This window comes from Pseudoalteromonas piscicida, from assembly GCF_002208135.1.
Lineage (GTDB): Bacteria > Pseudomonadota > Gammaproteobacteria > Enterobacterales > Alteromonadaceae > Pseudoalteromonas > Pseudoalteromonas piscicida_A.
This window is the reverse complement of record NZ_CP021646.1, coordinates 3,750,001-3,980,686: the sequence shown is the minus strand read 5'-3', so window position 1 is coordinate 3,980,686 and position 230,686 is coordinate 3,750,001. Positions and strand designations below refer to the sequence as shown.

The window sequence follows — 230,686 nt, the reverse complement described above, 5'->3', positions numbered from 1 at the left end:
GGCTTAACGTGGATATAAAAAAAGAGAAAAAGAAGTCATTCAATATCAATAAAAAATTGGTTTTTGCTTCGATTTTATTGATAGCAGTGGTGTGCTTTTTATACTCCACCGTGAGTTCCGAGAAGGCTATAGAGAATCCAATTTTAAGTCAGGTTAAGCGTGGTGAGTTAATACAGGAGGTGAAAGGTTATGGAGTGTTACAATCTCGAACCTTTCAACAAGTTAGCGCTCCTGTAGACTCAACCATTGAGCGAGTCATACTCAAGCCGGGCGCAAAAGTTGACGCTGATAGTATCATTATGGAGTTATCGAGTCCGGAACTCTCGCGGCAAGTGGAGAAAGCCAAGTTAGACGTTTTTAAGCTAGTCTCTGAAAAGCAGAAGATGGCTAATAACCATAGAAGAGAAATGCTTGATGAAAAAGAGCGCAACCTTGAACTTGAAATGCAGTATCAACAAATAAAGCTCAAAAAGGTAGCAGAGTCCAACCTCTATAAAGACGGAATTATTTCCTCTGTGGATTATAAGCAAACAGAACTCAAAGCTGAGCAACTCAAACAGCGACTGGTGTTTTCTGCAGAGAAAATAGAGCAGTTGGCCTTGGTTCAAAAGGAAGAATTGAGCTTCATGGAAAAGAATATCTCCTTCATGGAAGCTGAATTGAAAGCACTAGAACAGAAGCAGAGACAATTGTTAGTTCGAGCAGGTCAAGATGGTGTGCTACAAGCTTTAAATGCTGAAGTTGGGCAGCGTCTTTCCATTGGAGAGAATATTGCGTTAGTGGGGAGTACTTCGGATCTGGTTGCGATGATCAAGGTGCCGCAAGGGCAAGCTGATAAAGTTGCTATTGGTCAAGGCGTCAATGTAGGAATACGAAGTAACACTGTAATAGGGAAAGTGATCAGAATTGACCCAGTTGTTACTGATAATACAGTTTTGATCGAGGTCGCGCTGGAGCTTGATGAAAAGAGTGGTGCAAGGCCACAGCTCAGCGTTGATGCTGCGATTATTATCAATAAGAAAGAGCAGGCTTATTTTATCGATAAGCCAAACTATTTAAAACATGCAAAAGCTTCACGTATGCTATACAAGCTAGATGAAGGCGGAAAGAGGGTAAGCAAAGAGCGTGTCAATTTTGGCATTGAGAGCGATAATTATATTGAGCTTCTACCTCCAGTCAGTTTGGACGATCGATTCTTAATATCTGAAATTAGCTCTTTTGACTTTGAATCATTCGGGGTTAAATAACCTAAGGTTTATCTATGGCTTGTATTTTTTTAAATGGTGTTTCTAGCTCGGGTAAAAGCTCAATTGCAAGAGAGTTTCAAGCTCTTGCAAGTGAGCCTTACTTTCATTTTAGCATGGATGACTTCTTATTTAATTTTCCAGCAAAATACAGACAGGATGCTCTTTTGCTTGCGAAGATAGATGAAAATAGCTCAAATGATATATTACAGGGCTTTCATCGCAGTATTTTTGCTCTGACCGAAAGTAATATTGATATTATCGTTGATGCAGTGTTTAGTGAGGAAATTTTTTATCATGCTGCATGCCAAGACAACTTATCTAAATTCGATGCTTATATTGTTGGTGTGCATTGTGACCCCGCTGTATTAGCTAGCAGAGAGCAGCAAAGAGCAGACAGGCCGATAGGATTATCAATTCAGCAAATTCCAACTACACATAACTTTTTGGATTATGATTTAGAAGTTGATACGACTCGTAATAGCGCCTCGTTGTGTGCTCAGGAAATATTTGAATATGTACAACAGCACAAACCTAAGAGAAGGTGTAATACGATAGAGATCTAATGAGTAGCGATTAAAAGTTAATATCAGCAAGCCCTGGCAGGCTCATTTATTATAATTTTTGTAGCCTGCCAGGCTTGTTGTGGTGATATGCTTTAATGCTTTGGCTGATTTTATGTACCATTATAAGGATTAATCAAGGTCTGATACAAAATCTTGGGTATCAAACTTTTCCTGCAAATCTACACCTAGTAAGTCTTGGATTGCGCTGGAACTAATAAAAATACCATCTAAGCCATTTGTATGTCCCGAAGCATAACCGTGGCTATATGCCCACTGTATTAGCTTGTACTCTCTTTTTGAAAGTGTGTGGTTAAATGTTTCTTCTATTTTTATCGCTGTATTGTGTTTCATGAGTAACCTACTTTGCTGTTGAGCTTTAACATGAAGTACGGCTCAATGTTGAAGTTATGTATCTATACATTGTCTTTAAGGTTACAGAGGAAAAGTTCTATTTGGTACTTATGAATCCTTATCTACCCTCGCAAAGATTCAAGTGTAACGTGTTGAATTACATTGCTTTATTTTTGTTTTTTTGATTTGTGGTAGGAGCGGTGATTAGTGTCGGGGGGGGAGTGGCAATTTGTAATGTAGTAATTATTTTACTAAAAGGTACTAAACCTTTTTAAGTTGCAATATAATGACGCACTTTACTCTTATCCTTAGATAGCATCAGAGCTATTAAATTTATAGGGTGCGTGCCTCACTTGCGTGCGACCTGTTTGTTGTACCTAAATATTAATACGGAGTCATCAGGAATCATGGCTGAAAACCTTGAACAGCTTCTACTTGCGACAGTGAATAACAAAGAGTTTCTGCACAGTGAACCATTTGAGTATAAATCACTTTTTCTCAGTTCAGTTACTCCGGATGTTTCCAACGCTAGATTTATGCCATGCATTTTTATCGAAGACGAGCATGCGAAACAGTTCATATCTAGGGCAATATCCAAGCGTAAATTATGTGACCTATATAACGGGGAAAATTATGTTCTGGTTGGCAAGTCTTGCATCGTAAATTGTCTTAAGTATGGTTCAAGTGAGTGGAAAAAGGCGAATACTACAATTGAGTCAATTGTTGAGCTTGGGGAGAATATAGCTGTCTCAGAAATGATCCAGGTACCTACTGTATACCCTATTGATGATGGAAAGTATCAGATATTAACGGGGCACAGGCGTTTCTTTGCATTGGTTTTCGCTTATGGGTTTGGGCATGTTGCTCAGTTTAAAGTATATGCGCGCAAGCCTATACTCTCAAAAGTAAAACAGTTTCAAGAAAATGCCAGCAGAGAGGATCTTCCTCAATACGGTAAGCTTCAGGCATTTTTAGCTGCGATGATGGAAGTAGACTATTTGGAGCAAGCTCGCCTTAAAATTGGCGAGAAGCGAATTACAGTTAGGGAGAAAGCAAAATATCTTGGTATTTCTCTTGGTGCTTTTGACAACTACAATGTTTTAACAAGATACCCTGAGGTCATTCGAGCATACGAAAATGGATTGAGCTTTTCCTTTGTGAAAGTCAAAAAGATCGTTTTAAAAATTGAAAATGACTATAAGCTCAAAAATGATAAGAAAGTATTGAATATTGGTGATAGAAAAGCAATTGGTGCAAGAATTTTAGATGCTCTAGAGGGGAAAGCGTCTGCTGATATTAAGAAGCAGAGCTATAGCATCAAGAATATTTCTTCAATTTCACTGCTTAAAAAGCTTTTATTTAACGATATTTCTGAATTAGACCTAGGTATTGATTGGGAAAATATAAACTGGGAAGATCGGGCTCAAGTGACTACCTTAATCGCTGAAGTAATTGAGCTTTTAGATAATAATTAATGTTATGGGTAAAGCATATTTGGCGTAACTCTACCCCGCGCTTTGTTGTTGCGTTATAAAGTGGCATCTGATGTTTGAATAGGTTCACGTAATTTTCCCTAGTTTTCTGTTGTCCGAGCAGTTTAGCGATTATCGCCTATATGTTAGATACTGCCTCACAGGAGTGATTGACTAGCTACGCAAATCTTAGTATTGAGCCTTATACTGAGTGGAGCACAATCAACGGAAATAAAAATGATGAAAAAAGTAGGGCTTGCCATATTAATGGTATTCAGCACGCTATCTTGGGCTAATGAAAAATTAAGTGAAGCACTCTCGGTGTTTACACCTTATCTTGGTACTTGGCAATCGGACTTTGACGTGCCTTCAGATAAACCAAAGATGCAGGATGTAAGTCACTGGGAACGGGCTTTAAATGGCACAGCAATTCGTACCTTACATTCAATCAACGATGGCACGTACGGTGGAGAGTCATTAATTTTCTGGGATAAAAGTAAAAACAGTCTAGTGTTTTACTATTTTACGACGGCAGGATTTTACACCCAAGGAACGATGGAAGTCCTGAGCCAGACCGAGTTTGTGGCATACGAAGATGTTATCAATAACAAAGATGGTATTACAAAGGTGAAATCAACCAGTAAGTTTGAGAGTGGCCAATTTTCGGTATCGACACAATACTTTAAAAACGGCGAGTGGACTGAACCTGAGTCGCGCATTTATACAAAAAGCGACAAAAAAGTTAAATTTAAGTAAGTCTTAAAGTGCCTCCTTGGAGGCACTGAACTGTGTTATTTACTCTCGATTAGTAAATATCAGGACAAGTATGGCGGCCACACGTATTTGCAACACAATGCGTTAGCCTGTCTTGGCTAAAACGAAGCGCACCGCCTGCAACCTGTGGAGTCATTACTGCAGGTACTGTCTGCTTATCAGCTGATAGGGCTTTGATTTTCTTTTTGTTTAACGATAATTTCATTTTAGTATTCCTTCTAAATTATGGGCTCTGGTCGAGCTCAATGTATTGTAGTTATGCCAGCTAATTTATTCTTAATTGAACAAAAAAGTAACACAACTACCAAGCTAAAACATATTGCTTACTTTTTCAACATTTTGCTATTAATCACATTTTAACAACGTCTCTTTTATGCTTGATAACGGTGGTAGAGATAAGTAGGGCTTAGCATCAAATGTCGATCTTATTCGTTATTCTTTCTCTAAACTCAAAGCTCGTCCTTTGCGACCGGAGCTTGGGAGCACCGCTCTAAGCGCCTGTACTCGATTAAGTGAGGCATTGAAGGGCACCCAGTTTCCGTTTTCAAGCTGTGCTTCGATAACAAAACCCGCAATGGCGGTAAAAGCGTCGAGCTTTGCTCCGGATAGTTGTTTGGCGGCGACGACAGGAATGCGAAATTCAATTCCGGCTTGTGCTAATTTAGGCAGCTCTTGATAGCCTAAAATAGCCACGAATCGTTGCCAATCAGCTTCTCGCTGCGCTTGTAACTTAGCAGTAAAATATCCGCTAGATTGGCTGTATATACGACCGGCTTGGTACGGTAGCTCCCACTCAGCACGGTGCCACGCACGCTCTGCAAGTGCCAATAGCCGTGGATAAAGCATGTATTCGGCTTGTGCATCACTTCGCAGCATTTCACTCCACAAATGTCCTTGAACTCCGGCAAATTTAACCCCTTTGTTTAGTGATGAGTCGCTATCGTTGGCTATGTAGGCGTGGTTATTGGTATTTTTCCAGAACTCTGCGTGTGCAGGGAGGTTGTCTGGCATAAATTCAAACATCTTCTTGCTCTCGATAGTGCGACTTGCCCAGTGATTACCACGCTCTTCTGGGTGAGATTGATATGGAAAGTCAAAGTAGGTCACATCAGGACTAGACAAGACAACCTGCCAGCCCTGATTGGCGAAGCGATGCGCGACCACGTGCCCGTTTTCGCTTAATGTCGCCCAAGCATTGCTCTGTACGTTTGCTGGCATATTCGCAGCACGTACATCACCTAAACCGTCGCTCCACCCCGCAACCTGTATTCCTTTTTTATCTAATAGCTTTGCGATCCGTTCAATGAAGTAACCGTTAAAGTTAGTAAAACCTTTTACGCTTGCCTGCAATTTTTTACAAGCTGGTGACTCTAACCAAGCACCAGCGGTTTCATCTGCACCTATATGGTATGTATTGAGTGGCACACTTGCGCGGTCATGCAAAGCTTTAACTTCGCTCAATACTTTGTCGATAAAGGTATAGGTATTGGGAATACAGACATTAAGCGTGTTGTCGTTGTAATGTTGAATGGAGCTGTAACGCGTCTTGTCAGCAGGCTCTACCAACCTGTACTGCTGTGCATGTTCTGGTTTGCCTTGTGCCATCAGCTTTTTGTATCGTGCTTCCATGGCGATGATTGCAGCGCGTGAGTGACCAGGCATATCTAATGAGGGTAACACCTCGATATGATGCGCCTTGGCATAGCGCAGGATCTCAATATAATCCTCTGCAGAGTAAAAGCCATTCACTTGCGCGTTTTTATCATTCCCAGCGCCTAATTGCGGCAATAGGCAGCGAGTTTCGGTCAAATCAAAACAGCGATAAGCGCCGACAGAGGTAAGTTCATCAAGACCGTCGATGGCTAAGCGCCAACCTTCATCATCCGCTAAATGAAGGTGCAGTTTATTTAGCTTGTACGCCGCCATCTGTTCAATGGTTTGTAAAATAAAGGCTTTGGAGCGGAAGTTGCGGGCAACATCGACGTGTAAACCACGAAAGTCATACCTTGGTATATCAATAATATCCACCATGGGAATACTCACATCATTAATATCCAACAGTCCTGCAAGGCTTTGTAGCGCATAAAATGCAGCGGCGCTGTTATTGGCTTGGATTGAGATATTATTTTCGGCGACCGTCAGTTGATAATGTGGGCTTGATTGCTTATTTGGCTTTACAACGACATTAACTACAAGTCCGTCCTTGGTGCTTTTTACCCCGAGGGTGTTGAGTCGCTGTTGTGCCATGGCGATAGCATCAGCTGAAATACCTGAAAGTTGCAGCTTAATACCGGCTGCTAGATTGAGTCGTTTATCGGACAGCACAGTCAGTTGTTTAGGTTTTGGTATCAGCCCAATTGCAGCATCAAGTGTAGGCTTCACTTGATGTTGATATAAGTATTCGCTACCCATCCACGGCGTGTCATCTTTACTGCTGGTTTGCAGCTGGTTGAGCGTATCAAATGACGTCAGATAAGGTTGTAGCTCAAGTCCTGTGTCGTTATCGTGCTGGGTTTGCGTGCTTTTGATCACTTGTGGGGTGAGCTTAAGCTGCGCGTCCGTTACAATATAATTTGGCATAAATTCCGAGCGCGTAACCTGAGAATCCTTGGTATAAAAGCGCACTGTAGTGGGGGCACTTGAAAACCCACTAAACCCTGCTGCAGGCGTGATTTTGTGAATATCACCATTGATATGGGTGATGGCAAAGTTATCGCCCTCAACATGGTAAATCGGCATCAGTTGGCTAAAAAAGATAGCAAAGTCACTATTTGCCTTGGTATTTTCTGTGGCTACGCTAAAGCTTAGCTCTGAGTAATAACACTTTTGTTGTGCCTTGGGGCAGGTGCTTGGCTTGCTATCAAGCAAGGTGTACTTCACGTCAAGATTTTGGCCTAACCAGTTTACAGTTGTTTGGTCGAGCGCATAAAGGGGTGACGACACCCCAAAAAGTAGGGCCATAAGCCGATTAAACTTCATTGGCTAGTTCCTTGTTATCATGGTTAATTTTATTGTGTTGAAACAATCCATATGCCCCTAAAAGTGGCGCATGCTTTAAGGTGCTTGGCATGACACGAACGGATTGATATAAAGCATTACCAAGCAATTGCTGCATCTTGGCGTCAAGCGCAGCGTGAAAATAGTGATATGAATGTGTCACTGAGCCGCCAAGTACAATGACATCTGGGTTCAGCACCAAGACTACTTGCGCGAGTGCATGACCAACGTGACTGCCAAAAGTCTCAAATTGTTGTAGTGCAAATGGATCGCCACTGCGTGCTTGTTCGGCCAACCACCTCCCTTCAATTCCTTGTCGCCCAAAGAACTGTCCTGAAGCATAATCTTCAATAATTCCATCAAGGTAACTTAAGTTGCCCAGCTCTCCTGCAGCACTATGGTTACCTGTATATAAATTACCATTAAACACAAAACCGGCACCAATGCCTGTGCCAAGGCATACACCAATTAGGTTGTTGGCATGGTGGCCACCATATAAGTATTCACCAAATGCAAAGCAGTTTGCGTCATTATGGACAACCACGGGCAAAGAAAAGTGCTGTTCTAACAACTGTTTTAGAGGCACATTTTGCCAATGAGGAATATTTTGTGTTGTCAGCACGGTGCCGCTGCACACATCCAATGTGCTTGGTACGCCAATCGCAATACCGGTTGTTTCGGCCGTTAGGTTTTCTTCGATTAAACGGATAACAAAGGCATTAACTTGGTCCAAGTTGGCCTGATTAGGCACCGCATATTGGCGTACCTGCTCGACCTGAATGTGTGCAACCGAAGCCACAAGGGCTTTGGTGCCACCCAAGTCAATACATAACAAAGAGTGATTCATCGTAATTTAACTATTTTCATTTAGAGGTTGAGACAGCGCCTTTTGGCTGTTGCCAAAAGTCTTATTTTTAATCAAAGGATTAGCCCACACACCAACACTCAGAATATAGCTAAGTGGTAGTAAGAGTAGCAGGGCTGCGAGTTGTAAGTTGTTACTCAATTCAGCCGCAAAACCTATGATGGGAGACATAAAGGCACCACCAATGATCCCGGTACATAAAATCCCCGTGATTGCGCCATGGCCGGTTTTGAATGAATTTAATGCCAGAGCAAAGATGACCGACCACATAATGGAGAGGAAGAATCCCACAACTGGAAAAGCAATAAGCGCCACCGTAGTGCTACCGAATAACGCACTTAGCAGTGCGATAGCGGCGCCAGAGCTGAATAAAATCAACAACTTTTGTGCATCAATGAGTTTAAGTAGTGCCAGTCCAAGTAAACAGCCTAAGGTTAGGCATAACCAGAATTCGCTCACCACTTTTGCGCCTTCGGTGGTTGGATCTAGGCCATGATATTGCTGCAAAAAGACGGAAATAAGGTTAGCGACACCTTGTTCTAGCGCAACATAAGCGGCGATGGCGGCAAAAAATTTCAATACGGTTTTATCTTTAAAAAAGCCGATACTTTGTGACCAGCTCAACTGCTGCTTTTTCTGCTCGGGTACCGCGCTAAATGGCGTAAATTGCGAGAGTAATAGCATCACGACGCTTAGGATAGCGAATACCGCATAGATACTTAGCCAGGTTTTGTCTACTGGGATAACACCAGACAGCGCCCCACCAAATCCCTCTGCGGTGGTGACTTGAGACTGTAGTTTGCTATACACCAGAGGCGCGAGTGTTGCAGCAGCACCAAACATCAACTGCGCAAACACCGAAAGCATGGCAAAGTGTTCTGAACCACCGCTGGTTCGTAATAGTGGATTGATAGCCACTTGCAGTAATGCCATGGCACAGCCGAGCATAAACAACGCAACCATGGCAATGGCAAACGTTGGCATTAGCACAAAGGTCGTTGCGCCAATTGCAGCAAGGGTAAATGCGAGCTGCATAACGGTTTTTTCTCCAAAACGTTGAACTAGCAGTCCCGCTGGAATAGACATCACACCATAAGCGATAAAAAAGGCGAACGGGAAAAACCCCGCGAGCGTTAGGCCTATGCTGTAACTTTCTATTAGTGCTGGAAAAATCGCGCCTAAAATATTGGTGATAAAGGACACCGTAAAAAAGGTTGCCAATACTAAGGCAATCACTAGGTAGCTTTTTTTCATGTTGTATTTCCACCTTCATTAGATAGCGGGTGATGGCGTGGCGATCTCGCTTGTGGGCAGACAAACAAAAAGATCAAGGGGAATCTCACCACCACCCGCAATGGGGTTATGCACGGAATGCTTGTACTCGCTGTAATTGTTCCAGTGCAGTTGTATGGGCAGTAAAATGCTCATCACTAAGCTTCGTAAGATAGGCCTTGGCCGCCTGTTCAATATGCTGTGGCGCTTGATCAAAGGGCATTTGGCAGGTGCTATCGCGATGATCCATGCCGCCAAGTAAGCAATACCAACTTGGACGAATATAGGGGGAGTGCTTTCTGTGTTGGTTGAGCCAAGCATCAAAATCACCACCGCTACGCCAGTGTGTGAGCAGCTCATCGAGCTCGCTTAAGCTCAGCGCAGCGATTTGCGCATCTTGCCAATACTGCGTATCTGCGCGCTTGCTGGTGGCGTAATGTGCCAGTACATACTCTTTAATACCGAGCACCAGATCTGACAGTTGTTGATTGATGGCTTGTGCCTCAAGTTGTTGCGAAAGCAGTCTATTCAATAACTCAATGCTATAACCTGTGACCATCAGCGCGGTGGCTTCGAGTGGTTCAATAAAGCTCTGCGCGAGACCAATAGCAAACACATTGCCTTCAACGCTGCGTGCCATCATGCCCACTTTCATGGTGAGGTGTTTGGCTTGCCCTTTATCAAGTTGCGCGGCTTGACGCAGTTGAGCCTCAGCCTCTTTGGGGGTAGCATGTGCGCTGCTGTATACGTAACCATGTCCAGCTCTGCCTTGTAGCGGGATCTGCCAGCGCCAGCCGCACGGCATCGCGATAGCAGAAGTGCTCGAAGGTAGTGGGTTTATTCTATCGCCCGCAATCGCGACAGCTGAATCATTGAGTAACTGATCTGCAAACGAAATAAAGGGCACTTCGAGCGTTTTCTCTATCAACAGGGCGTTAAACCCTGAAGCGTCGACGTAAAAGTCGCTTTTCACCTGCTCACCCGACTCAAGTGTCAGTGCAATAATTTCTTTGGCATGATGCTGTACGCTACTCACCGTACTTTGAATATGTTTTACGCCTCGCGCTAGGCTAAATGCCCTTAACCAATCCGCAAGTTTTTGCGCATCAAAGTGATAGCCGTACTCAAGCGTCCTTGGTAATGGACGCTGTGGCAGTGGTGCTTGTTGCTTGTCGGCAAGTACTGCGGCTAAGAAGTAATGTTCGGGCTTATCTATATATTTGCTACCACGACGTCTGGCGTTGGCGTTGACAAAGTAGACTTCCGCCGTTTTTGCATCCATTTCAGAGAAGAAGGGATGAAAATAGCTGCCATTGTCGCCATTCCAGTTATCAAAATAGATCCCGGTTTTATAGCTTGCTTGGCACGTGGGCATCCAATCGTGCTCTTTTGCACCAAGGCTTTGCATAAAAGGCTGCAAATGTGGCGTTGAGCCTTCGCCAACGCCAATTCTGCCAATACTTGATGACTCAATCACCGTAATTGATAAATTGGGTTGATGCTTAGCAAGGTAGGCTGCGCACATCCAACCTGCGGTACCGCCACCAAGGATGGTGAGTGACTGTATTGTTTTTATAGGCAAATGAGTTTTCATAGGCAAATGACCCCAGCCACAAGCAACTGGGGCTCCGAGGTTAGAACTTATAGCTGACGCCAAGGTAATAACGCGTACCAAATTCAATGGTGTTCTGCGTTAAGTTGTAGTTGGTGTCGTAAGATTGAATAACCTCGTTGGTCAGGTTTACACCCTCTAAGCTGACATCCAGATTTTCCATCGCATGCCACACCAAAGATGCATCCCATTGTTGGTAGCTATCGTTGCGCACCGCTTGCGCTGCACCGACGCCAATCCATTCACTACGCCAGTTGTAGGCAATACGTGCACTAAATTGTTCATTTTCGAAAAACAGTGAACCATTGAATGAGTTTTCAGAAACACCTGGCACCATTTCTTTGGTGTTTTCAGGAGTGGTGGTTTCACTATCTACATAGGTGTAGTTAGTAATAAAGCCAAAGCCATTATCAAAACTATGCTGAAGCTGTAACTCAATGCCCATTACATCGCCATCGCCGTTACTACGCGGCCGTGTGACTCGGCATTGATCATATTTAGAGGGGTCGGTTCCGCATCCGTCTACATATTCAATGGCTTCAGTAGAAAAGACAACGTTGTCAATTTTCTTCACAAAAGCGGCTGCTGAGAACAAAGATGCTTCGGTAAAGTAATATTCGATGCCAATATCTGCTTGATCTGCTTCGTATGGTTTAAGGTTCGGGTTACCGCCGGTAGCAGAACCAAAGTTGGCATCAATCGCCAGACCTGGCTTTAAGTCGTTATAATTGACTCGAGACATAACGCTAGAGGCGGCCGCACGGATAATAATATCGTCGCTATAGTCATAAGCGAAGTTGATACTTGGTAACCAGTTGTCGTAGTCAACCGTTTCATCGAACACCGTGTTATCAACATAGCCGCTGGACTGTTGTTCTGTATCCACATAGCGTAAGCCGATATTACCGCGGAAGTTTTCACCGCTGAAGTCACTTTGTACATAGATAGCGAGCATATCTTCTTCGACATTGTAGGTTTTACCAAGGTCTTGCTGCTCGATTAATTCACCCGCCTCATACTTGCCAGTGATAAAATCCCACCACTTATCTTCATCGAGCTTGGCGTATGAGTTGAGAATATGTCCGCCCGTTTGCGAATGAAGATTGGTAAAAATACCATCACTCCAGTTAGCTAAGCTATTACCATCAGGGACAAAACCGACAACATCCGCTGGGTTTCTTTGTATTGCGATACGTGCAAATTCGTTTTTATTAACTTTCACACCCGCTTTGATGTTCTTGAAGTAATCATGCTCTAGCATCCACTTGATATCGACTTGTGCATAACTCACTTCATGCTCTTGAACCGTGGTTTGGAAGTTTGATTCCTGAGCAAATTTGAGCTGTGAGGCATCGGTTGGGTCTAACGAATCAAACCAAATTTGATAAGGGCCTGTGGCATCGTAAGTAAAGCCGCCGTCAGTACTATTTTGACCGTTAGGGAAGGCAGGATCGCCAATTTTGTCACCCTCATCGGTTGCCGGGATCCACCAACTTGAGGAACCAAACTGTGTACCACCATCAGATGTTGAGCGACCAATAACACCGCTAATCTCGAAAGTTTCACCGACGTATTTACCACTGAAGTTTAAGGCATCGACTTCCATGTTTACGGCGTTACGAACAGTGGGGTTGTATATAATGTTCGCGTAAGCTGGCAAAATACGCGCACGCTGTGTACCTCCCGCTGCGTTGTTTTGTACATCAACAGCACCTGCACCACGGGCACTTACGGTAAGGAAGTTATGGTTTACATGTGGATTGTCAAACTCAAAACGAAAGTAGTCTACCGCAAATTCGGTGTTATCGCTTGGTGCAAATTGTGCTGTAAGTTGCGCGCTGGTGCGCTCGCGCTCAGCTCTGAATGCTTGCGAGCCGATAGCCCAAGCGCCCACTGTAGATGCTTGTCCCGTATCTTGATTCGCTGCAAAATATTCATAGTAGCCACCAATGGACTCAATAACGTGACGGCCTGAAGTCAAGTTTTCAATAGAGTATGCTGCGAGTACCCCAAACTTTTCATCATCACTTTTCCAGCTACCTAAAAATGAGCCGCTTAAATCATTTTCATCATACAAGGTAGAGCGGCCCATTTCTGCCGACACCATGTAAGTGTGTGCCTCTAAGTCCAGTGGTTTACGTGTGACAAGATTCACCGTACCACCCAGTGCACCTTCTTCAATGTTTGCTTCAGGTGTTTTGTAGACGTTCACTGCCGAAACTTGCTCTGCAGATAACAGCTCCATGTTAAAAGTACGTGTCGATGGACCCAAATCATACCATTCGGTACTGGCAACGGATTGGCCATTTAATAAAATACGCGATTGCTCGGGCGCTGTACCACGGATAGTAACACCGCTTACTTCACCATATTTGCGGTCGACTGTGACCCCTGAAATACGCTGTAGCGCATCCCCAATGTTTTTGTCGGGAAACTTACCAATATCTTCCGAGGTGATAGCATCAACAATACCATCTGCAAAGCGCTTGGTGTTCATTGAAGCTTCAAGCGAGCGGCGAATGCCTCTTACTTCAATTACTTCGACTTTTTCTGTTGCGCTTTGTTCTTCGGCTAATGCTGATGGTGCAGCGGTGAGTAAAAGGGGTGATAAGGTACTTGCTGTCACGATGGCGGCAAGTTTATTCAATTTAAATTGCTTCAACTTAGTTGTTTTCATTGTTCTGCCCATTGTTCCTATTTGTTGTTGGCAGAAGCTAGGGTATCGCCTTGAGTGTTTTTTAAGCGGTATATTTCTATCTACTAATGATACTTTTCACGCTTAAATGAGAGTAATTTGACAAAAATACTTCACTGCACTCTAAGCAATCGCTATATTTCGATAGATTAGTATTGTTGAGTGATTGAATTTGCATGATGTGCAAAAGGGTGTAACGAGTGGTTGTTTTAAAGTTTATAACATACCGATTTTAAATAAGTTTATTAATGTAAAAGGAAATTGCTATGCGAGCGATGTACGAGAAAGTACTGCCATCTCCTGGGTGTTCATGGCGTTATTGCCTGTATCAGTTACCCGAAATTCCCTTTAATTGGCACTATCATCCGGAATATGAAATCTGTTTGACGCTCAACAGTGTCGGTGTATGTCATGTGGGTGATCATATCGCCCCTTACGAAGACTTAGATTTGGTTATCCTAGGCCCTGACTTACCACATACTTGGCAGTCAAAACCGAACCCGGATCACTCCGCTCACGTTGTCCACGTTGCACAAATACCCGCGCACTGGTTGGAGTCTTTAGTGGCTCAGCATCCTGAATTGCATGGCTTATCTGAATTGTTAAATGCAGCGCGCCGTGGCGTCAAATTTCCTGTGGAAGTCGCAAGGCAAGCGAAAAAGTGGTTTGAGCAAATCGCGGATGCTGAACCGTTAATGCGCTTTGTGCTTTTGCTAGAAATGTTAACGCGGATGACGACATCAAACTATCAACATCTTGCCAGTAGCGGCTTTCGCTTTGACGCCCGCCATGACCCCGCGAAAGATAAGTTCGACCGGGTTATTGCCTATATCTATGATAATTACACCGACAAATTAAGCGCCGATGAGCTTGCACAACAAGTGCATATGAGCACCAATCACTTTCACCGTTTCTTTAAAAAGCGCACGGAGCGTACTGTGACGGAATTTATCAATCAGCTGCGTATTGCCAAGGCCTGTAAATTATTAATTAGCTCTGCCTCTCCCATTAGTGTGATATCGGATCAATGTGGTTTTAATAATATTTCTAACTTTAATCGTCGTTTTCATGCGTTGAAGGCGTGTACGCCCAGTGAGTTTCGCGCACGGCTGCACCAAAAGGCATTGTATTGATCTGAACGTGGGCTTGTTTATTATACGTTTTAATCAAAACTTCAATTCAAACCGTGAATATTTCGTAATGCTATGATATTCATGCATATTCCTAAATATTCAACTTGGTATTTATCAAGGAATTGCCAAGAATGTGCCGGGTCGCAACAACAATAAACGAGGATGACCGTGATGACATTAGGACACTTTATTAAACAGATCCGCACACAGAAAGGCTTAAGTCAACCCCAGCTAGCTGAGCAAATGTGTGTTGAGCAAAGCTATTTATCTAAACTAGAAAACGACAAATCCGTGCCTTCTAACGAGGTATTTAGAAAGTTACTGACAGCGCTGAGTTTATCCTTAGATGAATGTATGCAAACCCTTGCAACACAAGGAAAGCGTGAGGAGTTAAGCCAAATACCAGACATCGAATATTGGTATAAGCAACATCAACAATCAAAGCAAAAGCAATATAAACACTTGGCAATACTAGCTATTTTGCTAGTGTCTCTCGGTGTCGGGTTATTTTGGAGTGGCTACAAACAGATATTTTTTAGTGAAAAACTGTTCGAATATGAATCTCAGGGTGTATTGCAAGCCGGTGAGCCCGTCGAGCTATATAGAAAGTGGCGTTTTCTCCTTGTCCCTCATAGTAGGAATAGCGATATTGAATTTGTGGAGCAAGTTAAGCTTGCCATGGCGAAACGTTTAGACAAAAAAACGGTATTTTTTTCAGACTATAAAGGGAGCGCTTATACCGAATCGGTAACCGAGGGTAGAAGGCATTATCGTTTTCAAGGCCCTAAATTTAGTGAGCGAGCGGAAAATGCATGGCTGCAATTTGTTGGCTTATTGTGTCTCTCTGCTGGGGTTATGCTAACTTTAGTAGGTAAGCGGCTAGTTAAACCTTAGATTATCAATATAGGTGTAAGATGCAAAAACGATTATTTTTTGGTATTGGCATGGATGACGACGCTCGAGCACATATCGGTCAGTGGCTGGTGGACAGTGTGAGTGCCAGTAAAGCCAATACACAACCAAGTAATTGGCATCTCACACTGGCGTTTCTTGCTATGGTGGAAGAGTCACAAGTAGCCGAGCTTTGTGATTTTGCGAGTGCTCTATCGGTGCCTAAATTTACACTCACCTTTGGTGACTATGGCTACTGGCAGCACAATGGTATTTTTTACTTAAAGCCCGAACAAAAACCACAAGCTTTGCTTGATTTAGCCAATCCACTGCGTGCTTTTGGAGAAAAATGCGACCTCTATCACAACCCGCATCCGTTCTCACCACATATCACGCTATTTAGAAATTGTAAGCCAGAGCCGAGCGTTGTAAAGCCCATTACGCCTTTCTCACTCACGGTAAAGAAATTTCATCTCTATCACTCTCACCGCAATGAGCGTGGCTTAATCTACGACCCTATCGAGTCTTTCTTCCTGAGCTGAAATGTCTAATTTGAATGCTTTTTCCAAATAGAATAGAGTGTACTGCTAAGTAAACAGCTAAATAGCAAGACAAAGATATAATTTGGCACGCCGTTATAAAGATATAACGAGAGGTTAGTTGCTAATAATAGTAATAATGCAATGTACTTCATTCAGTTTAGCTCCTATATTCTTCAAAGCTTTATTGAGAACTAATGTTTGATACATCCCCTGTTATGCCCGTTTGTAGCAGGCCTTAGCTTTTCTTAGAGTAAAAAGGTTCGAGTAAATAACAGGCTAATCCATAGGCACAGCCGAATCCGATCGCAACAATTGGTAGCATTTGTATTTCACTAGCACCAAGCCATCTGCCAAAAATAAACACCAGTGATACAACAGAAACTAGGCATATTGTTATCTTTGCGAGCACAATTAAAATATGCTGCTTCAGAGGTAAGTCGCACTTTTCCTTCCATCTCTCTTGCAGTACTAAGTAAATAAAAACGAAAAACACAGGTAACAGAAACTCAATAAACTCAAACATGATTTCGTGTCCTACTAAGTAGGTCAGCTCCAGAACACGGAGCTGACCGATAGGTTAAGCGTATTTAATGTAAAGCTTCTTCGCTAATCCACCCAAAGCTGCGCCAACTAGAAAGGCAGCAACAAATCCCGCCATTAACTTGGGCTGTTACCAGACTATAACTGTATCTGTAGCGACTAGAGTATCATGACACAGAGGTCTTGCTGGAAATACAAGAGGTGTAGTTATGACTGCCATCCGTATTCGCCAGAGATCCACTCAATAAATCAACATGTCCTTGATGCGACTTAGTCAAGTTACCATAATAACTTACAAGTTCAAAAACCAAGAAAATAAAATTTATTCAATAATATTAGTGCTTTATGTTTATTTGTTATAGGGCGATAACAACTCAGTTTGCCAATCGTTATAATTGTTTGTTAGGTATCTAGCCAACGCTTTAGCTTTTTAACCAAAGTTTCTAACCAAGTCAGTTGATAGCGCTTGTATTTACAGCATTTAAGGAATAGCATTTTGGTGGCTTCGTTTCGTGCTGGGCTAATATGTAGGCGACTGCACTCTGTACTTGCGCGGTACCAATCTTGTGCGCTGATGGCTTTAATCAAATTAGGAAAGGCCAAAAATAACTTACTGGTGCCAAGGTTGTAAGCCATATCCAATAGCGCAATCTTAGCGGGTGTTGGTAATAGCTGATAAGGGATGCTGCCAGTTTCTTGTTTTGCAAGAAAATGAATGAGGTACTGTTCAAACTCTTTGATTTGCTCTACAAGGTATTTTTTAGACGCCTTTGGTGGCAAGGTAAGCTCGGTATATTGCGCATACCAAGAAGCCTTGTAGCCGCTGGGTTTGCCCTTAATATTACGGTATTCATCGCGCTTTTGTTGCAAGGTGGCAGACCGTTTAGAGCGCCTATCCCGCATTGGTAACTGGCAAAATTGCTCAACACTTTGCATATGAAAACCAACACCAATCGTCGGATTGGCATTCACATCTAGGTACAAATGCAGTACCTCGCCCTCAAATTGCAATAGATGCTGTATTACTCGTTGATAGAATTTGTCGGTGTCGTTGAACAACTAGGTACCTCAGTGATCACTGCTTTTTCGTTCGTGGTATAGCACTGTTTTAGTATAGAACAGTAGCAGGCCTCTGCCTTAAAAACCGATTTATGGGCGTCGATTTTATCCCATAATCCACGATTAAAATTGCTTTTTGGCATGGTGAAAATGTTGAAGGTGTCGCCATCTGCCAGCAAAATCTTTTGTGGCGCACTGGAAACATACCAGCCAAACTTTTTTAGATAATTGATATTCGATTCTTCATTTTGAGCATCACTAAGCGCTGCTTGATAGGCGTTAAGGTTGCAACAAGCGTCCATCAGTTCGGTAACATCAAAATACGCTTCGCCATCCAATTCATATTTGATGTAATGGATGATTGCAGGGCCGGTCCCTGAATTGCGAATATCGACTCTAATCGTTGCTTGAGTCGACTCTAAATCAAAATTACTGTAGCTGAATTGTAGCCATGGCCAAGTTTCAGTTTTTAGCTGCTTTTCGGCTGCGGAAACTTGCTCCTGAGCAGCCTTTGCTTGCAGGTAAGTGGCGTAAAACGATGCCGCTGAAATAAACATCGCACATAGGGCTAAAATGGTGTTCATTTTAGAGCGAGAGAGTTTAAAGGAGCCCCTTGAGTGTCTCGAGCTGTGTGGCTGTGGCCGAGCAGGCTTTGCTGCCTGCGTTTCGGCTACATTTTCAGAGGGTAAGTTATTATTGTTATGTTCTGACATATTTATCCAACTGACACTACGCCCTAAGGCGACAGAAATACCAGTAACGTATCGCCAATTTTCAGTCTATCTGTCGATAGCTGGTTCCATTGCTTTAGCTTAGCGACACTGACATTAAATTGCTTAGCTATGCGCCATAAACTATCGCCGTGTTTTATCTTATAGTCCAGTTGTTTGTCAGCCAAAATGGGTAAAATTAGCTTTTTTCCTGCACGAATACGGTCACTCTTTAATTGATTAAAGGCTTTTAACTCGGCGACGGTTAGCGAATAGCGTTTTGCAATGGTGCTGAGAGAGTCTCCACGTCGGATAGTATAATGTTGCCATGTATCTGCGGGCATTTTTGGTAAGTGTGTGAGCATGGTTTGCCACTCTGACACGCGCGCTGTAGGGACTACAATATGCTCAGGACCGCCAAGTAATGCTGGAAAACGTGCATAGCCTGGATTTAATACCTCGACTTCTTTCCAGCCTTTGAGATCAGATAAGATGGCTTGTTGTTTAAGTTTAATAACGCTGATTAGCGAACGATTAGGGATTTTAGGAAACTTCATCAAGTCATGCTTTAGCAGCTGTGATGCTGCAAGTAGCTTTGGTACGTAGTGACTGGTTTGGCGCGGTAGCTTCAAATGGAAAAAGTCAGTTGGTTTACCTGCTTTTTTATTTCGTTCAATGGCTGCAAGCACTCTACCTTCACCCGTGTTATAGGCGGCAATGGCATGATACCAATCACCATCAAAACGTTTGTGGAGATATTGCAAAAAGTCCAATGCGACACGGGTCGAGTCTACGATATCTTGGCGGCCGTCATACCAAGCGTTGATCTTGGCACCATAATGTTTTGCAATCAGCGGTGTGAGTTGCCACAAACCCGAAGCATGCTTGTGAGAGTAGGCTTGGGTATTAAAGTCGCTTTCAATTAGCGGCATCAATGCCAGTTCTATTGGCATATCGCGCTTTTCGACTTCTTCTACTAAGTAATAAAGTAGCGGCGCTGCACGTTCACTGATGGTATCCATATAGTTTGGATGCCTGAGATACCAATCAATCCGTTGTTTTACACGCTTATCGTCGGAATCGGCAAAGCTGAGCTGATCTTTAATGCGGAGCCATAAATCATCAGTTGCGAGCGGGTCATATGGCGTTTTAACCACCGTTTTAGCTTCGTCTTTGACTGTATTTTTTGGCTTTTTAACGGCAGATTGCACAGCGTTATCTGGCGTTGGTTCATCCTGTTGAGGTTGCTGTATTTGGCTACAGCCATTTAGAAGCAGGATTGCTGCGAATAATGGAGTGATGAGGTTTTTCATAGAGCCTTTTTTATTATCCTTTTATTATGCAGTCCAATGAGGCATCTGAACCGCATAAGATTGTATATAAATTCGGTGCAAATGCAAAAATAGGCACCTTACCTGTTGCGGCTGTGTAGTGTAGAGCGATGAAATGGATACAAAATGAACTTTAGCGTTACAGCATTTAGCATTGATTAATGGAATTAACGCAATAACACACGGTTACTAATGGTTGCGAATTGCTCACTTACTCAAGGCGTAGTTGGTGCTTAAATTGTGTTTTATAGGTTCGCGAGAGCGTTAATACTTTCCCACTTTGCAATACGACTTCACTGTCACCACTAGCGAGCGGGGTAATACACACGACCTTAGACAGATTAATAGCAAAAGAGCGATGAATGCGTACAAAGCCGGCTGGATCTAAGCGCTGACATAGCGCAGCAAGCGTTGAGCGTAGCGGGTAAATGCGACCATTTAAGTGCAGATTGACGTAATTTCCAGACGACTGTAACCATTCAACCTCTTCAACTTTAACGATAAATTCTTTGCCTAGCTTGCGTACTAATAAATGATGAATGGGTTTGGTGGGCGGTTCACCTTCATCGCTTTCTTGTTTTATCGGTGATGCTTCTCCAAGCATATGTGAGATACTAAATCGATAACCTTTTATGAGTGCAATAAAGAACACCAAGCTCCAAGCATCTTTTTGATATTCATAGATAAGTTCAAACCAGGAAAGATGGAAGTTGTAATCCAGTTGCAAACTAAAATAAATCGTTTCACGTAATAACACCATGATGCCAACATGGCCAAAACAAAATAACAGTGAGGCAATAAAAAAGCTAAAAGCAACGTTAACAGGTTTATGCCACTGCCAAGGAAATGCGTTTAAATACCAAGATATGGCAGGAATTAAGGCTAGACTGGCAGCTGCACTGGTATATTCCCACACGAAAGGTTCCCACAGCGCAAAATCGAGCTGTGCATCTCGCTTGGCATCCATGATCAAGGTAATGACATTTAAGGTGTTATTAATCGCCAGAAAGAGGGCGAGTAATGCCATTGCTATCAAAGGGTGGTATTGCTGAATAAAGGTACGTGAAAACATCATGGTTTGTGTTTTTCTTTTACTCTAGCAACTGGATGCAAAGCGGTCACTTATTTTATCCCACTATTCCACGATTTATCCCTAGCTATTGTTATATAAGCAAATTGTAGCTTGTTTGTGCGCTGTATTGGTGCACGCTAAGGATAAGTTTACTGTCAAAAAGAAAATAAGATGGAGCATTTAAATCGGCGAATAGAGCTAGACTGGCTGCGTGTGATTGCATTTACGATACTCATTTTTTATCACACTGCCATGTTATATGTACCTAACTGGGGTTTTCACTACAAGAGTGCCTATACCTCGGTTTGGCTAGAATATCTGATGTTACTGATCTCACCATGGCGAATGTTGCTTATCTGGTTTATCTCGGGTGTTGCACTTAGATATATTTTTGATAAACAAGGTGCATACACAACAATGCTCTTTCGTACGCCTTTGCTCTTGCTCCCGTTATTAATTGGCATATGGATTGTTGTGCCCGTGCAACTGTACGCTGAGATGCAGCAAAATGCTGGATTAACGCTTGGGTATGTTGACTTTTACAAGCAGTTTATTGATTTTAACAGCCCTTTGTTTAGTCGGTATCAAAGCGGTATTTGGCCCCATGTTGATGTCAATCACTTGTGGTATTTGCGAGAATTATGGCGTTTTACTTTGCTCCTTGCTGTGTTGCATATCGTCTTTAATTCTAAGCTTCAAGTAATGATCCGGCATTTTATCAGTTTACGTTGGTCAACTTACGCGCTAAGCGTGCTGGCTGTTGCAAGCTTACTCTGGGCTCAGTTAGCGTTAGACGGCGATAGTAAAAGAGAATTTCAGGGGGTTGTTTTTCTGCTCGCAGGCTATCTGCTGGCTAAGCATAATCGGTTTTGGGCTTGGCTTACTCGGCAAGGTAAAGTGCTGCTGTGGGTTTGTGCAGTCAACGCCATGATTATTATGCTTTTATATCATTTTTACTGGTTGCAGCAAGACACACGCACAACCTTCATTACGTGGGGTGGGGGTCTTGTGTTGGTGTTGCAGCGCGTGTGCATGGTGTTGTTAATATTAGCATTAGCGGCGCGTTATCTTAACCGTCCTCATCCGCTGCTTACGAGACTCAATAAAGCGGTGTTTCCCATTTATCTCTGGCATCAAAGCGTGATTATTGCCTTAGCGCTTTGGCTTAGTCGTTATCAACTCGGTGGTGTGTTTGAGGGGTTTTTGGTGATCACAGGAACACTGCTATTTTCTGGGTTGCTGTTCTGGCTGGTGCCAAAGTTGGGTTCTCTTGGGTTGGTGATGGGGTATCGCAAGGCTTTGCTGACAAATAATAAAATTCTTTGGGGGATGGGATGTTTGTTATTGCTGCCACTGATCTACCGGATTATTTAACCTGTGTACTGCACCATTGTGCAATAAATGCTCTACTCTTATTGCTAGGGTCAGTATGCCTCCAATGGAGGATACTTCACGGATAGCATCGCCACGGGTAAGGTGGTGAGCACAAATAAGAAGAGGGAATCATCCAAATGAAACCAATTTCTTCACCTCTGGCGGCAATTCAGCCGCATTACGATGTACTGGTTATTGGTAGTGGTTATGGCGGTTCTATCGCTGCGTCACGTATGGCGAGAGCCGGAAAATCAGTCTGCCTACTTGAGCGAGGGCGCGAGTTTTTAACGGGAGAATTTCCTGATACCGAATTGGAGGCCGCTGGTGAGTTGCAGTTTAATAGCCAAACAGGACACAAGGGCTCTCATTTGGGATTATTTGATATTCATATGCACCGTGAACAGAATGTCGTCGTCGGTTGTGGTTTAGGTGGCACCTCTCTTATCAATGCCAATGTTGCTTTGCCCCCAGTGGATGCAGTATTGAAAGATTCAGCATGGCCACACGCGATTAGAGATGATGAGGATGGTTTGTTGGTCGAAGGATTTATGCGGGCTCGGGAGATGCTTAAACCTTCGTTATACCCTGAAGATTACCCAACCTTGAATAAACTGAAGGCTCACCAGCAGTCGGCAAATGCATTGGAAGCGCCCTTAAATAAAGTGCCAATTAATGTTTGTTTTGCGACGCCTGACGGTGGGATTAACCATGTGGGCGTTGAGCAGCAAGCATGTACTAACTGCGGGGACTGTGTGTCTGGTTGTAATTTCAATGCCAAAAATACCACTCGAATGAACTACTTACCGGATGCTTGGAATCATGGTGCAGAAATCTATTGTCAGGCCAGTGTGCGTTACCTTGAGAAAACAGACTCCGGTTGGCGGGTGTTTTACCAAGACATGGGAACCGGCGCAGAATGCTTTTCTGCAGCCCCGTTATTTGTTGAGGCGGATATTGTGATCGTGGCAGCAGGCACGCTGGGCAGTAATGAAATTTTATTGCGTAGTCAAAGTCGCGGTTTGGCTATCTCTTCGCAACTTGGACAGCATTTTACTGGTAATGGCGATATGTTGGGTTTTGGCTATAACTGCGACAGCGAAATCGATGGTGTTGGGGTTGGTAATCTAGAGCCAGAAGGCAAAGCGCCTACAGGACCTTGTATCACCAGTGCAATCGATCTTCGTGAAGCGAGCGAACGTGCGCAGCAAATGATTATTGAAGAGGGAAGTTTACCCGGTGCAATGGCGGGAGTGTTACCAACTGCGCTTGCAAGTGCTGCGGGTGTAGTTGGGCTCGACACGGATCACGGTTTTCATGATGCTTTGGAGGAGCAGGCGAGAGTATGGCAAAGCCAATGGCGAGGCGCTTATCATGGTGCGGTAAAACACACTCAGACCTACTTAGTAATGAGCCATGATGATGGTCAAGGTGTTATAACTTTAGAGCAAGACAAGTTGAAAATCCGTTGGCCAGAGTTAGGATCTCAGCCTAATTTTCAAAACGCGAGTGAAAAGCTGCTTCAAGCAACAGAAGCGCTCGGTGGCACCTATGTCAAAAACCCGATTTGGTCACCGTGGTTGAATAATCGCTTGGTTACAGTTCATCCTTTAGGTGGCTGCCGGCTTGCTGAGACGGGTTCCGAAGGAGTGGTGAACCATAAAGGGCAAGTGTTTATGGCAGAGGGGATGCCTGCTACGACTCGCTCTATGTGTCAGATGGTGCCATCATTCCAACGTCGCTTGCCGTCAATCCGCTACTGACGATAAGTGCATTGGCGGAGCGCTGCTGTGCGCTTATCGCCAAGGACCGTAATTGGCTAATTGACTATCAGTTGCCGTCAAGCCGTTCCCGTACCGCAGAGCCGACTACAACGGGGTTGGCGTTTACAGAGCGAATGCAGGGCTATTTTAGCCGCGTGATAGAGCCAAGCTCTGCCTCTTTACAAACCTACTTGGCTGCCTATAAGCAGGGTCAAGAAACAAACCAAACGCTGTCGTTTGTGTTGACGGTCACCTCGACAGATCTAGAGGTGATGTTGACCGACCCACAACATAAAGCGCAGATTTCGGGTCGCGTTGAGTGTAATGTGCTTTCTGATAAACCACTGACCGTTCGCAATGGTGAGTTTCGTTTGTTTGAGCGTCAGGCTTTTCCACCAAATACCCGTAAGATGATCTATAAAATGAATTTAATAGCGGAGAATGGCAAGCAGTACTTCTTTAATGCCTTTAAGTTAATCAAAGACGACCCTCACTCACTTGATCTTTGGGATGATACTACAACCTTATTTGTTGATATTTATGAAGGAGAAGATACTCAAGGGGCGGTATGTGGCCACGGTATTATGAAGATAGCGCCGATTGATTTTGTAACGCAGCTTGCCACTATTCGTGTGAGTCATGCCGAGAGTAAAGCGGCTCGCTTAAAAGCCATCGCGCGCTTTGGGCAGTTTTTTGCGGGCACATTATATCAAAGTTACGGCAGTATTTTTTACCAAGAAAGAACGCACAGTGGTGAATTGGTGCGCAAAAAACGGCCGCTAAGGGCCCCCACACCTGAAGTATATTTGTTTGATACAGCAGATCATGTGCAGCTATCGCTGACTCGGTATCGGGGAGGTGACAAGGGCCCGGTTATGTTAGTGCATGGGTTGGGTGTTGCGTCGAGTATTTTTTCCACCGACATGATAGATACCAACTTAGTTGAGTACCTCGTCGCCAACCAATATGACGTGTGGCTATTGGATTATCGAGTCAGCATTTTGTTGCCTGCTGCCGCAAAGCAATCAAATGGCGATCAGGTAGCGAAATACGATTATCCTGCTGCGGTGAATAAAATCCGTACGATTACTGGAGCGGATAGTATTCAGGCGGTAGTACATTGCTATGGCGCTACAACCTTCTTTATGTCTATGCTTAGTGGCCTTACAGGCGTTCGCAGTGTTGTTGCATCACAAATTGCGGCGGACGTCGTGGTGCCGATGGCGACGAAAATGAAGACAGGTTTACACCTCCCTTCATTTTTAGAAAGGCTGGGCGTAGACTCGCTAACGGCGCGAGTACCACAGCAGAGCAATGGCCTTGCCTCTTTGTATGATAAGGCGCTAGGCTTGTACGCGCTCGCCGAAGCTCAGGGGCGATGCAACAATGATAGCTGCCATCGCGTGACCTTTATGTACGCCTCCTTATACCGTCATGATCAGTTAACCGATTTGCTGCATGAGCATATTGATGAACTATTTGCCGAAGCCAATATTCAAACCCTTGAGCACCTTGCTGCAATTTGTCGCGCAGGAAAACTGGTTGATGCAGATGGTAAGGACGTTTACCTACCACACATCAACCGATTAAACGTGCCAACGCTGTTTATTAGCGGAGCAGATAACGAATGTTATTTACCTGAGAGCACGAAAAAAACTTATGAACGTCTTTGTCTTGCCTTTGGTGATGAGCAATTTACGCGTAAGGTGATCCCCAATTACGCGCACATAGATTGTATCTTTGGGCGTCAGGCTGATGTAGATGTTTTTCCACATATTCTCAATCATTTAGAACGATATTAGGGCCTGTTGACCTTTGCTGTTTGACTTTTGTTCTCCTGAGTGTGTTTTAGTCGCGACGCTCGACTTGCCAGCTAGTAATCTAGGCAAAAGTTGAGCAACAATGAACAAAGCGCACTCAGGTGAACCCAAAGGGCAGCGCTTGATTGGCATTTCTACTGTGTTATCGCCTGACTCACATAGAATAACTATGCTACGCCGGCTCTGCCTTGTATAAATACCAATCAAACTGCTGCAAAAACAAACTTGAAAGATAAACAGACCCTAGTCAGGACACTAAAGTCGGTAGGCACGATTAGTATCGGCCTACCAATTTCCGCTTAGCGTGAGCGCAAACTCTGGTGGTACACGCTCACGAATCGTTTCCACGGCACTTACGCTGCCCGCCCGTGAGGCGTTGTAATACAAGCGTCGATATTCGTATCTAGACGTGAGTGGCGAAGCTTCTAAGTTGAGCTTAACGCGTTGGCTTACTTGAAGCTGTGCTTGCAAAGTCAATTGCAATGAGCCTGATTCAATAAATTGCTCATCGGGATAATATTCGCGATAACTATCCCCACTGGAAATCTCTGCGCTCCAAGAAAAACGATTAAAGCTTTGTCGAAATTGCACACTAGCCCAATGTGGAACAGTTCCGTTGATTGCACGTTTTCCTGTGAGCACGTCACGGTATGATGCGTCCCGATAACTATAATCAAGATTGAGCTGACTGTTGTTGATCCAGCTTGATAAGTCTAGATTAACTGCACCATCTAGCCCCCAAAGCGCGGCACCGTCTGCGTTTGCAACTATGCTTTCACCTCGATTATCTTGCTGATATTCATGCACATCTTTTTGCCACTGATAAAAAGGCTTAACGTTAAAACGCCATCTTTCACCTTCTTCAATATCAATTTGCAGTGCAAGTTCAGTGTACTGCATTGGCTTTATTTCCAGGTTGCCAAACTGTAAGCGGCCAAATCCTGCGTTGAGCTCTGGTAAAAAAAGTGAAAAATCGAGCTGTTCCACTTCATGCTTTAAGGTGGTTGTAAGCTGAATGTGTTTTGTTGCGTCATAATTTAATCGCATCAACGGCTTGGCGATGAGATGCTGAATATCTTCACTCTGACTACTGTTGGTCGAAAGTGTAGCCTGCTCAGCTGCCAGTTTGCTGTATAACTGCCATTTTGGTGAAAGTGACCAAGTAAAAGCAGCAAAGGGCTCAATACTTAGCTCTTTTATCGTGCTGTGTAACTGCTCCTCGGGCAATATTGTGTTGGCATTTACTCGATTGATACTGGCCTCAAGACCGTACTCCGAGACTGCGTCGTTTACCATCAGGCGAATTACTCGCTCGTCAGTACGCTTATACTGTGTAAAGCTCGGTGTTGAAAGTTGCGCAGAGAGACCATCAAGCATGTGCAACTCATTCTTTTGTTTTGAGTAGTAGCCTGTAAGTTGTGTGCTCCAGCGCTGACCTTGCCACTGCCTATCGATAGACATTTCGCTAGTGTCTGTTTTGCCGCGCTCTTGCGAAAACGCAGATTCAACATCGCTGGATGAAGTTGGCGTGCGGTACAGCCATTCGTATTTCGACTGCAAGTTGTCTTTTACAGCCTGAACATTGAGCGTTAAGGCACCATCCTGAATGGTTTTGTGGCTGGTAAGTGAGAGCGTTATTCGCTCACTTTGCTCTTTAAATGTTTCTTCGCTCTTTTCTTCGAGTGTGTTACTAGACGCAAACAGTTGACCTTTATTGGTACTTTTAAATGGCTCATCCTGAGCTTGAATATGGCCACTATGCGTCCACTGCCCTTTAGGTAAGATAAACCCTGCCATTGCCGTGATGCCAATCGAGGAGCTGGCGTTGAGTGCACTACCTAGTTGCCAATTATAGGCATTGGTTTTTTCATCACGAATGATGTTAACAACTTGATTGTATTGCTTAAGTGAAGGGAATGGGTGGTGGTTTAGGTACACTTCTAGCGCAGCGATTTGGTCAACGGGAAGCTGTTTTAAATACTCCGAGACCGATCCAGACTTTACGCGGATCTCCATGCCATTTAATAAAATATTGGCTGAACTGCCACCTAGGCCGCGCTCACCACTTTGTTCTATGAGTGTGAATGACGGTAAGCGCTCGATGGTTGCAAGTGCATCTTGTGCTGCAAACTGTTGCAGTGAACTTCCAGCATAAATACTCGGTTTTGCGTTATCCATATTGGCGTAAACGCCGCTGCTTATGACGCTCATTAAGGTGCAATAGGTCGCCGTGGAGGGATGAAATCGTGTCATTGTTCCTCTTTGAATAAAAAGCTCTCCATTGCGCTATTAAAAATAAAAAAGCAGATAAAACAAATTATTAGGTACGTAAGGTGGTTCTATGGGACGGATCGACGGGAAACCGTGAGCGGGTTCACATCGCTCGCTGGTGTTATGCAGCTTGAGAAAGCATATCAAAGCGTGACTTTAGTGCTTTCTTGTAACCTTTACTCAGGCTAATTTGCGCGCCCGTTGATAACTTGATGATGGCATTACCAGAAGCTTTGGTGATGATACGTTCAACATAGGCCAGGTTAACCAAATAAGAGCGGTGGGTGCGCACAAACATATCGGTTGGCAGCATGGCCTCAAACTGAGATAGGGTTGCTCGCTTGAGGTATTGGTGTGACTCGGTGTGAATTTCAACATAGTTTCTGGCGGCCACGATGTGCACGATGTCTTTGATCTGTATAAATGATTTATCGCCGCCTAAATCCACAAGTAAGCGTTGGTTTATCATGGCGCTATTGTTTTCTTCGCTGGTTTCAATACGGATAAACTTGTACCAAATCATAAAACATACGTAGATCACCAGCGGATGTAATGGCGCAAAATAATACAAGGTATAGGGAATATCATCTCGATAAACGAGGTAGTCGAATCCGGCTTGTATAGACATACTCAGCACGAATAAAGCCGAGCAGCAAACAAGGTAATCGCGCCAACATACCTTATTCTGTTGACTGAGTTCATTTAGCCATAAGAAGAGTATTGGTGTGTAAATATACCAAAGTCCCCACTCCTGCAAGGCCCACCAGATAGGGTTATTCAGCCGTTCACTTTCTACTTCAACCCAATCGTGCAGCAGGTCGATAGCGGTTAAAAATATGATGACGGCAGTCCAGCCAACTCCGGTAATAGTAAGAATAGCTTTGTATACGGTGTGCACGAACTTTTCCTAAATTAGATACTTCTAGTTTACCGATTTTTTATAAGTTCACAAATCCTCAAGGCTAGACCTAGCCTCTAGTCTTATTTGCCTTGAACTAAAGATAAGCCCCTAAGCAAAGCTCAAGTTAGTTAACCAAACACGCATCTGAAGCATGCGCCTTGTTCGCGCCTAAGATAAATTAAGTCACCGCCATGATTAATCATAATTTGCCTGGAGAGACTTAAGCCGATCCCTGATCCTTGTTTTTTAGTGGTAAAAAACGGCACGAAAATCATGTCTACGACATGTTCGGCGATGCCAGGACCATTGTCGCTTATTTCTATATAGTGCTGGCCCGCGTTATTCGCGCCGGTCTTTAACACCACTTGGCGTGTGTTTCGCAGGTCTTCGTCATTGCGCTGTTGCACCGCTTCAATGGCATTTTTGGTTAAGTTAATAAGCACTTGCTCAATCTGAGCTGTGTCTAACATCACCAGTTGCGAGTGGCTAATATCAAGCTGTAGGTCTATTTTCGCTTGATGACAGCTTTGTTGATGCAACTGATAAATGCCCTCTACCAGCGGCGCAAGCTGGGCAGGTTGCAGCGCTGGGCTTGGTAAATTGCTCACCGTTCTAAAACGAGCGATAAAAGCGCCTAAATACTCAGTGCGTTTTGCCAGTGTTTGTAGTGCTAAGGCTAGGTCCTGTTTGTCTTCTTCATCGTCAAAACTCAATGTATCAGGCAATAGCCCTTCACAGGTTTGCGCAATGGATGACAGTGGCGTGATAGAGTTAGCCACCTCGTGCGTAAGCACTTTGGTGAGGCGTTTATAGGCTTGCTGCTCTTTGTTTTGTAATGCATCACGAATGGATTGTAAGGTGACAATTTTACGAATTTGCCCTTGGATCTGTGCCGACGTTATTTGTATAGACAAGTTATCTTGTTGCTCGCCATTTTGCCAGTTTGCTATCGTTTTCAAACTGTTATCGCATTCATTAATCAGTGGCGCTAGATGGTCTAAGTCTCCACTGTGATTAATGGGTTTACCGAGTAGACGGGTTACCGCGGGGTTTGATTCAATAACGTTGCCTTGGCTGTCGAACACCAGAACCGCTAAGTCGATATGCACTAACAAGGTTTGTAAAAAGTGAGCCTGCTGCTCTGCTGTTAATCTAGCGCTTTGGATCCGCGTTTTAATTTCTTCTAAGTGCTGCCGCATAGGATGATGTTGGCTCAGCCCTAAGGAACTGTCGCCATTGGCTAAAGATTTAAGCACAAACTCCATATGCTTGTTTTGCTTGTTAAATTGAAAGTATAAGGTTGAAATAAACGCGATGGTAATAAGGGTGATCAACAGCCAAGTTGCCGAAAAGCCACCTTGTATATACAAATATAGCGAGAGCCCATTGGAAATTACTAGGCTAATAATAGTAAAGAAAAAAACAAGGGTGGGGTGGTGAGCAAGGCGTGTCATTTCTTCACTTCCTACAAATCGTACTTTTCTAAGCGACGATACATCGCCCCTCGGGTTAGTCCGAGCGCTTTGGCAGCGTTTGATACATTGCCTTGATAATACTTGAGCGCTGCACGCACCGTACGTTGTTCAATCTCTTCAAGGTTGAAAGTGCCTTCAAAAGTGAGTGTATTGGTGTCCGAGGTATCCTCCTTACCGGCTTGCGCCGCTGTGGGATTAGTGCCAATCACAGTGCTGATATCTAAAAACTCGCTTTCGCTTAAGATCACCGCGCGCTCGATAGCATGTGCGAGCTCCCTGACATTGCCGGGCCACGGGTAGGTTTGCAGGCTTTGCATATCCACAGGGTTTACCTCAAGCTGCCTTTTATACTTGTGGCAAAAGTGCTCGAGGTAGTAGTTTACGAGCAATGGAATATCCTCGGCACGCTCGCGAAGCGGTGGCAGACGGATCTCTATGGTATTGATTCGATATAATAAATCTTGCCTAAAACGGCCTTCATCAACCGCCTTTTGCAGATTGTCGTTGGTGGCACAGATAAGCCGTATGTCCACTGAAATGGGCTTGTTGCCACCCACTGGAGTGACTTGCCGATTTTGTAGCGCTGCAAGTAGCGTTGTTTGTTGGCTCATTGGCAGGTTGCCCAATTCGTCCAAAAACAAGCTCCCCTCGTGTGCGAGTTCAAAGCGGCCTACCTTATCGCTTTTCGCATCGGTAAACGCCCCTTTTTTATGACCAAACAATTCGCTTTCAAACAAACTTTCGGAGATAGAACCCATGTCTAGGCTGATAAAGGTATTGTCGCGGCGCATACTCGCCTGATGAATGGCGTGGGCGGCGAGCTCTTTGCCCGTGCCACTTTCGCCGGTGATCAAAATATTGGCATCGGTGAGCGCCGCGCGTTCTATGGTACTAAATACCTTTTGCATGGCCGGGCTTTGACCTAAAAAAGCAAATTGATGGCTACCACTAGATTGATTGAGTGCCTGATTTAACCCTTGCGTCTGACGAGTGAGCTTACCAACCTGCTGTTTGTCTTTGGCATGAGCAAATGCGGCAGCAACCGCACCGAGTAGTTGGTCATTTTGCCAAGGCTTAGCGATAAAGTCGGCTGCTCCTGCTTTTATTGCGTCAACGGCAAGCTGAATGTCACTATAGGCGGTCATTAACAATACTACGATGCTTGGATCTTGTTCGACAATTTTCTTTAACCAATAAAAGCCTTCTTTGCCACTAATGGCATCTTGGCTAAAGTTCATATCAAGCAAGATCACATCTATTTGCTGGGATGCAATCTGCGCTTCTATATCAAAGGGGTTATCTGTGGTGATGATGGTTTGGTAATGCTTTTTTAGCAAAAGCTTTGCTGCAATTAATATATCGCTGTTGTCGTCGACAATTAATATGGTGCCTTCCTGCTTCATATCCTGATCGCTTTATTTTTCTTTTAGCGTACCGCAATCGTTTAGATCTCGTCTACGAAAAGTGTTCATTTATGGACACTTTGTTATTTTTGATGTGTTCTATTTCCGGACACTTATTATTCTTTGAATATAAGGGTTTGATACTAATGCATTGTATTTATTGAAAAAATAAACCTTGGCACGGTGCTTGATATTAGTCATACATATTCGATAAAACGATTTAACCGACTAACAACAAGTGGCGTGATTATGGATAAGAAAATAGAACGTTCAGGATTGCAAAAACATCTTAAAAAATCAGTGGCAGGTGGTGTACTTCTGAGTATTGCAGCAGCGGCACTGGCATTCAATAACACTGCCTCTTCAGGTCGGAGTCAAAATCTCGCGCTGAGTAGCCTAACGGTGAGTACCGTAAGCAAAGGGGCGTTTGTGGACGCATTAAGCTTACGTGGTCAAGTCGTACCAAAAACCACGATTTACTTAGATACCATCGCGGGTGGTCAAGTGGAAGAGCGCTTAGTAGAGCAAGGTGAATTTGTTGAGGCGGGTCAGCCATTAGTGAGATTGAGCAATACCAGTTTACAGCTAGACGTGATGAGCCGTGAAGCACAAGTGACAGAGCAGCTTAACTTCCTACGAAACACCCAAATGACGATGGAGACCAGTCGTCTTAATTTACGCCGTGATTTACTAGAAATTGACTTACAAATTAGCCATTTGGAACGCCGTTATAAGCAATCCAAGCCACTCGTTGAAAAAGGCGTGCTGGCAACCGACAGATTGTCTGAAATCGAGGACGATTTACAGTATTACAAGGCCCGAAAGGAGCTGACGTTAGAGCGCCAAGCGCAGGAAAATTCAATTCGTAAAGTGCAAGTAGAACAGCTAGAAGACAGTGCTGAGATGTTACAGAAGAACTTGCAATTTGCGCGTAAAAACCTCGAAAACCTGCTGATCAAAGCCCCTGTATCGGGTTACTTGAGTGAGCTGGATGTTGAAATCGGTGAGTCAAAGAGTAAAGGGGCACGGTTGGGCCAAATTGACATTCCGAATGAATACAAGTTGGTTGTCCGCCTTGATGAGTTTTATTTAAATCAAGTACAACCAGATATGGCAGTGAATGTGATGTTAGACAGTGGCTTAGTCAGTGCCAAGGTGAGCAAAATTGATAGCCGTGTAACGCAATCACAATTTCAGGTAGAAGTGGCATTACCAAGCGGCCAAAGCGACATTAAACGCGGCCAAAGCATAGAGGTAGAACTGATGCTTGGCGGTAACAAAGAAAATGCCTTATTGCTAAAACGCGGTGCCTTTTTTACAAGTTCTGGCGGTAATTGGGTATACGTGTTGGCAAGTGATGGCAAAACCGCCGAGCGTCGTGACATTCGCTTAGGTAAAAAGAATCAAGATTATTACGAAGTGTTAGATGGCTTATCACAAGGTGAGCAAGTGATCACCTCAAGCTATAGCAACTTCGACAAAGCGCAACAACTCAATTTCTAAGGATATAACAATGATAAAACTAACTAACCTAAACCGTGTATTCCGTACTCAAGACGTTGAAACTACTGCGCTAAACGATATTAACCTCACTGTAAATGAGGGAGAGTTTATTGCCATCATGGGACCGTCAGGGTGTGGTAAATCTACCTTACTTTCAATTCTTGGAATGCTGGACTCACCGTCTTCTGGCCAGTTTGAGTTTGCGGGCACTGACATTGCGGGCTATAGCGAAAAGCAGCTCTCACAGCTACGTAAAGCGTCTATTGGTTTTGTATTTCAAAGCTTTAACCTGATTGATGAGCTGACCGTGTTTGAAAATGTCGAGCTACCGCTGCAATACCAAAACATCTCTAAAAGTGAACGCAAACAGCGCGTAGAGGCGATTTTGAAACGCGTCGCCATCGACCACCGCGCAGATCACTTGCCTCAGCAGCTTTCTGGAGGTCAGCAGCAGCGTGTGGCGGTTGCACGAGCGCTGGTTATTAACCCTAAACTTATCTTAGCGGATGAGCCAACGGGTAACTTGGACTCAAAAAATGGCGAAGAAGTCATGGCGATGTTACGCGAGCTAAACCGCGAAGGCACAACCGTGATCATGGTAACGCACTCAGAAAAAGAGGGGTCATACGCGGATAGACTTGTACGCCTTCTCGATGGCCAAGTGATGTTAGATAAAGCCAACACGGTGGTGCAACCACAAAAAGCAGAGGTGGCATAAACGATGGTAGTGAATTATCTAATAACGGCATTGCGTGCTTTTAAGCAGCAAAAACAGCATTTTATTTTAAATGTACTTGGGCTTAGTGTGGGCTTAGCCGCGGCAATTTTGGTTGCACTGTTTGCAAAAAACGAACTGTCTTACGATAACCAACAGCCTCATGCTGAGCGTGTGTATCGAATTGCACAAGACTATTCGCAATTAGGACTTGGGGTCGTTCCTGTTTTTAATTACGTCAATGGCACTCGAGCACTTGAATATAGCCAAGTTGAAGAGGTTTTTGCGCTGACGATGGTGGAGTTTACTCGCGAAGCTGAAGTAGATGTGACAGTAAAAAATCAAGGTTTTAAACTCAATGATCTTTATGGCGCAACTGCAAATATCGAGAACTTCATCGATTTGAAAACAGTGGCAGGTAGCCTAAGTCGCGCCATGAGCGTACCGAATAGCATTGCATTAAGTAGTTCAGAAGCTAAGCGTATTTTTGGCCGCACGAACGTGGTTGGCGAGACTCTGCAGCATAAAAACGGCCAATATACGATAGGTGCGGTATTTACAGATTTACCTGAAAACACACATTTTGGCTTTAAAAACCTAGTGTCTGTAGAGCATGATCCAGTCAATACGGATATAACTTCTAGCTATGTCTATTTACGATTGGCATCGCAAACAGATGTTACTGCTTTGGAAAAAACACTGACGGAGAAATATTATTTCGGTGATTTTAAGGGTCGCTTATCGCTGCAATTACACCCCTTAACGGAGCTTCACTTTACTGCAAAGTCGCCGTTTGAAATGAAAGTGGGTGGTGCAAAGCAAGTGGTGATGATCTGTGTTGGTTTAAGCGTGCTGCTGATCCTTATCGCTGGCTTTAACTTTATTAATATGACGGTTGCACAGTCGACCAAACGTGCAAAAGAAGTGGGTGTACGCAAGGCTCTTGGTGCCAGCAAGTCGCAATTAGTTGCACAGTTTTTATCTGAGTCTGTACTCGTGTCATTGCTTGCAATGACCATAGCCTGTGTTTTGGTCGAGCTACTATTGCCAAGTTTCAACAATTTAATTGGCCGCGAACTGAGTATTGATTATGCATCTATGTTTAGTGTCGTGGTGGTTGTGGTTGCCGTCATCGTGGGTTTGTTGGCGGGTCTCTATCCTGCATTTTTTATCTCATCTTTTAGTGCTAAACGCGTACTAAGCGGAGATTTACAGCGTGGGAGTACCGCGATTTGGGTGCGCAAAAGTCTTTTAACTGTACAAGCAGCACTTGCGGTTGGGTTAATTATTGCTTCGATAACGCTACAGTACCAGTTGGCACATTTGCAAAATTTACCGCTTGGTTACGAAACCACACAGCGTTTGGTGGTCTCAGAAGTGCCCGTTAAAGCGGCTTTTACAAAAGCGCCAACATCATTAGTTAAGCAGTTTGCGGCGATTGAGGGCGTTGAACATATCAGTGTAATAGATACGCAGCTGACTCGATCGATTAATAACACCCTAGTACCAACGTGGCCAAATGGTGAGCAGTCGCAATCCTTAACGCCGGTTATTGGCACAAGCTACGAGGTAGTCAAAGGATTAGGGTTGACGCTACTTGCAGGTCGAGACTTTAGCCGAGAGTTTGCTGGTGATTGGTCAAATCGAGTTAACGGCGTAACCACAATTGGCACCATTATTACCGAGTCGGTCGCTAAGCAAGCTGGCTACAGCAATGTTGCTAACATTATTGGCAAAACTATCAAAGATACTGACCGCAACGTAGAGATGCGAGTGGTTGGCGTCGTCGCAGACGTCAAAGTGGGGAATGCACAAGAAGCGAGTTCTAATATTATGTTTTTATTAGGGTTTACTTATTTCAATCCAACATCTGAAGTGATCTTAACGATTAACCCACAGTATCTAACACAGATTAGACAAGACCTGATTAGTGTGTTGGCAAAAACCGCAAACGTGTATGAACCAGAGATCAACCTACTTTCAGACAGTTATAGGGCGGTACTTAGTGGTGATGAGCGTATCTCTAAGGTGGTACTTATCTTCACCGCGCTAGCTGTATTCTTAACCTGTTTAGGCACTTTTGGATTGGCATCCTTTGCGACCGTTCGTCGTCAAAAGGAAGTCGCTGTGCGCAAAGTACTAGGTGCGTCACGGTTAAGCATTGTGAATATTTTAGCTAAAGAGTTCCTTACATTAGTGGCTGTCAGTATCGCGATTGCTTACCCAATCACCTATTGGTTAGTTGGTGATTGGCTTGCAAACTTTAATGACCGTATCGAACAGGCTGTGTGGGTTTATGGTGCAGCAGCCTTGGTGGTTGCCGGTATCACCTGGTTGACTGTGGCTACCCTCGCCTTTAAAGCCGCGAGTACGCGTCCGTCCCTGATCTTGCGATATGAGTAAATTAAATTGGTAATCACTCAAGAAATTGCGGCCTAATTTAGGCCGCTTTCATCATTTATTTCTTGGTCTGTTCATCGCTAATGTCGGCACGACCATTTCTGCTTTTAAATGGTATGAATATGCCGCTATCAAGCAGTGATTTTTATAAGTGAGTCACAATCGCGAGTGGAAAAATCAAGTGACTTTGTACTGGGTACCTTTATAAAAAATAACTAAAAAGGATCTTCTATGCTCACTTCATATTTGAGTACAGCAATTCGGGTAAGTAAAAAGCAAAAGCTACCCACACTGCTCAATATCATCGGTTTCAGCATTGGAATTGCTGCTGCAATTATCGTGGCTTTATTTGCCCAAAGTCAGTTGATTGTTGATAAACATCAGCCTGATGCAAATCATGTTTATCGAGTACATTTAGATTTGCGTTCTGTCGGTGTGGGCGTGCGCGGTGCGATTGACCCCAGAATGCCGCAGCTGATGCAAAAGCACAGTCAAATACAAGATCTGTTGATTGTTAGCCGAGTTGAATCGTTACAATATAGTGGCCAACCAATGGCGGATATCGTGCAGATTAAAGAGCAGCGCTTTAAGTTCAAAAAAGCATATGTCGCGACGCCAAACTTGGCTGAGTTTGTAAATATCTCAGTATTACATGGAGACTTAACTCGGGCACTTACTCAGCCCAATCTTATTGCCCTTAGCCAGACAGAATCAGAGCGCTTGTTTGGCGACACAGATGTTATCGGTAGGCAGCTTGCTTACGAAGGGGGAAGCTATGAAGTGGCTGCTGTTTTTGCGGATTTAGAAGCAAATACACACTTTGACTTTGATGTGCTGATGTACTTACCCAAATTGCAGCGCGGTCCTTTTAGTAGTCATGTGTATTTGAAGTTGCAGCCAGAAGCTGATCCTAACGCGTTAGCGCTAGAGATGACGCGCGAGATGCAAAAAAGAGCTAAAAACCCTAACTTCAAAGACATCCAGTTTCAGTTTATTCCATTGACCCAGTTGCATTTCCACACCAATGGTACCGTAGAGATGAAGCAAGGAGGGTCTTATTTGGCACTACAAGTGAGCGTTGTGCTGAGTATTTTACTTGTGATCATAGCCAGCGCTAATTTTATTAACTTTAATATTGCCAGTGCAGCAAAGCGCGCTAAAGAAGTCGGCATACGTAAAGCGTTAGGTGCTAGTAAGTCACAACTCGTCACACAATTCCTGTCAGAATCTTTACTGATTGTGCTGTCTTCAGGGTTTTTAGGGGTTGTAATCGTTGAGTTGGCATTGCCGCACTTTAATCCGCTCATTGCGCAGCCCCTTACGTTGGTATACGACTCTCTATTTATGCTCGGTCTTGTGGTTACATTGACAGTGGTTGGACTACTTTCTGGGCTATATCCTGCTTTATTTATCTCGTCATTTGGCGCGAAAAAAGTGTTAAGTGGCGATTTTAGTCGAGGGCGTTCATCAGCAAGGATCCGCAAAATAACCTTATGCTTACAAGGTGCGATTGGCGTAGGGCTGATAGCAGCTATCAGCATGATCTATCAACAAATGATGCTGGTAAAACAGCTGGATGTAGGTTACGAAAAAGCACAGCGAATTATCATTCGAGAATTGCCCTCAGCGCTGATTTATCAGCAACAAGGTAACGCATTGCTTGATGAGTTAGGCCAGATCTCAGGTGTGGCTGGTTGGACATTGAGCGATACCAATTATGCAACCGCCATTAACGGTGGGATGCATTACACTTGGCCAAATGGCGAAACCTATGACGGCATGTTAGCAGTAATCAATACGGGTTATGACGTGATTGATGTACTCGGGTTAAAGTTGATTACTGGGCGAGGCTTTAGTCGCGATTACACTGGAGATTGGTATCGTGAACAGCAAAATGGAGAGGCGCATGTCGCTATCCTGATAACCAAAAAAATGGCTCATTTAGCGGGATATGAGAAGCTTGATGAGGTAATCGGCGTCACTGTTACCGTACCAAGGCGAAAATTGACAGCCAAGGTCGTGGGCGTAGTTGAGGATATCAGAATTGGTTCCGTGAATAATGCAGTACAACCTACTTCATTGATGCTTGGTCATGCCGATGGCGAAACTGCAAATGTGGTATTAAAGATCGCTGAAGGCATTGTTCCTGATAACGTGATCACTGAAATTGAACAAGTCCTTGCAGCACATCTCAATCGCCGTGATATAGAAGTTCAGTCTCTCAGCGATGAGTTCTTGGCGGCCCACAAGAATGAACTCTACACACTTACCATGCTATCTATCTTTAGTCCTTTAGCCATATTTCTGACCTTACTCGGAACATTTGGGTTAGCGTCATTTACTACCTTGCGCAAAGAAAAGGAATTAGCTATCCGCAAAGTGTTAGGCGCTACACGTATTGGGTTAATTAGCTTGGTTGCTAAAGAGTATTTGTGGTTATCTGCACTAAGTATGGTACTTGCCATCCCGCTTACGTATTGGCTAGTTGGTGAGTGGCTTAATCGCTTTAATGAGCGAATAAGTCAATCTATATGGATCTATGGAGTTGCAGGTCTACTTGTGATCTTGCTTACTTGGCTTACTGTTTTGCTCGTCACCTACAAGATTGCAAGTCAGCGCCCCTCACGAGCGCTACGCTACGAGTAGCTACTTGTCAATTTAGTGTCAAAAACCATAGTTACACTGGGGTTAATTCAGGCTTGAATAACAAGGTGTAGCTATGGCTAAGGTTAAGGCAACCTCTCGTCTTCGTAAAAGATCAGCTCATTCATTTTGGATTGGTGTTTATAACAGTATCCTGCTGTTGTGTTTACCTTTGATTGCGCTGATCTTATTAAAAAAATGGCTATGTAAACCGGGTTATAAAAAGCACTTTTTGCAGCGCTTAGGTATCTACGACTGTAAGCGTTTACCCGCCTGTATTCACTTACACGGCGTCTCTGTCGGCGAATGCGCCGCTATTGCTAAACTTATTCCTGAGTTGCATAAACAGCATCCTCATTTACCCATTGTTTTTACTTGTACCACGGTCGCGGGTTCCAACTATATTGAGCGAAACTGGGGGGAGCAAGTCATTCACACCTATTTGCCACTGGACTTTCAATTGACGGTTGGTACGTTCTTAGCGCATTTTAATCCGGTTTTGACCATGTCGGTTGAGATGGAGTGGTGGCCGAATCTTATCCGTCAGTCGCGTAACCGAGGCAGTCGAGTGATGCTAGTGAATGCACGCATGACCGAGAGATCAAAAAACCGTTATGCCAAAATGTTAGGTCTTTTTACCTTTATGGTGTCAAAGGTGCATAAAATCCTGCCGCAAAGTGAGCTAAGTTATCAAGCTTTTCGCGAGTTGGGTGTACCACCAGAAAAACTGATGATGTGCGGTAATATTAAGTACGATTGGCCAGCGCTTAAGCACGCCGACCCAACGCAAAAACCCTCTCAGCTGACATGGATTGCGGGGAGCACGCATGACACCGAAGAAATAGCGGTAGTTGCAGCGCATAAGCAGTTGTTAGAGCAAAATCCAGCGGCTCAGCTAATTATCGCACCGCGTCACCCTGAAAGGTTTGATGAGGTTTGGCAGCTGCTGCAAGCAAGCGGGCTGAGCTGTCAGCGTTACTCGCAGGCGCCAACATTAACGGCAAATACGCAAGTGTACCTGCTCGATACGATGGGCAAGCTATTTGCATTTTATCGTGATGCCCATGTTGCTTTTATTGGTGGCTCGTTAGTTAAGCTTGGTGGCCATAATCCTGCCGAAGCCATTATCCAAGGGGCCGCCGTCGTAATGGGAAGTAGTCGACGAAATTGTGAAGATATATGTGCGCCGCTGAGTCAAGCTGGTGCACTTGTTGAGGGTAACGAATCGCAGCAAATAGCCAAAGAAGTCATCGGCTATTGGCAAAATAATGCGACAACAGCACAACAAATACAAGCAGGGCAAGCCGCTATCGCAAAGCATAATGGCGCACTACACAAAACCACATTGCAAGTTTTATATCAGTTAAAGCAGGCGCAACGGCCAGTGCATAGTACCCGATTACATCCAATGGTGATCAGATAGCCATGCAATACAACAATATCCTTATTGTCCGACTCAGTGCCATTGGTGACATCGTGATGGCGTCAGGTCTTATTTCTGCACTAAAGGCACGTTATCCAGAGGCAAAACTGAGTTGGTTAGCAGAGCCTGCCGGCGCGACCTTGCTACAACAAAATCCATTGCTAGATGAGGTGATCCTTTGGCCTCGTAATGAGTGGCAAAAAGTGCGAAAAGCACAGGGGATCATCGCGCTACTTAAGCAAGTTAATACCTTTAAACAGCAGTTGGCTAGCCGACAATTCGACTTAGTACTCGACGCCCAAGGACTCCTTAAAAGTGGCGTGCTGGCTTGGCTTAGTGGTGCTCAATATAAGGTTGGGATCAATAGTCGCGAAGGCAGTCAGTGGCTTATGAATAAGGTAGTGACCTCGCCTTGGTCTGCTGATATCAGCTCGGAATACAGAGCTGCTGCGAAGTTTTTTGGTGCGCCAGAAGCGGCGTTCCAATATTCGCTCATCGCCTCGAACGAGACACAACGACATGCAGAGGCGCTGTTATTTGAGCATACCCAAGGTCAGCCTTATGTGGTGTTTTGCCCGTTTACAACGAGAGCACAGAAACACTGGGTGGATGGGCATTGGAGTGAGTTGTATAAACAAGTAAAGCAGTCTATTTGTACGCATATTATTATGTTGGGCGGACCAAGCGATATCGCACATAGCGAGCGCTTAGAAAAACAGATGCCGGGGATCATTAATCTAACCGGGAAAACGACATTGCTTGAGTGCAGTGAGATCATTCGGGGGGCAAAAGGCGTGATTGGCGTTGATACTGGGCTGACTCACATGGCGATGGCGCATCATATCCCGGTTATTGCATTGTTTGGTTCAACCTTGCCGTATGAAAACACTTTCAATCCAAATGGTCGCGTGTTGAGCGATAAACTTGCTTGCTCACCATGCAAACGTCGGCCAACCTGTGAGGCTCGTTTTGATTGTATGGTGGGGCTCACGCCACAAAGAGTCTCGAGCGCACTAGGAGAAGTGCTATGAAAGTTCTGCATATTGAAGCGGGCCGTCACTTATATGGCGGCGCACAACAAGTGGTGTATTTAACTCAAGCGTTACAGCAAAAGGGCATTGAGAACGTGCTGGTTTGCCCGCCTAATAGTGAAATGATTGCAGCAGTTGATAAGCAAGTTGCTGTGGTTCCTGTGAAAATGGCAGGCGATCTCGATGTCATGCAATGTTTGCGTTTGCGAAGGGTTATTGCCCATCACCAACCTGATTGTGTTCATATTCACAGCCGCAGAGGGGTTGATACTTGGGGTTACTTGCCGCGAAGTCGCTTAATGTTCCTGTTATTTTATCGAGGCGAGTCGACAACACCGAGCCACGCTGGTGGTCAAAATTAAAATACCCAGCCTACGATAAAGTTATCGCTATCTCAGAGGGGATCCGCCAAGTATTACTCTCGCAAGGTGTCGCCCCTGAGCAAGTAAAGTTGGTTCACAGTGCAGTCGATACGCAGCGTTTTACGCCAAATAAAGCGGAGCGGCAATGGCTACTTGATGAGTTTGAACTGCCCCAAAATGCCTTGGTTGTGGCTAATTTTGCGCAACTGATAGAGCGCAAAGGGCAAGATGTGATCATGCGTGCAGCCAAACAACTCATTGCTGAGCATCCTAATTTGCGCGTATTACTGTTTGGTCGAGGGCCAAAGCAGCAACAGTATCAGGCACGTATAGATGAACTGGGGCTGCAAAGAATTGTCCAGCTAGTGGGATTTCGACAAGACGTAGCGCGTATTTTACCGGCGGTTGATATTGTTGCACATCCAGCATCGATGGAAGGGCTAGGCGTAGCGTTATTACAAAGTAGCGCATCTGGCGTGCCTGTCGTGGGCTTTGCTGCTGGCGGCATTCCTGAAGCGGTTGCGCACAATGAAACCGGATTACTTGCTCCGGTTGGTAATCAAGTTCAGTTTACCCAAGATCTTAATCGCTTATTGCAGGACCCGATTTTACGAGAGCAAATGGGCCGTAAAGGCCGCGCTAAAATGTGCAGTGAATTTGCCATTGAGGTGATGGCGGAAGGTAACTTGTCGGTATATCGAAGCGTGTTAACTGAGTTGGGAAGAGCGCCTTTAACTAGGGCCTGTTGACCTTTCAAGTTTGTTTTTTCAGCAGTTTGATTGGTATTTATACAAGGCAGAGCCTGCGTAGCATAGTTATTCTATGTAAGTTAGGCGATAAAGACTTTGTGCTCCTGCAAAGTCACCTTACCCCACATCCTTGTGGGGCAACACAGTAGAAATGCCAATCAAGCGCTGCCCTTTGGGTTCCCCTGAGTGCGCTTTGTTCATTGTTGCTCAACTTTTGCCTAGATTACTAGGCGACAAGTCGAGCGTCGCGATCAAAACACACTCAGGAGAACAAAAATCAAACAGCAAAGGTCAACAGGCCCTAGCCAATCATAAAAAGTGTGAGTTCCAATAAGGATAATCACCAATGCGGCTTACTAGCTTGGTTCTTAGTGGGTTTGCAGCAATATAGCGGGCAATGGTATGCCTATCTTCTGTGGATCTGAGCTGATGATCGTAATACGCGCTTTGCCAAATTTTGTATTTTGAATCCAATTGTTTATTTAGCAGGTAAGCTGTTCTGCCTTTTAATTCTCCAACAACCTTACCAAGTTGTGCATTTCCAAGTGTTAGTAAGCCATGAAAGTGATCTGGCATTAGCACCCATGTTTGCCAACAGCACTCAAACTTTTGTTCATTATGTGAGATAGATTGGCAAAACAATCGTGCCAGCCGATAATCCGTAAAATAGGGCGTGCGTTTATGGCAGTTAAACGTAATGAAGTATTCCGCGTACGGGATTGATATCCTGCCTTTTCTCAGGTCATTCCAGCTCATGTGCATTCCTTGCAATTGAGAGATGAATTTTAAAGATAATCCCTTCGATTAAATCTGTCGAGGTGAACCTCGACCTACGGTTGGCTGGTAGGTCGTGATCAATCACGACAGGTTTGCGAATGGATTAACTATTATCCCATCGAGGTAAACCTCGACCTACGGATGGGTGGTAGGTCGTGATTTATCACGACATTAGGTTTCGAATGGGTTAACGATTATCCCGTCGAGGTAAACCTCGACCTACGGATGGATGGTAGGTCGTGATTTATCACGACATTAGGTTTCGAATGGGTTAACGATTATCCCGTCGAGGTAAGCCTCGACCTACGGGGGATGGTAGGTCGTGATTTATCACGACAACAGGTTTCGAATGGGTTAACGATTATCCCGTCGAGGTAAACCTCGACCTACGGGGGATGGTAGGTCGTGATTTATCACGACAACAGGTTTCGAATGGGTTAACGATTATCCCGTCGAGGTAAACCTCGACCTACGGATGGGTGGTAGGTCGTGATTTATCACGACATTAGGTTCTGAATGGATAAATCATTATCGCATCGAGGTAAACCTCGATCTACGGATGGATGGTAGGTCGTGATTTATCACGACAACAGGTTCCGAATAGATAAATGATTATCGCATCAAGGTAAACCTCGACCTACGGGGGATGGTAGGTCGTGATTTATCACGACATTAGGTTTCGAATGGGTTAACGATTATCCCGTCGAGGTAAACCTCGACCTACGGATGGGTGGTAGGTCGTGATTTATCACGACAATAGTTTTGCGAATGGATTATCGATTATCCCGTCGAGGTAAACCTCGACCTACGGGGGATGGTAGGTCGTGATTTATCACGACATTAGGTTTCGAGTGGATAAATCATTATCGCATCGAGGTAAACCTCGACCTACGGATGGGTGGTAGGTCGTGATTTATCACGACATTAGGTTTCGAATGGGTTAACGATTATCCCGTCGAGGTAAACCTCGACCTACGGATGGGTGGTAGGTCGTGATTTATCACGACATTAGGTTTCGAATGGATAAATCATTATCGCATCGAGGTAAGCCTCGACCTACGGTTGGCTGGTAGGTCGTGATTTATCACGACATTAGGTTTGCGACAACACATTCATGACTATCAAGGTGAACCAAACACGCACATGTGCCGTTTAATTATTAATCGGTTAAATGAGGAAAGCATTATGCTTGCTGCCACACTCAAAGAAAAAATCGCTAATAAAGAACTCCATGCCATCGTGCTTAGCTACGCGGATTCAAATCACTATCTTGCGGGTGGTCAAGATAGTGATGGGAACTTGCATATCTTAATGCATGCTGAGGGCAAACTAACGCCGTTTAACTCGCTGCGAGAGGCCGAGACAAAGCTGGCGGAACTCGGTGCAACTCAAGCCTATCTCAGAGTTGAGTCTGCCTATGATGAAATTGGTCCTGAGGACGCTTCGGGAACGCATATCAGCAATATGGAGATCCGTCACTTAGCTCCATCCGACATAACCGTTTAAATAAAAAGGCTTAAGCGCCCGCAGGTGAGCGCTTAAGCCTTAAAAGTTATCGAGTAGAGAGACCTTATTCTACTGAAAGTGTCATTGTTTTAGTTGCAACGGAAGCGGACTTTTCATCAACAACACTTAAACTTACTTGATAGTCGCCTGGTGCTACAGGAGTGAACTGTAGGCTCGAGTCATTTACAGCGGTACTGTCAACCACTTCGCCTGACGGAGCAACCACCTTCCAAAAATAGGTCAAATTGCTTGCGTTGCTGTCGCTATCCATAACCGTTGAAGTGATCTGCAGTGCAGCATCTGTTTTCAGTACTCCTTGATAGTTCAGTGCTGTAATTACTGGTGCGCTATTTTGAGCTGCACTTACTTTGATGAATGCCGCGACTACTAGTTCAACCTTACCATCTGACACTGTGCATTTCAGCACATAGTTACCAGCGTCATCAAAGGTAATAGACGCGCGATTATCAGCATTATTGACCACTGCAGTGCTATTCTCAGGCTTCGTTTCAAGCGACCAGCGATAAGTGAGCGGATCGCCGTCTTTATCTTCTGCGGATACCACAAAGACTTTGGTTTCCCCTTCCGTAGCTGTAGATATTTGTGGACTCATAGACGCTGTGGGCCCATAGTTTTCAGGGTGAACCTTTATCACGCCACTGGCGGTTTGGCTTAGCTCACCGTTACTTACCTCCACAAAATAACGGTAACTCCCCTCTCCGTGAGGCGTAAAAATCACCGTGTCGGTGTCTTCATTCGTAACGGAATACGTCAAACCGGTTTCTAACGGCTCAAACGTCCAATTAAAGGAGAGTGTTCTGCCGCTTGTATCTCTACTTCGCTTGGCACTAAGCTCGATGGCTTCATTAATTTTGGTTGACTCTGGCGCGTCGACGAATACAAGCGGTTTGTTTGCTTCGCCTAATTTGGCCGTTAAGGTATGGGTTGCTTCACTTAAACGGCCCTGTTTGTCTTTAAGGCTAAAGCGGATTTTATATTGCCCTGCCTTATCTAATTGAAGCGAGGTGAGAAATCCATTTGGTGTTGCCATTGCGGCTTGGCTGCCGCTCGGTTTGCTGTCAAAACTCCAAAGCGGTGTGACAGCGCCTTGATACTGACTACCATCGCTTTTCAGCTCAACAAAAGTCATTGAGCTTAATGTAACCTCTGAAGGCGCTGAAATAACCGCTTTAAGAGCTGGCTGGTTATCTATAACGATGACTTTTTCTGATTTGCTATGTGACGATTTACCATCATAAACGGTTAAAGTAATGGTGTATTCACCCGCAAATTTAGAGGCAAAAGAGGCAAGGTTATTGTTAGGGCTTACCAATGTGTATTCATCAACATTAGCAGGAGCAGTGACTTTCCATTTATAACTGAGACTATCGCCGTCTGAGTCTGAGCTGCTGCTCGCATCTAACTGTAGATGCTCGTTGATGGCAATTTCCTGTTTTGTGAGTGTGAAATCAGCGACAGGAGGCGTGTTCACACTTGGTGTGGTTTTTTCTTTTACACGGATCTCAAACTGTGTTGTCGATTCGTTACTACCTGACTTGATTGTTAGCCCTACTATGTAGCTGCCTGCAACATCAGCGGTAAAGTGCGCTTGCTTAGCGTTGGGGTTAGAAAACTGAGCGTTACTGCCTTGGGGTTTGGCTTGCCACTGCCATGTTATTTCGGCATTTTCAGGGATCGTACTTCCCGCAGTGCTAAGCTGAATAACGTTGCCTGTCTCCCCAAAGGCACTTGCCTGAATTTTTGCGACTGGCTTAGTCGTGGTATCCGTTCCTGAATCTGTATTATTGTTATTTGAATCCGTGTTGCCGTTATTTGAATCTGTGTTGCCATTATTTCCATTTTTGCCGCTATCCTGATTGACTGGTGTGGTGTCACCGCCTGAACCGCCGCATCCTGCTAGTAATAGTGAACAACAAAGTATTGATGTTATTAAGTTTTTGTTCATTTAATTATCCTTTTAAGTACCTCAACTGGGAAATGTATCCTGATGACCAAAATATTTCCAGTTAAAATTTGTTCAGTGCAAAATTTAACTTGTTTAGGTTTTGAAGTTTCGACTATAATCGCCTTAAATTTCGAAACGAAACTTATTTAATGACTAAACGAAACACTCAACAGCGCAGACATACCATTCTTTCATGGGTAAATGAATACGGTGAAGTAAGCGTAGAATCACTCGCCGCTGAGTTTGAAACGTCAGAAGTTACGATTCGTAAGGATTTAACAGCACTAGAAAAAAGTGGCCTGTTACTACGCCGCTATGGCGGTGCGATAGCCCTTCCGAAAGAGATCACTGCATCAGGTAAAGACGAGCAAGACTCGGTACGCAAAACGGCCATTGCCAAAGCGGCCGCTGAACTGATTAAAGATCACAATCGCATCATTATTGATAGCGGCAGAACCACCGAAACCCTAATTCCAGAGCTTGCGCAAAAGCGCGGCTTAGTCGTGATGACCAATGCAATGAATATCGCTAATCGATTGTTATCACTGGAGAATGAACCAACCTTATTGATGACCGGCGGGACGTGGGATCCGCACTCAGAATCCTTTCAAGGGCAAGTAGCAGAGCAAGTACTGCAATCCTATGACTTTGATCAGCTTTTTATTGGTGCCGATGGCATTGATGTAGAGCGCGGCACAACCACATTCAACGAATTAATTGGACTGAGCCGTGTGATGGCAAAGTCAGCCCGTGAAGTGATTGTGATGGTCGAATCCGACAAGATTGGCCGTAAAATTCCAAATTTAGAAATACCTTGGGCACAGATCACCACTTTGATCACTGACAACAACTTGGCCGATGACCTCCGCCAAGCGATCGAAGCGCGTGGCATACAACTTATCTGTGCTGAACTACACACAACGTGCAAATAATGGAGAGATTATGTGTGGAATTGTAGGCGCTGTTGCTGAGCGTCCAGTAAACAAAATTCTTATAGAAGGCCTAAAACGCCTTGAATACCGTGGTTATGACTCTGCGGGTGTCGCACTTTGCGAAGGCGGCGCACTCAACAGCGTGAAAGCCGTGGGTAAAGTGGTAAACCTAGAATCTGCGCTTGAAAATGCTGAAGTAAAAGGTACTACCGGTATCGCGCACACGCGCTGGGCAACACACGGTGGCGTAACAGAAGCTAACGCGCACCCGCATATTTCTAACAGCGAAATCGCATTGGTGCATAACGGTATTATTGAAAACCACGAAGGTTTGCGCGCGGCATTAAAAGAAGACGGCTACGAGTTTTTATCTGACACCGACACCGAAGTGATGGTGCACCTGATCCATCAACTCAGACAGCAACACACCACGTTACTCGCTGCCGTGCAAGCAGCGGTAAAACAGCTTGAAGGTGCATACGGCACGGTATTGTTTGACAAAGCAAACCAAGATGAAATCATCGTGGCACGCTCAGGCAGTCCACTGGTTATCGGTCTTGGCCTTGGTGAAAACTTTATTGCCTCTGATCAGCTTGCGCTATTACCAGTAACACGCAGCTTTATCTTCCTAGAAGAAGGCGATGTAGCACGCATTACTCGTGAAACGGTAGAAATCTTCGACATTAACGGCAATTCTGTAGAGCGCGAAGTGGTTGAGTCTAATATTACTCAGGATGCGTCGGGCAAAGGCGAATACCGCCACTACATGCTAAAAGAAATCTACGAGCAGCCAATGGCCGTACGTAATACACTTGAAGGCCGTTTAGACAACGATCGCGTTAGTATCGACGCATTTGGCGACAAAGCCAATGAAATCTTTAAAGATGTAAAACACGTACAGATCATCGCATGTGGTACGTCTTACCACTCAGGCATGGTGGCACGCTACTGGTTGGAGCAATTTGCAGGCGTAAGCTGTAACGTTGAAATCGCCTCAGAATTTCGCTACCGCGACTCATTTGTGCATGAAAATAGTCTATTGGTAACCATTTCACAATCAGGTGAAACCGCAGACACGCTCGCGGCACTGCGTCTTGCCAAAGAGCAAGGCTATATGGCCTCAATGACCATCTGTAACGTACCAGGCTCATCACTTGTACGTGAGTCAGATCTTGCCTTTATGACCAAAGCCGGCGCTGAAATTGGGGTGGCATCAACCAAAGCATTCACGACTCAATTAGTTGGCTTATTGATGCTAACTGCGTCAATCGCGCAGGAAAAAGGCCGTGACCAAAGTGCAATCGTCAACGCCATCAAAACCCTGCCAACCAAGCTTGAAGAAACCCTAAGCATGGCTGACGGCATTGAGTTACTGGCAGAAGAATTCGCCGACAAGCACCACTCACTATTCCTAGGCCGTGGTTCACAATACCCAATCGCAATGGAAGGTGCGCTTAAGCTAAAAGAGATCTCTTACATCCACGCCGAAGCTTATGCGGCAGGCGAGCTAAAACACGGGCCGCTCGCGCTTATCGACGCAGATATGCCTATCATCGTCGTTGCACCAAACAACGAGCTGCTTGAAAAGCTCAAATCAAACGTTGAAGAAGTACGCGCACGCGGCGGCATCATCTATGTATTTGCAGACAAAGACTCAAACTTTGCCTCAGACGACACCATGCGAGTAATGAACGTCAACCACGTAGAAAACATCATCGCCCCAGTGGTTTACACAATCCCACTACAGCTACTTTCATACTATGTAGCCGTGATCAAAGGCACCGATGTTGACCAGCCGAGAAACCTCGCAAAGAGTGTAACGGTAGAATAAGAAAAGGCGCGCAAGCGCTTTTGTGAACGTTAAATAATGTTCGAAACAGTGTTTAAAATGCGCAACTAATATTAAAGTCAGAAACTTATAAGTTCGCTACATTTTTTGAGTGCGAAACAAAACGGTCACATTTAGTGACCGTTTTTTACTTATATAGATTGGCTTTAACTTAATCTGTCAGACTTCATTATTAGGCATCCATCTGATCTAAAATCTGTCACAAGCTCCTATTAATCAGAATGAATAACGGGTAATAATTAGTTGCTATCAGTAATGGTTACAGTCAAATATCCACATCTAGTATTAGTTTACATTGCCAACTTTTGAAAGTGTGGCATATAACGATAGTACTTTATGTAATTAGCGATCGCTTTTAAACCTTTGCGATCATCCTTGTCTAATTTAAACGGAAGTTTTCCGTATAATTCTTGATATGAATCAGCTGGAAGTAACTGATTAATGACAGCTCGTTCTTTAAATGTTAGATCTGGAACATTAATTTCGTGAATATCTCGCCAGTCGGAAGATAGATTTTCCCAAGTATTTAAATGTGATTTTTCAATCAAATCCGCTCTAGAGTCTTCTTTCCTAGGTAAGACTACTCCTGTAATCGTTAGCATTTGATGACGATTATCTATATACCTAAAAATGGTTAAAGGCTCAAACACAAGATCACTAGCTGCATCTATGGCATCGTCAGCAAGAGAATTAAAGGTATCGACTATGGTTTGCGCTAACCTATCCATAGGAATAACATCATTTACGATCAAATTATCACTTAAATAGGTACTTGCCGCTTTTTCTTTAAATTTTGCAAGGCGCTCCTCTTTATTATTACCAGTAAGCATGTCAGGGTTTGCATTAAATGTAACTTTAAATATATCAAACTCTTTGAGCTTAGATAATAAGTCGTAACACTCGTTAAACTGCTGCCTCCATTTGGTATCAACATAATCTAACCAAACAATTACTGGCTCCTGTTCATCGAAATTAAGAACATAATCCGCAATACTTGTTTTTGTACAGTCAATACAACCAAATGGCTTATTAAAATTTTGACGGCTAAAAGCAGCTTCATCTCTTTCTATTGACTCTAACTTTGTTAATCCTAATTGATAATGAAGTGACTGATGATCAGTAAGCATTGGGCCACCGAGGCTTATATACTTGTATAGATGAAGCTTACTTGGCAAATGAAGATTATTGAGTAAATCAAAGAATATCTGTCTATCGATAGCCTTATTTGTTCTTAAATGATACGGTAAGCTGCTTCCACTCATTTTAAAGCTTCCTTGTATACAAAATCAAAGCAAGCTTCGCCTACATCTGTAGGTGTATAACCTTCATCTAAACTTAAGTAATCAGCAACTAGCTCTATATCTTCGCTTTTTCGACTAAATGACAGCTTTTTTGCTTTCTCTAAAACAGATTCCGGCACGGGTAATTCTGGCCGAAACTTAATTTCATCTTTTCTATTTTGAACTTTAGTCCATTTATCTTCATTGCTTTGAAACTTTTCGATAATCTCAAGTGGGGAAGCTTCTTTACTGCTTTGTAATCGTTCGTTGCTTTTCTTTATAAGCTCATTGCCTTTCCACTTATTGGTATAATCAATAAATATCTTTGTACCTTCAATAATATGTTTTCTTATTTTAAGGAATAAGCGTGAACCTGTATCTATGCCACGTTTAGTCGTAGTGATTGGTAATTTTTCTGGATAGTTAGACTTAAAATAGACAATGCCGCTAATACCAATAAATTGCGTGTGGTATCTTGCAAAATCGGTTCCCCAACCAGTAAGTTCCGTTTTATCTCTGTATACTACAATGCGATCATTACATACTATTGTCCAACCCGCATTTTCGGTCTTTCTTGTAGGGGATTTTTTCTCTTGCTCTACAACTTCATCTGTAACTAGTGGGGCATTAAAACCGACTATTAATTTAACTTCTACGTCGTCTATTGTGGCTTTATATATATATGGTTGTATTGATCTTCCTGCTGTCTCAATATCTTCATACCTTAAATTAATTGGGTTAGGGTTTATTTTTGCTCCATTAATTTTTACGCTAAATCCTTTGTTGATTATATAGCTATATGCATAGACTACTTTATTAGTTAATTTGGTTGAAAAAGCTTTACTTGAAAACTCATCGCTTACAGATTTATGTAGCTTTTTAATTGTTATTTTTGTGCCAAAAACATCATCCATAGACAATGTTTTCTGCATGGGTATCTCCCAATCTTTATCGCTTGCAAGCCAGCTCTCTTCAATTACAACTTTAAAAGCATCTTCGACTGAGTGTTGAGTTTCAATTTCACAATACTGACCCATTTTAAAAATAGATCGCTTCATACCAATACCATAGACACCTACTGTTGCCAGCTTTTCATCAGGTGCGTCTGATGGCCTTCCCATTCGAAACGCATACTCAGCACTATCAGATGGTATTCCGCCACAGTTATCTTCGATAATAAAGTGCTTCTTATCAAAAGATATATTTACTTCGTAACCTTGATAATTAATTTCATCGGGGTTCTTTTTTTGGCTACGGGCCACGCCATCAAGGCAATTATCTAACAAATCTAAAATAGCATCTTCTAAATCGATATCTCTCGTGAGCATATCGACAAAAAATCTTTTAGTGGGGGTGAAATTCGCTATGTTCCCTTGCTTATTAGAAGCCATACAAGTATCCATTCATAATTGATACACTAGATACTATTTGTCGCGAAAGATAATTACAAGAGAATGTGATTAATAGGAATTAAAAACTTTACGCCTCATAGCTTGGTCGGTCGACAAAGTTCTCAAATAGTGTAATATACAGAAAAACATACGGTAAGAATAATCGATGCCTACTAAGAAAAGTTACAAAGTTGTTGATTTATATAGTGGTTGTGGTGGGTTCGGCTTAGGTGCTGAACTTGCTGGTTTTGAGACTTTCGCCGCAATAGATGTCGATACTACCTTACAATCATCTTACAAAATTAATTTCCCCAACACTAGAGTGTTAAATGCAGATTTATCGAAAACAAATTCTGACACTTGGAAAATGATTATAGGTGATGAAAGGATTGATGTCGTTATTGGTGGTCCGCCATGTCAAGGCTACAGTCGTATGGGGCATTCTGATAAAAATGATCCAAGGAGAAGCTTGTTAGGACACTTTTTTAGAAATGTAAATTTAATTAATCCCAAGCTTTTCGTAATGGAAAATGTAGAGGGCCTATTAGACTCAAAAAATGTCAATGAGCTTAAGGTTTCTTTAGATATATTAGATAATAAATACAAAGTGTTAACCCCTTTTGTTGTTGACGCCTCTGACTATGGGGCGCCAACTAAGAGAAGGCGTGTTATTGTTGTTGGCTACAACCCTGAGCTTGTAAATGAATGTGATATTTCTGAACTAATCCCTAAGAATATTAAAAGAAATACGGTTAAAGATGCCATTTCTGATTTAGCTCATCCAATCAAGCAAAGTAAAGATAAACAAGATTTAGGTTGGGCACAATTGGACACCAAAGAGCCAATATCTAGTTATGCAAAAGCAATGAGAAAAAAGCCTAGAAATGGGTTGGGTGATAATACAGCACTAAATCGTTTAATGAATAACGAAACTAGCGGTTTTTTTGAGACAATTCACTCTAAGCAAGTGTTAGAGAGATACGCAGCGTTAAAACAAGGAGAGGTAGATAAAACAAGCCGCGGTAAGAGGTTAGACTGGCAAGGGCTATGTCCTACACTAAGAGCTGGAACTGGTTCAGACAAAGGAAGTCATCAAGCTGTAAGACCGATTCACCCTGAGCAGAATAGAGTAATAACAGTTAGGGAAGCCGCTAGACTTCAGGGGTTCCCTGACTGGTTTATATTTCACCCAACTAAATGGCATAGCTTTAGGATGATAGGTAACAGTGTATCGCCACTTATGGCAAAGCACATACTAGAAGTGCTAAAGAAAAAAATAAAGTTACAGGAAGCACAAAATACTAAGCATCTAATTGGTTAACAGGTTTAATAATATAAAATTCACTTGTGAGTGACCCTTCCAATAGAGGAGCAGCACTGACATCCACAGTTATCTGCTCACCATGGTTATGACAGTTTCGACTTAGCATTGCACAAAATTGTTCATTATTCGTATAAAAAGCGCTTCTAAAATAAGGTAGCTGTTGGTGTTTGATCATTTCTAGACACTAAAACTAGTGTATCGCGCACGGCAACGGGGAATACTGCGCCCTAGGCTATTAATGCGGTAATGGTGTCTGCGTGTGCTTGTTCAAATTGAATCTTAAACTAACTACGCGGCGTGTTAAAAAATATTTAAACTTGTTTTGTTTTATTTAAATTTGTTATGTGTTAGGTTTGCAATGCCTTAGATTTTAAGGGCTTTTCTAATAAATGTATAAAGGAATAATATACAATGAAAGTATTAAACAAAGTTTTGGGTGCAACCGTTTTAGCGTTAGGTGTATCTGCAGGGTCGGCTTCTGCTGCTGAAGTAAAAATCACAGAAGTAGATTATGGTAGCGTGGTCATCCAAACTGCTGAAGTTGTGTTAAACCACAGCCAAGCAGGCACTTTCTCTATGAATGTGAGCGAAAACCATTTAACTGTAAATGCTCAAGACTCTAATGGACGTAAGTTCCGCTGCGTAATGAATGGTACTGTAAGCTACAGCGATCCTACTATTCTTGAAAGAGTAACGAACATCGCAGCGACAATCTCTGAAGGTGACAGAGTACAATTTGAGGTGCAAAAAAATGTATTACCTCAAGTTTGTCATGTTAAAAAAATGCTAAGCTTCTAAGCTTTGCTATTTCGCAATGGAAAGTGTGCGCACCTTCCATTGCTTTAAGTACTACTATTTAGCTAGCTTGACTACGCAGTGATAAAAGCTTGGGCAAGATCATGGTGACCATCTCTTTCTAAGCAATCGATAACTTGTTGTTCTACTTGAGTAACTAAGTTACTGCGCTTTAGTTCGATAAAGGCATCGGTAAAACTGTCTTTATATTCTTCCCAACCGCCACAATATGCATTGGCTTCACCGAAAATGGACTGGTGATAAGAAAATACTCCCCCGATTCTTGCCATTCTGTTGTGGATTCGTTTACTTGACGACCATTCGCTTTCTTCACAAATAAGCGAAACAGTTCCGGTTTGAGAAAGTAGCCGTAGTGGCAGGTATCTAAACACGCAGTATAGTCGTTTTCGGTTAGCTGACTTAAGTCGAGTTCTGGGTCTTTAAGTAACTTTTCTAAACAATTCGCGCCATATTTACAGTTATCAAGGCGACAAACAATTTCGCACATCAGTGCAAAGTAGTCTGTGACAGACATTTTGCCTGCTTTGCGCAGCTCCACAAAAGAAGGGGCTACGGTGCGCTCAAAAAACTCAATGTCGAACTCTGAGCGATTCGCCGTCATTTCCACCAAAAAATAGTCGGCGAATGGAAAACCAATGCCAAGTTCTAGGCAATGACGACAGACCGTTTCGATATCTTCTGGGTGGTGATGATCAACTAATTCCCCCATACAAATATCGAGCTCTATCGCACTCAACTCATCACCCATCAAGTCGGCATACTGGATGACTTGTGCTTTCGTGAGTGCTGCGGTGACATCCAAATAACTTTCAAACAGGGCTTCCGATAAGGTTTTTATCTTTGTCTTATCTTGTTGAGATAAAGCTTGTTTTAAGGTGTCGAGGCGAGTTCGTTGTGCCAATCTCCAAAATAGAATTGCGTCATATTTTTTTCCTTAATTACTCATCAGTATTGTCGTGTCAGTGTGGTCGGTTGCTGTGGCTTATAGAGGGGGTCTATAGCGCTCTTCGACTTATGAAGACATGAATAATCGAAGATATAAAGCTGAAAACTGATCTGGTTAAGTATTCAATCAGCGAGAGCACAGTTCGTAAAAACGTCATGTTTTAAATATCAGAAAAGGTCCTTAGATAGTAAATAAAGATCAATTAAATTACGATTGATTTCATTATTTTACACTTGTTTTTTTTTTGTACTATTTTTATCTTTCATCACTATGAAGGATAAAACATGAAAACGCTTATAACCATATCAACAATCTCGCTAATTCTATTCAGCAATATATCACAGGCCGAGGATCCGGTGAGGAAAACAGATGTAATAACAGACAAAGGAAAGCAAAAGGTATCAGTGGTTGATGAGAGCAATACTCCTGTAGAGTTAGATCAATCAGATAGAAATGCTATTACTACCTACGAGTGGATATTAAATATAGCCTCTGTTTCAAATATACCTGATGAGTTGGTTACTCAGAGCGCTGAATTTGTGAATTACTTATTGCTGAAAAAGACAATAGATACGGATCTACTTTATAATTATGTTTTGACTTTAGATGCCAACCTAAGTCAATTACCAGATAAGAAATTTGTTAGTAGAATGAGAGAGCTGACGTCTGATCTGCGTGCAAGTAGCTATGCCGACGAAATTCATTATAACACTAATCTCAGTTATCAATTAAGAACGAGGATGCCAATAATAGTAAAGGCTAGCTTATTGCTGAATGATACAAACGCATCAGATGAACAGTTAAATTACAGAAAAGAGGATTTTGAAAAGGAACTACGTTTGTTTACTGATAAATACATTAGTACAAGCCGGTTTAAAGCAGGCCTAGGCTTTTCATATGCGTATACTCCTAAAATTAACTACCGCGCTAATAATGTGCTTGATTTATCACCTTTCACCCCAGATGCTGTTGGTGGAGTAAATAAAGCTAGCTTTACTCAGAGTTTTGCAAACTCTAGCTTTCCAAGCTTTGAAGTTGCGGCGAAAATGCCATGGGTTGAGTTAGGCATTAGTGTTCCTGTATCTAGCGAAGACTCATCAATAACTACTCCGGTTCAGTTTGTAAAACTAGATGACACCAGTGACAGAGAGGCTGCTTTTAGAACCACCTTAGAATCAACAATAAAAATGGAATATGACTTCTCTTTTAGGCTACCGTTGCTAGGGGGATATAAAAAACTAAGGTTTTCAAATCCAAGAAATAGCCAAATGGATTGGGGACTGTTGTTGGGCTTAACTGGATTTAAAATAGAGGATGAGTTCACTACCGATTTGCGTTTCCGCACAGATAACACACCTTTTAATGAACTCAGCGCAGGAACTTCGTTCTCAACATCAAGAAGCCTTAACTTTCAAACAATATATTATGGTGCTTACTATGAATTTGAATTTGTAGATGAGCTATATATGACTATAGATGTAAAATGGCATAAAAATCAAAGTGAAGGTGATAATCAAATTGACGTTGACGGGTTTACCACCTCTTTGCGCATCATATACGCACCAACTATTGATTTTATTAATTAATCTGAAGGCAGGGTCAAACATGAACTAAAAGGGTTGCATTTAGGGTGAGTCCTAAATGCAACTTTAGTAGTTCCGGAGGTAGTAACTGGAAAAGCATTATTTATTCGCTGTTTAGGTTTGAACAAGGCTTTCAGTTTACTCTATGTTGATCCTCACTTTAATCACCTTACAGGCGATAAAGAGGTAATATCCACCGCTTTTGCCAACCATCCTTGATACAGTGTAAATACCTGTTTGGTGTAAGCTTGCTGGTGATGAAAATCGAACGCGGCTTGATCGACGAAGCGCTCAACTAAGGTAAGTTGGGTGCGGTTTTCACTTTCATAAAGTTCAAAGCGTAAACATCCTGCTTCTGCTCGAGTGGCTGGCAAGATCTCTTGGATTGCGGAAATACAATCTTGATAGCGCTCGGTTTTAGGTGTGATATGGGCGATAACGTTGACGTTATTGTGGCTGTTGGCCATGGTATTTCTCCATAATGCGTTTAGTAACGGCGGTAACTGGGGCTGATAAAACATAGGCGGCGATGAACGAGGCCGGCCAAGCATTAGCAAAGGCATGCGCCCATCGCGTGGTGAAGTCTGCCACTAATCCCAAATTGATGTACGTGACCCATCCAGACACCATAAACGACAGGCACAATGACAGCAGTAATGTAAAAATGAGTTTTTGCATGTTTCCTCCTTTGGCTGTTGGTATGATTGTAGGGAGTTGCCAGCCGATCAGAATGGCAAAAATGGAAAGCTAAGATTGCGGAGATAACCATGCTAGATGACTTACGACTCTTTGTTGAGGTAAGCCGCCGAGGAAGTTTTGCGAAAGCGGCAGAAGACCTTGGCATAGGCGCGCCGACCTTATCTAAGCGGATGTTAGCGCTGGAAGAGAAACTAGGTTATCCACTCTTACTGCGTAGCGCCAGAGGACTTGCATTAACGAATCATGGTCAGGCGGTGGTGGATAAAATGGCGGAGTCTTTGCTCGCCTTGCAAGCGCAAAGTGAGGCGCTATCAACACTAGAAGCGTCCACTTTTCACCTGTTATGCCCGCAAAACTTAATGATTGGTCCTTTGTATACTGCGCTGCAATCGTTTCAGGCCCAGCATCCTGAGATCCAATTGCATGTGGAGCCTGCCAATAGCGTGGCCTTACTCAGCCAAAAGCGGTTTGATTTAACCGTGCGAGTTGGGGAGCTGGATGATTCAAGCGTCTATCAAAAACGGCTGGGGCAAATCGCGGTAAGAGCGGTGGTAGCCAAGGAGATTGCGACTACACAAACCTTGTTTTTGCCCTTTAAAGCATCGCAACTACCCGCAACCGATGAGTGGCGAGCACTATTGGCGCAGTTTAGTCACGTCTCTTATGTGGGTGATATTACCTTAGTGCGTAAACTGGTAGGCTCGGCTAACGGTGCTGGCGTATTACCGATGACAGAAATTGCAGCGTTGGCAGCACAATCTCAAACCGCATTTAGCTATATCGGTGACTGGCAATTTACTCGCAGCATCTACGCGCTTTGGCCAAATCAACGGACTCCACCGACTTACACCAGAGATTTTATTAAGTTACTGCAAATGCGGTGTCAGGAGCTCGATTATCTGCAAGGGGCAGTGATTGCTCTGTAATGAACACCGCACAATTGCATTTTTATCCTAAGCTCAGATTTCGCTCAAAATGCACAATATCGACATCAGGCTTTAGCTTATAGAGCTGTGCTAACCGTCCCCCTGACTTGACCTTTTCATCCAGTGCTTCAAACATATTTGAGGCTTCGATGCGTCTTACCAAGCTTTTGCGCTGAATGGGTTTGGCGATAATGGCTTCGATGGCGGTTTTGAGTTGTCCAATGGTAAATTGATCAGGCAAACAATAAACCGGGATCATGGAATATAACGCCTTTTGCTGCAGTCTTGCCTTGGCCTTTTCAATAATATGCTTATGATCAAAAGCCACGGCGAGATCTGGGATCTCGCTAAGATCCACCCATCTCACATCATCTACCGAGTCTATTTGCGTTGCCACTTGCTGAGGTGAAATCAAGGCGTAATAAACCAAGGTAACACTAAAGCCTCGCGGATCACGGTTGATCCCAGAAAAGGCCTGAAGTTGTTCAAGGTATTGTGGGGCAACACTGGTTTTCTCTTTGATCTTACGTAGCGCGCTCATATCCGTGTTGTCATCCAGCTCAACATCAACAAACCCTCCAGGTAATCCCCAGCGGCCTTTAAAGGGAGCGTTAGCGCGTTTCACCAGCAGCACTTTTAAGCTGTCCTGCAAAATTGTAAATAACACGCTGTCTACCGTGAACAGTGGGTTTTGGTATTGGGTTAAATCGTAATCAGGGCTCATGATATTTTTAGTTTGTGTCTTTTAGACACAATAAACAATTGTGGCCAGTATGGCAAATATACTGAATGCCCCTATGTTAAAAATAAACATTAAATGTCCCTTGGACATAAAGTTGTTGATTGATCAAAAAATGTTTGATACCTTATTTGTGTCTTAGAGACATTATTAAGGAAAGGTTATGAAAGTCACGAGTTATGAATTCTCTGGAAACAAAAAAGATGTTAAATATGAAGCATTTACCTTCTCAGGTGGGGAAGAGCATATTCGTTTCAAGGCCTTTGATTTCCGTGATTGCGAAAAAGTTCAAATCACAGCCAGAGTGACCAATTCTTCTCATATCATGCGTTTACTGATGGCGGTGGATGCATTGAAGCGACTTTGTTTGGCGCGGACGCCAATAGAATTAGTGTTACCCTATTTCCCCTACGCGCGCCAAGACAGGGTATGCGTATCGGGTGAGGCGCTAGGTGCAAAAGTGATGGCGTCACTTATCAATCAACTGGCGCTAGACAAAGTCACCGTGTGGGATGCACATAGCGACGTTGTACCTGCACTCCTTGAGCGAGTGGAGAATGTTGAGCAAACGACATTGATATCGCAATGTCCGGCTTTACAGCAACAGTTGCAGTGCGGTGCACTCACTTTAGTCTCACCAGATGCGGGAGCGAGTAAAAAAACACTAAAAATTGCGCAGCATTTTGGTGGTGAGGTTGAGGTTATCCAAGCACAAAAAGTACGTAACCTTAAAACGGGGGAGATTGTACAAACGCAGGTGCTTGGTGAGGTAAAGGGTAAAGATTTACTGATCGTTGATGATATTTGCGATGGTGGCAGAACCTTCACTGAACTTGCTAAGGTACTAAAATCACAAGGCGCTAACTCAATTGCGCTTTACGTAACACACGGTATTTTCTCTCAAGGATTAGGCGTTTTTAGTGGACTGATCGATACCGTTTACACGACTAATTCGTGCCGTGATAAAGGCGACTTAGCCGAGCACCACGATGTGCAACTCAACATGATTGAATTATAAGGAACATTGCCATGACAATTACCGCAGCAAGTATGCAAAAAGACGTATATAAAGAATTTCACAGCCGCGCTTATCACCCGGAAGTAACAGAGGTTTATGCAAACTTTACCTCGCGTAGCGGCAAGTTAAGCAATGTTGCAAATAACGATAAAGTGGCTTTTGTGGGGCTGCAGTATTTTATCAAAAGTTACTTACAAGAAGAGTGGCAAGACTTTTTCGCAGCAGACAAGCACACCGCTGTGGCAAATCATAGACGGATCATGACAGCAATGTTGGGCTATCCTGTAGACGTGGGTTATCTCGAGGCGCTACACGACTTAGGCTATTTACCGCTGAGGATTAAAGCGCTGCCAGAAGGGACTTTAGTGCCGTATCAGGTACCGCCCATCACTGTGGTCAATACTAAGTCTGGATTTGAATGGCTAACCAATATGATTGAGACGGTATTAAGCTGCGAAAACTGGCCAATCCAAACGAGCGCTACCACCTCAGTTGCATATTTAAAAGTGTTCCGAGAATTTGCTCAAAAAACCGGTTTACCTCAGGAGATCGTGCCGTTTCAGGGTCATGATTTTAGTTTTCGCGGCATGTTTGGTAAGCACGCTGCGGCTATGAGTGGTTTCGGTCACCTTGCGTCTGGTCTTGTAGGGACGGATACCATCCCAGCAGTACTATTTGCTGAAAAGTACTATGGCGCGGATGTCGACAAAGAGCTGGTTGGCTGCTCAGTAGATGCAACCGAGCACTCTGTAACCTGTTCTTGGATCCAAGAGGGTGAAATCGAGTTTTTCCAATATTTGATGCGTGAGCAGTCACCGACTGGGATCCTCAGTGTGGTCTCTGATACTTGGGATTTTTGGAAGCTAGTCACTGAGTATTTGCCAGAATTAAAAGCAGAGATCATGGCTCGTGATGGCACTGTGGTGATCCGTCCAGACTCCGGAGATCCGGTGAAAATCTTGACTGGGTATTGTGTCTCACCAGTATCAGAATATAGCGAGTTGGTTGACTCTCAGCAGCAAGCGCAAGAAATGGCAATGACAGATGGCTTTGAAGCGTATCGTTGGCAGGGAAATTACTATTCAGTCGAACCACACCCAACGCAGCTGCAGGAGTGTGAAGTAAAAGGACTGATTGAATGTCTCTGGGATACCTTTGGTGGCACTGTGACTGATAAAGGCTTTAAATTGCTAGATGAGCATATTGGCGCAATATATGGCGATGCAATTACCCTTGAGCGTCAGCGTCAAATTCTACAGCGACTGATGGACAAAGGATTTGCGTCCAAAGTGGTGCTTGGCATTGGCTCATACAGCTACCAATATGTCACCCGCGATACCCATGGCTCTGCGGTAAAAGCAACCAGTGTGGTTAAAAACAACCAGCGTGTGGCAATTTTTAAAGAGCCAAAAACCGACAGCAAAAAGCGCTCAGCAAAGGGACTGCTCAAAGTAGAACGCGTAAATGGTGAGTTGATCTGCAAGGACAATGTGACCGAGGAAGAAGAAAAGCAAGGCTTGTTAGAAGTGGTGTTTGAAGATGGACAGCTACTAAAAGAAACCACCTTGAGTGAGATCAGAGCCTTGATCAGCACGCAAATTAGTTAGATTCCATTGTTGTTCTCATCGTCTTTTGGTCGCGATAGGTTCCAGCCATCGCGACTTTTGTGCTTCACAATTCCACATCCAATAATTACAATCAGGACAAAAAGCGCCTCCCTATGTCTGACCAATATACAGTTTTATATGTAGAAGATGACCCAAGCAGTGCTGAGATATTACGTTTATATCTGGCACAAGCGGATATGCAGGTTGTCTATTTCGATAACGCCCCAGATGCCCATAGGGCACTGCAAAATCTAACATTTAAACTCGCTATTTTAGATGTCATGCTACCCGGCGGTGATGGCCGTGAGCTACTTAAAGACGCCGTTGCGCGCAACATTCCTACCATTATGGTGACCGCCAAAGTATCTGAAACCGATCGCCTTGAGGGGTTTGAGCTTGGTGCGGATGATTATGTATGTAAGCCTTATAGCCCTAGAGAGGTCATCTCACGAGCCAAAGCACTATGTAAGCGTAGCTATCGCGGTCAGCAGAGTGCTTCCTTGTTGTTTGACGGCTTAAGTATCAATCTTGAGAGCAAATCGGTGACGATAATACAGCAAACGCCTGCGTTAACGGCTGTGGAGTTCGAGTTATTACTGACCATGGCCAAGCAACCGCAACAATTATTTAGCCGGGCGCAATTAATTGAACAAGTATGGGGAAGTGATGCGCCTATTACGGATCGGGCAGTCGATACTCACTTGGCTAACTTGCGTAAAAAACTAGGCGACAGTAAAACTGAGCCCAAGTTTATCGCCACTCGTTACGGGCAAGGCTATCAATTTATTGCGCGTAAGGTGTCTTCATGAAGCTAAAAACCAAATTTACCTTACTTGTGGCGCTTTGCACCTTTGCGCTACTCGGGAGCTTTTATCAACTCTCTAAAAACTCAGCCGAGCGCACCTTTTTAGCGTTTAATAAGCAAAGCGCGGTGACGTTTGGGCACGCTCTGCTTGACGAAGATTTAGTGGAGGAAGCACTGATTGGCAACACCTTCACGAGCCCAGAAGCGACGCTAACGTTTTTAGCATCAACCTTTCCTGAGCAGCTATTTATTTGGCGAGATGCTAACTCAACAGCGGATGTAAAGATCCTCAACCCCGATCTCACCGTAGACTATGAGCAGGTCAAATCCGGTCATCAATTTTCTATCCATCATCCCGGTGTTGCGGCGTTTGTGGTGCAATTTAATGAGGCGCAATATGCGTTATCACCACATGGTGAGTTGTTTTGGTTACCTGAGGTATTGCTAGATAGGTCCTTTGAAAAGGAAGCGTTGCAGCAAGCTATGCTGGATGATTTTATGCTTACTTTGGTGATTTTATCGATTATTGCAGCCCTGCTTGCTTGGTTGGGGGCGTGGTACTTTTTGTCGCCACTTAAACAGCTTAAACGTAGCTTTAAGGCGATAGAGTCGGGAGAGTTAGACACCCGCTTAGCGCTAAAACGCCATGATGAAGTTGGTGAAATCATCAGTAGTTTCAATAATCTTGCGGCTTGGCTACAAGGTTTGCATCAGCAATATAAACAAATGAATTCCGACTTATCTCATGAGCTTAGAACACCACTTAACGGCATTCGTTCGCGCTTGGAGGCGATGGAAGACGGTGTAGTCCCTATGGATAAGTCTCAGTTAGCGGTGATCACCCAAAAACTTCACAACGTCAATCGCATTATCGACGACTTATGTTTGTTGTCATTAACCGAGTCAAAGCAGCTGACGTTGTCTCCAACACGAGTAAATCTCTCTGAGCTGTTAACATCGACCTTAGTGCGTTACCAAGCACAGGCCGAAGCGCGAGGAGTGGTATTGGACGCAGATATTCAATCGGGCGTGACCGTGATGCTTGATGCCGGAAGAGTCAGGCAGATAGTGGTGAACTTACTCGATAATGCGTTTAAATATGGTGCAGATGGTGGCGTTGTGACTTTGCACCTAAGTTACCAAGACAATGAACTGATTATTACGGTTGCCGATCGCGGCCAAGGTATGTCACCTGTTCAACTCGATCAGGTGTTTGAACGTTTTTACCGAGTACAAGCATCACGCCACGATACATCTAGTTTGGGGCTCGGCTTGCCAATTTGCCGTCAACTTGCCGAGTTGATGGGCGCGACATTAACCGCTAGCAGTGTTGAAAATCAAGGCGCACGCTTTTCACTTCGGTTTTCTCGACTAACTTGATAATTGCTTGACAATTGCTCGGCATAGTTAGCTCAACAACGACATCAACAGTTTGAGAGCAAGATTATGAGAGCAATTATTTTATCAGCATTAGCATGTACCACCGTTGGCTGTGGGATCACCGCGTCAACCGCGCCACAATCGCTAACCTTACCGATGAAGTACACCGAGAAAGGTCATGCTTATGTGATGGCAACGCTTAACCATACGGTTACCCATCCTATGATCTTAGACAGTGCTGCGAATGTTGGTATTTTACCGGTAAATCTAAAAGCAGTACTTGCCTTGCCTGAAGATAAGCTAAGTAAAATGGACGTGCAAGGTGCAAGTGGCAGCTCAGAGCTAGTATTGGCAACGCTAGATCATACCAGCGTCGGTCATTTTGATGCAGAGTCGCTTCCTTATGTATTCAAAGATATGACCCGCTTAGAGGTGGAAGGTGTTTTGCCTGGAATTTTGGGGCATGGATACATGTCGCAATATTGTAATGTATTTGATTTTAAAAATAATGAGTTGAGTTTGTATCAAGGGGCTTGCCCAAATAGTGTGACACAAGGCTTGAAGAGTGAAAGTTTTAAAATAGATAACAATTTCATCAAGCTGACAGCAAGCTTTAATGGCGAGCGCGTTGACGCCGTGCTTGATACCGGCGCCCCAACCAACTACATCAACTCACACTTGGCAAATAAGTTGGCATTAACACTGGGTGAAGAAGATATCAGCCGAGGGTTGAACGACCAAGTGACTAAGAAAATGGCTATAGAATCACTATGCTTTAGTTTGGGTGGCAAGGAAATCATTAATACCGAAAGTCACTTATCGGATATGCCAGTGTTTGAGGTACTTGGATATAAAGACGAGTCATTTATTCTGCTGGGTTTAAGTAATTTCAACGACGATAAGCTAATTATCGACTACTTTGAGAACAAAGTTTACTTTTGATCTCAACGCTGCTGGCTTGACCCCGACCAGTCATTAGCGAATTAAATTTCATATTAATTTAGACAGTTATTACGTTTACTATAGCGAATAGTTATTTGAATGATCATTCAAGTAAGGTTAGTCTAGCACCCAATGAGTAGTAAACCTGAGGTTTGGATAAGGAATGAGCTAACTCTTTATTCTTAAGCTCACATTAAATTATTTCCTTATCTAGCCAGAAAGTTTTTGGGGATAACAAGGCGAATTTACGCCTCAATAGCTGGCTATTGGAAGTGAATTCAACGCAGTTAGCGCTAAAACTGGCTGCTAGAAAGGCATTAATTATCCGCAGCTCAGGTTAGTTAACCTGAGGTTAGTTTGAGCTCAGGTTATACCAGTACAAAATGCATCAAGAGGAGCAACTGATGACTGACTTTACAATCCATACCGTAGAATCTGCACCGCAAAAAGGTAAACCATTACTTGAGAAGTCCCAGCAGGCGTTTGGACGTATTCCGAACCTTCATGGTGTAATGGCGGAATCACCGGAGCACCTTCATGGCTATCAAGTGTTACATGAGGCTTTTTTAAATAGCTCGTTCAATAACGATGAAAAAACTGTGGTGTGGCAAGCGATTAATGTAGAACATGAATGTCACTACTGTGTGCCTGCTCACTCTGCCATCGCAAAATCAATGAAAGTAAGTGATGAATTGGTCAAAGCGCTGCGCGAGCAAGCACCGCTGGGCGATGAGAAGCTAGAAGTGCTGCGTGCCACTACACTTGAAATGCTGCGCGAACGTGGCAAGTTGAGCGATGCACAAACGAAAGCGTTTTTTGCCGCAGGTTATACTAAACAAAATCTGCTGGAAATTATCTTAGCGCTAAGTCAAAAGGTTATGAGTAACTATGTGAATCATATCGCGCATACTCCGCTGGATGATGCTTTTAAAGCGTTTAGCTGATCAGTAGAGAGGCATTTAGCCTCTCTACTAACGTGCTTTACTCGCTTTCCAAACCTTCAAGCTGTAAGCCTATCTGAGTACTCAATACCCCTGCTTGTGCACGTAAATATGCATTCAAGGTTGTGAGATCAGTTTGTGCGTCAGCGTGGCGGTAGATGGCGCGGTTACCGCGAACGTAGCTTAAAATTAGATTATTGTCGCTAGCGAAAGTATTAGCATTAATAATCGTAAGGTGTTCAACGATAATCTCACCAGTGACGGTATAAACTTCCCCAGTTGCTGGTGATTGTAGTTTCAACCCTTTAACCAGTGTGGTGTTATTTTCTTCAAGTGAAACAAATGATTGGTTGTTGATGTTTATTTCAGCACCTTGTGGTACTTCAGTTAACTCAATTAATCCATCGTTTGTCGCAAGTACTTGGCCACTAAGTAGTAAGGCAGTTAAAACGAATGCTTTCATAGTGGTTCTCCTTAGTTATGACCAATAAAACGAATTTGCCAAGATGTTAGTACACCGTCTTGTGCGTTATTTCTATGCACCGCTTGAATATCTGGAGCTCCGTTACGCGGATCAAAGGTAAATGCTTCATCTTCACCTTGGGTGTCAATTAAGCGAATGGTCCATTGACCTTGTGCAGGTTCGCCATAAAAGTGGTGTGATAGCATTTGCATATCGTTAAAGCCGTTACGCCCTGAAATTGTGCCTGTTCTGGGTGTCATTAAGACACTGCGCGTACCTGATGGAGAAATGAGTTCAATCGCAACGTCACGGGTACTAGTATGCTCACCGGTAACACGGATCTGCACCGCTTCAACGGTGACATCGTTGTCAATCTGTACCGAACTTTCGGCACCAGCGAGGCTTCCGTCAGGAATGGTGACATTAGCATTAACTCGCTGCCAAGGTGTGATAGTGAAGTTTCCTCTGTCCTCATTATAGAACCGAGCCATAGTTACTGCCGCATCAACATCAATAGCGCCAAAGCCATAGAAGGTATGGAAGTTATAACCCGCGGCATTAGTTTGCCATGCAGGAATGGCATCATACTGCTGTGCCTCACCAGCTGGATTGTTAAAGGTCAATGTAACGCCCGGCTGGTCTGGGTCAATTTTACGTGCTGTTGAAGCTAAAATATGTCTAACATCGCGCCACGTTAACGCGGGGTTCGCAGACATAATCAGCGCAATTGCACCAGTCGTGTTGGGTGCCGCAGAAGAGGTACCATTCATTGTCGCGTTATAATCACAGTTTGGATCGAGCGGGTGCCCGCCATGTAAACTATTGCGAGGGTTCGCAGGGTTTTTACCCCAATCACAGCCACTAATATCGGTTGAGATAATAGCAGGTGTTGTTGAGCCATATTCGCCACCCGGCGCACTGACGAACACACTAGAGCCTACTGTTGAGTATGAGGAACGCTTACCATCGGCATTATATGCGGAGACTACTAAGTTCCAGTAGCTGGTATCGATACGCTCCAAGTTAACGTTTTGCATTGGTAGACCGTGGTTACGGTTGGAGAACCAAAGATAGCCAGGACCTAGTCCGCTAGCGTTAAAACTTTGCACTTGATAACCATTACCTGCGGATTTTACGAAAATTGCACCGCGGCCGCTGTGGCTTGTGGTGGTGATCTCTTCTTGAGCATCTTCATAGGTCTGTAACCAAGGAGAAAAGTCATAATTGAATGTCTGAGGCGATGAAAGGGTACGGCCATAGCTTTGGTTAAAAACGCGAGGAAAATCAAAGGAAGCTTTGTTGAAGCCGTCAGAGTACATACCGTGAGACTGTAACCAGTTTTCCATGTTACCGTTTTTAAGATAGTTAAAACCGACTAGGCCGGCTCTTGGCGCTACACCGCGACCACCAATACCGTTAAACGCGCTTGCAGCGATGATACCTGCAACACCAGTCCCGTGGCTATCTCCACTGTCGGCTGGTTTTAAATCAGGAGAGTTAGTGAGAAAATCCCATGAACCGGGTTTTACGTTGCCAACGAGATCAGGGTGAGTAAGCTCGACACCACCATCAATGACTGCGGTGGTCACGCCAGTTCCCATAATTCCAAGGGCGTGAGTGAGGCTAAGATTAAGATCTTCTCCTGCAATACCACCACGCTCAGAAAACGCATCTTGCCCTGTATTTTTCAAGTGCCATTGCTGGTTTACGAGTGGATCGCCGGGAAATAGAGGGTATTCCTGTTGGGCATTTGCTGTGCCGTGTAGTAACCCTAGCAGTGTGGCTAGGTAAGTTATTTTTATTTTCATGGTATCTCAACTTGTTATTGTTTCTTTTACAAGAACAAACTGTATACCCTAAAAAGGTACTCAATGTAAATAGTGGGTTATATATGTATTTTTGTTGTTTTTATTTTGTTTGTTATAAGTGTGGGTGTTTTGTGTCTACAGGAATGGACGATGGTCGCGTAAGAATATAGCTGAGCACCCCCGCTTCGGTTATCGCGACAGACCATACCACCCAAACAGGCGCGCTGCTAAAGCCCAAAGCCAGTAAACCAACACTCATGCCAATCACAGCGCCAATCTTACCTTTTACGGGGATCACCTGATATTGCCGCCATGCAACCAGACTCGGGCCAAATTTTGGGTGGGTGAGCAGCCAGTTTTCTAACTTGGGAGAAGAGCGGGTAAAGCAAGCAAGGGCGAGAATAAAAAAGATGGTGGTAGGCATAACAGGCAGTGCCATACCGACGAAGCCAAGACCAACAAAGACAATGCCAGCAGCATGCAGCCAAAAACAGCGATTGAATAAGGGGATTTTCTTACGCATAGGCATCCTCATATTTCGGGAGTGCTAAACTGACAGTACATCGCGATGACCTGAACCAACATTGTTAACCTGAAGCCATTACTAAAAGGATATCACAGCGGCTGAAATTCGCGAATTTTCAACTAAGCTAAAGCAAAGAGATCATCAGTCGGACGTCAGTGTTTAAAATAGCTAATCTGATCTCAGATTTAATACAGGGAAGTGGTGCGACTGAAACGTTGAGGGGCAAAGTATGCAAGTAAATTTAGAACGTCTTAAGTCTACCTTATTTGCGCTCGCGGAGTTCGGCTATAACCATGAAGATAAGGGAATTTATCGCCAAGGTTTTAGCAATGAGGATTTTGCAGCGCGTAAATGGCTGATGGAATGTGCTCAAAGCGAGGGGTTCGTGAGTCGTATGGATGGCGCTGGCAATGTGATTATTGAAATGACCAGTCCTGATATAGCAGCGAAACCTGCGGTGATCATCGGCTCCCATCTTGACAGTGTCCCCGCTGGTGGCATGTTTGACGGAACCTTGGGTGTGATTGCGGGATTTGAATGTATTCGTATCTTGAAAGAGCACAATGTGCAATTAGATAGGCCTATTTGGGTCATTGGCACCAGTGAAGAAGAAGGACGCTTTGGTGGCATGATAGGCGCTCAAGCGCTCACTGGAAAGTTAACGCCTCACCAATTGCTCACAAGTCATGATGCGGATGGGTGTATGCTGAGTGATGCGATGCGCGCACAAGGCTTAGACCCTATGGATGCACTGAATGCGAGACTGGAACCTGAGCAAATCAATAGTTTTTTTGAACTACATATAGAACAGGGACCAGTGCTTGATCAAAAAGGTATTCAGATTGGTGTAGTGGAAGGGATTTCTGGGGTATTTAAATGGATGGTTAAACTAATTGGGAAGGCTGATCATGCAGGTACCGCACCCATGGAGATGCGCAGCGACGCTTTTATGGGGCTAGCTGATTTTGCCTACCAGTTAGATCGAATTATTGCAGAGGACGGTACGGATACCACGAGGATCACCGTCGGTAAAGCAGAGTTAAAGCCAGGCTTCGCACATACGATTGCCGGCGAAGTGGATTTTACTATCGTCGCGCGTGATATGGACGAAACGGTGATGGAAAACCTCGAGATTGCTTGTCGTAAAGCGCTTTCAGCCATCGCTCGAAAACACCATTTAATGTTTGAATATGAGCAGGTGAGTTGGTTGTCTCCAATGAAGTGTACACCGGAGATGGTGCGATTTATTAGTCAACAGGCAGAGGCTTTGTCGCTGAATTATCAAATCATGCCAAGTGGTGCCGGTCACGATAGCCAGTTTTTTTCAGAAGTGTGTCCCACGGGGCTAATATTTATTCCATCCCTAAATGGCGTGAGCCATGCACCAGACGAATGGAGTCACTGGCATGATGTTGAAGCAGGGAGTAATTTGCTGCTGCAATGTGTTCAAAAAAGAGCAATAGAAACAAAAGAATAAATGTAAAACTGGGGTGAAATTGGGTGACGGTTTACTAGACAAATTTGATCCTTGGGCTAGTCTTTGTTACTACTAGAATAATGTGGATAGCAAAACTTGCGGCGAATTCAGGCTTGGATAACCGCAGTTAGGGATTATGAGGATGTGGATCGCCCGAGTAGTAACCTTGGTCTTACTTGCTGCGAGCTTTAATGGGCTTGCCGCCTCGTTGAGGGTGAGCGATGAGGTTGTGACTGCTGGGTTTATTACGCTGCACATTGAGCGCACAGGTCCGCCTCGACAGCAGTCAACACAGCTATCCATTCAACATCTTTCAAAACCTTACTCCCTCTCTATTGCGCTTCAGCCGTCTCAACAAGCGGTAACCATCAGCGGTTTGGCTGATGGTGATTATCTTGCAACTTTAGGCGATTCTTCGTCAAATTTGACACAAACGTCGGCTTCATTTTCAGTCAAACATCACCAGTTAACGCTGGCGCTTGCACTGTTTGCTTTGGGTTTGTGCTTATTTGTGCTGCTTGTAGGGATGATTGTGGTGGGTAATAAGCAAACACACGATAAGGAAGGCGTATGATAAATGCTTCATTGGCGCTCGGTCTTGCACTGGCGTTTGCTTTGCTATGGGTATTTTTTGGCTGGTGGATTGGTAGGCGAGTACAGTCACATAATGAATTTGCGTTGGCTGGTAGAAGTGTCGGATTGGCCTTTGCCTGCGCTACCGCGATGGCAACTTGGGTGACCAGTAACACCACCTTAGTTGCGCCGCAGCTCACCTATCAGTTTGGTATTTGGGGCATGATAGGCTACGCCTGTGCCGCCTTCGGATTACTGCTATTTGCGCCGCTAAGCCAACGCATCAAAACTTTACTACCCCACGGTTATACCAGTGGCGACTTTATGCGTTTGCGGTTTGGGCGTTTCTCTTGGTGGATCTTTTTGCTGATCTCTTTCGTTTATGCCATGAGCTGGCTCGTCAGCTTGGGCATGGCGGGTGGCATTTTGCTACACACCCTAAGTGGCCTAGATTATCACCTTGGAATGTCGATTATTCTGTTGATGTGTGTGGTCTACACGCTCTTTGGCGGCCTAAAAGCGGTGATCGCTACGGACTTTCTACAGGCCATTATTATCTTGGCTGGCGTCGTCGGAATTGCCATTGTCGTGGCGATGAATGTTGGGCTTGAACCAATTCACCAAAAGCTCAGTAGTGACCACCCCAAACTACTCGACCTGCTGTTTCCCGCCGCTGTGATGTTTTTGTTCAACAATATCTTTTTTGGTTTAGGAGAAATCTTTCATAGCAATGTGTGGTGGTCAAGGGCGTTTGCATTTAAAGGTGGAGTGGGCAAAAAGGCGTATTTTATCGCAGGTCTACTGTGGCTACCGATCCCTATCGTAACAGGATTTATTGCACTGGCAGCACCAAGCTTAGGCTTGTATCCCGCTAGCGCCGATATGGTGGGACCCTTGGTTGCGAGTCAAGTGCTCGGCTACACCGGCTCGATCATTCTGTTCATTGTGGTGTTTTCAGCGCTGGCATCGAGCTTGGACTCCTTGCTTGCCGCAACGTCAGATCTCATCAATCAAGACATTTACCTGCAATACATCAAACCAAAAGCGAGCGATAGCGAGCGTTTAAAAAGTGCTAAGTGGATTATTGTCATGCTCGGCGTGGTGACTTGGCTCTTGTGTTTACCAAAAATCGCCACGTTGGGTGCCTTGTTGAACTTTGCTGGCGCCTTTGTCGCCAGCACCATTTGGCCTATCGTATTTGGTTTGTACTTTTCGCGTATGACGGGCAATAGCGCTGGCTGGGCTATGTTGCTTGGCACGCTATCAGGCTTGATTGGGTATTTTTACATTGGTTTTTATGTCGCCGCATTAATTTCTTGTGCGGTGTCGTTATTAATTTGTGTGATTGCTTGGCGTTTTAGCCAGCAATCATTCCATTGGCAAGCGTTGGGCGCACAAACAAAAGTGGAGGATGTATGATCTCATTGAGCGCATTTTCTAGTTTAATTTGGCTGGCCATAGTGGCCAGTTGTTTATGTCCTGTTGTCCTTGTCGTTATGTTCCTTATTGATTTTAAAAAGAGGCAGTTATGGTAAGTGCGCAGCAAGTAGAGTTTGATCGAGCACAGCCGGATGTTTACGGGGATGCACATCCCAAAGCTTTACTCAGAGCGATACAAGAAGACGGTGATAGACTTCATTGTTTGGAGAATAAGCACATTATCAGTGTCGACCATCTTGACCGAGACGTGCTGATCCAGTTATTTCGCCTTGCAGCGAAGTATGAAAGCAATCCTGCAAGGTTCAGCTCGCCGCTTAGTGGCAAAATTTTGATCAGTGCGTTTTATGAACCGAGCACTCGCACCCGCCTGTCGTTTGAAAGTGCATGGCACCGCTTAGGGGGCGATATTATGTCGATTACCGATCGCTCCTCAACGGGCATTGCGAAAGGGGAGTCGCTGCAAGATGTCGCCGAGATGTTCAATAATTATGGCGATTGTGTCGTCTTACGTGACACCTCTGTGGAGTCTATTGAAGAGATGATCCACAGCCTCCGCATTCCAATTATCAACGCTGGTAATGGCATTGATGAGCACCCAACACAAGCGATGTCTGATCTCTACACTATCTTCAAATGGCGGCCGTCGTTATTACTCCCTGACAGCGAAGCCTTTAGCCCTATAAAAATTGGCGTGATTGGCGTGCCGAGCCAAATGCGTACGGTGCGTAGCCTGCTGAAAATGTTTACACATTTTCCGCGCATTGTGGACGAAATATTCCTGCTCTACGACGAGAGTGTCGAAGAAGCAGTGTCGAGCGAGCAATTAGCCCAGCTAGAGAAGGCTGGAGTCAAGGTATCCATTGGCCATGACCTGAACGCCGTTTTACCTGAGCTGGATGTAGTGTATATCAACTCAATTGCCTGGGTTGGTGAAAGTTTCGAAACCTATGGTAAGTCGTTTAAATTGAGCGCGAATTCCCCTCTTAAACCCGATGCGATAGTGCTTCATCCGCTGGCGCGAGGTGAAGAGCTGTGTACTAGCTTAGATGCCACACCACACAATTGGTATTTTAGTCAGGCACGTGGTGCCGTCTTTTTACGGCAAGCCTTGTTGACCTGTATGGTGCAACGCGCCAGTACTGTGATGGATGTGATTTAGGGAGGTATTATGTGCGGAATTGCAGGTATTTTTTCAACGCAAGCGCAAACACAGATAGATAATCAATTATTGGTAAACATGGCAGCCATTCAACATCATCGTGGTCCCGATGGCTTTGGCTATAAACAAATGGCTGGCGTAGGATTTAGTCACGCCAGACTGTCGATAATCGACCTCGACGAGCAAAGAGGACGACAACCCTTTATTAGTTCTGACAAGCGGCTAATGTTGGCGCACAATGGCGAGTTTTACGATTACGCGCGGATCCGAGCTCAGTTGGTAGCAAAGGGGGCAAGATTCCAGAGTAAGAGTGACTCAGAAATTGCTATGCACTTGTATCAGCAACTTGGTCTTGATGAGATGCTGACGCATCTGCGCGGAGAGTTTGCGTTTTCGTTGTATGACCAACAAACCGATACATTGCACTTGGTGCGAGACCGCTTTGGTATTAAACCTTTGTACTACACCCAAACAGAAGATGAAATTGTGTTTGGTTCCGAGCTCAAAGTGTTGTTTGCAAACCCTAAAGTTAAGCGTCGATTTTCCAGTGAAGGTTTATTTCATCAACTGATCCAAGTCATGGTGCCCGGCAGCACGGCGTTTGCGAATGTACATCAAATCAAACCTGGACATGTCGTTAGCATCACCAGAAGTGAACAAGGTTTTAGCATTGAAGATAGACCCTATTGGGATGTTAACTTTCCAACGGCACAAGCGTATTTAAATAGCAAAGATGAAGCATATTACATTGATGGTGTGCGCGAACAGCTGCTAGAAGCGGTGCAGTTGAGACTCACCGCAGACGTCCCGGTCGGTTGTTACTTAAGTGGTGGCATAGATTCATGCGCTATTTTGGGCCTGTCTTCGGCCGCAGCACAAGCGCCAATTAAGGCCTTTACTATTGGCTTTGATAACGCAGAGTATGACGAAACACCGATTGCAAAACAGATGGCACAAGCCACCAAAGCCGATCATCATATTATGTCGTTAAGCGGTGACGAGCTATATGGGCATTTTGAGCGAACGTTATGGCATACCGAACGAACCATTTATAATACGCTTGGTGTTGCTAAGTATTTGATGAGTCAGCAAGTTAACGAGTCTAATTATAAAGTTGTGATGACCGGAGAAGGTTCCGATGAGCTTTTTGCGGGTTATCCTGCGTTTAGAAAAGACCTGTTTTTATATGGCTTAGATGAACTTGATGACACCGAAAAAGCCCAGTGGCAAACCATGCTGGAAGACAGCAATAAATTATTTAAGGGCGCCATGCTTTCCCGTGAGCAATACGACAGTGCAGCGTTAGACGAAGTCGTAGGCTTTACGCCGAGCTGTTTACAGCCTTGGCTGTCGTGCAGTCACTTTGCCCATCAACTCGTTGCCGCCGAACACAGAGAGCTACTCACGGGTTATGATGCAGGCAAAGCAATCGCTGAGACTTTAGATGATGCCATGTTAGAGTCCCGTCATCCACTAGATAAAGCCCAGTATGTCTGGATTAAAACCATGCTTGAGGGACAAATATTAACTTGGGGCGGTGATAGGGTCGATATGGCCAATTCGATGGAGGCAAGACCTGCCTTTTTAGATCATCACCTTGCTGAGTTTGCCTTTACCATTCCGCCGCAATATCGCATTAAAGACCGTAAAGAAAAGTATGTGTTACGTGAAGCGATGAAAGGGCTGCTGCCAGAAGTGCTGTACGAGCGAGAGAAGTTTGCTTTTATGGCGCCACCGGCGCACTCGGATGAGAAAAAGTGGGCGGCAATGCGCGTGCTGGCTGATAAATACTTGTCTAGACAAGCTGTAGAGGCCGCAGGCTTACTAGACTTTGAAGCGGTGAATACACTGTTTGAGTTACATGATTCGCCAGACGCAGATGATTCACTCAAGGTGCAACTAGATGCCGTGATCAATCACTTACTTGGTGTGCAAATACTCCACAAGCAGTTTATCGCCACAGATTTACCGCAATTTGCCGCCGCTGAAGCGGAGCGCCTAGGCTGGATCGCCACAATAGAATAACGAGACAACAAAAAGGCGATGCACCAACTAGTGCATCGCCTTTTTCATTTAATAAAGATTAATCCATTAGATTAAAAGTAATAACCGAAGTTAATATTGAAGCGACGTTCGCTGTCGTCACTATCTCCAGCGATTGAACCACCAATAAACGGCTGGTTTTTCGCGTGCACTAAATCAACATAGGTGAAAAACGCACCAGCAGCGAGCGAAACACCAGTCACATTCATCCAAGTGTCTTCGGTGTTGTCGGATTTGTCGTAAATAATACCGAAGTCGTTATAAAACTGCAGATCAGTAATTGGACCGAACTCAACTGGCAGGTTATAGGCTACGTTAAAGTTCGACATGGTTGCTTCCGCTGCGATAGAGTCATAAAACGCGTAAGCACCTACTGCCATACGGTTTACGTCATCGATATCGTACTGGTATTCACCATGTTGTAGCTGTAAGTTCCAAGGGCCAATATTGCTATTTAGATGCAATGCCCATGCGTTGTAATCACCCGCTCGGTCGTTACCATCATGAAGGCCACCGGCAAGGCCAGAGACACCAATTTCAGTTGTGCCACCGCTATGCTCAATATGATATGCGTAACGACCAACAAAGGTGTTGTATTCACCAATTGGTTGCGTCGGGTCGTCATAAACGCCATCGCCCGCTTTACGGAAACCCACCACGTCATAAGAGTAGCGATCACTGCGGTCATCCACGTAACCATCGACACCACCTAGCTCATCATTTTTGAAAAAGCCAAGGTCAAGCTGCCAGTTGTCCGCCACTTTGCGTTTAAATACCACCCCCATGTCGTGGTCGTCTTCAAGGCCAATATAATAGGTAGTGTTAAAAAACCAGTTGTGCGAATTGTAAGGTGAGTTACCAAAAGGCACTTTAGTCATACCAACCTGGGCTTGCCAATGGTCGGCAAAGTCATAGTCGAGGTAAGCGTATTTTACCGCAGTCATATAGTCGAAAAAGCGGATTTCAGCATTTAAGCCAAAGCCACCGACATTGCCAGAAAAGTTCAATCTGAAAATATCGAAGTCAAAATCGCCGCCACGGTTCTTGTTGTCATCGTCATAAGACGTATGGCTGTAGTTTGTTCTGATCGCGCCGCCGACTTTGATGGCCGGTTTTGCTTCAGCCGCTGCAACTTGAGTGTTAGTTTCAGCTTTCGCTTCGGCTTTTTCAGCCTTGGCGATTTTTTCCTGTTGTGCTCGCGCCTGCTCTTTTTGTTCTAGCTGCGTGAGTTTCTTCTGAAGTTCAGCCAGTTGGCGCTTTAACGCGTCAATTTCTGAGTTTTCGGCAAGCACTGAATTAGAGCAAAGTGCTAGACCTAATCCGAGTGAGATGGTTGAAAGTTTTAACATAGTTATCCCGTTGTTGAATGGTTGAGCGCAAAAACCTCTTACAAATTGTAGACCACCAAATCTATCATTGCAGAAAGCAGACAAATTTTATGATCCTTGATTGAATTATCCATAGTAACACTGCGGCCTTTACGACCTCAAAATTACACAGCATGTAACCATACCTAAGATGAATATAAGACGAACAAGTGATCACATTTGTATGTCGTTCTTGCCCAATAGCCTATCCCTCACTATATTTTTACTATCTGTGAAATGGTGTTTATTCATGAATATATCGCAAAAATTAAAGTTGTCGTTCGCAACGGCAATCGCGCTTCCTTTGTTAATCATTGCGGGGCTTATCATCAGTCAAACTCGGCAGCAGGGGATAGAGACCTTTTCGGAACTAAGCGATCGAGAAGCGCTACAGGTCGAGAACGGTATCCAGATGTTTTTTGATGAAATTGCAAAAAACGTAGACTATCTAGCAACCCATGCTCAGGTCTTGAATGCGCAGCAAGACGTGAAAACTTATATGGATACAACTAGCACCACTCGACTTAATTCGAAAGCAGGAAGCACAACAGAGCAAGCGGTGTATTCGCTCTTTGAACACTTCGGAAACACGCACCCCGGTATTGCCTATATCTATATGGGAAATCAGCAAGGTGGTTATATTCAGTGGCCTTTAGGTGAGGTGAGTGCAAACTACGACCCTAGGCAGCGTCCTTGGTATCAAACGGGGCAATCGGGAAATGGCGAGACTATTCGTACCAGCGCCTATTATTGGGCGCCGGATGATATGGTGATTGTGTCGACGGTAAAAGCAGTAACTGCCAATGGCCAAACCGTGGGGGTTCAAGGCATGGATGTGTCACTGCAAGGGCTGACCCAAATCATCCGCAATATCAAATTGGGCGAGACCGGCTATTTGATGCTAGTAGAAGACACCGGAAATGTATTGGTCGATGCCAAGTTCTCCGAACATAGATTTAAAAAGTTGGCAGACATTGCGAACGGCCGCTATCGCGAATTGGCTCAAAATAAAGATGGATTGTTTGAGCTCGAAATTAACGGAAAAGACTATTTTGCCAACATCTATACTGCACCCAAACTAGGCTGGAAGTTTATTGGTTTAGTTGAAAAAGGGGAGGTAATGGCAGCGGCCAATGCGATGACGATGACGATATTGATTCTAAGCGCCGTCCTGATCACCGTATTCCTGTTACTAGCAAGTTATATTTCTAAGTTGATTTCAGCGCCAATTATAGAAGTGAGTGACGGCTTAACTGAAATTTCGCAAGGCGGTGGTGATTTAACTCAGCGTTTAGACATTAAAGCTCAGGATGAAACAGGCAAACTGGCGACGAGCTTTAATCTGTTTTTAAACCTCATTGCCGAGCTGGTGACGCAAATCAATGAGTGTGCGCAGCAAGTTAATGAAACCTCAAGGCAAACCGCTTCGCAGTCTGATCAGCTCACGGGTGCTACCAGTCAACAACAGCAAGCGCTTGAAATGGCTGCAACCGCAATTAATGAGATGGCGGCAACGGCAAACGAAGTGGCGGCAAGCTGTGCCAATGCGGCTGAGCTGGCCGGACAAACTCAGCAAGCATCTGAGGTGGGTCAAAGGGTGATCACAGAATCCGTCGAAAGCGTCACAACATTATCTGAAGTGATCAATAAGGCAACCGTAGATATCATGCAGCTCGACACCGAAAGCGAAAATATTATGTCGATACTCAGCGTGATCCGAGGCATTGCAGAGCAAACCAATCTTTTAGCATTAAATGCGGCAATTGAGGCGGCACGTGCAGGTGAACATGGCCGTGGTTTTGCTGTCGTGGCCGATGAAGTGCGAGCGTTGTCGCAGCGTACCTCTGAATCGACGGAAGAAATTGCCTCTCAGCTCGATAAGCTTAGAAAAATGACGGAAATGGTGTCGGGAGAAATGAAGCGCAGCCTAACGCGCACTGAACAAACGGTTGAACTGACAAACTCAGCGCAACAACAATTTAGTGAAATTACCCAAGCGATTGTCAATATTAGCGACCTTAACACGCAAATCGCCACCGCAGCTGAAGAGCAGCAACATGTTGCTGAAGACATTAATCGCAACGTGGTGGAAATTAAAAATGCCGCGGATAGCGTGAGTGATATCGCGGTGAATACCAATCAAAATGGCGTGAGATTACATTCATTGTCGAGCACACTCACAGAGCTGGTGGGCAAATTTAAAGTGTAACTTTCTCCCAATCCTCAAGTTCCATAAACCGTGAGAGCAAGACTCTCACGGTGCTTCCGTATTGATATAATTGAATAACTTTCAAATTGGATGGATAACAGTTTACTCGTAGTATTTAAGTGGTAAGGTAGGCATATCATTGAGTTGACGTAGGAATTACCATGGAATTATCACCTTCAGTTTCAATCGAGCGCACCGAGTCTGGACTTGAATATATTTGGGTCGACAGTGTATTTTGCCAAGCGAAGATCTTTTTACAGGGCGCGCAACTGACCGAGTTTACGCCAGCAGGAAAAAGCAATTTAATTTGGGTTTCTGAGGCAGAAGATTACCTTGAAGGCAAACCGGTACGCGGTGGTATTCCAATCTGTTGGCCTTGGTTTGGTGTACATAGCAAAGCGGATTGGCCAATTCATGGGGTTGCTCGCAAGCTACTGTGGCGTGCGCACAGCGTTGAAGAAAAAAGCGATAAAATTACCGTTAAACTCACACTACCGATGACCTTAGTTGAAGAGCAATACTGGCCACACTCGTCACAATTAGAGGTTGAGTTTGTGTTATCGGACAAGCTTGAAGTGCGACTCACGAACATCAATACTGGTGATGCGCCATTTACGTTAACGCAAGCCTTACATACGTATTTCCCAACGCCAGAAGTAAGTAATACCACGGTAGACGGGTTACAAGGCGCGAAATATACCGAATTTGGAGAAGGTCCATTTGAGCAAACTGAAGTAGTTGGCTTTGCCCGCGAAACCGATATGGTGTACACCCAAGCAAGCCCAGTGCAAACTATCAATACACCTGCGGGTATTATTGAAGTAAAACGTGAAAACTCAACTTCTTGTGTGCTTTGGAACCCATGGATTGAAAAGTCACAGCGTTTAAGCAACTTTAATGATGATGAATACCATAAGATGCTGTGTTTAGAAGCCTGTAACGTAATGGATGATGCCGTGCAACTTGCACCGGGCGAAAGCCATACCCTAAGTACTATTATCCGTTGGTTATAATTTTATATTTGCGGAGCACAATATGCTCCGCTGAAATCTTTTAACAATAAAAATCTCCCTATGGAAAAGCCCACAATACTGGTTATCGACGACAATGCCGAAGTACGCCTCAGCGCCGTATTCTTTTTAGAAGATCAAGGTTTCAATGTAATTGAGGCGGCAGCCCTTGAACTTGCCAAGCCGCTGCTCATCTCTAAGCAAGTGTCTTTAGCTTTGCTAGATATGAACTTTTCCCGAGATACTACCTCAGGTAATGAAGGGCTGGACTTTTTACGCTGGCTACGCGATTCCAATCTTAATGTTCCTGTGATCTGTATTACCGGTTGGGGCAATGTCGCGTTAGCGGTGTCTGCAATGCAGCTTGGTGCAAGCGACTTTATCGAAAAACCATGGGACAATCAGCAGCTACTAGAAGCCGTGCAGCAACAACTCAAAATATCATTAAAGCAGTCGAGTATCGCAGTAAAACGTAGCGAGCGCGGCGCGTTTCAATGGCACTCTCAAGCGATGCAATCTTTATATAAGCAGCTTGCTAAAGTAGCAAAAACCGACGCTCGGGTGCTGCTTACCGGCCCAAGTGGGGCGGGGAAAAGTCATTTGGCTCACTGGTTACATCAACAATCTAATCGTTCAGCGGGACCTTGGGTTGAGGTGAATATGGGCGCGGTGCCAGAATCACTATTCGAAAGTGAGATGTTTGGTCACAGCAAAGGGGCGTTTACAGATGCAAAGCAGCATCGTGTTGGTCGTTTTGCGATGGCAAAGCAGGGCACATTATTTTTGGATGAAGTTGCGACTATTCCACTTCCTCTTCAAGCAAAACTACTGCGGGTACTGGAAAATGGTAGCTATGAAGTTGTGGGTAGCAGTCAGACGCAACAAGCGGATTGTCGACTTATTTGCGCAACTAACACCAATCTTGACGCCTTGGTGAAGGCGGGCGAGTTCCGACAAGACTTGTTATATCGCATCAACACGATTGTGATTGAAGTGCCGAGGCTGGCCGAGCGCTTTGGTGATATCGTGCCGTTGGCTGAGTATTTTGTCGCTAAATTTTGTGCGCAATATGGTGAGCCGATTCGTGAACTTAGCCCAGCGGTTAAAGCTGCGCTGATTGGACACGCTTGGCCCGGCAATGTACGTGAGTTAAGCCACGTGATGGAGCGTGCCGTGTTAATGTCGGAGGGCTCACAGATTGAGCTCAGTGATTGCCAACTACGCTTTACCGCTGCACCTAAAGCGGCAAGTGATATGCCAAGCAAGACCTTGCAACAAGTGGAACAAGAAATGGTGGAACAAGCGATGCAACGCGCCCAAGGCAATGTCGCAGAAGCCGCTAAAGCACTCGGACTCACTGCTTCCTCTCTTTATCGGCGCTTGGAAAAGTATGGCCTTAAAACATCTGGCTAGCGCCGAGTGGCGGTTTGGTGCCTACTGTACGCTGTTGACTACAAGCTGCACGGTTTTACTGACTTTGCTGCTACTGCAATTACAGCTTGAGGTGGTGTGGGTCGTGGTCGTATCGGTTGGCGTGCTGGGGTTATTGGGTGGGCTACAAAAAATACTGTTGTCTCACCTTAAACGTATTGCCATGCGTGCTAATTGGCAGCTAGAAGCAATTGCACAAAGTGATTTCACTCAAACCATTAAGCCATATTATACAGCGGGTGTCGTGGCCGAGTTTGAACAGCGCTTGCTGGCCTTAAGTGCACAACTGCACAGTCAAAAGCGCCGCTACCATAGTCAGCAATTTATCATTTATCAGCTAATAGACAGCCTTAATACGCCCATTATGATGTTCGACGATAAGCTTAAACTTGCCTATGCCAATGGAGCGTTTGAGTCGCTTTATCATCGACCGTGGTTAGAGTGTAAAGGGGTCGGCGCGGTTCAGTTTGGACTGGTGCAACAAGATAATCACTGGCATTTTGCAGATGCAGCGCAGCAATCTCGATGGCAGCTGCAAAGCAGTGAATTCTTTCAAGAGGGTAAGCAGTTTTCTTTGCTCGTTGCACTCGATATCACCAAGGCATTACGTAAAAAGGAGCTGGCTGCTTGGCAACATTTAATCCGAGTAATAAGCCATGAGATCCATAACAGTTTGACGCCCGTAAGCTCCTTAGCGCAAACCTTATTGGCAAGAGCAAAGGACGAAAAAGAGCAGCATGCACTGAGTGTCATTGGTCAGCGTTGCCAGCATTTACAACAATTTGTAAGCCAATACGCCAAGGTTACGCGAGCACCAAGGCTTGAGCGAGAGTCAATCTCTATCATACTGTTACTGTCTTCCGTTGCAGCGCTATTTGAAGATACCGACATCCAAGTCAATTGCACCGTGAATACGCTCAATCTTGATAAAGCCTTAATCGAGCAAGTGCTGATTAACTTAATTAAAAATGCCATTGAGGCCAGCGGTGAACATGCCAAATTGACACTACATGCTTATTATCAGCAGCAACAAGCGGTGATTGATGTACAAGACAATGGCCCGGGATTTGCCAACTTAGATAACATGCTTACTCCCTTCTATTCCACCAAAGAAGGTGGACAGGGAATAGGTTTAACCTTTAGTCGCACCATAGTGGAGTTACACGATGGACAACTGAGCTGTCACAACACAGATCTAGGTGGATTAATAAAAATCACTTTACCTTGTTGATAATAATTATCATTAGCATATAATTAAAGTTCCTTCAAAACCTTAGCAAGGAGCTACCATGTTAGTCACTTATCTATTGGCCAGTGCCTTTATCTTTATGGCGTACACCTACTCCAAATCATGCAAACAACACGCACAAACCAAAGCAAAACTGGCGGTATTATTGAGTGCGAGTTTAATCGCAGCGGCAAAATGGCAGGCGGGGTTGAGCTCAACCGTAGTATTTTTTGTTTTTGCAGTGTCTCTAGGTGTACTCAGCTTGTTTATCACCCTCGCACAGCCACAAAAGCACTGAAAAATTACTGATATAACTTAATATGCGCGCATTTAGAGCAACGCGGATCTTGCTTGCCTCAAAATAGACGTTTTAAGGTGTAACGTGCGCAAGAAATTGTTACTAAAAAGCACACTTTTTCTTTACATCTCTTGTTAAGCTAGCGCAACTGGATTTATTTAGGAAAGGTAATGCGAGCGCTACTGATAATTTTTGTTGCTTTTACTAGCTTTGGTTTACAGGCTAAGTGGCAAACCATCAAAACCGAAAACTTTAATGTGCATTATCCCGAGTCGCTTCAGCAATGGGCGTATTCTGCAGCAAATGAGCTGGAGGTGGTGCGAGATAAAGTGCTGGCACAACAAGGCAGAGCCTTGAATGAACGTGCTGATGTGATTATTTACGACCCAGAAAATGCGGCCAATGGCTTTGCATTACCCAGCACAGATAAACCAATGATGGCGCTGCAAGCGACGCCACCTCAAGCAGATTCCGTCATCGCAAACAACACCAGTTGGCAGCAGTTGCTCATTTTGCACGAATATATTCACCTCGTTCACCTATCACAGCCTAGCCGTAATCAGTGGCGACAACAGCTCAGAGATTGGCACGATATTACCGACTTGCTCGATGCAGTACTACCGCGCTGGGTCAGCGAAGGCTATGCCACCTTACTTGAGTCTAGATTAACGGGACGAGGACGTTTATACGATAACTACAGTGAGAGCATTGTGCGTTATTACGCGCAGCAAGGCGCATTACCGACCTATAGCGCTTTAGATAATGGCGACAAGTCTTATCTTTCCAACTCCATGGCGTACTTAGTAGGCGTACGTTTTTTAGCTTGGCTTGAGGATAATTATGGCGCAGAGACGCTGGATGCCGTGTGGACAAGAGTACAGGCGGTGGAATCTCGCAGTTTTGAAACCGCATTTAGTGGTGCTTTTGGAGCGCCTGCCAGTCAGTTATATCGTCGCTTTATTGTTGAATATAGTTATCAAGCCATGCAGCAAGAGCTGGCCTTGGTTCCGACACAGAGTGAGCTTTGGCAACAGTTCGCATATGCTGCTCGAGATATCGCATTCTCTCCAGATGGCAGTCAGTTTTTGGTGGTAGAGCAAAATCGTAAACACCAAGTCACACTCAACATCTACGAAAATAAAGAAAATGAAGAAGCAATTGAGCAATTTAATAAGCGCAATGAAGCAATACTAAAAGCCGATCCTAAAGATATTGTGGATATCGCACCTGAAGTCTTTCCAAAAAAGCGACTTGCGCAGCTTGATGCCTATAATTTTGGTGGTATCTATTATCCCAGTGGCTTGATGACACCCGCATTTATTTTGTTGCAAAAACGCCGACCTCAGACGATAGCTTTATCAATGACTTGTTTGTTTGGCAAATTGGTACCGGAAAGCCTAGGCAACTAACTGAAGGCGCGGGTATTCGTCGCTTTAGTATTGTTGATGCGAATACTGTGATTGCGGAAGTGTCTCGTTTGGGTTACTCACAGCTCGCCACGATAGCGTTGGACTCGGGTAAGCAAACGCCAATTACCACCGCTAAGCTTGGTGATGTCCATGACTTCCCTGTGCTCTCTAATAAAAAGACGACATTAGCTTATGTTCACGTTGCACCGAATAAACGCTGGCAACTTGTGGTTAACGATCTTATTCACGATGCAACTGAAATTGTCTATTTACCCAAGTTACATCAATACCTTTCGGGGTTAACTTGGTCTCATGATGATGACAAGCTGTACTTTATTTCTGGGGTCGGAGGCCACTTAGCGGTGATGCGTTATGACGTGGCGAGTAACGTACTTGAGACCTTACCTGCGAGTGCTAAACCACTTGAGCAAATTATTACTCATTCACAGCAGTTACTTGTAAGCTATGCTACTCCTGAAGGTATAAAAGTTGATCAAATCATTTCTCCTGCTTGGCGTACCGTGAGCGTGTTGGAGCAAGTGGATGAGGCGGTGCAAAAAGAGCAGCATCCTCATCAATTACCTGCGGCAAAGATAGATCAAACAGCCCAGCCCAACTCAGATTATTCTGTGTTTGAACAGTCTTATTCTGCCGTCTTATCTGGCGCATTAAATAACGCCTCCTTTGATAGTTTGGGGGTGGCATTAAAAGGGCAAGATGTTCTGCGTCAGCTTGCTTGGCAGCTCGGAGCCGAGAAAAGCATCAATAATGGCGCGCTGATGGGCGCTTTTGCCCAACTTGAATATCGTCATGAAAACTGGAAAACGACGTTTGATGCTGGATATCAAGAGCTCGAAGCGGATAAGCAGCCTCGCTCGCTACAAGTAAATACCTCGAATGAGAGCAGCTTTAAACAATTTGCCTTGTCATCTAGCTATCGTTTTGGTGAAGTATTGAATTACCTCGCTCCCGAATTGGGGGTTATTCGTGTACAACATGATGAAAAGACATGGAACGGCGGGCGTTATGGCTTTAACGGTCGTACCATGTGGGATACGCAGCAGTATGGTGTAGCACTGCAAGTCTCTGCAGCTCAGTGGTTAGGCGAATTAGATGGTTTTGATTATCAGCTGAACCTGTTTGCTAAAGCATGGCAAATTCCATTCTATGCATCGGTCGATAGCCGCTACAGTAGCGAATTGCCGTTATCTGTAGGCGGTGGTGCGCTTACCAGCACGAATATTAGTAACGGTTTGCACGTCATTAGCGAACCTATGCTGCCGCATCTGTTTGCGACGGGAAGCCGTTATTTAGGCTATGAATTTGCAACTTCATGGCAGCAAGGGAAGCCTAAGTTATTTTATAAGCAGCATCAGTTAGATGGAGAAGTGATTGGGCAAAATTACGGTATTAATATGCGCTTACCTTTGTCTCGAGTGATACTAGACAAGGCCGCCGATTTTGCGCCCGCAGGATTAACCGATCTACAGTTTAGTGCTGGAATTGGTCGTGTAGAGGGGCATAATATGACGAATGAAAACCGTGTTTGGTTTAGTGTTTGGTATGAGTTGTAGATAATCGCTGAAGATTGCTATCAAATAAGCGGGGGCGAGCCCCCGCAAATCATTCAGTTTGTTTATTCGAAGTTTAGGCTAGTTGTGATCTGCTACGATTTGCAAACCTGAGTAAGCATTATATCCGCGGATCATCACCCAATAACGCCCAGCCCCTTCATTTAGAGTACAAGATTCATTGTTACCATAGCGGTAAGGGCGACAAGTCCAATTACTGGTTGTAGGTTCAGCGCCTTTTAGTACGTACATATCAGCGTCACCTGTTCCACCGCTAGTGTTAAACGTCACGGTACTGGTGCCTGCAGGGGCGTCGTAATAGAAGAACGTTTCACTGCCACTAGCACCAGCAAGCCCCGTTTTGGCAACGCCTTTGGTAAGCTTTTGTTCTTCACCTGGTAGTGTCACAGCAACTTGTTGTGTAGTGGATGCCGTGTCGCCATTACTATCTGTTACTGTGAGCTCTACGGTATAGCTACCAGAGTTTGTGAAGCTATGTGAAGTTTGCGCGCCTGAAGCGGATGCGCCGTCACCAAACTGCCAGCTATGCTGTGTAATAGAACCATTTGGTGAACTAGAGCCTGAACCATCGAAGCTGCAGCTTAGGTCATTACAGCTGTAAGTAAATAACGCAACGGGTAATGGATCGGTAGTGCCATTATCGCCAACAGGGATTTGGCCACCAAAGTGACTAGAAACCTGAGGCCAAATTAAGCTAATTTTAGCGCCCTTATTGGTACAGCCTCCTAAGTGATGAAGTGCAACAACATTATTGGTTGAGGCTGCAAGTACTGGCGAACCTGACGAGCCACCAATGGTGTCGCAGTAGTAGCCTATATCTGTACCAGTACCTCGACCATTCGCTGTCGCTTGGTTAACAGAACACAGCCCATTGGTGTCTTGATCAGACTCAATCGACAGCTCTTTAGGGTTACCTGAACCATGCTGAGGAATGTAAATACGCTCGCCTTGCGACGGGTTACGCACATCTAAACCAAAATAACCAAACGGCTGAGCCTTGGCAAAATCATTGATGGTAAACAGCGTATAATCTAGCGTGTAATCCGTTTTCAGGAAGTCTTTACCAGTGACTTTAACCACGGTCTCACGCTGGCTACCGTTACAGCTCGTACTTTGATAGTTAAACCATACCTCAGTATTCGCCAGCTCCGATGCCGATCCCACACAGTGATTATTGGTAAACATGCGGTTATCTGCGCCAACACGCCAACCCGTACATAAACCACTGCCGTTCATAAGTAGTCTGGCGACTGGGCGTGAGCGTTCGAACTCTACCGGATGCGATTGCGCCCAGCACTGCACGTCTTTACGCTCCATTGCGCCACAGGTCGACATGGGCGTCACATCGGTCATGCCCTCAACAGTTGCTTGCCCTTCAGTACCATGATAGTAAAAGTCGATCTCGGGTGTTTTGTCCGCATTACCTTGGCCTGGGGTATATTCAATGATGACTTTATCAGCAGAGACTGACATAGCAGAAAACTGTTGAACACCGTCATCGCCGAGATTTGGATCTACTGTCGCCGCGCTTAGGTTTGCTTGAGTATATTCATAGCGCTCGCCACTATTTTCTGAGCGAACAACGAGTTTACCGCCACTTGCAAGGTTGAGGTTTTTGAAGTGTAGTTTGATGTAGCTTGCGTCTGGGTGTGAAACTGTTTGCACAATGGTTTGTGCAGACGCTGATGTACTTGCTGCACTGCTCTGGGTAATGAGTGGAAGGTTGAGCTCGTACTTTTTACCAATCATTGCTTTGCTAGCTTTGCTGGTATATTCCATCATTTGAGCTTCCGTTAATGGCGCTTGCGCCATCGCGATACCAGATGCTAAGCCTAATGCTGTGACAAGAATGTGTCGTTTCATTGTTATTCCTTTTTGAGTGTGTGGTTATCCAACTTGCAATAACAAGTTGGGAGTCGTTCCATACCTCACCCTGAGTGCACTGTAGAGCACGACCAGTTGGTGGTATGTTTTTTGAACATCCACACACCAAAATAGAAACAATAATGCTTTTTGTAAAGTTTTATATATATCTTTTTAACATAAACTTCACTTAATTAATAACATTCCTTGTTTTATGATTTATTTTATATCCTCATTACGAACCAATAAATGGTTCAACATGTTTTGCTTGGCGGTGTATAGGTCCTTTTTATACTGCTCTCTGGACTTATTGACTGCTTGCTCAAAGTATTCAAACGCGGTTTGGTATCTCTGCTCTAAATAAGCAATTTTTCCAAGCTCGACATAAACTTCCGGCAAGTAATGATAATTCAACAATAAGGGCTCAATAAGTTTTCTGGCTTTTTTATAGCGCTGTTGCTTTATGTAGCTCGAAGCTAACGAGAGGGTATCGAAAGGGGAGGTAGGGCTTTGTTCAAGCTTCGCTAGGATCATATTCTTGAGGTTAGTTTGGTCTTTGGGAATATAGTTAAGGTAATTCAATAACAAATTGGTGCTGGTGAGGTGATGGGTGAAGGCATAATCATAGATTTGCTTCGCACTATTTCTATCACCAACATGTTTATGTAACAGTGCGGCAATATTGATAGCTTCAGCGTCTCTTGGGGCGAATTTGAGCGCAGCAGACAACAAAGAATAACTCATATCATAGTCAGCTTCCAACAAAGCGGAAACGGCCAAATTGGTATAAAACTTTGCGACTAAATCTTCATACTGTGCATTCCCTGAGAATACACTATCCTGCTCAGGGAAATAATCAACAACAGTTCCGCTAAAGAAAAGTCTGTTATTTAGAGTTGCTAATTCTTCCTTTGGTGTAATTAGTTTTGTCTTAAAATGACTTGATGTAAGTACGAAATTTTGATTTTTTTGATAGATTGGAAAGCTATCGACTTTGGCGTAACTAGTTTCAATACCGAGAATATTGGCATAGGCCTGAGATAATATAGCTAGAGAAATGCAATTTCCGGACTGCTGATTTAGCAACTCACTGGCTATGAATGTTTCGCCGTCGTAAGAAAAGTGGCCAATTTTCGCCTGAAGGAAACTACCAAGAATTTCGTCTTTGGTTACATTTTTACCTCTGAAACGCTCAACATACGTTAATAAAGCTTCTTCTTCTTGCTTAGGTAAAGTGAAGATTTGTTGTTCTGACGGAACAGGTTTCAGCGCAAAAAGAGAGTGGTTGAATAGAGAAGTTACATCTATCTTCTGTTTAATGTCTGCTGTAGTGGTATGAGTGGAATTGCATCCGCTCAAGCCAATGCTAGTAAGTATAATCAGTAGCCACTTCATAGTAATTCCTTGTATTTATTTATATACACCTGTACTCCAGCCTTGCCATCTATTCAAAATTGGATGTTAGGCGTCCGGTTGTATTTTAAAACTTAGCTTTTAAAATGCGCGCCTTCAAAAATAAAACCTTAAAAATCATAAATTTACACTGTGTTTTTAAGGCCTTTACAGCACTTTAACTTAGCAACAATTTAGACATTTGGAGTTGGCATTGAGCGAATATTTACCGATCGTTTCTTCTTTCGTTTTGGTTTTAAGTTTTATCCCTTTGATTAGGAAGATCCGTAAAAATCGCAGCGTGTCAGGTGTATCACTGTTAATGATGAGTTTTGGTGTTGCACAAAGCTCTTACTTTATTGCCTACAACGTTTTCTTTGAACGTTTTTTTATGGTGCTGCCTTTCGTGATTACAGGTTCTTTAAGCGCGCTTATTTTATATTACTTTATTCGGTACAATGCAAGCTCGAGACAGCGCAACCAATTAGCGCTTTTGCTTGGTTTGTCGACGCTACCATTTGGGCTTTTATTAGCAAAAAGCATCGAAGCTGCAGCGTTGCTAAATGCATTAACTTACTTAGGGCTAGTGATGAGCTCAATCCGAGTTATGCCGCAAACCTATAAAACGATTACAAGCGGTGATGTCTCTAACTTAAGCGCAAGATATTTCTCACTACAGTTTTTAGCTGGAGGTATTGGACTCGCTGCAGAGCTGAGCCTTGGTCATGTGAGTGTAGCCCACGTGTTGATGTTCGTGATGATTTTACTGACTAATGCTGCGCAGTTAGGTTGTATTCAATACTATCGCTCTAGACCAGCTTTAGCTTAGTAGCATAAATCAGAGTTTGATATGGCCTTATAATGGCTGAATTAATAAACAGACAAAACAAGGGCTAGCAATTTGCTAGCCCTTAACGTTTTCGATCATTTCACTCGCGTGATACAAAACTTTTTGAGTTACGCTTCCAGCGCTTTTGTGATCATACGGTCAATATAGGCTTTATGTGCCTTAGTTGCCTGATCGGCACCCCAAGCTGTGCTCTTATCCAAAATACTTTGTAGCTGGAATAGTGCGGCGGCTTTTGCCAAGTTGTCGTACTTACTCGCTTTGCTCAAGCCTGCAACATTAATCAAGCGAGAAACGTACTCGATTTGCAGATTCTGGCTCAGTGTCGTTGCATTCTTGTCAGCAACGAAAATTGCAGCGGTCAGGTCGTTCATAAACTCGTTTAGGCTGTATTCGTTACCATAGTACGCCGAGTCGCTGATACGTTGTAATACATTCGCATGTAGTACTTGGTCTAGTACCGACTTTTGCATACCAAGTACCATCTTATGGACTTTAGGGTCTTCGTTCTTACCATAGTGGTTAAAGCCACGGCGTTGTGCTTGCATGTAGTTATAAAGAGGCTGCATATTTTCAAGCACTTTAGGTGCAAACACCATTTCCTTAAGCGCGGTCATTGCTGCTTTTTGGCGCGCAAGTGGTACAGGTGTGAATGGTGTAGTTTTACCTTCAGTGCCTACTACGCTGCGCTCAACGTATACACCGCCAATCTGGCGTGAAATCACACCTGCTTGACCACGGTATTGACCAAACAGCATGTTCGCTGAGGTTAATAGCTGTTGATGAGACTGACCTTCAACACGTGCTTTGTCTTTTAGTTCGGTGAATAAATGGTTGATCAGAGTCATGCGGTCAACGCCGTATGTCACCGGATCTGACGATAAGTCGCCAATCATCACACGAGGATCAATATGACGGCCCGGCGCACGCATATCGTCGGCATCGTTACCAAAAGCTAAGCCATGTTCGCCAGAACGAGATAAGATCTTTTCAAGGCGTTGCTGTTCTTGGGTGTCATCATTAAGTGCCGTGCTGTAGCCAAATTCAATTGCCCAGTCGTCGTATGGACCCGGCTTGGTTTGGAAGATATCACCTTGTTCCATACCTAGTGGGGCGATGTTAGCTGGTGCGTAGTCCATCACAGAGCCAGTTACGATACCTTGTGTTTTTGACTTGTCGTGTACTTCTTTAGGGCCCCACAAAATCGAAGACTTCATATTGTGGTTGAGGCCTAAGGTGTGTCCTACTTCGTGAAGAACCAACTGTACTAAGCCTTGTCGCAGCATTTCTTTGCGCTCGATGTCTGCACCTGTTGCGAGGCTTGCCGTCACCAATTGACCTTGCATTTCATGTCCAAGTGAACAGTTTAGCGTGTCGAGCGGTGCTTCTGCACTGTGGCTCATCTGACCTTGGGAGTAGAGTGAGTCATACATCCAGCGGTTACGCATAAATACATACTCTAGCATGATGTCAGAGCCAAGAATTTGGCCAGTTAGTGGGTTGGCCGTTGCTGGACCATAGCCGCCAAACGGTGGACGAGGTGATGAAGTCCAGCGTAGCACATTGTAATTGATATCACCTGCATCCCAAGTGGCGTCGTCAGGTTGTACTTTAACCACAATGGCATTCTTAAAGCCGATTTTCTCAAACGCACTATTCCAACCCAGTACACCATCGCGAACCGTGTCACGCCATTCGACAGGCGTGGTATTTTCAATCCACCACACGATTGGTTCAACAGGTTCAGAAAGCGCCGCGCTTGGATCTTTTTTCACTAAGTTCCAACGCTTGATGACATCCTTATATGGTGCCCAATCCGGTGAAGTTTGCACGTCAAACTGATTGGTGAAATAACCAATACGCGCATCATCGTAACGAGGCTGGTAGTCATTGTCTGGCAGCGCGACAAAGCTATGCTGTACTTTTAGTGAGACAAAGCGCGAGTCTGTAACGGCATTTGAGCCGGCGACTTTTGGATCTGGATTACTAAACACATAATCAACAACGATATCTAAGTTGTTGCTGTAAGGACGGTGCTTAACAATTCGAGATTTTTTGTCGTCCAATTTACCAAGAGCAAAACGCTTACTTGCGTTTTTGTCATCTGCACGTTTCCAAGGAGACACTTTATGTAGTGACTCACTTAAAAATAACTTATCCGCTTTGAATAAAATTTTACCATCTTCGGCTTTTTCAATTTCGATACTGGCGAGTACCGCTTCGCTGATGTTGGCGTCACTCGCGTTAGCAATGGCTGAGTTTTCATCAAAAATAAAACGTGGCGTTTTGCTGATAATATCAATGCGGTCAAAGTGCTTTCTAAATTCAATCAGCTTTGTTTCACGATAGTTACCACGGAAATGACCAGCATCGGTTACTCCGTCAACAGTATGTGCAAAGTACAAGAAAGGAGTGTTGAGTTGCGACTCATTGAGCTGCATTAAATACTCACCACTTTCTTTGTCCTGATAAAGTGGGAATAGGCCATCGATACTGGTTTTATTTTCGATAAGTGAAGCGATGGTTTTTTCTTCTTCTTTTTTGTCTTTTTTAGCAAAGCTTGGGGCGCTTGCAAAGGTGAGCGCGAGGGCAATGCTTAATGCCGTTTTCTTCATAATGTTGACTCGAAATAGTAAAAACTTGAGTGTACCCAAAACATCAGAGCCTGTCAGAAACTCAAGGTAAAATGAATGTAACAAAAGATAAACGACAGACTTGCGACTAAGTTAAAATGTCTGTTCGATTCCGAAAAGCTGTGTCCGATTTCGAAAAAGTAGCAATATTGGGTATTTGATATTGATTTAATTTGTTGAAATTTAAAGATATTTATATTTGGCATAGTTCTCGCTCTTAGTGCGTAGTCAGTTAGGAGGGGAAATGGATCTAGTTAAACCGGCGAAACCCAAAAAAACCACACATTACATCGTTGTTGTCTGTTTAATAGCGGTGATAGTTGTCTATTTGCTGTGGCAACAATGGGCATCTCATTCCAGTGTGATGCGCGCTGAAATACTGGTCGCGGAGGTGAAACAAGGTCCGCTTACGTTATCAGTAGATAGCTTTGGAGAGTTACGTAGTGCTGAGCAGTTTTTGTTAAACGCGCAAAGTGCGGCCATTGTTAAGGTGATCCATCACAAAGCGGGCGCAATTATTCGTAAAGGTGATGTGATTGCTGAGCTCATGAGCCCTGATCTCGTGTTGCAAGTTCAGCAAGCCAAACAAGCTCTGCGTCAGTCGTGGGCAATAAAAGAGCAGCTGCTACTCTCTCAGCAAAGGGAGCAGTTAAACGAACAAAAGCAGCTGATGCAAAAGCGGGGGAGTTAAAAACCTTAGTATTGCGTCATCGTGCTGAGCAAAACCTTGCACAACAAGGCATTATTTCCGCGCTGAATTTTGCCCAAACTGAAACTAGTTTGAGTACCTTACAACATGAAATTACCATGCTAGAACAGCAAGCTAAACAGCTGCAAGCACTGCATGGTTCGGCGCTTACACTTGCCAACGAAGAAATTAACATTCGCGAGCAAGAACTCAATAACTTACTAGAAAAACAACAACAACTAGAGATTAGAGCTAGTACCTCAGGGGTCATTGAGCGAATGCCTCTGGCGCTTGGGCAGCGAGTCAATGTTGGTGATGAATTAGCATTGATTGGCTCTAACCAGTCATTGGTGGCGGTATTGTCTGTGCCACAATCCCAAGTGCGCTGGGTTGAAACTGGGCAAGACGTTATGGTGAAAATGCAGGCCAACACAGTAAAAGGTAAAGTGATCCGAGTTGACCCTGTGGTGACGAACAATAGCGTGGAAGTCGAGGTGAGTTTACCAAGTGAGTTACCCAAGCAGGCGCGAGTGCAGCTGAGTATCTCTGCCAGCATCGCCATTAAGCATATTGCCAATGCCACCTATGTACAGCGACCCGCCAATGCCAAAGAGAATCAAACGCTGACCTTATTTGCACTGACTAGTGATGATAGCGCTCAGCCGCTGGAAATCACCTTTGGTGCTTCAACTGGGAAATATATTGTTATAGATTCTGGCGTTGAAGCCGGGAGACGATTAATCATTTCTGATCTAGCCTATCTTGCCAGTCTAGATGAGACAATCTTATTAAAGTAGGAATATCAAAATGATAGTGCTTAAAAATATCAATAAAGTGTTCGAAACCGAAGAGCTGCAAACACATGCACTGAGAAATATTTCACTGGAAATAGCAAAAGGCGACTTTATTTCAATCTCTGGCCCATCTGGATGTGGTAAATCTACTTTGCTATCCATCATTGGTTTAATTGACCAAGCAACAAGTGGCAGTTATACGATTGGTGCTCATGATGTGACGACCCTGACGCTTGATCAGGCCGCTGAGCTTCGCAATGAGCATATCGGATTTGTCTTTCAGGCTTTTAATCTCATTGACGAAATTTCGGTATTCGATAACGTCGCTTTACCCCTAAAGTATCGTTCTGAAAAGCTGAGTAAGGTTGCAGTAAAGCAGCGAGTCGAGTCTTGTTTACAGAAGGTTGGATTGTCGCACCGCGTTCAACATAAGCCAAATCAACTATCGGGTGGACAGCAGCAGCGTGTAGCGATTGCTCGTGCTTTGGTGACTGATCCAAGCATTCTACTTGTGGATGAGCCGACGGGTAACTTAGATTCGAAAAGTGGTGATCAGGTGATGCAATTGATTGCTGAATTACACCAGCAAGGCACTACTGTTTGTATGGTGACACACGACCCACGCTATGCCGATATGGCCCCTCGACAGGTTAAATTGTTTGATGGTGAGCTATTAGGCACAGTCGCTTCTTCTCAGCTTATTAGTCAGCGAGCATAGAGAGGGCACCATGCAAGCGTTCAATTTAGGTCGTCTAAATATCTATCATGTTAGTGTAGTGACTACGCTGAGCTGCGTATTTGTGGTGATGCTCGTTGCGATGGGGATGTTACATAGCTTGTATTTCTCACCTCTGCCATACCCAGACGCAGAACGGATAGTTAAGCTTGAATACCCGATGTTTGATGAAAATAGCAACGAGAGCAGCGAGGCCTTTAACTACCCATCATTAATGCATTTATACGAGCATAAACCTGCCGCAATAGAACAGCTAGCAATGGTGCATTATGCCGAGCAGCTGCTCACCTCAGATGCCGATGCGCCGCAAATTGAATCCGCTTATGTCTCGCCAGAGTGGTTTAGCATTTTTGATATGCCGCTTGCGATGGGGCGGGTTATTACTGAATCTGTAGATGAGAGCAGTCCTGTTGCAGTGCTGAGCTTTCAAGCTTGGCAAAGTTATTTCAATGGCGATCCTAATATTTTAAACAAAACATTACGTCTTGATGAGCAGGAGTTTACGATTGTCGGGGTAGCTGCAGAGCAGTTTTACGAGCCTAACTTAAAAAAGCTCACACACAACACGGCGGTATGGTTACCGTGGCAATACAATCTAACCTCGGAAGAAGCTAAACCTTATTGGTGGAATCGTTACGCGCTTAATTTGATGGTGGGTAAGCTGGTTGCAGGCGCGGAGCATGAGCAAGTGAGCCTATCACTTTCGAACGAAATGAACACTCTTTGGCGCAGCAAAGTCAGTGATAGTGAGTACTTTGCAAAGTGGCATATTGGCATTCGTGCGGTGCCATTGAAATCAATAATGCTCGGTAAATCACCCCTGCTGTTATTTGGAATGTTAGTGGTATCGCTGGGGTTACTTGGTATAGCGCTATTAAATATCAGTAACTTATACCTTGCGAGACTCAGTCAGATCCAGCGTAGGCTGGCAATTCAAGCGGTGGTGGGAGCAAAAACACGAGATATTGCGCTGATGCAGTGGTCGCCGCTACTGGCACTTTGCTTCGTATCACTCGTAATTGCGACAGGGGCATCCTATGCTATCTGCCAATGGCTTCAACGAGAGCTGGTGGGACTGTTGCCGCAAGCGCAGCTGATAGCATTAACTTGGCAAAGTGTACTTGCACTGGGGTTAGTCGCTTTGTTAACGAGCTGGTTATTGTTGTTAGCTGGAATGTCAGCAATACGCTTTCGTCACTTGACGCAAATGCTGAAACAAAGTGGTAAGGGAACTGCTGTTGTTGTGAGTGCACGAGTGCAACGGATCATGGCAGTTAGTCAGTTAAGTATTTCTATTATCTTGCTCTTCTTTTGCTTCAATGTCGGTGTTGCTGCCATATCTCATCTCAAAAATGCTTATGCAGTGGATCTCAAGAATAAATACGAAGTGACGTTTTATGCCCCTGATACTATGCCAAGAGATGAATACACAGAGGTAATGCGTCAAGCCAGTGAAGCCCTAGCGAATACCGCAGAAGTAATCGCAGTAAGCCGGAGCCGGTCGCCCATCGGACAAGGCGTTGGCACTTGGTCATTGCAAGATGTCGATACGCTCGAACGAGTGCACCCAGTTGGTCGAGTTGTGGATAGTGGTTATCTTGAGTTTTTTTCTTTGCCATTACTACAAGGTCAGTTTTTCGATAGTGATGCCGTACGCAGAGGGGAACAGCAGTTAATTATCAACAAAACCTTTGCTGAGCAATTAGGTGGGGAAGAAAAGGCGATAGGCAAGCGTCTTAGTTTTAACATTGCAGACGAAGACGCGGCATTTGAAATTATTGCTGTGGTTGCCGATTTAGCTGTACCAGGCGAACCCGCGTTGCCATATGTCTATCGAGCAGTACAAGGTAATAATACGTTATTGATTAAGACGCAGCTGCCGGTTACTAAAGCGAATTTTGCAGAGTTGCTGACACAGGTTCACCCTGCGTTGAAAATCTTTAGCTTTACTTCACTTGCCGCACAGCGCGAACAATACCTGCTGACCGATACCTTGGTCACCTATGGGGCACTGTTTATTTTCTCGTTGACGCTACTGCTCATCATTGTTGGTTTAATTGGCGTTTTCCGTTATAGCCAATCACTTAAAATTGCTTATTACGGTACAAAAATGGTGCTAGGAGCTAAGCACCTCGATCTCACCCAAGAGGATCTTATCATCCTCTTTAAGCACATTGGTATTGCGCTAATTATCTCCCTTTTAGGCTGCTTATTATTGTCGCCGTATTTTCAGCAAGTGTTTAATTTTGAGGTGTTTTTTGTTGTTTCAGCGGGGATGGTGTTGGTGTCGAGTTTGTGCATGTATTTTTCACTACAACAAATACTGCGCAGGCCACTCAATGCGTTGATTAACCCATCTGAATTTGTGAGGGAGTAAGATGACTTTGTGGCGTACGCTATTGAGACGCTTTAGATATAGGCTTAAGCTAAATCTGATGCTAGTCGTGTTATTGAGCGGCGCGTTTGCCGCTATAATAATGAGTATTGGCTTATCATGGCAGGCTTATCAGCCTTTACCTTATCCGCAAAGTGATAAGCTCGTTTGGTTGCAAGGAAATATGTTAGATGAACACCACAAGGTGATCATGGAAAATGCCATCTCCACGCCTGTTGCTTGGCAACTTGCTCAAGACGAACAATTGTTTGATAAAGCCTCTGCTGTGTTTTATAGCCACAGCTTATTGCGCGGTTCAGTGGTTGAACCAAGGGTTGAGACGACTTACGTCAGTGATGATTTCTTTTCGCTCTTTAATATTGGTTTGAAGAAAGGCCGATGGTTTTCCCAAAGCAACACGCTTGGTAATGCACCAAGTGAAGTGGTTGTGACAGAGTGCTTTGCGCAGCAACACTTTCCCGATAAAGAAATAATTGAACAGAGCATTCAACTTGATGACCGCCGCTATATGGTGGTGGGAGTGGCTGCATGCGATGAGTATGAGCCGCAACTGTATCAATCTAACCGGAAGAGTGAAGTATTCTTGCCATTTGCGCTGATGATGGGTAACCGTATTACGGGTATGGACCACTTGGCGGTAAGAAGCGATTTATTTCTTGTCGGTCGCGTAAAGCAAGAAAATGCGCAGGCAAAATTAACGCTTTTACAGGCACAATTTCAAGCCGCGTTTGAGCAAGCTCAATTACAACAGGCGCTATCTGGCAGTGCTACGCTCGGGTTTTCGTTGTTGCCATTAGTAGATAAACTAAAAGGACAGCTAAAAACAACGACGCAATGGTTAGCATTTGCAGGCTTTGGGTTGCTTGTCATTACCTTAGTGAACGCATTTTCGCTCTACTTGCTGGATTTTAAAGCCAAACAAAACCAGCTTGCGCTTGCGATTGTACTAGGTGCGAAGCGTGGCAATCTAGAGTTCGAGCAGTGGCGTTATATCGGGTTAGTTTTTTTGCTTGCTTCAATACTTGCCATAGGGATAGCGAATAGTGGCGTTTGGTTGATGCAGTTTTGGGCAAAGGAAAGCTTAGCGCACTTGGTTTGGCTGAAGCTGCCTTGGTGGAGCTGCTTATTGGCCATTGGATTTGCTCAACTCTGTGCTCTGGTGTTTGCAAAATTGGCAATGTCACAAGTGTCATTTAAGGATATTCGCAGTCAATTAAATGGCTCTGGGAAAGGCCAGGTTAAACAGTTACCAAAACCGATAAGCCAAACCTTACTTGGACTACAAATGGGAGTTGGTATTGTCACCATGAGCTTTGCATTTTGGTTGTTGAGTTACTTTGGCGGGCAGCTAAACACGCCGAGTGGTTTTAACTCGGAAGACCTTTATTTTGTTGAGTTACAGCAAAGCAACTATGACCGCAGCTCAGATGCTACACAAGCAAGATATAATCAAGCGATGACAAACTTGTCGGCGCTTAGGCAGCACCCAAGCGTCGAGAGTGCTGCTCTGGCTGGCGTATTACCCCACGAGTTTGTATTTCTGGAGCCGCTCAGCTTACGTGATGATGGCAGCGATTCAGTCGTCGCTTACTTGCAGCTCGGCGGACCTAATTACTTTGCAACCTCAGGGCTAAGGTTTATTGCTGGAGGCGGGTTTTTGGAAGATGACCTTGCTATCAATAGTTCAAGAAGAAAGGTGGTGCTCAACCAACTTCTAGCCCAGCGTCTTGGTGTGACTGCTGCAGACATCGGCATGACTATCTATGACAGAAATCAGCGTCCAGTTACACTTGTGGGAATTGTTGAAAATACCTTTAGTCACGCCTCCCAGGCACAAGTCTTGGCCTATTTACCTTTTAATTTTATTAGCGGAAATATACTGGTGCGTGCCAAAGCAGGAGAGAAATTAGACTTGCGTACGGTTACCGCCTTATATAAACAACAAAACCCAAGCCAATCTATCTTAAAACTCGTCGATATCAAATCGCGTATGCAGGAGCTTAACAAAACAGCGTGGTTGAGTTTTGTCGCTGGGCTGGTGATCGCACTGATGATGTTAATACAGGTAATTGCTGGCATGTATGGCCTGCTTGGCTACCTTGCGATATTGAGTGAGCCAGTCTTTAATATCAAGCGTTTAGTTGGCGCTAAAGCACGCGATATTCTTATTGAGCAGTGTTGGAGTCGGGCTCATCTTCTGGTAGTTACAGTTGTTATTGCTGTTTTCTTGTCTTTAGTTGTGGCGAGCACGTTTGGCATCTTGAGTGCGCAGCTTGGGCTCTATCTGTTGGCCGCTGTCGTATTGGTAGGCAGTATTGTTCTAGCGCTTGAGCTTCATCATGTTACAAAGCAGATCTAGGGCGATGAATGTGACAAAAAACCGGAAAAATTGTTATATAACTCACAAAAGTCGTACTTAAAAAGATCCTTATATATCATAGACTTTAACGATTAATTATTTGAAATTACTTTATAATTTCCACTGTTTTTCGATAGTTATAAAAAGTTGTTCTAAAGGTGTAACAGATTCTTACAAATGTCACATCCGAGAACGCGCTAAACTTGGTACTATACGGTCAGGAAATTATCAATAGGTACTGTTATGCAAGCTAAAACTTTAAAATGGATTCTACCCTTTACCGTGCTTATAGTGGGTGTTGTCGGATTTATGTTCGTCAATGCCGTTGCTAAGAGTGAACCTGAGAAGCAAGAAGTCGATTCTCGTCCTGTTGTTGAAGTTGAAACTCTCGCTGCACAAGATCACCAAGTGGTGATCCAAAGTTATGGCGAAGTAAAACCGCTAGAAAGTACGCAACTTTCTATTCAAGTATCGGGCGAAGTTGAATACTGGCACCCTAACTTTGTTGAAGGTGGTGTGGTACAAAAAGGCGAAGTGTTACTGCGCATTGAGCAAGATAATTACGAAGCCGCGTTGCTACAAGCAGAAGCAGAACTTGCCAGAGCACAGGCGCAGCTTATCGAAGAGCAAGCACAAGCCGACGTAGCTGCCGATGAAGCAAGAAGATTTCCAAATAAAAAGCATACCGACCTATTTTTACGTAAACCGCAAGTCATGAGTGCCAAAGCCTCAGTTAAATCTGCCAAAGCGGCGCTACAGCGTGCAAAGCGAGACCTAGAAAACTGCGAGGTTATCGCGCCTTACAACGCGCTAGTGGTGAAAAAAGACGTTGGTCTTGGCCAGTTCGTTTCCATGGGTAGCTCAGTTGGTACTATCAATAATATCGAAACTGCGGAGGTGATTATTCCTATCGCGGGTTTTGATTCTGTGTTTTTACCCGAGCGAGTGTCAGGCCTTGCTGCCACAGTTTATCAGCGCGGTGTCAATGCTTTTACGCGTGAAGCAGTGATTGATAGAGACTTAGGGACTGTTGACCAGCAAACTCGTATGAACAACTTGGTGGTACGTATTACCGACCCTTACGGCCTCACAACGCGCCAGCCAGCGATAAAATACGGTACCTATGTACAGGTTAGCTTCGCAGGTAAAACGTTAAAGCAAATCTACCGCCTACCTCAAGATATTGTGAATAATCAGTCGGTTTGGTTGTTGAATCAAGATAACCAGCTTGAGCCACGAAAAGTGCAAGTGATCCGCGAAGAAGGCGAGTTCTTCTTAATCGGAGATGGCATCACAAGTCGCGATAAAGTGGTCATGACACCACCTGAATATCCACAAAAAGGCATGGAAGTTAAAGTTGCTGGCACGGATTCGTCATCAAAGCCTAGTAGTCAGCCGGAAAAGCTGTAACAGCAAGGAGCGACCATGAGTGATATAGAAAAAACATCGCAGCGCGGTATTATCGCCTATTTTGCGAATAATACGGTAGCCGCGAACTTGTTGATGGTCTTCATACTGATAATGGGTTTTATCAGTTATATGACCATCCAAAGGCAAATGTTTCCAAACTTTGAAATCAATTATGTGACGGTGTCAGCCGTTTATCCAGGCGCGTCTCCTCAAGAAATTGAAGAGGGGATCTTGATCAAAATTGAAGAAGCTTTGAAAGACGTTACAGAAATCAAAAAAGGGGTTTACCGCGCCGCTAGAGGCAGCGGGAGTGCGCAACTTGAAATCTATAAAGATGAAGACTTAACGGCAGTAGAAGATAAAATCCGCTCGCGTGTGAATAGTATCGCGACCTTCCCAGCGTCCATGGAGCCTGTCCAAGTTCAGCTTATAGAATTTCGTCAAGACGTAGTGAACATTGCGCTGGCTGGTAATCTACCGCTAAATGCACTCAAGCCAATAGCCAAAGAAATTGAGGATGAATTACTAGAAATTTCAACAATTTCACTGGTTGATCGTTCCACTCCTAATTACGAAATTGGTATTGAAGTTGACCCAGACGCTTTGCGCCGTTACAACCTAACTATTAGTGATGTAAGTAGCGCAATTAGACGTTATTCGACCAACATTTCAGCAGGTCAAATCAGGACCGAATCCGGCATCATCGCGGTGCGTGTTGAAAACCAAATGTACCGTGGTAATGAATTTAGAAATATCCCTGTTAAAGTCGGTGATAACGGTGCAAAGGTTTACCTTCAAGACATCGCAGAAATTAAAGATGGCCTAACCGAAGGGGAATATTACTTCCGTTTGAATGGTGAAAATGCGGTATTTCTGTCGGTTAAAGCGACCAAAGATCAGAACATGATCCCAATCGCTCAAGCGGTACATAAATATATCGAAGAGAAAAACGCTAAATTACCCGCAGGCTTGAGATTGGAACCAATCGTTGATATGACGTATTACCTGAACGCTCGACTCGAGATGATGAAGAGCAATATGTTACAGGGTGCGTTACTCGTTGCGATCATGCTGACTATTTTCCTCCGCTTCAAATTAGCGCTATGGGTAATGATTGGCTTGCCAGTGTGTTTCCTTGGTGCGTTTCTATTTATGCCAGCACTTGGGATCAGCATTAATATTGTATCGCTGTTCGCTTTTATCATGGTGCTTGGTATTGTGGTGGATGACGCCATCGTTATAGGGGAATCCGCCTACTCCGAAATTGAACGCAAAGGCCATAGCGTTAAGAATGTGGTGATCGGCGCTAAGCGTGTTGCAACGCCAGCAACCTTCGGTGTACTAACAACCATTGCTGTGTTTGCACCCATGATGTTCTCATCTGGTCCTGAAAGTGCATTCTTTAAGTCAATCTCGGGCGTTATTATTCTATGTTTGGTATTCAGTTTGATTGAATCCAAATGGATTTTACCAGCGCACATTGCTCATACTAAGATTAAACCACTGCGTCCAAACAGTCGCCGAGCTGCATTTAACAAGAAATTCTTCGCTTTTGTGAACGGACCATACAGACGCTTTATTCAGCGCTGTGTTGACTGGCGCTGGACCGTATTATTAACTTTTGTGGCGATGTTGGTATTTAGCTTTAGCTTGGTGACTTCGAATTTAGTGCGCTTTATTCCATTCCCGAAAGTGCCAGAGGATTATCCAAAGATCGAAATTACCATGAACGACAACGTATCAGACGAGCAGACCATTGCAGCAATGCAGTCTATAGAGTTGATGGTACGCAATGTTGATAAGGAGATTGCCCAAGAGTTCGGTCAAGGCATGATTAAGGATGTATATTCTTGGAACCAAAGCCGTACTAAGGGCTCAGTGTTATCGACGTTAGTTGACGAAGAGCAAAGACCATTTACCGCTTTTGAACTGGCGCGCCGTTGGCGCGAGGCAATGCCAGAGATCACTGCAGTGAAGTCAATCATTGTGTATGACAGTGTTGGCGATCAAAGTGGTGGTGAGGGTGAATTTGGTTATCGCTTGCTAGGCTCTGATATCGAGACCCTCAATGCGGCGGGCAGACAGCTTATTTCTATGTTGCAGCAGCAACCTGGGCTATTTGATATCAGCTCGAGTATTGATCCTGCGAGTAAAGAAATGCAGATCGCGCTTAAGCCAGTGGCTTATGAGCTTGGCTTGCAACTTGCTGATGTTGCGATTCAGGTTGGTAATAGCTTCTACGGTGGCGAAGCACAGCGTGTTATTCGTGATGGCGAAGAGATCAAAGTGATGGTGCGTTATCCCGAACTTGACCGTAAAGCTTTGGCTTCACTTAAGCGTACTATTATCACAACGCCAAAAGGCAAAGAAGTGATGTTAGGCGATGTTGTTGAGTTTACCGAGAAGCCGGGTATCAATTATATTCGTCGTGAAGATGGCTTTAGAACGGTATATGTTTACGGCAGCATTGATGAAGAGCTAATTGAGCCTGATGCCGTGGTTAAGAATATCGAAGAGAACATCTTACCTGAGCTACTTAAGCAGTTCCCTGGCGTAAAAACTAAGCTGAGTGGCACGGTGGAAGAGCGTCAAGCGCAAACCAGTGAACAGATCTTATTCTTTGCCGCTGGTATGTTGATGGTTTATATCCTATTGGCTGTGCCGCTTAAGAGTTACGCGCAACCGCTAATCGTAATGTCGGTGATCCCGTTTAGCTTAGTAGGTGCTTTGTGGGGCCACTTAATATTTGGTTTAGATATGAGTACCATGTCTATGTTTGGTCTAGTTGCAGCAGCTGGGGTTGTGATCAACGACTCCCTGGTAATGACGGACTATATCAACCAAGCACGTGCTGAGGGCGTTAAGCTTAAAGAGGCGGTTATTGAAGCGGGTTGTGCACGCTTTAGGGCAATCACGCTAACCTCTATCACGACGTTTGCCGGTGTAATGCCAATCATCTTTGAAACCAGTCTACAAGCAAGGTTTGTTATTCCGATGGCGGTATCACTTGGGTTTGCAGTGCTATTCGCAACGCTTATCACGCTTGTATTAGTGCCGGCTCTATACATCATCTTAACGGATGTGCAGGGTGCGGGTTCACGCTTAAAAGCGAAGATCAGACGCAAGCCTAAATCTGACGATAACCAACTAGAGGAAGCGGAAGTTTAGAAACTCCCGTTTACACTCAATAATATAAAGGCCGCGCAGTGATGCTCGGCCTTTTTCTTTGCGCGCTGGTATGGCACTTGAATCATGATACACTGGTGAAAAATAACGAATTTAGGATGACAACTTGGTGATGGAAAAAACTCAACCGCTAGCCAAAAAGCAGCCGAAATCCTTGCTGCACCATAATCATGAGCGTATCGACAACTACTACTGGATGCGTGATGACGAGCGTAAAAATGCTGATGTGTTGGCACACCTCAAAGCAGAGAATGATTACTGTGAAGCGCAAATGGCGCCTCACCAAGCGCTGCAAACCCAGCTGTTTGAAGAAATGAAAGGCCGTATCGTAAAAGACGATAGCTCAGTGCCCGCAAAAGATGGCAACTATTGGTATGTAAGTGAAGTCAGTGGTGATGAGGAATATGCTAAGTATTATCGCGCATCACAAGAAGACTTGTCGGATAAAAAACTTCTTTTAGATATTAATCAGTTAGCCGCTGGTAACGAGTTTTATGACATCGGTGATATTACCGTAAGCCCAGATGAGCAGCTGCTTGCCTATAGTGAAGATACCGACGGGCGTCGAATTTATACCATCAAGTTTCTTGATTTAAATACCAACACATTACTACAAGACGTGCTGTATAACACGGAAGGTCAGGTAATTTGGGCGAACGACAATAAAACCGTCTTTTATGTCAAAAAAGACGAGCAAACGTTGCTCGGCTTCCAAGTGTATCGCCATGTGTTAGGAACACCACAAAGCGATGATATTTTGGTGTTTGAAGAGCAAGATCGCCAATTTTATATGGGGTTGGGTAAAAGCCGTGATGAAAGCGCTATTTTTATTTATTTGGCTGCGACGGAAACGAGTGATCAGTTAATACTCGATGCAAACGATCCTTGCGGTGAGTTTAGCGCCCTTATTCCAAGAGAAATTGGCCATGAATATGGTCTTGAAAAAATGGGAGAGTTCTTTTACATCCTTAGTAATAAGAATGCTAAAAATTTCCGTTTAATGCGTGCAACAGCGGCAACCGTCGGTGATGTTGAGCAATGGGAAGAGTTGGTTGCTCACCGTGACCATGTACTATTAGAAGGCTTGGAGCTGTTCAATAGTCACTTTGTACTGACTGAGCGTGAACAAGGGCAGATCCGCTTTGTTGTTCATGATTATCAAGGGCAGAGCTATCACCTTGGATTTGATGATGCTTGTTATTTTGCCACGGTAGGAAATAACCCTGAGCCGAGTTCAAGTAATATTCGTATTCACTATTCGAGTATGACAACTCCTAGCTCGGTGTACGATTGTGACTTAACCACCGGTAAGAAAACGCTTAAAAAGCAACAACAAGTGTTAGGTGATTTTAAACCGGAATATTATCACTCTGAACGTTTGCATATTACCGCAAGAGATGGCGTTAAAGTCCCAGTATCTTTGGTGTATCGCAAAGATAAGTTTAACCAAGACGGTAGCAATCCATTATTGCAGTATGGCTATGGCTCTTATGGTATTACTATCGACCCTAACTTCTCTAGCCAAATTCTAAGCCTGTTAGATAGAGGATTTGTATACGCGATTGCCCATATTCGTGGTTCTGAGATGCTCGGTCGTGAATGGTATGAGCAAGGAAAAAAAGCCCACAAGCAAAATACCTTCAACGACTTTATTGATGTTACCAAGGCCTTGGTTGAGCTAGGCTACGGGCATAGAGAAAAAGTGTTTGCATCAGGTGGAAGTGCAGGTGGCCTGTTAATGGGCGCAATTGCAAACCAAGCTCCAGAGCTTTATTTAGGGTTAGGCTGCCATGTGCCTTTCTTGGATGTGTTAACTACCATGTTGGATGAGTCAATCCCATTGACCACCAACGAGTATGATGAATGGGGTAATCCGAATAATGAAGCGGACTACCAGAATATTTTAGCGTATTCGCCGTATGACAATATTGAAGCCAAAGCCTATCCAAATATTCTAGTCACCACTGGGTTGCACGATTCGCAAGTTCAGTATTGGGAGCCGATGAAGTGGGTTGCTAAGCTTAGAGAGTATAAAACGGATGATAACGTACTGGTCTTTAAAACCGATTTGGAAGCGGGTCACGGTGGTGCGTCAGGCCGATTTAAAAGCCTCCATGAAAGGGCGTTAGAGATGGCATTCTTTATCAGCCTATTGGATGCTAGATCGTAGCTCTAGCTCGACAAAAAAGCGATAAAAGATCGCGAGGTAAACTCGCTCCTACCAGAGGAAAACCCAGGTAGGAGCGGGCTCGGCTTGTAGGTCGTAGCTTTAGCTCGACTCGTGCACCCTAGCCTTAGCCCGACCTATACGTCTATCTTAGTTTAAATACGCCTTAAGCATCCACACCAGTTTTTCCTGCTCTTTGATGTAGTCGCTCATTAATGCTGCTGTCCCCTCATCTTCGGCTTCACCCGCTTGCGCTAAAATCTCACGCTGCATAGAAATAAGTGTCGTGTAGCCATCAAGCAAATTTTCTAATGCTTGTGTACCATTGCTAATGCCTTTTGCTTCTGTAATTTTGCTGTTTTCCAAGTAATCAGAAAATGCATGCAATGGGTTGCCTTCAATCGTCAAAATACGCTCTGCGATTTCGTCGACTTTCTCAAGTAGTAGCGTGTAAATTTCCTCAAATTTTAGGTGTAGTTCAAAAAACTCACGACCTTTGATGTTCCAGTGAAAACCACGGGCATTCATATACTGAATTTGGTAGCTGCTCAGTAGCGTATTAAGTGATGTTACTAGCGCTTGGCTTTTTGCTTTGTCTAAGCCGATAGAATTAATGTTTGTCATGCGATGCTCCTTGTTGATTCACAGTCAGTATGGCGCAACCTTTGATGATTGCCCAATGATTAAAATCAAAGTGTTTAATCGGAAAAATCAATCAATAAAATAAAAACATATCAAATATTAATACAATATGACGTTGGGATGAGTGCGTTAAAAAACAAGATGAAACCCCAAAAAGCTTCCAAAAATAGCAAAGTGACATAAAGACTCGACGGGAATAAAGCTTGCCAACTTTTTCCACAACCATACCAGAAGGTGCGATTTTTGATCTAAGACAAATGTTTAATCTCGTTCGTATTTTGGCGGTTTTAAACTTGATTTAGGTCAAAATATCACCGCACTATAAGCGCATAATTATCTCATCGAGACACGAAAAACGCGGTGTCTACTACTTGAGGAAATGAGTATGAAAGGCAAAACAAAATCAGAACATAAAATGGAACTCGTCGTCGTTGTTATCGCTTTAGTGGCTTTTGTTGTTGGGCTAGTAGGTCACTTAGCTGGCGCAAGCATCGCAAACTCAGATACCTTTGGCTATATCGCAGCACCAGTGCCGTTATTAGTTGGTTTGATTGCAGTGATTGCCTACAAAGTGGCTGCAAGTGCGGAGCGCTAAGGCTTTTCTAACAGCTCGCAGATATAGTCCATTACCGCACGGGAATATATTAAGCTGGTATGGCTGAGATGAAACACTTTGTGCTCGGCCATGCCATTGAGCTTGGTTTCTTCTAGTAACACAGTGCCATCCGATTGGCTGCCCTTTTGCAGTAGTGGCATTAGCCCAATGGGTAAGTCACCGGCAATACTGTAAAGCTTAGCATCGAAAGGCCAATCTTGATTGTTAGATAATAAAAACTCCACACTGTTTTTTAACAGGAGCTCCAGTCCTTTGTCATGCATATGCTTGGCAATGGCACTGCCTTTATGTGGTGTCCCGAGGGTCACCACTTTTTTTACTTGCTTGCTCGCTGTAGAGCCTCGCTCTAAATAGGCTCTTGCAACTAAGCCACCCATGGAGTGGCAAACGAGTGCAGCGGGGCGGTCGCCAACAAACGTATCAATAGCGGCGCAGATCTCATCAATATTTGGCGTTAACGTGTTATAGCTTAAATTGAGAATGCGGTAGCCTGACTTACCCAAGCGAGCACTAAGCGGGCGCATCACAAAGCCAGACATATACAAGCCATGCAGCACCACAATGCTTTCAATCTTGGCGCTCGCGGTAATGTTGAGTGGAATAGGGGAGTGGTTCATGCCGCCTCTTTAAACTTGAATACTACAAAGCCTTACGCGAGTGTATCACCCTCACTTGAATACTTGATGTATTAATCAATCCAAATTTAAAAATTATTATCCTAGAGTCTGTGATCTTTGCTAATCAAATTGCCACTCTTGCTTGTAATCATACCTAAACCCAATGGAGATGGGATCCATATCACTTTGGATAACACTGCGATGGCTGCGACCCGCCTTAAGGGTGATATTTTGTTTGGCGGTGACGTCAAGGTTGGTTGCTGCATCGGCAATCACCGACTTTTTACTCTCCAGCGCCAGTTGTTGTTTGGCGCTGGCAATGAAGGTTTTATTGGTGAGTAGTCGAATTGCACTTTTAACACTGCCAAGTTGTATGTCTTTGGCTGCAAAAATGTTCATCGCGCCAAGTTGCGCAAGTCAGTGAATATAAGGCTGCTTTTTATCCCCATGTAACACCAAGTGCTGGTTGCCCGATAGGGTTTGCAACACAGTATGCGGGGTTTTTGGGGTGTCATCAAACATCAATAGGTTTTGGCCGCGAGAGCACAATACGTTTTGGGTAGGGTTTTCGCTAGTAACAACCGACGGTTGGGTGTCGTTAAGGGCAAACCCTAACAGGTAACTTTGGTCAGGGTCATTGTTCATACAACCAATGAGCACATTACTGTCTGGCAGCAGTGGAAAGTGTAATCCTGTAGGCTGCTTTTGGCCGCGACAGGCATATTGTGTGAGGCGCTGTACCGACTCGGTCACCTGACTTTACTCATGGCAGCGGTAGATGGACAAGTATTTTGAGCGTGATACGTGAATTAAACAGAATTCATAGCCATTAACCCAATCCTGTCAATTTATAGTAGAATAGCCAACTTAGTGATGAGGTACTGCTGCTGTATTAAAAGCGTTTAGTACCCTATGTTGTATCCTTAACTTATCTCTTACTCCGTACGAATGACGCTATGGTAGGTGTGAGTTTGGCAAGGTGTTCAACATATGAGCTTTTAAAGTTAATTAATACAGGTGGTTATAATGGCAATACAGTGGTTCCCAGGGCATATGAATAAGGCGCGCAATGAGATCAAAGAGATCATGCCGCAGATGGATGTCATTATTGAAGTGCTGGATGCTCGTATTCCATACAGTAGCGAAAACCCGATGGTAGGGCAGTTACGCGGTGACAAGCCTGTTATCAAAATCATGAACAAAGCGGACCTTGCCGATCCTGAACTGACCAAGCAGTGGATGGAGTATTTTGAACGTGAGAGTGGCGTAAAAGCGCTGGCGTTTGGTCATGAAAAGGCAAATGAAGTACAGCGTATTAACGCGCTTTGCAAAAAGCTTGCACCTCATAAAGTGGGTCAAGATAAGCAGCTAAAAGCCATGATCATGGGTATTCCAAATGTGGGTAAATCGACGCTTATCAATACACTTGCAGGTAGGATCGTTGCAAAAACAGGTAATGAACCAGCGGTAACTAAAGCGCAACAGCGTATTAAGCTTGAAGACGGCATTATGCTTTACGATACGCCGGGTATGTTGTGGCCAAAGGTTGAGAATGAAAACTCGGGCTATCGTTTGGCGGCAACGGGTGCGATTCGCGATACCGCTATCAATTATGAAGAAGTGGCGAGCTACACCGCTGAATATCTGCTAGGTGCATATCCAGAACTTTTAAAAGCACGTTACAAGCTCGACGAATTACCGGATTGTGACTGGACATTTATCGAGATGGCTGGCCGTAAGCGCGGTTGCGTTAAGGGTGGCAATCAGGTCGATACGCACAAGATGTCGGAGATTTTAATCAACGAACTGCGCGATGCTGTTATCGGGCGGATCACGATGGAAACGCCGGAAATGCGTGAGTCGGAAGAAGAAATGGTTGCTGAGTTACGAGCGCAAGCTGAGGCAAAAAAGGCTGCGCGTGAAGAAGAAAAACGTCAGCGCCGCGCAAGAGCGCGTAAGAATCGCCGCTAAGCGGCGAATTTGGTTTGATTCCGCCCTTGTTTGGCACGATAGAGCGCGGCATCGGCGCGCTTTATAAAACCATCTTCCGATTCATCAATATGGTATTGTGCAACGCCAATACTGACGGTCACTTTGACCTCACATTCCGCCTGCTCTAGTGCAACATGGATCTTCTCAGCAATAGTAATTCCTTGCTCTAACGTCGCTTTGGGTAGCAGTACCATAAACTCTTCGCCTCCCCAGCGGCACAGCAAACCGTTGTTATCTATCTGGCGTTTACATACGTTCGAAAAGCATTGCAGCACTCTGTCGCCTACCACATGGCCATGTTGATCGTTCACTTGTTTAAAGTGGTCGATGTCCATCATCAACATTACTACAGGGGTTGATTGGGTACGTGCTTTCGCTAAATGGTGCTGAAGCTGTGGCTCGAAGGCTTGGCGATTAAAGGTATCGGTGAGTTTGTCGTACTTCGCCATTCGTTCTAAGCGCTTTTGATAGTGGTTAAACGTCAACTGTGCTACGGCCAATATTAATAGGGTGACGAGGCTCCCTACCCATAAATTGGTTGTGAGAATGTCGCTGATCCCTCCCGATTTATCTATTGTTTGTTCAACAATTAAATACCAGCCAACCGAATCCAAATAGCGCGAATGGACAAACTCTGCATGGTCGTCGGTTTCCAACCGAAATTGGTATTCGGATTGATTGAGCATTGCCGTTGCTTGGGTTGGAAAGCGGTCATGAATATTAGTGCCAGATAGGGTCTGGTCGTTAAAAAATAATAGCCTGCCTTTGTGGTCGATAAAATACAGTTTGCGTGCGTAACTGACTTCGTATTGTTCAATTAAACTGTGTAAATCAGCCAATAAGATACCAACCCCAACAACGCCAATTACATCGTTGTTTTGCTTGATCTTATGATTGACGTAAACAATGGCGTCGTTGTTGTCTCTTGGGTCTATATCAACATTGAGCGCATAGTCAGAATCGCTATGCAGGCTCTCTCGGTACCAATCGTTTTGTTTGGCTCGGATGTCTAACTGCTGGGTGTTACCATCAAAGTGGTAATAAGTAAGGCTCTTGTCATCCACTAAAAAGCTTGTTTTTGCGTGATGTAGTGCTCGAGTATCTTCTAAGTAGGTGAAAATAAGCGCTGGGTCTTGCTGTGAAGACGTCAGCCAACGTTTTATAAAGACGTTATTTGCCATTTGCTGAGACACAATGATTGGAGCTTGGAGACGTTTTTGTAAATCTAAGTCAATCAGATGGCTGGTGAGCGGCAGAGCATCATCGCTCACTCCTTTGTACAAAGATTGTTTAGCGTGCTCAATACTTATCCAGCTGGTGAAAATAAATCCTACCAACAACAGCAGGCTTAACAACATGTTATAACGGTAGCGTCGAGCGTTCATATTATTGTTATTTTTGGAAAAATAGAATGATACGGATTCTAGTAAAAGAAAACGATTACACGACATTACAGCTGAACAAGCGCTGATCGAAAATAGAGGCATAAAAAAAGCCCTGAGTAGGGCTTTTTGATTCATATCTACCGTCACCGATATGAGCAATGTAGCAAGTAAAAAGTGGTTGCCAGTGATACACATCAAGGGGCGTTGTAGCACATCACCGACAACACGATTCAGGGTCGAATCAGCAAGAGTATGTCCTCTTGTTGATAGTGATTATCAATTAGATTTACTCTGAGGTCAACACCTTTTTGAAAATAATTCTCATTAATATTTATAAAGCTGTTTTTCGGTAGTGCTGCAATACATATAAATTTTGGGCATAAAAAAAGCCCTGAGTAGGGCTTTTTACGTTCATATCTACCGTCACCGATATGAGCAATGTAGCAAGTAAATTGTGAGAATAAACTTAGTCAGGTTTAGGGGCGACTGAATTAAGCTTATTCAAGCCATTAACGTTGGCCAGCCGTGTTTCAGGGTCGAGAAACAAACTAGAGTACTGATGCCAATCTCAAGGTAGCGAGTACATCAGGTAGACAGGGCTTTACAACTATCAACCTTACTAACTGAATTGGCGAAACAACACGTTGCCGTCTTGTTGATAGTGATTATCAGTTAGATCTAGCAATGAGTCAATACTTTTTTGAAAATAATTCTCATTAATATTAGTGAGATATTTTTCTTGCAAAATTTGAGTGAAAATAAATTTTGGGCATAAAAAAAGCCCTGAGCAGGGCTTTTTGATTTCATATCTACCGTCACCGATATGAGCAATGTAGCAAGTAAAAAGTGGAGTTAGCGTCTAAATACGAGGAGCAATGCAAGTGCCTGCTAACGTCCTTGGTAGTTGTGGATACCAGCCTTGTTTCGGGTCAAGAAACTATTATGATAACAAGTTGAGCCGTCACTCTCTCCTTGTTGATATTGATTATCAATTAGATCTGAAGAGCTGTCAATGGACTTCTTGAAAATAGTTCTTATTTAGATCTAAGTGGTTGGAATTACGCCAAATTTAAATTTATTGAGCGTATTGTTTTAAAAATGTAATGGTTTTTGATGTGTTTTACTTCTTATCGGTGTTTCTTTATAGAGGGGGTTTACCACTCTGTGTTATTTAGAGTTCTTGGCTCGCATAGAAGAAGTAAAAGCCGACCAAAGCTACGGTAGCATTGGTCGGCCAGAGAGAAGCTATCATTTAAATTAAGGGTGTGCCTGTAGTGACTGCCATGGGATCATCGGCGTATCATTGCTGCTAGGGCGAGTAAATTCGCTGAGATAAGGTGTGGGTCCTGTGAAGAAACCGGTATTACGTAAGTAAAAGCGGTTTTGCTCTTCACCACCTTGATAATCCAAACGCGACCCTTTTCTGGCGGTGGCGTCATAAGTGAATTTAGCTTGATTTAACTCAACCCAGTTACCTTGGGTGTCGCGCAAAAACTGGCGGTTATAAAATGCCTTACGCTCAAACTGTCCAGCTTCGGGTAAAAAGTTTTCCAAAAAGCTATGCGGTCTTGCAACATAGGTATTGGTTTCAGGGCGGCTAAAGGCCGCGATCAGCTTCCATTGACCGGTTTCCGGCGCATAAAAGTAGCCACGATATTCAGTATGGCCTTCATAGGTCGTACTGGGCTCGATATTGACTAAAAAGCGATATGTCGTATCCGGTTGCCAGTTATAACGTAAATAGCTTTGTCCACCAGAACCTTCATTGCCAAATTCACCGACGTAAACGCCTTCGCCTTTAGCGAGTAATTTGATTTTAAGATTGTCAGGAATTGTGCTCGGATCATCCGTTTGGTACGGGCTCCAAACCGAAAATAGCACGCGACGCTCGGTGGGTGAGTTTACCTGAATACCAAAGTACCCTTCGCCAAAACCATTCGCCATAAAATACGAACCTTGTGGATCATAGCCAGATGGCACCGTTACTTCGTTGTAAAACCAGTTATAGTCCTTTTTATCAGGTACGGTATAGGAAAGGTGTACTGAAGGGCCGCGACGACCCCAGTAAAAGTCTTCTTTGACATAGTTTGGTGCGGGGGTCATGGCCTCACCATCGAGACTAAGTCCGGTGATGGCAGGGAAGGCACTTTTTCGCCCTTTGGCTAATGTGTCACCGGCAATTAGGACGGTTTGATAGCCAACTTGCGTTACGACAAAGTCACCGACTTTAACCTTAGTCGGGCTTTGTTTATCGAGGTTAAGCGTCACTTGTTTGTTGTTATGTGCTACCAGTAATGTACTTGGTGCACTTGGTTTCTCAAGGTGTAAATAGAGGGTATAGGTGCCAACGTTATTGGCATAAAAATAGTGATTAAACCTGAGTTGCTTATCTTGCCATGGTGCGATACCGGCTTGAGTTATATATTGCCTGCTGGCGTCAATATCATTGTTGACCCAGGCGTTACCGTAACTGCTGATATAAGCCTCTTGTGCTGAGGCAAATAGCGAGGCGCACAGGAGTAGCGGTGTCATTACTGTATTCTTCATCTTAAGTTCCTTGAATGGGGCGTGTCGCCCCATGTTGATTAGAAAGAAGTGTTAATGCCTAAACTGATACTGCGGCCGTAACGGCTCAAGTGGCTCACTTGCTCTTGGGTTTTAATGTATGACCATTGACGTTCATTGGTGAGGTTCGTCACATTCAAGTCGATTCGAGTTTTTTCAGTTAGATTATAGCTGGCACTGAAATCAAACTGACCATAATCCGCTGCCCATTCTGGGCCGCCCCACGCATCTGGATACTTCAGGTAATCATCTCGCCAGTTGTAAGCGATACGCGCTTGGTAGTCATCCTTCTCATAATAGATAACCGCATTGTAAGAATGCTCAGACATTCCAGCGAACGGTAGCTCGTCTTTTTCTGGGTCGTCGTATTTACTATCCGTAAATGTGTAGTTGACTTGCATACCTAGGCCATCAAATGGTGCAGGTAGCAATTCCTCAAACGACTGTTGGTAAGCAATTTCGAAACCTTTGATCTCTGCTCCCGCTTCAGAACGTGGCGATACTTGGGTAAATTCTGGACCGTCGACTTCAACGCCGTCTTTTATGAATTTACCCACTTTTATCGTGCCAACACGTCCCTGAGCGATAACAGATTTAATGTCTTTGTAATAGGTTGCAAAGGTGAGCGCACCATAATCAGAGAAGTACCACTCTAGTCCCAAATCAAGTTGGTCAGCTCTTAGTGGCTTGATCCCAGGGTTGGCAAGATTAAGCTCAAACTTACTGAAATTAATTGAGCTATATGGAGTTAGAAAATCAATGCTCGGTCTGGTGATAACTTTAGCCGCGCTGGTTCTAAATAACAGTGAGTCTGTTATTTCTAACTTAAAGTTCATGCTAGGCAGTACATCAGTATAGTCATCTTCTACATAAGAGTTGGAGTAATAATCGGCAATATCCCCTTCTATGCGATAGATAATGTCGCCATCTTCATCTTCTTCTACGTTGTATACCAGACTTGGGTAATCAAAAACGTAGCCATCAGAGGTGATCTCGGTTTTGATTGCTCTTACGCCTAGGTTTAAGTTGTAAGGCATTTCCGACAGCTCGCCGACTAGATTGGTCTCTAAATAAAGTGCAAACGTTGACTCAGAAAGCTCGTAGGAATCTTTAGGGCTCTTGGAGGCTCTAATTTTTTCATCTGCGGCTTGGGCATTGATGGATTGATAAAAAGCATAGAGTTTGTCGTAGTCAAAGCTGGCCCACGGCGCAGGGTGCATGCCCGGCTCACCCTCTAGGAAGTTATCAAAGTTGGCGGGTACAAGTACATCTGCGGGTAGTCTAAATAAGTTAAGACCACCGAGCTTTTCTACGCTTGAGTTATCAAAGCTATCGTAATCTGAGTTTTTAAAATAAGCCCCTCCATTACTGAACATCGATGGGTTATTTGACTTGCTTACGTCTCTGGCTTTAGTTTGCTTTCCGTAATGAAAGCCAAACTTGATGTCTTTGACAAATTCCCATTCCGGAATAAATGTCCCTTCAAGCCTTAGCTCTTCAACATCACTTATCACTTCCGTGCCATAGTTGTAGCTGTAGTGAGCACCAAAGGGTTGATCGGCATTAAGTGCTGGCGACATAGTCACATCTGGCAGAAGGTTGTCGCCGGTTTGATCTATGGTGATGGTATCAACAAAGCCACGTGCCACGATGTAGCGGTTGTCGCCATCATTGATCCGCTCGGCTCGCGACTTAGACACATCAAATTCAAGCGTTAGATCGCTGGTGGCATACCACTTGAAGTTAAGACCGGCTTGCCAAGTGTCGGTATTGCGAGGCTCAGAGACGTTCAGTAGCTCAGCCATTGCGCCATCGACTAACTCAATGTAGTTGACGTTACCATCTTCATTAAATTTTAACTCACCTACTGCTGGGATCCCTGGCGTCCAAGGTTCATCATAGGTGACGAAAGAGATTTGATATTTTTCACCGTCGGTTTTGTAGCTTGAGTATAAGCTATCAAAGGTGACATCAATATCATTCGTTGGACGCCATTGTAACGCAAGGCTTGCACCAATGCGCTCACGTTCATCTTGCCAATTCGAGTAGCGCACATATCCTGGGATCATTGAGGGGTGTACTTTCTCGCCCTCATCTAGCTCGCCATTTCGGTTACTATCAACCGGGACTCGCACGTCGGTATTTTCTTCAGGATCGTAAAATCCTTGTCCTTCGTAGGAGTCTTCGCGTTGTGTTCGCTCGGAATAAACGGCGGTGAATAGCGCGCCAAAGGTATTGTCAAAAAAGGTGTCACTAATGAGGAAGGAGGCTTGAGGGTTGGTATCACCGGTACGTTCTTCGTAAATGGCTTTGGCACTTCCGGCGAGGGTAAAGCCATCCATATCTAACGGTCGGCGAGTTTTTATATTGATGACTGAACCAATCCCCCCTTCTTGCGTTTGTGCCTGCGGTGACTTGTACACTTCTAATGCTTGAACCATCTCAGGCGCAATTAAATCGAAGTTAAAGTCACGGCTTGTGTGTTCAGATGCCATTCTACGACCATTGATGGTGGTAACGTTAAAGTCCCCGCCAAGACCCCGCACTGTGACGTTTTGTCCTTCACCTGCGTTACGGGTAATGGCGATACCTGTCATTCGTTGTAGCGCTTCAGCAAGGTTTTGATCTGGGAACTTGCCAATGTCTTCGGCAACGATGGCATCCATTACGCCAACCGCATTTTTCTTGAGAAAGAGTGACTCTTTGATACTGGAACGTACACCACGTACTTCAATTTTCTCGACTTGTTGCTTGGCTTTATCTTGCTCGTCGGATCCGCTGTTCTGTTCTGTTTCCTGTGCGTGCGCATATTGGGACAGGGCACAGCTCACGGCCAATCCCACAGCACACAATTTTAGAGTGTGTTTCATCTTGTTGTCCTGTTGAGTGTTGTTATTATTGCGCCCGCTTTACGGGCGCTTATTCAGGCATTGATAGCACTTGCTATAGATAGCGTATTTAACCTCTGGTTAGTTATGTGACAATGCCTAGTGGTGCTGCAGTGCGCCATGTGCCCCTGGTGAAATCCGGGAAGTCCTTGCTATTACTTCTGTCTGCAACTGAGTCCATTGAAAGAGGAAAGACCGCTGACCAAGCAGCTGCGTCGTAAACATCCTGATCTAGCGGCTCGCCATTACGAAGGCAGTAAATAATGCGCCAGAACATTAAGAAATCCATCCCACCATGGCCGCCGTTGCGCTCTGCTTCAGCCCCCATTTTCTGCCAAAGTGGATGGTCGTATTTACCGTACCAATCATTCATGTCGTAATCCCACTCGTGAAAGCTCTTACTCCCGCCGTTTTCAAGCGCGATGCGGTTGGGGAATCCTGCAAATACGCCGTTAGTACCTTGAATTAAATTGTGGCGGGAGTAAGGGCGTGGGGTAGTGGTATCGTGCTGTACCATAATCGAACGACCTTTGATGGTTTTAATGATGCTGGTGTTCATATCCCCAGCAATATAGTTCAGTTGGTTACGCTCATGATTTGCTGGGAACTCACGTTTGGCATAGGCTGCACGACCAAGTGCTGGTGAACTCATGGACGAGATATAGTCGAAGCGATCGCCACGGTTGATATTCATATATTGAGAAACAGGGCCTAAACCATGGGTTGGGTAGAGGTTGCCGTTACGTTTGGTATGCCAATGTGTGCGCCATGAGCCAGTTTTATGCTCAATTTCTTTCATTTGCCAGCGAAGTTCATGGATATAAGCCGCTTCACCGTGAAGTAATTCACCGAATAGCCCTTGGCGAACCATGTTTAATACCATCAGCTCGTCGCGACCGTAGCAAACATTTTCCAACATCATGCAATTCTTTTGCGTGCGTTCAGCGGTATTTACTAACTGCCACGCTTCTTCTATAGTCACCGCTGCAGGTACTTCGACCAAAGCGTGCTTGCCACTTTCCATGGTGTCTACGGCCATGGGGGTATGCCATTTCCAAGGGGTAGAGATGATCACAATATCAATGTCGTCGCGCGCCAACATACGGCGATAGTCCATATCACTCTTGCCGTAAGTCGCAGGTTTTGGTAAACCCTTGTCGACAACAATTTTAACGGCCCTATCGACGACTTCTTGGTGCGTATCGCAGATGGCTTTGATCTCGACACCGTCAAGATGGCAAAAGTGCTTCACCGCGCCAACACCGCGTTGACCCACACCAATAAAGCCCACTCGCACGACATCCAGTTTTGGTACGACTAAACCCTGAACTGAATTTCCTTGTGGCTTTGGTGTAAGCGGCGTCTTATTATTGTTACTTGCGCAGCCAACCACTGCGCTTGTTGCTGCGATAGCAGCCATTGATTGAAGAAATCGCCGGCGGTTTAGATCACCCATAATAACCTCTTAGTTGTTCACTCTTGTTGTTAAAAACGAAATGTTACTTTTTTGGTTATTATTACGGCAGTTTTATTTCGAACGCAAGAAAAATATCTTTCATGTTCTTTCGTTTGGGTTTTGATTTAATTCTGTTTTAACTTTAATTTTATATAAAACATGATGTTAGTTTTGATTTTGTTGAAAGTTAAAAAAATAAATTGAAAGCAAGTGAAAGGTGTGTAGACTAAATTTAACCAAAACGAAAGGAGGTGTCATGCTGAACACCATCGAAAGACGCCACGAAATCGTTCAACTCGTTGGTCAAACGGAACGAGTAGAAGTATCAGATCTGGCAGAACAATTTGGTGTATCAACCGTGACGATCAGAAATGATCTCAATGCCTTACATGATAAAGGATTGTTGGTTCGCTCTCATGGTGGCGCTGTTGCGAGTTCTAGATTAACCAAAGAGCTCACCATAACCGAAAAGCACGACCATCATCATCAAGTGAAAGTCGAGCTTGCAAAGTTAGTGGCGAGTCTTATTGGCAATGATGAGTCTATTATTCTGGACTCAGGTACTACGACCGAAGAAGTCGCGAAGCAACTGACAGAACATCAACAGTTAGTGGTGATGACCAATGGTCTTAACGTGGCGCAAGCCCTCGTTGCAGCCGATGGCGTTGAAGTGTTGATGACCGGAGGTTCACTGCGTAAAAAATCGCTGTCGTTTTATGGTAGCCATGCAGAAGATCAGCTCAAGCAATATCACTTTGACCGTCTGGTACTCGGTGTTGATGGGTTTTCTGTTGATGTTGGTGTAACAACACACTTTGAACCGGAAGCCGCGCTTAACCGCGAGATGTGTAAAGCTGCAAAGCAAGTCATAGTGGTGACGGACTCCAGCAAATTCGATCGTAAAGGTGTACATCGTATTATCGCCTGCGAAGAAATTGATGTTTTGGTAACGGACAGTGGTATTCCAGCTGACATCCATCAGCAATTGGTTACCGCCGGAATAGAGGTACATTTAATAACATCTTAAGAGGTGATCATATGCGGCGTTTTCAAGCCCTAATCGAAGCCAATAAATCAGGGAAAAACTCAGGCATTTATGCCATTTGTTCAGCTCACCCTTGGGTGCTAGAAGCGTCGATAAGATATGCCAAGCAGGAAAATACGCTGCTATTAATTGAAGCCACAGCCAATCAGGTTAACCAATTTGGCGGTTACACCGGGATGCGTCCTGCGGATTTTATTGCCAAAGTCGAAGAGATGGCCGACGAGCTTGGTTTTGATAAGCAGCTACTGATTTTTGGTGGTGATCACTTAGGACCAGTCTGTTGGACGGGTGAAAATAGCCAAGCCGCAATGGCTAAAGCGTGCGACTTAGTCGCTGAATATGTGAAGGCCGGTTTTAAGAAGATCCACTTAGATGCCAGCATGCCGTGTGCTGACGACCCCGACGCGTTAAGCGATGATATTGTAGCTAATCGCGCAGCCTTGTTGTGTCAAACCGCGGAAGAAGCTGCGATTGCGACGTTTGGTCGTAGCGACATTGTTTATGTGATTGGTACTGAAGTTCCCCCTCCTGGTGGAGCTGATGAACAGATTGACAGTCTTCAACCGACCAGCCAAGTTGCTGCGCAAGAAACCCTAGCTTGCCATCGTGAACTCTTTGCAAACAAAGGATTAACGGATGCTTGGCAACGCGTGGTTGCGATTGTAGTGCAGCCGGGTGTTGAGTTTGATAACACCCAAGTATTTGACTACAAACCGAACGAAGCGAGTGCATTAAAAGACTTTATTCGTACCGTTGACCGTATCGCTTTCGAAGCGCATTCTACCGATTATCAAACTGCTGGCGCTTATGAGTCGTTGGTTGCTGACCATTTTGCCATTTTGAAAGTCGGGCCTGAATTGACCTTTGCGCTGCGCGAAGGATTATTCGCGCTTCACCATATTGAAAAGCAATTATTACCAGTGCATAGCCAGTTTATTGAGGTGGTGGACGAGGTCATGCTGGCAGAGCCAACGAGTTGGCAGCGTTTTTATCACGGCGAGTCACAGCAACTCCGGTTCTTGCGCCAATTTAGCTTTAGCGACCGTATTCGCTATTACTGGCATCAGGATGTGGTGCAAAAGGCGTTAGCAACTATGCTCGAAAACCTAGCGCAGCAGATCTTACCATTGCCGCTTATCAGCCAATATTTTCCAGAGTTATATCAACAAGTACGCCGTGGTGAAATAGAAAGGGACGCCAAAGCGTTGGTGATTGCCAAAATTCAACGTGTTGTAGCTCGCTATTCGAATGCGTGTTTTGCCATGGAGAAAGCGTCATGAACACTTTGCTAGGACACGAAATTGCGCAATTAAAAACATTGAATGCTTATTGGACAGCACAAGAGATCAGTCAGCAGCCACAGATGTGGCAAGAAACCGTCCAATTAGTCGCGAGTATAAAGTCTAGGCTTTTGGTGGAGTTAGCTCCTTTTCTAGATGACCCTGATACTCAGGTTATTTTGGCAGGGGCGGGTACATCCGCTTATATCGGTAACGCCATCGCCACTCATCTTAATGCACACATGCGCCAAAGTGTGCGGACAGTGAGCACAACTGACTTAGTTGCTGCACCACGACAATACCTAGCGACGGATAAACCTTGTTTATTGGTATCCTTTGCTCGCTCTGGTAATAGTCCAGAAAGTCTAGCGGCCGTAGAGTTGGTAACACAGCTGGTTAGTAACAGTCAGCACCTTTTTATCACCTGCAATCGTGATGGAAAGTTGCATCAAGCAGCGCAGCAGGCAAGCAATGCAACAAGTATATTGCTACCGGAACCTACGCTTGACCAAAGTTTTGCAATGACGAGTAGCTATTCGTCAATGATGGTTGCAGCGCTACAACTTTTTGCTGCGGATGACGGCTCCGTGGATAAGTTAATCAATGCAGCGCAAAGCATGTTAGCTGCGACAGAGCAGCGAAATATCCGTGCATTTGCACAACAACCATTTGAGCGTTTGGTGTATCTAGGTTCAGGTTGCTTACTGGGATTTGCACAGGAAGCTGCACTAAAAATGCTTGAGTTATCGGCAGGCCAAGTAATGAGCGTGAGCGAATCCCCTCTTGGGTTCCGTCATGGTCCGAAATCACTCATCAATAGCAAAACCGCAGTGGTATGTTTTATTTCAAGTGATGGTTATACCAGCTTGTACGATCAGGATTTAGTTGCTGAACTACAACGCGATGGAACCGCCATGACTGTGCATTCACTTTGCCCTAAAGTACCACTTCTAGAAGACGTGTGGCAAGGGTTACTGTATATGTTGTTTGCACAGCAGTTAAGCTTTTATAAAGCAATGATACTTGGTATTTCGCCGGACAATCCTTGCCCGTCGGGTGAAGTGAATAGAGTCGTGCAGGGGGTAGTCATTCATCCATTTGGGAGTGAAGTATGATTTATGGGGTGGATGTTGGCGGGAGCAAAATTGAAATTGCGGTGTTTGATGAAAAACTGCAGCGCATAGAGTCTTGGCGTGTAGCGACACCAAAGCATAGCTATGAGACATTTTTGGCGCAAATCGTAGACTTGGTGCAGCAAGCCGATGATAAATATGGTTGCAAAGGGCAGGTTGGTATTGGTATGCCGGGGATAGTGAATGCGCAGCAGCGCGTGCTATCAGCAAATGTCCCTTGCGCCAATGGCAAAGAAGTTAAGGCTGATCTCGTTGCGCAGCTTGAACGGCCCATCGCGGTAGAAAATGACTGCCGTTGCTTTGCGTTATCAGAGGCCAGTCTTGGAGCCGGTAAGCAATACCAAAAGGTCTTTGGGGCCATAATAGGCACTGGTGCCGGAGGCGGATTTTGCATTGACGGCGCGTTGTATAAAAGTGCCCAAGGGATCGCCGGAGAATATGGCCACCATCCGCTTTCTGCGGTGTTGCAGCAAAAATATCACCTGCCTATTTTAGCGTGTGGCTGTGGACTGCAAGGGTGTTTAGAGCGCTATGTCGCAGGGCCAGGGCTTGCTGGTTTGTATCAACATTTCACGACGCGAACGCTCAGCTCAGAACAAGTCATCACCGCTATGCGCGCAAGTGAAAGCGAGGCGCTCCATGCTTTTAATTGTTATATGGATCTATTGGGATCGGCGTTTGCAAATTTAATCAAAGCATATGACCCTGAAGTTATCGTGCTTGGCGGTGGCATGTCGCTTATTGATGAGCTCGTTGAAGCACTCCCAAAAGCCATTGAACCCCACGTATTTTCAGCGGTGTCAGTGCCAGATATTGTTAGAGCCAAGCATGGGGATGCAAGTGGCGCATTAGGCGCGGCACTATTAGGGAGCAAAGTGCATGCTTGAGCAGACTCGTTATATTCAACCCCGTCGTATCTATACCCCTACCAGTGTCCTCGAAGCGCACGTTGCGGTAATAAAAGGTGAGCGTTTTCACACGATTATTCCAGTGGCGGAAGCGCCTGATAATACCGAATGTTATCCCAATTTAGATATGTGGCCTGGGTTAATTGATTTGCATATTCATGGTCGTGAGGGCTGCGATGTTATTGATGGTAAACTCTCCAGTTTAGAAACCATTAGTACATCGCTGCTTAAACATGGTGTTACTGGATTTTTGGCTACCACCGTGACGACCACATGGCCACAAACCATTGCGGCAATGAAAGTGGTGGGGGCCGCTTATAAGAAAAAAATGCCGGGTGCTCAGGTGCTTGGCGGATATAGTGAGGGCTTGTTTTTTAGTGAAAAACACAAAGGTGCCCACAACGAAGCTTTCTTTAAGCCGCTAGACGAAGCCTTAATTGATGAAATGATTAGCGCGGCTGATGGTGCGCTTAAAGCGGTGGCACTCGCGCCCGAAAAGGCTAATGGTGTTGCAATGACACAGTATCTAAGTAAACATGGAGTGCGGGTGATGTTAGGTCATTGTGATGCGGATTTTGCGCAAACCAATGCCGCTCTAGCACATGGTGCCTGCGGTGGTATCCATGTGTTTAACGGCATGCGCGGTATTCATCACCGTGAACCGGGCTGTGCTGGTGCATTACTACTTGATAGCCAAGCCTTGGTTGAAGTGATTGCCGATGGTATCCATTTACACCCCGCGATTTTACAATTGATCTACCGCCTCAAAGGTCAGCATAAGGTAGCCTTGATCAGCGATTGTATTAATGCTGGTGGCCTGAAAGATGGTGAATATCAATTGGGTGAAATGCCAGTTGTGGTTAAGGATGGCGTGGCGAAAACCCACAGTGGTAGCTTGGCTGGTAGTACACTAACACTTGAAAAAGCAGTGAAGAATTTAGCGGAATTAGCCAATATTCCGCTTCTTGAAGCCATCAATATGGCAAGCTTAGTGCCTGCAACTTATTTAAATATAGACAATGAACTTGGTAGTATTGAAGTGGGTAAAATAGCGCATTTTTCTTTGCTAGATGATGCCTTCCAAGTCCAGCATGCCAACTTGTTTGGAAAGCAGATATTTTAAACAGAAACCCAAGCACACTGCCCTGAAATTGACAAAATACAACGGAATTTTCTTAAATACAGCGGCCTAGCAGTAAGCGATACGGTAAAAATGGGTCACAAAGTTTCGCATTAGAAACTTTTTCGTGAATTGATTGCATTTTAGACGACTTCAAGGATGATGTTCGCTACAAGAGGTGATATACTCCCGCCGAATAATTTTTCTACTTTAAATAGAGTAAAACAATGGCAGATTTATCGAAATACAGAAACATTGGTATTTTCGCGCACGTTGATGCGGGTAAAACTACCACCACTGAGCGTATTCTAAAGCTTACTGGTAAAATCCACAAAACTGGTGAAGTACACGACGGTGAGTCTACAACTGACTTCATGGAGCAGGAAGCTGAGCGTGGTATTACAATCCAATCAGCGGCGGTAACTTGTGAGTGGAAAGGCCACCGTTTAAACGTTATCGATACTCCTGGACACGTTGACTTCACAGTAGAAGTATACCGTTCACTTAAAGTACTTGACGGTGGTATCGGTGTATTCTGTGGTTCTGGTGGTGTTGAGCCACAATCAGAAACTAACTGGCGTTATGCGAACGAATCAGAAGTTGCACGTGTAATCTTCGTAAACAAACTAGACCGTATGGGCGCAGACTTCTACCGCGTTGTTGGTCAGGTTGAGAAAGTACTTGGTGCTAACCCACTAGTGATGACGCTTCCTATCGGTATCGAAGACCAGTTCTGTGGTGTTGTAGACGTACTTGAGAAGAAAGCATACGTTTGGGATGACACAGGTCTTCCTGAAAACTACGAAATTACTGACGTTCCAGCTGACATGGTAGACAAAGTTGAAGAATACCATGAGATGCTAGTTGAGTCTGCTGTTGAGCAAGACGACGACCTAATGGAAGCGTACATGGAAGGTGAAGTACCTTCTATCGAGCAAATCAAAGCGTGTATCCGTAAAGGTACTCGTGATCTTGCGTTCTTCCCAACGTTCTGTGGTTCAGCGTTCAAAAACAAAGGTATGCAACTTGTACTAGACGCTGTTGTAGATTACCTACCTTCTCCTACTGAAGTTGATCCTCAGCCGCTAACAGATCCTGAAACAGGTGAGCCTACTGGTGAAGTAGCAACTGTTGATGCTGATGCACCACTTAAAGCGCTTGCGTTCAAAATCATGGACGACCGTTTCGGTGCACTTACGTTCATCCGTATCTACGCAGGTCGCATGAAGAAAGGTGACACTATCCTTAACTCTGCAACTGGTAAAACAGAGCGTATCGGTCGTATGGTTGAGATGCAAGCGGACGAGCGTACTGAACTTACTGAAGCACAAGCGGGTGACATCATCGCTGTTGTTGGTATGAAGAACGTTCAAACAGGTCACACGCTATGTGATCCTAAGCACGAGTGTACACTTGAAGCGATGATCTTCCCTGATCCAGTAATCTCAATCGCTGTTGCACCTAAAGATAAAGGTGGTAACGAGAAGATGGGTATCGCGATCGGTAAAATGGTTGCAGAAGATCCTTCATTCCAAGTTGAGACTGATGAAGATTCAGGTGAAACTATTCTTAAAGGTATGGGTGAGCTTCACCTAGACATTAAGGTAGACATCCTTAAGCGTACATACGGTGTAGACCTAATCGTTGGTCAGCCTCAGGTTGCTTACCGTGAAACTATCACTAAAGAAGTTGAAGATAGCTACACGCACAAGAAACAGTCTGGTGGTTCTGGTCAGTTCGGTAAGATTGACTACCGTATCAAGCCTGGCGAAGTTGGTTCTGGCTTTACGTTCAAGTCTTCAGTTGTTGGTGGTAACGTTCCTAAGGAATTCTGGCCAGCAGTTGAGAAAGGCTTCAAGTCAATGATGGACGAAGGTGTACTTGCGGGCTTCCCAGTACTAGACGTTGAAGTTGAGCTATTCGACGGTGGTTTCCACGCAGTTGACTCATCAGCAATCGCGTTTGAAATCGCTGCTAAAGGCGCATTCCGTCAGTCTATCCCTAAAGCGGGTGCACAACTTCTTGAGCCAATCATGAAAGTTGACGTGTTCACGCCAGAAGACAACGTAGGTGACGTAATCGGTGACCTTAACCGTCGTCGCGGTATGATCAAAGACCAAGAAGCTGGCGCAATGGGCGTTCGTATCAAGGGTGAAGTACCACTATCTGAAATGTTCGGATACATCGGTCACCTACGTACTATCACGTCTGGTCGTGGTCAGTTCTCAATGGAATTCTCACACTATGCACCATGTCCAGCAAACGTTGCTGACGCGGTAATCGCAGCTGAGAAAGAGAAAAAAGCAGCTAAGTAATTAATTACTTATTTTGCATAAAAAGGTCGCCTTTGGCGGCCTTTTTTAATTCCCTGTCTAAAAGTCGTCACGATTATTTCATGTTTTATTAATTTTAAAGTTCTTGCTTTAGGGACACTGGCACTTTATCATTAACTTTTCCTCAATAAAATGGGTTGCGCTATTGCGCCGGGCTCGAATTTGATTGTGGTTGGGTAAATAAAGGAGATGCTCAATGAGAACTTTAGAACTGGAAATAAACTGGCTTTTCTACGTGCTTGCACTGTTACTCATCTGGCTGGGTAATGAGCTGTTTTCTATCTTAGATATTCCCTCATTATTATTGCAAATAGTTACACTGATTTTACTATTTTTTACCCTAACAATATTGCTACTGTCATTAACCGGAAAGCGTTTTCTACATATAGATAAGGCGGGGATTAGCTATAACTTTTTAGGTAAAACCCATTATATCCATACGGAAAATATTCAGGCGATTAGGTTACGTTCTTTTGGTATTGTAAGTCTTCCCGAGGTATATCTCTATGACGGTCGTGTTATCCGCTTCTTCAGCTGGAAAATGAATCGTGATGAGCTACACAAAGCTATCAGTCTATTGAAATGAAAAGTTGGGTTGATAATACCAATCCGTATTAATACTTTAACAATTTCAGGGCTGCAGTTAGCTAGGCCAAAAATTGCCTATTTAGATCATCTAAATAGTCTAGTTTTTTGCTTGGTTATTGCCACCAAGATGTTTCTGCATCAAAGTAGGTCACTTAATTTATCTGTTAATATTGCTTTGTAGCCATTACCAACAGATAAATATAGAAACGATCTACAAATAGAATGAAAAGCGGTTTACGTATTTATGGACAAGCACCAAGGAAAGCGAATAACTCATTTCGGTTACGGTCATAATATCTGTGTATACATTGTTGGCCATCCCCACCTCGGCCATTTCCTCCATTTGGGGAAACTAGAGGAATATTATTGAAGCTAGGACCAGATCCAGTTGTAGCGCCATCTGGGGAATAAACCACTTTTGGAATAGTCTCATCTAATGCAGCGGCAAGACAAGAACTTACCTCTGACGCATGGGTGAAGTTCGCACTTAGACTTGCCAGTGTTAATCCCTCAAACCTTGTTCTCGATGTGTCCAAAGTGAGCTCAATGACACCTCCAGATTTTAGGGAAATAACATAACCAACTTGGTTTTCGGCATGGGGCACATCACTATCAGAGACATATCTAGTCACTGCTGAGTTGGACTGTGCCAGGTGCTCAAAAGAGCCTTGCATGCCAACTGAGCCTGCGCCAGCGGTAAAGCCTAAAGAAGTGAATCGTGATAAAGTATATGAACTGCGGTTCACCGCACTACTATCATATTTCTGCTGAGCGGTTCTTTGTACTTTTGAAAAAGCGCTGCTACTTCTGGAGGCTTTGAAAGCCGCGTAAGAAGGGGAGTTGGTGCAAGAGTTTAAAGCCAAGCTTTCATTGCTATTTAGACTGAGTGAGGTTAAAAGATCAAGAGATAATGTAGATTCTACCTGCTGTACAGCGTCTTGAATATTTTTTGAAGCATTAATAGCGTGTTGTAGCATTAAATTAACATCACTGGGAAGGTTATTTATTGGTTCCACATATCTCTGCATATCTTCATAAGCTCCTCCTTGAAAATTGTACCCATGAGAGAAGCCGTATACTGCTCCTGTTGCTAAATTTTTAACTACAATACGTCTAGTACTTGCGCTACATACGTCTTCCCAGGGGTCAGTTGGACCTCTACTGCAGTTGACAGCGGGTTCGAAGCTTCTTGCAATAACCTTGGCCTCAGAATAGTTGCAGTTGGTACATATTTTTGCATCATAGAAAGCTGTGTTTGGATCAAAAGCTGCGCTGTTATAAGATATGAGAAGCATTCCTGCAGTGCCTAATATACTTTTCATCTTCATTTTTATCTTCCTTAATGTATAAAACGATAGTTTACCTACTACAAAATAAAACAAGCATATTATGCTGTTGGATTCTTGAACTTTGAAAGTTAGTCCTTGTTGCTGGTAAATTCAACTAATAAGCATAAATTAAAGTATATTTAAGGAAAGGAAGGTAGGTGGTGGCGCTCCTACCTACATGCAGACTACTTTTCGTTTAGCCAAATTGCGGCTTGTTTTGCAAAGTAAGTCAAAATGCCATCTGCACCAGCACGCTTAAATGCTAGCAAAGATTCTAGTACGACAGGCTTTTCGGCCAACCAGCCGTTATCAATCGCAGCCTTATGCATCGCATATTCACCGCTGACTTGGTAAGCGAATGTTGGTACCCCAAACTCATCTTTAACGCGTCTGACAACATCTAGGTATGGCATGCCCGGTTTTACCATCACCATGTCAGCACCTTCTTGTAAGTCCAAAGCCACTTCACGTAGTGCTTCGTCAGAATTAGCAGGATCCATTTGATAAGTTTTCTTGTCTGCACCTTTAAGGTTGCCCGCCGAGCCAATTGCGTCGCGGAAAGGGCCATAGTAACTTGAGGCATACTTGGCAGAGTAGGCCATTATACGAGTATGGATAAAACCGCACTCTTCAAGTGCTTCGCGAACAGCGCCAATTCGGCCATCCATCATATCAGAAGGGGCGACAACATCGGCTCCTGCCTCTGCATGCGAAAGCGCTTGTTTGACCAGTACTTCCACGGTTTCTTCATTCATGACATAACCGTCTTCATCCAAGATACCGTCTTGACCGTGGACTGTGAATGGGTCTAACGCAACATCCGTGATCACACCGAGCTCTGGACATGCCGCTTTGATAGCACGTACGGCTCTTTGTGCAATCCCTTCAGGATTGTACGCTTCCTCTGCTAGTAGCGATTTTTGCTCTGCCGGTGTCACTGGGAATAGGGCGATAGCTGGAACCCCTAGCTCTACGAGTTGCTTGGCTTCCTCCACTAATAGATCAATAGATAAACGCTCAATACCTGGCATTGATGGGATTGCTTCACGCTTAGATTGACCATCTAATACAAATACTGGATAGATTAAGTCATTAACCGTTAGCGTACTTTCGCTCATTAGACGTCTTGAAAAATCATCGCGACGCATTCTTCGCATGCGAGTTAGGGGGAAAAGATCGAGTCCTGATTGAGCCACGTTAGTTCTCCTGATTGGGGTTGAAAGAGATAATACGATTACGGCCTTGTTGTTTCGCTTGGTACAAGGCCTTGTCCGCATTATCTGTGTATAGTTGTGGATTGTGTGGGTCGCTAACCACCGCGCTATAAATACCTGCGCTGGTCGTCATTTTAATGACATGTTCACCAAATTGAATGTTGAGTTCTGCTGTTGCCACTCTCAGGCGTTCAGCGACTTCAAATGCACCGTCTTCAGGTGTGTTGGGAAGCAGTAAAATAAACTCTTCACCACCATAACGGAACACTTCGTCATGCGGTCGCCGTAAGTGCGACTTAATTAAATTGGCAAATTCGCAGATAGCTTGATCGCCAGCCAAGTGGCCATATTTGTCGTTAATTTTTTTGAAGTGATCGATATCAAAGATAACAAGGCTCAATGCTGTCTGTTCTCGTCTTGAACGGCGTACTTCCATCTGTAAGCGCTTGTCGAAATAGCGGCGGTTCTTCACTTTTGTGAGTGGATCTTCCATGTTCATGCGTTCCAGCTCTCGGTTTTTATCCTCGAGCTCCCTTAATGTGACTTGAAGCTCAAAAGTGCGTTCCTCAATGTTAGACTCTAAGTCGTATTGGGCCTGTTCTTGTAGTTTTAGCTTTTCTTTTAATAGGGCATCCTCAGCTTGAGTATGAGCTAGCCGTTGCTGTTGCTTGGCCAATTTTTCATCTCTTTGGAAGATATATAGGCGTATGAGTAGGTAGCTAAGTAACGTGGCTTCAACGGCAAAAATACCAAAGTAACCCAAATGGTTCAAAAAGCTGCCGGACTGAACTCCCAGCTCAACCGTAAACGGGTAGCTAATCACGATAAAGTGACAAAGCGCGATTGCGATTAAGATATTTCGGCTCTTGTGGTTAATACGAGCGAGCGTATAGACAACCAATACAGAGACAATGAAACTGATGCTAAGCGCTAACAGAAGTGACTGAGAAACCGGTAAAAAAGCAATGATCATGAACAAGCACAACGTAGCTAAAGTAGCCTTTCTTCTTGTCAGTTGTGGGTGTGTAAGCAGTGGCTTTCCAGAACAATAACTCAGAGCGGGTAATAGGAGTGCGCTGAGCAATAACGTCATTATGCCTTGACCATATTGCTGGAACCATTGCCAAGAAGAGTAGAAGTAGCGATAGCCGAAACCGTACATGTGTGCATTGAATAGCCATACCGTAGCGATAAATAAAGTGGCACATAAAAAATAACTTTTTTTGGTAACACAATAGAGCGTGGTATTGGTTAAGGTGAGTGCAAATACAAATCCCGCTAAAATTCCAAAAATAAGATTAAATTTACTCTTAAATTGCAGGTATTCATTCGGCTCCCAAATTGCAAGTGGAGCCGTGACAACTCCCTCATCACTGATCTGTAAGTATAAATGACTTTGCGCTTGTGGCTGTAGCTCCAGTGGGACAACTAAAGACTCATACTTGAGTGGTCGTTTAATCAGTGGCAAGGCATCGCCCATATCTAGGCTGAATATTGGATGGTTTGGCCTGACATGATAGGCAGTTACCGCATCGATGAGATTATTGTTTATACTCACCAATACAGGTGTAAGCGAGTTGTTGGTATTATGAAGCGCTATTTTTAACCATAAGTGTTTCGTCCCAGGTCTAAGACCCGTTGGAACTTGGGTGCTGCTATGCCATTCGACAGGAGCCGCAAGCAATTCGTTTAACGATGCATATTTACTCAGTGTGTAACTTAACTTTACTTGGTGTTCTACCTTAAACGACTCCGAAATAGTGACGGCAGAAAATACAGCAGAGCTGTATATCAATATAAGTAAAGACAACACAATGCGCATTACTGGCTTTACCTCACAAACAGCTGTTTAAAATTAGCCGAAGTCGTGCTCATCACTTCCGTGACAGGACATTGTTTTAGGTGTGCAATTTGTTCAGCCACATAAGATAAATACATTGGCTCATTGCGCCGAGATTTAGGCTTTGGGCTAATTGTTCTAGGTAGCAAGTAAGGTGCATCAGTTTCCAAAAGCAAACGATCGAGAGGTATGTATTGAATAAGTTCTTGCAGTGCTTGGCCTCTACGCTCATCGCAAACCCAACCCGTAATACCTATCATTAATCCATAGTCCAAGTAACGTCGTAGTGCGTTACGGTCACCAGTAAAACAGTGTAGTACTCCTTGAACTTTAACTTCTTGCAGTAGCGCAAATAGTGCGTCGTGCGCATCTCTTTCATGTAGATAAGCTGGGTAGTCAATCGCATCTGCTAACTGCAGTTGCGTCAGGCACACGCTTTGTTGTATCGGTCTTGGTGAAAAGTCGCGATTAAAGTCCAAGCCACATTCACCAACAGCAATAGTCCGATTGCTACTTTTTAAAAGAGTGAGGAGATCATCGTAGAGCGTGTCAGGCGCATCTTTTGCGTCGTGAGGGTGCACTCCTGCTGTACAATAAAGTTGGTATTGCTCAGCGAGTGAAATACTTTGTTCGCTGCTTTTCAAATCGCAGCCAATTGCTAGCATTGATTCTATGCCTGCTTCTTTGGCTCTAGCAATTACCTCTGCCAAATCGGATGAAAATTGCGAGCTGGTGAGGTTTACACCAGCATCGATCATCTTGTTCATCAGTTAACTCGTTTAACTCGCGTTGTGCGGTTTGAGCCCGCTTTTTTCATTAAAAACGAGCCAAAAGACGCGCGCTCAATAATTAATGTGTCCCCTTCGTTGGCAAAAAAGGTTTCTGATGAAACTTGTCGCCATACCTGACCATTATCCAAGGAGAAGACCATTTTATTGCGGCCTTGAGTGGTTGTTTTTATTAGTTTAGCTGTAATTTCTTCGATTTCTTCGCTTGCCGCTTTAACTTTGTGCTCTAAGCCAAAGCCATCTTCTTTCAATTCTGCTTTTTTTTCATTGCGCGTAGCGCTTATTTTATCTCTGTTTACGGGCGCTTTGTGTGAATGCGCTTCAGTAATTGGTTTATTTGCAATTACATTGTCATAGCACATGAGTCGTTTAAAATCATTTTCAATCAAAGTACAAGCTTGTAACGCTTGCGTATTTACTGGCTCTGCGGCGCATAGAGAGGAAAATCCTAGTGCGAACAGTATCATGGTTTTTTTCATTGTTCTGATTCCTGTTGTTGTGGTTTAGCGCTGTAAAATTTGGCTAGAAGTAGTCCCAACTCAAACAAGAGTAGCATAGGTAATGCTAATAGAGTTTGAGATAGAACATCTGGTGGTGTTAAAAACATTGCAATGACAAAAGCACCAACGACAACATAAGGTCGTTTCTCTTTTAAGCTTGCAGGAGTTGTCATGCCACTCCAACATATAAGCATAATAGCGACGGGAATTTCAAAGGCGATACCAAAAGCAAAAAACAGCTTGAGGATAAAGCCAAGGTAACTGCTAATATCCGGTGACAAGGTCATCATCTCTGGTCCGACACTGGTAAAAAAACCAAGTATGATAGGCATGACAACAAAGTAACAGAATGCGATCCCGCCATAAAATAGCAGCACACTAGAAAGTAATATGGGAATGAGCATACGCTTTTCGTGTTTATATAAACCGGGTGCGATAAAGCCCCACACCTGATGCAAAATAAATGGCACAGCGGCAAATAGTGACACAAAAAGCGTTAGTTTAAAGGGGGCAAAAAACGGCGCCGTAACATCCGTAGCGATCATGGTTGTGTTGCTAGGCAAGCTATTTACGAGCGGTGCTGCAACGAAAGCATAGATATCATTGGCGAAGTACACCAAGGCAACAAAGATAACGAAAACGCTCAATAACGCTCTCATTAAGCGGTTTCTTAACTCAACAAGGTGAGCAATAAATCCACTCTGGGCTGATTCTGTCATGTAACTTGACTCGTACGAATATAATTCCAGTTGGATAAAAGAAAAAGGAGAGGCTCGGGCGTCTAGTTATCCAAAGCTAGCCTTTGACTGAACTATCTCACTGGTAGATTGATTAGTCTTTGTTTTTATTATTTTCGGTTGATTTATAAGAATGTCTGACTGATTCAGCCGCATCTTGTAACTCTTGAACGGATTGCTTAAGTTCGGGGGCCAAATCTTGCATTCCCTGTTGTTCCGCTTTCTTCAAATTATTATGTAGCTCATGAACGCGTAATTCTTCACTCACTTCAGCCTTGACTGAATTGGCGACAGACTTTACCGTTTTTATCCATCTTGCTACGGTGCGGATTGCAACGGGAAGACGTTCTGGGCCAAGTACAATCAGGCCAACGATAAGAACGACCACTAACTCCCACATACCCATGTCGAATTACACCTTATCTTTTTCTTTCTCTGATACAGGTTGTGCTTGCTCAGTTGTTGTATTTTTTAACTTTTCTGGCTCAGAGTCGGTCGTGGACTGCTCATCCGATACCGCCTTTTTAAAGCCTTTAACTGCACCACCTAAATCACTACCAATACCGCGTAGTTTTTTAGTTCCAAATAACAAAACAATGATGGCTAAAATAATAAGTAATTGCCAAATACTGATCCCACCGAATCCCATAATAACTCCATTGATACTTACTGCTTATGAATAATGATTATACGCCTAGCGAGCAAAAAATCACCCTGTTTTACGCCATGCGCCAATAAATACTAGCACGGCAATAATCGCAAGTAGGCTACTTGCGACAGGCTTGTCAAAAATAAAGCTCAATCCCGATATTATTGCAAAACTGCTCGCTGCTAAGCCCAATAATAGAGGCTTAGTCGCAGTATCTGCTTTTTGTGTGACAGTTGGAGGGGGCGGCGCTTGAGATTTTGGTAAATCAAATCTGGCAGTTCAGGCATTTTTTCAGCCCAAAACGGTAAGTTTGCATATAGCTTTTTTGCCACTGCGAGAGGACCAACTTGTTCTTGCACCCAATGCTCCAAAAAAGGTTTGGCTGTTTTCCACAGATCTAGTTGCGGATAAAGCTGACGTCCTAACCCTTCTACATACAGCAGAGTTTTTTGCAATAATACCAATTGTGGTTGCACTTCCATGTTGAAGCGTCTTGCGGTGTTAAACAAATTCACCAGCACATGACCAAACGAAATCTCAGCAAGCGGTTTGTTAAAAATGGGTTCGCACACGGTACGAATAGCAAACTCAAACTCTTCTACGCAGGTATCCGCCGGAACCCAACCAGAATCCACATGAAGCTGTGCCACTTGGCGGTAATCACGATTAAAAAAGGCGATAAAGTTTTCGGCTAAATAGCGTTTATCTTCACGGTTTAAGGTACCGACTATGCCGCAATCTATCCCAATATACTTAGGGTTATGAGGATTTTCACGAGAGACAAAAATATTGCCAGGATGCATATCCGCATGGAAAAAACTGTCACGGAATACCTGCGTGAAAAAAACTTCCACGCCGCGCTCGGCTAGTAATTTCATATTGGTGCCTTGCGCCAACAACGCTTCGGTGTCTGATACTGGAATACCGTAAATACGTTCCATCACCAGTACGTTTTTACGTGAATAATCACTATATACTTCAGGGATGTACAGAGAATCAGAGTCTTCAAAGTTGCGTCTGAGTTGAATGGCGTTAGCGCCTTCTCGCATCAAGTCCAGCTCGTCCAGCAATGTCTTCTTGTATTCCCTAACGACTTCCACTGGGCGCAGACGCTTTCCTTCGCTAAGTAAGTTGACAACGATTTTAGCGAAACGCTCCATTAAAGAGAGATCGGCATGGATTTGTTTTTCTATATCGGGACGAATAACTTTGATCACGACATCTTTTAACTCATTTTTTTGTTGTAGCTTGGCGGCATGCACTTGCGCTATCGAGGCTGAAGCCAGCGGCTTTGATTCAAACTCAGCAAAGTATTCATGAATATCGTCGATTTCTAGCGCTCGCTCAATGAGTTTTTGCGCCATCGCGGGGTCAAATGGTTGAACTTGATCCTGCAAAAATGCAAGTTCTTCAGCAATATCTGGTGGCAGCAAATCTCGTCGGGTCGACAGCATTTGACCGAACTTGATCCACACCGGTCCCAACGTTTGTAGCGCCAGACGCAGACGTGTGCCTACCGGCTTATCTTTATGTTTGTTGCGCAGCCAAAACAAACTAGCTCGAGCGAGTTTACCGTACCAAGGTTGCTTATGCGCTGGGACTATTTCGTCTAAACCATAGGTTAAAAATGTTTTGGTGATCTGATGCAAGCGAAGTAAAGACAACCTAATTTCCTTTGTTTTGCTGAAGTAATGCACTGAGGCGTTGATTTAAGCTTTCGACTTGATTGTTTAGTGTTCTCACTTGCTGCTTAAACTGTTGAAACTCGAGCGGGTGGGGAGCTACCTTCAACTCATCTTGAAATAACCCTGTTAGTGTTGCCTTGGCTACCTGCCCATCTTGCTTTGCGCGATGTGCTAACTTATGAAAGGTATCTACGATAATTTGTGCGGGGGCATCACCGACATATTTGGCAAGGTGCTCCGCCCAATCAATATCAAGTGTCGCCAATGCATTACTATAGAGCTGTGCGAGCGACAAATCGCCTTCAAGATCGAGCTTATCTTGGCGGATAAGCGCAGTGAGTTGGCTCGGGTCTTTGAGTTCAAGCAAGGTAGGTAAATCGGCACTAATTGAACAATCGGCTTCGCCATCAAAAGGGCATAACACGTGAATGTTAATGCCTGTGTAAGTAACAGCTAAACAAGTATTCTGATCTCGAATATCAACACTGAGCACTTTGTGTTGGCCTTTACTTAGCACACGCTTTAGCTCAGGCGAGAGTTCGAGGCCTTTGTTTAAAGCCGTCTCGAGTACGGCGCCAAGTAATGAAGCTAACACAGCAACTCCTAGAATTTAAAGCCGCGATGAAGGGCGACGATGCCTCCGGTCATATTTTGATAGTCAGTTTGTTCAAAACCGGCTTCATCCATCATGGATTTTAGCGTTTCTTGATCTGGGTGCATGCGAATAGATTCGGCAAGGTAGCGATAAGACTCACTGTCGTTCGCAACTAATTTGCCCATTGCAGGAAGTAGTGTAAATGAATACATGTCATACAGCTTTGCCAGTGCCTCGTTATCGGTCTTTGAAAATTCAAGTACCAATAAACGTCCACCTGGTTTTAGCACCCTGTACATTGAGCGCAATGCTTTATCTTTATCGGTTACGTTACGTAAACCAAAGGCAATCGTGATGACATCAAAAGTATTATCGTCAAATGGCAGCATTTCTGCGTTCATTTGAACGTATTCGATATTGCCTACAAGTCCTGAGTCACGTAGTTTCTCGCGCCCAACTTTTAGCATAGAGTCGTTAATATCACCTAAAACAACTTGTCCTTTATCACCAACTAACTCACTAAACCTTGCGGTTAAGTCACCCGTACCACCAGCAAGATCAAGTACTTTGTGACCAGCGCGTACACCTGAGCAGGCAATAGTTTGACGCTTCCACAAACGATGGATACCGAATGACATCAGATCATTCATGATGTCGTATTTTGCCGCTACAGAATGAAATACGTCTGCAACCATAGAGGCTTTTTTGTCGGTCTCGACTGTTTTGTATCCAAAGTGGGTAGTATTGTCTTGTGACTCTTTCATGTGGGTTCCATCATTACTCTGCAACTATGCTTGCTAGTGTACTTGATTGGTAGCTGTGGGTGCAATTTCTTATCCGTGTTGTATTGTTGAAAATGCAAACAAAAGAGGATATTGCGGATCAGTGACTAATATAGCAGTGTTGGCCGAGAGATTGCGCTTTCTGTGCAGCATATCCTGCGCGTTTTGCCAACACATTAAAGTCTTGCTCTGGCGCAAGTTGGGCTATTCCAAGTGCCAGAGACACATTGGGTAATGGAATTTTCCCTTTCGCACTGACAAACTTTAATCGTTCAACACCTTTACGTACTTTTTCCGCAATGACATTCGCGGTATCTAAGTCTACATCAGCAAGGATAACCGTGAATTCTTTTTTCCCTGTACGACCTGGTAAGCCGCTTTCAACGACATAACGTTTGATATTATTAGCGATACGATTAAGTACAACTTCACCCACAACATCACCAAACCGCGCCGAAAACTCGTTAAGATTATCAATTTGGATAGAAAGCGCACAGACGGACTTTTGCTGTGATTGCCATAGCGAAACTTTTTGATGAAGATAGTGACGCTTATAAAGACCCGTTTGTGGGTCTAATAAATGCTGTTTACGCAAGTCGATTAGTAACTTTTGATTACGTTCATAATCTAAACGTGATTTTATTAACGCTTGTTTAAATTGTTTATGCTGTTTTAGCAATAGCTCAGTTTGTTTGGTGAGTGTTGATAGTGCGCGCTTACTCTTTTGAATGTTGTGTTCATCTAAATTATGTACACATTGACTGACTTGTTGGGCAAAGCGAATTACCTGCTTTTTTGAGTTTTCTGCATTTTCGTGTAATTCAGTGACTAAGGAGTCGACACCCTCAAGCAATTCGGATTGCGTTTTTTGACCTTGATCTAGAAACTGATAGTAGAGCTGTTCAATGAATACGCTGTCTATTTTAGTATGCGCTTTGATGGCTTTATTGATGGCACCGTCGAGATCTTTGTTCATGGCGCTAATATGGGTATAAGCGACCTGATAATTTAAAGGCGTAGGCGGCAAATGATGTTGCTCTAAAAACAGGCACACCTGTGTCATTTTTTCTTGGGCAACAGCCATGGGATCATGGAATATCATTTCATTTACCACAACAATTAATTATCAAACGTTAATGAACTACCACCAACTCCTTCGGTGTAACTCTTGTCCTAATTGCACTAGACCTACATTAATCTGTATCGTCCGAATTTAAAAGTAAAAAATTTGTCTTTGAAATAGAAAATTTACATTTTTTTGTTGAATTGCTGATTTTCTCATCAATTTTTACTAGGTTGAGTAAATAGTATTCGATCTGAGATATTCGTGATTCTGTCGAATTAAGTTGCATCTGCTACCTGACTCTCCTACTTTGACTAGCAGAAAGTTCATTTCACCATAACAAAAGCTCAGAACGACGGATAATCATTATCTTTTGACTATTTTACTGCGAGCTGAGTAACAACAAAGTATTGAGGAAGTCAGCGTGTTATCACCAAAATTAAAGCTGTGGACTAAGCGTTCAAGCGTCGCCGTTTATTTAACTGTCGCCTTATCTGGTTGTGCTATTACTGGAAGTGACAATAATACTGAGTTTACTCAAATAGCTGGCAGCGTTATGAAATTTAGAAGTGATAACAATGCCTATGGCCGCAATGATACAAAAGCAGAGTTTCTACTGCCAAATCTCAGCGCAGAAAAGTTGGCGACCTCAAATCAGCAGCGCCTACAGTTTTTAGCGCAGCTCGATAATATCGACACTTCAGCGTTAAGTGAGGAAAATCAAATTAATCTCACGATATTGCGTGCGCAAGTGCAGAATAACGTCGATGAATATCGCTTTCATAGCCACTATATGCCGCTAACTTCAGAATATGGTTTTCATTCAGGTCTGTCTTTTATGATCTCGAGTCATGACTTTAAAAAACGTGCTGGTTACGAGCTATATTTAGCACGTTTGCAGCAGGTTCCCCGTTATTTTAAACAAAATATCGACTGGATGAAGGAAGGTATGGCGGTTGGTCTGACTCAGCCGAAAGCTGTGCTTGAGGGTTATGAAAGCTCTATCGAAGCTTATATCGTTGATGATGTGACAAAATCCGAGTTTTATGGCCCATTTACACAAAACCAAGCGAGTTTGCCTGATGCCGAATTTAAAGCGCTGCAACAGCGTGCCAAAGAGATTATTCAAGGTGATGTGATCGCTGCATATCAAGATTACCTTAATTTCTTTGTCAATGAGTATCGTCCAGCGGCTAGAACTGAAATTGGCATTTCTTCGACACCAAATGGTGAGGCGTTTTACGCGAATCGTGCGAAATACTACACCACCACAAATATGACGCCTAAGGAGATCCACGAGCTCGGTCTCAAGGAGGTGGCTCGGATCCGTGCGGAGATGGAAAAAATTATTAAAAAAGTAGGCTTTAAGGATCTTTTGCTGACTTTGTGCAGTTCTTAAGAACCGATCCACAGTTTTATGCTAAAACCCCTGAAGCGTTACTTAAAGAAGCTGCATATATAGCAAAGAAGATGGATGCCCAGCTACCTAAGCTATTCCATACATTACCAAGAAAGCCATACGGTGTCGCCCCAGTGCCTGCGAGCATTGCGCCTAAATACACGACAGGGCGTTATTCGGGGCACGCAGTGATACTGATGCAGGTTATTATTGGGTAAATACCTACGCGCTGGATAAGCGCCCGTTATATGTATTGGAAGCATTGACTCTACATGAGGCCGTGCCTGGTCACCATTTGCAGATCTCCTTGAATGCCGAGCTTGATTACCTACCGGAATATCGTCGCAACGAATACATTTCAGCTTTTGGTGAAGGGTGGGGGTTATATTCTGAATTCTTGGGTATCGAAGCGGGTTTCTATCAAGACCCTTACAGTGATTTTGGTCGCTTAACCTATGAGATGTGGCGAGCCGCTCGTTTGGTTGTAGACACAGGCATGCATATGTTTGGTTGGAGCCGCGAGAAAGCGATGAACTTTATGAAAGACAACACTGCATTGTCTTTACATAACGTTAAAACGGAGACTGATCGTTATATCTCTTGGCCGGCACAAGCACTGTCATACAAAATCGGTGAGCTAACCATTAAGCGCTTGCGTCGCAAAGCAGAGAAGGCACTTGGCGATCAGTTTGATATACGTGAATTCCACCATCAAATCTTGCGTCATGGTTCCGTACCTTTGTTCGTACTTGAAGACCAAATCGATAAATATATTGAAGCCACAATGAATCAAGCACGTAAGTAGTTAACCTGAGATTCGGATAATTAATAACGTTCTAGCAACCAGTTTTAGCGCTAACCGCGTTGAATTTACGCACCAATAGCCAGCTATTGATGCGTAAATTCGCCTTGCCTACAGGATGTAGGTACCTTAGCGTTAGCAGGATGTGGAAGCAGTGTTATCCCCAAAACGCTCTGGCTAGATAAGGGAATGATTAAATGTTATTAAAAACAATTAGTTAACTAATTTTTTGTCCAAGCCTCAGGTTAGTTACGCTCACTAAAAAGCCCAAAGTAGTGACCTTGGGCTTTTATCTTTTTGTTAGCCTAAGCTTAGTTTAGTTTAGGCTAGTTTACAAAACTAATAATAAGCTGGTACACATCATCGGTCGTTTGGCATTTATTGGCATTGATGATGAGCTGTTCACCTAAGTGTAGTGCTCGCTGTTGTACCGCTAAACGCGCGTCTTCATCTTCAATCGCATCTATGTCTGCAACATGCGCGAGGCCAATGGTGCGGCGGATCAATTCACAACCACAATAACCAACCGCGTCTTGCAATACTTTAGTGAGGAAGTATTCCGCGTAGCCATCTGCTTGCAACGACAGGTCGCGTGTTTGTGTTTTCGCCAGTTCAAGCCAAGTGACATAGAAGTTAGATAGGGTGGTGGCGATACTATCGAGTAAATACACCTGCATATTTCGACGTTTTGGCAGAGCGCTGATGCGAGCATGTTGGGCGCAGTAGTTAAGCAATAAATTGCCGATAAATGAGCCTAAATCAAAGCCAATTGGGCCAAAAAAGCCAAACTCAGGATCGATTAGCTTAGTGTGCTCGGCGTCGACGAAAATACTACCTGTATGGACATCGCCGTGAAGTAAGGTTTCTGGCGAATTGAGAAATTGGGCTTTGAGCTTCGCCACTTCAAATAATAACGTCTTATTTTTTCTTAGCATTTCCACAGACGGTTGCAGCGCAGCTGGAAAGTTGTTTCTTTCCGCATCACGGTATGGGTCGTCAAAGAATAGATCTTCTGTGATTGAACAAAGTTCCGGATTAGTAAACTCGGTGACTAGAGATTTTTTTTCACTCGGTGTTAAGTAAAAACTTGAGTGGTAAAAGCTGGTTTTTGCTAGGTAATTTGCGATGTCTTTGCTGAGCTTTTCAAAGGTGTTTGCTTGGTTTAGTTCACCGCGCAAAATGTGTAGATGACCAAGATCTTCCAACACGGTTAGTGCTAACTCCGCATTATGATGCAGCACTTTTGCTGTGGTATCTGGGCAGATTTCACCATGGCGCTGTAACACACTAGCTTCAATTCTGGCTCTGTCTAACGTAAGCGGCCAGCTCTCACCCACACATCGGGCGTACGGCAAAGCTTGTTTGACGATGATGCTATTTTTTTGCGTATCTTGCACGCGGAAAACCAAATTAAGATTGCCATCACCAAACTCATAACAAGATAAAGTTGCATCTTTATCAAAGAAGCTTCCTAAATTAGTAATGTAATCAATGACTTTTTCTGCATCAAATTCAATGTAGCTCGACATGTTTCTGCACCTTGTGGATATTTGCTATTAGCATTCTATATTTTTAAATGTTTAGATGTCTATACTTCTTTAGGGCTTGGTGTAAAATATCATTAGTACACTTTGAAAGAGCGGGATGTCATGAAAACCTTAATTGCACGTAGTCTTAAATTTGAATCGGGCGTGGTACAGGTATTGGATCAATACTTACTGCCACATCAACAGGTGTGGCATGAATGCCGCGACGTTGCGACGATGAGCGAGCTAATTCTGACACTTAAGGTTCGCGGCGCTCCGCTTATCGGTTTAGCGGCAAGTTTGTTAATTGGTTATCTTGCCGAACAGGGAGAAGGTAAAGACACCATTGCCCGCTCGATAGATGAACTTGAAGCAACGCGCCCTACAGCGGTGAATTTAATGCACTGCATGGCAAGATTGCGTGAAGCGTTACAAGCGAATGATTGGCAACAACAAGTGATCACAACCGCTGAACAGTTATTTGAAGAAGACACTGCGTTATGCGACCGTATGGCAAACATAGGTGCGGAGCTTGTGAATGCGGGAGACAATATTCTTACCCACTGTAATACTGGCGCGCTGGCAACGGCAGGTGTAGGCACCGCACTTGGCGTAATTCATCATGCTGCAAAACAACATGGTGACATTCATGTTTGGGTTGATGAGACTAGACCGCTGTTGCAAGGTGGTAGGCTTACCGCGTTTGAACTAGATGCATGGCAAATCCCTTACACGCTAATTTGTGACAATATGGCTGCGAGTTTAATGGCGGCGGGTAAAGTTGATAAAATCTTTGTGGGGGCAGATAGGATTGCGGCAAACGGTGATTTTGCTAATAAAGTCGGCACTTATAATCTAGCGGTGTTAGCTCATTTCCATAATATTCCTTTTTATGTGGTCGCCCCAATCACAACTTTAGATAGCAGCTGTCCAAACGGCGCAGCCATTCCAATTGAACAACGCGCCAAAAGCGAAGTAACAGGTGTCAGTGGTAGTTTTGGTGATTGCCAATGGGCACCCAACAATGCTGAGGTATACAACCCAGCATTCGATGTTACACCAGCGAGTTTGATCACCGGATGGGTGTTGGATACGGGGTTGTTTACGGGTGATGAGGTTGCCCAAGGTGTATTTTCACAAAGTTAAAAATTTGTAATTACTTTAACTTCTAGTACATTCAAAATCTTGTTAAAATGTACCCATTTTGTGCTTCGATATAAATGGAGAAAGTAAAACAGGATGAAGAAGTTTATTGCTTTGATGTTGTTGCCCTTAGCTGCTAAGGCATTCGCTAAACAGGAAATACCGCTAGAGTCGTTTAGTAAAGGTAGTGAGTTTTCCGATGTAAAGATATCACCTAACGGAGAATATCTTAGCTTTATCACAAAAAGGGAAGGTAAAAACACATTAGGTTTTTTACAACTTGATAAATTCAAACTCATTCATGCCGTGCGATTCAATGACAATGCTCAAATTGGCCGCTATGAATGGGTGAATGATGACCGTGTAGTATTAGAAAAGGAATATATAAGAGGCTGGAAAGATCACCCTGAGTTTCATGGTGAGTTATTCGGCGTAAATGTAGATGGAAGCCGTGGTAAGTATTTAGTGGGTTACCAAGGTGAGGGACAAACGGGGTCTCGTTTGCGCAAAGCTACCCCGCTGTATGGCACATCTTACATTCTTGACCCTTTGGTCAATGACGAAGACAAGATGTTGATTGTGACCTATCCTTGGACAGGCTCGAAAGAGCCTACCACACGAGTTTACGAGGTCAACGTTCATACTGGTGTCAGGCGCAAAGTGACAAATTCTCCAAGAAAAATGGGGCGCTTTTTGACCGATCACCAAGGAGAGGTTCGCGCCGTTGTGTCTGAGGATGATGATGGCAATTCATTAGTTTTCATCCGTGAAGAAGCAGACTCAAAATGGGCAGAGCTCACATTAGAAAACAACTTAGATGATTTCTGGATGCATGGATTCGATAAAACTGGAACGTCAGTTTATCTTTCAGCATCAACGGCTGGTGAGCCCATGGCTTTCTATAAATTAGGCTTAGCAAGCAAAAAACTCACTCATGTTTTTCAAGATAAAGTGGTTGATCCAACAAAAGTATGGATAGATCCGATTGATAAATCCCCTTTCGCTATTGAACTAGACCCCGGATATCCTACCTATGCATTTATTGATGAAAGTGCTGATTGGAGTCAACGTCTAAAGTCTCTGATAGCCTCGATCCCTGGAAATCAAATACGTATTGTAAGTAGTACGAGAGATGGTGGACAAGTGATTGTATTCGCAAGCAGCGATACCAATCCTGGGGATTATTACCTTTATGATAGTAAAGCCAACAAGATGAAATATCTTGCCTCTGCAAGAGGCTGGATTAAACCAAATCAAATGTCTACAGTCGAGCCGGTTAAATTCACAAGCCGTGATGGACTCACTATTCATGGATATCTAACAACACCAATAAACGCAGAAAAGAAAAACCTTCCACTGATTGTTATGCCTCATGGTGGACCTCATGGGCTAAGAGATTATTGGCAGTTTGACCCTGAAGTACAAATGCTTGCGAGCAGAGGAATGGCTGTGTTACAAGTTAACTTTAGAGGATCCGGTGGTTATGGAGATGTATTTGAAGTACTTGGCTATAGAAAGTGGGGCAAAGAAATTCAATATGACATCATTGATGGAACCCGTGACTTAATCTCTAAAGGTATCGCTGATAAAAATCGGATTTGTATTATGGGAGCGAGCTTCGGTGGTTATTCGGCATTGCAAAGCGCAATATTAGAACCCGACTTATTCCAATGCGCAGTTGGTGTTGTTGGTGTATACGATTTACCACTGATGTTTGAAGAAGGTGATATTGCTCAGCGTAGTTCAGGGGTCGTATATTTAGAACGTGTACTTGGCACCGATGAAAAGCAGTTAAAAGTATTTTCTCCAAGCTATAATGTCGATAAGCTTAAGGTTCCAGTCCTTATCGTACATGGTGGTGAGGACCAAAGAGCGCCAATTGAACAAGCGGAATCTTTAATTGATGCACTGAAAAAGGCTGATAAGCCTTATCAGTATTACTTACTTGAAGATGAAGGGCATGGTTTCTATAAACCGGAACATCGTCTTAAATACTTTAAGCAAGTGCTCGCATTCCTAGAAAAACCTCTGCAGTTATAGTTTTTAAATACAACAATAGCCAGTAATTGATGCTGGCTATTTTACCTCACAACAAACACCTTCAATACTTCCTGACTTGAGCTGAGCAAGTCGACTACCGAGCCCTGCAGCCGTTAAGTTTTTATCTAAAGCTCAGGTAATTGACTCGTATCGTCTAGGTCAATCATATAAAACGCCACACCAACATTGTTATCGCTACCTAGCATTCACTACTTGTTGTTTCAATGACGAAAAAATAATTTCATTAGATTTGTAACTCGCTGATTTAAAAGCTAATAAAAATAAATAAATTCATGATAACTCAATAAGCGACTTAAATTTTTTTGGCTCGTAATCTTGTCGTCAACAACGAGGAGCGCTGAACGTTTTGAGCTGCGTTCCATACGAGATAAACGCCAAATTATAAAATAAACGTAAGGATTTTTTATGCTTTTAAATAAAGTTGCAATCGCAGTTATGATGGCCGCAACACTGAACGGCTGTAGTCAATTTCAATCTTCCGATGCGTCAAAGTATGCCGGTGCTGCGCTAGTGGAACAAAAAAACATTGAGAACGGTGATATTGGGATCGCTTATCAAAAGTTCGAACTCGATAACGGTTTGACGGTTATTCTTCATGAAGATCATTCAGACCCATTAGTTCATGTAGATGTAACTTATCATGTTGGCTCTGCTCGTGAAGAAATAGGTAAATCAGGATTTGCACATTTATTTGAACATATGATGTTCCAAGGCTCAAAGCATGTAGCTGACGAAGAGCACTTTAAAATAGTGACGGAAGCGGGTGGTAAGTTAAATGCAACGACCAGTACAGACAGAACAAACTACTTCCAAACAGTGCCGGTGAATCAATTAGAGAAGATGCTTTGGTTAGAAGCGGACCGTATGGGATTCTTTGCTCAAGGCATTACTCAAGAAAAGTTTGAGATACAACGCGCCGCGGTAAAAAATGAGCGCATGATGCGATATGACAATGTCCCTTATGGACAGGCTTTTGAAAAGCTGCATCAGGCTTTATATGAATATGGTCACCCCTATTCATGGATGCCGATTGGCTATATGTCTGATTTAAATCGTGCGAATTCAAATGATTTAAAAGCCTTTTTTAAACGTTGGTATGGACCAAATAATGCGACGTTGACAATTGGTGGTGCTGTAACTCCAGATGAAGTTTTGCCACTAGTACAGAAGTACTTTGGCTCTATTCCAAAAGGGGAAGCTGTTTCGGATGCGGCAAAGCAACCTGGTACATTAGCTGAGTCTCGTTATGTCTCGTATGAAGATAATGTATCGCTGCCGATGCTTAGAAAAGTATATCCAACGGTTTATATGGGACATAAAGACGAAGCTGCATTAGATGCGATTGGTTATTTTGCTGGGCAAGGTGAAAGTTCAGTGCTGTATCGTGAATTGGTTGATACGCAAAAAGCTGTCGCTGCATTTGCATGGCATCAATGCTTTGAATTATCTTGTCAAATGGCCTTTGGCGCACTTCCTCATCCGGTAGGGGGGGAGACGTTGGCTCGCTTGGATAAGCGTATTGACGAGCTAGTTGCAGACTATATTCAAAATAAACTGACTCAAGAAGATGTTGATCTTTTTATTACTAAAAGAGAAGCAGAGATTGTGAGAGCGCTGCAGAGCGTGGAGGGTAAAGTTTCTATGCTGGCTAAATTTGAGACTTTCCATGACAATCCAGACTTCCTGACGCAACAACTTGCAAGTATTAAGGCACTGAAAGTTAAAGATATAAAACGTATTTTTGAGCAGTATATCGATAATAAAGCGAATGTTGTATTGAGTATTGTACCAAAAGGAAAACCAGAACTTATCGTGCAGCAAGACAACTATACGCCGAAGTTCTATGAGCCTAAAGCATTTGAAGAAGTACCGGGCGAGGTACAACTTCCCTCGATTACTGATAGTTTTGACCGCAGTATTAAACCGCAGGCTGGTGTCGCAAAGCCAATTACATTGCCAGATTTATGGCAAGCTAAAACTGAAAATGGCATAGACGTATTAGGCGCATTTGATACCGAAACGCCAACCACAACATTACTACTACAGATCCCCGCTGGTCGTTTATATGACCCTGAGAACAAAGCTGGGGTTGCACTGTTAACGGTGGAGATGTTGGGGCAAGCGACAACAGAACATACGCCGTCAGAGCTGGCACAGCAATTGGCAAAATTAGGTGCTGAAATCACATTCGAAGCGAAGTCTGAATATATTGAGATTAAGCTATCCACATTAAGTAAGAACTTAACCGCGACACTAGATATCTTGTCAGAAAAGTTGTTACAACCAAAGTTTTCGGAGTCAGACTTCGCGCGAGTTAAAAGCATGGTTTCAGAATATAGTAAATCTGAACGCGATAGCGCAAAATTTTTGGCAGATAGCGCATTATCTCAGGTGATGTACCAAGAAGGAAACTACAGTAAACCTTGGTTACCGTCTCAAGCAGAGCTCGCGGCTATTGAACTTGCAGACGTTAAATCTTTCTACGCACAACAAATTCGTCCACAAGGTAGTAAATTATCAATCGTATCTGATGTAGCAGAGCCGAAATTGATGTCTACATTAACTGTTGCGTTATCACAGTGGCAAGGAAAAGGAGAGCTGGCCATGGCAGCACCTAAGTTTGCTGCCCTCGACGGTAATATCGTGTACTTGGTGCATAAAGAGAATGCACCTCAGGTCCAGATCCGTGTTGCACGTCATGCTGTTGCAGAAGATTTAACGGCGGAGCACTTTAAAAGTCAAATAATGAACTTTGCCTTCTCCGGTAGCTTTAACAGTCGCGTGAATCAGAACTTGCGTGAAAACAAAGGATATACATATGGTATCGGAGGACACTTCTCTGGGTATGGTGACGCAGGTCAGTTTGTTATCTCTTCTGGCATCAATGCAGCGAACGTTGCTGATGCGCTGAAAGAAATCCAACAAGAGCTTAGCAAGATTAACGAACACGGTTTAACTGATGAAGAAATTCAATTCACAAGAAATTCAATCGCACAAAGAGATGCACTGAAATACGAAACGCCAGCGGCAAAATTAAACTTCTTTGCGATGATGCATGCTCATAATGTTGATGCTGGTATTGTTGATGTCCGAGCTAAAACAATTGAAACAGTTGGAAAAAAGGAGCTTAATCAGCTGGCAAGCAAGTACTTTACTCCAGCCGAGATGACCTATGTTGTTGTTGGTGATACGAACACGCTAAGCAAGCAACTTGAGGGCAAAGGCTTCACTGTAAAACAGCTGACTATTCAGTAGAGCAGCGTAATATAATTGATCCCAACCATGGCGAGCTTATTGAGCTCGCCATTTTATTGCGTTGAATTGTGATTAAGTAATTCAACTACTTAAGTAAAAAGGAGTATGTGCGCTTTGTTTATTTAACGCCGATATAGCTTTATCTCATTGTGATATCTCGTGAGGTAAGAAATCAGTAATTTGTCACCATGAGCATCAAGGTAGTAAATGCTAGATTCGGCGTTTACACTGGCATTGATATCTAAGATGGTAGTTATTTGTCGGTTCGCATCGAGCTGATATACATATTGCCGATTATAGAGGTAGACCGCACCATTCGCTGCTGTAATCATCGGTCTTATTTTTACGTCATTGATGCGTTTTGCAAGTTCGGCTCCAGTTATCAAAGGAGTCACCTGAGTGGTTTCTATATTCAGTAGCGAAATATCCCTGTTACTTGATAAGGTTACTAGGTGATGGTCGTCGTACCAATCAATGCTCACGATATCGTCAACCGTTATGGTCTTGCTATTTTTGTTATTCAGAAAAACGAGTTCAATGATTTTGTCATCTGTTACCTCGTGGGCCCGCAGTTGAGCAACCTTATTTCCGCCAAGCCGAGTACCACCATTCTGTTCGTTATCGGGCAGAGTTAATAACACATCAAGAGACTTCCAATCTCTCACTTCAGCTTGTTTGTTGGCGACATGTTTGACGAGTATTTGCTGATTGCTTGGATCGGAGTCAATGATGTAATAGCCCAAACTTAATGCAGCTATGGGTGAATATCGATGGCTTGAGTCGATATGCATGACCCCGTAAGATTCTACAGTTTTGAAAATAGAATCATTGTAGGCGAATTCATTATCTCCAAGGTAAGCCATGATCACTTCGTAAATATTTGGTTTGGCAAAGAGAGTTGATTTACCCGTATTAAGATCGATGACATAGCTGTCATGGTCGTAGCCGTAGGTCGTCATGAGCAATTGGTTTTCTGACATTGGCAAAATGTACGAGGTGGGTTCGACCGCAACTTTTACGGCGGGCAGTTCCATTAAACTTTGCATGGAATAGCGTTTGATCTCATTGGTGTTGTGATCAAACCACAGCACACTTTTTTGCTTGGCATTCCAGTTCGCAGCCCATAGCAAATGCGGGAACTCTGCCAATTTTAGGGTCTTTTGGCCTGTTGAAGTGGTCACCAGTAGCTCAACTTTATCACCGATATTACGAGTAAAAATCAGCTGGTGTGACTCAGGGATAATTGCTAATAGCTGATCACCAAAACCATGATTACTTGGTGTTGTGACTCTAGTTTCTTGTTGTTTTTTCAGATCATAACTATAAATAGCGCCTAGGTTTGGTATGTCTAAATAGCCTCGACGGCTATATATCAGGCGGTCTTTTCCAAAATCAAACAGTGCGTTAATTAGGCCGCCAGCACAGCTAAATAGTAACTGGTCATGAGCGCCTATTTTTGGAGATAACTGGTGGCGGCGATATTCGCAGATAGGGTTTTCCCCTTCAACTTCAGAGCGGTATAAGTAATAAATCCACGCACTGTCAGCTGACCAACCTAAAATGCTGCTGCCACTTGGTAGGCTAAGTGCTCTTTCATGTTGGGTGGTCAGATCCATGAGCCTTACCTCTCCTAAAGCCTCAACTTCATTAGTATCAGCTTTAAAATTATATGCTAGGTAACGTTGATCCGGTGAGTTATATAGTTTGCCATGATGACCTCGATACCAAGACAGTATTTGGTTTTGGAAAACTTCAGCTGATGGCTGCGTTTGAGTTGTGATTTCCACCTGAAAAGTTTGTCTTGTTGCGAAATATAGCACGGTGGCCAAAGCGACGAGCGCAATTATGGTGCCACAGAGTATTCGCACTCGGTAAGTCTTGCTCGCTTCGCTGTTTGCTGTGGTGTCAAACGTTTTACTAGATAGCTCAATCGGTTCAGGCTCAGGTATCGTAAAGCTGTAGCCTTTGCGATAGTGAGTTTTTATCGTTGGTTGAGGCTGCAGATCACAAGCCAACTGTTTCCTTAACTCGAAAATGACTCGGTTAATTGTATTGTCGTCAACAAAGTTAAGTTGCCAAACATGTTCAGCAAGTTCCTTTCGCGTTATGATCCGCTCTTGGTTATCAATAAAGTACATTAGTGTTTTAAACAGTAGAGGCTCAAGTTCTTTGCGCTCGTGTTTGTTGTTGATGGTTTGTGTTGCGGTATTAAGTTGCCAACATCCTATATCAATATACTTTGAGTGTGTTGCTTCAAGAACCATGAAAATACCAAATTAGTGATCAGAAAGGCGGATATACGAATTGCGATATTATCAAAGATTTTAAAATAATATTCAGATGTTATTACTTATATCCTTAGAAATTAACAGTTTCCTGTTATTGCATGGTCACAAAACCTTCATTTTAGTTTTAGGGACATGCTACTCTACTATGGGAATTTCGAAGTAAGGAAAGTCGCTAATGAAGCGATGGTTCATTATAGGTGTGGTTGTACTGGCCTTATGCGGTTGCCACTCTATTCACCCGCAAAAAACCTACATCCATATAGTGGCAAGTTGCCCCCCTCAGGTGTTTGAACAACTGTTTATCGATGCGACAGATAGCTTAGTTATATCGTCCTCTGAGGCCGAAATTCCAACTGGTATGCACACAAATACTCTGCTTTTTTCACCACTGACAATGTCCTGGGATGTCGTAGATAAACTTTTGATTGAGTTAGATAACGCTGGATTTAAGTTTCAGGCAGACTTTTTCGGTAAATATAATCATGCTTATCGTGATAACCATATAGGTGTGTATTTTGTTGAAGGTTGTGAGCCTAGCATGCATAAGCGAGCACCCACAGTGCTTCGTTAACACTGTGAGTATTTATAGACTTTAATTAATCAAGTAAGGGAAACTGTTTTGCAATTTCAGAGTCCGTGCTTTTCGCAACCCAACCTTCTTGGTTATTGAATAGGCGAATGGCTGTAAATTCTGGATCGCTACCCATATCGAACCAATGAGGCGTATTTTCTGGCACAGAGATTAAGTCGCCTTGCTGACATAAAACTTGATAAACCTTATCGTTTAAGTGTAAGCAGAATAGTCCTTGTCCTTTAACAAAAAAACGCACTTCATCTTCGCTATGAGTATGTTCAAAAAGAAATTTTTGTCGCAACTCTGCGGCATTAGGGTTGCCCTTTGCGAGCGAAATCACGTCGACGGTTTGATAACCGCCTTGCGCTTTTAGTCTTTCAATATCACTCTGGTAGGCATTAATAATGTCGTTTTGTGACATTGCTGCTGTGATATCGGTGCTAGTCTGCCATTGTTCAAAGCGTACACCATGCTCTGCGAGCAAAGATGCGATGATGTTTGCGTCTTGCTCTTGTTGTAAAGCTTGGCTTGGATTCTGTACCTGGTAGATAGTCAGTTGACTCATAAAAATGCCCCTTCATCAAAATGATCAAAACTTGATATAACTGGATGCTCAGGTGAGGTTGCTTGCGCATCTCTAAATAACTGCAAGGTTTTCATACCTGCGGCTTTTGCTGCGTCTAACTCCGCGACGACATCGCTTAAAAAGAGAATTTGCTCCGCTTCGTACGGTAGGGCTGTAATAATATTCTGATACGCCGAAACTTCCTGCTTAGCACCCACTTTAGTATCAAAGTAGTCACTAAATAGCGGGCGAATGTCACCATAGTCTGAGTGCGCAAAAAGTAGCTGCTGCGCTTTCACTGAACCTGACGAATACACGTAGAGGTTGCGGCTATTCGCTTTTTGTTGTGTTAAAAACTGGTAGGCATCTTCATACAAGTGTCCAGTAAAATCGCCGTTTGTGTAGCCAAATTGCCAAATGAGACCCTGTAGCTGTTTTAATGGCGTGATTTTTTTATCAGCGGCGATCCACTCAAGTAGCGCGGCAATCACGGTACCAATATCAGCGTCTGCATTACCCAATTCTGCTCTGACGGCACGAATTTGCTCGGCAACGGCGGCGTCCTGCTGATGGTCGCGAATAAATTGCGGCAAATGCGCTGCGGCATATGGGAATAGTATCTCTTTTACAAATGAGATGCGGGTAATTGTCCCTTCAATGTCCGTTAAAATGGCTTTGATCATTGACGCCCCTCCAATTTGATGCGTTCTAATTCGCAGGCAAATAAAAACTCTAAGCCCTCAATATGACGACGAGTTTCTTGTACTGTACGGCCCACTGCGTATAACCCGTGACCTCGGATCAATACACCATGTATAACCGGTGTAGTTTGATGAGATTGCGCCACGCGCTGTGCTAGTTGCTCTATATCCTGATCGTTATCAAAAATAGCAATGGATAAGGTTTCTTCATGCGATTGAATACCAGACAGTGACTTTTGCATTTCATAACCACTGATCTGAAATTGATTGCCTTGAATAAATCGTGATAATACCGTCGCAGCAACGGAGTGAGTGTGTAATATACACTGTGCACCCACGCATAATTCATATAATTTTAGGTGCAATGCGGTTTCGGCTGAAGGCTTGCCACTACCGGCAATGATGGTGCCTGTGGCGTCTAATTCCAGAAATTGTTCTGGTGTTAATTTACCTTTATCAAAGCCGCTGGCCGTGACAACAAAGCCAGAGTCTGTTTTGATAGAGAAATTACCACCAGTCGCGGGAACCCAGCCTTGCTGAGCAACCCAAGCACCTGCTTCGATAAGCGCGAGTTTTGCGGCTTGTGTGTGCATAGTTTACACCTATAAATTAAATGCGTTTGGACGGCTATACATCTATTTTGAGCAATGATAGCATCCACTCACGATTAGCACCATAAGAAAGAGAGTGTTGTAGTGAAAAGTAAGTTACCTCAGGTTGGAATTAGTATCTTTAGCCAAATGACGGCATTAGCGAACGAGCATGGTGCGATCAACTTATCGCAAGGCTTTCCGGAGTTTGATGCGCCTGATTACCTCAAATCACAACTGAGCCACTATGTTCGCGAAGGTCAAAACCAGTATTCGCCTTCTGCCGGCGTACCGAGCTTGCAAGCACAAGTTGCGGCATTAATTGAACGTCGTTATCAGGTGAGTGTTTCAGGACCAGAACAGGTTACGGTGACCTCGGGCGCAACGGAAGCACTCTTCGTGGCAATTCAGGCAATAGTATCTGAAGGGGACGAAGTTATTGTATTCGATCCGGCTTACGACTCTTATGAGCCTGCAATTGAACTTGCTGGCGGGAAAGCCGTGCATATTGCATTGACTGCGCCGCATTACCAAATTGATTGGCAAAAAGTTGCAGCGAGTATCAACCCAAGTACCCGTGCTATTATCATCAATACACCGCATAACCCGTCGGCTAAAACGCTGAAGCCGTCAGATTTAGAGCAACTGAAACAGCTGCTCAATCAGCATGACTTGTTATTGATCAGTGATGAAGTATACGAGCATATTACCTTTGATGGCCTGCCCCATCTGAGTGCATTAGCTGATCCAGCACTGTTTGAGCGTGCGTTTGTGATCTCTAGTTTTGGTAAAACCTTTCATAGTACAGGCTGGAAAATGGGCTACTGTGTAGCGCCAAGGAAAATGACTGTTGAGTTTAGAAAGATCCATCAGTATGTAACGTTTTCAAGCTTCACCCCGGCACAGCTTGCACTGGCAGATATGCTTGCTGAACAACCCGAACACGTTGATGAACTGAGTGCGTTTTACCAACAAAAACGCGATGTACTGGTTAAGGCGTTAGCATCAAGCCGATTTACGCTATTACCAAGTGAAGGGACTTATTTCTTGCTTTTGGATTACAGTAAAATTTCTGATCTTGATGATGTTGCCTTTTGTCGCTATCTGGTGGAAGAAGTCGGGGTTGCGGCAGTGCCACTCAGCGTTTTTTACCAACAAGCACCTGAAGACAAAGTCATTCGATTATGCTTTGCTAAGGAAAACCAGACATTAGAAGAGGCTGCAAAACGTTTATGTCAACTTTAACCGTTACCCTAGTTCAAACGGATATCCAGTGGCTTTCACCCGAGGCCAACTTTACGCATATTGAACGTTTGCTAGAAAGTGTTGAGCCAAGCGATTTAATTTTGTTACCAGAAACATTTGCTACCGGCTTTGCTGTAAAAGAGCAGGGCGTTGAACACTATGCTGATGCAGCCATCGAGTTTTTACAGCAATGTGCTCAGCGCTTTCAGGCTGTTGTAGCGGGCAGCGTACTGATTCCGCAAGGAGGTAAAAAGGCCAACCGTATGGTGTGGTGCCAGCCGGATGGAGAGATACTTCAATATAACAAAAGACATTTATTCTGTTTGGGTAATGAAGGAGATTTTGTGGTTGCAGGTGAGCACCGTGAAGTGTTCGAATTAAAGGGCATTAAATTCTTACCGCAGATCTGCTATGACTTACGTTTCCCAGTATTTCAGCGTAACCAAAATGACTATGATGTGATGATTAACATTGCCAACTGGCCGGCTGCTCGCCGAAATCATTGGGATACTTTACTGACAGCTCGTGCAATTGAGAATCAGTGCTTTGTGCTTGCGGTAAACCGCGTAGGAGAAGATGGGTATGGCACTGCGCATAACGGCGGCACCAAAGCCATTGACTTCAATGGTAATAGTCTCGCTTCGGCACGCGATAACCAAGTTGAGGTTATTACTGTAGAGTTAAAATTGAGCGACTTGCAGCAGTACAAAGCTAAATTCCCAGTTCACTTCGATGCTGATAAATTTACGTTGGCATAATACACATTGGTAAGCAGCAAATGCCCAACTAAAAGGCTTGGTTGGGCATGATTTAATTATCAAAGATCAACAGGCCCTAAGATGCATTATATTGATGTACAAGCAATTCACCTTCTCCGTCGATGGCGCTGTAATCTTTTTTTGATAAACGGAAGTAGCTCAATTGAGCGCGCATTTCTTGGGCTTGCTCGGCCATTTGTCTCGCAGCCGCCATCGTTTCTTCGGTAATTGCCGAGTTTTCTTGGATAAGATCTGTCAGCCTTTGCACCACCAAATCCACTTCTTTAATGGCTTGCTGCTGCATTGAAGTCGACTCATTGATTTTAATGATGTTGTTATTGACATCACTCACCGCACCAACGATTTGTTGCAGCTTTTCACCAGAGCTATTGGCAAGTTCAGTCCCTTGCTCTACCTTCTGATTACTGTTAGAGATAATTTCTTTAATTTGCTTTGCTGAGGCGGCGCTGCGCCCTGCCAGCTCTCGTACTTCGTTTGCAACGACTGCAAAGCCACGGCCATTTTCGCCCGCTCGTGCCGCTTCAACCGCGGCATTTAGCGCCAGCAGGTTGGTTTGAAACGCAAGTCCATCAATCACCGATACAATCTCATTAATGTCTTTACTGGCTTTGTTCACCTCAATTATCGCTGCCACGGTTTGAGCAGATAAACAGCCTCCTTCTTTGGCTATATTTTCTGCGTTTGTTGCCAGTCCTACGGCATCACCTGATTGGTTTGAAACCTTAGTGAGTTCATCTAACATATTGCCAGTACTAGCACTAGCTTCTTCTAAGTTTGCTGCTTGCTCTTCTGTGCGTTGGCTGATTTCAGTGTTACTCGCCGCTATTTCACCGGCACTTTGAGCAACGTAATTTGCTGCGGCTTGGATCCCTTCAATTACACTGGTGAGCTTTTTAATTGTGGTGTTGGTGTCATTCTGAAGAGACTTAAATACACCAAAATATTCACCGTTTACTTGGTTACTTAAGTCGCCTTGAGCAACATTCGCCAACACACTACTGACTTCGGAGATAGCGCCAGAGACCTGTAAGGTCGAGTCATTTACACTCTCTTTAAGCTGTTGTAATTGACCTTGTAGTGGCAACTCTATTTTCTGACTAAAGTCTCCTTCGGACATGGCGCCCATCACGCTACCAAGTTCTTCAACGACTTGGTTGAGGTTCTCGACTGAACGGTTGATGTCATTTTTAAGGTTATCGAGTTGGCCAGACATCGCAGATTGAATGTTACGGTCGAATCGTCCATGGCTGATGGCCATCATCACCGTAGAGATTTCGGATACTGCAACATCAACGGCGGTGACAGAAGCATTGATATTATCTTTAAGTTGCGCGAGTTGGCCCGTTGCCGCCACGTCCACTTGTTGTTTAAAGTCGCCGTTGCTGACGCCAGCCATTACAGTGCCTATTTCTTTCATTACTCTGTCTAGGTTTGCCATGCTGGAGTTGATATCTTGTTTTAAGGTATCTAATTGGCCTGCGAGTGGAGCATCAAGTTGCGCAGAAAAGTCGCCTTGGCGTAGTGCAGACATAATCGTGCTGATACCGTCAATCGCGCTGCTAAGGCTGCGTACGGAATTATTTACCGAATCCTTGAGCTGCGCTAATTTGCCTTTAGCGGGTATCGTCACTTGCTCCTTAAAGTTACCTTGCTCAATATTGGTCATCACATGAACAATACCGTTCATTGTCGAATTAATCGATGCCAAAGAATCGTTAATATTATTTTTGAGCTTTTCTAAATCGCCAGACATGGGGGCATTAAGTTTTGTATCGAAGCGACCATTTGCCATATCAATGGAAATTTCATTCAGCTCAGAAATCGCTCGACTTAACGTATTGGCGCAGTGATTAGTGGCTTCTTTTAGGGTTTCTAGCTCCCCCCGACACGGTACTTTGATGCGGTCGTCAAACTTGCCCGAGGCCATTTGATTCATGACACGGTTAGCTTCAGTGATAGAGAGTTGTAAGGCATCCAGTAATGAATTAAATGCTTGTGCACTGTTGCCTATCTCATCATGGCTACGAATGGGGGCTCGCAACGAAAAGTTGCCTTCTTGTTCCACCGATTTCATGGTTTCTACCAACTCGTGAACAGGTTTGGTGAGCGTTTTTGAGAACCAGTAGGCGACGATTAACACTAACACTATGGTAACCGCTAAAATAACCATCAGGTATTGAGAGAGTGCGGTGACCGATGCAAACGCTTCCGCTTCGTCTATTTCAGCAAGTAGCGCCCAGCGCGTATTAAAGACTTCTACTGGAGTATAGGCGGATAACACGGTTTCGCCGTTATAGTCCTCAATGACTTGTTGTCCAGATTGATTATTTAATGCTTGAGAGACAGCAAACGTTGCTACTTTACCGCGCTCAGGGTATCGAAATGAATTCACTACAGAGTGATTTTGTGGATCCAAGAAAGAATCTGAACGCATCAAACCTTCTGGGCCAACTAGATAGGTTTCACCGCTCTTACCTAACCCTTCCCGCTCGGTCATGATGGCATTGATGGCATCAATGGATAGCTGTGCAGCCACAATTGCAACGGTTTGGCCATTTACTACAATAGGTTTGGCAATAAAACTAGCGGGAGCATTATAAGAGGGGAGATATTGCTTGTAGTCTGCAAAGGCACTGATTGTCGGGTCAGTTGCATTTTTAAGTTCTCGATAAAGGGACGCTAGATTGCTACTAGCATACGGACCGGATTCCAGTGACGTCGCAAAATCGACTTCTTTAAATACAGAATAGACAATGTTTCCATTACTTGGATCGATGATAAAGATATCGTAAAACTCATAAATTTCCGCGATATTAAGCATGTACTGATGGTAACTGCGATGAGCAAGGTCATAATCATCTAAGTGTCCAGTTTCAATGAGCTTATATTTCTCGCCAACAGGGTAGGGGTTACTGGCCAAATAGCGCGCTTGCAATGTAAGTCCTGATTCCGAAATATTACCGAGTAGCTTTGTCGTACTGGTATCTACGGTGTTTTCTTGGTTGAACTTAGGTACAAATACTTCATCATAAAACCGAGATAATTTGGCATAGTTAATATCGGTCTGAGCACTAGGAAAGCTGGTAACAAACTCTTGTGTAATCACTGGAAGCAATGGGTTTGCCGTAAAGGCATCGAGTTTATACTCAACGGTCTTAAAGTAGCGATTAACCGCGCTTTTTTTGATCTCACTAACGGCGCCAAGTTGCGAATATACTTGCGCTGTCATGGCGTTCGATGCGGTATTGAGTGCAATAGAAATAATCACTATCAATGGCACGAGCGCGACGATTAGAAATGCAAAAATCAGCTTTTTAGTTAAATTAAGAGAGTTAAAGAATTGCGAAAACCCAGACATAACCTAATTCCCTGTTGCTATGGAAGTACCTATAACAGCATAGAACAGTATTGGTTAAGATCTAGACAAAAAATAAAAAACCCGGCTATCTAGATAGCCGGGCTTGTAAACGTAAGGTTTCACTCTTCAATCGTGCTACCTGTTAGTGTTTCCAATGATAGGTATGGGCTTTTTCTTCCATGTACTCAGCAGTTGCTGGATGCATTTGGGTTTGCGCGCCATTTTCAAAGAAGAAAGGCTGACGTTTATTGTCATAGTTGCCGATTTCATTCATGGTTGCGGCATCGTAGATGCGGCCATTGATCACGGTGTAGGCAACTTTCTCAGAATCACGAATATTTGACAGTACGTCACCATCAATGATGGCAAGATCGGCTAGTTTTCCTTGTTCAATCGTACCAAGGTCACGGTCCATACCTAAGTATCTAGCTCCATCGATTGTGCCGCTGCGAAGTGCCTGCCAAGGTGTAAAGCCGCCTTGCGCCATTGACCATAATTCCCAATGTGCTGCTAGACCTTCACGTTGACCATGAGCACCGATATGCACTGTAACTCCCTTATCGCGAAGTTGTTTCGCAGTTTTAGCGACATTGATATGATTATAGTGACGCTCAGGTGCTTTGCTTGGACGAATTGATCTCGGCTTTACCACATACTCAGGGACGAAGCTCATCAAACGCTCGTTTTCCCATACATTAGTGTGTTGGTACCAGTACTCTTCACCAGAGATACCGCCATAGGCAACAACGAAAGTTGGAGTAAAGCCAACGTTTGTTTGTCCCCACATTTGTTCGATATCAGAGTAAATATTCGGGATCGGTAGCGCGTGTTCAACACCGGTGTGACCATCAACTATCATGTTCATGTTGTGTTGGAACTTTGAACCACCCTCAGGCACAACCATGATTTCCATGTTCTTCGCCGCTTCTAATACTTGCTGACGTGTCTCTCGGCGAGGGTGGTTGTAACTCTTCACTGAAATAGCACCCGCGTCTTTTAGGCGTTTAACGTGGAACTCAGCGTCTTCAAGATTACTGATTGGTGTCTTATAACCCGGCGCGTGGCCAGCATATAAAATACGACCAACAGAATAGGTTCTTGGCGCGACTGTTAATCCCGTTCTTTGTAATTCTGCCATAGAGAATACCTCGGCAGAGTTATTTGATGGATCATGGATAGTCGTCACACCAAAGCTGAGGTTCGAATATTGGTTCCAGTTCTGTTGTGGCTGCAGGTTATAGCTACCGTAACTGCCATGTGCGTGGGCATCGATAAGGCCGGGGATCACGGTTTTACCGCTAATATCCATTACTTTAGCTGTGCTAGGAATGTCTAGTTCTCCTTGCTTACCTACCGCAACGATGCGGTTCTCTTTGATTAGGATCACACCATTGTCGATGATTTCTTGTTCGTTCTCGGCGTTACGCATGGTCACTACTTTACCGCCAACTAGCGCAATCATACCTTCTGGCTTATCTGCTTTTTGCTCAAAACTTAAGTCGATGCCTTCAGCCGTTAGCTCGTCAGTGTTGTCAGATGCACCATCAACGAAAGCGAAAGTATCAGTCAATTTGCGCTGATAAAGTGTGGGACCAAATGCCCACGTTAGCGCGCTGCTGTCTGCTTTCCAATTTAGGAAGTCACCAGAGTACTTTGACACTTGCTTAACTGGGAAAGCTTTCTCCCCCTTGTTAATTGACAACGTTTTACCTGTACTGGTGAAAGGTGCAACAAACGTATTGAAATGCTCGATAAATGCCACGTATTGGCCATTTGGAGAGACTTTAAAGTCGAAGACATAATCGCCTTTGAAGTGGCTACGTTCTTCTTGACCATTGAGGTTAACACTCTTTAGTTCACGGTGTGTTTCATCACTCATAGTTGAGAAGTAAATGCGTTCTGAGTCTGCCCCAAAGTGTGGGTTATCGCCATTTTTAATAATGCGTTTTGCTTCACCGCCGTTGGCATCAACTAGATAAATCCCCGGATGCATTGACCAGTCACCGCTGAGCAAGTAGCCACCGGTTACCTTTTTAAATAGCACGTTTTTGCCATTTGGTGAAAAGCTTGGTGAGATATAGTGACCAGGCTCTTTAGTGATCACTTTGCCTTTACCACCGCTTGCAGAAACAACACGTATAGCACCTAATTCTTTATCATTCCAAGTTGTGTAAACGATAGACTTACCATCGCGAGAGTAGCTTGGGTAGAACTCAAAGTGGTCGGTTTGCTTAGTGAGGCGTTTTACTTTACCTGACGCAATGTCTTTTACGTAAAGGTAGCCAAGCGCTTGGAATAGTGCAGTTTCACCATCAGGAGAAATTTGAGACCAGCGTGCAAGTTTGACTTTAAAGGTGTCAGGCGCGACATCTACCGCAAAGCGCAGTGCCGGTGTGATCTGTTTTTCAGCGACAACGCGAGTAGGGATGACGTTGACCTCGTGCGATGCAATATTGACGCGGTTGAATACCCCTTTCGCCCAAAAAACGAGGGATTTACCATCTGGTGTGTAAGCAAAAGAAGGCGTGTTACCATGTGCGCCATTTGCTTCTTGTAAATCGCGATCAAGGCCGGCATAAACACGAGTTTCGACGCCCGAGTGTAAATCTTTAATATATAAAGCACCGATCATTTCATTGCCGTTATCTTCACGTTTAACAAACGCAATAGATTTACCATCAGGACTTACGGTTGGACGAATAGCACCGCCAGCACCACGGATCACAGTCTCTTCTTCACCGGTTGCTAAATCCCAACTGCGAATTTCGAAAACAGCGTCGAGCGAGTTTTTGTTATATTCCCAGCGCACGCCAGAGGTAGCATCAACTGAGTAATAGATTTTCTTACCATCGTGAGAAAAAGCAGGCTCTGCAACGTTCTTTTGCGATTTTGCGCCATGTAAACGCTCGCGAACCAACACGCCTTTACCACCGCTGATGTGATACATACGAATAGAGCCGCCCGGGATGGTACGCCCCGTTACTTGACCTTGCTTCACTGCAATGTATTGACCATCAGGTGACCATGCCGGGTTGTGAACGATATTATTTACTTCTTTTGACACCTGACGCAGATTTTGCCCATCTACATCCATCACCCACAGGTTATCACCGCCTGCGCGATCGGAGATAAATGCGATGTGTTTGCCATCAGGCGAAAACTTAGGTTGAATGTTCCAGCCCATGTCCGATGTTAATGCCGTTGCTTTACCACCGGCAATTGGCATGATGTAAAGGTCGCCAAGCATATCAAAGACGATGTGTTTACCATCAGGACTAACATCTAAGTTACTCCATGTGGTTTCGTTGGTATCAATGGTGATGGTTTGTTTTTCACCAGGTGGGTTGAGCACATCCCAGCCTTTGGTTGACTTTTCTTCTGCTTGCGTGGCTGTAATGGCATCGTCAGCGACGGCTGGCTGGGCCAAACCAATCACAGCAGCACCAATAGCGATGGCTAATGGTGATTTAAAAAATGACATAGATGTTCCCTTAATTTTATAGTTATTGCCCAAGGCCAGTGATTTGCCTCGGTTAAATTAGCGTTAATGTAAATTCTCACTTAGCATGAACAAGTTTTATTATGATGTCGAACAACATGCGTTTAATGACGCTTAACCCATCGCTTCTTTACGAACAAAGTGGAGATAAGCTGCAAGGCTATCTTGCCATAACGACATGGCTTCTGTGAGTTCATCATGACAGGTTTTGCCATCCAATAAGCGGCGCTCTGCCTTTTTCAAGTTTGAGCCATAGCGGTTAAACCCTAGTTGTAACGCAGTACTGGCTTGACGGTGAAGCTGCCTGATACATTGATCTTCGTCTTGTTCTAATAACTGCTGAATATGGATGAGTTTATTACGAGCCGACAACACAAACTCGTTGTAAATCGAGGAAACTTCATCTTCACTAAATCCAGATTTTAGGGCATTTACAGCCGTTTCATCGTACAGGATATCGGGCAATTCCACACTGACATTGGCTTGTTTCGGAGACTGTGACTCGCTAAGTGCTTGGCGTAATTTTTCTTGCTTTATCGGTTTGCCAACAATATCGCGAATGCCAAGCGCTAAGTATTCTTTTACCTCGTCCGGGCTGAGGCTGGCAGTAAAGGCTAGGAAAGGAGTTCGTTTGTTTTTATGCTCACAGTTTTGTAGCTGCTTTAGTACTTCTTGCCCTGAAAGATCGGGTAAATTCATGTCTAACAACACCACATCGAAATGGTGCTGGGTTAGCATCTCGATGGCACTTTTACCATTGGTTGCCAATTTAACCTTATGTTCGTCTTCGGCCATAAACTCAATAGCGATTTTTTGGTTGAGGTCTAGATCTTCTACCAAAAGTACTTTTAAACCGGTAATACAGTTATCGTGCTGCGGGCGCTGTTCAACTAAGCTCAGCTCACCAATGTTTAGCAGTAAATCAAAACTAAATGTACTGCCTTTGTTTAGCTCGCTTTGGATCTCCAGTTGTGAATTCAAGCGGTTGAGTAGGCGACTGGTAATAGCAAGCCCTAAGCCTGTGCCACCCTTAACTTTACCTGCACTACTTTGTACGTAAGGCTCGGTCAGTTTATTAATATCTTCACTATCAATACCTGGCCCCGAGTCCGTGATACTAAAACGCACTTTATGCTCAATTTGTTGGTCTTTTAAAATCTCAACTTTGAGCTTTACTTCCCCTTTGTCGGTGAACTTAATGGCATTACCAACAAGGTTGATAAGAATTTGTCTCAGCTTTTGTTGGTCAAAGTAATAGCACACTTGATCGGGCAGCTCGTACACCAATTCAAAGTGCAGTTTTTTTTGTTCCGCAAGAGGGCTTAGCAGCAAGCAAAGATTCTGTAGCCAACTTCTAAGCTCAACATCCTCTTCGTACAAGGCTTCATCACTTTGCTCCAAACTGGCGTAGTCTAGTACTTTATCAATCAGTAAGTTTAGCGATTCAGCAGAGTTTACGATGGCCTCACAGTAGGCCTTGTTGCGACTATCTCTGGTGCGTCCCAATACAAGTTGGGCGCTACCTAAAATGCCGTTAAGCGGGGTTCGTATCTCATGACTGATCGTTGATAAAAACATGCCGCGCAGCTCTAGGTCCTGTTGTGCCTTTAATGCTAATTTATTAAGGTTTTGTTCTCTTTGCTCGTTACATAACAGCGCCATACCCGTTGCATAAAAAATGGGTGCAAGGACGCCATTGAAAAAAATAGTGATGCTAAACCAGTTCTCTTTGAAAAGTGTGAAATGCGTGACCTCTCCCATTAGTAGGGTTCTGCCTGTAAATATCACCAAGATAATAAGTAGAATAGTGATATAGACTATGCTGCCGTTAGGGTATTTATTTCGTGCAAAGCGACTAAAGAAATACAGCAGTAGCGCGGCTTCAGCTAGATGCTGTAAGTCCGAGATAAGAATCCTGTCTCTTAGGTTTGGAGAGAAAATACTGCTGTACATCAATAAGATGAAAAGCCCAGCGGTAACGCCGAGAAATATTTTAAAGGACGGACCTTTAATCCCTAAAAATTGCCTTATCGCCATGCAGTGGATGATGGAAGCCGCGAATAGCAAGGTATTTGCTATGGGGATGGTTTCCCAATTGTCAAAATAGCCGTGTAATGCAAAGGAAGAAATCGCACAGAGCAAAACCAGAGGGTAAAAAATATAGAGCAGTGTTCCGGGAGTGCTTTTATTCGCTCGCCACGTTAAAAAAGTAAGGAGTGCCATCATTGCAGTCATGACGAGACTGGTTAGGTAGAGGGTTTTTGGGTCGAGCATGTACCTAAAATTGCTTTCAGTTGCGATAAAAACTTAGCATAGAGGGATTCGGTAAGGCAGTAAAGTGTATAACCGAGAGAAGCGCCGATATCATAATGTCAGCGCTGTCTTCCCCTCGCCAACTTGCGTGAGCAGGTTCGATATGAAACTTAGCGAATTTCGTCAGGAATATTCTGCTGAGCCCAAGAAAGAAGTTCTATACGGTTACGACATTTGGTTTTACGAAATGCACTGTATAGATGCGTTTTCACCGTATGAGGACTGATATTTAGTTCTTCAGCGATCTCTTTGTTTTTCGCACCTTTACTCATGAGCGCGATAATTGCTTTTTCTCGCTTAGTGAGTTTCACAGGTTCGATATCACCTTCGGTTAGTTTATGTAATGCATCTTTATTAAATTGCAGCATGCGATTTAACACATTACACATCACGTCACGGCGATACCAAAGTTGATCTTCAAGCAACAACCGGATCCCTTTCATTAGCACATCGGCGTTATCTGTCGTGTAGAATACACCGCGAATACCGCTTAGCAGCGCACGATTGGCAAGCTCCGGATTTTCATCTAAGTTGAACAGCACGATATCGCATTTGACTTTGAGGTTGACGAGTTGTTCTTTTAATTTTCCCCAAGAATCGTTCACTGCAGTTTCGATGAAAAGTAATCGAGTGCCTTCTGGCACATCTGAGATATCAGTTCCAGTTGTAACATCCAACCCTTGGGTTTTTAACAAAGGTTGTAACACATTGATACCAATGGTGTTAACCGGCTCTTTATCTAATAACAAAAAAGCACTACTGCTCATTTTAGGACACACTCTAATTTTTCCGATTTATCAATGCTAACATGGGATTCAGACCTTTTGTATTAGAATTTTTAGTATAAGATAGAGAAACCCGCTATATGACAAAGCGAAATAATAAATCGAAATTATGTACAGAATATGCATTTAAATGTAATTTATTGAAATAAGTAAGCTTTTAACGATTTCTGTTAATAACTTACTCATTTACATTGCTTAACAGAGAATAATCTAAAGTGGTACTTTTTTCGTATCTTGATAAGGTGGCCAGCCCATTTCTTTTCCAGCTAATACATGTAGATGAAGGTGATATACGGTTTGACCACCATGATCATTACAGTTCATCACTACACGATAACCATCTTCTGCAAAGCCGTGTTCTTTCGCTAATTTGGCGGCAACAACATATAAATGACCAACAAGATGAGCGTTTTCTTCAGTCACGTCGTTGATGGTCGCAATTGCTGTTTTAGGAATAACTAAGACATGGAATGGCGCCTGTGGATTAATGTCTCTAAACGCGAGTGCATGTTCATCTTCGTAAACGATATCTGCTGGGATCTCTCGATTAATAATTTTGGTAAAAATAGTTTCTGAACTCATGGTCCTTCCTTATCTGGCATATTGAATTGCTCTAGCATAGCTAACTCTCAAGGAGACTCAATAGATTTGATGCGTTATCCCACTGCGCATCAATTAAAAGGGTAGAGATATGCGTAGGTATGCAGTAATCTCATCAAGGTATAATGATTTGGTACTCACGAAGGAGTGAATAGATGCGCTTAAAATATACGCTTGCGACCGCTGTTTTACTGTTGTCACCGCTTTCACAGGCTGCGTTGCTAAGTTTTCCTGAAGAAATTATTCCCTTGCAAGTTGATGATAAAACCATTGAACACTCATTCTTCTCCAAAGTGCGAGAGTTGGACTTAGCCAAAGGGGAGTATGCGGTCAAAATGCGTTACACCGACTTGTATGAAGTGGGCTATGACGACCACGAAACCATCGAGTCGAAGCCATTCTGGGCGAAAGTAAGTATCGATCAAGACGGCGAGTATCAGGTTGAATTTAACAGACCTGACAACGTGGTTGCGGCAAAGGCATTTGCAGATCAGCCATTGATTATGTTGCAAGCACCCAATGAATCGTTAGCGACAACATTGGTGGTGACACAAGAAAGACCAAGAGTAACGGAAGCGATAGCAAGTGAGCCTTCAACACCCACTGCACCACGTTATTCAACGCCAAGTACTACCACACGAGCCGTTACGCCAGCGGCGCCTAAATCAGCACATCCAGATGTGGTTGGCATGCTGGACTATTGGTGGCAACAAGCAACCCCAGAACAAAAACGGTTGTTTTTGGAAAAAATAAAGGGCAATTAAGCCCTTTATCTGAATACGTCTTAATGTGATCTGTTAGTCTTTACTAACAGGGCTCAATCAAATATCACCGTTGTGTATGAGTCAGAAACGAACCCGCAGGCGTAACTCGTTTTTGGCCTATAACAAGCTAGAAAACTTTGCTAAAAGGGCTAACAACACCGTTTACGCTTAGCTGTAAAACATGAGTATATATTTGCGTTGTCTTTACATCGGAATGACCAAGTTGAGCCTGCACGGTTCTGATATCTGCACCACTTTGTAGTAAATGAGTAGCAAATAAATGTCGCAAGCGAAAGTTAGCATTAATAAAGTCACAAGAGTCACACACAGGTAAAGTGGAGAGGCCAAAGAAAGAAAACGTGACACTGATACCGCATTGGCCTTGTCAGCATTGTAAGGTAGGTATCTTGCGGCTAATTGGCGTATTCAAGTTAGATGCAACAACGACCAAAGTAGAGCGAAAGAGTTAGCAGCTTGATAGCTGCTCAAAATCAATTAGTTAACCTGCTTAATTGCTCAGGCTAGCGGCCTCTGTACGCTAAAAAATATAATTGCTTATTAAGGTAAATTTAGGTGTAATGAATACATAATGAGCGCTGAGCAATGCAGGGAAAGCTTACATAACACTAGCTAAACTGAATACACTGGCTAGGAAAGTGAGAGCGTCCAAAAAGCAAATTCCCTTAGCATAAATAACACCAACTCTAAGACATCGAGCGGGTAGCGGCTCAGTCCAACAAGCGATTATGCAACACAAACTGCGTGTCGCATAAATACTAAAATGTTATGCGATTTGCACAATATCAAGGATAGTAGTATGAAGTTAGTATGGTTGCATGGAGCGCCAGCAGCGGGAAAATTAACAGTAGCCAAAGAGTTAGCTGAGCATTTTGGTTATAAGCTTTTTCATAACCATTTGGCAGTAGACTTAAGTCTGTCAATTTACGATGAATTTGGTGATAAGGACTTCTTTGATTTCACGAATCAAATTCGTAGAACAACGATAGCTAAAGCTCAAGAAATAGGTGTTACCCATCTAGTTATGACATATATGACTTGCTTTGAAAGTGATGCGGTTGAAATTAATAAATACCTAGAGTTCTTTGCGGACAATGGAATTGAGGTTTATCCAGTTCACTTGAACCCAAGTCACGACATCATCAGAGAAAGGTCGCAGTCAGATGAACGAGTAAATTCGTATAAACTATCGTGCTTAGATACTATGAATAAGTTGCTGACTGAAATGAAGTTTGTTGGTATTAGACATGAAAATCTACTTTCAATAGATAATTCACATGAACCGGCAAATCAAGTAGCACATAAGGTTGTAGCACACGTTGGGTAAAATCGCATAACAAAGCGTTTAAGACAGACTCCCAACGCATGGCATTTTTCATTCCATCGTTGGGTTTTGTGTTTAAGGTGGTATGTTTAGATTTCGTGGTGGCGTTGCTCACTACTTAACGCGGCGTTATACCCCTAAAGGAGTTTAGATGTTACGCACCATATTAATTTCTCTAATTGTTATTTTATCGGGATGTGTAAGTACACAAAATGAAAAATTAACTTCTAAAAGAGTCGGTGTGTTAACACCTGAATCGCACAATAATCAATTCTGCTACCTCTACAAAGGCGTGATTGTTTTCAATAATGAGTCAGCACGTGAGGAACTTAGCCCTAACTTTTCTAACAGTTTTAACGCATCTGTGGGTAAGGGCATCACAAAGTCGGGGAATATACCAGTATCCCTAGGAAAATTACCTACCCATAAGATCTCAAGTTATTTTGAACGTAAAGAGTGGGATCATTCAATTACTCTTACTAAGGATGGTCGCAAGTATATTGAGAGCTTGCTTGAATCAAACCAAGTTGATTATATTCTCTTACCTTGGTTATATGATTTAGAACGTTGTATGGTAAGCGTTAGCTTTCATCGAGCATCTATCAAGGATTCGGGTAATAAATGTTTATAAAAATAGTTAAGACGTTTTTGATCGCACTGTCTTGCATAATCATACTAGGAGTTGTTAACGCTTATGTGTTCGTTCCTGACCTACAGCGACATGGCGAGATCGTGGCCTATCGAGGAGGCGGAAGCGCAGTTAATTATGAAAAACTAAATAAAACTGGCTGTACCGCCCTTTCAATAAAAGCATCAAACATCAATTCTATTGAGAACACACTAGAAGCTGTGGCTTCTTCCGTTGCAGCCGGAGCGAACGTAATTCATCTAAATGTTCACAGAACTCGTGATGATCAACTGGTTGTTTTTCATGACTGGACGTTAGATTGTGCTACAAACGGGTCAGGGCCGGTACATAAAGCGTCATTTGAACAGTTGAAAAATATTGATGCAGGATATGGATATACGTTTGATGATGGAGCGACTTTCCCATTTAGAGGAAAAGGTTTTGGGATTTCTAAGTTAGAGGCGTTTTATAAACGGTATCCAAAGCATGAGTTTTGGTTAAACCTAAAGGATAACGACATACGTTCATTCGAAACTCTATATGAATATCTATCTGGAAAAAAATCTAGCCATATTGTAATTACCTCTTCAAAAGGTATGGAGTGGTTTCGAAACAAGGATTCATCTTTACGGTTAGCAAGTGTTGGTAGTGTAAAGAGCTGCGGAATAGATTATCTTTTAGTTGGATGGGCGGGATTAGTTCCTGACTCCTGTAGGAACACCATTCTTTTTATACCTCCCTCGATGACAAAGTATTTTTGGGGCTATCCTGAACGCCTAGCATCAAGATTGCAAAGCTATGGTTCGGATGTTTATCTATGGTCTCGACATGAATCGATCACCCAATCCTACGATGATGTTGTCGCATCGGGTATTGGAGTTATCACTAGTGATCTTGATTTTATTCGTGCAACACAATCTAACAAACGCGTCAATCAGGACGCTCGCTAGCTCGCGCTTATTACGCGGGCGATAGCTGTACAAGGAAAACCTGAGTAGTGGAAATGTTCGGAGAAATTATCAAGAATATGTATGGGATGTCACTGGCTGAGTTCGCTGTGATGATAGTAGATACTCTTACTTATCTAATATCTCTTTTCATAGTACTTTTCGCATTTGTTAAGCTTGATAAAGTTACAAAAAGTAAGCATGCCAAAGGAGTTAAAATCTCTATTGTTGCTACAATTTTTTCTTCATTTGTAGCTAGTTCAATTGTAGATAGTTCTGAAGAGCTTGGATTAATTGAGGTGTTTGTATTTCTTATACCCTCGATTTTTACGCTATTAGCGGCAGTTTGTTTTTATCGGTTTACTAGAGAAGTGCTAGTAAAGTACAGCTAACAAAGCCGTTAAACCAAGGACACAAAACGTTTTTGTTCAAAAACGAGCTAGAGCGAACGTCTGTTGTTCGCTCATAATTTCAGAGTAGGTGAAATATTAACCTAATCATCAAAGCTGTAGAGTCAGGTATGAGCTACCACACTTTAACAATTAAGTTTATATTTTGATTCGGCCTACTTTTCGAAAGCACGCTTCATAAAGTTAGGTGTTGCTAATGCACCCTTATGAATACCTGTGTTGTAGTACTCAGTATCAAATGTTGCGTTATCAACGTCTTGTTCGCGGAATCCGGCAAACTTTTGCTCTTTACGCGCCATCGTTGCTGACCACAGACCGCTTGGGTAGATTGGTTGTGGGAAAGGCAGGGTTTGCAGATCAACAAAGCCTACTTCCAACATTGCATCGCGCATTTCTAGTAGCAACGGCATGTGCATTAGTGGTGATTCACTCTGCTGGATCATGATACCGCCAGTGCGAAGCGCTGCTAAACAGCTCTTGTAGAATGCGTGGTTGAATAAACCTTCACCAGGGCCAACAGGATCGGTGCCATCAACGATGATAACGTCGATAGACTCTGCTTCGGCTTCACGCATATATTTGATGCCATCATCAAACATCACAGTGGCGCGAGGATCGTTATTAGACTCACAAAGTTCAGGGAAGTATTTCAAAGACATTTGCGTCACAACTTCGTCGATATCAATCTGAGTTACTTTTTCAACGCCAGGGTGCTTTAATACTTCACGCAATGTGCCACAGTCGCCGCCGCCAATGATCACAACATTTTTAGGTGCAGGATGGGAGAATAGCGCTGGGTGACTCATCATTTCGTGATAGAAAAAGTTTTCACGCGTGCTCACCATAGTGCAACCGTCAATGATCATCAGGTTACCAAAATCCGTCGTTTCAAACATTTCTACTTTTTGAAATGGTGATTGGATTTCGTCTAATTTTTTGTTGACTCTAAGTGAAAAAGCGCTGCCATCGCGGTCGCTAATTTCTGTAAACCAACGGTTTGCTTCTAAGTTTGCCATGATTGTGTTCACACTTGATAAAAATTAAGGCAATTTTGCCAGTGCTTGCGCCTTTGCTCAATCAATTTTAGTCAACATTTTGTACTTTGCCTCATATTAGTTCTAATCAAGCATGGCCGATTTATCAGGTTTGTAAGCTAATGAAAACGCAACTTTAGGTCGCATTGACTTGCCTCGCGTATTAGAATGAAGCTTTATAAAGAATTAATTGAGAGCAGCAATGACTTGGGGTCTGCAAACAGCACGTTCTATCTATAACGTTACCCACTGGAGTGACGGCTATTTTGATATCAATGAACAAGGCCAGTTAGTGGCGTTTCCTGATGGTGATCGCACTAAGCCACCAATTCTTCTTCCAGAGTTAACTGAGCAATTTAAAGCGCAGGGGCTAACTTTGCCGGTTTTGGTGCGTTTTACTGACATTTTAAAACATCGTGTCGATACCTTGACTCAAGCATTTACTGCAGCACGAACTCAACGTGATTACCAAGGCCAGTACACTTGTGTTTACCCAATAAAAGTGAATCAGCAGCGCTCGGTTGTCAGCAAGTTATTAGCGCATCCAAGTGGTCTTGTTGGTCTTGAAGCCGGTTCTAAGCCTGAGCTAATGGCAATTTTGGGTGTGGCACATCAACCTATCACCATTGTTTGTAATGGCTACAAAGACAGTGAGTTCTTGCGCTTAGCTTGCATTGGTCAAGCGATGGGTCATCAAGTAAACATAGTCGTTGAAAAGCTCTCTGAACTGGATACCTTATTACAAGAAATCGACGATTTAGGCATTGAACCGTCGATTGGTATTCGTATTCGTCTTAATTCAGTTGGTAAGGGCAAGTGGCAAAATACCGGTGGTGAAAAAGGCAAATTTGGTCTTACTGCAAGCCAAGTGCTGCAAGCGGTTGAGTTGCTTAAGTCGCATAATCGTTTGCACTTAATGCAGTTGGTACACTTCCATATCGGCTCGCAAGTTGCCAATATTCGCGATATTCAACGTGCGCTTAAAGAGTGTGCGCGTCACTATGCTGAGCTATACCAACTGGGTGTTCCGCTGCGTATCGTTGATGTTGGCGGTGGCCTCGGAGTGGACTACGAAGGCTCTGGCTCTCGTAGTTCATGCTCAATGAATTATACGGTGGCGGAATACGCGAAAAATGTGGTGCATGCTTTTCATGACATTGCGGAGCTGAATAACATTCCGCATCCGGATATTATTACTGAATCTGGCCGAGCATTAACTGCCCATCACGCGATGCTTATCACTGATGTGATTGACGTAGAAAAAGCACCAAATCAAGTCGAACCGGTGCAACCACAAGATGCCAGCCCATTGGTGTTGCAAGAGTTATGGCATTCGTTGTCACAATTAACCCCTCGCATGGCTTTAGAAACTTATCATGACGCTATGCATTTGTTTAGCGACGCACACGACCAATACGTGCATGGTTTGATCAGCATGCAAGAGTGGGCACAGCTTGAGCAGCTTTACTTCACAACACTTCATAAAGTGCGTGAGTGCTTAAGTGAGAATGCGAGAGCACACCGAGAAGTATTGGACGACCTCAATGAAAAGCTGGCTGATAAACTGTTTGTAAACTTCTCGTTGTTCCAGTCACTGCCGGATGTTTGGGGTATTGACCAGCTATTTCCGGTGATGCCTATCGACAAGCTCAATCAGCCGTTGACCCAAAGGGCGATTATTCAGGACATCACCTGTGATTCTGATGGTCAAATCAACAGTTATGTTGAGGGCGCTGGTATCGAGTCAAGTCTACCCATTCCTGAGTATGTGCCGGGAGAGCAATATCACGTTGCGATGTTCTTAGTGGGGGCCTATCAAGAAATATTGGGTGATTTACATAACTTATTTGGTGACACAGACTCAGTACACGTTGAGCTTTGTGATGAGGGTTATAAACTCACTAATGCAATCAAGGGCGACAGTGTTGAAGATGTACTGCGTTTTGTTCATTATGACAAAGCGGTGTTATCTGAGAACTACGCTCAGCAGGTCGCGGCCTTGTCGTTGCCGGAGTCAATTAAAGCTCAGTATCTACAAGAGTTAAACGCCGGACTTGAAGGTTATACTTACTTCGAAGATTGATTTACAAGTTGCGAAATGGAATAAATTATAGCCGACCAACTGGTCGGCTTAATTGTGTGTGATTTTCAAGGTATGATACAGCTCTGCCGTAAAACACGATGAGGGAATGAATGTCGTTTATTCGTAAAGTGATCAGCATCTTGCTGTACGCCGTTAATACTATATTTTGGTTTATACCGATCTTTATTTGTGGCTTGATAAAGCTACTGCCCATCTCGCCACTACAAAAAGCCATGAGTTATATAGCCAAAGCGTGTGCAAGTAATTGGGTCGCGTGTAATTCAGTGAGCCAAAACCTCATTGCGCCGTATACGCTCAATGTTAGCGGACTGGATGAGCTAAAACGCAAAGACTGGTACTTGGTTATCGCCAATCACCAAAGTTGGGTGGATATCTTAGTGTTGCAGCGAGTACTTCATGGCAAAATCCCGTTTTTGAATTTCTTTTTGAAAAAAGAGCTGCTTTACGTACCCGTCCTTGGTCTTGCTTGGTGGGCGCTCGATTTTCCTTTTATGACACGAACCAGCAAGTCGCAATTAAAGAAAAATCCTAAATTGCGCGGTAAAGATATAGAAACGACGCGAAAAGCATGCGAAAAGTTTAAAACAATGCCTGTAAGTATTGTAAACTTCGTTGAAGGTACGCGTTACACCGAACACAAGCATAGTAAGCAGAAAAGCCCATTTACGCACCTGCTCAAACCCAAAGCAGGAGGCATCGCGTTTGTGATGCAAGCCATGGGTGAGCAAATCAGCAAAGTGGTGAACGTCACCATCCACTACCCCGGTGGTGTACCAACTTTTGCAGACTTTATCGCTGGTAAAGTTAAGTCAGTAGATGTTCAGGTGGAAGTAATGCCGGTCAGTGCAAACTTGGTAGGCGACTACACGAATGATCCCGAATTTAGAGTGCGTTTCCAATCCGAATTAAACGCATTGTGGCAAGCCAAAGACGCACAACTTGTGGAGCTTGCCAATAAGAAGTAGTAGAAGGATGTTGTGATGTTAAAACAAATACTACCTAAGTGGTTTCTCGGGCTATCGGCCAGTGTGTGGCTGTTGGTAAATACCTTTGTGTGTGGTTTATTGGTGCTCTTGTTTGGCATCATAAAACTGTTTGCGCCAGTTAAGTTTATCTCTACAGCGCTGCACTTCTTTTACGGTATGTGGTGTAAAGGCAATTACCTTGGCTTGCGCATTGCGTGCGACAAAATACAGGTGAGCTTGCCAAAAGAATTACACGCTCAAGGGTGGTATTTATTAATTTCCAATCATCTTAGTTGGCTTGATATCGTTGTGCTGAGTGCCATGGAGGTGTTACCTGCACCTAAATTTTTCCTAAAAGATGAATTAAAATACGTGCCTTTTATTGGCACTGGTGCGTGGGCAATGGGCATGCCATTTATGAAGCGTGCGAGTAAAGCGCAGATAGCCAAAAACCCCAAGCTTAAAGGGATGGATGTTGAACGCACCAAAGCCAGTTGTCGAAATTTTCGTGACCACCCCACAACCGTAATCAACTTTGTGGAAGGCACTCGTCATACTAAAGCAAAACATGCGCATCAAAATAGTCCGTTCAAGCACTTGCTCAAACCAAAAGCCGGCGGTGTAGCGTTTGCCCTTGAAGTGTTATCTGAGCAGCTTGATGGCATGCTCAATGCGACTTTGGCTTATGAATTAGAGGGTGAGCATATTTGCCGTGCATTTACGCTTGGACGCTTGGATGCAATTGATGTAAAAATAGACTATATCGCGATGGAGAAAGTGCCACTTGGCAACTATCAAGCCGATAAAGCTTATCGTGTACAGTTTCAGTCTTTTATGAATGAAGTGTGGCAACGCAAAGATTGCCAACTCGAAGCGCATTGGCTGCATTCGACGGAGCCAAGTGACACGCTCAATGAGGAGCTAAAACAGCTATGAAGTTCGATCACCTTCATGATGTCGTTCAACCATGGTTAAAAGAGTTACCGCAGGGCACTGTGATCAGTGCTTTATTCACAAACGGTGTCGCGGTTGTCGGGTTATTGCTTTTATATTGGGTGATCCGCCGTTTGGTGCTGCCCAATGTAGAAAATCTTGCGCGCCATATTTCCCCGCGTAAAATTGGTCACCTTGCCCCTCAGTTAAGTAAATTTAGCGGCCGCTTTGCCTTTGTATTGTGTTTATTGGTTTTTTCCGCCTACCACGAGCGTCTATTTGTCGCGCCAGCTTGGGTGTTTGTGGTGATGGAAACGCTGGCATATGTCATTTTAGTGGTGGCATCAGGGTTTTTATTTAGCAGTTTAGTCAACTTAGGTAATGGCGTTTATAACCTTTTTCCATTCGCCAAAGAAGTGCCGATCCAAGGGATTATTCAGGTAATTAAACTACTGATATTTATAGTTTGTTCTATACTGGTGGTGAGTATCTTGGTGGATAAATCACCGACTTATATTCTCTCCGGTTTTGGTGCTATCGCTGCGGTCATTATTTTGGTATTCAAAGATACGATTTTGGGATTGGTTGCGAGTATTCAAATCGCGGCCAACCGACTGGTAACCACCGGTGACTGGATCCAAGTTGACGCATTTGGTGCAGACGGCGAGGTGATTGATCTTGGTTTAAATACCGTTAGGGTACGTAATTGGGATAATACCGTCACAACCATACCAACCTATATGCTGATCTCCGATTCATTTAAAAACTGGCGTGCAATGCAAGAGTCAGCAGGGCGCCGTATCAAACGCGCTGTTCATATTGATTTTACTAGCATAGAGCCGTTGGTAGAGCACAAACGAGCGTCGCTAACAGAGCAATATCCGCTACTGAAAAAGCTTGAAGATGTACCCAGTGATATCACCAATTTAGGCTTATTTAGACGCTACGCAGAGGCCTACTTGAAGCAGCATGATGCCATTAATCAAGATTGCTTATGCATGGTAAGAGAACTTGCCCCCACGCAACATGGCTTGCCTCTAGAATTTTACTGTTTTAGTCGTGATAAACGCTGGGTGTTTTATGAGCACCTACAAGCCGATATTTTGGACTACATGCTAAGCGTAATGCCAGCATTTGGTTTACGTCCATACCAAAGCGTGAGTGATTACTTTGGCGCACACCGAGTGAAAGTGCGCGCTGGTAGCAAACCCGACGCAAGCTCAGAATAATCAGATGGGCCACCAAAGCGTGGCCTACACACTTCCAGTGATAACACCAAACACCATAAAGGCAATAAGCAACTGCCATATCGCGGGCTTCAGCCATTTAAGCGCTACAAACCCTAATACCACCGCGATGATATCGAGCAGACTGTGCACCGCAGAAAGCCAAATCGGTTGATAAAACGCGGCGGCTAAAATCCCCACAACACCTGCATTTAAGGCTGCGCTAATGCTCGCAAACCTTGGCAATGCAATAAGCGATTGCCATTGCTGGTTAAAAGCCCACATTAACAACAGGCCCGGTAAGAAAATAGCGAGCGTCGCGATAGCCGCACCTAAAATGGGATGTGTGTTGTCGACAACTGCACCCAAAAAGCTTGCAATGGTAAACATAGGTCCGGGAATGGCTTGCGCTGCGGCATAAGCTGTTAAGAAGGTTTCTTGCGTGATTCCCTCAACACTGGTTTGTAGTAGCGGCAGCACGACGTGACCACCACCAAAAACTAAAGCACCTGCTTGATAAAATTCGGCAAATAGTTGGCTCGGAAGCGCGGCAAAGGTTAGTGCAAATAAGCCGATAAATAGCGCAAATACCGACCAGTTAATTTTGCTTTTTTTCTGACTTTGCTCGCTTGGCGCATTGCTGAAAGAGTAAAAGCAACCCGCGACGACAAGTGCCATAAGCACACCTAACTGTGCGCTTAAGTTTGGCAGCATCAACAACGTGAGTGTGGCTAAAAAAGCAACGAACTTTAGCGCTGTGGTTTTACAAAAGCTTTTTGCCATACTCAATACTGCATCGGCAACGATAACAACAGCAAACAATTTCAACCCATCAATGACACTTAGCGCGGTGCCTGAAAGCTGCTCAGCGGTTAATGCCAGCATGATCATGAGCAAAAAAGAAGGTAGAGTAAACCCTAAGAAGGCGGCGATCCCTCCTAGTATTCCAGCTTTTTCTAAACCAATCGCGAATCCGACTTGGCTAGAACCAGGTCCTGGTAGTATTTGTGACAGACTGATCATACTGGCATAGCGCTCATTACTCAGCCATTTTAAGTTATCGACAAAGTGCTTTTTAAAGAACCCAAGATGGGCTGCTGGCCCCCCGAAGCTCGTACATCCCAATAACAAAAACTGATAAAATATTTTCAGAAACATAGCGTACCTTGTGATATTGTTAACCTTATATCCTGACAAATCTATATGACATATTTATGACTTGTGATGCTGCGGCATCTGAGTTGGATAAATACTATGCGAATGACTTCTCTATTGCCGTGTTTACTTTTTTTGCTGGCGAGCTTCTCTGGTTTTGCTCAGCAAATAAATGTCGCTGTTGATCACGCACCACCATATAGCATTATTAAAGATAATGGTGAAGTACAAGGCTTAATCTTAGATATTCTAGAAACTGTGCAAGCTCAGGTTGGTGTTAATTATCAAATAAATACCATTCCATGTCCTTTCTCCCGCTGTATGCGGATGATAGCGCAAGGTGAAGTTGATGTAATGGGGGGTTAATACGTACGCCTCAAAGAGAAAAGTTAATCAACTTTGTCGAGCCCGCCTACATGGCACTGACGTCCTCGTTTGTCTTCTATGCCAAGCAAGACAGCGATATTCGGGTAGAGCAATATACTGATCTCTATACCAAGCGGATTGCAGTTGTGCGTGGTGGCGTTTTTTATCCTCGCTTTGATGAAGATCGCCAGCTCAATAAGGTCCCTGTATTTAGTGAGCAAGTGGCGTTTGATTTATTGCTAAAAGGGCGCGTTGATCTGGTTATCGCGGTGGAGGACACCGCCGAAGTGGCGATGGAAGTGCTTGGCCAGCCCATCGAAAAACTAAAAAAGGTCTCGTACCGCCACGCTCAGCCGATTTATGGTCATATGGCGATGAGCAAACGCTTTAGCGACACAGAGCTTGCGAAAAAAATTCGCTTAACTATGAGGCAATTAGCTGTAAAAAAGCAGCTCGATGCTGTCGTTGCAAAGTATAAACTTCCACCAGTTTCTGAGCACTTGAGCGACTTGGTCCCTGCTCATCCATAAAAAAATCAGCAAGGCTTCAGCCAGAGTTAATTGTTTATTGCAACAATATAGACAATCAAGTTGAAATGAACTCAGGTGGGAAGATGATAGCAAGAAATATGTTAATTGGTGCAGCCGTTGTGGTTGCTTTGTCTGGCTGTGAAATGAATAACACAGGTAAAGGTGCGGCGATTGGTGCGGCAACCGGTGCGGTGTTAGGTAAAGCGACTGGTAACCACAAAGACAAACGTCTTGCCATTGGTGCTGCGGTTGGTGCAATTGCAGGTGCCGCGATTGGTAACTATATGGACAAGCAGGAAGCTGCATTTAATCAAGAGCTTGCAGGAACGGGTGTTGAGGTTGTCCGTGAAGGCGATCAAATGCGCTTAGTGTTGCCATCAAACATTACTTTTGCGACAGGTAAGTCAGCCATCAGCCCGAGCTTTTACAATACACTTCAAGGCATCGCCCGTGTGATGCAGCAATATGATAAGACATTCCTTACGATTGTAGGTCATACAGATTCTACTGGTTCAGCCAGCTTCAATCAGACGTTGTCTGAGCAGCGCGCGAATAGCGTAAAGCAGTATTTATTATCACAGCAGGTACTTCCTGCGCGCTTGTACGCAGAGGGCATGGGTGAATCTCAACCAATCGCGAGCAATGATACGGAGCAAGGTAAGGCGCAAAACCGCCGAGTAGAAATAAAAATTATTCCAAACCGAGCGTAGGAAGAATCAAGGAGTGCCATGTTTTAGCACTCCTTTTTATGGATTTCAGCTGCTATAAAAATAAGGTATTTATCGAATTATCAGATAGATCAGGCCTGCGCCGATAACGCTCCCAACGCTTAGGGATAATATTGCAGTAAACAAGAATAAATGATAACTCACTGTTTTTTCTTCTTTGTTTTCTTTACTTTGGAACATGTCAGTCAAATCAATAAGCTTGGATTGGGAGATTTCAAACACCGCACACAAGCTCATGACAGTCTCTTTACTTGCTGTCCCGTCGCTCTCGACGCGTTGAATTGTGCGTAGGCTAACTCCAGAGGCATCTGCTAAATGTTGCTGAGTCCAACTCTTTTCGGTTCGCAACAGCTTTACTGTATTATTATTTATTTGCATTATCTACATCCTTGATGAACTTAAAGTGCGGTGCTGCCGTACCAGCGTCCCAAGTAGTACGCGAGAGTAAATATACAAAAGCCTGCAACTAGGCCGTAGCCCATAAAAGTGAATATGACCTTGGCTAAGGTCAGTTGATCGTTCAGAGGGGTACTTGACTGGCGACCAAGAATTTTTCTGCCTTTGAGTAGTAAACACTCAGTTTCAAAAGTAAAACTGTTAATTACACAAAATCTAGCTTCATAAGCCTGATCTGCAAAAGTAAATCTATGGGTGCCCCCAAAAGAAAAATTGCGCTTTTTAGAAACACAAACATCATCAACGAAAACATACTCACAGCCATTTAAAACGTTTGCGCAACATGCAATCTGGTGCTCTCCATCTTGGAAATACACTTTGTAGGTGGCTTTTTCTAGTTTTTCTAAGTCAGACATATTGAACTCCAGTTAAGTTGTTGTCTCCACTTTGCCTGTTTCTCCATTAAAACACGCCGACAAGCTTACGTCAGTGTTCAAACTGTCATATGACAATAATTTTCTAAATTAATTAACTTTATGATTTAAATGCTTTTAAAGCGAATTTTAAGGTTGGGTAAGAAATGAAATCCAGAAAAAGCACTGAGCCTAATAAAGTTTTGTGACTCAGTGCCTCAATAAAAAGAAGGTCATAATGTGCTTAAAGCGTGTCACACACCACTTCAGCTTTGCAGGTGATCACACTAACATTGGTATAACCAATACGTGTCAATTGCTCTGCGGCAAAAATAGCACGGCCACCCGCGGCACAGTGTAAATAAATTGGCCTGTCTGCGTCTTTTTCTAGCTCTGGAAGCTTAAATTCTAGCAATCCTCTTGGGATATTTACCGCGCCGTTGGCTGCCTTTTGACTATGTTCAGCCGGCTCTCTCACGTCGATAAGCAGACCATTGTTTTGTGCAATCTCTGATTTTGCTTGTACCGCGTCAATGCAGCGTTGGTTAGGCTTTACTGTCTTCAATACATCTTGGGCAGATATCAGCATGTGTAGCTCCTTATTGGGTTATCGGTTTCATTATGACTCACCTTTCCTGAATGCCAAGTTTCTTCAATATAACGATCATAGGACACCAATTAGTAAAAGCTGACTGCACTAAATTGACACAAATAAACACACTAAACCAAACCCAGTTTGGGCTGACAAAATGTGTGAGCAGTAAAGAAATAGCAAACATAACGCCTGCGACTAATCTAAGTAGAGGATGTAAGGTCATAATGAGTGTCACCTTTAATATTAGTTATTTCTAATATTAGACATCACTAATGTTTGTGTCTATACTTTAAGCATATTTATTTTTTGGGAGTGAACATGGATCTTCAGCAAATGGCACAAAATGCCGAGCAGGCAGAAGCATTGCTAAAGCTCATGGCGAATAAAAATCGCTTGATGATTTTGTGTGCATTACAAAAGCAAGAGCTCAGCGTCAGCCAGCTTAATGAAATGGTGCCGTTAGCGCAGTCTGCCTTATCACAGCATTTAGCCAGCATGAGAAAGGCACAAATCGTGACTACTCGTCGTGAGGGGGCGACGATTTATTATCACGTTAAAGATAGCCGAGTCGCTGTGCTACTCGAGAGTTTATATCAGCTGTTCTGCGCCTCAAGTGCAGAGTAACAGGAACGACAGAGATGCAAAAGTTAGATGGTGTCATTCGGTATGCTCTACAAGGCCGCTTGCCAACGATTATTTTCTTGTGCGCTGTGGTACTTGGATTATTTGCATTGCAAATGACACCACGAGAGGAAGAACCACAAATAGTGGTGCCTATGTTGGATATTCATGTATCGGTGCCAAATACTGCCTCACCAGAAGTCGCACGATTGGTCACCACACCACTTGAAAAGTTACTACTGCAAATTCCGGGTGTTGAACACGTCTATTCTACGACCCAAACCGGCGGTACGGTTGTTACGTTAAGGTTTCATGTGGGTGAAGACAGAGAGAAAGCCATTCTCAACACCTACACTAAGCTGTATGCCAATCAGCATACTATGCCGGGAATTGTCACTCAGTGGCAGATCCGTCCAATAGAAGTCGATGACGTTCCGATTCTTATGCTCGGACTGACAAGTTCAAAGCCGGAGCTATATGATGACTACGCGCTAACGCGCTTTGCACAAGAACTAGCTATCCAGTTACAGAGTATCGCAGATACCAGCGAGGTTTCGGTTATTACCGGGCGCACGAGAGCACTTAGGGTTGAGTTGAACTTAGCTGCCCTTGCCGCACATCAAACAACACCAATGGACGTTTTAGGTGCAATCCAAAGTAGTAACCTAGTGACACGAGTAGGACAAGTGACGGCGGGCAGTAACACGATTGCTTTTGAATCTGGTGATGTCCTTCGTAATAAGTCGGCACTGGAAGGCCTCACGGTGAATGTAATCAATGGTCGTGCCATTATTTTAAAGGAAGTTGCGCGGGTTTTTGATGGTCCTAGTGAGCCAGATAGCTATCAGTGGTTAGCAAGTAGCGACACCCAGACTGCAGCTCCCTTAGTGACGATTGGCGTGGCAAAGCAAAAGGGCAGCAATGCCGTGACGGTTGCAGAGCAAAGTTTAGCGCTTGTGACCCAGTTACAACGGGATCTCCTTCCAGAAGAGGTATCGGTAAAAGTATTAAGAAATTATGGTGAGACAGCCAATGACAAAGTCAATAATCTCACTTCAAGCTTAGCCTTTGCGGTATTTACCGTTGTGGTATTTGTCGGTGTATTTTTAGGTTGGCGGCCTGCAATCGTTGTTGGTCTTGCTGTGCCGATTTGCTATGGCATTACACTTGGCTTGGACTTTGCGTTTGGTTACACCATTAATCGAGTCACTTTGTTTGCGCTTATTTTGTCGTTGGGGTTGCTAGTCGATGACCCAATCACAGGTATTGATAATATTAGCCGGTTTATTCATCGTGGCGCGGCGGCTGATACTGATCATAACATCGTTGCCGCGATGGTCGAGATCAAGTCTGCGCTTTTGATGTCAACGTTAACTATTATCATGGCGTTTATTCCATTGGCGTTTATTACTGGCATGATGGGCCCATATATGGCACCCATGGCTTTTAACGTCCCCATTAGTGTCATTGCTTCGACGTTAGTGGCTTTTTTAGTGACGCCTTGGTTGTCTAAAAAGTTACTCAAAGCGGACTCAAAAACAAACGAAGTAGCGCCTCAAGACTCGTACTACAGCAAAATCATGCTGCCAATTTTACAAAGCCCACGCAAAGCTAAGTGGTTATTATGGGGCGTGTTAGGGCTATTCGTTGCGAGTGTTAGCCTCCCTATTTTTAGGGCCGTACCGCTGAAATTGCTGCCGTTTGACAATAAAAGTGAAATCCAAGTACTGATAGATATGCCCGAGGGAACCAGCCTTGAGCAAACGGCTGCAATGGCGAGGCAAGTACAGCAAATCGTTTGGTCAGAAACTGAAGTGACCGACATAGCCGCTTTTGTCGGTAAACCTTCCAGTATGGATTTTAATGGTATGGTGCGAGGTTATTATCGTCGTAGCGGTACTCATCTTGCCGAACTTAGGGTTTTATTGGTGGATAAGAACGAACGAGAACACCAATCTCACGCCATCGTCATGCGGCTGCGCGAAAAGCTTCAGCCTTTTAACCAAACGTTGACGCAAGTGAAAGTGGTGGAAGTACCGCCGGGGCCTCCGGTGTTAAGCACACTCGTTGCTGAGGTTTATGCAGATCCGTTTGTTTCTCGCGATACGCAAGAGCAAGCAGCCCAGAGGTTAGCGCATCGCTTAAGGCAAGAGCCACATGTGGTTGAGGTTGACACCTCTATGGCTTCACCAACATTGCTAAAGCGGTTTGTGGTTGATAAACAAAAGGCCGCGCTGTCTGGTGTGGCCACAGAGGATATTAATCAATCGTTAGTGGTTGCAAGCAGCTGCATGCCAGCTGGTTTTTTATATACCCAAGGTGAGGCTGCAACAGTGCCCATCGAGTTGGGTGTAAGTTACGCGCAGCGTAATCAATGGCAAAACGTGTTAGCGATGCAAGTCCGTGGTCGTCAGGCGTTGGCAAAAACCACTCAGAAATATGGCTTAGAGCAGGCTGCGAGGCCTCTTGTTGCGATTGGTGAACTTGGCGAATTAACATCTATCCCTACGGCTCCCGTGATCCTTCGCAAAGATCTGCAAGAAGTGATTTATGTGTTTGCGGAGCTAAATGGCCGTACGCCAGCAGAGGTTATAGCCGATGTGGTTGCGGATGAAAATCAACAGATAACACCGAGCAATTGGACGTCTCGCACCTTTCTACACAGTGGCGGTGGAGTAACTTGGTCAATGTTAGAGGGAACCCATTATACCTTCAAAGGCGAAGGTGAGTGGCGCATTACCATAGATGTGTTTAGAGACATGGGGATCGCATTTGCGTTTGCTCTGGTGGCGATTTTTATCATTCTGCGGATACAAACAGCGTCTAGTAGCTTATCACTTATCATTATGTCGGCTATTCCCCTCACCATGATAGGGATTATGCCGGGCTTTTGGTTGCTCAATCAATTTGGTGAGCGTGTGATTGCTGGTGCGCCAGAGCCTGTGTTATTTACAGCGACCGCGATGATAGGAATGATAGCGCTGGCCGGAATAGTGGTGAGAAACTCCCTTATTTTGGTGGAGTTTATTAATCAGTCTCGCGCGGCCGGTATGGCACTAATCGATGCATTGATTGCGGCGGGAAGTGTAAGAATGCGACCGGTATTACTTACTGCGGGTACGACGTTATTAGGCAATTTAGTGATTATCTTAGATCCGGTTTTTAGTGGTCTCGCCCTTGCTATTATTTTCGGGATCATTGCTTCAACGTTATTTTCACTGCTGGTCGTGCCTATCGTTTACTATTTAGTATTCAAATCATCATCGACATCTAACCACTCTATTAACACCTCATCAGTTCAGGAGTCTTCTCATGTCTCGTAATAAAATCTTTATTCCTGTTCTTGCTATTTTTTGCCTATTATTGATGGTCGTATGGCTTGCTGGTGGATTCCAAAATAAGCTAGCTCCGGGTAATAAGTCCGAACTTCCAGCCTATCAAGGAGCACGTTATACCGTGCAAAAGTCGCTGATTGCGATGATTGAACAAGTGCCTGCGAGTGTGGTCGCAAAAGAAAATACGTTAGTGTCCAGCCGGTTATTGGCGGAGCTTAAAACGCTTAACGTAAGAGCCGGTGATAAAGTCTCTGCAGGACAGCTAATAGCGACACTTGATGATGCAGAGCTTAAAGCGGAGCTGCAAAGAGTGGCGGCGCAGCAAGCGGCGAATTCAGCTAAGCTAGAACAAGCAACTAAGCAATTAGCGCGCAACAAAACTCTCAATGAAAAAGGGCTTATCGCGATTAATCAAGTGGATGAGTGGCAAGCCGCGGTCAACGAGTTACAAGCACAAGATAATGCATTGCAAGAAGCGTATCGCAGTGCTGAAGTCGCGCTGGGTTACACGCAAATAACAGCTCCTATTTCCGGTAAAGTGGTGGAGCGCTTAAAAGAGCCAGGCAGCATGGTTAGTCCTGGTAGCGCCATCATCTCGCTATTCAATCCATTGCAATTGCAGATTGAAGCACCAATTCGAGAGAGCCAAGTTAAGCATATTCAGCTAGGGAGCGAGATTAAAGTACGCATACCTGCGCTAGATATAACCCAAACTGCGCGAGTGTCGGAGATGGTGCCAATTGCCGACAGCCAAGCGCGCAGTTTTATTATTAAACTGGATATGCCTTTGATGCAGAATGTGGTACCTGGGATGTACGCTTTGGTTGAGCTGGTGCTTGGCGAGCAGTCGGTTATCCAAATACCAACTAATTTGATCAGCAAGCATGGTCAATTGGCGATGGTCGAGGTAGTAGAAAATGACCAACTTCACAAGCGCTATCTCAGGCTAGGCGAAGAAGCAGGTAATAAAACGCTCGTGATTAGCGGCCTAAACGAAGGCGATCAGCTAGCTGCACAGTGACAGCTAGCTGATCCGAGCTTTTAAATAAACGAAGCGATTTCTTCAAGCGACTTTTTCACCGTTGCGTGCTCTGGAATAGTTGCATCTTCACTTGGATAACCCGCAATCAGTAACATATAAGGACGTTCGTTATCTTTGTCTCTACCGCACAACTCAGTTAAAAAGCTCATCGGTTTAGGGGTATGGGTCAGTGTTGCAAGTCCTGCATTATGCAGAGCTTGAATAAGAAACCCTGTGGCGATCCCGACCGATTCATGAACATAGTAGTTGGTATTTTTGTCTTCCGCGTGGATCCCACCTTTTTTCTGACTAAAAATAGCGATAAGCCAAGGGGCATGTTCTAAGTAAGGTTTTTGTGCGTCTGTGCCCAAAGGTTTTAATGCGTCCAACCACTCATCTCCGGCACGGCCTTGGTAAAACGAGCGCTCGAGATCCTCGGCTGCGGCTCGGATCTGTTGTTTCTTATCCATGCTACTAATCGCCACAAAGTGCCATGGCTGATGGTTTGCACCGCTCGGTGCTGTGCCCGCTGCTTTGATACAAGTTTCAATGATTTCTTGCGGTACTGGGCGGTCGCTAAAAGCTCGGATGCTATGACGTCTTTTACTGTTTTCCAAGAATGCTTCCGCACGACTTAGCATTTCCTCGTGAGGGTATTCAATAAAATCCGTCAGTGGGTGGTTGGCGTGATCTTGCATGTTAGTTTTCCTTGGGTTTTGTTAACTAAGAATGTTTCTTAGTGTTTCAGTGTTTACTTTTATTTTCAATTGATATGTTTATGTTAATTGTCACTAACTCAGGTAAATGTTATAAAAAGGACAATAATAAAAATCCGGGAAGGAAATAAAAATGCTCGAAATATCAGGACTTTCAAAAACCTATGATAATGGTGTTCATGCTTTGAGAGGTGTAAACCTGACTATTCCAAAGGGAATGTTTGGTTTACTTGGGCCCAATGGCGCTGGTAAATCATCGTTGATGCGCACGATTGCCACATTACAGTCGGCGGATGCAGGCACCATACAGTTCGATGGTGTGGATGTTTTAAAAGAACCCAAGGCACTACGCGCACGGTTAGGCTACCTGCCGCAAGATTTTGGTGTGTACCAACGCGTTAGTGCGTATGATCTATTGGATCATATGGCAATTTTAAAAGGATTAAATAATAAAAAAGAGCGTAAAGAAGCCGTTGACGGATTGCTCGCACAAACGAACTTATATGATCACCGTAAAAATGCGGTCAGCGGATTTTCTGGAGGTATGCGTCAACGCTTTGGCATTGCACAGGCGCTGCTTGGCGACCCTGATTTACTCATTGTCGATGAACCGACGGCGGGATTAGACCCAGAAGAACGTAATCGTTTTCACAACCTACTCGTTGGCTTAGGTGAGAGTAAAGTGGTTATCTTATCAACGCATATCGTGGAGGATGTGTCTGAGCTATGTCCGAATATGGCCGTGCTGGCGAGCGGACAAATTTTACTTGAAGGTAATCCTATTGCACTCACTGAGCAGCTACAGGGAAAAATCTGGCGTAAGTCAGTCACGCTCGCTGAAGCGAAAGAAGTAGAACAAAACTTACCGGTTATTTCTAAGCGTTTATTCGCGGGTCAGACCTTACTTAACGTATTTGCTGATCAAGCACCCGAAGGGTTTGAAGCGGTACCTGCCGATTTAGAGGACGTCTATTTTTCTACTCTGCATACACATCGAAATAATCAAGCAGCGTAAGGAGTAGGCAGATGCTATTTAAAATGATGCGTTTTGAGCTGCGGTATTTTGTCCGTCAGCCTTCCTTTTATGTGACTTCTCTTATTCTATTTTTGCTCACCTTTTTTGCGTCAGTTTCGGACGCAGTACAGATCGGTGGTGGCAGCAATGTCAATGTAAACTCGCCCTTTGCCATCTTGCAAACCGTTGCCATCATGACTATTTTTTCCATCTTTTTGGTGGTTAACTTTGTTGGTAGTGCAGTGATAAGAGACGATCAAAGTAAGTTCAGTGAACTTATTTTGAGTAAGCCTTTACACTTAGCTCAGTATCGTTTAGGTCGGTTTCTCGGTGCTTATCTTGTCACCTTGCTAGTATTTTCAATGTGTTTAGTGGGGATCTGGGTAGGCTCTGGTATAGGTGGTTTAGTTGGTTGGTTAGATACCGAACTGATTGGGCCTAATAAACTCAGCTTTTACCTAACGCCCCTATTTATCATTGCGGCCCCTTCACTGTTTTTTATGGCGAGCTTATTTGCACTGGTGGCGCAAAAATTTAGAACCATGATAGCCATGTACTTAGTTGCCGTGGGTTTGTTTGTGACTTACCTTGTGGCAAATAGTATTTTTTCAGATATTGAATATCGTACTATTGCTGCGTATTTAGACATGTTTGGCCTATCAGCCATTTCAGCGCAATCAGAATATTGGACCATTGCAGATCGCAATACATCAGTCATAAGCTTGGTTGATGAGCTGCTCTATAACCGCTTAATTTGGATGTCAGTTGCATTGCTCAGTTTAGGCGCCTTGGCCCTGAATACCTCTCATTATTTGCCGCAAAAGCAAAAAACCAAGAGCAAGGCTAAAGAAGATGGTAGCCAAGCTGCGGCGCTGCTGAATCGTTTTGATTTTAAAGCGGGCACAGGTAGTAGTTGGGTACACTTTTGCACTAGAACCGCTTTTGAAGTAAAGCAAGTGCTTAAAAGCTATCCGTTCTTAGTGTTATTAATTTTGGCTGTGGCAACCTTAATACCTGCGTTAGTTGGTTCATTTAATTGGTATGGCACAGAAGTGTGGCCAGTGACCTTTAGAATGGTGGAGCTTATCCACGGCAGCTTCTGGCAATTATTGGTCATTGTGTTGGTGTACTACAGCGCCGAGCTGGTATGGCATGACCGCGATTCGCGAATGGGAGACATCGTTGACTCTTACCCTGTTGCAAACTGGGTATTTTGGGGCTCTAAATATATCGCTTTAGTTGCGGTGATGACGCTGTTATGTGTATTTGGTAGCTTGATTACCATTAGCTATCAACTATTGTCGGGTGTAACGCAGATAGATCTTGCCCAGTATATTGTACGCTTGGGATATTTGTATGTGTTGGGCTTTGCCTTCCAAACCACCTTGGCATTTTTGATACAGGTGATGAGTCCAAGCAAATATATGGGTATGGGGATCTACGTCGTTTATTTCATTATTTCGATAGTTCTGAGCAACTTTGGTTTTGAGCACAACATGTATCACTTGGGCGACACTTCCCCAGTGCCATACTCAGATATTAATGGTTATGGTCATTTCCTCAGTGCGGCACATTGGTATAATTTGTACTGGTTTGGTTTTAGCATGATGTTAGCGACATTGAGCTATGCACTTTGGCCTCGTGGTGCAGGACAAACGCTGACAGCGCGCATTGCACTGATGGGCTATCAGTTAGGCAATACTGGCAAAGCGTTATTGGCTTGTGGTGCTCTGATATTCGTGGGTAGTGGTAGCTACATTTACTACAACACGCAAGTGGTCAACGAGTTTATCACGCAAGATGAAGCTGAAGATATTGCGGAGCAATATGAGCAACAATTTGCCCAGTATCGTGATGACCCTGTACCAGTCACGTTAGATGTTCAGCTCAATGCTGAGATATTCCCAAAGACACGTCGTATTGAAGCGCAGGTAAAGCTGTTGGTTGAAAACCGCTCTGATAAAGAGATCACTCGATTCTTGGTCAATAAACCTGATCATACATTAGAGTGGCAAGTTGAAATGGCTGGCGCTACGCTAGGTGAAGAGGATAAAACCTTTAAGCATGCTTGGCTTGAGCTTTCACAACCAATGACACCGGGTGAGCAGCGTGAAATTACGATGTCAGTTGTACGTCAAACGCTTGGTTTTGTAGATAGAGGCAATGATGAAACCTTGGTGAACAATGGTACTTTCATCGATAACACGACGTTGTTCCCGACATTTGGTTATAGTATCTACAAGCAAATTCAAGACAAAAGTGAGCGTCGTCAGCGCGGTCTTGAACCACTAAAACGTGGTAATAAGATTGAAGAAACACACTATCATCATGAACCATTGTTTGCGGAAAATTTCGTCACATTCGCTGCAACGGTGACGACGGATGAGTCCCAAGTTGCGATGGTGCCGGGCTATTTGCAATCAAAACACAGCAAAGACGGCCGCACGACCTATGTCTACGAAATGGATGCTCCGATGCTGCACTTCTATAACATCTTGTCGATGGATCTTGAGGTGAAACGAGAAGAGTATAAAGGCATTGCGCTCGAGGTTTACTACCATAAAGACCATGCTTGGAATGTCGACACTATGTTGCAGTCGACTAAAGACTCTATTGATTATTTCACTCGAGAGTTTGGACCTTACCAACATAAGCAAATGCGTATTATTGAGTTTCCTCGTTATCGAGACTTTGCGCAAAGTTTTGCCAATACAGTACCTTACTCGGAGAATGTTGGCTTTTTAACGGATACCCGTAATCCTGACAATATCAACGTACCTTACTATGTGACTTCACATGAGCTGGCGCACCAGTGGTGGGCGCATCAGGTGATTGGTGCTAATGTGGAGGGGTCAAATATCTTGTCGGAAATGTTGTCGCAATATTCTGCCATTATGGTGATGAAAGAAAAGTACGGCGAGAATAATCTCCGTAAATTCCTGAAGTACGAACTAGACACCTATTTAAGTGGACGAGGCTCTGATCCGTATGAAGAGCGGGCGCTATCCAGAACAGTCGGTCAGCAATATATTCACTACAATAAAGGTTCTGTTGTGATGTTAGCGCTGCACGATTTACTTGGAGAAACGCGACTCAATAGCGCATTAAGAAGCTTCTTAAATGACTATCGTTTTAGAACAGATATCTATCCAACAACACTCGACTTTTTGACTTACTTAAAAGCGGGGGCTTCAGAGCAAGAACAAGTATTTATCGAAGATCAGTTCAATGCGATTACGTTGTATGAGCTTAAGCTTGCGGGGGTTGAAGTGCAAGAAGCGACGCAAGCGGGAGAACTTCATACAGTGACCTTAACGGTTGAGGCTGCGAAAAAGCATGCAGATGGTGAAGGTAACGAAGAAGAAATCCCGCTTAATCAAGAGATTGATATAGCCTTATTCTCTGCCGATCCTAATAACATTCAAAGTGACGAAACGCTGTTATACCTACAAAAACACGCGATCACATCAGGTGAAAATAAGATTGAATTGAAAGTGACAGAGTTACCGAAATTTGCTGGCGTTGATCCGTTTGTAAAACTGGTTGATAAGAAAACAGCCGATAACATCAAGTCACTCTAATCGATATATAGGTAGGAGAGGGCTTTTTCGAAAGCCCTCATTCATTTTTAAAGGAAAGTTATGCCAGATTTATTGCAAGTAACAGGGGTGTCGAAGCAATATGTTTCGGTAAAAGCAGTAGATAATCTAAGTTTTAACGTTAAACAAGGTGAGATCTTTGCACTACTTGGTCCCAATGGTGCGGGTAAATCATCCCTCGTGAGAATGTTGGTTGGGTTTACCTATCCAGATAGTGGCGCAATCGCCGTCAATATTGATGGGCAAGCACATCAGTCAATCCCTCATCAAAGTTTAGGTTATCTCCCAGAAGATAGAGGGCTGTATGCTGAAAAAACTGTGCAGCAGAATTTGCTCTATTTTGCCAAGTTACGCGGTGTTGAGAAAAACGCAGCCCTAGTACAGATTGAGTCTTGGCTAACACAGTTTGACTTAAGTGACAGAGCGCATGAGCGGTTGAAATCGTTGTCAAAAGGCAATCAGCAAAAAGTACAGTTAATATCGGCAGTATTGCACAACCCCAAGGTTGTATTGCTTGATGAGCCTTTCTCTGGTCTTGACCCCATCAACCAAGAAAAGGTGGTGGTGTTTTTGGAAGCATTAAAAGCACAAGGCATGACGGTTATTTTAAGCGCACATCAGATGGCGATGGTGGAAAAGCTTGCCGATCGAATGCTGTTAATGAATCACGGGCAAGCCGTGCTTTATGGCACGTTAGCCGAAATAAAACAGGACGTTGGTGTTGGCATCGACATCACAGTAAGCTTCAGTGAGGCAACGAACTACGCAGAGCTCAATTTAGGTAACTACAGGGTGGCTTGTACTCAATTAAGTCAGAATAAGATTAAGTTTGAGTTGAGTAACTCCTCAGAACTTAATTTGTTGCTCGCCGATTTGTCTAAATCAACGACTTTGCAAGGAATAGAAACCAAAACCATGGACTTGCATCAACTCTATCTAAAAGCAATCGAATCCCATCAAGGCAAAGTGCAATCTCAGGAGAGTGCCCATGTCTTATAAGCTGCAACAGATACTGCAAGTGACCAAATGGGAGTTTATGTACTTTTTTAAACTCAAGCAGGAGCTGATCGGTAAAGCAATTATGCTGGCGATAGGTTTGCTTATCTATGTTTGGCAAAGCACTTCGTTTTTTGAACCTGAGCAATATGTTATCGCAACACCATCCGCCATGAACTTAACTCAGCTACCTGAGCCTTTGCTGCTAAAGCGAGTTGATGCGTCAAAAGCTGAACTTCTGACTCAGTTAGAACAAGAGAAAATTGACGGTATTTTGATACTTCAAGCTCAAGCGGGTGAGGTGTTACAGTTTGAACTTATTACCACAGGTAAAATGTCTTGGCAGAATGAAGTTGAGGTAGCGCTTATGCAGTTTTACAGCAACGAACTCGCACAGACGTTTAATTTATCTGCGGCCCAGCTCGCCCTGTTACAGCAACCTGTGACTGTCACAAATCAATATACAAAGGATGCAGTTAAGGAGGCGCACAACCAGTCTTCGATGACAGCATTTGGCGTGATGCTATTGATGCTCATCGGTATTTTTACTTCATTTGGACAGATCTTCGTGTCTATCACCGGAGAAAAGCAGCAGCGCGTTACCGAACAACTGTATTCTTGTATGAGTGCGCAAACTTGGATTGACGGTAAAATATTTGGCCAAATGCTACATTGTTTAAAGGCGATGTTAAGCACGTTATTTTCATTTTTGTTGGCGATGGCTTTTATACAAGTCGTTGTAAAAAACGAAGCCTTGGACTTTACAATGATAGACTTTGCAATGTTGCCTTGGTTTACCCTGTTTGCGATAGTGGGTCTTTATATGGCAACAGCTTTTATGGCAGCAATAGCCGCAGCTATTGACGATCCTAACCATAGTGGCAAGACAGGATTTATGATGATCCCTATATTGCCAATTGTTATCGCATTTATGATTGTTGATAGCCCTAGCAGCCTTGCAGTGGATATTTTGAGTCTTTTCCCGCTTACCGCATTTGTGGTGATGCCAGTAAAAATGGCGTTAATTGAAGTGCCCATGTGGCAGGTGTTATGCGCGCTGCTAAGCGCCTTGCTTGGCTGCTACTTTATCCGTGTTGCCGCAGGACGATTGTTTAAAGCGGGCATGGTGATGTATGGCAAAGAACCCTCAATTAAGGATATGGTGCGCTGGGTCTGTAAACCGGAGTAATATCGTGTAGACGATAGCCTGCTAGCACAATGCTTTGGTTATGGTACGCTCCATAACCAAAGCTTGTGGCAACGCATAGAGGGTAAAATGTATCAACACATTGATAATGAAAACAATAAGCTAAATCTACCAACGGGGAAAATCGTTTGTGTTGGTAGAAACTACGTAGCGCACGCCAAAGAGCTAGATAACCCCATTCCAAGCAGTCCGCTGTTGTTTATCAAACCAGCAACGAGCTTAGTACCATTTAAGAATGAAATGATGTTGAACGCCGCACTTGGCGAGCATCATTATGAGGCCGAACTTGCACTATTGGTAGGCGCACAAATTGATGTAAAAACCCCAGCGCCTCTCAAGCATATTGCCGGAATTGGGCTGGCACTCGATTTGACATTACGAGACTTACAAAGTGAGCTAAAAGCACAAGGGCACCCATGGGAGCGGGCAAAGGCCTATGATAATAGCTGCCCAATGACGCCTTTTATTCCATGTGATGAAAACACCTTTGCTGAGCGCATTGAATATCGTTTTTGGCAAAATGGTGAGCTGAAACAGCATGGTGACTCTAGCTTAATGATTTTTCCAATCACTGAGTTACTAAACGACATTGCTCGTTACTTTACGCTTCAGCCAGGAGACATTGTCTTGACAGGAACGCCAAAAGGGGTAGGGAGCCTAGCGCATGGCGATGAACTTACGCTGCAGCTGAAAAGCCATACTCCATGGCATGGTAACGTTGCGATAAATTAGATTCTCGTTTTTATGTGCATCGCTGCGTAGTCTGTTACGACTGCGCAGCAACGAGCTTAGCTTCTGGTTGATTGATTGTGCTCGAGCAACACAGCATGATGGCAACGAGTGAAATTGCGCCTAATATTACCCAGCTGATAGTCAGGTTTACGTAGCCCAAAAGTAATGCGGTTAAGGCGGAGCCGAGCAAGCCACCAAAGCGAGTGGTTAGTGACATAATAGACTCCACACTGGCTCGCACGTTGTCGCTACTCAATTGGTGTTGTAGCTGCAGTTGTGCCGGTTGCGCTAGTCCCATACAAAGGTAAAAGCACAGCAAGGCTAGAATCAGTAATGGTAGTGACGTAACCCAAGCAAGCAACAGCACAAAGGCTAATTTGGCGAAATGAGCGAACGCCATGACATACCCTAAGCGTTGACCAAATAAAGAACAGATTGGAGCGCTGATCGCAGCAGCGACGCCATTTAATACAAACCCAGCCGCCATCATTGCTGGGAATATCCACGCAATAGAGTCAACTGGTGCACTACTATAGCGCTCTGCTAGGCCTGGCCAAAACTTCTCTATGCTGCTGGCAACAGGGATTGCAAAAGCAATCACCAACAGTAGCCTTTGCATACCACTTTGCTTACAAGTTGCCAGCATGGCCTTAGCTTGGCTAATCAGTCCTTTCTCAACCACGTCTTGCAGAGGTCTCGTTGACTCTTTCACCACGACAAAAGTACATGCAAACACCAAACACAATACCGCTACCGAAATCAAGATTAAGGCTTGATACAAGTGGTTGAGCTGTTGTGTTGGGCTAGTCGCAAATGCCAAAAAGAAGGCGGCAAATAAAGCGGCACTGGCGCCGATAAGATAGCCAATACCATACACTTTACCGAACCCCTTATTCAGTGGCTCATCCCCTTCAAGCTTTTGATAAGTTTCAACAAACCATGCGTTGAGCGTGCCAGTTAACGATGCCTGACTTAATCCCCAACATGCCATGGCTAAGCTGACGTGCCAAAAGTCTTCACTCAACAATAAAAGTAAGTTGCATACAGCGGCAAACACCAAAGAAGCTAAAAATACTTTGCGGCGACCAATGGCATCTGCCGCAATACCACTTGGTACTTCAAACACCACGATAGTGATAGCCATGACCACCATAGCTAAGGCCACATCTTGCAATGCTAGGCCTAAGTTCAGCATATAAGGCGTAAAAATAGGGAGCACCAGCATACTGGCAAACATAGTTAACCCAAGGTGGATGCCGTATCGTGTAGCAAATTGTGAACGAGTCATGCGCGTTGCTCCACTGTGGTTGCGGCGCTATTCGTTTGCTGCATTAACGCATTAATATGTGACGCGATGATGGATAAGTCTTTAGCGTCAGTCATGATTTCATCGTGTGCACTTTCAAGCGCAATATAGTCTGCATTGGCAAGTAAATTTTCAAAACCATTTCTGTCACTTGCAAACGTCCGCTTATACAGTGAAGGTATGTCTTCCACTTGATGGATCAACCTCAGTGCCGGAAGTGGAATGGCCTCATCACTGACATGATCGGCGATAAAGAAGCTCACAGGGAAGGTAAACGCCGTCGCGGTTTGAAAGTATTGAGTAAAGTCTAAAAATGCTCGGGCGATAGGTTTAGCGTCATCGTCTTGCGAACGGATATACTCTTCTTCGGCGGCCTGACGCGCTGCTGAAGTAAGTCTTGGTAAGACGGGGTCAATCAAAAAGCAGTGGACAATTTCTCTACCCATTTCGGCCAAGTAACGCGCCACTTCCAGTGACAATGCCGCACCTTCACAAAAGCCGCCCAAGTAAAGTGGGCCAGTTGGCGATACCTCTGTAATACGCTGAGCATAATAGCGCACCATAGTATGCAAGCTGATATGTTTGCCTGTGAACAGTTTGATATTTTCTAATGCGTGAATGCGCAGGTCGGGCGCGAGTTTTTCACACAGAGGTGCAAAGCTATCAGCGGTTGCTGCTGCGGGCATGAGATGAAGCAGAAACTCACTCTGCGGTGCATTGAAAAAACGTGAAGGAGCGAAATGCTCATGGGCAAGCGCAGCGTCAATTGCTTGACTTTCACTCATGGTGGCAAAATCAAGTCGGGTCTGATTATCAATAAATCTTGCCAGTTGCTGCACTGATAGGTGTTCAAGGATAAGTTGTGGCGTTAGCTGCCAATTACGCTTGCTTGCAGCTCCACAAAAGCTTAATAAACTAATGGAGTCGGCACCTTGCTCAGTTACTGCCGTCGCACAACAAAGTGGATTCTGGCCTAAAACATCCTGCCAAATGGTCAGCACTTCCTTCTCTGTGTTGGTTTGTGGCATAACGAGTTGATGCTGCTTTAGCTCAGGTTCTGGCAGCTTAGTTTTGTCGAGCTTGCCGTTGAGCGTTAACGGTAACGCCGAAAGTACATTGAAGCTATGTGGCATCATATAACTAGGAAGCTGCTTGGTAAGCTGAGTTTTACAGTGGCTGAGTACCGCAGCTTGATCGGCCGCGGGGTTGATGACCAAATATGCATGCAGCAAGGTCTGAGCCTGCTGCTTTTTAGCAATAACCGCACAGCTATCTATATCCGCCAGCTGATTAAGGTGATGCTCAATCTCTGCCAACTCAATTCTAAAGCCTCGCACTTTGACTTGTTGATCGCCACGGTTGATATAACACAGTTGCTGTTGTGCATTCCAATACACTAAGTCGCCCGTGCGATAGTACTTTTGCATAGAGCCAAACAGATTTAGGGATACAAACTTTTCGCTGTTGAGTGTTGGGTTATTGAGGTAACGTGCAGCCACGCCATGCCCACAGACCACTAACTCGCCGGGACAGCCAAGTGGCAGTAATTCGTTATTGCGACCGACTACAGCTACCGCGCGCCCTGGGATTGGCTTGCCGATTGCTATCTCAGACTGCTGTTTAGACATCGTTTGCACTGTGGTAAATGTGGTGCACTCAGTCGGACCATAACCATTGATAAAGTGTTTTGGACAAGATGTGGACGCCAGCAATTTATTTACTATCGACTCTGTTAATGCTTCACCACCCACGAGTAAATGAGTCAGAGAAGCGAAAATATGCTCGTCTTGCAGCAACAAAGTGTCGAACAGTGAGCGGGTTAGAAACATCGAAGTGATATTCAACGTCTGCAATGTTGCACGGAGCTGCGCTGCAGAATTAAGGCTGTCCTGATAGCCTAAGTGCACCTCAGCACCGTTGAGTAATGCGCTCCATATCTCAAATAGAGTGGCATCAAAAGCTGGGTTTGCGAGTTGAATAAAGCTATCTTGGGGCTGATGCTGGTAACTATGATTATCGAGTGCCAAAGAGCTAATTGCGGCATGAGAGAGCAATGTGCCTTTAGGATTTCCTGTCGTACCTGAGGTATAAATAATCGTCGCGACTTCGCTAGGTGCGATGCACATAGGCTCAAAACCCGCCGTGATATCAGTATCTGCCAGACTTGTATCACAGAAAACTTCAGCGATATTGGTGTGGTTGAGTGTTGCCAATGTTTGGCTATGTTCATGCAAGGAGACTATTACGTCAGCATTACTATCACTCAGTTGATATTGATGACGCGCCACTGGGTCTTTGAGCGATAGCGTTGTGTATGCCGCGCCGATTTTTAGTGCCGCCAACATGGCAATCACAAATTCAATGTCGTTTCGCATGTAGAGTGCAACGACTTTGGGTTCAGGGCAGACTGCCAAGATTGCATTGGCAAGTTGCTTGGCTTGGTTATCAAGCTCTTGGTAGCTCAAGGTTTGATGGCGATTACTGATAGCGGCTTTATCTGGATGGCGCGCTACTACTTCAGCAAACCGGTCGGTGATACTTGCCACGCTCGGATAAGCGTGTTGCATTCCACTTAATTGATATTGTTTTTGCTGCGCCGTGTTACTCAATAAAGGTAGGCTATAAAGAGGCTGTTGGGCGTTTTCAACTGTTAGATAAGCCTGTAAAACCGTTTGATATAACTCGAGGATCTGCTGCGCGTATGAGCTGGAAAAAAGTGCCGTGGCATAAGTTAACCCTAACTCTGTGGTCTTCCCTGCACTCAAGTGTAATGTTAAATCAAACTTCGCTTGGCATTGCTGGGTTAGATCAAGGTCAACGCTTTGCCATAAGGTATGATGTTGCTCAGGGGCAAACTGACTACTGCTAAACAACGTTTGAAATATCGGGTGCATGCTAGTGTCGAGCGGCACGTCTAAGCTATTCTTAATGGCCTCAAACGGCAAGGCCTGATGTTGCTTGGCTTGATTAACGACTTGATTAACCTGAGTGAACCAGCGCTCAAGTAACATCGTCATGTCGATATCCGCTTTAATCGGCAATGAGTTAACAAAATATCCAAGTATGTTTTGTTGCAGTGCCGTAGGGCGGTTTTCACTAGGAATACCAACAACAAATTGACGTTGATGACTGAGCAGTGCAAGGGTGTGATACCAAGCCGCAAGCCCAAGAGTATTAATACTAATACGGTGCGTTTTCGCTGTTTGTTGTAACTTTAGCATCGTACTTTCATCTAGCACAATGCTCTGTATCGCGCCGCGATGATCAAAGGTGGCTGGGCGCGACTGAGTTTGCGCTAGTTTTAATGGTTCGTAATCAGCCAACTGAGTTTGCCAGTAACGTTGACTTGTTGCTTGTCGTTCACGCTGGCCGGGTGTTGCCATGTAATAAGCATAATCACTAAATTGTAGACTCAGAGGTCGATTCTCTCCCTCATAGAGTGACGTCAATTCCTGTAAAAACAATCCCAAAGACCATCCGTCAAAGGCGATATGATGCCAGACAAAAAACACATGTTGCTGCTCCTTTGAGGTGATGACATAGGCACGAAATGGTCGAGAATGCTGTAAGCTAAACGGCTCGTTAAAGAAGTGCTCGCACTGCTCAAACAAGTTTAGATTACCAAGCTCATGATGCGTCACGACAAACGCCTCATTGGCAGGCTGTTGTATCGTCTTTCCTTGGTGATCATAGGCCACAACCATATCTAGCGCACTGTGGCGGATCACCAGCTGTTCTATTGCTGCTGTGAGTTTTTCAATATCGCAGTGCTTGTCGATTTTGAGTAGGCATGGAATATGATAAGTACTTGCCGCGTTGCTCACTTCTTGCGTAAACAATAGTTGTTGCTGCCCAAGCGTAAGCGGAGCGCATCGGGTTTCCAATGGCAAGATAGACAGTTCATCAAAACGAGCTTTGCTATCTATGCCTTGCCTTGTGAGGTAGCGTAACAATTGTGGCTTATTCTGTTTTAACTGCTCAACAATTGCTTGGCCTTGTAAATTCACGTTGCTAGCAATTTTTAATTTATCCTCTTGCTGCCAAACGCTTATCCCACTTTGTTTTAGTTCATAAATAAATGATTCGATCATGCGTTATAACTCCATTTCAAATTCGCAGTCTTCGCTACTGGCGAGCGCGTTTAGCTGTTGTTCTACTTGCGTGGCAAATGCGTCAAGTTGTGGGTAAGTCAGTAAGGTCGCAACGGCAATTTCGTTGCCGAGCGCTTGACTACACAGAGCGGTAACTTGTGCTGCCTGTATGGATGAGCCACCCAAAGCAAAAAAGTCGTGTTGTAGGCCAATCTCAGAGATTTCAAGTACTTGTTGCCAAGCATTGGCGAGTTGTTGTTGTAGTTCCGTCTCTGGCGCGATATAGGTAATACTATCTTGCAGCGTTGGAATGATGAGCTGTGTGGTATCAAGTTTGCCATTTACTGTCATTGGAAGTGCGTCAATCTGTGATATCGCAGCGAGCTGCATATAGCTTGGGAGCTGTTGATTCAACCATTGGCGAAGGTCGTTTACATCACACTCAGTGTTGGCGTTAAATACGACATAACCCAACAGCACTTTGCCTGTTTCACTTAAATGTAAGTGTGCAACGGCATGGTCAACATCTGGGTGCGCTTTGAGTTTATACTCGATTTCGCCTGGCTCGACGCGGTGACCGTGTAAATCCCACTGTTTGTCAGCTCTGGCAACAAACTCGAATTCACCTTGCTGATTTTTACGCACTAAGTCTCCGCTGCGGTAGAGCTTTTCGTCAGAAAAGTGGTTGTTGTCACAGCGAAGGTGATAGTCAATATAGTGTTTTGCCGTTTGCTTTGGTGACTGCCAATAGCCCAAACCGACGCAATCACCGGCGATGTATAGCTCACCCAGCGCGCCGTCCGGTAAAATCCGCATAAAAGGGTCCAACACGTAGCATCGAGTGTTACGAATAGGCTTACCAATAGTGATAGGTGTATTGGGGTGTACTTCACTAAGTGTTGCGGTGACACTTGTTTCACTTAATCCATATTCATTGAAATGATACTCTGCCAACTTTTGGCTGACAGGGTCTAAACGAGAACCACCGGCATACAATACGGTTAAATTAATATCCGCAATCCACTTTGGAAACTGATTGATAAATACCGTAGGAATAAACGCAACGTTGACCTGCTTAGCTTTGAGATAGCGGCACAGCTGTTGTGGATCTTTGCGTATTGGCTCTGGAATGATTTCCAGTTTGGCGCCGGCTGCTAGGGCAGGAAATATCTCGCAAATACAGGCATCAAAAACATATTCAGCATATTGACTGGTGACTACCTGAGTATTTCCCTCTAGTTTATGGGTGTTGCGCTTCTCGGTGCAGAGATTAGCAAGGCCTTGGTAAGACAGCATCGCCCCTTTTGGCTCTCCCGTCGTCCCCGAAGTAAAAATGAGGTAAGCCAGTTTGTCTGCCGCATGATTGTTGGCCGAGAATGGCAGTAGTTGAGTACTTTGCCGTAGTGTCTGTACATCAAGAGTCAGTGTTGGCAATGCATTCCAGCTGAGTGGTGTGCGACTAAGGAGCAGTTTTGCCTGCGCTTTTGCCATAATCTCTTGGCGACGAGCAACGGGATGATTGGCTGAGAGTGAGACAAAGGGCATGCCCGCTTTTAGCGCCGCTAGCATGGCAATGGGGGCTTCTATACCTTTATCAAAATAAAGTGCAACTGGCGAGCCTTCGTCATTGGTTGCAACCAACTGTGCTGCTAAGTGATCAGAAAACAAGTCTAGCTCGCGGTAACTCACGATTTGCTCGGCGAAGCTTAATGCAGTGCGTTCTGGATACGCTGCTACTGTCTTCGTAAATTGCACTAAAAAAGCGTCATTTGGTTGTGATAATCGAGTTTCTGAGATGACTTGCTGTAGATACTCAGTACTAACTAAAGGACATTGCAGTAAAGGTTCCTCGTTGTACTGACAGAGATTTTCAAGATAACGGCAGAAAAAGTGCACAAATTGTTGGCAGCGGGAAGAGTGATAACGACTGCGAGCAACAATAAGCTGACCAATCAGTTGGTCTGGCATATCTTTAATCACCAAATTCCAGTCAAACTTGGCTGGGTGATATTGGTTTTGCTGGGCGGTGTCGCTGGCGACTTCAAAATGTTGATATTGCGCTGTTGGTAGTGAGAACTGATCAAAGGTAAAAAACACTTGGAACAGTGGCGATACACCCACCTCTCGGATCAACCCAAGTTGCGCGGCAATTGACTCTAATGGCAATTGTTGGTGAGATTTTGCCGCAAGTAACAGCGTTTGGCTTTGTCTTAGGTAGTCAGAAAAACTCTTATTTAAGTCGACACGCAGCGGCATCGGTAAGGTATTAACAAAGTAACCTAGTGTATCTTTAAATGCCGAGTCGCGGTTATCAGTGGGGGAGCCAACGACAATACTTTCACGACTATCCCAAGCACATAATGCGAGCTGAAAAGCACACAGTAGTAAGTTGTACATAGATACCTGATGTGATTTTGCTAGCCCCCTTAACTCAGCAGTTAGTGTTGCTGAGAGGGTAAAGGGGAATGCTTCACCTTGATGATCAAACAAAGCCTGTCTTGGCTCATCGGTTGGCCATGGGGTGACATCAATATCAATCAAGTGATGCTGCCAAAATGCTGCGGCTTCGTCGTATTGTTGTGTTGATTGCCAATATGCATAGTCGCGAAATTGCAGTGAGGTTGGGGTAAGCGTGTGTCCCGATAGCAGCGTGTTCAGCTCGTCTAACAATACTTGTGTAGACCAGCCGTCGAAGGCTATGTGATGAAATACCAGTAACACGCCAAATTCATCATCTTGGTGATACAGTCCGAGCCGCAGCGGCGCATCATTTTCAAGGTCAAATGATTGAGCGATAAATTCACTATGCTGCGTGTTTATTAGAGCTTCGCATTTTGGCACGCCTTGCTCATCTTTATATGCCCAGCGACCTTGTTGCTGTTGAGTATAGCGGGTGCGCAAAATAGCATGACGCTCAACCAGTTGATAGATTGCGTGTTGTAAGGCTTGCTGTTGTAGCTCACTTGGGCATTTAAGCTGTAAGGGGATATGAAAAGCGCCAGATTGTGTTGCTAATTGCTCGCTGGTGAGCATCGCTTGCTGCTGCGCGGGCACGATGATTTCATCAAGTGATTGTGATGTTGATGCGACCGGTAAAGGCTCGCAGGCGTTGCTAGCTTGTTGTGATACTAGTTGCGCTATCGTTTTACTTTGCAAAAACTGACTCAAACTAATGTTAACGTTACAGCTAGTGTGCATTTTAGCGACCAATGTCATTGCACTTAGAGAATGGCCGCCCAAGGCAAAAAAGTCATCATCAATGCCTACTAGTTCAACCTCAAGCTGCGTCTGCCATAGAGCACAAAGCTGCTGCTCTAATGGCGTGCGTGGTGCTCGGTATGGTGTCTGTGATACTAGTGCGACGCTTGGTAAGCTGCGGCTGTCCACTTTACCAGAGGCGAGCACAGGCAATTGTTCGAGCCAACACGTGGCACTTGGCAGCATATAATCTGGTAATTGTGGTTGTAGCCACTTCACAATCTCGGTGTGAGAGAGGGTTTGCTCACCAGTGAAGTAAGCAATGAGATGGTTGTTTTGCTGCACTTTGATGCAAGCTTGGTTGATTTGCGGGTGCAGGTTAAGTAAGTGTTCTATTTCTTGTAGCTCGATGCGATAGCCACGAATTTTTACCTGCTCATCGGCACGTCCTAAAAATTGGATCTCGCCGTTTGCCAGATACCGCGCCTGATCGCCCGTGCGATACATACGTGTTCCGTGCCAGTTAATAAAGCGCGATGCCGTCTGCTCTGCAAGGTTAACATAGCCTCGTGCGACACTCGCGCCACCAATAAGGATCTCTCCTTGACAAAAGAGTGGCAGCGCCTTGAGGTTGGCATCAACGATCTGAATATCAACATGAGGTAGTGGTGCGCCAATATTATTGAAATAGCGTGATTGTAGCGGCTGGTGGTTTGCTGTTGCGGTTACCGTGGTTTCGGTCGGACCATATTCAATATGAAGAAGAGGCGTCCATGCCTCCATGAGATTACGGTCACAAGGCTCGCCACCCGTGATCACTCGCCGAAGGGCATGGTGGTCGGGCGGCGTACCGATGGCACTTAAAAATGCGGGAACTGAGACTAAGTGGCTGACCCGTTGGTTAACGAGCGCGTCACGTATCATGGCTGGCGACTTTGCACTTGCCTCATTTATGATCACCCAGCACGCACTGTTGAGCAGCGTTAAAAAGAGTGGTTCTACGGACGCGTCGAAAAAGTATGGAGCCAGACTCAGTGTTTTTTCACTTGAGTTAAAATCGTAAGCCGCAGTTGCGCTTTGAACCAAAGCCTGAACTTGCCGCTGTTCTACCATAACGCCTTTTGGTTTGCCGGTACTTCCAGAAGTATAAATAATATATGCAAGTGATGAATGGCACGGTGAGTGTGCTTGATCTGAATTGAAAACAGGAGCTGGTTGTTGTGCTAACTCGTCAATGTTTTGCACCTCTGTGATTGCGCTAAAACACATAGCCGTATTCAAGGTTGCTTGATGACAAAGTAGCAGGTTAGCACCACTGTCTTGCAACATAAACTCACTACGTGCTTGGCCTTGCTCTGGATTGAGCGGTAAATATCCAGCACCGGCTCCAAGCGTTGCTAATATGGCGACTATCATCTCTGGACTGCGCTCAAACATCAGCGCGACGACAGGGCTTTGCTCGTGGGTTAACTGTGCTTGGAGTTGCACAATCAGGTGCTGAACACGCGCAGCGAGTGTTTGGTAAGTAATAACCTCATCGTTGCTTTGTAATGCTGGTGCATCTGGAGCTGCTGAGGCGCAGGCTAAAAATTGTTGATATAGCGATAGGGTTGGAGTTTGCTTAAGTGTGGTCGCTGGTGGTATTGTACCAGTGTGAGAAGTTGATAATTGCTCAAGAGCGACGTCGCTGTGCTCTACCTGCTGTACCAATAATTGCTGATAGGTGTGGGCAAATTGCTGTGCAAATGCATCATCAAACTTATTGGGATCGAGACTTATCTGTCCTTGCAAATTTGTATTGCTATCATCAAATGCCAGACGGAAATCACATTTAATCGGGTTATATAAAGACTCGTTGGTAAAAGCATCAACTGCTGAAAATGGTAACGCAAACTCGTCCATAAGCTCGCTGGCAAATCTCTGTACACTAAACATCAAGCTTGGCTGAGGTGAGTGTTTGCCCTCACTCAAACAGGCAACTTGTTGATCATAAGGATAACTTTGGTATTGTTTTGCGGCGCGCACGGTCTCATGAACTTGCTGCACGAGGCTGGCAAAACTTTGGCGATAATCTAGCTTCACTCTAAGCACTAAGGTGTTGACAAAAAAGCCAATCATTTCTTGCGTTTGCGGGTGATCTCGATTATCCGATGGCGCACCAATCACGATATCTGTTTCACCGCTATGCAGTGCCAAAATATAACAGTAATGGGCAAGCAACACGCTGTACACTGTGGTATTTAATGATTTTGCTAGGGCACGCAATGCCTGACTTTGCTGTGGTGAAAGTGCAAAATAGTGCGTGAGCGATTCGGTTTTGTGTGTTTGTGTAGCAAACAGTGGTGCAATTTGTGTGGCATGAGCGCCTGCAAGTTGCGTTTGCCAATAGCTGTGTGCAGCGCTTTGTTCTTGCCTTTGTTGCCACTTGGCAAAGTCAAAATAGCTTAATGGCTTAATCCTTTCTCCTTGTAGCAAGCTAACCAGATCGCGCAACATGACTCGCATTGACCAAGCATCAAAGACGATATGATGCCAAAGGAAAAGCATAAAACGCCTTTGCTCAAGCTCAATAATACAGACTCTAAAGGGAGCTTGAGTATGGAGATCAAACGGCGTGTGGATGTGCTCTCTTACCAGTGTTTGTACATGAGTCAAGGTGGTTGCTCGGTGATACTCGACCGCAAGAGGTTGTAAGGTTGCTCGGCAGTTAAAATGCTCAGCATCGGTTTCAATCACGCTCGTGAGGATAGGGTGATGGACAAGCAGCTGTGCTAGTGCCGAGATTATGTCTTGTTGCTGCGCTGGATCATTCAGCTCAACCAACATTGGAATATGATAAGCACAGGACTTTAGTGCACGTTTGTCTACATACAGCAACCTTGCCTGGGCATTGGAAAGCGGCACTGGCTTTAATAATGGCCAACTTAAAAAGGCTGCTTCGGAGCAGATCTGGTGGGCGCTTAGTAGCGCCAATAATTCAGCTTTATGCGCTTTGAGTGCCGTGAGCAAAGTTGGCGCTACGTTACCCTCATATCCCAGTGCCAAGGTATTTTGCTCAGACACCCACACGCGCAACTGCTGCGCGTGAAGGTCGTTTAGTAAGGATGTTAACTCCATGACTATAGCTCCATCACCTGCGAAGAGGTGGTGGCAGGTGCGTCTTGAGATTGGGTGATATCACCCAACTCTATGGTGTCTAGGTATTGCGCCAGAGCCGCAACCGATGGGTTGGCAATGATCGCTGATAACGGGATCGCAATCTGATGCCATTTATGGGCATTGCGCACGAGCTGCACCGCTAAGATGGAGTTACCACCTAGACGATAGAAATTATCATGGATACCGACTTGTTCCAGTTCTAATGTGGTTTGCCAAATTTGGCAAAGCGTCTGTTCAAGCGCTGTGCGCGGAGCGGCGTATTGGTTTGATGATGACATCTGCGGTAGCGGTAGTGCTTTGCTATCTAGTTTACCGTTTACGGTTAGTGGCATCGCCGTGAGTTGAGTGATGCTATCCGGTACCATATATGCTGGTAGCTGCGTTCGTAGATGATTAAGTAACAGCTCTGCATCAAAATAAGCATGGCTTTCCATCACCGCATAGCCACTTAGTGCCGTTTGATTTTGACGTTGATAGGTGATCACTGCTGCTTCCTTAACACCGCTATAGTTGAGCAATTGGGATTCGACTTCACCAAGCTCGATACGATGGCCTCTGATCTTCACTTGGTTATCCAAACGACCTAGATATTCCAAATGACCGTTTGGCAATAACCTGGCGTTATCACCAGTTCTGTAAACGCGGGTGAGTTTGCCATTGAGCGTTAGCTCGAAAAAGCGAGTAGTGCTTAGCTCAGGTTGATTCAAATAACCCATCGCCAAACCTGCACCAGAGATAAACAGCTCTCCGGGACAACCCACAGGTACGGGACGTAACTGACTATCCAGCACCCAAGCCTGCATATCATTGAGCGGCACGCCAATGTCAGCAATCTGGGTATTCATGTTAGGGTGTAAAGGTTGATAGGTGACATGTACTGTGGTTTCAGTAATACCGTACATATTGACCAATTGAATACGTTTACCAAAGCGTTGCCACCAAGTGCTCAGTTTATCGTAGTTGAGCTGCTCACCACCAAAGATCACAGTGCGAAGGCTATCGAGCGACGCCGCGGCAGAAATGGCAACATCACTGAAGTTATAGAATGCACTTGGGGTTTGGTTAAGTATAGTGACACCAAACTGCTCACACTGTTTTACAAAACCAAAACTGTCTCTTGCTTCTTCGTAGCTTGGAATAAACAAGCGACCGCCATGACACAGTGCGCCCCATATTTCCCAAACACTAAAATCAAAAATCGTATCGTGATAAAGCACCCAAGTATCTTCGCTATTAAAGTGATAAAGCGGTTGACTGGCAGACAACAAGCGCGCAACATTTTTATGGCTTTGAATAACGCCTTTAGGTTGGCCCGTCGTACCTGAGGTGTAAATGATGTAGGCTGCAGAATCAGGCGACGGTTGGCAAAGTGCAATGTCGCAAGGCGCGAATGTATTATCTAGATTTAACAGTGGCCAATTTGATTGCTCATTTTCGCTCAAGCTTTGCTGACTTATGGTGTTGGTTAATACTAATTTGAGCTGAGCATCGTCAATAATAAAAGCATTGCGGGCAGCTGGCGCCCTTGGCGATAGCGGCACATAAGCGGCGCCAGCTTTCATGATGGCAAGCATAGCAACCACTGTGTCAAAGCCGGGCTGCAGATATAGGCCGATATACTCAAGCTTGCCATACTGCTTAAGAATATGTGCAGCAAGGCTGTCTGAACGAGTACTCAGCGCCTGATAGCTTAACTCCGTTTGACTGGTGATAAGTGCAGTTTGCTGGTTGCGAGACTGCGCGTGATGCGTAAATAGTGACAGTAAATCTTGGCTTTGGTGCTGCGCTATTTGAACATCGCGTTCAACATGACTTTGTAAACTCAACTGTTCAAGTGGTAATTGCCCATCAACGCTGATAAGTTGCGCGAGAATATGACTAAAGTTGTCACTTAAGGCATCGATAAACCAAGGATCGTAGCGGTTTAAGTCAAACTCCCATAACATAGTGACCGAATCATCCTGATCTTGCCCCATACGGGTAAGCACCACGATATTAATCTCAAACTTAGCCGCTTGACTGCTGATCGCCTCGAAATACTCAATATCATCTAACCCCGGAAGCGTAAGCTCTGGCAGTGGTGAATCATGGAAGCTAAAACAGATCTGGAATAACGGGTTAACGCCTTTGATGCGCTCAGGGTTTACATCCGCGACGACTTCAGTAAATGGTAGGGTTTGATTGGCCAGCATATCGTTACTGACTTCAAAACAATGCTGTACCAGTTGTTCAACAGACATTTCTGGTGTTTGCTGAACTCGCGCCACTACGGTGCTGACGAGCATACCAATGGTATCATCCACATTGGTGTAGCCTCGGTTTGCAACGCCAGAACCAATACAAATATCCTCATCGCCACTAAAGCGCGAAAGGACAATATTTAATGCCGCAAGGGCAACGGCGAATGGCGTGATCTGATGCGCTTGGCTGTAGGCTTTTAAATTGTTCCATAGCGAACGAGGCAGTTTAACCCGGTGTGCGCGACCACGTTCGGTTGCGGTTTCGCCGAGACGAGAAACAGGCAAGTTAATACGGCTCGGTGCGTCTTGAAGTTGTGCTTTCCAAAATTGACGTTGCAGCTCGGCTTGCTCTGTTCCCAACCATTGATGCTGATAGGCTGCGTAATCGGCGTATTGTGTGATTTCTGGCAAAGTACCTTGGCTTGCGCCATTCAAGCGCTGTTTATAACAACTAAATAGGTGATCAAGGAAGATGTTAGAAGACCAACCATCATGTACTAAGTGATGTTCAATATGAATAAGTACATGTTTATATTCGCTAATTTTTATAATTGCCCAGCGTGCCAGCGGTAATTGGTCAATCGCAAAAATATCATTCATATGACCATTCACGAGTTTGTCGACCTCAGCTAATGCTTGTGCTTCTTGATACTCACTAAAGTCAAAGTAAGGCACGTCTTGCTGGTAGTACTTTGCAATATATTGCAGTGGCTCATGTAAGTCGTAGCTAGTACGGAAAATCGCATGGTTATCAACGATATCCTGTAATGCACCTTGTAGTGCAGGTACATTTAAATCGCCACTGAAGGTGATAGTACACTTTGCATGATAGGCTTTATCGCTTGGATCGGCTTTGGCTAAAAACCAAATCGCGCGTTGTTGCAGTGATAGCGGGGCGACCTCCTCAAAATCGGCACCGCGCTTTGGAATCGCAATGGTTTCAAAGTGTTGAGTTTGCATTGCTTGCCATACTTGTCCAGCACTACGATAGCGATAGATTAGATGTGTTGGCACGCTTAAGCCGAGCTGCTGAAATAACTGGTTGCTAAGGTTGATTGCAGAGATGGAGTCACCACCTTGTTGGAAAAAATCTTGTTGCCAGCCAAGACCAGGCAAACAGAAACCTTGGAACTGCGCTAAAAAAGCTTGTTGTTCTTGGCTAAGCTGACTTTGTGGTTGGTCTTGTTGGCTACTTAATTCGTAATTAGCGAGTGCGCGGCTATCTACCTTCCCGTTTTCGGTCATGGGTAATGAGTCTAAACATTGATAGTGATCAGGCAGCATATAGTCTGGCAGTAGCTTTTCTGCTAACTGGCTGATGTGTTGTCCAAGGTCTGCTGTAGGTTCACTATGAGGAACGATAAATGCCACCAAGAACTTAGCATTACCTCGTTGTACTACTTGGCAGCTTGCAAGTTTTACTGCTTCATGTTGGGCAACAACTTTTTCTATTTCACCTAACTCAATACGAAAGCCGCGTAGCTTAATTTGGTTGTCATTACGACCAACAAAATGATAATTATCACCGTCAAAACTTACTAAGTCGCCAGTTTTATAAAGTCTAGCGAAGTGCGCAGGGTCTACTTCTTTTTGATAATAGGGGTTTGCGATAAATCGAGACTTTGTGAGTTCAGGACGGTTTAAGTATCCTTTTGCCAAACCTGCACCACTAATATAGAGCTCACCGATAGCACCATTGGCTACTTGTTGCAATTGCTCATCTAGCACATAAAGTCTGGTATTCACAAAAGGTTGACCAATATTAAATTCGGAGTCGGCATTGGTATATTCATTGGCGCAGGTGCACACTGTATATTCGGTAGGACCATAACCGTTAAACACTCGCGTGACTTCTGAGAGTCGAGAAAGCATTTCTAGATTTGGGGTTTCTCCTGCGACGATTAATTTGCGCATAGAGCGCAAATCTCGGGGGTCCATCAAAGCCAGCAATGCAGGAGGGATAGCGCCAAATTGAATGGCATTTTTTGAGATCAATTGGCTTAGCGCTTTGGCATCGCGTCGCTCGGTTTCTGTCGTTACAAATACAGTTTGGCCCAACATGATATGCACGAGCAGCTCAAATACACTGGCATCGAAAATATAAGAGGCAAACATCATAACGCGGTCAAGTTGGTCTAGTTCAAAGCGGTCAATTTGTGACTCGGCTAAATAAAGTAAGTTTTGGTAAGGTACTTCTACGCCCTTTGGCGTGCCAGTGGTGCCCGAGGTGTAGATCACATAGGCAATATCACTCATTTTATAATCAGGAGTAACAAAGGCTTGCGTTGCAGGAGATTCGATCAACACTTGAGGCGTGTGGCCAAATTGTGGCAGCGCTTGATAATGCCCATGAGTGACGATAAGCGCCGGTTGGCTATCTTCAAGAATAAACTCGCAGCGAGCTTTGGGTGCCTCAGTGGAAATAGGGATATAACCCAGTCCTGATTTGATTGCCGCTAAGATCCCCACGACCATATCAATGCCACGCTCGAGATATAGTGCCACATAAGGCGATTGAGATTGGCTCAGACTCGCCTGTTGCTGAATATTCGCGGCGACTCGTGTTACCTGCTCTTCAAGTGTTTGATAGGTGACTTGCGTACCGTTAAATACCAGTGCAACTTTATTGGCGTATTGGCTGAATGCTTGCGTTAATAAGATCTGCGGCTGAGTGCTGTAATCAATAGGAGACTGGGCGGTCATTGAAGTAATCCTTTAAATATAAAAATGCTCTTTGTGTACAATATGTAAAGAATGTGTTTGAAATGTGTATTTTGTGATTTTGAGTTGGATTACCGTCTTCTCAGCTTTTGCATATGACAAAAAGTCGCTACCATGGGGCATCAAACCAACCAAGGAATCATCATGAAAATCAAACCTCTGGGCACGCCCTTTTCGGCAACTGCTTGCAAAGTATTACTCTGCGGTGGTGGCGAGTTAGGAAAGGAAGTCGTTATCGAATTTAAGCGCTTAGGTGCAGAAGTGATTGTCTTAGATCGCTACGACAATGCGCCAGCGATGCAAGTGGCAGATCGCAGCTATACCTTGTCTATGTTGGATGGTGAAAAACTCAAAGCGATTATTGAACAAGAGCAACCTGATTATATCGTGCCGGAAATCGAAGCCATTGCGACGGATAAGCTGGTGGAATTAGAGACTGAAGGTTACACGGTGGTGCCAACCGCCAAAGCGACTCAATTGACCATGAACCGTGAAGGGATCCGCCGTCTTGCCGCTGAAACGCTTGGACTTGCGACTTCACCCTATCAGTTTGTTGACACCTTGGCAGACTTTAATGCTGCTGTCGCGCGTATCGGCATGCCGTGTGTGGTTAAGCCTATCATGAGCTCGTCAGGTAAAGGGCAAAGTGTGATTAAAAGTGCCGCGGATATCGAAGCGGCTTGGCACTATGCTCAAGAAGGTGGGCGTGCAGGTCAGGGCAGAGTGATTGTGGAAGGTTTTGTTGATTTTGACTACGAAATTACGCTGCTAACCGTACGCCATATCGATGGTACGAGTTTTTGTGAGCCAATTGGACATGTGCAACAAGACGGTGATTATCAGCAAAGCTGGCAGCCGCAGCAGATGTCAGCACTCGCGCTAGAGCGCAGCAAAGCGATGGCTGAAAAAGTCACGGCAGCGCTGGGCGGTCGGGGTCTGTTTGGCGTTGAACTCTTTATTAAGGGTGATGAAGTTTACTTCAGCGAAGTCTCACCAAGGCCACATGATACCGGCATGGTTACACTTATCTCGCAAGATTTAAGTGAGTTTGCGCTGCATGCTCGGGCAATTTTAGGTTTGCCTATCCCCACCATTCACTTCAATGGGCCATCAGCATCTAGCGTGATCCTTGTCGAAGGGGAGTCAACACAATTACAGTTCAACAATCTTGCACAAGCGCTTGCAGAGCCACTAACGGATATTCGTTTGTTTGGTAAACCAGAGGTGAGTGGCAAGCGCAGAATGGGTGTGGCGTTAGCGCGCTCAGACTCGGCTGAAAGTGCTGTCGAGAAAGCCAAGCAAATGGTTGCAAAAGTAGGAATTACGTTATGAACGCAAACACCCGCGTACTTGACCCATTCGTATTGGGGTTTTGGCGGCTATTAGATTGGCAAATTACGCCGCAAGAAAATTTACGCTTTTTAAAGCAAGCGATTGAGCTTGGAATACGCGATACAGATCATGCTGATATTTACGGTGAGTATCAGTGTGAGGCGGAGTTTGGCAAAGCCTTAGCGCTTGAGCCTAGCATTCGAGAGCACATTCGGATCATCACTAAATGTGGCATTAAGCCCGCATTTCCAAGCTTGGGATTAGCGGGAAAGGCGAACCACTATGATTCGAGTAAGGCGCATATTATTGCCCAAGCGCAGCAGTCACTAAAGCATTTCGGCACGGATAGGCTGGATGTGCTGTTGATCCATCGCCCGGATTATCTGATGGATGCTGATGAAGTTGCCGATGCGTTTAATACCCTCAAACAAAACGGCGATGTGCTGCATTTTGGGGTCTCGAACTTTACACCCAGCCAGCTTGGCTTATTGCAATCGAGACTCGATTTCGCTTTAGTGACCAACCAAATTGAGTTTTCACCTTATGAGATGAAAGCGCTTGACGATGGCACGCTTGATCAGTGCCAACAACTAGGCATGAATCCTATGCTGTGGTCGCCACTGGCAGGGGGGAGAATATTCTCCAGCGAAGATGAAAAAGCCAAACGCCTGCGTGCGGTGCTACAGCAAGTGGGTGAAGAGATTGGTTGCACTGAAATTGATCAAGTGATCTACGCATGGCTTGCCATGCATCCATCGAAACCCGCCACTGTGCTTGGAACGGGAAATATCACTCGAGTTGCCAGCGCGTTTGCTTCACAGTCACTTAGCATGAGTCGCGAGCAGTGGTATCGCATTTGGACAGCGTCTACTGGGCATAGCGTACCATAAAACGTTACATACGTGGATTGAAACCAATTTACGCGACAGCCTTATAAATTCAGCCACAAAAAAAGGGCCTTTCGGCCCTACGTGTTGCAGCAAGTAAAAAAATAAGGTGATGCGGCTGTCACAGGACCGCTCACCTTTGGTCATCACAGATTAAAATCTAATCCATAACTTACGTATGCTTTTATATCATCGCTACTGTCTAAGTCGGTTTTTACTAATCCAAAGGTAAAGCCTTGCGTAGATAAACTCACCCCGTAATCCATATAAGCGTCGTCTTCACCTGTCCACTCAAGCACTGTGTCTCCGCTGGAGCGACCAATATGTAGAGTTAATTCACTGTCTTTAAAAATGGGGAAGCTGGCCGACACTTCGGCATATAGCATGTCTTCTTCTGTGCTTGAGTCGCTTTGCGCTGTGGCTAGGTGGCTGAGTTTAAACGTAAAGTATTGCCAGCCAAGCGCGGCGTAAATCTCGCCAAAATCAATATCTCCACTGGCATCGGGGTAGGCGTAGTGGATATAACCGAAATCAAAACTCATGCCCTTGATTTCGCCAGCGTAACCCGCGTACAGATCCATTTCGTAACTGGCAGAGTCGCCAAAGTCGATGTTAGAGACCCAAGTGCCTGCATAAAACCCTGACTCATTGCTATAATCCAAGCCGCCAGACACCGCTGCACCGTCATCAGTCTGGGTGATACCACGCCAGTAATAAGTTGAGCTTGCCGCAATATTTGCTGTTACTTCCGCCTGAGCAGAGACACAAATGCACGCAGTCAGGCCGCCGAGTAGCATAAGTAAAGGTTTGTTTTTCATTCTGTTTTCCCCATTGAGCGCAGAGTTATTATTCGGTTGTTGTCATTGCATTTTCTGCAAAGAGTAAGTGCAAGGGGGAGGCCAATGTCAGGAAATAGCGGAGAATTTATTCTATGTTATTAAAAATATAGGAATTTAATTTCTAAGTTTCGAAAATAGGACAGAGTGATTTGCATAAATGTTGCACATGGCTGGTGCAAAGTACCATAGCTTGCACAGTATTAATGCAAGCTATGGATTGCGCTAGCCGTTATTGAAGTTTAGGTTAGTTATCCAAAGATGGTGCGCATTAGGCTGATGGTTTCATCAACACTGCGGCCTTTTTCCACTTCAGCGACTATCGAGTCACGTTTGGTGCGAATATGCTCTGGAATAGACTCATCCGCAAGGGCGCGGTCGACTAACACTTCTGCTGACTCTTTACCGCGGCGTACTGTTTTTTTGCCACCACTGGTGCCGCTGCGCTGAGGTTTATGCAGTAGCTTAAAGTAATTGGAGTTAGTGGCGGTATCTTTATCCGCGTAATAAAACAGGCATGGGAGCAGCGCTTTAATTTCAGTAAGTTGCGTTTCAAACTCATCCACAGGAGTGGCCATCGTATACCATGGCATTGCTTTAATGGTACTGACGACATCGGTCCAGTAACGCTCAAAATCGCGATTGTTAAGTTTAGCAACACCAAGCGCTTGGCACAAAGCGTCAAGCTTGCTCGAGGTTATTGGCGTGAACACATCAGGGCGACGCATTGCTAATAGGCGAGTGGCTGGTGCAAGCGTTGGCTTTTCCTCGCTGCCAGCAAAGGCACTTAAATACCCGACCATAAATGACTGGTAATGCTCGAGCGTCACGTCACCTTCTGCCGGGATTGCAGCTAGCGCTTCATCAAAGGCACCTGGAAGGTCGTCTAATAATTGATGAAAGCCTTTTGCACTTTTAGTGGAGGCAAACCACTCTACGTCAAACTGATACACGCTGGTATCTAAATTTGCAGCATGCTTACCGCTAAAGGCAAGACGGTCCTCTTTAATCATGTCTTTAAGTGGAGTACTGCGCATTGGTTTAAGGTATTCAATCAGTTTTAATTGCTCATCTAGTGCAATCACTTCTTTGTGACTGGCAATAAATGCGGCCACCATAGGCCAAGGCGCAATGCGTAACGTTTTGAGTTGTAAAAAGCTAATCGCTGCGATGAGCAGATCTTGTAGCTTTTTCACTGTGGGTAATTGATGGTCATCCAGTAAATCAAAATTGATACGATTTTTCGCCACATCAAGCAGTTCATAACACCAACCAAGAAAATCTTCAGGGTGATTTTCCACTTTAACCGCCATCAGATTAAGGCTGATCTCCGTGGCCTGTTTGAGGATATTTTGATAAATCTGACTTTCTTGTTCGCCCAAGGCCATGTTTGACGGTGATATGAGCAGTTTCTTCATGCGGGTTAGATACTCCAAGTTTGATTAATAAACCAACCAGTAAAATATAGCTAATGACGCTAAAAACTGGCAAGGGCGAGGATCATACCGATTAGTCAAAAGGTTGCAATCGCTCAGTACAAATTATTTGCCTTTATTCATGGTATATTCGACTACAGCCGTTATCATAAAGAGAACCAAGCCTTACGAAGGAAAAGCAATGAACCGGCTAGTTAAAATCGTAGGCGCCATTGTCGCGCTTATTATTATTCTTGTTATCGCAGCCCCGTTTTTAATCCCCAAACAGGCAATTATTGACCAAGTCACGTCACAGGTTGAGTCAGTGACAGGTAGAAAACTGTCGATCGATGGCGACTCTGACATCGGTATTTTTCCAACGCTGCACATTGAGCTAAACCAAGTGCGATTTGCCAACATGGCAACGGGCAGTCGCCCAGATATGTTCGCCATGGAGCAACTTGCCGTGCATATTCCGTGGTTAAGTGCGCTGTCTGGTGAAGCTAAGCTTGAGCGCTTTGTGATCAATAATCCTAAAATTATTCTAGAAACCGACAAACAAGGTAATGCTAACTGGCAGTTGCTACCCACCAGAGCAGAAAACACGCCAACGGCGCAAACCAGCTCAAAAGGTAATATGCAGTTACCGGAAGGCTTAGATGTTAGCCTTGGCGAAGTGGCGATTTATGGTGGCTCGGTGACTTATCTTGATGGTGTGACAGGCGCTGAATATCAGGTAACTGATTTAGACATTAGCGTGATGCTATCGTCACTGTACCAACCATTAGAAGTCGACGGTAAGCTGACTTTTCAAGGTCAAACTTTTAACCTAGTTACTACACTCGATAATCCAGCAAAGGCGATCGAAGGTGAAACCTTTAATGTTGAACAACAAGTAAAATCAGCGCTGTTCAATCTTGACTATAAAGGTGAAATTGCAGAGCAAGGTAAAACCATTCGCGGTCAATTAGCCTTGACTGGCGACTCGGTAAAAGCGCTAGCTAAGTGGCAGGGTGTTGACCTAAAAGCCAAAGAAAATGCGTTCAACGACTTTGGCCTAAACGCTAAAATGACGATGCAAGGGCAAGTTTTTACTCTCAACACCTTAGAAGCGACCTTGGACGAATTGGTAATAAAAGGTCAAAGTAAAGTCACTCTCTCAGGTAAGCCTGATATTACCGCGAGCGTTGACCTTGGCATGTTAGATCTTAACCCTTATTTGCCAGAGCCTGTGGAAAAGCCACAAACGCAACCTGAGCCAGAAGACGCACCAGCACAGCCTATTGTATGGGATGACACTGCAATTGATTTGTCAGCATTTAATAGCCTCAATGCGAATGTGAAGATCACCTCTACAGGGCTACGTGCGAGAGAAATTAAGCTTGGCGAAAACCAAATCAGCTTAGTACTTAACTCAGGTAAGGCAACATTGAGCCTAGATAAATTCCAAGCCTATGAAGGTCAGGGTAAAGGTAAGGTTGTTGTAAATGCAGCAACAAAACCTTATGCCATCAGTACTGACTTTGCGTTAACGGCAATTAATGCTGAGCCACTACTGACTGATGCCATTGGCTTTGACAAAGTATTGGGTAAAGGTAGTCTTAATTGGACGTTAAACACACAAGGCGTTAGTCAAAAGCAATTTGTGAATGCTCTAGGTGGTAAATTAGGTTTTGAGTTCAAAGATGGTGGTGTAAAAGGCGCAAACCTTGCTGAGATGATCCGTAAGGGCAAAGAGATGCTCAAAGGTGATTTCTCTTCGATATCGCAAGGACTCAATACCAATTTCGACCCAGATCAAAAAACCGACTTCTCAGCCATGACTGGCACCTTTGTCTTTACCAAAGGCGTAGGTCAAAACGATGACTTCTCGTTGGCAAGCCCATTACTACGAGTTACAGGCAAAGGCACCGTTGATTTACCACAAACTTTAGTTGATTACCGCGTGGTGACTGGAATTGTTGATACCATTGAGGGGCAAGCCAGTAGCGATGACAGTACTGGTTTTAAAATTCCGGTGCGGATCAAAGGTCCATTCCACAAAGTTGAAACTAGCTTAGACCTAAAAGAAGCGGCAAAAGACAAAGCCAAAGACAAGGTTAAGGATAAGGTAAAAGACAAACTTAAAGGTTTGTTTGGTGGATAGATCTTTATGACGCTTCAATAAACAGCTCATCTGTTTGTTTTAAATCAATTTCAGCTTAACAAGGGCTTGCCGATGGTAGCCCTTGTTCTATATTTATCGCGAGTTAATTATCTATATGCAGTTATAGTGAGCTTATGATGGCTTATGCCTATAAGTTGTAACCAGCTGTAATAGAATTACTGCTATTCATGTGCTTAGATAGATGCGAATAGCTCTATAAACAAACGAAGGATAAAAGAATGAGTACACCTACTTTACTCGAATACACGGTGACGCCAAAAGCTGAGGGTAACTGGATATTTTCAAATGACGATGAGCCAGTCAAGCTTAAATTAGCCGAGGGTGACATTGCTGTTCTAACCTATAAGCTCGTTACCGATGAAGCTGGTTGGAGCTTTGCTGAAAATGGTACTTTCTTTACCGAAGCGCAAGACAACTTTAATTATAACCTTACAAGCGAATTAGAAGGTAAGCATACGGTTAAGGTGGAGATTGAAGCATTGAACGTTGCGAATACACTAAGTGAGAGTGATATCAAAGCGCTTTCAGATAATCCTGATGCGAGGGCTGCTACACTCGTAGAGAATAACAACTCGAATATTGAATTCAGACTTGTTGCTAAAAAGAATTCTGAAAATGGTGTCGTGCGTTATTTTTCTCAAGATCCAAGGGTGATAATTGACGACCCAGATGTTCCAAGTTAATTCGTAATTTGCACTTGGCACAGATAGGTAAAGTGTTCTGTGCCGATTCTTAATTCAAGTGATGGCGAGTGACATAATGTCCTGAACCATGACAGGCGATAAAAAGACGGACTCCAGCCTAAATCAATGCTTTTTTTCAGTGAAGCCATCGCGGAATACTTTTCTTCTATCAGCGTCTGAATTAACGATTTTACGTAAAAAGCTTCAGCTGAATCGGGATACTCAGCCAAATATTCATCAATTGCTATTAATGCCTCTTGGTGTTTACCTAGGTGTGCTAAAGCTTGGATGCGCACGACTTCAACTTGGCTTGCTGGATCACTGGCTAAAATTTGCAGATACACTTCACTGGCTTTCGCCTTCTCACCCATTAGTGAGTAAATGTCTGCGTAGTTAAGTAAAATTTCTACATTGCTGGGCGCCAACTGAGAGGCTCTTTCAGCAAACGCGAGTGCCCGTTCTAAATCACCTAATAGCATCAATACAATGGCATAATTATTAAAGGTAGCCGTACTTGTATATGAGCGCTTAACTAGAGCTTGATAAGATTTTTCTGCGTCATGGAGCTTACCAAGTAGAAGAGAGATATCGGCAATGGCCTTTAGTGTTTTCAGGTTATCAGGGCCGTAGTGGCTGGCTGCCCGTAAGTAAGGCAAGGCCTCTTCATACTGGCCAAGCTTCATGTTGAACAGGGCTGCATTGCGGATGACTTTTAAGGTTGGCCTAAGTTCATAAGCAAGCTCAGTGTGATGGAGTGCCGAAGCATAATCGTTTATTAAATGATAGTAGATGCTGATTAGTGCATGCTTTTGATACTCGTCCTTGGCTGAATTCTGAATGGCTAAAAAGGTTCCTTTGGCACGGGTTTTGTCTTTTGCAAACGCATAAAACTCGAGATAGGAAGCTTGAATAATTGTACTTGCCTTTAATCTCTTGGGGGCCTGCTTTAATACTTGCTCCCAGTTTAGAAGTATTTGATCATTTGAGCTATCTCTATATAACTGCGGCGCGAGTTCAGAGTAAAGTGAATACAGCGGCAGGAAGTCCGGTGTAGTATCAATCAGCGTTGTTAACTCTTTTAATATCGCAGCGTGGTCCGCCCCTTTTACCAAGCTAGCATCATGCAGTGTGGCGTAGCTATTCAGTATTGTTTTATTGCCAGTGGCCAAATCAGTTGAGCGTCCGGTTAATGAAGTGAGGGTCGAGGCTGTAACAGCAAAAACATGGCTGTAGTTTTCACTCGAGGTCATCGTTCGCGCACTATTAATCAAGGCTCCATTAGACGCATCAACTAAGTCAATAACGATGTCGCAGCTTTGAATATTGCAGTCTAGTTTTATCGTAATGAGTTCATTGCTATTTAACGCACGCCCCAATGCCTTTAATGGTGTATCAACACCAATAAATTTTTGTGTTTGCTCTACTTCATTGTCTGAAATGAAGACGTAATCATCATTACTTAAAAAATGTTGTTTAAGTGCGTCGTTAATTGCTAGCTCGATGTTTTGTTGATGCGCTTCAAGTAGTTGAAAAGAGTTTGTGAATTTTATCGGTAGCGCGGCAATATAGATCTTAGGTTTGGTTTCCTGCCAATACCAGTATCCACCAACGGCTAAGCACACTAAAAAGGTCAAAAGTGCTGCAATACCTAGTTGCTTTTTACGTGCTTTGGCTTTCTCTCTGGCTCTATCTCGTAGTTCTATTTGTTCAAGTGACAGTGTCGCTTCGCTGTTATCGTAGCTAAAGGCGTGTAAAATTTGCTTTAGCTGCTGACTGATCTCATTCGCGCTACTTGGGCGAGCGTTTTTGTCGTATTGCAATAAGCGATCAATAAGCTGTGCCAGTGCAGGGGGAATATCTAAAATACGTTTAGCACTGGCTTTTAATGGCTGGAACTTGATCTGTTCAGCAATAGACTTGTCACTGCCATCGTCAGCTTGTTCGAAATAAGGATGATGTCCAGCTAACAGTTGATAAGCTATTAGCCCGAATGAGAATAAGTCACTGCGACTGTCTAGCGTTTCATCACGAAGTTGCTCTGGTGACATTGCTGTGAGGCTACCGTAACTGGTATGTGGACGAGAGGCTTGGTTGTCTTCTAATTGTGAAATACCAAAGTCGGCAATTTTGGCTATGCTCTGTTCGTTAACCAGTATATTGCCAGGTTTTAAGTCTAAATGAAGAATGTTCTGGCCATGAGCTGAGGCCAGGCCATCGGCAATATGGCTTAGTAGCTCGACTTTTTGCTCGGTAGTTAATACGTGTGTTTTTGTGTAGTGCTGTAAAGTTGCACCTTGCACATATTCCATTTCCAAAGCCATTTGCCCATCGCTTTCAAAAACATCATAAATTTGTACTATGTTTGGATGGTTAAAACGCGCTAACAGGCGGGCTTCGTTGAGTGCATCTGATTGCGTGTGCTGAGTTAGTGATATCACCTTTACCGCAACTCGGCGGCCTAATTTTTTGTCGGTAGCAAGGTACACTTTGCTCATTCCGCCTTCGGCGAGCAAGATCACGTCCTGATAGTATTCTTCTAACTTCAACACAGCGCTGTCTTTCTCTTTTATTATTGGGGTTAGTGTATCGCTAAAAATCCTAAATTAGTACCATTTGCGTTGAGCTTAGTCGCAAATAACAAGTTGAAAATTTAACACTTTGTCATACTCACAGCCTCATATAGGTTATAAGGATAAACAACAATAAGGACAAACAAATGGCAAAGTTATCTTCTAATTTAGTTTCTCACTTCAGTTTGGCCGCCATAATGGCAAGCGCTCTGCTCGTGAATACGTCTAGTATAGCGGCAGATAACGAACAAACCTTTAGTTACCCCAACAATGCTCGTAACGCAATAAGCCTTACGTTTGATGATGCAAGACCAAGTCAAGTTGATGTGGGAGTGCCGCTACTCAATCGCCATAAGGTGAAAGGCACATTTTATGTTATGCCACCGCAGCTGAAAGAAAAGCTCGCATTGTGGCAAGCCGCTGCGAAGCAGGGGCATGAAATAGGCAACCACACCAGTGAACACTTATGTACTGGTAACTTTGCCTGGCTGAGGGAAAAGGACAAAGGACTGGAACAGGTTGATTTGGCCTACATAGAACGCGATGTAGTAAGCACTACAAAATATATTGAAAAGCATTTAGGCGTAACCCCCAGAAGCTTTGCATATCCTTGCGGTAATACCTTTGTTGGTCGCGGCGCTGAAGTAAAAAGTTATGTGCCGGTGATTGCGAAGCATTTTGACAGTGGCCGCACGTGGTTAGATGAAACCGCTAACCACCCAACTTATACTGACTTTGCGCAACTCACAGGAGTGAGAATGGACGGTGTTAGTTTTGAAGAAATAAAAGCGTTACTGGAGCACCTTAGGGCAAACAACAGTTGGATAATTCTTGCTGGACATGAGGTGGGTGAAAAAGGCATGTACACCGTCGATACCAAAATGTTAGACCAGCTTATTCCTTACTTACAGGACCCCAAAAATGGTTATTGGTTAGACACCGTAAGCAATGTGGGTGATTACATCAAAAGTAAAAGAGAGCCGTAGGTCGAGATTTATCTCGACTTCTCTTTTTTCTAAAATTCTCTCGTCGCTCTGTATGGCTGTTTGCGCAAATATTGATCTTTTTTGTGTTCAAAGGGTGATAAATTTTTGTTCACAGCCTACTAAGCGATATGGGTAAACAATAACTGGAACAAAATTTTCGCTGTAAAATTTGTATAATATTTATGCAAGTGGTTGAATTCTCGATTACTTGCCGCCATATCCCCAAACTGTAATCAGTACGTCATGTTAACGCGTTAAATTAATTAAAAATTGAACTATCTTTGATGCGACATTGCTGATACAATTGCCCGCCCTTGAAAGACATAATCACAGTTTTTTGAGTGGAATTTAACCTAAATGCCTTGATTTTAAACGAAATCTCGGCGAGTTGTAACTACACCGGAGGTCATTAAGATGATCCAAATGCAAACTCAGCTGGACGTTGCTGATAACAGCGGCGCTCGCAAAGTGCAGTGTATAAAAGTCCTTGGTGGTTCGCACCGTCGCTACGCAGCGGTTGGCGACATCATTAAAGTTTCTGTTAAAGAAGCGATTCCTCGCGGCAAAGTGAAGAAAGGTGATGTTAAAAACGCAGTAGTAGTGCGTACTAAAAAAGGCGTACGTCGTCCAGACGGCTCTTTAATCCGTTTCGATAGCAATGCGGCTGTTATCTTAAATGATAACTTACAGCCTATTGGTACTCGTATCTTCGGCCCTGTGACTCGTGAACTTCGTACTGAAAAGTTCATGAAGATCGTTTCACTAGCACCAGAAGTACTATAAGGAGTCGATCATGGCAGCAAAAATCCGTCGTGATGACGAAGTAATCGTACTAGCCGGTAAAGACAAAGGTAAGCGCGGTAAAGTGCTTTCAGTTGTTACTGAAACTGGCCGAGTATTTGTTGAAGGCGTTAACATCATCAAGAAACACCAGAAGCCTGTACCACAACTACAGCAAGCTGGCGGTGTTGTTGAGAAAGAAGCGTCAGTCGACGTATCAAACGTAGCGATTTTCAATGCCGAAACTGGCAAAGCGGATCGTGTAGGTTTTAGATTTGAAGACGGTAAAAAAGTCCGTTTCTTCAAGTCTACCGGTAAAACTATTTAATAGTTGGAGTAGACGATGGCGAAACTGCATGAAGTGTACAAAGACAAAGTGGTAAAAGAGCTTCAAGAGAAGTTCGGTTACAGCTCTGTCATGCAAGTCCCTCAGATCGAAAAGATCACACTTAACATGGGTGTGGGCGAAGCCCTAGCTGACAAGAAAATTCTAGAAAACGCAGTAGCAGACCTAGAATCTATCTCTGGTCAGAAGCCTCTAGTGACTAAAGCACGCAAATCAGTTGCTGGCTTTAAGATCCGTGAAGGTTACCCAATTGGCTGTAAAGTAACCCTACGCGGCGAGCGTATGTGGGATTTCCTAGAGCGTTTAGTCTCTATCGCGATGCCACGTATTCGTGACTTCCGCGGTGTTAGCGCAAAGTCTTTTGACGGTCGCGGTAACTACTCTATGGGCGTACGTGAACAAATCATCTTCCCAGAAATCGATTATGATAAAGTAGACCGCGTTCGCGGTATGGATATCACAATCACTACTTCTGCGAAAACAGATGACGAAGGCCGTGCGTTGTTAGAAGCGTTCAACTTCCCATTCAAAAAGTAAGGGTAGGGTTATGGCAAAGAATTCAATGAAAGCACGTGACGTAAAACGTGCTAAATTAGTTACTCAGTATGCTGAAAAGCGTGCTGCGTTAAAAGCTATCATCAGCGATGTTAATGCATCTGATGATGAGCGTTGGGATGCAGTGTTAAAGCTACAGTCTTTACCACGCGATTCTAGCCCTTCACGTCAACGTAATCGTTGTAACATCACGGGCCGCCCTCATGGTTACCTTCGCAAGTTCGGCTTAAGCCGTATTAAAGTTCGCGAAGCAGCGATGCGCGGTGAAATTCCTGGCCTTAAAAAGGCTAGCTGGTAATAGAATCACGGGAGTAAGACATGAGCTTGCAAGATCCAATTGCGGATTTGTTCACACGTATCCGTAACGGTCAGTCTGCGAAGAAGGTATCTGTTTCAATGCCAACTTCAAAGCTGAAAGTAGCTGTAGCTAAGGTACTTAAAGACGAAGGTTATATCACTGACTTCGCAGTATCTGGTGACGTAAAAGCAGAATTGACTATCGAACTTAAGTACTTCGAAGGCAAAGCTGTAATCGAAAACATCCAGCGTGTTAGCCGCCCTGGTCTACGTATCTATAAGAGACGTGACGAATTACCTAAGGTAATGGGTGGTCTAGGTATCGCTATCGTATCAACTTCTAAAGGCCTGATGACAGACCGCGCTGCGCGTACCGCTGGCGTTGGTGGTGAAATCATTGGCTTTGTAGCTTAATCGGAGGGGAACTATGTCTCGTATAGCGAAGGCTCCAATCAATGTTCCTGCCGGTGTTGAAGTTACAATTAACGGCCAGGACATCAAAGTTAAAGGCAAAAACGGTGAATTAACTCGCACAATCAACGATGCGGTTGAAGTTTCACTAAACGACAACGTTATCACTACAGCTCCTCGTGAAGTTGCTAATGCTTGGGCTCAAGCTGGTACTGCACGTGCGCTAATCAACAACATGATTGTTGGTGTTAACGATGGTTATGAGAAGAAACTACAACTAGTAGGTGTTGGTTACCGTGCGGCAGTTAAGGGTAATTCATTAGACTTAACCCTTGGCTTTTCTCACCCAGTGAACTTCGAGATCCCAACAGGTATCACTATCGAAGCTCCAAGCCAGACTGAAATTGTTGTTAAAGGCGCAGACAAGCAGTTAGTTGGTCAAACAGCTGCTAACATCCGCTCATACCGTGAACCAGAGCCTTATAAAGGTAAAGGTGTACGTTACGCTGATGAGCACGTGCGTCGTAAAGAGGCTAAGAAGAAGTAAGGTAAGACGATGGATAAGAAAACAGCTCGTCTACGTCGTGCTAAGCGCACTCGTAGAAATATTATCGAACAAGGCACAACACGTCTTGTTATCCACCGCACGCCACGTCACATTTACGCTCAAGTAATCAATGCTGAGGGTAATGTACTGGCTGCTGCTTCTACTGTTGAAAAAGCAATTGTTGAAACAGTTAAAGGCACAGGCAACATCGAAGCGGCTCAAGCAGTTGGTAAAGCAATCGCTGAGCGCGTAGCTGACAAAGGCGTTGAAAAAATCGCTTTTGATCGCAGTGGCTTTAAATATCACGGCCGTGTGAAGGCGCTAGCTGATGCTGCGCGCGAAGCCGGTCTGCAATTCTAGGAGTAGACAATGGCTAACGTAGAAGCAAAAGCACAACAGCCTGAATTGGCTGAAAAGCTAATCGCGGTAAACCGTGTGTCTAAAGTGGTTAAAGGTGGTCGTATCTTTAGCTTCACTGCACTAACAGTAGTTGGTGATGGCGCTGGTAAAGTAGGTTTTGGTTATGGTAAAGCACGTGAAGTTCCTGCTGCTATTCAAAAAGCAATGGAAAAAGCACGTCGTAACATGATCACTGTTGAACTTAAAGGTAACACGCTACAGCACCCAATCAAGGGTCGCCACGCGGGTTCTAAAGTTTACATGCAGCCTGCATCTGAAGGTACAGGTATCATTGCAGGTGGTGCGATGCGTGCAGTACTAGAAGTAACTGGCGTACAGAACGTACTATCTAAAGCATACGGTTCAACTAACCCGATCAACATCGTTCGCGCAACTATCGCAGCTCTAGAGAATATGAATTCTCCAGAAGGTATTGCTGCGAAGCGTGGTCTTAGCGTTGACGAAATCTTGGGGTAAGACACCATGGCAAACACAGTAAAAGTAACTCAAGTACGTAGCTCAATCGGTCGTTTACCGAAGCATAAAGCTACATTACGTGGCCTTGGTTTACGTCGTATCAACCACACTGTTGAGCTAGAAGATACGCCAGCAGTTCGCGGTATGATCAACCAAGTTTCTTACATGGTTAAGGTTGAGGGGTAATTCGATGAACTTGAATACACTTTCACCTGCTGCAGGTTCAAAAACAGCTGGTAAGCGTCTTGGCCGTGGTATCGGTTCTGGTCTTGGTAAGACTGGTGGCCGTGGTCACAAAGGTCAAAAGTCACGCTCTGGCGGTAAAGTACGCGTTGGTTTCGAAGGCGGTCAAATGCCTATGCAACGTCGTCTACCTAAGTTTGGTTTCACTTCACGCAAGTCTCTTGTGTCTAAAGAAGTGAATCTATTCGAAATCGCTAAAGTTGAAGGCGATGTGGTAGATCTAAACGCGTTACAGGCAGCTGGTATCGTTAAAAAGAACATCCAGTTCGTAAAAGTTGTAAAATCTGGCGAAGTTTCACGCGCTGTTACCGTTAAAGGCATGAAAGTGTCTAAAGGTGCACGCGAAGCTATCGAAGCTGCCGGAGGCAAGGTAGAAGACTAAGGAAGTACGCTATGGCTAAACCAGGTCAAGATATGCAAAGTGCACAAAGTGGGCTTGCGGAACTGAAGCGCCGATTACTATTCGTATTGGGTGCTATCATTATTTACCGTCTGGGCTCTTTTGTGCCAATCCCTGGGATTGACGCCGCTGTACTTGCCGAATTCTTCGAGCAACAAAAGGGCACCATTGTTGAGATGTTCAACATGTTCAGCGGTGGTGCGCTTGAGCGTGCATCGGTATTGGCGCTAGGTATTATGCCATACATCTCGGCTTCGATTATTATGCAGCTATTAACGCACATACATCCTGCGATGATAGAGCTTAAGAAAGAAGGTGAGCAAGGGCGTAAGAAAATCAGCCAGTATACGCGTTATGGTACGCTTGTGCTTGCTACATTCCAATCGATAGGTATCGCTACTGGTCTGCCTAATATGATGGAAGGCCTAGTTGTGAATCCAGGCTTCGGCTTTTATTTCACAGCTGTAGTGAGCTTAGTCACAGGAACTATGTTCCTTATGTGGTTGGGCGAACAAATCACTGAGCGTGGTATCGGTAACGGTATCTCAGTTCTAATATTTGTTGGTATTGTAGCTAACCTGCCGTCTGCAATTGGTTCGACAGCAGAAATGGCGCGCCAAGGTGATCTGCATATTTTAGCATTGTTATTGATTGCGGTAATCGTATTCGCTGTAACTTACCTTGTGGTGTTCTTTGAGCGTGGTCAACGTCGTATCGTTGTAAACTATGCGAAGCGCCAACAAGGTCGCCAGGTATTTGCTGCTCAAAGCACGCACTTACCATTAAAAGTTAACATGGCGGGTGTTATTCCACCAATCTTTGCTAGCAGTATCATTTTGTTCCCTGGTACAATAGCAAGCTGGTTTGGCCAAGGTGAAGGTCCGGTCGCTGATGTGCTACAAGCTATCTCAGCAGTATTGACTCCAGGTCAACCACTGTATGCGATGGTATTAGCTGCGGCTATTATCTTCTTCTGCTTCTTCTACACTGCGTTGGTATTTAACCCGCGTGAGACAGCAGATAACCTGAAAAAATCTGGCGCTTTTATTCCAGGCATTCGTCCAGGTGAGCAGACATCTAAATACATTGATAAAGTGATGACACGCCTGACATTGGCAGGTGCTTTGTATATAACCTTTATCTGTCTGGTGCCCGAGTTTATGACTATGGCATGGCAAACGCCATTCTACTTCGGCGGTACATCGATTCTGATTATCGTTGTTGTCATCATGGACTTTATGGCACAAGTACAGACTCATATGATGTCACATCAATATGATTCTGTGCTGAAAAAAGCGAACCTTAAAGGCTACGGCCGCTAAGGTCAGTTTACGGAGTTGAGTAATGAAAGTACGTGCTTCCGTTAAGAAAATTTGCCGTAACTGCAAAGTAATCAAGCGTGCAGGTGTTGTACGTGTGATCTGCAGTGAGCCAAAGCACAAGCAAAGGCAAGGCTAAGCAAATTAAGTCGTGCAGGCTGAGTAACTTTACTTAGCCTGTTTCTTTGGTAAAACTTGAATGTCGGTTGGGTATCCTATACGGGCTTTCCAGCAAGATGATAATCAAGTTTATTTATAGGAGATATGTTAGTGGCCCGTATCGCAGGCATTAACGTTCCTGATCATAAGCATGCTGTTATCGGTTTAACAAGCATCTATGGTGTAGGTAAAACTCGCGCTAAGGCGATCTTAGCTGCGACAGGTATCGCTGAAACTACTAAAATCGGCGAGTTAAATGACGAAACGCTTGACATTCTTCGTGAAGAAGTTGGCAAGTACACTGTTGAAGGTGATCTTCGTCGTGAAGTAACACTAAACATCAAGCGTCTTATGGACCTTGGTTGTTTCCGTGGCTTACGTCACCGTCGTTCGCTACCACTACGTGGTCAGCGTACTAAGACTAACGCGCGTACTCGTAAGGGTCCTCGCAAGCCTATCAAGAAATAAGGTGGGGTAAGTTATGGCAAAAGCACCAATTCGTCGTAAAAAGGTCAAAAAGCAGGTTGTTGACGGCATGGCTCATGTTCATGCATCTTTCAATAACACTATTGTGACCATCACTGACCGTCAAGGTAATGCTCTTTCTTGGGCGACTGCGGGTGGTTCAGGTTTCCGTGGTTCTCGTAAGTCTACTCCATTCGCTGCACAGGTTGCTGCGGAGCGTGCAGGTGTTGCTGCACAAGAGTACGGTCTTAAGAATCTAGAAGTATTCATCAAAGGTCCAGGTCCAGGCCGTGAGTCTGCTGTTCGTGCATTGAATGCTGCTGGTTACCGTATCACTAACATCACTGACGTGACGCCAATTCCACACAATGGTTGTCGTCCACCGAAGAAACGTCGCGTATAACAATAGGTTAGGAGAAAGAACATGGCAAGATATTTGGGCCCTAAGCTCAAGCTGAGTCGTCGTGAAGGTACTGACCTGTTCCTTAAAAGCGGCGTAAGAGCAATTGACTCTAAGTGTAAACTAGAAACAGCACCTGGTCAGCACGGCGCACGTAAAGGTCGTCTATCTGATTACGGTTTACAGCTACGTGAAAAGCAAAAAGTTCGTCGTATCTACGGTGTACTAGAAAAGCAATTCCGTAACTACTACAAAGAAGCTGCTCGCCTTAAAGGTAACACAGGTGAAAACTTGTTACAGCTTCTAGAGCAACGTCTAGACAATGTTGTATATCGCATGGGTTTTGCAAGTACACGTGCTGAAGCGCGTCAGCTAGTAAGCCACAAAGCGATTATGGTTAATGGTCGTGTTGTTAATATCCCTTCTTTCGTAGTTACTCCTGAAGATGTAGTAGTAATTCGTGAGAAGTCTAAAAAGCAAGCGCGTATCATCGCTGCTCTAGAGTTGGCTGAGCAACGTGAAAAGCCAACTTGGATTGAAGTTGACGGTAAGAAAATGGAAGGCACTTTCAAGCGTCTACCAGAGCGTTCTGATCTGTCTGCGGACATTAACGAACAACTAATCGTCGAACTTTACTCGAAGTAAAGTTAAGAGTTAAGAGAGGATAAAATGCAGGGTTCTGTAACCGAATTCCTAAAACCAAGATTAGTCGATATCGACGCTGTAAGCTCAACGCGTTCTAAAGTAGTTTTAGAGCCTCTAGAGCGTGGTTTTGGCCACACACTAGGTAATGCTCTACGTCGTATACTTCTTTCATCTATGCCTGGTTGTGCTGTGACAGAAGTGGAAATTGACGGCGTATTGCACGAGTACAGCGCGAAAGAAGGCGTACAAGAAGACATCATTGAAATTCTGTTAAACCTTAAAGGTCTAGCGGTATCTCTAGAAGGTAAAGATGAAGTTTTCCTTACCCTGGCTAAGTCTGGTGTAGGCCCTGTGACTGCGGCTGATATCCAGCACGACGGAGATGTGACTATCGCCAACCCTGAGCATGTCATTTGTCACTTAACTGCTGACAATAGCGAAATCAGCATGCGCATTCGTGTTGAGCGTGGTCGCGGTTATGTACCGGCGTCTAGTCGTTTATCCTCTGATGACGATGAGCGCCCAATCGGCCGTTTGTTGCTAGATGCATCATTCAGCCCGGTTGAGCGTATTGCGTACTCGGTTGAGTCAGCTCGTGTTGAGCAGCGTACAGACTTAGATAAACTAATCATCGATATGGAAACGAACGGCACTTTAGATCCTGAAGAAGCGATCCGCCGTGCGTCAACTATCCTTGCTGAGCAGTTAGATGCATTCGTAGACCTACGTGATGTTTCTGAGCCAGAAGAGAAAGAAGAGAAACCGGAGTTCGATCCGATTCTACTTCGTCCAGTTGATGACTTAGAACTAACTGTACGTTCTGCAAACTGTCTGAAAGCCGAGCAAATTCAATATATCGGTGACTTAGTACAGCGTACTGAAGTTGAGCTTCTGAAAACACCAAACCTTGGTAAGAAGTCTCTAACTGAAATTAAAGACGTGCTAGCTTCACGTGGTCTATCTCTAGGTATGCGCCTAGAAAACTGGCCACCTGCAAGCCTAGCTGAGTAATCTAAGTTACTATATTAGTTTAGTTAGAAGGATAGGGTCATGCGCCATCGTAAGAGTGGTCGTCAATTAAACCGTAACAGCAGCCATCGCAAAGCGATGTTTAGCAACATGGCTGGTTCTTTGGTGAAGCACGAAATCATCAAAACTACTTTGCCTAAAGCAAAAGAGCTGCGCCGTGTAATTGAACCTTTAATCACACTGGCTAAGACTGACAGCGTAGCAAACCGCCGTTTAGCGTTTGCTCGCACGCGTGATAAAGAAGTAGTTGGTAAATTGTTCACTGAGATCGGTCCTCGTTTCGCGGATCGTCCTGGTGGTTACACTCGTATTCTTAAGTGTGGCTTCCGTACAGGTGATAATGCGCCAATGGCTTACATTGAACTACTAGATCGCCCAGCGACTGAAGAAGTTCAAGAAGACGCACAGTCTGCAGAGTAATTAGTCTTATTAAAGACACAAAAAAGCCGAGCATAGCTCGGCTTTTTCTTTTCTAATAACACGTAAAGTAAAGCCTCTAGTTTTAGGTTTAAGCCAGAGTTTCTTTTCATCACGATGCATACGAACATAAGTAGGTTGGCCCGGACCTTAATATTTGACCTGAGCTTCGGATAATTAATACCTTTCTAGCAACCAGTTTTAGCGCTAACTGCGTTGAATTCACTTCCAATAGCCAGCTATTGGTGCGTAACTTCGCCTTGCCTACAGGATGTAGGTACTAGGGCGGTAGCAGGACGCGAGAGCTGAG

At 44.2% G+C, this 230,686-nt stretch carries 184 protein-coding genes and 5 pseudogenes (1 of these 189 cut by a window edge); 113 read left to right on the top strand and 76 right to left on the bottom strand.

Annotation, left to right across the window (positions count from 1 at the left end):
• The 3 genes in view from B1L02_RS18145 to B1L02_RS18135 are tightly spaced (at most 14 nt apart) and all read left to right on the top strand, a layout consistent with a single transcriptional unit that may run on beyond the window.
• Positions 1–7, top strand: partial view of a cyclic peptide export ABC transporter gene (locus B1L02_RS18145; RefSeq protein ID WP_088532149.1) — the end only. The gene continues 1,706 nt to the left of window position 1, outside the view; 7 of the gene's 1,713 nt are visible here — the last part of the coding sequence; its start codon lies beyond the left edge, outside the window; the stop codon is at positions 5–7.
• A 1-nt stretch (position 8) separates the two neighbouring features.
• Entirely contained in the window at positions 9–1,247 is a 1,239-nt protein-coding gene (locus B1L02_RS18140; RefSeq protein ID WP_157757255.1) for an HlyD family secretion protein, read from the top strand.
• A 14-nt stretch (positions 1,248–1,261) separates the two neighbouring features.
• Positions 1,262–1,810 carry a chloramphenicol phosphotransferase CPT family protein gene (locus B1L02_RS18135; RefSeq protein ID WP_088532147.1) on the top strand — a complete coding sequence of 183 codons (549 nt, stop codon included), beginning with the start codon at positions 1,262–1,264 and terminating at the stop codon, positions 1,808–1,810.
• Between the two features lie 129 nt (positions 1,811–1,939).
• Here the strand turns inward: B1L02_RS18135 and B1L02_RS18130 are convergent, their stop codons facing one another.
• Positions 1,940–2,161: a hypothetical protein gene (locus tag B1L02_RS18130; RefSeq protein ID WP_088532146.1), complete on the bottom strand. Its 222-nt coding sequence runs from the start codon at positions 2,159–2,161 to the stop codon at positions 1,940–1,942.
• A 407-nt stretch (positions 2,162–2,568) separates the two neighbouring features.
• On the opposite strand from B1L02_RS18130, the gene B1L02_RS18125 reads away from it, so the two are divergent.
• Both B1L02_RS18125 and B1L02_RS18120 read left to right on the top strand, forming a co-directional pair.
• Positions 2,569–3,636, top strand: a complete 1,068-nt coding sequence (locus B1L02_RS18125) for a ParB/RepB/Spo0J family partition protein (protein ID WP_088532145.1) — start codon at positions 2,569–2,571, stop codon at positions 3,634–3,636.
• 234 nt (positions 3,637–3,870) lie between these two features.
• Complete coding sequence (locus tag B1L02_RS18120) at positions 3,871–4,389, top strand: hypothetical protein (protein ID WP_088532144.1); 519 nt, start codon at positions 3,871–3,873, stop codon at positions 4,387–4,389.
• Positions 4,390–4,438: 49 nt separating this feature from the next.
• Here B1L02_RS18120 and B1L02_RS24055 read toward each other — a convergent pair whose 3' ends face one another.
• From B1L02_RS24055 to B1L02_RS18095, 6 genes are all read right to left on the bottom strand, one after another.
• On the bottom strand, positions 4,439–4,612 hold the full coding sequence (locus B1L02_RS24055; RefSeq protein ID WP_017218574.1) for a hypothetical protein: 174 nt from the start codon (positions 4,610–4,612) through the stop codon (positions 4,439–4,441).
• Positions 4,613–4,839: 227 nt separating this feature from the next.
• Positions 4,840–7,386, bottom strand: a complete 2,547-nt coding sequence (locus tag B1L02_RS18115; protein WP_088532143.1) for a family 20 glycosylhydrolase — start codon at positions 7,384–7,386, stop codon at positions 4,840–4,842.
• On the bottom strand, positions 7,376–8,251 hold the full coding sequence (locus B1L02_RS18110) for an ROK family protein (RefSeq protein ID WP_088532142.1): 876 nt from the start codon (positions 8,249–8,251) through the stop codon (positions 7,376–7,378). Before B1L02_RS18110 ends, B1L02_RS18115 begins: the two co-directional genes overlap by 11 nt.
• Before the next feature lie 6 nt (positions 8,252–8,257).
• Entirely contained in the window at positions 8,258–9,523 is a 1,266-nt protein-coding gene (locus B1L02_RS18105) for an MFS transporter (RefSeq protein WP_088532141.1), read from the bottom strand.
• Between the two features lie 106 nt (positions 9,524–9,629).
• Positions 9,630–11,135, bottom strand: coding sequence for a tryptophan halogenase family protein (locus tag B1L02_RS18100; protein WP_088532140.1), 1,506 nt, complete (start codon positions 11,133–11,135; stop codon positions 9,630–9,632).
• Positions 11,136–11,175: 40 nt separating this feature from the next.
• Positions 11,176–13,830, bottom strand: coding sequence for a TonB-dependent receptor (locus B1L02_RS18095; RefSeq protein ID WP_088532139.1), 2,655 nt, complete (start codon positions 13,828–13,830; stop codon positions 11,176–11,178).
• A 284-nt stretch (positions 13,831–14,114) separates the two neighbouring features.
• Here B1L02_RS18095 and B1L02_RS18090 point away from each other — a divergent pair, with 284 nt between their 5' ends.
• The 3 genes from B1L02_RS18090 to thpR all read left to right on the top strand — a co-directional run bounded on the left by B1L02_RS18090 (position 14,115) and on the right by thpR (position 16,414).
• On the top strand, positions 14,115–14,981 hold the full coding sequence (locus B1L02_RS18090; protein WP_088532138.1) for a helix-turn-helix domain-containing protein: 867 nt from the start codon (positions 14,115–14,117) through the stop codon (positions 14,979–14,981).
• Positions 14,982–15,152: 171 nt separating this feature from the next.
• Positions 15,153–15,875, top strand: a complete 723-nt coding sequence (locus B1L02_RS18085) for a helix-turn-helix domain-containing protein (RefSeq protein WP_088532137.1) — start codon at positions 15,153–15,155, stop codon at positions 15,873–15,875.
• 20 nt (positions 15,876–15,895) lie between these two features.
• Entirely contained in the window at positions 15,896–16,414 is a 519-nt protein-coding gene (gene thpR / locus B1L02_RS18080; protein ID WP_088532136.1) for an RNA 2',3'-cyclic phosphodiesterase, read from the top strand.
• Positions 16,415–16,649: 235 nt separating this feature from the next.
• Here thpR and B1L02_RS18075 read toward each other — a convergent pair whose 3' ends face one another.
• The 5 genes from B1L02_RS18075 to B1L02_RS18055 all read right to left on the bottom strand — a co-directional run bounded on the left by B1L02_RS18075 (position 16,650) and on the right by B1L02_RS18055 (position 21,129).
• A complete protein-coding gene (locus B1L02_RS18075; protein WP_088532135.1) occupies positions 16,650–16,937 on the bottom strand; it encodes a hypothetical protein in 288 nt (95 codons plus the stop codon).
• Positions 16,938–17,356: 419 nt separating this feature from the next.
• The gene (locus tag B1L02_RS18070; protein ID WP_174694565.1) at positions 17,357–18,013 is read right to left on the bottom strand and encodes a hypothetical protein; all 657 of its coding nucleotides are present in this window, start codon (positions 18,011–18,013) and stop codon (positions 17,357–17,359) included.
• On the bottom strand, positions 17,977–18,597 hold the full coding sequence (locus B1L02_RS18065; RefSeq protein ID WP_232003117.1) for a hypothetical protein: 621 nt from the start codon (positions 18,595–18,597) through the stop codon (positions 17,977–17,979). Before B1L02_RS18065 ends, B1L02_RS18070 begins: the two co-directional genes overlap by 37 nt.
• A 152-nt stretch (positions 18,598–18,749) precedes the next feature.
• The gene (locus B1L02_RS18060) at positions 18,750–20,036 is read right to left on the bottom strand and encodes a LysM peptidoglycan-binding domain-containing protein (RefSeq protein ID WP_088532133.1); all 1,287 of its coding nucleotides are present in this window, start codon (positions 20,034–20,036) and stop codon (positions 18,750–18,752) included.
• Positions 20,037–20,265: 229 nt separating this feature from the next.
• Positions 20,266–21,129 carry a LytR/AlgR family response regulator transcription factor gene (locus B1L02_RS18055; protein WP_088532132.1) on the bottom strand — a complete coding sequence of 288 codons (864 nt, stop codon included), beginning with the start codon at positions 21,127–21,129 and terminating at the stop codon, positions 20,266–20,268.
• A gap of 168 nt (positions 21,130–21,297) precedes the next feature.
• On the opposite strand from B1L02_RS18055, the gene B1L02_RS18050 reads away from it, so the two are divergent.
• The 3 genes from B1L02_RS18050 to B1L02_RS24620 all read left to right on the top strand — a co-directional run bounded on the left by B1L02_RS18050 (position 21,298) and on the right by B1L02_RS24620 (position 26,062).
• Complete coding sequence (locus tag B1L02_RS18050; protein ID WP_088532131.1) at positions 21,298–22,500, top strand: acyltransferase family protein; 1,203 nt, start codon at positions 21,298–21,300, stop codon at positions 22,498–22,500.
• A 137-nt stretch (positions 22,501–22,637) separates the two neighbouring features.
• Positions 22,638–24,260, top strand: a complete 1,623-nt coding sequence (locus B1L02_RS24625) for a GMC family oxidoreductase N-terminal domain-containing protein (protein ID WP_232003116.1) — start codon at positions 22,638–22,640, stop codon at positions 24,258–24,260.
• Positions 24,209–26,062 carry a lipase family alpha/beta hydrolase gene (locus B1L02_RS24620; protein ID WP_232003115.1) on the top strand — a complete coding sequence of 618 codons (1,854 nt, stop codon included), beginning with the start codon at positions 24,209–24,211 and terminating at the stop codon, positions 26,060–26,062. Before B1L02_RS24625 ends, B1L02_RS24620 begins: the two co-directional genes overlap by 52 nt.
• A 303-nt stretch (positions 26,063–26,365) precedes the next feature.
• Here the strand turns inward: B1L02_RS24620 and B1L02_RS18040 are convergent, their stop codons facing one another.
• The 4 genes from B1L02_RS18040 to B1L02_RS18025 all read right to left on the bottom strand — a co-directional run bounded on the left by B1L02_RS18040 (position 26,366) and on the right by B1L02_RS18025 (position 32,130).
• The gene (locus B1L02_RS18040) at positions 26,366–28,291 is read right to left on the bottom strand and encodes a TonB-dependent receptor (protein ID WP_232003114.1); all 1,926 of its coding nucleotides are present in this window, start codon (positions 28,289–28,291) and stop codon (positions 26,366–26,368) included.
• A gap of 181 nt (positions 28,292–28,472) precedes the next feature.
• A complete protein-coding gene (locus B1L02_RS18035) occupies positions 28,473–29,249 on the bottom strand; it encodes a LytR/AlgR family response regulator transcription factor (RefSeq protein ID WP_088532129.1) in 777 nt (258 codons plus the stop codon).
• A gap of 131 nt (positions 29,250–29,380) precedes the next feature.
• A complete protein-coding gene (locus B1L02_RS18030; RefSeq protein WP_088532128.1) occupies positions 29,381–30,706 on the bottom strand; it encodes a sensor histidine kinase in 1,326 nt (441 codons plus the stop codon).
• 11 nt (positions 30,707–30,717) lie between these two features.
• Positions 30,718–32,130, bottom strand: coding sequence for a sigma-54-dependent transcriptional regulator (locus B1L02_RS18025; RefSeq protein WP_088532127.1), 1,413 nt, complete (start codon positions 32,128–32,130; stop codon positions 30,718–30,720).
• 249 nt (positions 32,131–32,379) lie between these two features.
• Here B1L02_RS18025 and B1L02_RS18020 point away from each other — a divergent pair, with 249 nt between their 5' ends.
• The 8 genes from B1L02_RS18020 (at position 32,380) to B1L02_RS17990 (ending at position 42,956) form a co-directional block, all read left to right on the top strand.
• On the top strand, positions 32,380–33,633 hold the full coding sequence (locus tag B1L02_RS18020) for an efflux RND transporter periplasmic adaptor subunit (protein WP_088532126.1): 1,254 nt from the start codon (positions 32,380–32,382) through the stop codon (positions 33,631–33,633).
• Between the two features lie 10 nt (positions 33,634–33,643).
• Positions 33,644–34,351 (top strand): ABC transporter ATP-binding protein, encoded by a 708-nt coding sequence (locus B1L02_RS18015; protein ID WP_088532125.1) that lies wholly within the window; start codon positions 33,644–33,646, stop codon positions 34,349–34,351.
• 3 nt (positions 34,352–34,354) lie between these two features.
• Positions 34,355–36,751, top strand: coding sequence for an ABC transporter permease (locus B1L02_RS18010; protein ID WP_088532124.1), 2,397 nt, complete (start codon positions 34,355–34,357; stop codon positions 36,749–36,751).
• A 228-nt stretch (positions 36,752–36,979) separates the two neighbouring features.
• Positions 36,980–39,394 (top strand): FtsX-like permease family protein, encoded by a 2,415-nt coding sequence (locus B1L02_RS18005; protein WP_088532123.1) that lies wholly within the window; start codon positions 36,980–36,982, stop codon positions 39,392–39,394.
• A 73-nt stretch (positions 39,395–39,467) separates the two neighbouring features.
• On the top strand, positions 39,468–40,814 hold the full coding sequence (locus tag B1L02_RS18000) for a 3-deoxy-D-manno-octulosonic acid transferase (protein ID WP_088532122.1): 1,347 nt from the start codon (positions 39,468–39,470) through the stop codon (positions 40,812–40,814).
• A 2-nt stretch (positions 40,815–40,816) separates the two neighbouring features.
• Positions 40,817–41,845, top strand: a complete 1,029-nt coding sequence (locus tag B1L02_RS17995) for a glycosyltransferase family 9 protein (protein ID WP_088532121.1) — start codon at positions 40,817–40,819, stop codon at positions 41,843–41,845.
• On the top strand, positions 41,842–42,207 hold the full coding sequence (locus tag B1L02_RS24615) for a glycosyltransferase family 4 protein (RefSeq protein ID WP_232003113.1): 366 nt from the start codon (positions 41,842–41,844) through the stop codon (positions 42,205–42,207). Before B1L02_RS17995 ends, B1L02_RS24615 begins: the two co-directional genes overlap by 4 nt.
• A complete protein-coding gene (locus B1L02_RS17990; RefSeq protein ID WP_232003112.1) occupies positions 42,117–42,956 on the top strand; it encodes a glycosyltransferase in 840 nt (279 codons plus the stop codon). Before B1L02_RS24615 ends, B1L02_RS17990 begins: the two co-directional genes overlap by 91 nt.
• Before the next feature lie 309 nt (positions 42,957–43,265).
• Here the strand turns inward: B1L02_RS17990 and B1L02_RS17980 are convergent, their stop codons facing one another.
• Positions 43,266–43,712, bottom strand: a complete 447-nt coding sequence (locus tag B1L02_RS17980; protein WP_088532119.1) for an REP-associated tyrosine transposase — start codon at positions 43,710–43,712, stop codon at positions 43,266–43,268.
• A gap of 1,206 nt (positions 43,713–44,918) precedes the next feature.
• On the opposite strand from B1L02_RS17980, the gene B1L02_RS17975 reads away from it, so the two are divergent.
• Complete coding sequence (locus B1L02_RS17975; protein ID WP_088532118.1) at positions 44,919–45,239, top strand: DUF6482 family protein; 321 nt, start codon at positions 44,919–44,921, stop codon at positions 45,237–45,239.
• A 64-nt stretch (positions 45,240–45,303) separates the two neighbouring features.
• On the opposite strand, the gene B1L02_RS17970 is transcribed toward B1L02_RS17975, so the two are convergent.
• A complete protein-coding gene (locus tag B1L02_RS17970) occupies positions 45,304–47,205 on the bottom strand; it encodes a PKD domain-containing protein (RefSeq protein WP_088532117.1) in 1,902 nt (633 codons plus the stop codon).
• 149 nt (positions 47,206–47,354) lie between these two features.
• Between B1L02_RS17970 and B1L02_RS17965 the strand changes: the two genes are divergently transcribed.
• Together B1L02_RS17965 and glmS are read left to right on the top strand one after the other, a co-directional pair.
• Complete coding sequence (locus B1L02_RS17965; RefSeq protein ID WP_010377680.1) at positions 47,355–48,137, top strand: DeoR/GlpR family DNA-binding transcription regulator; 783 nt, start codon at positions 47,355–47,357, stop codon at positions 48,135–48,137.
• A 10-nt stretch (positions 48,138–48,147) separates the two neighbouring features.
• Complete coding sequence (glmS, locus tag B1L02_RS17960) at positions 48,148–49,968, top strand: glutamine--fructose-6-phosphate transaminase (isomerizing) (RefSeq protein WP_088532116.1); 1,821 nt, start codon at positions 48,148–48,150, stop codon at positions 49,966–49,968.
• Between the two features lie 308 nt (positions 49,969–50,276).
• On the opposite strand, the gene B1L02_RS17955 is transcribed toward glmS, so the two are convergent.
• Both B1L02_RS17955 and B1L02_RS17950 read right to left on the bottom strand, forming a co-directional pair.
• Complete coding sequence (locus tag B1L02_RS17955; RefSeq protein ID WP_088532115.1) at positions 50,277–51,248, bottom strand: O-methyltransferase; 972 nt, start codon at positions 51,246–51,248, stop codon at positions 50,277–50,279.
• On the bottom strand, positions 51,245–52,657 hold the full coding sequence (locus tag B1L02_RS17950; protein ID WP_157757254.1) for an ATP-binding protein: 1,413 nt from the start codon (positions 52,655–52,657) through the stop codon (positions 51,245–51,247). The genes B1L02_RS17955 and B1L02_RS17950 overlap by 4 nt, the downstream gene beginning before the upstream one ends.
• A 166-nt stretch (positions 52,658–52,823) precedes the next feature.
• Between B1L02_RS17950 and B1L02_RS17945 the strand changes: the two genes are divergently transcribed.
• Positions 52,824–53,978, top strand: coding sequence for a DNA cytosine methyltransferase (locus B1L02_RS17945; RefSeq protein ID WP_088532113.1), 1,155 nt, complete (start codon positions 52,824–52,826; stop codon positions 53,976–53,978).
• A 414-nt stretch (positions 53,979–54,392) separates the two neighbouring features.
• Positions 54,393–54,779, top strand: coding sequence for a hypothetical protein (locus tag B1L02_RS17935; RefSeq protein ID WP_069021141.1), 387 nt, complete (start codon positions 54,393–54,395; stop codon positions 54,777–54,779).
• A 169-nt stretch (positions 54,780–54,948) separates the two neighbouring features.
• Here the strand turns inward: B1L02_RS17935 and B1L02_RS17930 are convergent, their stop codons facing one another.
• Entirely contained in the window at positions 54,949–55,698 is a 750-nt protein-coding gene (locus B1L02_RS17930; protein ID WP_088532111.1) for a hypothetical protein, read from the bottom strand.
• Positions 55,699–56,027: 329 nt separating this feature from the next.
• Between B1L02_RS17930 and B1L02_RS17925 the strand changes: the two genes are divergently transcribed.
• On the top strand, positions 56,028–57,329 hold the full coding sequence (locus B1L02_RS17925; protein ID WP_088532110.1) for a hypothetical protein: 1,302 nt from the start codon (positions 56,028–56,030) through the stop codon (positions 57,327–57,329).
• A 161-nt stretch (positions 57,330–57,490) separates the two neighbouring features.
• Here B1L02_RS17925 and B1L02_RS17920 read toward each other — a convergent pair whose 3' ends face one another.
• Positions 57,491–57,793 (bottom strand): putative quinol monooxygenase, encoded by a 303-nt coding sequence (locus B1L02_RS17920; protein ID WP_088532109.1) that lies wholly within the window; start codon positions 57,791–57,793, stop codon positions 57,491–57,493.
• A complete protein-coding gene (locus B1L02_RS17915; RefSeq protein ID WP_010606951.1) occupies positions 57,774–58,004 on the bottom strand; it encodes a DUF2798 domain-containing protein in 231 nt (76 codons plus the stop codon). The genes B1L02_RS17920 and B1L02_RS17915 overlap by 20 nt, the downstream gene beginning before the upstream one ends.
• 89 nt (positions 58,005–58,093) lie before the next feature.
• Here B1L02_RS17915 and B1L02_RS17910 point away from each other — a divergent pair, with 89 nt between their 5' ends.
• A complete protein-coding gene (locus B1L02_RS17910; protein WP_088532108.1) occupies positions 58,094–58,951 on the top strand; it encodes a LysR family transcriptional regulator in 858 nt (285 codons plus the stop codon).
• A 22-nt stretch (positions 58,952–58,973) separates the two neighbouring features.
• Here the strand turns inward: B1L02_RS17910 and B1L02_RS17905 are convergent, their stop codons facing one another.
• A complete protein-coding gene (locus B1L02_RS17905) occupies positions 58,974–59,675 on the bottom strand; it encodes an NUDIX hydrolase (protein WP_010376576.1) in 702 nt (233 codons plus the stop codon).
• A 178-nt stretch (positions 59,676–59,853) separates the two neighbouring features.
• Here B1L02_RS17905 and prs point away from each other — a divergent pair, with 178 nt between their 5' ends.
• The 6 genes from prs (at position 59,854) to B1L02_RS17875 (ending at position 66,386) form a co-directional block, all read left to right on the top strand.
• Entirely contained in the window at positions 59,854–60,708 is an 855-nt protein-coding gene (prs, locus tag B1L02_RS17900) for a ribose-phosphate diphosphokinase (RefSeq protein ID WP_088532107.1), read from the top strand.
• A gap of 11 nt (positions 60,709–60,719) precedes the next feature.
• Positions 60,720–62,315 (top strand): nicotinate phosphoribosyltransferase, encoded by a 1,596-nt coding sequence (locus B1L02_RS17895; RefSeq protein ID WP_088532106.1) that lies wholly within the window; start codon positions 60,720–60,722, stop codon positions 62,313–62,315.
• Positions 62,316–62,428: 113 nt separating this feature from the next.
• Positions 62,429–63,124: a response regulator transcription factor gene (locus tag B1L02_RS17890; protein ID WP_088532105.1), complete on the top strand. Its 696-nt coding sequence runs from the start codon at positions 62,429–62,431 to the stop codon at positions 63,122–63,124.
• Positions 63,121–64,500: a sensor histidine kinase gene (locus B1L02_RS17885; protein ID WP_088532104.1), complete on the top strand. Its 1,380-nt coding sequence runs from the start codon at positions 63,121–63,123 to the stop codon at positions 64,498–64,500. Before B1L02_RS17890 ends, B1L02_RS17885 begins: the two co-directional genes overlap by 4 nt.
• A 66-nt stretch (positions 64,501–64,566) precedes the next feature.
• Positions 64,567–65,442, top strand: coding sequence for a pepsin/retropepsin-like aspartic protease family protein (locus tag B1L02_RS17880; protein ID WP_088532103.1), 876 nt, complete (start codon positions 64,567–64,569; stop codon positions 65,440–65,442).
• A gap of 404 nt (positions 65,443–65,846) precedes the next feature.
• The gene (locus tag B1L02_RS17875) at positions 65,847–66,386 is read left to right on the top strand and encodes a carboxymuconolactone decarboxylase family protein (protein ID WP_088532102.1); all 540 of its coding nucleotides are present in this window, start codon (positions 65,847–65,849) and stop codon (positions 66,384–66,386) included.
• A gap of 37 nt (positions 66,387–66,423) precedes the next feature.
• Here B1L02_RS17875 and B1L02_RS17870 read toward each other — a convergent pair whose 3' ends face one another.
• From B1L02_RS17870 to B1L02_RS17860, 3 genes are all read right to left on the bottom strand, one after another.
• Positions 66,424–66,846: a hypothetical protein gene (locus tag B1L02_RS17870; RefSeq protein ID WP_088532101.1), complete on the bottom strand. Its 423-nt coding sequence runs from the start codon at positions 66,844–66,846 to the stop codon at positions 66,424–66,426.
• 11 nt (positions 66,847–66,857) lie between these two features.
• Entirely contained in the window at positions 66,858–68,654 is a 1,797-nt protein-coding gene (locus B1L02_RS17865) for a S8 family serine peptidase (RefSeq protein ID WP_088532100.1), read from the bottom strand.
• Positions 68,655–68,766: 112 nt separating this feature from the next.
• Positions 68,767–69,177, bottom strand: a complete 411-nt coding sequence (locus B1L02_RS17860; RefSeq protein WP_088532099.1) for a YbaN family protein — start codon at positions 69,175–69,177, stop codon at positions 68,767–68,769.
• Positions 69,178–69,409: 232 nt separating this feature from the next.
• On the opposite strand from B1L02_RS17860, the gene B1L02_RS17855 reads away from it, so the two are divergent.
• The 5 genes from B1L02_RS17855 (at position 69,410) to asnB (ending at position 75,854) form a co-directional block, all read left to right on the top strand.
• Positions 69,410–70,657 carry a Zn-dependent hydrolase gene (locus B1L02_RS17855; RefSeq protein ID WP_088532098.1) on the top strand — a complete coding sequence of 416 codons (1,248 nt, stop codon included), beginning with the start codon at positions 69,410–69,412 and terminating at the stop codon, positions 70,655–70,657.
• Positions 70,658–70,799: 142 nt separating this feature from the next.
• On the top strand, positions 70,800–71,231 hold the full coding sequence (locus B1L02_RS17850; RefSeq protein ID WP_088532097.1) for a hypothetical protein: 432 nt from the start codon (positions 70,800–70,802) through the stop codon (positions 71,229–71,231).
• On the top strand, positions 71,228–72,649 hold the full coding sequence (locus tag B1L02_RS17845; RefSeq protein WP_088532096.1) for a sodium:solute symporter family protein: 1,422 nt from the start codon (positions 71,228–71,230) through the stop codon (positions 72,647–72,649). The genes B1L02_RS17850 and B1L02_RS17845 overlap by 4 nt, the downstream gene beginning before the upstream one ends.
• 109 nt (positions 72,650–72,758) lie before the next feature.
• The gene (locus tag B1L02_RS17840; protein ID WP_088532095.1) at positions 72,759–73,829 is read left to right on the top strand and encodes an aspartate/ornithine carbamoyltransferase family protein; all 1,071 of its coding nucleotides are present in this window, start codon (positions 72,759–72,761) and stop codon (positions 73,827–73,829) included.
• A gap of 9 nt (positions 73,830–73,838) precedes the next feature.
• On the top strand, positions 73,839–75,854 hold the full coding sequence (gene asnB / locus B1L02_RS17835; RefSeq protein ID WP_088532094.1) for an asparagine synthase (glutamine-hydrolyzing): 2,016 nt from the start codon (positions 73,839–73,841) through the stop codon (positions 75,852–75,854).
• Between the two features lie 71 nt (positions 75,855–75,925).
• On the opposite strand, the gene B1L02_RS17830 is transcribed toward asnB, so the two are convergent.
• On the bottom strand, positions 75,926–77,221 hold the full coding sequence (locus B1L02_RS17830; protein ID WP_088532093.1) for a porin: 1,296 nt from the start codon (positions 77,219–77,221) through the stop codon (positions 75,926–75,928).
• Between the two features lie 268 nt (positions 77,222–77,489).
• Between B1L02_RS17830 and B1L02_RS17825 the strand changes: the two genes are divergently transcribed.
• The 7 genes from B1L02_RS17825 (at position 77,490) to B1L02_RS24605 (ending at position 86,398) form a co-directional block, all read left to right on the top strand.
• Positions 77,490–79,448: a methyl-accepting chemotaxis protein gene (locus B1L02_RS17825; RefSeq protein ID WP_088532092.1), complete on the top strand. Its 1,959-nt coding sequence runs from the start codon at positions 77,490–77,492 to the stop codon at positions 79,446–79,448.
• Between the two features lie 161 nt (positions 79,449–79,609).
• Positions 79,610–80,461: a D-hexose-6-phosphate mutarotase gene (locus tag B1L02_RS17820; RefSeq protein WP_088532091.1), complete on the top strand. Its 852-nt coding sequence runs from the start codon at positions 79,610–79,612 to the stop codon at positions 80,459–80,461.
• 60 nt (positions 80,462–80,521) lie between these two features.
• Positions 80,522–81,871, top strand: a complete 1,350-nt coding sequence (locus tag B1L02_RS17815) for a sigma-54-dependent transcriptional regulator (protein ID WP_088532090.1) — start codon at positions 80,522–80,524, stop codon at positions 81,869–81,871.
• The gene (locus B1L02_RS17810) at positions 81,849–83,120 is read left to right on the top strand and encodes a sensor histidine kinase (RefSeq protein WP_088532089.1); all 1,272 of its coding nucleotides are present in this window, start codon (positions 81,849–81,851) and stop codon (positions 83,118–83,120) included. The genes B1L02_RS17815 and B1L02_RS17810 overlap by 23 nt, the downstream gene beginning before the upstream one ends.
• Before the next feature lie 58 nt (positions 83,121–83,178).
• Positions 83,179–83,415: a hypothetical protein gene (locus tag B1L02_RS17805; RefSeq protein ID WP_088532088.1), complete on the top strand. Its 237-nt coding sequence runs from the start codon at positions 83,179–83,181 to the stop codon at positions 83,413–83,415.
• 170 nt (positions 83,416–83,585) lie between these two features.
• Complete coding sequence (locus B1L02_RS24610; protein WP_232003111.1) at positions 83,586–84,824, top strand: hypothetical protein; 1,239 nt, start codon at positions 83,586–83,588, stop codon at positions 84,822–84,824.
• Positions 84,782–86,398, top strand: a complete 1,617-nt coding sequence (locus B1L02_RS24605; protein WP_232003110.1) for a TolB family protein — start codon at positions 84,782–84,784, stop codon at positions 86,396–86,398. The genes B1L02_RS24610 and B1L02_RS24605 overlap by 43 nt, the downstream gene beginning before the upstream one ends.
• 78 nt (positions 86,399–86,476) lie before the next feature.
• Here B1L02_RS24605 and B1L02_RS17795 read toward each other — a convergent pair whose 3' ends face one another.
• Both B1L02_RS17795 and B1L02_RS17790 read right to left on the bottom strand, forming a co-directional pair.
• Entirely contained in the window at positions 86,477–88,279 is a 1,803-nt protein-coding gene (locus B1L02_RS17795) for a PKD domain-containing protein (protein WP_088532087.1), read from the bottom strand.
• 219 nt (positions 88,280–88,498) lie between these two features.
• Entirely contained in the window at positions 88,499–89,674 is a 1,176-nt protein-coding gene (locus B1L02_RS17790; RefSeq protein WP_088532086.1) for a tetratricopeptide repeat protein, read from the bottom strand.
• 211 nt (positions 89,675–89,885) lie between these two features.
• Here B1L02_RS17790 and B1L02_RS17785 point away from each other — a divergent pair, with 211 nt between their 5' ends.
• Complete coding sequence (locus tag B1L02_RS17785; protein WP_088532085.1) at positions 89,886–90,500, top strand: PQ-loop repeat-containing protein; 615 nt, start codon at positions 89,886–89,888, stop codon at positions 90,498–90,500.
• A 128-nt stretch (positions 90,501–90,628) separates the two neighbouring features.
• Here the strand turns inward: B1L02_RS17785 and B1L02_RS17780 are convergent, their stop codons facing one another.
• A complete protein-coding gene (locus B1L02_RS17780) occupies positions 90,629–93,133 on the bottom strand; it encodes a zinc-dependent metalloprotease (RefSeq protein WP_088532084.1) in 2,505 nt (834 codons plus the stop codon).
• Between the two features lie 262 nt (positions 93,134–93,395).
• On the opposite strand from B1L02_RS17780, the gene B1L02_RS24600 reads away from it, so the two are divergent.
• The 8 genes from B1L02_RS24600 (at position 93,396) to B1L02_RS17745 (ending at position 106,889) form a co-directional block, all read left to right on the top strand.
• Complete coding sequence (locus B1L02_RS24600) at positions 93,396–93,842, top strand: biotin/lipoyl-binding protein (protein ID WP_232003109.1); 447 nt, start codon at positions 93,396–93,398, stop codon at positions 93,840–93,842.
• Between the two features lie 11 nt (positions 93,843–93,853).
• A complete protein-coding gene (locus B1L02_RS24595) occupies positions 93,854–94,636 on the top strand; it encodes an efflux RND transporter periplasmic adaptor subunit (RefSeq protein WP_232003108.1) in 783 nt (260 codons plus the stop codon).
• Positions 94,637–94,646: 10 nt separating this feature from the next.
• On the top strand, positions 94,647–95,351 hold the full coding sequence (locus B1L02_RS17770; protein ID WP_088532083.1) for an ABC transporter ATP-binding protein: 705 nt from the start codon (positions 94,647–94,649) through the stop codon (positions 95,349–95,351).
• 10 nt (positions 95,352–95,361) lie between these two features.
• Positions 95,362–97,746 carry an ABC transporter permease gene (locus B1L02_RS17765; protein WP_088532082.1) on the top strand — a complete coding sequence of 795 codons (2,385 nt, stop codon included), beginning with the start codon at positions 95,362–95,364 and terminating at the stop codon, positions 97,744–97,746.
• A 1-nt stretch (position 97,747) separates the two neighbouring features.
• Complete coding sequence (locus B1L02_RS17760) at positions 97,748–100,123, top strand: ABC transporter permease (RefSeq protein WP_117333069.1); 2,376 nt, start codon at positions 97,748–97,750, stop codon at positions 100,121–100,123.
• 243 nt (positions 100,124–100,366) lie between these two features.
• Positions 100,367–101,533, top strand: coding sequence for an efflux RND transporter periplasmic adaptor subunit (locus tag B1L02_RS17755; RefSeq protein WP_088532081.1), 1,167 nt, complete (start codon positions 100,367–100,369; stop codon positions 101,531–101,533).
• Positions 101,534–101,548: 15 nt separating this feature from the next.
• Positions 101,549–104,701, top strand: coding sequence for an efflux RND transporter permease subunit (locus B1L02_RS17750; RefSeq protein ID WP_088532080.1), 3,153 nt, complete (start codon positions 101,549–101,551; stop codon positions 104,699–104,701).
• 130 nt (positions 104,702–104,831) lie between these two features.
• Positions 104,832–106,889 (top strand): S9 family peptidase, encoded by a 2,058-nt coding sequence (locus B1L02_RS17745; RefSeq protein WP_088532079.1) that lies wholly within the window; start codon positions 104,832–104,834, stop codon positions 106,887–106,889.
• Positions 106,890–107,036: 147 nt separating this feature from the next.
• Here B1L02_RS17745 and B1L02_RS17740 read toward each other — a convergent pair whose 3' ends face one another.
• The gene (locus tag B1L02_RS17740) at positions 107,037–107,510 is read right to left on the bottom strand and encodes a Dps family protein (protein WP_088532078.1); all 474 of its coding nucleotides are present in this window, start codon (positions 107,508–107,510) and stop codon (positions 107,037–107,039) included.
• Positions 107,511–107,913: 403 nt separating this feature from the next.
• Between B1L02_RS17740 and B1L02_RS17735 the strand changes: the two genes are divergently transcribed.
• Positions 107,914–108,123: a hypothetical protein gene (locus B1L02_RS17735; protein ID WP_088532077.1), complete on the top strand. Its 210-nt coding sequence runs from the start codon at positions 107,914–107,916 to the stop codon at positions 108,121–108,123.
• On the opposite strand, the gene B1L02_RS17730 is transcribed toward B1L02_RS17735, so the two are convergent.
• The 3 genes from B1L02_RS17730 to B1L02_RS17720 all read right to left on the bottom strand — a co-directional run bounded on the left by B1L02_RS17730 (position 108,120) and on the right by B1L02_RS17720 (position 109,514).
• Positions 108,120–108,761: an alpha/beta fold hydrolase gene (locus tag B1L02_RS17730; protein ID WP_088532076.1), complete on the bottom strand. Its 642-nt coding sequence runs from the start codon at positions 108,759–108,761 to the stop codon at positions 108,120–108,122. The genes B1L02_RS17735 and B1L02_RS17730 overlap by 4 nt on opposite strands.
• 120 nt (positions 108,762–108,881) lie before the next feature.
• Positions 108,882–109,160: a hypothetical protein gene (locus tag B1L02_RS17725; protein WP_088532075.1), complete on the bottom strand. Its 279-nt coding sequence runs from the start codon at positions 109,158–109,160 to the stop codon at positions 108,882–108,884.
• Positions 109,161–109,178: 18 nt separating this feature from the next.
• Positions 109,179–109,514: a hypothetical protein gene (locus B1L02_RS17720; RefSeq protein WP_088532074.1), complete on the bottom strand. Its 336-nt coding sequence runs from the start codon at positions 109,512–109,514 to the stop codon at positions 109,179–109,181.
• A gap of 273 nt (positions 109,515–109,787) precedes the next feature.
• On the opposite strand from B1L02_RS17720, the gene ylqF reads away from it, so the two are divergent.
• Entirely contained in the window at positions 109,788–110,732 is a 945-nt protein-coding gene (ylqF, locus tag B1L02_RS17715) for a ribosome biogenesis GTPase YlqF (RefSeq protein ID WP_088532073.1), read from the top strand.
• On the opposite strand, the gene B1L02_RS17710 is transcribed toward ylqF, so the two are convergent.
• Positions 110,729–112,138: a sensor domain-containing diguanylate cyclase gene (locus tag B1L02_RS17710; RefSeq protein WP_088532308.1), complete on the bottom strand. Its 1,410-nt coding sequence runs from the start codon at positions 112,136–112,138 to the stop codon at positions 110,729–110,731. The genes ylqF and B1L02_RS17710 overlap by 4 nt on opposite strands.
• Positions 112,139–113,306: 1,168 nt before the next feature.
• Between B1L02_RS17710 and B1L02_RS25120 the strand changes: the two are divergent.
• Positions 113,307–113,399, top strand: a pseudogene (locus B1L02_RS25120) (two-component system response regulator); the annotation flags it as partial.
• Here B1L02_RS25120 and B1L02_RS17705 read toward each other — a convergent pair.
• The 3 genes from B1L02_RS17705 to B1L02_RS17695 all read right to left on the bottom strand — a co-directional run bounded on the left by B1L02_RS17705 (position 113,396) and on the right by B1L02_RS17695 (position 119,047).
• A complete protein-coding gene (locus tag B1L02_RS17705; protein ID WP_088532072.1) occupies positions 113,396–114,685 on the bottom strand; it encodes a DUF3472 domain-containing protein in 1,290 nt (429 codons plus the stop codon). The pseudogene B1L02_RS25120 and the gene B1L02_RS17705 overlap by 4 nt on opposite strands.
• Positions 114,686–114,723: 38 nt before the next feature.
• Positions 114,724–117,573, bottom strand: a complete 2,850-nt coding sequence (locus B1L02_RS17700) for a TonB-dependent receptor (protein ID WP_088532071.1) — start codon at positions 117,571–117,573, stop codon at positions 114,724–114,726.
• A gap of 103 nt (positions 117,574–117,676) precedes the next feature.
• On the bottom strand, positions 117,677–119,047 hold the full coding sequence (locus tag B1L02_RS17695) for a Gfo/Idh/MocA family oxidoreductase (RefSeq protein ID WP_045964720.1): 1,371 nt from the start codon (positions 119,045–119,047) through the stop codon (positions 117,677–117,679).
• A gap of 256 nt (positions 119,048–119,303) precedes the next feature.
• On the opposite strand from B1L02_RS17695, the gene agaR reads away from it, so the two are divergent.
• The 7 genes from agaR (at position 119,304) to B1L02_RS17660 (ending at position 127,452) form a co-directional block, all read left to right on the top strand.
• The gene (agaR, locus tag B1L02_RS17690; protein WP_088532070.1) at positions 119,304–120,074 is read left to right on the top strand and encodes a transcriptional repressor AgaR; all 771 of its coding nucleotides are present in this window, start codon (positions 119,304–119,306) and stop codon (positions 120,072–120,074) included.
• A gap of 11 nt (positions 120,075–120,085) precedes the next feature.
• Positions 120,086–121,372 carry a D-tagatose-bisphosphate aldolase, class II, non-catalytic subunit gene (locus B1L02_RS17685; RefSeq protein WP_088532069.1) on the top strand — a complete coding sequence of 429 codons (1,287 nt, stop codon included), beginning with the start codon at positions 120,086–120,088 and terminating at the stop codon, positions 121,370–121,372.
• The gene (locus tag B1L02_RS17680) at positions 121,369–122,487 is read left to right on the top strand and encodes an SIS domain-containing protein (RefSeq protein WP_088532068.1); all 1,119 of its coding nucleotides are present in this window, start codon (positions 121,369–121,371) and stop codon (positions 122,485–122,487) included. Before B1L02_RS17685 ends, B1L02_RS17680 begins: the two co-directional genes overlap by 4 nt.
• Positions 122,484–123,392 carry an ROK family protein gene (locus tag B1L02_RS17675; RefSeq protein ID WP_088532067.1) on the top strand — a complete coding sequence of 303 codons (909 nt, stop codon included), beginning with the start codon at positions 122,484–122,486 and terminating at the stop codon, positions 123,390–123,392. Before B1L02_RS17680 ends, B1L02_RS17675 begins: the two co-directional genes overlap by 4 nt.
• Positions 123,385–124,536, top strand: a complete 1,152-nt coding sequence (nagA, locus tag B1L02_RS17670) for an N-acetylglucosamine-6-phosphate deacetylase (protein WP_088532066.1) — start codon at positions 123,385–123,387, stop codon at positions 124,534–124,536. The genes B1L02_RS17675 and nagA overlap by 8 nt, the downstream gene beginning before the upstream one ends.
• A 224-nt stretch (positions 124,537–124,760) precedes the next feature.
• Entirely contained in the window at positions 124,761–126,848 is a 2,088-nt protein-coding gene (gene fusA, locus B1L02_RS17665) for an elongation factor G (protein WP_088532065.1), read from the top strand.
• Between the two features lie 214 nt (positions 126,849–127,062).
• On the top strand, positions 127,063–127,452 hold the full coding sequence (locus tag B1L02_RS17660; protein ID WP_088532064.1) for a hypothetical protein: 390 nt from the start codon (positions 127,063–127,065) through the stop codon (positions 127,450–127,452).
• Between the two features lie 244 nt (positions 127,453–127,696).
• Here B1L02_RS17660 and B1L02_RS17655 read toward each other — a convergent pair whose 3' ends face one another.
• From B1L02_RS17655 to B1L02_RS17600, 12 genes and pseudogenes are all read right to left on the bottom strand, one after another.
• A complete protein-coding gene (locus B1L02_RS17655) occupies positions 127,697–128,782 on the bottom strand; it encodes a hypothetical protein (RefSeq protein WP_088532063.1) in 1,086 nt (361 codons plus the stop codon).
• Between the two features lie 185 nt (positions 128,783–128,967).
• The gene (hemB, locus tag B1L02_RS17650) at positions 128,968–129,978 is read right to left on the bottom strand and encodes a porphobilinogen synthase (RefSeq protein ID WP_088532062.1); all 1,011 of its coding nucleotides are present in this window, start codon (positions 129,976–129,978) and stop codon (positions 128,968–128,970) included.
• Position 129,979: 1 nt separating this feature from the next.
• Positions 129,980–131,818: a sensor domain-containing diguanylate cyclase gene (locus tag B1L02_RS17645; protein ID WP_088532061.1), complete on the bottom strand. Its 1,839-nt coding sequence runs from the start codon at positions 131,816–131,818 to the stop codon at positions 129,980–129,982.
• 8 nt (positions 131,819–131,826) lie between these two features.
• Positions 131,827–132,603, bottom strand: coding sequence for a TatD family hydrolase (locus tag B1L02_RS17640; RefSeq protein ID WP_088532060.1), 777 nt, complete (start codon positions 132,601–132,603; stop codon positions 131,827–131,829).
• Complete coding sequence (locus B1L02_RS17635; RefSeq protein WP_088532059.1) at positions 132,603–133,103, bottom strand: hypothetical protein; 501 nt, start codon at positions 133,101–133,103, stop codon at positions 132,603–132,605. Before B1L02_RS17635 ends, B1L02_RS17640 begins: the two co-directional genes overlap by 1 nt.
• Positions 133,100–133,843 carry a twin-arginine translocase subunit TatC gene (gene tatC / locus B1L02_RS17630; RefSeq protein WP_088532058.1) on the bottom strand — a complete coding sequence of 248 codons (744 nt, stop codon included), beginning with the start codon at positions 133,841–133,843 and terminating at the stop codon, positions 133,100–133,102. Before tatC ends, B1L02_RS17635 begins: the two co-directional genes overlap by 4 nt.
• Positions 133,844–133,955: 112 nt before the next feature.
• Complete coding sequence (gene tatB / locus B1L02_RS17625) at positions 133,956–134,261, bottom strand: Sec-independent protein translocase protein TatB (RefSeq protein WP_232003107.1); 306 nt, start codon at positions 134,259–134,261, stop codon at positions 133,956–133,958.
• A 12-nt stretch (positions 134,262–134,273) separates the two neighbouring features.
• Positions 134,274–134,510, bottom strand: coding sequence for a Sec-independent protein translocase subunit TatA (gene tatA, locus B1L02_RS17620; RefSeq protein ID WP_088532057.1), 237 nt, complete (start codon positions 134,508–134,510; stop codon positions 134,274–134,276).
• A 60-nt stretch (positions 134,511–134,570) separates the two neighbouring features.
• Positions 134,571–136,174, bottom strand: a pseudogene (gene ubiB, locus B1L02_RS17615) (ubiquinone biosynthesis regulatory protein kinase UbiB).
• 1 nt (position 136,175) lies between these two features.
• Positions 136,176–136,790 carry a ubiquinone biosynthesis accessory factor UbiJ gene (locus tag B1L02_RS17610; protein ID WP_088532056.1) on the bottom strand — a complete coding sequence of 205 codons (615 nt, stop codon included), beginning with the start codon at positions 136,788–136,790 and terminating at the stop codon, positions 136,176–136,178.
• Positions 136,791–136,798: 8 nt separating this feature from the next.
• On the bottom strand, positions 136,799–137,554 hold the full coding sequence (gene ubiE, locus B1L02_RS17605; protein WP_010376465.1) for a bifunctional demethylmenaquinone methyltransferase/2-methoxy-6-polyprenyl-1,4-benzoquinol methylase UbiE: 756 nt from the start codon (positions 137,552–137,554) through the stop codon (positions 136,799–136,801).
• 118 nt (positions 137,555–137,672) lie between these two features.
• A complete protein-coding gene (locus tag B1L02_RS17600; RefSeq protein WP_088532055.1) occupies positions 137,673–138,674 on the bottom strand; it encodes a GGDEF domain-containing protein in 1,002 nt (333 codons plus the stop codon).
• A 385-nt stretch (positions 138,675–139,059) separates the two neighbouring features.
• Here B1L02_RS17600 and B1L02_RS17595 point away from each other — a divergent pair.
• Positions 139,060–140,839, top strand: a pseudogene (locus B1L02_RS17595) (DUF885 domain-containing protein).
• A 323-nt stretch (positions 140,840–141,162) separates the two neighbouring features.
• On the opposite strand, the gene mtnK reads toward B1L02_RS17595, so the two are convergent.
• A complete protein-coding gene (gene mtnK, locus B1L02_RS17590; protein ID WP_088532054.1) occupies positions 141,163–142,365 on the bottom strand; it encodes an S-methyl-5-thioribose kinase in 1,203 nt (400 codons plus the stop codon).
• Positions 142,366–142,485: 120 nt separating this feature from the next.
• Here mtnK and mtnA point away from each other — a divergent pair, with 120 nt between their 5' ends.
• The 3 genes from mtnA (at position 142,486) to B1L02_RS17575 (ending at position 148,821) form a co-directional block, all read left to right on the top strand.
• On the top strand, positions 142,486–143,508 hold the full coding sequence (gene mtnA, locus B1L02_RS17585; protein ID WP_088532053.1) for an S-methyl-5-thioribose-1-phosphate isomerase: 1,023 nt from the start codon (positions 142,486–142,488) through the stop codon (positions 143,506–143,508).
• 93 nt (positions 143,509–143,601) lie between these two features.
• Positions 143,602–145,545: an alpha/beta hydrolase family protein gene (locus tag B1L02_RS17580; protein ID WP_088532052.1), complete on the top strand. Its 1,944-nt coding sequence runs from the start codon at positions 143,602–143,604 to the stop codon at positions 145,543–145,545.
• A gap of 426 nt (positions 145,546–145,971) precedes the next feature.
• Positions 145,972–148,821, top strand: coding sequence for a M16 family metallopeptidase (locus B1L02_RS17575; protein ID WP_088532051.1), 2,850 nt, complete (start codon positions 145,972–145,974; stop codon positions 148,819–148,821).
• Positions 148,822–148,943: 122 nt separating this feature from the next.
• Here B1L02_RS17575 and B1L02_RS17570 read toward each other — a convergent pair whose 3' ends face one another.
• Positions 148,944–151,085: a winged helix-turn-helix domain-containing protein gene (locus tag B1L02_RS17570; RefSeq protein WP_088532050.1), complete on the bottom strand. Its 2,142-nt coding sequence runs from the start codon at positions 151,083–151,085 to the stop codon at positions 148,944–148,946.
• Positions 151,086–151,284: 199 nt separating this feature from the next.
• Between B1L02_RS17570 and B1L02_RS17565 the strand changes: the two genes are divergently transcribed.
• Complete coding sequence (locus B1L02_RS17565; RefSeq protein ID WP_088532049.1) at positions 151,285–151,680, top strand: hypothetical protein; 396 nt, start codon at positions 151,285–151,287, stop codon at positions 151,678–151,680.
• A gap of 25 nt (positions 151,681–151,705) precedes the next feature.
• Here B1L02_RS17565 and B1L02_RS17560 read toward each other — a convergent pair whose 3' ends face one another.
• From B1L02_RS17560 to B1L02_RS17550, 3 genes are read right to left on the bottom strand one after another with little or no spacing between them, the layout of a single operon-like run.
• Complete coding sequence (locus B1L02_RS17560) at positions 151,706–152,248, bottom strand: 1,2-dihydroxy-3-keto-5-methylthiopentene dioxygenase (RefSeq protein ID WP_088532048.1); 543 nt, start codon at positions 152,246–152,248, stop codon at positions 151,706–151,708.
• Positions 152,245–152,931 (bottom strand): acireductone synthase, encoded by a 687-nt coding sequence (gene mtnC / locus B1L02_RS17555; protein ID WP_088532047.1) that lies wholly within the window; start codon positions 152,929–152,931, stop codon positions 152,245–152,247. The genes B1L02_RS17560 and mtnC overlap by 4 nt, the downstream gene beginning before the upstream one ends.
• Positions 152,928–153,542, bottom strand: a complete 615-nt coding sequence (locus B1L02_RS17550; protein ID WP_088532046.1) for a methylthioribulose 1-phosphate dehydratase — start codon at positions 153,540–153,542, stop codon at positions 152,928–152,930. Before B1L02_RS17550 ends, mtnC begins: the two co-directional genes overlap by 4 nt.
• Before the next feature lie 102 nt (positions 153,543–153,644).
• Between B1L02_RS17550 and B1L02_RS17545 the strand changes: the two genes are divergently transcribed.
• The gene (locus B1L02_RS17545; protein WP_088532045.1) at positions 153,645–154,784 is read left to right on the top strand and encodes a methionine aminotransferase; all 1,140 of its coding nucleotides are present in this window, start codon (positions 153,645–153,647) and stop codon (positions 154,782–154,784) included.
• The gene (locus B1L02_RS17540; protein ID WP_088532044.1) at positions 154,772–155,542 is read left to right on the top strand and encodes an amidohydrolase; all 771 of its coding nucleotides are present in this window, start codon (positions 154,772–154,774) and stop codon (positions 155,540–155,542) included. The genes B1L02_RS17545 and B1L02_RS17540 overlap by 13 nt, the downstream gene beginning before the upstream one ends.
• 76 nt (positions 155,543–155,618) lie before the next feature.
• On the opposite strand, the gene B1L02_RS17535 is transcribed toward B1L02_RS17540, so the two are convergent.
• The 5 genes from B1L02_RS17535 to B1L02_RS17515 all read right to left on the bottom strand — a co-directional run bounded on the left by B1L02_RS17535 (position 155,619) and on the right by B1L02_RS17515 (position 166,100).
• Positions 155,619–158,921 (bottom strand): methyl-accepting chemotaxis protein, encoded by a 3,303-nt coding sequence (locus tag B1L02_RS17535; RefSeq protein WP_088532043.1) that lies wholly within the window; start codon positions 158,919–158,921, stop codon positions 155,619–155,621.
• Between the two features lie 142 nt (positions 158,922–159,063).
• Positions 159,064–162,402: an amidohydrolase family protein gene (locus B1L02_RS17530; protein WP_088532042.1), complete on the bottom strand. Its 3,339-nt coding sequence runs from the start codon at positions 162,400–162,402 to the stop codon at positions 159,064–159,066.
• A gap of 132 nt (positions 162,403–162,534) precedes the next feature.
• Positions 162,535–164,694, bottom strand: a complete 2,160-nt coding sequence (locus B1L02_RS17525) for an ATP-binding protein (protein ID WP_088532041.1) — start codon at positions 164,692–164,694, stop codon at positions 162,535–162,537.
• A gap of 149 nt (positions 164,695–164,843) precedes the next feature.
• Positions 164,844–165,500, bottom strand: a complete 657-nt coding sequence (locus tag B1L02_RS17520) for a helix-turn-helix transcriptional regulator (RefSeq protein ID WP_010376437.1) — start codon at positions 165,498–165,500, stop codon at positions 164,844–164,846.
• 228 nt (positions 165,501–165,728) lie between these two features.
• Positions 165,729–166,100 carry a histidine triad nucleotide-binding protein gene (locus B1L02_RS17515; protein WP_088532040.1) on the bottom strand — a complete coding sequence of 124 codons (372 nt, stop codon included), beginning with the start codon at positions 166,098–166,100 and terminating at the stop codon, positions 165,729–165,731.
• A 173-nt stretch (positions 166,101–166,273) separates the two neighbouring features.
• Between B1L02_RS17515 and B1L02_RS17510 the strand changes: the two genes are divergently transcribed.
• Complete coding sequence (locus B1L02_RS17510) at positions 166,274–166,882, top strand: DUF2057 domain-containing protein (protein ID WP_088532039.1); 609 nt, start codon at positions 166,274–166,276, stop codon at positions 166,880–166,882.
• Between the two features lie 127 nt (positions 166,883–167,009).
• Here the strand turns inward: B1L02_RS17510 and B1L02_RS17505 are convergent.
• Positions 167,010–167,171, bottom strand: a pseudogene (locus tag B1L02_RS17505) (tyrosine-type recombinase/integrase); the annotation flags it as partial.
• On the opposite strand from B1L02_RS17505, the pseudogene B1L02_RS25205 reads away from it, so the two are divergent.
• The 5 genes and pseudogenes from B1L02_RS25205 to B1L02_RS17485 form a co-directional block, all read left to right on the top strand.
• A pseudogene (locus B1L02_RS25205) lies at positions 167,152–167,352 on the top strand (IS91 family transposase); the annotation flags it as partial. The pseudogenes B1L02_RS17505 and B1L02_RS25205 overlap by 20 nt on opposite strands.
• Positions 167,353–167,699: 347 nt before the next feature.
• The gene (locus B1L02_RS17500) at positions 167,700–168,227 is read left to right on the top strand and encodes an AAA family ATPase (RefSeq protein WP_088532038.1); all 528 of its coding nucleotides are present in this window, start codon (positions 167,700–167,702) and stop codon (positions 168,225–168,227) included.
• 148 nt (positions 168,228–168,375) lie between these two features.
• The gene (locus B1L02_RS17495) at positions 168,376–168,855 is read left to right on the top strand and encodes a hypothetical protein (RefSeq protein ID WP_088532037.1); all 480 of its coding nucleotides are present in this window, start codon (positions 168,376–168,378) and stop codon (positions 168,853–168,855) included.
• On the top strand, positions 168,846–169,802 hold the full coding sequence (locus B1L02_RS17490; RefSeq protein WP_088532036.1) for a glycerophosphodiester phosphodiesterase family protein: 957 nt from the start codon (positions 168,846–168,848) through the stop codon (positions 169,800–169,802). The genes B1L02_RS17495 and B1L02_RS17490 overlap by 10 nt, the downstream gene beginning before the upstream one ends.
• Before the next feature lie 53 nt (positions 169,803–169,855).
• The gene (locus B1L02_RS17485) at positions 169,856–170,191 is read left to right on the top strand and encodes a hypothetical protein (RefSeq protein WP_010378185.1); all 336 of its coding nucleotides are present in this window, start codon (positions 169,856–169,858) and stop codon (positions 170,189–170,191) included.
• Between the two features lie 173 nt (positions 170,192–170,364).
• Here the strand turns inward: B1L02_RS17485 and speE are convergent, their stop codons facing one another.
• Positions 170,365–171,225 carry a polyamine aminopropyltransferase gene (gene speE / locus B1L02_RS17480; protein ID WP_088532035.1) on the bottom strand — a complete coding sequence of 287 codons (861 nt, stop codon included), beginning with the start codon at positions 171,223–171,225 and terminating at the stop codon, positions 170,365–170,367.
• A gap of 220 nt (positions 171,226–171,445) precedes the next feature.
• Between speE and speA the strand changes: the two genes are divergently transcribed.
• The 4 genes from speA (at position 171,446) to B1L02_RS17460 (ending at position 176,474) form a co-directional block, all read left to right on the top strand.
• Entirely contained in the window at positions 171,446–173,326 is a 1,881-nt protein-coding gene (speA, locus tag B1L02_RS17475) for a biosynthetic arginine decarboxylase (protein WP_088532034.1), read from the top strand.
• A gap of 110 nt (positions 173,327–173,436) precedes the next feature.
• Complete coding sequence (locus tag B1L02_RS17470) at positions 173,437–174,312, top strand: acyltransferase (protein ID WP_088532033.1); 876 nt, start codon at positions 173,437–173,439, stop codon at positions 174,310–174,312.
• A gap of 15 nt (positions 174,313–174,327) precedes the next feature.
• On the top strand, positions 174,328–175,248 hold the full coding sequence (locus tag B1L02_RS17465) for an acetyltransferase (RefSeq protein ID WP_088532032.1): 921 nt from the start codon (positions 174,328–174,330) through the stop codon (positions 175,246–175,248).
• A complete protein-coding gene (locus tag B1L02_RS17460) occupies positions 175,245–176,474 on the top strand; it encodes a mechanosensitive ion channel family protein (protein WP_088532031.1) in 1,230 nt (409 codons plus the stop codon). The genes B1L02_RS17465 and B1L02_RS17460 overlap by 4 nt, the downstream gene beginning before the upstream one ends.
• 24 nt (positions 176,475–176,498) lie before the next feature.
• On the opposite strand, the gene chrA is transcribed toward B1L02_RS17460, so the two are convergent.
• Positions 176,499–177,629: a chromate efflux transporter gene (gene chrA / locus B1L02_RS17455; RefSeq protein WP_088532030.1), complete on the bottom strand. Its 1,131-nt coding sequence runs from the start codon at positions 177,627–177,629 to the stop codon at positions 176,499–176,501.
• 96 nt (positions 177,630–177,725) lie between these two features.
• Between chrA and B1L02_RS25200 the strand changes: the two genes are divergently transcribed.
• The 3 genes from B1L02_RS25200 to B1L02_RS17445 all read left to right on the top strand — a co-directional run bounded on the left by B1L02_RS25200 (position 177,726) and on the right by B1L02_RS17445 (position 179,232).
• Positions 177,726–177,992, top strand: a complete 267-nt coding sequence (locus B1L02_RS25200; RefSeq protein WP_250644910.1) for a transporter substrate-binding domain-containing protein — start codon at positions 177,726–177,728, stop codon at positions 177,990–177,992.
• 50 nt (positions 177,993–178,042) lie between these two features.
• Complete coding sequence (locus B1L02_RS25195) at positions 178,043–178,522, top strand: substrate-binding periplasmic protein (RefSeq protein WP_250644909.1); 480 nt, start codon at positions 178,043–178,045, stop codon at positions 178,520–178,522.
• Between the two features lie 83 nt (positions 178,523–178,605).
• On the top strand, positions 178,606–179,232 hold the full coding sequence (locus B1L02_RS17445) for an OmpA family protein (protein WP_088532029.1): 627 nt from the start codon (positions 178,606–178,608) through the stop codon (positions 179,230–179,232).
• A gap of 69 nt (positions 179,233–179,301) precedes the next feature.
• Here B1L02_RS17445 and B1L02_RS17440 read toward each other — a convergent pair whose 3' ends face one another.
• The 4 genes from B1L02_RS17440 to B1L02_RS17425 all read right to left on the bottom strand — a co-directional run bounded on the left by B1L02_RS17440 (position 179,302) and on the right by B1L02_RS17425 (position 180,877).
• On the bottom strand, positions 179,302–179,628 hold the full coding sequence (locus B1L02_RS17440) for a helix-turn-helix transcriptional regulator (protein WP_088532028.1): 327 nt from the start codon (positions 179,626–179,628) through the stop codon (positions 179,302–179,304).
• A gap of 20 nt (positions 179,629–179,648) precedes the next feature.
• A complete protein-coding gene (locus B1L02_RS17435) occupies positions 179,649–180,062 on the bottom strand; it encodes a hypothetical protein (protein WP_088532027.1) in 414 nt (137 codons plus the stop codon).
• A gap of 241 nt (positions 180,063–180,303) precedes the next feature.
• Entirely contained in the window at positions 180,304–180,648 is a 345-nt protein-coding gene (locus B1L02_RS17430; protein WP_088532026.1) for a rhodanese-like domain-containing protein, read from the bottom strand.
• Positions 180,649–180,685: 37 nt separating this feature from the next.
• Entirely contained in the window at positions 180,686–180,877 is a 192-nt protein-coding gene (locus tag B1L02_RS17425) for a YgaP family membrane protein (RefSeq protein WP_088532025.1), read from the bottom strand.
• Between the two features lie 95 nt (positions 180,878–180,972).
• On the opposite strand from B1L02_RS17425, the gene B1L02_RS17420 reads away from it, so the two are divergent.
• Genes B1L02_RS17420 through B1L02_RS17410 form a run of 3 tightly spaced genes read left to right on the top strand, consistent with a single transcriptional unit; the run spans position 180,973 to position 185,631 of the window.
• Positions 180,973–181,278, top strand: coding sequence for an ArsR/SmtB family transcription factor (locus B1L02_RS17420; protein WP_088532024.1), 306 nt, complete (start codon positions 180,973–180,975; stop codon positions 181,276–181,278).
• Positions 181,279–181,292: 14 nt separating this feature from the next.
• A complete protein-coding gene (locus B1L02_RS17415; protein WP_088532023.1) occupies positions 181,293–184,598 on the top strand; it encodes an efflux RND transporter permease subunit in 3,306 nt (1,101 codons plus the stop codon).
• Complete coding sequence (locus B1L02_RS17410) at positions 184,588–185,631, top strand: efflux RND transporter periplasmic adaptor subunit (protein WP_088532022.1); 1,044 nt, start codon at positions 184,588–184,590, stop codon at positions 185,629–185,631. The genes B1L02_RS17415 and B1L02_RS17410 overlap by 11 nt, the downstream gene beginning before the upstream one ends.
• 20 nt (positions 185,632–185,651) lie before the next feature.
• Here B1L02_RS17410 and B1L02_RS17405 read toward each other — a convergent pair whose 3' ends face one another.
• Entirely contained in the window at positions 185,652–186,329 is a 678-nt protein-coding gene (locus B1L02_RS17405) for a nitroreductase family protein (protein ID WP_088532021.1), read from the bottom strand.
• A gap of 151 nt (positions 186,330–186,480) precedes the next feature.
• On the opposite strand from B1L02_RS17405, the gene B1L02_RS17400 reads away from it, so the two are divergent.
• From B1L02_RS17400 to B1L02_RS17380, 5 genes are all read left to right on the top strand, one after another.
• The gene (locus B1L02_RS17400) at positions 186,481–187,362 is read left to right on the top strand and encodes an ABC transporter ATP-binding protein (protein ID WP_010606823.1); all 882 of its coding nucleotides are present in this window, start codon (positions 186,481–186,483) and stop codon (positions 187,360–187,362) included.
• An 11-nt stretch (positions 187,363–187,373) separates the two neighbouring features.
• Positions 187,374–190,943 (top strand): ABC transporter permease/M1 family aminopeptidase, encoded by a 3,570-nt coding sequence (locus tag B1L02_RS17395; RefSeq protein ID WP_088532020.1) that lies wholly within the window; start codon positions 187,374–187,376, stop codon positions 190,941–190,943.
• 60 nt (positions 190,944–191,003) lie between these two features.
• Positions 191,004–191,960, top strand: coding sequence for an ABC transporter ATP-binding protein (locus tag B1L02_RS17390; protein ID WP_088532019.1), 957 nt, complete (start codon positions 191,004–191,006; stop codon positions 191,958–191,960).
• Positions 191,950–193,146, top strand: coding sequence for an ABC transporter permease (locus B1L02_RS17385; RefSeq protein ID WP_088532018.1), 1,197 nt, complete (start codon positions 191,950–191,952; stop codon positions 193,144–193,146). Before B1L02_RS17390 ends, B1L02_RS17385 begins: the two co-directional genes overlap by 11 nt.
• Positions 193,147–193,233: 87 nt before the next feature.
• Complete coding sequence (locus B1L02_RS17380; RefSeq protein WP_088532017.1) at positions 193,234–193,896, top strand: fumarylacetoacetate hydrolase family protein; 663 nt, start codon at positions 193,234–193,236, stop codon at positions 193,894–193,896.
• Between the two features lie 34 nt (positions 193,897–193,930).
• Here B1L02_RS17380 and B1L02_RS17375 read toward each other — a convergent pair whose 3' ends face one another.
• From B1L02_RS17375 to B1L02_RS17360, 4 genes are read right to left on the bottom strand one after another with little or no spacing between them, the layout of a single operon-like run.
• On the bottom strand, positions 193,931–195,184 hold the full coding sequence (locus B1L02_RS17375) for an MFS transporter (RefSeq protein ID WP_088532016.1): 1,254 nt from the start codon (positions 195,182–195,184) through the stop codon (positions 193,931–193,933).
• A complete protein-coding gene (locus tag B1L02_RS17370; protein WP_088532015.1) occupies positions 195,181–199,293 on the bottom strand; it encodes a non-ribosomal peptide synthetase in 4,113 nt (1,370 codons plus the stop codon). The genes B1L02_RS17375 and B1L02_RS17370 overlap by 4 nt, the downstream gene beginning before the upstream one ends.
• 3 nt (positions 199,294–199,296) lie before the next feature.
• Positions 199,297–205,608, bottom strand: coding sequence for a non-ribosomal peptide synthetase (locus B1L02_RS17365; protein WP_088532014.1), 6,312 nt, complete (start codon positions 205,606–205,608; stop codon positions 199,297–199,299).
• Between the two features lie 2 nt (positions 205,609–205,610).
• On the bottom strand, positions 205,611–210,593 hold the full coding sequence (locus B1L02_RS17360) for a non-ribosomal peptide synthetase (RefSeq protein WP_088532013.1): 4,983 nt from the start codon (positions 210,591–210,593) through the stop codon (positions 205,611–205,613).
• 162 nt (positions 210,594–210,755) lie between these two features.
• Here B1L02_RS17360 and purT point away from each other — a divergent pair, with 162 nt between their 5' ends.
• Both purT and B1L02_RS17350 read left to right on the top strand, forming a co-directional pair.
• Entirely contained in the window at positions 210,756–211,943 is a 1,188-nt protein-coding gene (purT, locus tag B1L02_RS17355) for a formate-dependent phosphoribosylglycinamide formyltransferase (RefSeq protein ID WP_088532012.1), read from the top strand.
• A complete protein-coding gene (locus B1L02_RS17350) occupies positions 211,940–212,833 on the top strand; it encodes an aldo/keto reductase (protein WP_088532011.1) in 894 nt (297 codons plus the stop codon). Before purT ends, B1L02_RS17350 begins: the two co-directional genes overlap by 4 nt.
• Before the next feature lie 143 nt (positions 212,834–212,976).
• Here the strand turns inward: B1L02_RS17350 and B1L02_RS17345 are convergent, their stop codons facing one another.
• Together B1L02_RS17345 and B1L02_RS17340 are read right to left on the bottom strand one after the other, a co-directional pair.
• Entirely contained in the window at positions 212,977–213,648 is a 672-nt protein-coding gene (locus tag B1L02_RS17345) for a TorF family putative porin (RefSeq protein ID WP_088532010.1), read from the bottom strand.
• Positions 213,649–213,917: 269 nt separating this feature from the next.
• Positions 213,918–215,084 carry a hypothetical protein gene (locus tag B1L02_RS17340; RefSeq protein ID WP_167651267.1) on the bottom strand — a complete coding sequence of 389 codons (1,167 nt, stop codon included), beginning with the start codon at positions 215,082–215,084 and terminating at the stop codon, positions 213,918–213,920.
• A 199-nt stretch (positions 215,085–215,283) separates the two neighbouring features.
• Between B1L02_RS17340 and B1L02_RS17335 the strand changes: the two genes are divergently transcribed.
• Both B1L02_RS17335 and B1L02_RS17330 read left to right on the top strand, forming a co-directional pair.
• Positions 215,284–217,227 (top strand): AsmA family protein, encoded by a 1,944-nt coding sequence (locus B1L02_RS17335; protein WP_088532009.1) that lies wholly within the window; start codon positions 215,284–215,286, stop codon positions 217,225–217,227.
• Positions 217,228–217,466: 239 nt separating this feature from the next.
• Positions 217,467–217,931, top strand: coding sequence for a hypothetical protein (locus B1L02_RS17330; protein WP_088532008.1), 465 nt, complete (start codon positions 217,467–217,469; stop codon positions 217,929–217,931).
• Here B1L02_RS17330 and B1L02_RS17325 read toward each other — a convergent pair.
• On the bottom strand, positions 217,928–220,480 hold the full coding sequence (locus B1L02_RS17325) for a serine/threonine-protein kinase (RefSeq protein WP_088532007.1): 2,553 nt from the start codon (positions 220,478–220,480) through the stop codon (positions 217,928–217,930). The genes B1L02_RS17330 and B1L02_RS17325 overlap by 4 nt on opposite strands.
• Before the next feature lie 167 nt (positions 220,481–220,647).
• On the opposite strand from B1L02_RS17325, the gene B1L02_RS17320 reads away from it, so the two are divergent.
• The 18 genes from B1L02_RS17320 (at position 220,648) to rplQ (ending at position 230,379) form a co-directional block, all read left to right on the top strand.
• Positions 220,648–221,487: a polysaccharide deacetylase family protein gene (locus B1L02_RS17320; RefSeq protein WP_088532006.1), complete on the top strand. Its 840-nt coding sequence runs from the start codon at positions 220,648–220,650 to the stop codon at positions 221,485–221,487.
• 414 nt (positions 221,488–221,901) lie between these two features.
• Positions 221,902–222,270, top strand: a complete 369-nt coding sequence (rplN, locus tag B1L02_RS17315) for a 50S ribosomal protein L14 (RefSeq protein ID WP_010378257.1) — start codon at positions 221,902–221,904, stop codon at positions 222,268–222,270.
• 10 nt (positions 222,271–222,280) lie between these two features.
• Positions 222,281–222,595: a 50S ribosomal protein L24 gene (rplX, locus tag B1L02_RS17310; protein WP_010378260.1), complete on the top strand. Its 315-nt coding sequence runs from the start codon at positions 222,281–222,283 to the stop codon at positions 222,593–222,595.
• A 15-nt stretch (positions 222,596–222,610) separates the two neighbouring features.
• Entirely contained in the window at positions 222,611–223,150 is a 540-nt protein-coding gene (rplE, locus tag B1L02_RS17305; RefSeq protein ID WP_010378262.1) for a 50S ribosomal protein L5, read from the top strand.
• A gap of 10 nt (positions 223,151–223,160) precedes the next feature.
• Entirely contained in the window at positions 223,161–223,466 is a 306-nt protein-coding gene (gene rpsN / locus B1L02_RS17300) for a 30S ribosomal protein S14 (RefSeq protein WP_010378264.1), read from the top strand.
• A 20-nt stretch (positions 223,467–223,486) separates the two neighbouring features.
• Positions 223,487–223,879 carry a 30S ribosomal protein S8 gene (gene rpsH, locus B1L02_RS17295; protein ID WP_010378266.1) on the top strand — a complete coding sequence of 131 codons (393 nt, stop codon included), beginning with the start codon at positions 223,487–223,489 and terminating at the stop codon, positions 223,877–223,879.
• A 13-nt stretch (positions 223,880–223,892) separates the two neighbouring features.
• Positions 223,893–224,423 (top strand): 50S ribosomal protein L6, encoded by a 531-nt coding sequence (gene rplF / locus B1L02_RS17290; RefSeq protein ID WP_010378268.1) that lies wholly within the window; start codon positions 223,893–223,895, stop codon positions 224,421–224,423.
• Positions 224,424–224,432: 9 nt separating this feature from the next.
• Positions 224,433–224,783 carry a 50S ribosomal protein L18 gene (gene rplR / locus B1L02_RS17285; protein ID WP_010378271.1) on the top strand — a complete coding sequence of 117 codons (351 nt, stop codon included), beginning with the start codon at positions 224,433–224,435 and terminating at the stop codon, positions 224,781–224,783.
• Positions 224,784–224,792: 9 nt separating this feature from the next.
• A complete protein-coding gene (gene rpsE / locus B1L02_RS17280; protein WP_010606806.1) occupies positions 224,793–225,299 on the top strand; it encodes a 30S ribosomal protein S5 in 507 nt (168 codons plus the stop codon).
• A 6-nt stretch (positions 225,300–225,305) separates the two neighbouring features.
• Positions 225,306–225,485 (top strand): 50S ribosomal protein L30, encoded by a 180-nt coding sequence (gene rpmD, locus B1L02_RS17275; RefSeq protein WP_010378276.1) that lies wholly within the window; start codon positions 225,306–225,308, stop codon positions 225,483–225,485.
• 4 nt (positions 225,486–225,489) lie between these two features.
• Positions 225,490–225,924, top strand: a complete 435-nt coding sequence (rplO, locus tag B1L02_RS17270) for a 50S ribosomal protein L15 (protein ID WP_010378278.1) — start codon at positions 225,490–225,492, stop codon at positions 225,922–225,924.
• Positions 225,925–225,935: 11 nt separating this feature from the next.
• Positions 225,936–227,264 carry a preprotein translocase subunit SecY gene (secY, locus tag B1L02_RS17265; protein WP_010606805.1) on the top strand — a complete coding sequence of 443 codons (1,329 nt, stop codon included), beginning with the start codon at positions 225,936–225,938 and terminating at the stop codon, positions 227,262–227,264.
• A gap of 22 nt (positions 227,265–227,286) precedes the next feature.
• Positions 227,287–227,400, top strand: coding sequence for a 50S ribosomal protein L36 (rpmJ, locus tag B1L02_RS17260; protein WP_002959476.1), 114 nt, complete (start codon positions 227,287–227,289; stop codon positions 227,398–227,400).
• Positions 227,401–227,531: 131 nt separating this feature from the next.
• Positions 227,532–227,888, top strand: a complete 357-nt coding sequence (rpsM, locus tag B1L02_RS17255; protein ID WP_010378282.1) for a 30S ribosomal protein S13 — start codon at positions 227,532–227,534, stop codon at positions 227,886–227,888.
• 13 nt (positions 227,889–227,901) lie between these two features.
• The gene (gene rpsK, locus B1L02_RS17250) at positions 227,902–228,288 is read left to right on the top strand and encodes a 30S ribosomal protein S11 (protein WP_010378285.1); all 387 of its coding nucleotides are present in this window, start codon (positions 227,902–227,904) and stop codon (positions 228,286–228,288) included.
• Positions 228,289–228,309: 21 nt separating this feature from the next.
• Positions 228,310–228,930, top strand: a complete 621-nt coding sequence (gene rpsD, locus B1L02_RS17245) for a 30S ribosomal protein S4 (RefSeq protein WP_017218390.1) — start codon at positions 228,310–228,312, stop codon at positions 228,928–228,930.
• A 24-nt stretch (positions 228,931–228,954) separates the two neighbouring features.
• The gene (locus B1L02_RS17240; RefSeq protein ID WP_088532005.1) at positions 228,955–229,941 is read left to right on the top strand and encodes a DNA-directed RNA polymerase subunit alpha; all 987 of its coding nucleotides are present in this window, start codon (positions 228,955–228,957) and stop codon (positions 229,939–229,941) included.
• Positions 229,942–229,980: 39 nt separating this feature from the next.
• Positions 229,981–230,379 (top strand): 50S ribosomal protein L17, encoded by a 399-nt coding sequence (gene rplQ / locus B1L02_RS17235; RefSeq protein WP_039493510.1) that lies wholly within the window; start codon positions 229,981–229,983, stop codon positions 230,377–230,379.
• Positions 230,380–230,686 lie beyond the last annotated feature (307 nt).

What these genes read in the sequence shown, in the direction of transcription:
- B1L02_RS18135 (WP_088532147.1), top strand. Translation starts at nt 1,262, where the DNA reads ATGGCTTGTATTTTTTTAAATGGTGTTTCTAGCTCGGGTAAAAGCTCA.
- B1L02_RS18130 (WP_088532146.1), bottom strand. Translation starts at nt 2,161, where the DNA reads ATGAAACACAATACAGCGATAAAAATAGAAGAAACATTTAACCACACA.
- B1L02_RS18125 (WP_088532145.1), top strand. Translation starts at nt 2,569, where the DNA reads ATGGCTGAAAACCTTGAACAGCTTCTACTTGCGACAGTGAATAACAAA.
- B1L02_RS18120 (WP_088532144.1), top strand. Translation starts at nt 3,871, where the DNA reads ATGATGAAAAAAGTAGGGCTTGCCATATTAATGGTATTCAGCACGCTA.
- B1L02_RS24055 (WP_017218574.1), bottom strand. Translation starts at nt 4,612, where the DNA reads ATGAAATTATCGTTAAACAAAAAGAAAATCAAAGCCCTATCAGCTGAT.
- B1L02_RS18115 (WP_088532143.1), bottom strand. Translation starts at nt 7,386, where the DNA reads ATGAAGTTTAATCGGCTTATGGCCCTACTTTTTGGGGTGTCGTCACCC.
- B1L02_RS18110 (WP_088532142.1), bottom strand. Translation starts at nt 8,251, where the DNA reads ATGAATCACTCTTTGTTATGTATTGACTTGGGTGGCACCAAAGCCCTT.
- B1L02_RS18105 (WP_088532141.1), bottom strand. Translation starts at nt 9,523, where the DNA reads ATGAAAAAAAGCTACCTAGTGATTGCCTTAGTATTGGCAACCTTTTTT.
- B1L02_RS18100 (WP_088532140.1), bottom strand. Translation starts at nt 11,135, where the DNA reads ATGAAAACTCATTTGCCTATAAAAACAATACAGTCACTCACCATCCTT.
- B1L02_RS18095 (WP_088532139.1), bottom strand. Translation starts at nt 13,830, where the DNA reads ATGAAAACAACTAAGTTGAAGCAATTTAAATTGAATAAACTTGCCGCC.
- B1L02_RS18090 (WP_088532138.1), top strand. Translation starts at nt 14,115, where the DNA reads ATGCGAGCGATGTACGAGAAAGTACTGCCATCTCCTGGGTGTTCATGG.
- B1L02_RS18085 (WP_088532137.1), top strand. Translation starts at nt 15,153, where the DNA reads ATGACATTAGGACACTTTATTAAACAGATCCGCACACAGAAAGGCTTA.
- thpR (WP_088532136.1), top strand. Translation starts at nt 15,896, where the DNA reads ATGCAAAAACGATTATTTTTTGGTATTGGCATGGATGACGACGCTCGA.
- B1L02_RS18075 (WP_088532135.1), bottom strand. Translation starts at nt 16,937, where the DNA reads ATGTTTGAGTTTATTGAGTTTCTGTTACCTGTGTTTTTCGTTTTTATT.
- B1L02_RS18065 (WP_232003117.1), bottom strand. Translation starts at nt 18,597, where the DNA reads ATGAACACCATTTTAGCCCTATGTGCGATGTTTATTTCAGCGGCATCG.
- B1L02_RS18060 (WP_088532133.1), bottom strand. Translation starts at nt 20,036, where the DNA reads ATGAAAAACCTCATCACTCCATTATTCGCAGCAATCCTGCTTCTAAAT.
- B1L02_RS18055 (WP_088532132.1), bottom strand. Translation starts at nt 21,129, where the DNA reads ATGATGTTTTCACGTACCTTTATTCAGCAATACCACCCTTTGATAGCA.
- B1L02_RS18050 (WP_088532131.1), top strand. Translation starts at nt 21,298, where the DNA reads ATGGAGCATTTAAATCGGCGAATAGAGCTAGACTGGCTGCGTGTGATT.
- B1L02_RS24625 (WP_232003116.1), top strand. Translation starts at nt 22,638, where the DNA reads ATGAAACCAATTTCTTCACCTCTGGCGGCAATTCAGCCGCATTACGAT.
- B1L02_RS18040 (WP_232003114.1), bottom strand. Translation starts at nt 28,291, where the DNA reads ATGAGCGTCATAAGCAGCGGCGTTTACGCCAATATGGATAACGCAAAA.
- B1L02_RS18030 (WP_088532128.1), bottom strand. Translation starts at nt 30,706, where the DNA reads ATGACACGCCTTGCTCACCACCCCACCCTTGTTTTTTTCTTTACTATT.
- B1L02_RS18025 (WP_088532127.1), bottom strand. Translation starts at nt 32,130, where the DNA reads ATGAAGCAGGAAGGCACCATATTAATTGTCGACGACAACAGCGATATA.
- B1L02_RS18020 (WP_088532126.1), top strand. Translation starts at nt 32,380, where the DNA reads ATGGATAAGAAAATAGAACGTTCAGGATTGCAAAAACATCTTAAAAAA.
- B1L02_RS18015 (WP_088532125.1), top strand. Translation starts at nt 33,644, where the DNA reads ATGATAAAACTAACTAACCTAAACCGTGTATTCCGTACTCAAGACGTT.
- B1L02_RS18010 (WP_088532124.1), top strand. Translation starts at nt 34,355, where the DNA reads ATGGTAGTGAATTATCTAATAACGGCATTGCGTGCTTTTAAGCAGCAA.
- B1L02_RS18005 (WP_088532123.1), top strand. Translation starts at nt 36,980, where the DNA reads ATGCTCACTTCATATTTGAGTACAGCAATTCGGGTAAGTAAAAAGCAA.
- B1L02_RS18000 (WP_088532122.1), top strand. Translation starts at nt 39,468, where the DNA reads ATGGCTAAGGTTAAGGCAACCTCTCGTCTTCGTAAAAGATCAGCTCAT.
- B1L02_RS17995 (WP_088532121.1), top strand. Translation starts at nt 40,817, where the DNA reads ATGCAATACAACAATATCCTTATTGTCCGACTCAGTGCCATTGGTGAC.
- B1L02_RS24615 (WP_232003113.1), top strand. Translation starts at nt 41,842, where the DNA reads ATGAAAGTTCTGCATATTGAAGCGGGCCGTCACTTATATGGCGGCGCA.
- B1L02_RS17980 (WP_088532119.1), bottom strand. Translation starts at nt 43,712, where the DNA reads ATGAGCTGGAATGACCTGAGAAAAGGCAGGATATCAATCCCGTACGCG.
- B1L02_RS17975 (WP_088532118.1), top strand. Translation starts at nt 44,919, where the DNA reads ATGCTTGCTGCCACACTCAAAGAAAAAATCGCTAATAAAGAACTCCAT.
- B1L02_RS17970 (WP_088532117.1), bottom strand. Translation starts at nt 47,205, where the DNA reads ATGAACAAAAACTTAATAACATCAATACTTTGTTGTTCACTATTACTA.
- B1L02_RS17965 (WP_010377680.1), top strand. Translation starts at nt 47,355, where the DNA reads ATGACTAAACGAAACACTCAACAGCGCAGACATACCATTCTTTCATGG.
- glmS (WP_088532116.1), top strand. Translation starts at nt 48,148, where the DNA reads ATGTGTGGAATTGTAGGCGCTGTTGCTGAGCGTCCAGTAAACAAAATT.
- B1L02_RS17955 (WP_088532115.1), bottom strand. Translation starts at nt 51,248, where the DNA reads ATGAGTGGAAGCAGCTTACCGTATCATTTAAGAACAAATAAGGCTATC.
- B1L02_RS17950 (WP_157757254.1), bottom strand. Translation starts at nt 52,657, where the DNA reads ATGGCTTCTAATAAGCAAGGGAACATAGCGAATTTCACCCCCACTAAA.
- B1L02_RS17945 (WP_088532113.1), top strand. Translation starts at nt 52,824, where the DNA reads ATGCCTACTAAGAAAAGTTACAAAGTTGTTGATTTATATAGTGGTTGT.
- B1L02_RS17935 (WP_069021141.1), top strand. Translation starts at nt 54,393, where the DNA reads ATGAAAGTATTAAACAAAGTTTTGGGTGCAACCGTTTTAGCGTTAGGT.
- B1L02_RS17925 (WP_088532110.1), top strand. Translation starts at nt 56,028, where the DNA reads ATGAAAACGCTTATAACCATATCAACAATCTCGCTAATTCTATTCAGC.
- B1L02_RS17920 (WP_088532109.1), bottom strand. Translation starts at nt 57,793, where the DNA reads ATGGCCAACAGCCACAATAACGTCAACGTTATCGCCCATATCACACCT.
- B1L02_RS17915 (WP_010606951.1), bottom strand. Translation starts at nt 58,004, where the DNA reads ATGCAAAAACTCATTTTTACATTACTGCTGTCATTGTGCCTGTCGTTT.
- B1L02_RS17910 (WP_088532108.1), top strand. Translation starts at nt 58,094, where the DNA reads ATGCTAGATGACTTACGACTCTTTGTTGAGGTAAGCCGCCGAGGAAGT.
- B1L02_RS17905 (WP_010376576.1), bottom strand. Translation starts at nt 59,675, where the DNA reads ATGAGCCCTGATTACGATTTAACCCAATACCAAAACCCACTGTTCACG.
- prs (WP_088532107.1), top strand. Translation starts at nt 59,854, where the DNA reads ATGAAAGTCACGAGTTATGAATTCTCTGGAAACAAAAAAGATGTTAAA.
- B1L02_RS17895 (WP_088532106.1), top strand. Translation starts at nt 60,720, where the DNA reads ATGACAATTACCGCAGCAAGTATGCAAAAAGACGTATATAAAGAATTT.
- B1L02_RS17890 (WP_088532105.1), top strand. Translation starts at nt 62,429, where the DNA reads ATGTCTGACCAATATACAGTTTTATATGTAGAAGATGACCCAAGCAGT.
- B1L02_RS17885 (WP_088532104.1), top strand. Translation starts at nt 63,121, where the DNA reads ATGAAGCTAAAAACCAAATTTACCTTACTTGTGGCGCTTTGCACCTTT.
- B1L02_RS17880 (WP_088532103.1), top strand. Translation starts at nt 64,567, where the DNA reads ATGAGAGCAATTATTTTATCAGCATTAGCATGTACCACCGTTGGCTGT.
- B1L02_RS17875 (WP_088532102.1), top strand. Translation starts at nt 65,847, where the DNA reads ATGACTGACTTTACAATCCATACCGTAGAATCTGCACCGCAAAAAGGT.
- B1L02_RS17870 (WP_088532101.1), bottom strand. Translation starts at nt 66,846, where the DNA reads ATGAAAGCATTCGTTTTAACTGCCTTACTACTTAGTGGCCAAGTACTT.
- B1L02_RS17865 (WP_088532100.1), bottom strand. Translation starts at nt 68,654, where the DNA reads ATGAAAATAAAAATAACTTACCTAGCCACACTGCTAGGGTTACTACAC.
- B1L02_RS17860 (WP_088532099.1), bottom strand. Translation starts at nt 69,177, where the DNA reads ATGCGTAAGAAAATCCCCTTATTCAATCGCTGTTTTTGGCTGCATGCT.
- B1L02_RS17855 (WP_088532098.1), top strand. Translation starts at nt 69,410, where the DNA reads ATGCAAGTAAATTTAGAACGTCTTAAGTCTACCTTATTTGCGCTCGCG.
- B1L02_RS17850 (WP_088532097.1), top strand. Translation starts at nt 70,800, where the DNA reads ATGTGGATCGCCCGAGTAGTAACCTTGGTCTTACTTGCTGCGAGCTTT.
- B1L02_RS17845 (WP_088532096.1), top strand. Translation starts at nt 71,228, where the DNA reads ATGATAAATGCTTCATTGGCGCTCGGTCTTGCACTGGCGTTTGCTTTG.
- B1L02_RS17840 (WP_088532095.1), top strand. Translation starts at nt 72,759, where the DNA reads ATGGTAAGTGCGCAGCAAGTAGAGTTTGATCGAGCACAGCCGGATGTT.
- asnB (WP_088532094.1), top strand. Translation starts at nt 73,839, where the DNA reads ATGTGCGGAATTGCAGGTATTTTTTCAACGCAAGCGCAAACACAGATA.
- B1L02_RS17830 (WP_088532093.1), bottom strand. Translation starts at nt 77,221, where the DNA reads ATGTTAAAACTTTCAACCATCTCACTCGGATTAGGTCTAGCACTTTGC.
- B1L02_RS17825 (WP_088532092.1), top strand. Translation starts at nt 77,490, where the DNA reads ATGAATATATCGCAAAAATTAAAGTTGTCGTTCGCAACGGCAATCGCG.
- B1L02_RS17820 (WP_088532091.1), top strand. Translation starts at nt 79,610, where the DNA reads ATGGAATTATCACCTTCAGTTTCAATCGAGCGCACCGAGTCTGGACTT.
- B1L02_RS17815 (WP_088532090.1), top strand. Translation starts at nt 80,522, where the DNA reads ATGGAAAAGCCCACAATACTGGTTATCGACGACAATGCCGAAGTACGC.
- B1L02_RS17810 (WP_088532089.1), top strand. Translation starts at nt 81,849, where the DNA reads ATGGCCTTAAAACATCTGGCTAGCGCCGAGTGGCGGTTTGGTGCCTAC.
- B1L02_RS17805 (WP_088532088.1), top strand. Translation starts at nt 83,179, where the DNA reads ATGTTAGTCACTTATCTATTGGCCAGTGCCTTTATCTTTATGGCGTAC.
- B1L02_RS24610 (WP_232003111.1), top strand. Translation starts at nt 83,586, where the DNA reads ATGCGAGCGCTACTGATAATTTTTGTTGCTTTTACTAGCTTTGGTTTA.
- B1L02_RS17795 (WP_088532087.1), bottom strand. Translation starts at nt 88,279, where the DNA reads ATGAAACGACACATTCTTGTCACAGCATTAGGCTTAGCATCTGGTATC.
- B1L02_RS17790 (WP_088532086.1), bottom strand. Translation starts at nt 89,674, where the DNA reads ATGAAGTGGCTACTGATTATACTTACTAGCATTGGCTTGAGCGGATGC.
- B1L02_RS17780 (WP_088532084.1), bottom strand. Translation starts at nt 93,133, where the DNA reads ATGAAGAAAACGGCATTAAGCATTGCCCTCGCGCTCACCTTTGCAAGC.
- B1L02_RS24600 (WP_232003109.1), top strand. Translation starts at nt 93,396, where the DNA reads ATGGATCTAGTTAAACCGGCGAAACCCAAAAAAACCACACATTACATC.
- B1L02_RS17770 (WP_088532083.1), top strand. Translation starts at nt 94,647, where the DNA reads ATGATAGTGCTTAAAAATATCAATAAAGTGTTCGAAACCGAAGAGCTG.
- B1L02_RS17765 (WP_088532082.1), top strand. Translation starts at nt 95,362, where the DNA reads ATGCAAGCGTTCAATTTAGGTCGTCTAAATATCTATCATGTTAGTGTA.
- B1L02_RS17760 (WP_117333069.1), top strand. Translation starts at nt 97,748, where the DNA reads ATGACTTTGTGGCGTACGCTATTGAGACGCTTTAGATATAGGCTTAAG.
- B1L02_RS17755 (WP_088532081.1), top strand. Translation starts at nt 100,367, where the DNA reads ATGCAAGCTAAAACTTTAAAATGGATTCTACCCTTTACCGTGCTTATA.
- B1L02_RS17750 (WP_088532080.1), top strand. Translation starts at nt 101,549, where the DNA reads ATGAGTGATATAGAAAAAACATCGCAGCGCGGTATTATCGCCTATTTT.
- B1L02_RS17745 (WP_088532079.1), top strand. Translation starts at nt 104,832, where the DNA reads ATGGAAAAAACTCAACCGCTAGCCAAAAAGCAGCCGAAATCCTTGCTG.
- B1L02_RS17740 (WP_088532078.1), bottom strand. Translation starts at nt 107,510, where the DNA reads ATGACAAACATTAATTCTATCGGCTTAGACAAAGCAAAAAGCCAAGCG.
- B1L02_RS17735 (WP_088532077.1), top strand. Translation starts at nt 107,914, where the DNA reads ATGAAAGGCAAAACAAAATCAGAACATAAAATGGAACTCGTCGTCGTT.
- B1L02_RS17730 (WP_088532076.1), bottom strand. Translation starts at nt 108,761, where the DNA reads ATGAACCACTCCCCTATTCCACTCAACATTACCGCGAGCGCCAAGATT.
- B1L02_RS17725 (WP_088532075.1), bottom strand. Translation starts at nt 109,160, where the DNA reads ATGAACATTTTTGCAGCCAAAGACATACAACTTGGCAGTGTTAAAAGT.
- ylqF (WP_088532073.1), top strand. Translation starts at nt 109,788, where the DNA reads ATGGCAATACAGTGGTTCCCAGGGCATATGAATAAGGCGCGCAATGAG.
- B1L02_RS17710 (WP_088532308.1), bottom strand. Translation starts at nt 112,138, where the DNA reads ATGAACGCTCGACGCTACCGTTATAACATGTTGTTAAGCCTGCTGTTG.
- B1L02_RS17705 (WP_088532072.1), bottom strand. Translation starts at nt 114,685, where the DNA reads ATGAAGAATACAGTAATGACACCGCTACTCCTGTGCGCCTCGCTATTT.
- B1L02_RS17700 (WP_088532071.1), bottom strand. Translation starts at nt 117,573, where the DNA reads ATGAAACACACTCTAAAATTGTGTGCTGTGGGATTGGCCGTGAGCTGT.
- B1L02_RS17695 (WP_045964720.1), bottom strand. Translation starts at nt 119,047, where the DNA reads ATGGGTGATCTAAACCGCCGGCGATTTCTTCAATCAATGGCTGCTATC.
- agaR (WP_088532070.1), top strand. Translation starts at nt 119,304, where the DNA reads ATGCTGAACACCATCGAAAGACGCCACGAAATCGTTCAACTCGTTGGT.
- B1L02_RS17685 (WP_088532069.1), top strand. Translation starts at nt 120,086, where the DNA reads ATGCGGCGTTTTCAAGCCCTAATCGAAGCCAATAAATCAGGGAAAAAC.
- B1L02_RS17680 (WP_088532068.1), top strand. Translation starts at nt 121,369, where the DNA reads ATGAACACTTTGCTAGGACACGAAATTGCGCAATTAAAAACATTGAAT.
- B1L02_RS17675 (WP_088532067.1), top strand. Translation starts at nt 122,484, where the DNA reads ATGATTTATGGGGTGGATGTTGGCGGGAGCAAAATTGAAATTGCGGTG.
- nagA (WP_088532066.1), top strand. Translation starts at nt 123,385, where the DNA reads ATGCTTGAGCAGACTCGTTATATTCAACCCCGTCGTATCTATACCCCT.
- fusA (WP_088532065.1), top strand. Translation starts at nt 124,761, where the DNA reads ATGGCAGATTTATCGAAATACAGAAACATTGGTATTTTCGCGCACGTT.
- B1L02_RS17660 (WP_088532064.1), top strand. Translation starts at nt 127,063, where the DNA reads ATGAGAACTTTAGAACTGGAAATAAACTGGCTTTTCTACGTGCTTGCA.
- B1L02_RS17655 (WP_088532063.1), bottom strand. Translation starts at nt 128,782, where the DNA reads ATGAAGATGAAAAGTATATTAGGCACTGCAGGAATGCTTCTCATATCT.
- B1L02_RS17645 (WP_088532061.1), bottom strand. Translation starts at nt 131,818, where the DNA reads ATGCGCATTGTGTTGTCTTTACTTATATTGATATACAGCTCTGCTGTA.
- B1L02_RS17640 (WP_088532060.1), bottom strand. Translation starts at nt 132,603, where the DNA reads ATGAACAAGATGATCGATGCTGGTGTAAACCTCACCAGCTCGCAATTT.
- B1L02_RS17635 (WP_088532059.1), bottom strand. Translation starts at nt 133,103, where the DNA reads ATGAAAAAAACCATGATACTGTTCGCACTAGGATTTTCCTCTCTATGC.
- tatC (WP_088532058.1), bottom strand. Translation starts at nt 133,843, where the DNA reads ATGACAGAATCAGCCCAGAGTGGATTTATTGCTCACCTTGTTGAGTTA.
- tatB (WP_232003107.1), bottom strand. Translation starts at nt 134,261, where the DNA reads ATGTGGGAGTTAGTGGTCGTTCTTATCGTTGGCCTGATTGTACTTGGC.
- tatA (WP_088532057.1), bottom strand. Translation starts at nt 134,510, where the DNA reads ATGGGATTCGGTGGGATCAGTATTTGGCAATTACTTATTATTTTAGCC.
- ubiE (WP_010376465.1), bottom strand. Translation starts at nt 137,554, where the DNA reads ATGAAAGAGTCACAAGACAATACTACCCACTTTGGATACAAAACAGTC.
- B1L02_RS17600 (WP_088532055.1), bottom strand. Translation starts at nt 138,674, where the DNA reads ATGATATTCCATGATCCCATGGCTGTTGCCCAAGAAAAAATGACACAG.
- mtnK (WP_088532054.1), bottom strand. Translation starts at nt 142,365, where the DNA reads ATGTCGAGCTACATTGAATTTGATGCAGAAAAAGTCATTGATTACATT.
- mtnA (WP_088532053.1), top strand. Translation starts at nt 142,486, where the DNA reads ATGAAAACCTTAATTGCACGTAGTCTTAAATTTGAATCGGGCGTGGTA.
- B1L02_RS17580 (WP_088532052.1), top strand. Translation starts at nt 143,602, where the DNA reads ATGAAGAAGTTTATTGCTTTGATGTTGTTGCCCTTAGCTGCTAAGGCA.
- B1L02_RS17575 (WP_088532051.1), top strand. Translation starts at nt 145,972, where the DNA reads ATGCTTTTAAATAAAGTTGCAATCGCAGTTATGATGGCCGCAACACTG.
- B1L02_RS17570 (WP_088532050.1), bottom strand. Translation starts at nt 151,085, where the DNA reads ATGGTTCTTGAAGCAACACACTCAAAGTATATTGATATAGGATGTTGG.
- B1L02_RS17565 (WP_088532049.1), top strand. Translation starts at nt 151,285, where the DNA reads ATGAAGCGATGGTTCATTATAGGTGTGGTTGTACTGGCCTTATGCGGT.
- B1L02_RS17560 (WP_088532048.1), bottom strand. Translation starts at nt 152,248, where the DNA reads ATGAGTCAACTGACTATCTACCAGGTACAGAATCCAAGCCAAGCTTTA.
- mtnC (WP_088532047.1), bottom strand. Translation starts at nt 152,931, where the DNA reads ATGATCAAAGCCATTTTAACGGACATTGAAGGGACAATTACCCGCATC.
- B1L02_RS17550 (WP_088532046.1), bottom strand. Translation starts at nt 153,542, where the DNA reads ATGCACACACAAGCCGCAAAACTCGCGCTTATCGAAGCAGGTGCTTGG.
- B1L02_RS17540 (WP_088532044.1), top strand. Translation starts at nt 154,772, where the DNA reads ATGTCAACTTTAACCGTTACCCTAGTTCAAACGGATATCCAGTGGCTT.
- B1L02_RS17535 (WP_088532043.1), bottom strand. Translation starts at nt 158,921, where the DNA reads ATGTCTGGGTTTTCGCAATTCTTTAACTCTCTTAATTTAACTAAAAAG.
- B1L02_RS17530 (WP_088532042.1), bottom strand. Translation starts at nt 162,402, where the DNA reads ATGTCATTTTTTAAATCACCATTAGCCATCGCTATTGGTGCTGCTGTG.
- B1L02_RS17525 (WP_088532041.1), bottom strand. Translation starts at nt 164,694, where the DNA reads ATGCTCGACCCAAAAACCCTCTACCTAACCAGTCTCGTCATGACTGCA.
- B1L02_RS17520 (WP_010376437.1), bottom strand. Translation starts at nt 165,500, where the DNA reads ATGAGCAGTAGTGCTTTTTTGTTATTAGATAAAGAGCCGGTTAACACC.
- B1L02_RS17515 (WP_088532040.1), bottom strand. Translation starts at nt 166,100, where the DNA reads ATGAGTTCAGAAACTATTTTTACCAAAATTATTAATCGAGAGATCCCA.
- B1L02_RS17510 (WP_088532039.1), top strand. Translation starts at nt 166,274, where the DNA reads ATGCGCTTAAAATATACGCTTGCGACCGCTGTTTTACTGTTGTCACCG.
- B1L02_RS17500 (WP_088532038.1), top strand. Translation starts at nt 167,700, where the DNA reads ATGAAGTTAGTATGGTTGCATGGAGCGCCAGCAGCGGGAAAATTAACA.
- B1L02_RS17495 (WP_088532037.1), top strand. Translation starts at nt 168,376, where the DNA reads ATGTTACGCACCATATTAATTTCTCTAATTGTTATTTTATCGGGATGT.
- B1L02_RS17490 (WP_088532036.1), top strand. Translation starts at nt 168,846, where the DNA reads ATGTTTATAAAAATAGTTAAGACGTTTTTGATCGCACTGTCTTGCATA.
- B1L02_RS17485 (WP_010378185.1), top strand. Translation starts at nt 169,856, where the DNA reads ATGTTCGGAGAAATTATCAAGAATATGTATGGGATGTCACTGGCTGAG.
- speE (WP_088532035.1), bottom strand. Translation starts at nt 171,225, where the DNA reads ATGGCAAACTTAGAAGCAAACCGTTGGTTTACAGAAATTAGCGACCGC.
- speA (WP_088532034.1), top strand. Translation starts at nt 171,446, where the DNA reads ATGACTTGGGGTCTGCAAACAGCACGTTCTATCTATAACGTTACCCAC.
- B1L02_RS17470 (WP_088532033.1), top strand. Translation starts at nt 173,437, where the DNA reads ATGTCGTTTATTCGTAAAGTGATCAGCATCTTGCTGTACGCCGTTAAT.
- B1L02_RS17465 (WP_088532032.1), top strand. Translation starts at nt 174,328, where the DNA reads ATGTTAAAACAAATACTACCTAAGTGGTTTCTCGGGCTATCGGCCAGT.
- B1L02_RS17460 (WP_088532031.1), top strand. Translation starts at nt 175,245, where the DNA reads ATGAAGTTCGATCACCTTCATGATGTCGTTCAACCATGGTTAAAAGAG.
- chrA (WP_088532030.1), bottom strand. Translation starts at nt 177,629, where the DNA reads ATGTTTCTGAAAATATTTTATCAGTTTTTGTTATTGGGATGTACGAGC.
- B1L02_RS25200 (WP_250644910.1), top strand. Translation starts at nt 177,726, where the DNA reads ATGCGAATGACTTCTCTATTGCCGTGTTTACTTTTTTTGCTGGCGAGC.
- B1L02_RS25195 (WP_250644909.1), top strand. Translation starts at nt 178,043, where the DNA reads ATGGCACTGACGTCCTCGTTTGTCTTCTATGCCAAGCAAGACAGCGAT.
- B1L02_RS17445 (WP_088532029.1), top strand. Translation starts at nt 178,606, where the DNA reads ATGATAGCAAGAAATATGTTAATTGGTGCAGCCGTTGTGGTTGCTTTG.
- B1L02_RS17440 (WP_088532028.1), bottom strand. Translation starts at nt 179,628, where the DNA reads ATGCAAATAAATAATAATACAGTAAAGCTGTTGCGAACCGAAAAGAGT.
- B1L02_RS17435 (WP_088532027.1), bottom strand. Translation starts at nt 180,062, where the DNA reads ATGTCTGACTTAGAAAAACTAGAAAAAGCCACCTACAAAGTGTATTTC.
- B1L02_RS17430 (WP_088532026.1), bottom strand. Translation starts at nt 180,648, where the DNA reads ATGCTGATATCTGCCCAAGATGTATTGAAGACAGTAAAGCCTAACCAA.
- B1L02_RS17425 (WP_088532025.1), bottom strand. Translation starts at nt 180,877, where the DNA reads ATGACCTTACATCCTCTACTTAGATTAGTCGCAGGCGTTATGTTTGCT.
- B1L02_RS17420 (WP_088532024.1), top strand. Translation starts at nt 180,973, where the DNA reads ATGGATCTTCAGCAAATGGCACAAAATGCCGAGCAGGCAGAAGCATTG.
- B1L02_RS17415 (WP_088532023.1), top strand. Translation starts at nt 181,293, where the DNA reads ATGCAAAAGTTAGATGGTGTCATTCGGTATGCTCTACAAGGCCGCTTG.
- B1L02_RS17410 (WP_088532022.1), top strand. Translation starts at nt 184,588, where the DNA reads ATGTCTCGTAATAAAATCTTTATTCCTGTTCTTGCTATTTTTTGCCTA.
- B1L02_RS17405 (WP_088532021.1), bottom strand. Translation starts at nt 186,329, where the DNA reads ATGCAAGATCACGCCAACCACCCACTGACGGATTTTATTGAATACCCT.
- B1L02_RS17400 (WP_010606823.1), top strand. Translation starts at nt 186,481, where the DNA reads ATGCTCGAAATATCAGGACTTTCAAAAACCTATGATAATGGTGTTCAT.
- B1L02_RS17395 (WP_088532020.1), top strand. Translation starts at nt 187,374, where the DNA reads ATGCTATTTAAAATGATGCGTTTTGAGCTGCGGTATTTTGTCCGTCAG.
- B1L02_RS17390 (WP_088532019.1), top strand. Translation starts at nt 191,004, where the DNA reads ATGCCAGATTTATTGCAAGTAACAGGGGTGTCGAAGCAATATGTTTCG.
- B1L02_RS17385 (WP_088532018.1), top strand. Translation starts at nt 191,950, where the DNA reads ATGTCTTATAAGCTGCAACAGATACTGCAAGTGACCAAATGGGAGTTT.
- B1L02_RS17380 (WP_088532017.1), top strand. Translation starts at nt 193,234, where the DNA reads ATGTATCAACACATTGATAATGAAAACAATAAGCTAAATCTACCAACG.
- B1L02_RS17375 (WP_088532016.1), bottom strand. Translation starts at nt 195,184, where the DNA reads ATGACTCGTTCACAATTTGCTACACGATACGGCATCCACCTTGGGTTA.
- B1L02_RS17370 (WP_088532015.1), bottom strand. Translation starts at nt 199,293, where the DNA reads ATGATCGAATCATTTATTTATGAACTAAAACAAAGTGGGATAAGCGTT.
- B1L02_RS17365 (WP_088532014.1), bottom strand. Translation starts at nt 205,608, where the DNA reads ATGGAGTTAACATCCTTACTAAACGACCTTCACGCGCAGCAGTTGCGC.
- B1L02_RS17360 (WP_088532013.1), bottom strand. Translation starts at nt 210,593, where the DNA reads ATGACCGCCCAGTCTCCTATTGATTACAGCACTCAGCCGCAGATCTTA.
- purT (WP_088532012.1), top strand. Translation starts at nt 210,756, where the DNA reads ATGAAAATCAAACCTCTGGGCACGCCCTTTTCGGCAACTGCTTGCAAA.
- B1L02_RS17350 (WP_088532011.1), top strand. Translation starts at nt 211,940, where the DNA reads ATGAACGCAAACACCCGCGTACTTGACCCATTCGTATTGGGGTTTTGG.
- B1L02_RS17345 (WP_088532010.1), bottom strand. Translation starts at nt 213,648, where the DNA reads ATGAAAAACAAACCTTTACTTATGCTACTCGGCGGCCTGACTGCGTGC.
- B1L02_RS17340 (WP_167651267.1), bottom strand. Translation starts at nt 215,084, where the DNA reads ATGAAGAAACTGCTCATATCACCGTCAAACATGGCCTTGGGCGAACAA.
- B1L02_RS17335 (WP_088532009.1), top strand. Translation starts at nt 215,284, where the DNA reads ATGAACCGGCTAGTTAAAATCGTAGGCGCCATTGTCGCGCTTATTATT.
- B1L02_RS17330 (WP_088532008.1), top strand. Translation starts at nt 217,467, where the DNA reads ATGAGTACACCTACTTTACTCGAATACACGGTGACGCCAAAAGCTGAG.
- B1L02_RS17320 (WP_088532006.1), top strand. Translation starts at nt 220,648, where the DNA reads ATGGCAAAGTTATCTTCTAATTTAGTTTCTCACTTCAGTTTGGCCGCC.
- rplN (WP_010378257.1), top strand. Translation starts at nt 221,902, where the DNA reads ATGATCCAAATGCAAACTCAGCTGGACGTTGCTGATAACAGCGGCGCT.
- rplX (WP_010378260.1), top strand. Translation starts at nt 222,281, where the DNA reads ATGGCAGCAAAAATCCGTCGTGATGACGAAGTAATCGTACTAGCCGGT.
- rplE (WP_010378262.1), top strand. Translation starts at nt 222,611, where the DNA reads ATGGCGAAACTGCATGAAGTGTACAAAGACAAAGTGGTAAAAGAGCTT.
- rpsN (WP_010378264.1), top strand. Translation starts at nt 223,161, where the DNA reads ATGGCAAAGAATTCAATGAAAGCACGTGACGTAAAACGTGCTAAATTA.
- rpsH (WP_010378266.1), top strand. Translation starts at nt 223,487, where the DNA reads ATGAGCTTGCAAGATCCAATTGCGGATTTGTTCACACGTATCCGTAAC.
- rplF (WP_010378268.1), top strand. Translation starts at nt 223,893, where the DNA reads ATGTCTCGTATAGCGAAGGCTCCAATCAATGTTCCTGCCGGTGTTGAA.
- rplR (WP_010378271.1), top strand. Translation starts at nt 224,433, where the DNA reads ATGGATAAGAAAACAGCTCGTCTACGTCGTGCTAAGCGCACTCGTAGA.
- rpsE (WP_010606806.1), top strand. Translation starts at nt 224,793, where the DNA reads ATGGCTAACGTAGAAGCAAAAGCACAACAGCCTGAATTGGCTGAAAAG.
- rpmD (WP_010378276.1), top strand. Translation starts at nt 225,306, where the DNA reads ATGGCAAACACAGTAAAAGTAACTCAAGTACGTAGCTCAATCGGTCGT.
- rplO (WP_010378278.1), top strand. Translation starts at nt 225,490, where the DNA reads ATGAACTTGAATACACTTTCACCTGCTGCAGGTTCAAAAACAGCTGGT.
- secY (WP_010606805.1), top strand. Translation starts at nt 225,936, where the DNA reads ATGGCTAAACCAGGTCAAGATATGCAAAGTGCACAAAGTGGGCTTGCG.
- rpmJ (WP_002959476.1), top strand. Translation starts at nt 227,287, where the DNA reads ATGAAAGTACGTGCTTCCGTTAAGAAAATTTGCCGTAACTGCAAAGTA.
- rpsK (WP_010378285.1), top strand. Translation starts at nt 227,902, where the DNA reads ATGGCAAAAGCACCAATTCGTCGTAAAAAGGTCAAAAAGCAGGTTGTT.
- rpsD (WP_017218390.1), top strand. Translation starts at nt 228,310, where the DNA reads ATGGCAAGATATTTGGGCCCTAAGCTCAAGCTGAGTCGTCGTGAAGGT.
- B1L02_RS17240 (WP_088532005.1), top strand. Translation starts at nt 228,955, where the DNA reads ATGCAGGGTTCTGTAACCGAATTCCTAAAACCAAGATTAGTCGATATC.
- rplQ (WP_039493510.1), top strand. Translation starts at nt 229,981, where the DNA reads ATGCGCCATCGTAAGAGTGGTCGTCAATTAAACCGTAACAGCAGCCAT.